Source organism: Achromobacter pestifer, from assembly GCF_013267355.1.
Classification (GTDB): Bacteria; Pseudomonadota; Gammaproteobacteria; order Burkholderiales; family Burkholderiaceae_B; genus Achromobacter; species Achromobacter pestifer_A.
This window is the reverse complement of the sequence record NZ_CP053985.1, coordinates 1,918,672-2,141,586: the sequence shown is the minus strand read 5'-3', so window position 1 is coordinate 2,141,586 and position 222,915 is coordinate 1,918,672. Positions and strand designations below refer to the sequence as shown.

The following is a 222,915-nucleotide window of genomic DNA, read 5'->3' as shown; positions in this document are numbered from 1 at the left end:
TGCTGGCCGCGGTCACCGTCGACCATCTCATGAACGTCAAAAAGGTTTCCCGATGAAGACAACAACACTGGGCGTGTCCGGCATCGCCTGCGAATCCGTCGGCCTGGGCACCTGGGCCATGGGCGGCTGGATGTGGGGCGGCGGGGACGATGCGGCTGCCATTGCCGCCATCCAGGCGTCCCTCGATGCGGGCGTGCGGCTCATCGACACCGCGCCGGCCTATGGCTTGGGGCACGCCGAAAGCCTGGTCGGCCAGGCGCTCAAGGGGCGCCGCCAGCAAGCCGTCATCGCCACCAAATGTGGACTGGTCTGGCACACCCGCCAAGGCGAGCATTTCTTTGACGAAGAAGGCCAGGCCGTGCATCGCCACCTGGGCCGCGCGTCCATCTTCCATGAAGTGGAGCAAAGCCTGGCGCGCCTGCAGACGGACTACATCGACCTCTACATCACCCACTGGCAGGACGCCGGCACGCCCGTCGCCGAGACCATGGACGCCTTGCTGGACCTGAAGCGGCAAGGCAAGATCCGCGCCATCGGCGTCAGCAACGCGGATCCCGGTACCCTGGCCGAATACCTGCGCCACGGCCCGGTCGATGCCATCCAGGAACGCTACAGCCTTATCGACCGCGAGATCGAAGCCACGCTGATGCCGCTGTGCCGCCGCCACAACGTCGGCATCCTCGGATATTCCTCGCTGGCGCTCGGCCTGCTGGCCGGCCCCATCGATCCGGCGCGCCGCTTTACCGGCGACGACCAGCGCGCCGGCAACCCCCGCTTCAGCGTCGCCAACCGCAGCCGGCTGCAAGGCTTCTTCGCGGAACTGGAGTCCCTGTGCCAGCGGCTGGACTGCTCGGCTTCGCAGCTGATGATCGCCTGGACCACGCGGCCAGGCGGCGTCACCGTGGCGTTATGCGGCGCCCGCACACCGCAGCAGGCCATGCAGAATGCCGGCGCCGCCGCGCTGGAACTCTCGCCTGAAGACATTGCCGCCATCGACCAGGCGGCCGAGCGCCACCTGCAAACACTGGATTGAACAAGGAATCCCCATGCTGCACAGAAAAGAAGCGCGCCTGAACCGGCTGCTGAACGGCGGCCGTTGCCTGGATATCGCAGTCGACCACGGCGTCTGCAATGAACCCAGCTTCCTGCCCGGACTGGAGGACATGCCGGCCGTGATGGAACAACTGTCCGCCGCGCGCCCCGACGCCATCCAGCTGAACTACGGCCAGGCCGACCTGCTGCAACAACGTCCTGGCCGGGACAAGCCCGCGCTGGTCATGCGCCTGGACATGGGCAATCCCTACAACGCCACGACCCACCGCGTCATGTGGGCCGTGCTGCAGAACGAACAGGACCCGGTGCTGCCTGCCGTCCAGATGGACGCGGCCTGCGTGGTGGTCAACTTGTTCATGCTGCCGGACGAGCCCGACTTGTTCCGCCAGTGCGTCGCCAATATCGCGCGAGTGCGCGCGGACTGCGACCGCTACGGCATGCCGCTGATGATCGAGCCCCTGGTCATGGCGCCGCACTCCGCGCGCGGCGGCTACATGGTCGATGGCGACGCCGAGAAAATCGTCACGCTGGTCAGGCTGGCGCGCGAAATGGGCGCCGATATCGTCAAGGCCGACCCCACGACCGCCACGCGCGATTTTCACCGCGTGGTGCAGGCGGCGCGCTGCCCGGTGCTGGTGCGCGGCGGCGGCCGGGAGGATCTGCGCCAGGTCTTCGAGCGGTCGCGCGAATTGCTCGATGAAGGCGCCGTGGGGCTGGTGTACGGCCGCAATGTCTACCAGCATGCCGATCCGTCGTCCGTGGTGCGGGCGCTGATGGCCATGATCCATGACAGCGCAAGCGCCAGGCAGGCGTGGGACCTGTATGAGGCAGGAGGCCGATAGGGGTGAGGCTTCCTGGCCGAAATCCCTGATATCCAAGCCAGCTCCTAATGCTCTTCCTTGGCATGATTGACCGTGTACTTGGGAATGGCGACGGTCAGGTCCTCCTCTGCCACGACCGCCTGACAGCTTAGGCGGGACTGCGCTTCCAGCCCCCAGGCCCGGTCGAGCAGGTCGTCCTCGGACTCATTCGCTTCGTTCAAGGAATCGAAACCCTTGCGCACGATGCAGTGGCAGGTGGTGCAGGCGGCACTCATGTCGCATGCATGTTCTATTTCAATGCCGTTGGCCAGCAAGGCCGCGCAGATCGTGGTGCCGGCCCGCACCTCCAGTTCGGCGCCTTCGGGCGCCAGCTCGGCGTGCGGGAGTACGGTGATTTTTGGCATATCTGATTCCTGGCGATCAGCAAGCTGATGCGGGTTCATCCGGTGTGCCGGCGCGACGGCGTCGCAGGACGGCGCCGGTGCGGGCGGCGGGTTCCTGCTCTTTGTCGTCCGGTTGCTCAAGCGTGTGCAGGATGGGGCAGTTGGGCCGGTCATCGCCCGCGCAACAGCGGATCAGCGCCTTGAGCGTATCTGCCATCTGCCGCATGCTTTCGATGCGCCGGTCCAGTTCGGCCAGGTGTTCCTGGGCCACGTGCTTGACGTCCGAGCTTTGGCGCGACTGGTCATGCCACAGGCCCAGCAGATCCTTGGTCTCGGCGACCGAGAAGCCCAGATTGCGGGCGCGGCGGATGAAGTGCAGCCGGTGAACATCGATCCGGCTGTAGGCGCGGTAGCCGGAAGAGTTCCGCTGCGCCGCGGGTATCAGGCCGATCTGCTCGTAGTAGCGGATCATTTTTGCCGACACCTTGGATGTCTTGGATGCTTCGCCGATGTTCATGGATGTCTCCTTGCTCAAAGGAAAGGGTGGTGACGTGAGGGAAGCCTAAAGCTTTCCAACATGGGAAGGTCAAGCGTGTCAGCGGCCGCGGGGTGTCTGGGCGGGCGAGTTATGGTGGCGTGAAGAAAACGTCGGCGTGCATGTCCTGAATGCTCAACCCGCGCTCGGATGCCAGAGCCATCGCAGCTTCCACCATCGCCGGAGGACCGGCGACATAGACTTTCCAGCTCTTCAGGTCCGCCAGGTCTGCGCTGACGGCTTGCGTGACGTGGCCGCTCCGGTATGGCGTAGCTTGAGCCTCGGACAGTACCGGCACAAAACTCAGGTTGGCGTGGCGGCGCGCCAACGCCTCGAAATGTCGAACGAAGTAAAGATCCCGCTCCATGCGTGCGCCGAAGTAGACATGAATCGGCTGCCTCATGCCGTGCGCGAGCGCGGTTTCGACGATCGAATGGATGGGAGCCAATCCCGATCCTCCCGCGATGCAAAGCATCGGTCCGGGATGCTGTTCGCGCAGATGCGAGGAGCCGAGCGGCACACGCAGAGCGACGCGGTCGCCAGGCTGTAGCGTGGTGTGGACATAGCCCGACGTGACCCCGTTTGGAACGCGGCGGATGTGGAACTCCAGTTCGGGATCGCCCGGCCTGTTGGCCATCGAGTAGCTGCGCGCCGGCGACGGCCCGAACCGGATGTCGGCATATTGCCCGGCGGCGAACGCCAACGAGCCCGTTGCGTCAGGCCGGATCCTGATGCGCCTGATGTCGTGGGTCAGCTCGTCCATGGAAACGACGGTCCCTTCGATATTCTGGATGGGCGCCGCGGCTGCCTCGTCGTCGTCCCCAAGCCAGGCCACGGCCACATCGGCCTTCGGAACCGCGCGGCACGCCAGGATGAAGCCGCAGCGTTTTTCTTCTTCCGTCAACGCGTAGCGCGAGTGCGGCAGCATTTCCACTTCACCTTCGATCAGGCGCGATTTGCAGCTGCCGCAGCGGCCGGAACGGCAGCCGTGCGGATAGGCAACGCCATTTTGCAGCGCTGCTTCGAGTATGGTCTGGCCGTCCGGAACCGGCAGCCGGGTTCGCGCTTGCCGGATATCCAGTGTCTTGCTGCTCATTTCGAGGCTCCCTCAATGAGCGCAGCCGTTATCGCAGGCCTCGCCGTGTGGGATTGATGCTCATCGCGAGAGCGGTTCTGCATGGTTGCTCCAATGACTTCAGATTGGTGTGGGCGGCATCGAGATGCCCTTCGCCTTTCAGGTGGCGGGCCAAATCTATTGCTTCCAACGATTGCAAGGTCAATGGCCCGCGGAATCCGCCAGCGCATGCTTGACCTTCCTGTCGTTGGAATGCCTAGCCTTGCCGAAATCCTGCAGAGCGCTTCGGAAGGGCCGAAGCCCTGCTGTACAGAAGGGGCATGTCGATGCGTCGAAAATTCAGAATTGCTGTCGCGGCGGGAGCCATCGCGGCGGCCGGAACCATTGCGTGGGCGGCCGGCGAGTCGTCCGGAGATGAGAGCAAACCGCCGCCTTCCGCGGCCGCGCCGATGGCGCCGCAGGTGCCGGTTGCCGAGGTGATCCAGCGCGTCATCGCGCCAGCGACCGACTTCACGGGATACCTGGCGGCTCCGGAGACGGTTGAGCTGCGGTCGCGCGTCAGCGGCGCGGTCGATGCCGTCAGCGTTCCCGAGGGCAGCCTGGTGCGCAAAGGGCAACAGCTGTTCCAGATCGATCCGCGGCCATTCCAGGTTGCGCTCGACACGGCCACGGCGCAGCTGCGCCAGGCCGAGGCGCTGGCCAGCCAGGCCCAGGCCGACTTCGACCGCGCTCAGCGGCTGGTGGCCAGCGGCGCTGTGTCGCGCAAGACCTACGACGACGCCGTGTCTGCGCGCAACGCCCGTCAGGCGGAGATCCTGGTGGCCAAGGCCGCCGTGGCCGCTGCGCGGCTCGACCTGTCCTACGCACGCATCACGGCACCGATATCCGGGCGCGTGGACCGGATCATGGTGACCGAAGGCAACCTGGTCAACGGCGGGGCGGCGGGCGTGGCCAACCTGCTGACCACGATCGTGTCGATCGACCCCGTGCACGTGTACTTCGACATAGATGAAGCGACCTACCTCAATGCCGTGAGACTGGCCCGGCCCGACTCCCGCGGCGGCCAGGCGTCCCTGCCGGTCGCCGTGGCGTTGACGACGGACCGGGGCTTTCCCCACCAGGGCACGCTCGACTTCGTGGCCAACCAGGTCGACCGCGGCACAGGCACGATCCGCGCCCGCGCCGTCGTGGCGAATCCCGATGGCTTGCTGGCTCCGGGGTTGTTTGCGCGCGCCAGGCTGACTACCGGCGCCGAGCGCGCGGCCATTCTGGTCGATGACCTGGCGGTAGGCACGGACCAGGGGAAGAACTACGTCCTGGTCGTGGGTCCTGACAATCAGGCGCAGTACCGCGCGGTGGAACTGGGCCAGATGGCGGAAGGCCTGCGCATCATCAACACCGGCTTGCAGGCCGGAGAGAAGATCATCATCAAAGGGTTGGTGCGTCCCGGCATGAGCGTCACGCCGCGCATGGTGCCCATGCAGCAGGTAGCCGCCGCGGAGGTCCGCCCATGAAGTTTCCTCACTTCTTCATTGCCAGGCCGATCTTCGCCATTGTCCTGTCGCTGCTGATGCTGTTGGCGGGCGGCATCGCGTTCTGGCAGCTGCCGCTGAGCGAATACCCTGCCGTCACGCCGCCCACGGTACAGGTGACGGCGAGCTATCCCGGCGCCAATCCGGAAGTGATCGCGGATACCGTGGCGGCCCCGCTGGAACAGGTGATCAACGGCGTGGAAGGCATGTTGTACATGAGTTCCCAGATGGCGGTCGACGGCCAGATGGTGCTCACCATCGCGTTCAAGCAGGGAACGGACCCGGACATGGCGCAGATCCAGGTGCAGAACCGGGTCTCGCGCGCCTTGCCGCGCTTGCCGCAGGAAGTGCAGCGTATCGGGGTGGTCACGCAGAAGACCTCGCCCGACGTGTTGATGGTGGTGCACCTCGTTTCGCCGGAAAAGCGCTACGACTCGCTCTACTTGTCGAACTTCGCCATCCGGCAGGTGCGCGACGAACTCGCGCGCCTGCCCGGCGTCGGCGACGTCCTGGTCTGGGGCGCCGGGGAGTACTCCATGCGCGTCTGGCTGGACCCCACCAGCGTCGCCGCGCGCGGCCTGACCGCCAGCGACGTGGTCGCGGCCCTGCGGGAGCAGAACGTGCAGGTCGCCGCGGGGGCAGTGGGCCAGCAGCCGGATACCTCGGCGGCCTATCAGGTGACTGTCAACACGCTGGGGCGCCTGACAAGCGCGGAACAGTTCGGCGACATCGTCGTGAAGACGGGCGCCGATGGCCAGGTCACCCGGCTGCGCGACGTTGCCCGCGTTTCGTTGGGCGCGGATGCCTACACCTTGCGTAGCCTGATCAATGGCGAATCGGCGCCCGCCCTGCAGATCATCCAGAGTCCCGGCGCCAACGCCATCGACGTCTCCAATGCGGTCCGAGCCAGGATGCAGGAGCTGCAGCAAGGCTTCCCGCAGGATGTGGAGTACCGCATCGCCTATGACCCCACCGTCTTCGTGCGCGCCTCGCTGCAATCGGTGGCGGTCACGCTGCTGGAGGCCATCCTCCTGGTCGTGATCGTGGTGGTGCTGTTCCTGCAGACCTGGCGCGCCTCCATCATTCCCCTGGTGGCCGTGCCTGTGTCGCTGGTGGGTACCTTCGCGCTGATGCACATGTTCGGCTTTTCGCTCAACACGCTGTCGCTGTTCGGCCTGGTGCTGTCGATCGGCATCGTGGTGGACGACGCCATCGTGGTGGTCGAAAACGTCGAGCGGCATATGGCCCTGGGCGAATCCCCCCGGCAGGCCGCGATCAAGGCCATGGATGAGGTGACCGGGCCCATCATCGCGATCACCTCGGTGCTGGCGGCAGTCTTCATCCCCTCGGCTTTCCTGTCCGGGTTGCAAGGCGAGTTCTATCGCCAGTTTGCGCTGACCATCGCCATCTCGACCATACTCTCCGCCATCAATTCCCTCACCCTGTCGCCCGCGCTTGCGGCCATCCTGCTCAAACCGCATCAGGACTCGGCCAAGGCCGACTGGCTCACGCGCCTCATGGGTAAGACCTTGGGCGGGTTTTTCCGGCGTTTCAATGTCTTCTTCGACAGCGCCTCGAATGGGTACGTGGGGACGGTGCGCCGGGCGGTGCGTGGCAGCGCCGTCGTGCTGCTGCTGTACGTCGGCTTCGTCGGCCTGACCTGGCTGGGCTTTCACCAGGTGCCGAACGGTTTCGTGCCGGCCCAGGACAAATACTTCCTGGTGGGTATCGCCCAGTTGCCTAGCGGCGCCTCGCTTGACCGCACAGAAGCGGTCGTGAAGCAGATGTCCGAGATCGCGCTGGCCGAACCCGGCGTGGAGAGCGTGGTTGCCTTCCCCGGGCTTTCGGTCAACGGTCCGGTGAACGTGCCGAACTCGGCGCTGATGTTCGCCATGCTCAAACCCTTCGATGAACGCCAGGATCCTTCGCTTTCCGCCAACGCCATCGCAGGAAAGCTGATGGGCAAGTTCAGCCAGATTCCGGACGGGTTCGTTGGCATCTTCCCGCCGCCTCCCGTGCCAGGCCTGGGAGCCATGGGCGGTTTCAAGCTGCAGATCGAGGACCGCGCCGGATTGGGGTTCGAGGCGCTGGCGCAGGCGCAGGGCCAGATCATGGCCCGGGCCATGCAGGCTCCCGAACTGGCGAACATGCTGGCCAGTTTCCAGACCAACGCGCCGCAGTTGCGGGTGGACATCGATCGCGTGAAGGCCAAGTCCCTGGGGGTGTCGCTGACGGACGTGTTCGAGACCCTGCAAATCAATCTGGGATCGCTCTACGTTAACGACTTCAATCGCTTCGGACGCACCTATCGGGTCATGGCGCAGGCCGACGCGCCGTTCCGCATGCAGGCCGGCGACATCGGGATGCTCAAGGTGCGCAACGGCAGCGGCGAAATGATTCCCCTGAGCGCGTTTGTGACGCTGACGCGCGGGTCCGGCCCGGACAGGGTCATCCGCTACAACGGCTTTCCGTCGGCGGACATCAGCGGCGGTCCCGCGCCGGGATATTCCTCGGGGCAGGCGACCGATGCGATAGAGCGCATCGTGCGTGAGACGCTGCCCGAGGGCATGACCTATGCGTGGACGGACCTCGTCTACCAGGAGAAGCAGGCCGGCAATTCTGCGCTGTACATCTTCCCCCTGGCGGTGCTGCTGGCTTTCCTCATTCTTGCCGCCCAGTACAACAGCTGGTCGCTGCCGTTCGCCGTGCTGCTCATCGCGCCCATGGCCTTGCTCTCGGCGATAGGCGGCGTCTGGCTGTCCGGCGGGGATAACAACATCTTCACGCAGATCGGCTTCGTGGTGCTGGTGGGTCTGGCGGCCAAGAATGCCATCCTGATCGTGGAGTTCGCCCGCAGCAAGGAAGACCAAGGGGCCGATCCGCTGGCGGCGGTCCTGGAGGCGGCCCGTCTGCGCCTGCGCCCGATTCTGATGACTTCGTTCGCCTTCATCGCCGGCGTGGTGCCGCTGGTGCTTGCCACGGGGGCCGGTGCGGAGATGCGCCATGCCATGGGTATCGCCGTGTTCGCGGGGATGGTGGGCGTGACCCTGTTCGGCTTGCTGCTCACGCCGGTGTTCTACGTCGTGGTGCGCAAGCTGGCGCTGCGCCGGGAAGCCCGCCGGGCTGCAACCCGTTCGGACAGGCAGCACGCATGATGGCCAGGAGGAATATCGACATGAAGTACCGCTACACCCGCTCCCGGCTCGGCTTTACGCTCGCGCCGCTCACGCTTGCGGCCGCCTTGAGCGGTTGCTCCCTGGCGCCGAAGTACGAACGCCCCGCGGCCCCCATAGCCGCGACCTATTCTTCGGATGCCCCGGATACGCAGCAAAAGCCCGATGAGACCGTCGCAGCCGACATCGGATGGCGCGATTTCTTCCGTGATCCGCTCTTGCAGCAATTGATGGAAATCTCGCTGAACAACAACCGGGATATGCGCCGCGCCGCGCTCAACGTCGAAGCGGCCCAGGCGCTGTACCGGATCCAGCGCGCCGCGATGCTGCCGAACCTGAGCGTCGCGGCCGGCGGCGCATCCGAGCGCATTCCGGGCGACCTCGGCGCCGCGCGGGACGGCCAGGTCGCGAAGCGCTATGACGTGGCCGGCGTGACGACCGCCTGGGAACTGGATCTGTGGGGCCGCATCCGCAGCCTCAGCGACCAGGCCTTGGCCTCGTATCTGGCGCTCGAGGAGAACCGGATCGCCACCCAGCTGAGCCTGGTGGCCGAAGTGGCCAATGCCTACCTGACGCTGCGCGCGGACCAGGAGCTGTTGCGGCTGACGGAAGACACCCTGGCCACGCAGAAGCGCTCGTACGATCTGACGGCCAACCTGGCCGCGGCCGGCCACTCGACGCAGCTCGACCTGCGCCTGGCGGAGATCGCGTTGCGCAACGCAGAAGCCAGCCGCTCCGCCTACACGCGGCAAGTGTCCAGGGACCGCAACGCCCTGGTGCTGCTGCTCGGGCAGCCGCTGACGTCCGCGCTGTCCAGCCAGCTGGACGCAGCGACGACGCTGCCGGACGGCATCGTTCCGTCGGATCTGCCGGCGGGACTGCCCTCCGATCTGCTGGTCCGCCGGCCCGACATACGCGCGGCGGAGCAGATGCTGCGCGGCGCGAATGCCAATATCGGCGCGGCGCGCGCCGCCTTTCTGCCGGCGATCAGCCTGACGGGCTCGACGGGAACCGCCAGCGCCTCCCTGGACGGCTTGTTCGATTCCGGGTCGCGGGCCTGGGCATTCCTGCCGCAGATCACGTTGCCCATCTTCCGGGGAGGCGCCTTGCTGGCCAATCTGGACGTGGCGCACGTAAAGAAGCGCCTGGAGATCGTCAACTACGAGCAGGCCATTCAGGTGGCATTCCGCGAGGTGGCCGATGGATTGGCCGGCAAGCGCACGCTCGACGACCAGATCCGTTCGGAGCAGTTGGCCGTGGCGGCCAGCCGCAGCGCGTACGAACTGGCGGAGCTGCGATTCCAGGAAGGCATGGACGACTATCTCACCTTGCTCGAGGCCTATCGCTCGCTATACGGCGCGGAGCAGATCCTGATCCGTACCCGCCTGACGCGCTTGAACAACCTGATCGACCTGTACAAGGCGTTGGGAGGCGGGTGGTCCGAGCATACGGTGCTGGCCCCTGCCGGGGCATAGGGACCCGCCAATTGCGTGCAGCCCGGGGGGGAATGTTGCCAACCCCCCGGGCCTTGCCGGCCGCTTTGGCGCGGCGGCGCGCAAGGTTGCTGCGCGATGGCCTGGCCGTGGTGCCGGCTATACAGCCTGTTTCCAGGCGCGCAACTTCGACAAGGCGTTGGCGTAGGCCACGCCCGTGAAGATCTGGAGCTGGCCGCCGAGGGTTTCGGCTCTCTCACCGGAGGGCGCGAAGAGCGCGGCGTCCGAATGACGGGCTACGCAACCGACCACGCGCTCCTGCCCGAGCCTGGTCAGCTCGTGCAGGTTGTGAAGCGTGCTGCCGGTGAAATTGCGCCTGAACGGGTGAGTCAGGCGGCCGACCCTGTCCAGTATTGCCTCGCGGCTGTAGTACGGGGCGCCAGCGCCTCTCGTCCCCGCCGCGGCGAGCTGCAGGATCATCGTGTTCCAAAGCATCACGTCGATCAGCACCGTTGCGGCATCGATGCGCAGGCGATGAGCGTGCCCCACCTCCGCCGTCTTGCGGTAAAGGCTTGCGCGTATGGTGGCCGCTTCTATGCGGAACTGTCTGTGCCGGTTGCAGATATTGTGCAGGAGCTCTTGCCTGGATGCGGGCAGTTTCATCGGAATCCTTCCACCAAGTCGTTGCAAATGGGGCCGTCGGCTTGAGCCCGACGCGTCAGCACGCCGCGGGCACGGTGCTGGCCGCAAGCGCGTGAGCATGGAGCCGGTCCGCCTGAGCCACGGCGGAAATCCTGAGGTTTTCCACCGTTGGAAGGTCAAGGCCGTCGGAAAGTTGCGCAGCGTCTGTCGAATCCACCCAATAAGACTTAAAATCCGCACACGTTTCGATCCGCGCCTGCGCAAGCGGCAGGTCCCTCGCACGTAACATCCCAAGCCATTGCAGCCCGTCATCGGCCAGACTTCCGCCTCCACGCCGCCAAGTTCGTCCTATGCCGCCCGCATCCATCAGGTGCAGGTCGACGCATTGCGCCGAAGCTTTCCGTTCGCCCTGGCCGGGTCGCTGATCAGCGCCTGTTTTTCCGCGTTTGCCTTGGTCGGCGTGCTACCCCTGCACGAGATCCTGTTGTGGCTGGGCGCCACGCTGATAGTGGGCGTGCTGCGCTGGGCCGCGGTGGTGGCGTACGACCGCCATCGCGCCGATCCGCCGGCGGCGCAGCGTTGGGTGCGCCGCATGCTGGCCGGCAATCTGTGTTCCGGCATCCTGTGGGGATTGCCCCTGGCCTATTGGACGTTTTTTGTCCCGCTGGAGTACCAGCTGTTCTTCATCGTCATCCTGTTCGGACTGGGCACGGGCGCCATCTATTCGAACTACATGATGCTGCCGGTGATGTACGCGTTCGAGGTGCCGGCTTTCGCGCCGATGTTCATCGCGCTGGCGGCGCAGCCTTCCGCCATCCATCTGGCGCTGGTGACGGGCGGCCTCGCCTACCTGATCGCGACCCTGGCCTTCATCCATCGCATGAACCGCACCCACCTGGATGCGTTGCGGCTGGGCTATGAGAACCTGGCGCTGCTGGAACAGGTGCGCCAGGAGAAGATAGCCGCCGAACGCAGCGATCTGGAGAAGTCCCGCTTTCTGGCGGCGGCCAGCCACGACCTGCGCCAGCCCGTGCACGCGGTGAACCTGTTCCTGGGGCTGCTGGCTAACGAACCCTTGTCGCGGCACGGACGCTATCTGGTCGACAACATCACCAGCGCGTTGTCCGCGATGGGCCATCTGTTCGACGCCTTGCTGAATCTGTCGCGTCTGGACGCCGGCGTCATCGAGCCTCGGTTCGAGACGTTCAGGATGCAGCCGTTGCTGGACCAGCTGAAGGCCGAGTATGCGCCGCAGGCCGGAGAGAAAGGCATACGGTTGCGCGTGCGTCCGTGCGCGGCCAGCGTGCGCTCGGATCCCGTGCTGCTGGAACGCATGCTGCGCAATCTGATCAGCAACGCTATCGTGCACTCCGACAGCGGGCGCGTTCTGGTGGGGTGCCGCCGAGCCGGGGATCGCTTGCGCATCGAGGTCTGGGACAACGGCCCGGGGATTCCGCAGGCCGAACAGGAACGGGTCTTCTGGGAGTTCCATCAACTGGCCAATCCCGAGCGCGACCGCAGCAAGGGCCTGGGGCTGGGCCTGGCCATCGTGCGCCGCACCGCCCGGCTGCTGAGCCACGAACTGGCGCTGCGTTCGGAAGAAGGCCGCAGCACGGTGTTCACGGTCACGGTGCCGGCCTCGGGTCCCGCCGCGGCAGGCCTGTCCGTCGGCGATGCTTGCGTGAGGCTGCGTCAAGGGCTCGCATCCGAAGACAGCCTGCGCGGCAAGCTGGCGCTGCTGGTGGACGACGACGCGCAGAACCTGGCCGGCCTGTCCATGCTGTTCGAAAGCTGGGGCTGCCGCGTCATCGCCGCGACCAGCGGCAATGCGCTGTTCGAGCGCGTGCTGCCGCTGGCCGAGCGTCCTGCCTTGATCATCACGGATTACCGGCTGCGCGAGCACGAGACTGGCATCCACGTGATCGAAAGGCTGCGCGAGGAATACAACGATCCCGATCTGCCCGCCTTGCTGGTCAGCGGCGACACCGACCCGGCGCGGCTGACCGAGGCCGCCGCCCGCGGCGTTCCGCTCTTGCACAAGCCCGTGCAGGTCCAGGCCCTGCGCGAACACGTCACTAGCCTGCTGCACGCCAAAGAGGCAGCGTCCCTTACCGGAGATGCCGAATGACGGCAGTGTTATTGGTTGACGACCACGCCATGTTTCGCGAAGCGCTGGTCATGGCGCTGGGCCAGGCCGTGCCCGGCCTGACGATCCACCCCGCGGCCGGCGGCCAGGAGGCGCTGGGGGTGTTGGAGCGGCATGCGGCGATCCAGCACGTCATCATGGATTTCTATTTGCCGGACATGGCCGGGGCCGACCTGCTCAAGCGCTTGCGTCAGCGCCGCGCGCAGTTGCGCATCCTGGTGCTATCGGCCTCGCAGGATCCCGAGGACATGCGCCGTGCGCTCGAGGCAGGCGCGCAGGGCTTCCTGAACAAGTCCGCCAGCTGCCAGGAGCTGGCCGCCGCGCTGGAAGCCGTCAGCGAGGCGGCGCCACCGCGGCGCAGCGCGTCGTCGACGTTGTCCACGGGCGGTCAGGATGAGGCGGCCTTGCTGCGTGCCTTGACGCCACGACAGAGCGAAGTGTTGAGCCTGATGTGCGATGGGCTGCGCAACAAGGAAATCTCGGAGCGGCTGAACATGACCGAGAAGACCGTCAAGACGCATGTGTCGGCCATCCTGGGCACCCTGGGCGTGCTCAATCGTACGCAGGCGACGCTAGTGGCGCGGCGCGGCGGCGTGTTCGGGAAGCCGGTTTAGGCGGCTTCCCGCTGTCGCTGGCCACTTTGCCGGCCACGAGCGAGATCTCGCGTCCGGCGGCCGCAATCGTGTCGGGCCGGTGCGCCACGATCACCCGCGTCATGTCGAGCCTGGCGATCGCCGTATTGACGATCCGTTCGCGTTCAAGGTCCAGATGGCTGGTGGCCTCGTCCAGAAACAGGATGGCGGGCTGCTTGTACAACGCCCGCGCCAGCAGCACGCGCTGCTTCTGGCCGCCGGACAACACCGTGCCCATGTCTCCCACCAGCGTGTTGTAGCCCATGGGCATGGCGCAGATGTCGTCGTGGATCGCGGCGATCGCGGCGCAACGGCTGGCGCGGTCGGGATCGTGCTGCGGATCGAAGAAGCTGATGTTCTCGCCGATGGACCCGGCGAACAGGACGTCGTCCTGCAGTACCGTGCCGGCGATCCGGCGCAAGGACGCCGCTCCCGCTCCCCGCGCCGGCACGCCGTCGATCAGCACTTCGCCATCGGTCGGGGGCAGGACACCAAGCAGGATATTGATCAACGTGGTTTTGCCGCCGCCGGAAGGGCCTGTGATCGCGACCGATTCGCCCGGCTCGATCCTGAAGCTGACATCGTCCAACACATACGGCTCCTGCGGCCCGTAGCGGAAGCGCAGATTGCGGACCTCGATCGCGGGCGAACGCGTTGGCGCATCCTGCGCGCGCGGCATGGCGTCGGCGGGCTCAGCAGCTTCGCGCACGATATCGGCCAGGCGCTCGCCTTGCAGCCGCAGCATCTTCACCTCCACCAGCTTGTCGAGCAGGGCCGCCACGCGCTGGTCGAACAAGGTCTTGTAGACGATGAACGCCAGCAGCGCGCCCACCGTGAACTGGCCGTCCAGCACCAGCCTCGCGCCCAGCCAGAGTATCGCGATGGAGGACAGGCCGAACAGCAGGCCATTGAAGGTGCGGAAGAACAGCGTCCACTTCTGCACGCGCAGGTCCGCGTTGATCTCGTTCACCAGCAGCGACAGCCAGCGGGAACGCCGGTCGTCCTGGTGCTGGAACAGCTTGATCGCCTTGACGCCCCGCACGGTTTCCAGGAAATGCGATTGCTCCTTGGCGGCGTGCACGATGTGTTCTTCGGTGGCGTAGTGCAGCGGCGCATAGCCGGACCAGCGGGCCAATCCATACAGCGCCATGGCGCCCACCGCGATCCATGCCAGGGGCGGGCTGTACAGGAACATCAGCACCAGCGTGATCAGCATGACCAGGCCGTCCAGCACCGCCTCCAGGAACGAGGTCGTCACGGTGCGCTGTATGGCGTCGATGGCGCCGAAGCGCGACACCACATCGCCCAGATGCCGCTTCTCGAAATAGGCCACCGGCAAGCGCAGCAGATGCGTGAAGACGTTGGTGCGCCATTGCAGGTTCAGCGTGGTGCCCATGACCATCAGCATCCAGCTGCGCGCCACCGAGGTCAGCTGCTTCATGACCATCATCAGCCCGAACGCCAGCGCCAGCGTGGTCAGCAGATCGCGGTCGCCGGTATTCAGCACATGGTCCACCACCCACTGCAGGAAGAACGGCTGGACCACGGTGAGGATTTCCAGCGCCAGCGCCAGCAGCAGCACCTGCGAGAACGCGCCGCCCAGGCCGGAAACCCTACCGGTCAGCTCGCGCAGCCGCACGCGCCTGTTATCACGGGCCTCCTGGAAATCGGGCGTGGGCCATAGTTCCAGCGCGACGCCCGTGAACGACGCGGACAGCTCGCCGATGGAGCATTTGCGCGTGCCGGAGGCGGGATCGATCAGCGTGGCCGAGCGCCCGTTGATGGCCGTCAGCACCACGAAGTGATTGAATTCCCAATGCAGGATGCAGGGCAGTTTCAGCTTGCCCAAGGCGCCCAGGCTGACCTTGACCGGCCGCGACGCCAGGCCCAGTTGGCTGGCGACGTGGATCAAGGTGGCCAGCGTCGCGCCCTTGAGCGACACGGGAAAACGGCCGCGCAGGGTGGCGAGGCTTTGCTGGTGGCCGTGATAGCCCGCGATCATGCCCACGCAGGCGAGGCCGCATTCTGCGGCTTCGGTCTGCAGCAGCCTGGGCACGCGCCGTTTGACCCCCAGCGTCAGGCGTTCGAGCATGTTCATAGTTTCCCCGACAGCCGGTAGGCGGGATCGAACGCCCATTGGTACAGGCGGCGCGTCTGCTGCAGGATGTCCGCCTCCAGCCGCATGCCGGGCCGCAGCGTCAGCGTCTGGCCCTGCGGCCCGCGCGCGGGAGTGTCCAGCGACACCGTGATCCGGTACAGGTCCTCCTGGGCATCGCCGTTCGCGGCGGCTTCATTCAATTGCCATTCGGGCAAGGCGCTGCGCGTCACGGTCTGGACGACGCCGGCCTGCTGCCCGAAGGTTTGGTACGGGTAGGCCGCGTAGCGCATGAGCACCCGGTCGCCGGGCGCGACGAAGCCCACCGCGCGGCTGGGCGCCAGCAGTTCGGCCTGCAGGCGGGCGCCGTCGGGCACGATGGTGGCCAGCGGCCGCTTGTTGTCCACGGCCTGGCCCGCGGCGGCGCTCACGGCGGTGGCGACGCCCGCCTGCGGTGCGGAGATGACGACGCGGCGCCTGGCTTCGCTGCGGCTGAGGTCCACGGCAATGTCGGCCATGTCCCGGTCCAGCTGTGCCAGCTGGTTTTGTTGCCGCAACGCCAGGTCCGCCTGCGCGGCCTGGCGGTTGGACAGGTCCATGGCCAGGCCGATGCGGTCGCGCAGCAGGGCTTGCAGCTGATTACGCTGTTCCAGCAGTTCGGCGCGCTTCTGGTCGGCCTCCTCGGCGGAAAGATAGCCTTTTTCCATCAGGCCGTGATAGCGGCGCGCGCTGTCTTCGGCTAATTTTATGCGGGCGCGCTGCCCCTCGATCTGGCTGTCCATGGCGGCCAGCTGCGCCTTCAGGCTGGCGATCGCCGTGGCCTGGGTGTCGTGCTCGCCCTGCTGCAGCAATAGCGTCTTCTGGCGCGCCAGCCGCAGGCTTTCTTCGCGCTGCCGGATCTGGCCGCTGATCGCCTCCTGGGTTTCACCCAGGGCGCTTTGCTGATCGCCTGACACCACGTAGAGCACCTCGCCCGCGGCGACATGCTGGCCTTCCTGGACCCGGCGTTCGAGCACGACGCCGGCCTGCGGCACGTAAAGCTTGATCAGTCCGGTGTCGGGGGCCAGCTGGCCGCTCACGGTCGCGCGCTTGGTGTACGAGCCGAACGCAAGAAACAGGCAGACGGCCAGCACGAAACCCGCCAGCACGGCGGTGACCAGTGCGAACGACACTGGCCGGATCAGGACGATATCGCCCAGCCCGACGGAGCGTTGCGCGGCAAGCGCCTGTTTGCGATAGAGCGACACGGCTTCGGAGGCAGCCCAGGAAAGCGTGGTGGGTATAAGCTGGCCGGCATGGCGGAAAAAAACCGCGGCGGACGCGCCGCCGTGCCACGAAATCGGATGCCAGTCGCGGCATCCGTCCGATGCGGCCAGGATCCTTACTGACTATCGCGGCGTGTAAAGCGTCTTGCCGGCACCCAAGCTGTTTTTCTGGGGCGCAAAGGTGATGTTGAGACGGTTCGGTCCCCAGCCGCCGCTGACCGCCTGGATTTCCTCGGCGCTCAAGGGTCTGATCTGTTGTTCCGCGTTGTGCTGCTGATCGGGCTGTTCAGTTTTTTCCATCTCTATCTCCTGCTGCATGCTGACGAAGGAAGCCGCGCCAGCGTCGGCCGAGCATCGCCCGAAACGAGGCGCCCGCCGCGATGCGCTGCAAGACGGGAAACCAGGCTCCCAAACACTGGCGTGCTCGGGGCGGACAGTAGCAGCACACCAGTGCAGGCGCATCGGTCTTTAGTCGTAGGGACGGAAATTCGGCATCCTGGCCGGCGCGGAGATCGTTCGCGAGCCTACGACCAAAGACCGATTCGGCGCTGCGAGTCCACTGCTACTGTCCGCGTCGAGCCGTTCAACGGCCGGCGCGTCGGTGTTCCTGTCCGCGGGACCATGGGGCCGGCGCCGTCCGTCCGCTGACGCTCGGCCGACGCTGGCGCGGCTTGCTTCGCCAGCACACAGCAGGAGAAGGACATGAAGAAAACGGAGCAACCGAACCGGCAGCAGGCTGCCGGGGATCAGATCCGCCCCTTGAGCGCCGAGGAAATCCAGGCGGTCAGCGGCGGCGCAAACGGCAAGAAACCGGGGATTCCTGGGCCGCAAGGCGGGCGCGCAAGTTCCACGTCCGCGACCAAGGCAAGCTTCTATCGTTGAACGCGGGATCAGGCGGCATGGTTCCCAGCCATGCCGCTCTGAAGCCATAATCCAGAGACAACTGGACCGGCGGCGGCCATGTGCGCCATTCGACCCTGGCGGTGTCCGTGCCGGTCCGCTGGGACGAACTGGATGGGCTGAAAGGGTCGGCGCAATGGACCATCGCCAATATCCACACCCGCCTGGATGCGGGAAACGAGCCCTGGGACGGCTACGCGCCCCAGGCGATCGGCCGGGCCATGAAGCAGTTCGGGGTCGAGACGCGATCCTGAACCCAAGCCGGGCCGTCCGCGCACGCTGACAATTGTTGTCGCCGAGGCAACATCATGGTCCCCTCTGCGGGCCTACTGCCGGTTTGCGGGCAGACCTACGATTTGGGCGTCGTTCAACCCATCGAAGGAGTCACCATGAGTCAACGTCTGAATGCCTACGCGCAATCGCCCGAACTGTTCAAGAAATTCGTCGAGTTCGGCATGCTCTTGAAGTCCGGGGCGATCGAGCAGCCGATCTTGCGCCTGGTCGAAATCCGCGCCTCGCAGATCAACGGCTGCGGCTTCTGCCTGGATATGCACGTGAAGGATGCCAAGATCCACGACGAGCGCGAACTGCGCCTGCACCACGTGGCGATCTGGCGCGAATCCGCCGAGTTTTCGCCGCGTGAGCGCGCCTGCCTGGCCTGGACCGAGGCGCTGACCACGCTGGGCGCGCAGGGCGTGCCGGACGAGATCTATGAACGCGTCCGCACGCAATTGTCCGAAAAGGAAATCTCGGACCTCAGCTTCGCCGTCATGGCGATCAATGGCTGGAACCGGCTGAACGTGGGCTTTCGCACCGTGCCGGGTTCGGCCGACAAGGCATACGGTCTGGACCGCGCCAAGTTCAACTAAGGAACGATCATGAAAATCCTGGTTATCGGCGGCACGGGCCTGATCGGCTCCAAGCTCGTCAACCTGCTGGTTGAGCGCGGCCATGAGGCAATTGCCGCGTCCCCCGCCACGGGCGTCAACACCATGACCGGCGAGGGCCTGGATGCCGCGCTCGTCGGCGTCGATACGGTAGTTGACGTCGCCAACTCGCCGTCGTTCGAAGACCGCGCCGTGCTGGAGTTCTTCCAGACCTCGGGGCGCAATCTACTGGCGGCAGAGGCGCGCGCCGGCGTGCGCCACCACGTTGCGCTGTCGGTGGTAGGCACGCAACGCCTGGCCGAAAGCGGCTACTTCCGCGGCAAGATCGCGCAGGAAGCACTGATCGTGGCGGCCGGCATTCCCTACACCATCGTGCACAGCACCCAGTTCTTCGAGTTCCTGGGCGGCATCGTGCAGTCGGGCGCCGAGGGCGCGCAGGTGCGGCTGTCGCCGGCCTACGTCCAGCCCATCGCGTCCGACGACGTGGCGCGGGCCATGGCCGATGCCACGCTGGCGCCGCCGGTGAACGGCATCGTGGAAATCGCCGGCCCCGAGCGGGTGCGCCTGGCCGAGCTGGTGCAGCGCTATATGGCCAAGATCGGCGACACGCGCAGCGTGCAGGCAGACCCCGGCGCGCGCTATTTCGGCGCGCTGCTCGACGACGATACGCTGGTTCCGGGAGCCGGCCCGCGCCTGGGCGAGATCGACTTCGAAACCTGGTTCAGCCGTTCGGGCGCAAGCAAGTAGCGGCGGGAACAAGGACTTTCATGAGCAAACTGCGGCCTCCTCCCCAGAGCCTCCTGGAAAAGTACCGAGGCGGGGACTTCCATCCCCTGTACACCACCAGCGTGACGGTGCGTGGCGGGGAGGCCGCGCATGGGCGGGCTTCCGGCATGGCCATTTCGGACGACGGCGAGCTGATCGTGGAACTGCGCCTGCCAGTGGAGCTGGGCGGCACGGGCGGGGGCACCAACCCCGAACAGCTATTCGCCGCCGGCTATGCGGCGTGCTTCCACGGTGCGCTCAGCATGCTGGCCGAACGCGCCGGCCTGGCCATTGCGGACGCTTCCGTGACGGCCACCATCTCGTTCGGCCGCGACCCCGTCGATGGCCTTTTTGCCCTGACCGCGGACGTCAACATCCACCTGCCCGGCGTGCCCAAGCCTATCGCCGAAGAGCTGGTGCGCAACACCGAACGCCTGTGTCCGTACGCCAAGATGGCCCAGGGCGGGATCCAGAGCGTGGTGGCCCTGACCCAATAGCGTTCAGGCCTGCTTCAACAGCACACTGTCGATGCTGTGAAGGTCCAGCGCGCGGATGCGTTCCGTCATGAAATCGATGAAGACCCGCATGCGCGCCGGCAGGTGCTGGCGGCTGAGAAAGCACAGATAGTGCCCCCGGTCGTCGGGGGCATGCTGCGGCAGGCAGGCGACCAGCGTGCCCGCGCGCAGGTGATCGCAGACCTGGTAGGCCGCCATCTGCGCGATGCCATGGCCGTCCAGCACCGCCTGCAGCACCAGGTCGGCATCGTTGAAGGTGAGCATGGCGGGTGGCGCGAACTTGCGCAGATGGCCGCCAACCTTGAACTCCCATTCGTACACGCGGCCCGACGCCAACAGGAAATTCACGCAGCTGTGGCCAGCGAGCTCCTCCACGTCCCGTGGCAGGCCGTGCCGGGCGGCGTAGTCGGGCGAGGCGCACAGCATCATCTGCATGGGGATGACTTTCTTGGCGATCACCTGGCTGTCTTCCATGCGGCCGTTGCGAAACGACACGTCGACGCGGTCCGTGGTGAAGTCGGTCGGGCCGTCATCCAACAGCAGCTCCACCGAGATGTTCGGATGGGCCTGGCGGAACTCCTTCAGCAGGGGCGCCACGACCTTGCGGCCGAAACCCACCGTGGAACAGACGCGCACCAGGCCGGAAGGCGGGCCCTCGCGCACGTCGCGCATATCGTCCAGGGCCTGGATGATCCGTTCCACGCCAGGATGGCATTGTTCATAGAAGCGCTGCCCCTCCGCGGTAAGCGAGGTGCTGCGCGTGGTGCGGACGAAGAGCCGCACGCCCAGCTGGTCTTCGAGCTTCTGCACGCTGCGGCTGACCGCCGAACGTCCTATGCCCAGCCGGTCGCCGGCCTTGGCGAAGTTGCCCTCGGCGGCGACGGCCAGGAAGGCCATGACGCCGGCATAGCTGGTGGCGAAGCTGTCGGCCAGGGAGTCCGGGCCGTTCGCGGAAGGGGTAACCGGGGAGGCAGGGATAGGGGTAGGCATGGTGGCAGCGCCGCAAGTTGGTTGATCCTACCCCCTAAGACGTTGCGCTGGACGGTTTTGTGACGTGCCCTTGAAAAAAAATGGCCACCCCGGGACGCAGGGCGCCCGGGACTGGCCTGGATAGGACAAGTATTCGTCCCTTATTGAACGGGAATCAGGGCGGGGGCTCCCTTTTTCTTGATCAGCACGACCACGAACTTGGCCGGCTTGGTCTGGCTGGCGTTGCGGCCCACCGTGTGGATATCGTCTGGCCCTTCGTAGAAGGTCTGGCCCGGGGTCAACGTCACTTCCTTGCCTCCCTTGACCTGCATGACGATGCTGCCCTCCAGCACGTAGACGAAGGCCGAGGCGTCGTGCCGATGCAGGGGATCGGCCGCCCCGGGCGGATAGTCGACGACGAGCATCACCGCATCCCGGCCGGGAATGTCGGGCAGGTCCTTGCTCATCACTTCAGTGACGATGGGATCAGCCGGCTTGCCGGCGGACGCCCCGTGGTGCGATGCGGCATGGGCGGGCTGGCCCAGCAGCGCGCCGGCAGCGATGAAAGACAACGCGAGTTTCGTGAGTGGGGGCATGACCTGTCCTGGTTGGAGTGGTGACAGGTCCATCGTAGAAGCGAGGGCGGCGCGGCGGTAGGTCCGCCCAAGGGACCACCATGTTGCCCGTCATGCACCAACGGCTGGCGCAGCCGGCCTCAGCGTTGCGCCAGGGCGGTGGCGATGCGCGCCAGCTTGTCCGGATTGCGCTGCACCAGGACCCGGGTCAGGCGCTTGCCGTCCGTTTCGTAGGACTGCACGGATTCGAGATGGCCGTCGATGAAACGCAGCAGCGTCCATTGCCCGTTTACCTGGACCACCTCGGTGCGCAGCGCGTCGCGGTAGCGGCGCTTGCCGGCGTAGAACAGCTGGGCCAGCCGCTTGCCGCCCACCAGGCTGGCAAAGGCGCTGACCTTGTCGCCGCCGTCGCCGATGAGCTCGGCGTCGTCGCTCAGCAGCGCATGCAGGCCGTGGAAGTCGCTGCGGTTCATCGCGTCGGCGAAGGCCTGCAGCAGCCGCTGCAGCGTGGCGCGCGGCACGGCCTCGCGCGGGGCGCCTTGGCGCAATTGCTGCCTGGCCCGCCGCACCAGCTGTCGCACCGCGGCCTGGGTCTTGTCCAGGGTCTGCGCGATGTCGTCGTAGTCGGCGTCGAACACGTCGCGCATCAGGAAGGCCGCGCGGGCATCCGGCGACAGGCGCTCCAGCATGAACAGAAACGCCACCGACACATCATCGGCCAATTCGTGGATCTGTTCGGGCGTGGACGGTGTTGCCATCAGCATCGGTTCCGGTAGCCAGACGCCCACGTAATTTTCCCGTTCGGCACGGGCGGCGCGCAGGCGGTCGATGGACAGGCGGGTGGTGACGGTGACGAGCCAGGCCTCGGGGTTCTCTACGGCGGCGTGGTCGGCGCCATGCCAGCGCAGCCATGCGTCCTGCACCACGTCTTCCGCTTCGGCTACCGAGCCCAACATGCGGTAGGCGATCGCGTAGAGGCGGGGACGATGGCGGTCGAACAGGGTCACGGAGCCGGTCATGGAGTGGGCCAACGCCAGGGGAAAGGGAAGCGGAAGGGCAGGGTATTTTGCCGCAGCAGCCCGGTCGGGACAAGTGTCGAAAGACATCTGGCAGGCAGCCTCGGGCGGGCGGCGTGCCGTGGGCGCCGCTGCTTACAGCACGATCAGCGAGGCCGGCAGGGCGGGCAGGTTGGCGCTGCCCGCCATCTGCTTCAGGTCCCTTTCTATCATCGCGCTCAGGCGGCTGATGGGCACATCGTTCGCGCTGCCTTCGAAGGGGTTCTCCGTGCTTTCGCCCACTTGCTCCAGCGAGGTGTAGATCCACGAGATGATCACGCTGAACGGCACCGCGAGCCACGCCATCTGGCCTTGCATGTAGCCGCCGATATCCTGGCCAAGCTGGGCGAACTGACCGGTCAGACCGAACGGCAGCGCCACGCAGAAGGAACGCACGAACAGGGTATTGATGATGGCGTACTGGCGCGGATACGGAAAATTCTTGATGCGCTCCGCCTGCCCCTGCAGATCGAGGAGTTCCCGGATGCGGTTGTTGAGTTCGGCGCATTCCGCTGCGGTGATGGCGCCTACTTCCAACAGGCCGCGGGCCGCCTGGCCCTGCATGGCGAGCAGCTGCGCGGCTTTGTCGTCGGTCTGCATCAACGCCACGATGTCCTGCGCCGGCAGGTAGCGGGACAGCGCGGATTCCAGGGACTCGGCGCGCTCCGGAATGACATACTGCTTGCGGTATTCGGCATTGGGGCGGCTGCCGACGGTTTCCCATACGCGCGCCTCGCGCAATTGGTAACGCAGCGCAGTCAACCAGGCCAGATGCCGCTGCACCAATGCCGCGCCGCGCTCGGCATCGCCGGCGTAGTTGCGGCTGATGATGCCCCAGTAGCGGCTGGCGCTGACGATGCTCATCCAGATCTTCTGCGCTTCGACCGTGCGCGTATAGGTCTGCACGTTTTTGAAGCCGACGACAAAGGTGGTGGCGGTGCCCAACAGCGACACCACCGACAAGGGCAGCGTCAGCCATGTCAGCCCGGCAAGCTGATGGAGCAGCACAGGGGCCAGGCCCAGCGCCAGCAGGACGTAGATCTTCCTTCGGGTCCAGATGATGAATTCGCCCAGGCGATAGGATTTTCCCAGATGCATGATGGTGGTCCCCGGTCGGCGCGCGGCTGTGCGCCAGAAGTGGCGGCGCCGGCAATGTGGGTGAGGACATCCTAAGAGTCCCGCGCGTGACGCGGTAGGGCCATGCAAGGACGCATGGCGTTGCCGGCGCGACAACAATCGTCCTTTCCGCTTCCGAATGAGCGCGGCCTGCATGACGCAAGCCAGCGTGGTCTACGTCACTGCCACGCTGCCGACGCATCGATGCGCATTGGTGCGCGTCGCACAACAGCGTGCTTCCCGCCGCATGCCTACCGCGCACGAGGCCCCATACCTACCATGCCCTCACTCACTTTCCCGACACAGGAGTTCCCATGAACGACTCGCATGACCCGGCCCGCCGCAGTCTTCTTGCCGGCAGCGCGGTCCTGGCGACGGGGGCATTCGCCATCCGCGCCGAAGCAACCGGGCAGAGCAACGCGCAATCCAAGCGGAGCACGACCATGACCCGCAATACCTTCACCACCAACTGGAGATATCGCCATGTTTGCCATTGAAAACACCGAATCCATCGACCTGGTTCCCTCGCGCTACGCGCTGCAGATCGGCGACATCGACGCGCTGGTCGTCAGCGACGGGGTGCTGCCGCTGCCGACCGCGACGATGGCCACCAATGCCGATCCCGCCGACCTCGCGGCCTGGCTGGAGCACATGTTCATGCCTCCCGATGCGTTCGACTGGCCGCTGAACGTGATGGTGGCCCGCAGCGGTGATCAGACCATCCTTATCGACGCGGGACTGGGCGGGCAGTTCGCGGGCTTTCCGCGCGCCGGACTATTCCCCCAGCGGCTCGAGTCCGCTGGCATCGCGCTGGAGTCCGTGACCGATGTGATCATCACGCACATGCACATGGACCACGTGGGCGGGCTGCTCGTCCCCGGTGTCAAGGAACGCTTGCGGCCCGACGTGCGCATCCACGTGTCCGCGACCGAAGTGGCGTTCTGGACTTCGCCGGATTTTTCGCACACGGTCATGCCCAAGCCGGTGCCCGCGGTGCTCAAGTCCACCGCCACCAGCTTCTACAACGAATACCGCGACCGGCTGCGGCTCTTCGACGACCGCCATGAGGTGGCGCCGGGCGTCATCGTGCGCATGACCGGCGGCCATACCCCGGGGCACAGCGTGGTCGACCTGGTCTCGGACGGCGAGCGGCTGACCTTTGCCGGCGACGCCATGTTCCCGGTCGCATTCGATCATCCCGAATGGCAAAACGGTTTCGAGCATGATCCCGAGGAAGCGGCGCGCGTGCGCATCGGCCTGTTCCAGGAGCTGGCGCAGAACCGCGGATTGCTGGTCGCCGCCCACCTGCCGTTTCCGTCCCTGGGCCGTGTCGCGGCCGACGGTGACGCGTTTCGCTGGGTGCCCGTCATCTGGGATTTCTGAGCGCGTCGATACCCAGGCCCATGCCGGACGACGAGCAAAGCCGCGTCGTCCGGTGTTTCATCGCCGGGAAGGCAGAATGTGGAAGGCCTTTGGGAGGGATTTTTGGGCATCCGGACCGCGAGCGCGGCGAGCGCAATGCTCAGACCCGCCAGCGGCGTGCCATAGAACAACGGTGGATACCGGCGGTTTGGATACTTTTGCTTGCCTCTGCGCGAGACGGATTTCCCATTTCGGCAATGATTGTTTATTGCCGATTATTAGCAACTTGGACAACGGTTTCGGGCTCTTGCCCGACATGAAAATCCTACGGCGTGAGCATGGAAACGCATGATTCAACCCGGCATGAACCTGGCGGGGCGAAGGCAATCATTGCTAATTTTGTTGCAGCGAACCATGCGGAATATTGCGAACATCGAATCCCATGGCTTTACTTGAATTGGCGCAGTTTTACAAAGCCGAGGTGAGTGGAAAAACACGAAGTTCTGATAGGGTCAATTTCTGCGGAAAACCCGGATATTTCGTTAAAATCAATTGCTTGGGATTATGAGCGGGAGCCTCGTCTCCCGCTTTGCATTCAGGCTTGCAGACCCGTACCAATGTCTGCGAGCCGTGAGGGGAAACGGGTTAACGGCCCTTTTTTTCTTCCGGACTCAGCCTTCGCTCGCCAATCCGACGAACGCGATGACGCATTGCAGCAGGGAAACCCAGCCCGCCATTCCGATTCTGACAACCCATCCCGGTGCAAACCGGGATTGTCCTGGCGTCGCTGGGGACTTGGTTGTGTCTCAGGCTTAGGATATCCACCGCATGAATCTCCGGTTTCTGGAAACGTTTGTTCGCGCCGCCAGGCTCAAGAAAATGACATTGGCCGCGGAAGAGCTGCATGCTTCCCAGGCAGCCATCTCGGCTCGCATAGCGGCCTTCGAAGAAGAGCTGGGGGTAAGAGTATTTGTGCGGGAAAAGGGTAAGCAGCTGAGTTTGACGCCCGTCGGCGCGGATATGCTCGGACCCGCGGAAGAGTTGCTGGCTCATGCGAGAGCATTTACCAGCAGGTTTGGGACCACGGATGTCAGGCCCACGCAGGTCAGCATCGGCATGAGTGGAACCGTCGCGCAAGCCATACTTGAACCCATGGCGGCCACGCTTTACAGGCAGTGGCCGGACGTTACGGTGCACCTGCAGTCGTTGACCAGCACCGACATACGTCAGCAACTGCTGGACGGCGCGCTGGACATAGGGCTGCTGCTGGGTAGCGTCGACGAGCCGAATGTGGTCAACCGGAAGTTGCTGGAACTGGATTATGTCTGGGTCTGCAGTCCGAAACTGATCAGTTGTGGCACGGAACCCACGCGGGATCAGATGAAGCAGCTTCCCCTGCTGTGCTATCCGGTGGATTCGCTGCTGTACTCGGTGATAGCCGCCTACTTTGCGGCTCCACAGATGCAGGGCTTCAAGCTGATCGTGGTGAGGTCGCTGTCGGTCATGCTGCGCCTGGTCCTCGCGGGCGCCGGATACGCGGTCTTGCCGGCCGATCTCATCCGCGACGAGCTCGATTCAGGCAAGCTTGCGCGGCTTCCGTTTTCCAGGCCGTTTCCGCCGCAGACGTACTTCGCCTCTTATGTTGACCAGCCCGCGGTTCCGCTGCGCGCCGCCATGGTGGATTGCATCTGCGAGGTCGCGCGGCAGGTCTTGAACAGTGTGCCGGAAGATCCGTCGATTACCGGATGAAGGACCGATCCTGAGAACAACGGGCGCACGGCGTCAATCGCGTTCCGATGCGCGAGACGTCGCGATGATCTGTCGCCACGCCAGGGCATCGCGCTCTATCGTCCGCGCAAACGCTTCGGGGCCTTCGCCTATCGGTTCCACAATTTCCTTGGCGAACGTTTCCCGCAACGCCGGGTCGGCCAAGGCTTGCTGCACGCCGCGGGCGACTCTGGCGGTGATTGCGGGCGGCGTGTCGCGTGGCGCGCATATGCCGACCCAGCCCACGAAGCCCAGGTCGCCCAGGCCTTGTTCGGCCAAGGTCGGCACGGACGGAATCCGCGGCATGCGCTGATCCATGCTGACGGCCAGCCCCTTGACGCGGCCAGACTCGACAAAGGGCAACGCCGAAACGATGCTGTCCATCATCAGGTTCACGCGCCCCGTGGCGAGGTCCGCATAGGCGGGTGTGGAGCCGCGGTAAGGCACGTGCAGCATGTCCAGCCCGTTGCGTGCCTTGACCTCCTGGCCGGCGAGGTGGGGCATGGTGTTCTTGCCTCCGGAGGCGTAGCTGTATTTGCCGGGAGCCTGCCGAGCCGCGGCGATGAATTCCTTGAGCGTGGAGACGGGCGCGCCGGGATCGGCGACCCATATCGTTGGCGTATTGGCGATGTGGACGACGGGCGCCAGATCGTCGACACGGTACGGTAAGCTGGGATAGAGCGCATTGGCCACGACCAGGCTGCTGGTGGAGCAGAGCAGCAGGGTATGGCCATCGGGGCGGGCCCGGGCTACGGTTGCGGACCCTATGGTGCCGCCGGCGCCCGGCCGGTTTTCCACGACCAGCGGCTGGCCCAGCGCCAGGCCTGCCGGGCCCGCGATCTGGCGCGCGACAGTGTCATTGCCTCCGCCAGGGGGAAAAGGCACGACCAGCGTCACGGGCCTGGTTGGCCAGTCGGAGGACTCGGCCGACCGAGCCGCAGGCATCAGGGCGCAAGCAACGGACAGGAGCCCGGCCACGGCGGAGCAACGCAAGGGAAGTCGGCGAATCATGCAGCTTCTAGGTGGTAAGGATGGGCAGGAGGACCGCGCGAAACACAGCATCCTGCCGGACATCCTTGCTCCGGTGAAGCTAATAAATATTCATACCGACCAAGGAAAAGTTATAGCCCGACTTCCTCGACCGGGAACAGGCGATGACGAGCCGGGATCCGTGTCGCCCGCTTGCGGGCGACACGGGGACTTCGCATTCAATCGTCCAGCGCCGGCACGGTTCCGATCTGCATGAGGATGCGCGGCGATTCCATGTCGCCGGTTTCCTTGTCGATCAGCACTTCATAGGCGGCGACGCCGGCGAACTTGGAGGCCATGGAGTTGGCGATGCGTATGGCGCCGAACTCGCTGCTGGCGGGGCGGATTTCACCGGGGGCGACGCCATTGGCGGCGGCGCGGTAGGGAACGACGATGTACTGAACGAGATGGGCAGCTTCTGACACAGGGTTCTCCTGGACGACAGTTTTTGGGCGAGCGAAATGTATCACGTTGTACTGTGTTTTTGTACAGTATTGTTTGCCGCCGCGCCAACAATTTTCAGCGTGCCTGGGAAAACCCCTAGCGCGCGCTCGTTGCCCGAATACCGGCTCGCCTCTATTATTTTCGAAAATATCTAAATTTTTATAAAAAGAGGCAAGGGATGGAAGCGAACCGCTACGACGCGTACCGCGAGGACACCATAGGCCGCGCCAATGTGGCCGACTCGCCCGAGCTCATCGCCTACTACAAGGAGCTGGCCCGCCTGGAGACCGGCGCCCTGTGGACGGTGGCGAACAAGATCGAGCCCTGGGCGCCGCGCTCGGTCTCGGTGCCGGTGGTGTGGCGCTACCAGGACTTGCGCGGCCATGTGTTGCGTTCCGCCGAACTGGTTTCCCCCGAAGAGGCGGGGCGGCGCGTGATCTACCTGAACAACCCCGGCCGGCGCGACGTGGCCGCCGCCGTGGGCTGGCTGTATTCGGGCCTGCAGGTCATGAAGCCGGGTGAACTGGCTTCCGCCCACAAGCATTCGCATTCGGCGTTGCGCTTCATCATGGAAGGGCGGGGCGCGTTTACCGTGGTGGACGGCCACAAGATGACGCTGGGCGCGAACGATTTCGTGCTGACGCCCAACGGCACCTGGCACGAGCATGGCGTGGCCGAGGACGGCACCACCTGCATCTGGCAGGACGGCCTGGACATCCCGCTGGTCAACGCGATGGAAGCCGGCTTCTACGCCGTGCACCCGGATCTGAACCAGACCGTGACCTATCCGGTGGACGACACCACCGCCGCCTGGGCCAACGCGGCGCTCAGGCCGCAAGTGTCCGGTTGGACCAAGCCGTATTCGCCGCTCTTCAAGTACGAATGGGAGCCCACCTACGAGGCGCTGCGCCGCTATGCGCGCACCACCGCGGGCAGTCCCTACGACGGCATCCTGCTCGAATACGTCAACCCGGCCACGGGCGGCCCGGTCATGCCCACCATCGGCGCCAGCATGCAGCTGCTGCGCCCGGGCGAGCACACCAAGGCCCATCGCCATACCGGCAGCTTCATCTACCAGGTGGCCAAGGGCAGCGGCTATTCCATCATCGACGGCAAGCGCTATGACTGGACCGAGCGCGACATCTTCTGCGTGCCGTCCTGGGCCATTCACGAACACGTCAATCTGTCGTCCAACGACGACGCTTGCCTGTTCAGCTTCAACGACCTGCCCGTGATGCGCGCGCTGGCGCTTTACCGCGAAGAAGCGGTCAAGGAAAACGACGGCCACCAAGTGCTGATCTAGCGCCGCCCGTTCCCTATTGGATTTTTTTCCGCCGCGCGGGCCTGGCCCGCGCGCCTGACTCAACTCGTCCTGAATTTATGGAGTTCTTATGCGCTTGGTAACTTTTCGCGCTCATCCCACCGCCGCTGCCCGACTGGGCGCGCTGGCCGAAGGCTATGTGATCGACCTGGCCCTGCTGGGCCGCGCCGGCGGCGTGGACCTGCCCGATGACATGCTGGCCTTCATCGACCTGGGCCCCGTGGCCGTGGCGCAGGCCAGCAAGCTGATGGAAGCCTATCGCGGCAACTGGCCCGTGGGCAGCGCGCTGCCGCAGGAAAACGTCAAGCTGCTGGCGCCGATTCCGCGTCCGCGCAAGAACATCTTCGGCATCGGCTTGAACTACGTGGAGCACGTGGCGGAATCCAGCCGCACGCTGGATACCTCGGCCGACCTGCCCAAGCAGCCGGTGATCTTCTCCAAGCCGCCCACCACCGTCATCGGCCCGGGCGATGCCATCGAGCACAACGCCAAGATCACGCAGCAGCTGGACTGGGAAGTCGAGCTGGCCGTGATCATGGGCCGCCGCGCCTCGCGCGTGGCCGAGGCCGATGCGCTGTCCTACGTGTTCGGCTACAGCGTGATGCTGGACATGAGCGCGCGCGATTGCCGCCGCGCCGGCCAGTGGATCTATTCCAAGGGCCAGGACACCTATGCGCCCTTCGGCCCCTGCATCGTGACCGCCGATGAGATCCCGGATCCGCAGGTGCTGGACCTGTGGCTGACGGTCAACGGCGAGAAGAAGCAGGGTTCCAACACGAGGCACATGCTGTTCAAGGTGCCGTTCCTGATCTCGGACATCAGCGCAGGCATCACGCTGGAGCCGGGCGACATCATCGCCACCGGCACGCCGGAGGGCGTGGGCGCGGGCCGCAAGCCGCAGGAATGGCTGTGGCCGGGCGACGTGGTGGTGGCGTGCGTGGAAGGCATCGGCACGCTGCGCCATCCGGTGGTGGCCGTTTAAAAACGCCCGGCCGCCGGGGGGCGGCGGGCAACGCAGTCTCCAAGGGGAAAAACATGATCAAGAAACAGATTCTGGGCGGCGCGTTGTCCGTCGCGTTGGGCGCTGCGGCGTCCATGGGGGCGGCCCACGCCGCCGAACCGGTCAAGATCGGCTTCATCGCCACCTTGTCCACGCCGGCCGGCTATATCGGCGAGGACGAGCGCGATGCGTTCAACCTGGCCATCAAGCAGGGCGGCGGCAAGCTGGGCGGCGTGCCCGTGCAGCTGGTGATCGAGGACGACGGCCTCAAGCCCGCCAACGCCAAGCAGGCGGCCGACCGCCTGCTGCAATCGGGCGTCAAGCTCTATACCGGCGTGAACTTCTCCAATGTGCTGGCGGCTGTCGTGCCTAGCGTGGTGAAGTCCGGCGCGTTCTACGTCAGCCTGAATCCTGGCCCGTCGAACTTCGCGGGCGAAAAGTGCGATCCGAACTACTTCGTGGCGTCCTACCAGAACGACGCCTTCCATACGGCTGGCGGCGTGGCGGCCAACGAACTGGGCTACAAGAAGGTCGTGCTGCTGGCGCCCAATTACCAGGCGGGCCGCGACGCCATCGAAGGCTTCAAGCGCACCTACAAGGGCGAAGTGGTCGCCGAGATCTACACCAAGCTCGACCAGTCGGACTTCTCGGTGGAGCTGGCGCGCCTGCGCTCGCTGGCGCCCGACGCCATCTACCAGTTCCATCCGGGCGGCACGGGCATCAACTTCGTCAAGCAGTATGCGGCGGCCGGGCTGAACAAGAGCATCCCGATGCTGATGCCCAGCTTCTCGATGGACGCGCGCATGATCCAGGCCACGGGCGACGCCTCGGCCGGCGCCTACATCACCGGTATCTGGTCGCAGGACTTCGATAACGCGCAATCCAAGGCTTTCGTGCAGGCCTTCAAGCAAGCCTACGGCCGCGTGCCGACGGACTACGCCATGCAGGCCTACGACACCGCGCAGTTGATCGGCGCGGGCCTGAAGGCCACCGGCGGCGACCTGTCCAAGGCGGCGGAGTTTCGCGCCGCGTTGCGCAAGCCCGAGTTCACGTCGTTGCGCGGCAAGTTCAGCATGAACACCAACCAACATCCGATCCAGGATCTGTATTTGATGCGCATCGAGAAGGACAGCGACGGCGGCCTGTCGCCGAAGCTGGTCCGCAAGCTGGTGTCCGATGACAAGGACGCCTACGCGCAATTCTGCAAGATGCCGTCATGACGCTCCTGTTTGAACAGCTGCTCAACGGGCTGCAGTTCGGCGCCATGCTGTTCATGCTGGCCGCCGGACTGACGCTGATCTTCGGCATCATGGGCGTGGTCAACCTGACGCACGGCTCGTTCTACATGGTGGGGGCGTATTGCGCGGCCTACGCCATCGGCACCACCGGCTCGTTCCTGGCGGGCGTGCTGGCGGCGCTGCTGGGGGCGGGCCTGTACGGCATCTCGGTCGAGGTGCTGGTGATACGCAAGCTGTACAAGCGGGACCACTTGTACCAGGTCCTGGCCACCTTCGGCCTGCTGTTGTTCTCCAACGAAGCGGTCAGCCTGATCTTCGGCCGGCGTCCGCCGCTGGTGGGCATTCCCTCCTTCCTGGAAGGCGCGGTGACGCTGACGCCCGGGTTCCAGTACCCGCTGATCCGCCTGTCCTTCATCGCCATCGGCGCGCTGGTGGCGGTGGGGCTGTGGTGGCTGGTCAACCGCACGCGCATCGGCATGCTGATCCGCGCGGGCGCCGATGACCGCGAGATGGTCGACGCGCTGGGCATAGACATCCGCAAGCTCTACACGCTGGTGTTCGGCCTGGGCGCCTTGCTGTGTGGACTGGCCGGCGTGATGGCCGCGCCGCTACTGGCAGTGGAAATCGGCATGGGCGAACGCATCCTGATCACGACCTTCGTGGTGATCGTGATCGGCGGGGTCGGTTCGGTGCGCGGGGCCTTGGCCGGCGCCTTGTTGGTGGGCATGGTGGACAGCCTGGGGCGGGCCTTCCTGCCGCAGCTGCTGTCGACGGTGTTCTCGCCGGCCACGGCGGACCCGCTGGCCGCAGGCCTGGCTTCGGCCAGCATCTATGTGTTGATGGCGATCGTGCTGATCGCCAAGCCGGGCGGGCTGTTCCCGGCGCGAGGATGAAGATGGCATACACACTTACGAACCGCGCCCGCTGGGGGCTGGGCGGCCTGGCGGTGCTGATCCTGCTGCCGGCCGCGGCGCTGGCCTCGGGCTCGCCGTTCCTGATTGGCGTGGTGACGCGCTTCTTGATCTACGGCCTGGCCGCGGTCAGCCTGGACCTGGTGATCGGCTATGGCGCCATGGTCAGTTTCGGCCACGCCATGTTCTTTGGGTTGGGCGGCTACGCGGTGGGCATCATCGCTTTCCACACGGCGGAGGCCGGGCCGATTTTCGGCTGGGCCGGCAGCAATGCCGCGCTGGTGGTGTGGCCGATAGCGCTCATCGTGTGCGCGCTGGCCGGCTGGCTGTTCGGTTATCTGGCGCTGCGCACGCGCGGCGTGCAGTTCATCATGATCACCCTGGCGTTCGGCCAGATGGTGTACTTCGTGCTGGTGTCGCTGCAGTTCTACGGCGGCGATGACGGCCTGATGATTCCACAACGCAATGAGCTGCCCGGCATCAATCTGGAAAGCCCCATGGCTTTCTACTATGTGTGCCTGGCGTTGTTGACCTTGTGGACGCTGCTTTGCATCCGCGTGACCAACTCGCGCTTCGGCATGGTGCTGCAGGCGCTGCGCCAGAGCGAGCGGCGCGCCATCAACCTGGGCGTGGCGCCCACGCCGTACCGGCTCAGCGCCTTCGTGTTGTCGGCGGTGGGCACGGGCCTGGCCGGTGTGCTGTGGGCCAACTATGCCGGGCTGGTGACGCCCGACATGGCGGCCTGGACCAAGTCCGGCGAGCTCATGGCCATCGTGATTCTGGGCGGCGTTGGCACCTTGCTGGGGCCGATCGCGGGCGCGGCGGTGTTCCTGGGGCTGGAGCAGATGCTGTCGTCCCTGACCGAGCATTGGCTGCTGTACATGGGACCCTTCCTGGTACTAGTGGTGCTGTGGGGCCAGAAGGGCCTGTTCGGAAAATTGCTGGAGACGCGTCATGCCGACTGATGCAAGCGCCAGCCTGTTGCGCCTGACGCAGCTGCGCAAAGCCTTCGACGCGGTGGTGGCCACCAACGGCGTGGACCTGGATGTGCGTGCGGGCGAGATCCACGCCATCATCGGCCCCAACGGCGCGGGCAAGTCCACCCTGATCGCGCAGATCTGCGGCGAGATCCGCCCGGATTCCGGCACCATCCATCTGGACGGGCAGGACGTGACCGCGCTGCGCGCCTTCGAGCGCGCCCGCCTGGGGCTGGGCCGCTCGTTCCAGATCACCGAGCTGTGCCAGGAGTACACCGCGCTGGAGAACGTGATCCTGTCGCGCATGCTCAAGGGCGGCCGGGCCTTCCAGGCCTGGTCCAACCCGCGCCATGACGCGGCACTGAAGACCGAGGCCATGCAATGGCTGACGCACGTGGGGCTGGAGGACCGCCGCCACGTGCGTTCTTCGGACCTGGCGCACGGCGAGAAGCGGCAACTGGAGCTGGCGGTGGCGCTGGCGCGTGCGCCGCGGCTGTTGCTGCTGGACGAGCCCATGGCCGGCATGGGGCCCGAGGAATCGGCGCGCATGACGCGGCTGCTGCAAGGCATGAAAGGCGACTACGGCATCCTGCTGGTGGAACACGACATGGACGCGGTGTTCGCGTTGGCCGACCGCATCAGCGTGCTGGTCTACGGCCGCGTGGTGTTCAGCGGCTCGCCCGAGGAAGTGCGCCGCCATCCGGAAGTGCGCGCCGCCTATCTGGGAGAAGAACATGTTGAAGGTTGACGGGCTGACGGGGGGCTACGGCTCCAGCAAGGTCCTGTTCGGCATGTCGTTCGAGGCTAGTGAAGGCGAGGTGATCTCGCTGATCGGGCGCAACGGCATGGGCAAGACCACCACGATCAAGACCCTGATGGGCATGCTGCCCGCCACCGGCGGCGCGGTACAGTTCCGCGGCCAGACGCTGGGCCGTTCCGCGCCCAGCAGCGTGGCGCGCCTGGGCGTGGGGTTGGTGCCGGAAGGCCGGCGCGTGTTCGGATCCCTGACGGTGCAGGAAAACCTGGTGGCGACTTCACGCGCCGCGGCGGGCGGATGGGATCTGGAACGCGTCTACACGCTGTTCCCGCGCCTGAAGGAGCGCCGCGGGCAGTCGTCGCGGACCCTGTCGGGCGGCGAACAGCAGATGCTGGTGGTGGGCCGCGCGCTCATGACCAATCCCAAGCTCCTGATCCTGGACGAAGCCACCGAGGGGCTGGCGCCGCTCATCCGGCAGGAGATCTGGCGCTGCCTGCGGGCGCTGAAGGCCGAGGGCCAGACCATCCTTGTCATCGACAAGAACCTGCCCGAAATGGCGACGCTGGTGGACCGCCACTACATCGTGGACAAGGGCCGGGTGGCCTGGTCGGGGCAGCCCGCGGAACTGTCCACCCAGCCCGAGCTGGCGCAGCGCTACCTGGGCATATGAGCAGGCTGCGCGGTGCTTATCGCGGCCCCGGAGCATGGGGGCGGGCAGGCGCCGCCAGCGGCCCGGGGGCGCGGGTAGAATGGGCCGCCTGCGCGCGGATCCGCGCCTCGGCCGCTGACATCTGGAGACCATCTTGAAGCCTAGAATCAAAGCTTCCCGCCAGGACGATCCCGGATCGGACGGGAGCGCCGGCATTGAGGAAATCACGCTGTCCGAGCAGGTCTACCGCCTGCTGCGGCGCGACATCATGCGCGGCGCCTTCGCGCCGGGCCAGTCCTTGCGGCTGGAGTTGCTGAAGCAGCGCTACGGCAGCAGCTTTTCGCCCATCCGCGAAGCGCTCAACCGCCTGCGCAGCGAGCGCATGGTCATCAGCACTACCTCGCGCGGCTTCAGCATCGCACCCTTGTCGGTCGAGGAAATGTGGGATGCCTGTGAAACCCGCATCCTGATCGATTGCGACGCGCTGCGCCGTTCGCTCGCCAATGCCGACGACGCCTGGGAAACGCGCCTGGTCGGCGCGTACCATGCGCTGACGCTGGCCGCGCAGCGCGCGGAGGCTGCCGCCGAGCCTTCGGAAGAGCTGGACGAACTGCTGGAGGCGCGCCACCTGGAATTCCACCACGCGCTGATCGGCGCCTGCCGCTCCCATTGGCTGCTGGACCTGTCGACCCAGCTCTATGCGCAGACCGAGCGCTACCGCCGTCCGGCGCGCGCTGGCGCGACCGCCTACGGGCCGGAGCGCAACGTCGACGACGAGCACCGCCAGTTGCTGGACGCCGCCATCTCGCGCGACGTGGAAGGTTCGGTCGCCATGCTGGCCGCGCATTACCGCAAGACCGCGCAGTTCATCGAACGCATCATTTCCCAGCCCCAATCGCAGCCCAAATCGCAGGCCAGGCATGCATAACACCGACATCGATCTCTTCTTCCCCACCATCGCCGAGCGCGAGGTGCAATACAACGCACGCGAATCGGTGCCGGATTTCGACGCCTGCGTGCGCCGCTATGCCGAGTCCTCGGCCCGGGTGCGCACGCGCCGCCCCGGCGTGCTGGACCTGCACTACGGCATGGGCCAGGATGAACGGCTGGACCTGTTCCTGCCCGCCGCCTCGCAGGCGCCGGCGCCGCTGTTCGTGTTCATCCACGGCGGCTATTGGCGCGCGCAGCGCAAGGAAGACGCGCCCGTGATGGCCGAGGCCTTCAACGCCGCGGGTGCGGCCGTGGCCACGCTGGAGTACACGCTGGTGCCCGAGGCCACGCTGGGCGAGGTGGTGCGGGAAGTGCGTTCCGCGGTGGCCTGGCTGTACCGGAACGTGGCGGCCTATGGCGTGGATCCCGAGAGGATCTATGTCAGCGGCAGCTCGGCGGGCGGGCATCTGGCCGGCATGCTGGTCGCGCCCGGCTGGCCCGCGCGCTATGGCGTGCCGGAGGACGTGATCAAGGGCACGTTGGCGCTCAGCGGGCTGTTCGATCTGCGGCCGCTGTGCGACGTCCTGCCCAACACCTGGCTGCAGCTCACGCCCGAGCAGGCGGCGCACCAAAGCCCGATCTTCCATCTGCCGGAACGGGCCGGCCCGATGCTGCTGGCGGTGGGCGGGCTGGAGACCCAGGGCTTCAAGAACCAGACGGCGGCATATGAAGCCGCCTGGAATGCCGCGGGGCTGGTTTCCACCCGCATCCCGACGCCCCACTGCAACCATTTCGACCTGGTCAACGAGCTGGAAGATCCGGACAGCGACCTGACCCGCGCCACCCTGGCGATGATGGGCTTGGGCGCCAAGTGAACGGCGGGCCGATGGCGTAAGCTTGACGCCCATGGCCGACCTGAAACTCCTTGAAGACCTGATTGCCCTGGCGCAGACCGGCAGCTTCGTGCGCGCGGCCGAGCTGCGGCACGTCACGCATCCTGCGTTCGGCCGGCGCATCCGTGCACTGGAGGCCTGGGCGGGCGCGCCGCTGATCGAGCGCCAGCGCCTGCCGGTGGTCCTGACGGCCGAAGGCGAGGCCCTGCTCAAGACCGCGACGCAGGTGGTGGAGCAGATGGGGCAGGTGCGCCATCGTATCCGCAGTTTCGGCGCGGGCGGCGAGGCCGTGCTGCGCATCGCCACCGGCCGCAGCCTGGCCCGCACGCTGGTGGCGGACTGGATCGCGCGACTGCGCCACCGCACGCCCAAGGTGCTGACCGAGGGCACGCAGGTCGAGCTGTCCACCGGCATGATGCAGGACATGGCGGCCCGGCTGGAGCAGGGCCGGGTGGACCTGCTGTGCTGCTACGAGCATCCGGCCCTGTCGGTGCAGTTGAGCCCTGGACGCTACCGCTACATGACGCTGGGCACCGACAAGCTTGTCCCCGTCAGCCAGGCGGATTCGCGTGGCCGGGCCCGCTACGTGCTGCAGGAAGGCGGGCCGTCCGTGCCTTTGATCACCTATGCGGGCGGCCTGGCGATGGAGCGCATCGTGGGCGACCGCCTGGAGACCACGCCCTATGCCCTGGCGCCGTTCCTGCGCAGCGATTCGCTGGATGCGGCGCATGGCGCGGTCGCCAAGGGCCTGGGGGTGGCGTGGCTGCCCTGGTCCATGGTGGCGGCGGATTGCCGTCGCGGCGCGCTGGCTGCCCTGGGCGGGCGCAGCGAGGAAATCTCGTTCGAGGTGCGGTTGTACCGCTCGCGGGCGCGCCTGGCCGACCTGGCCGAAGCAGCCTGGGAAGCCACGGCCAGCCGCAAGGCCTGAAATCCAATTGCCGCCTGGCGTGCGCGTGCCAAATCCGCACGACAATGTGTCGATTCAGCACGGAATATCCCTGGTGTACGTCCGAGAATAGCTCCCGAAACCTCAAATGAGACGGCGCCGCCGTCCACCACAGCACCCCAGGGAGAAAACATGAAATCCGTCCTGCATCCGTTGCGCGGCGCGCTAGCCGCTATCTGTGCCGTCTCTGCGCTGGCCGCGGCACCTTCCGCCCACGCCGAGTATCCCGAACGCGCCATCTCGCTGGTGGTCGGCTACCCGGCGGGCGGCAGCGTGGACCTGACCGCGCGCCTGTTCGGCGAAGAGCTGGCCAAGCGCCTGGGTCAGAGCGTGGTGGTCGAGAACGTGGGCGGCGCCGGCGGCACCATCGGCGCACAGCGCGTGGCGCGCGCCGCGCCCGACGGCTACACGCTGCTGCTGGGCTCGACCAATGAAATGGTCATCGCCAGCATGATCAACAACGCGGTCAAGTACGACAGCGTGAAGGACTTCTCGCCGCTGGGCGTGATCGCCTCGCAGCCCATGCTGCTGGCCGCCAGCAAGAACTCGGGCGTGAAGACCGCCGCCGAGTATCTGCAGAAGCTGCGCGCCTCCGCGCCCGGCAGCTTCAACTACGGTTCCTCCGGCGTGGGCACGACCCTGCACCTGGCCGGCGAGATGATCAACCAGTCGACCGCCACGCGCGCCGAGCACGTGCCGTACCGCGGCGTGGCGCCGCTGGTGACGGACCTGATGAGCGGCCAGCTGGACTACGGCATGCTGGTGCTGTCCTCGGGCCTGCCGCAAGTGCGCGCCGACAAGATCGTGGCCTTGGGCGTGACGGAAAAGAAGCGTTCGCCTGTGGCGCCGGATCTGCCGGCCCTGGCGGAGACGCCGGGCTTCGAATCCGTGGATATCAGCGTCTGGTTCGCGCTCTACGGCCCGGCTGGCCTGCCCGAACCGGTGGCGACCAAGCTGCGGACTGCGCTGGCTGAGACGCTGAAGTCGGAGCAGTTCCGCGCCAAGATGCAGGAAGCCGGCGGCGTGCTGTCGCAGCCGGGCCTGGAGCCGGCGGCCTATCAGGCCGAGGAAACCAAGAAGTATGGCGCGCTGGTCAAGGCCGCCAAGATCGAAGCCCAGTGATCCGACACCAGATCATCGCAACACCCTAGCACCGCAGCGGACGACATCCATGGAATTCAAGCTTCCCGTACCCGACCTGAGCGCAGAGCGCGCCGGCAATACCGGCACTCCTGGCGTGTGGCATTTCGATTCAGGCCTGCCCGGGCGTGCGTTGATGGTGTCCGCGCTGGTGCATGGCAACGAGCTTTGCGGCGCCTGGGCCTTGAAGGACCTGCTGGCGGCGGGCCTGCGGCCGCGCCGCGGCAGCCTGACGCTGGCGTTCTGCAATCTCGTAGCGTTCGACCGCTTCGACCATGCCAACCACGACGCGTCGCGCTTCGTCGCCGAGGACATGAACCGAGTCTGGAGCGCCGAGCGCCTGGACAACCCCACGACGCCGGACCGCCGGCGCGGCGCCGAGCTGCGTCCCTGGGTGGAGCGCGCGGACTGGCTGCTGGACCTGCATTCCATGCATGAGCCGGGCGCGCCTCTGCTGCTGACGGGCGTCCTGCCGCGCAACATCGCGCTGGCGCGCCGGCTGAAGGCGCCGCAGCATGTGATCGTGGACGCGGGGCACAAGGACGGCGTGCGCATGCGCGACTTCGGCCAGTTCGGCGATCCCGCCCGTGCAGATGCCTGCGCCTTGCTGATCGAATGCGGTTTCCATGGCGAGCTGGCGGCGCGCGACGTGGCGCGGGACATGGTGGCGCGCATGCTGCTGGAGTCGGGCGTGGCGGATGCGGCAGACGTGCCAGCGGGCTGGCTGTTGCCGGATGCTGATAACCAGCGCGTGCTGGAAGTGACGGACGCGGTGGTCGCGCCCTCCATGGACCTGCGCTTTTCCGAGCCCTGGACGGGCCTGGAGACATTCGAGCGGGCCGGTTCGACGATAGGCTGGGCCGACGGCCAGCCCATCGTGACGCCGTACGATCAATGCACGCTGGTCATGCCGTCGCTGCGGCAGCTGAAGCCGGGCGTGACGGTGGTTCGGCTGGCGCGCGACTACGCGGGATAGGGCGCCGCGGCACGTCTTACTTCTGCGGCGTGAACCGCAGTTCGTCCAGCTGATAGCCTTGGGCCTTGGCGGCGTCCAGGGCCTTGTCCAATTCTTCCTTGGGTAGTTGCGGCGAGCGCGACAGGATCCACAGGTATTTCCTGTCCGGGGTGCCGACCACCGACCAGCGGTATTCGGGATCCAGGCCGATCACCCAGTAATCGCCCTTGAAGGGCTTGAAGAACGAGACTTCGAGCTTGGTGTTGTTGCTGCCTTCCACCACGGTGGCGGTACCCGAGGCGGAGTCGACATCGCCGTCCTTGGTGCGGCAGCGGTTGTTCACGCCTACCGTGCCGTCGGCATGCGCCGTGTATTCAGCGGTAGTGTCTCCCACGCAGTCGCGCTGGAAGAACATGGGGAAATTCGCGATCTCGTACCACATGCCTGCGTAACGCTTCAGGTCCACCGATTCCACGGTCTGCATGGGCGGCGGCGCGGCATGGACTATCCCCGCCACGCTGGTGGCCAAGGCCAACAGGAATGTTGCGGTGCGGCGCATGGGGAAAACCTCCTGATGTGACAGAGCGGTCCGCGCCGGCCGGGGGGGGCCGGCGGCGCGGATCAAAACCCTAACGATACGCCTTATTTGCGCGGCGCCTTCAGTGCGGCGTGGTAGCGGGCCACATAGGTATCGAAATCCTCGGTGTCCGATTGCTCCAGACGCAGTTGCTCCGCGGCGGATTGCGCGGCGGCCTGCTCATAGGCCGTCGCCACATCGGCGGGCAGGGCCTGCGCGCGCAGCGCCTCGGCGTGCTTGCGGCTGAGGTCCAGCGAATAGTCATGGAACGACAGGCCGCTGTCGGAAAGCGAGGCCAGCAGGCGCGCCGACGGCGTGGAGTCGGGCTGGTCGAGCTTGGCGCGCTGGGCCGCCAGGGCCTCGGCATAGGCGCTGCCGCCCAGGGCGGAGTCGAACAGCGCGGCGTAGGGCGCGATCTGGTCCAGCAGTTCATGGCCCCATTGCGCCAGGCCGATGGACTGGCCCTCGCGGTCCAGCATCAAACCGGGCTTGCGGCCTTCCTTGACGACGGTCGAGAAGTTGTCGGCGCTGCGTTGACAGTAGCCGTTGGCGGGGAAGAAGGGACTGTCGGACGCGGTGCAGAACAGCAGGAAGGCGTCGACGAAGCGGCTGGTGCTGGCGTCGATGCCGACCGGCGAGTTCGGGTCGATGTCCAGGCAGCGCACTTCAACGTACTGCACGCCGCGTTCGGCCAGCGCCGTGATCGGGCGTTCGCAGCGGCCGGTGGCGCGCTTGGGGCGAATGCTGGAGTAGTACTCGTTTTCGATCTGCAGCACGTTGGTGTTGAGCTGGATCCATTCGCCGTCGCGGTGCGTGCCGATCTTCTGATAATCCGGCCAGGGCTGGCTCACCGCGTCGTAGAGGCGGCCCAGGAAGGTGTCCAGGTCGTTGTAGCAGAGCTTGAGCTGCGATTGCGCCTTGTTCTGGTAGCCGAGGTCGCTCATGCGCAAGCTGGTGGCGTAGGGCAGGTACAGCGTGCTGTCGCCCAGCTTTTGCAGCGGATGTTCGCGCCCGCGCAGGAAATCGCTGGACAGCGCCGGGGCCGCGCCGAACAGGTACATCAATAGCCAGGAATAGCGCGTGAAGTTGCGGATCAGGCCGATGTAGCCGCGCGAGCGGCGATCCTGGACGGTGCCGGCCTGCGTGTCCAGAACGGACCACAGGTCTTCGGCCAACGAGAAGTTGTAGTGCACGCCGGCGATGCACTGCATCGTCTTGCCATAGCGCACCGCCAGGCCGCGGCGATACACATGCTTGAGCATGCCGGTGTTGGACTTGCCGTACCAGGCGATGGGGATGTCGGCTTCGGACGGCAGCGTGGCGGGCATGGACTGATTCCAGATCAGTTCATGGTCCAGCACGCTGTAGACGTGACGGTGGGTGTTGGTCAGTTCGGCCAGCAGCGCGTCCACGTCCTTGTGGGTGCCCGTGATGAGTTCGAGCAGGGATTCGGAATAATCGGTGGTGACGTGTTCGTTGGTCAGCGCCGATCCCAGGCCGGCGGGGTGCGGCTTGCGGGACAGGACACCCTGTTCGTCCACGCGCAGGCCTTCCTTTTCGATGCCCCGCAGGGTCTGGGTCAACAGCGATCGGTTGGCCTCCAGGCGGGAGAGGCGGTTGGCGGCAGTATCAGTCACGGGTTCTTCTCGTTTGGGTCTGTCGCCGGATTTTACGGGGTGCCGGCCTCCTGTGCCGAGGGAGCCAATACTGGGGACAGGGACAATGCCTGCGCGGTGCGTGCCAGCCACTCGTCCAGGTCGGCATAGACCGGGTCGGCGATGGGGGCGGTTTCGTTGAAGATTTCGTGCCAGGCGGTGTCGTACCAGCGTAGCGTCAGCAGTTCGGCGGGCGCGCGCTGGGCGAACTGGCGGCTGCCTTCGGCGGCGACGATGGAGTCGTCGCCGGCCACCATCAGCAGGGTGCGGCAGGCGAGTTGCGGGGCCTCGCGCAGGGACTCGCGGCCGCCTTCGTCCACGAAACGGGCCAGGCGCCCCGTCATGTGGCGGCGCACCAGGGGGTCGCTGCGGTAGGCCTTCACCACGGCCGGGTCATGGGAGATGCGGGCGGGCGCCAGTCCATGGGGCACGCGCAGGTCGGGCGCATGCAGCGACATCCAGGTCAGCGTGCGCCGCACCCAGGGCGGCACGTGCACCACGAAGGGCGGCGAACTGAGCACCAGGCCGTCGATCTCGGCCAGGCGGCGCAAGGCGATCCGGACCGCGACCAGGGCGCCCAGGCTGTGGCCCAGCAGGATGGGCGGGCGTCCGTGCGCGGCGGTCCAGGCCCGCAGCCGGTCGACCGCGTCGACGACCAGATCGTCTTGGTGGTTCAGGGTTGCGGGCCGGCCGCCGGAGCGGCCATGGCCGCGGTGGTCGTGGGCGCCCACCGTCCAGCCGCGAGCGGTCAGCCAGCGCGCCAGGCGGTCATAGCGCCCGGCATGCTCGCTAAGTCCATGCAGCAGGTAGATACTGGGAGTGCCTGGGCCGGTGATCGGCGTGGGTACGTTGGGCGCGGCCGGCCACACATAGTTGGCCAGTGGCGTGCCGTCAGGCGCGGGGGTCATCGAAATCGGCGACAATTTCTGGCTTCCTCGAAATGAATAGACAGTCCAGGTCCACGGGTAATGACGATTTCATCGCTGTTTCGTTTCATGTTCAAGAAAGCCGGCGCGATTGCCGCGCTGGCCCTGCTGATCACGGCCTGCTCGCCCAGTTACAACTGGCGCGAAGTGGACGTGGCCGACGGCCACGCGCGCGCGGCCTTTCCGGACCGGGTCACGACGGACACCCGCGACCTGAAGCTGGACACCCATACCTTGCGTTTTACCCTGGCCAGCGCCACCGTGGGCGAGGCGGTCTTCGCTGTGGGTTCGGCCCCTTTGCCCCCGGACATTGCGAAGGATCCCGCCGCCAAGCAGGCGCTGGGCATGGCGCTGATGCACTCGCTCTACGCCAACATGCAGTCGCCGCCGCCCAATGAATGGCCTGCCTACGGACAGGACATCGAGGTCCAGGGCAAGGCCATGGGCAAGCCGGGCTGGCTGCGGGCCAGGGTCTGGGTGACCGACACCATGTTGATCGAGGCCGTGGCGGCCGGCACCGTGGAAAGCCTGCCGGCCGAGCGGGCGCATGAGTTCCTGCGTTCCGTCGTCATCAAGCCGTGACAGGCTGGATCAGGCCCAGCTGCAGCGCCGTGACCACCGCGGCGCGCCGGCCGCGCACGCCGAGTTTCTCGCAGGCGTTGCACAGATGGAAATTCACAGTGCTTTCGCTGACGCCGAGGATGCGGGCGGTTTCCCAGCTGGTCTTGCCCATGGCGGCCCAGTGCAGGCAACTGGCCTGGCGTTCCGACAGGGGTTTGATGGGCAGGGCCGGACTCGGTGCTGAATTCAAGGACGAATTCAAGGCTGACTTCTGGGCCGGGTTCGCGGCCGAATGCGGGGGCGTGGCGGAAAATGCGGTGGCTGGCATGGCGGTTGGGGGCATAAGCCCGGCGATTGACGAGTTGCCCCATGCTGCCGCCGGGACAGGCTGCCCGGCAAGCGATGATGCCTTCACGCATCAATCCTCTTATCTCTAACGGAATAAGCGCATGTCCGCCGTCGTGCAGTTCTATTTTTCATCGATCGTGCTGATGCTGCCGTTGCTTTTCTGCGCGGGCATAGGGGTGTATTGGGGCAAGCGGGACCTGCCGTTCGGCGGCTCCTTCATCACCATGCTGGTGACCTCGGTGACCACGCCGGCCCTGGTGTTCCACACCTTCGTCACGACCCACCTGGACGACCGCGCGCTGGCCGACGTGGCGGTGGCGACCCTGCTGGCGCTGTTGCTGTGCGCGCTGATATGCGCGTTGCTGCTCAAGGCATGGAAGCTGCCCGTGCGCACGCTGCTGCCTACGGCTTTCCTGCCCAACGCCGGCAACCTGGGGCTGCCGATTTCGCAGATGGCCTTTGGCGACGCGGGCCTGTCGGTGGCGGTCGCGTTCTTCGCGGTCAGCTCTTTTGTCATGCACACCATCGCGGTGCGCCTGTTGCCGGGGGTGAACACCAAGGGCAGCTGGAAGAGTCCGATTTTGCTGGCCTCCCTGGTCGCCGTGGCCCTGCGCCTCATGCATGTGCCGGTGCCCGCGTGGCTGATCGAGACTTCCCGCATGCTGGGCGCGGTGACCGTGCCGCTGATGCTGCTGAGCCTGGGGCATGCGCTGGCCCTGATTCCATCCAACGGCCTGCGCGACGGCGCCAAGGTCGCCGCCATCCGCTTGGTGGTCGGCCTCGCCGCGGGGCTTGCGGTGGTGTGGGCGCTGGACCTGGAGCCGGTGCTGGCCGGCGCGCTCAGCCTGCAGATGGCCATGCCTTGCGCCGTGGTCAGCTACATGTACGTCAAGCGCTACACGACGCAGGGCGATACGGCGGCGGGCGCGGTGCTGGTGTCGACCGTGGCGTTCCTGCTGCTGGCGCCGGTGATCCTGTGGTTCAGCCGCGGGGCTTGAGGGGGGGAATTGTCGCGACGCTGTCGCGACAATCGGGATGGCCGCAAGTCCAGGCGCCTGCGTGTTCCGTACCCAGCGGTCGCTGAGCTTGAATTACGCCGCGCCCGACATCGCGCGCAATTGCGCCATCAATGCGTCGGGGATCTCCACGCCGTGCTTGAGCGCTTCGTCGCGCAGCTTGCGGCGGCGGTCGCCCGGCAGGCGCACGCCTTCATCTTCCAGCATGGCGTCGACCAGGACTTCGACGCGATCCAGATAGGTGTTGTTGCCTGCCAGGGCGCCGGGGTCGATCGCCATGAAGGCCTGGCCCAGACGCGCCGGGCCGCCTTCGTCGACGAAGAAGGACTCGGTCTCGAAACCGAAGTGCGAGCCGGTCAGCGCGCAAGCCAGCAGTTCGACGATCAGCGCCAGCATCGCGCCCTTGACGCCGCCGGCGGGAAGCATGCTGCCCGCCAGGCCGGCCTTGGGATCGGTGGTGGGCTGGCCGTCGGCGTCCAGCGCCCAGCCCAACGGGATGGGCTGGTTGTCGCGGGCCGCGATCATCAGTTTGCCGCGCGCGACCTGCGACAGCGACAGGTCGATCACCAGCCGGGCGCCGCCGCGCCGCGGAAAGACGGCGGCGATGGGGTTGGTGCCGAAGAGCGGCCGCTTGCCGCCCCAGGCGGGCATGGCGGCGGGCGAGTTGCTCAGCGCGAGCCCGACCAGCCCAAGGTCGGCCAAGGCTTCGAGGTGGTAGCCGGCTTCGCCGAAGTGATGGCTGTTGGCGACGCCGATGAAGGCCACGCCGTGCTCGCGGGCGCGCAGGCCGGCCTGTTCGATCGCCATGGCGCAGGCGGGAAAGGCCAGGCCGGAACCGGCGTCGATCAGCGCCGCGCCGCCGCGCTCATGCACGATGCGCGGCACCGCCGTACCGATGGCGCGGCCGGCGCGCAGGTGTCCGGCATAGAACGGCACGCGCGACAGACCATGGGAGCTGAGCCCCTGGCTTTCGGCGAAGACCAGCGCGCGCGCGGTGCTGTCGGCCATGGCCGGGTTGGCGCCAGCGGCGGCCAGGCCTGCCGCCGCCAGGTGTTGCAGTTCGTCCAGATAGATGTGAGCCATATCCTTCTCTTCAAGGGCTGGCGCCGGGCCGTGTGGCTTCATCGGTCGCCGCCGGTAAGCGCCATTGTCACCCCGGCGGCCACCATGTCGGAAACGCGGGTGTTGGCTTCTTGCGTCAATCCGGCGATATGCGGCGTCAGGATCAGGTTGGGCGCACCCGCCAGCGGGCTGCCGGCGGGCAGGGGTTCCTGTTCGAACACATCAAGCGCGGCGCCGCGCAGATGGCCTGTACGCAGGGCGTCGGCCAGCGCAGCTTCGTCCACGATGCCGCCGCGCGAGGTGTTGATGAGCACGGCGCCGGGCCGCATGCGGGCGATGCGGCTGGCGTCCAGCAGCCGCCGCGTGCCGGGCGTGAGCGGCAGATGCAGGGTAACGGCATCTGCCTGGGCCAGCAGCTCGTCCAGCGCCATGGGGACGACACCGGTTTCGCGCCACGCGGGATGGTCTGGCGGCAGCGCCGCGTCGCAGGCAGCCACGCGCATGCCCAGTCCTTGCGCCAGGCTCGCCGTCAGCCGGCCTATGCCGCCGAAGCCCACGATGCCCAGCGTGCGGCCGTGCGCTTCCAGCCCCTGCGAGAGCGCGTTGCGGGGCCATGCGCCCGCCGCGACCCCGGCCGTGGACGCATAGGCGCCGCGCAATAGCATCAGCACCGTGCCGACGACATACTCGGCGACGGCCCGCGCATTGGCGCCGGTGGCGGGTATGACCGCAATGCCGCGGGTCGCGCAGGCGTCCAGGTCGATGTTGTCCAGCCCCACGCCCAGGCGGCCCACGGCCCGCAGCCGCGGGGCCGCCTGCAGCAGGGCGGCGTCGACGTTGCTGCGGTTGCGCACGATGAGGCCGTCGGCCTCGCTCGCCGCGGCCAGCAGGGCGTCGCGCTGCTCCACCAGCTCGGGTTCGTACCGCACCTTGAACCGCTGGCGCAGCGCGTCGACCGCGGGCGCGTCCATGAACTCGGAGATAAGGATATGCATCGGCTGGAACTCCTCGGTGGTCAGGCGATCTGGATGTTGGCGTCGCGGATGATCTTGGCCCAGCGGTCCACCTCGGATTTGAGGTAGGCGCCGAACTCCGCGGGGCCGCGCGGCTGGGGCACGAAGCCCAGCTGCAGCAGCGCCTGCTTCATGGCGGGCTGTGAGACCTGGCGCACGATGGCGTCGCCGATGCGCTGCACCAGCTCGGGCGGCGTACCCGCGGGCGCCAGCACGCCGGTGAAATTCTCGACGATCAGGTCTGGCAGGCCGGCCTCCTTCACTGTGGGTACGTCGGGCAGGTCGGCGCTGCGCTCGCGGGTGGTGATGGCCAAGGCGCGCAACGAGCCGTTCTTCACGTGCGCCAGCGATTCCGGATAGTTGGAAAACACCACATCCAGATGGCCGCCTATCAGGTCGGTGAGGGACGGCGCGCCGCCCTTGTAGGGGATGTGCATCATCGGCACGCCGGTGAGCTTCTGGTAGAGCGCCAGCGTCAGGTGCGGCGGCGTGCCGTTGCCGCTGGATCCGGCCGACAACGATTTCGAGCGAGCGGCCTTCGCCAGGTCGGCCATGCTCTTGATGTCGCTCTTGGCGTTGACCACCACCATGATGGGCGAGGATGCCAGCCCCGCCAGCGGCGTCAGGTCGCGGGTCAGGTCGTAGCCCGCCTTGCCGGCGAAAAGCGTGGCGTTGGCCGCGTGCGACAGCGTGATCGCCAGCCAAGTGTAGCCGTCGGGAGCGGCGTGGGAAACGTGCGCGGCGCCGATGTTGGCGCTGCCGCCGGGCTTGTTTTCCACCACCACGTTCCAGCGCTCGGCGTCGCTTAGGGCCCGGCCGACCTGGCGCGCGGCCACGTCGGTCAGGCCGCCGGGCGGAAAGGGCACCACGTAGTTGATTGGCCGTTCGGGCCAGGCTTTTTGCGCCAAGGCGCGCTGCCACGGCGCCAGGGCACAGAGGCCGGCGGCGCCCAGGGCGCCGAGCAGGCGCCGGCGTTGCGCGGCGTCGGGATGGTGATCGTGTTCGCTGTTCATCTGTCTTCCTCCTTGGGGGGCGCCCGGGTAGGAATGCAACCGCCTGTGCCGCCGTGGCGGGTGTCGCCCGGGTCTGCTGGTGTGGTTCTGAGACGATGCTGCGGGGGGATGCTGGCGGCAGGACGGCGCGTCCGCAATCCTGCTTGCGGACGCGCCGTTGCCAGGGACGACAGGCGCGTTTAAGCGCTTTCGAAGATGCGAGTCAAGACGAATTCCCGGTGGCCCAGTGCCTCGGCCGCCGTCCAGCGGCCGTTGGCGGTGGCCAGCATGCATTCCAGCAGCTTGTCGCCGGCCTGGTTCAGGTCGATGTCGCGTTGCAACAGGCCGCTGGTGTCCACGTCGATGTGCTCGGACATGGTGCGCACGGTACGCGGATTGGCGCAGATCTTGATGACCGGCAGGATGGGGTTGCCGATGACGTTGCCCTGGCCGGTGGGGAAGAAATGCACCGCGTAGCCCGAGGCCGCGCACAGGGTCACCATTTCGGCCGCGGCCGAGGACGAGTCCATGAACCACAGGCCGGGGCCGTCGGGGATCTCGGCCTTGTCGATCACGCCGTCCACGCGGCATTGCTTGCCGATCTTCTGGATGTTGCCCAGCGCCTTTTCCTCGATGGTGGTCAGCCCGCCCGCGATGTTGCCCTTGGTGGGCTGGGATTCCGACAGGTCGCTGGTTTTCCAGCGGTCGATCATGGCCTGGTAGCGGTCGAACATGAACATGAAGCGTTCGCGCACCGCATCGTTGGCGCAGCGTTCGGCCACGATGTGTTCGCCGCCGGTCAGCTCCGAGGTTTCGCCGAAGACCAGCGTGGAGCCCAGCGCGTACAGCTTGTCGAACGCGTTGCCCACGGTGGGGTTGGCGCCACAGCCGGAGGTGGTGTCGGATTCGCCGCATTTGGTCGACACCCACAGGTCGGCGATGGGGCACTCGCTGCGCGTGAGCGCCGTGGCGTAGTGCACGAATTCCTTGGCGCAGCGCGAGGCGCGCATGATGGTGTCGTGGTCGCCGTGCAGTTCGATGCTGAAGCCCATGACGGGCTTGCCGGTGGCCGCGATGCCATCCACCACGCGCTTGGTCCAGCCTTCCTCGATGCCGATCACCACCACGGCGGCGACGTTGGGATTGCAGCCGGTGCCGATCAGGGTGCGGAAGTGCAGCTCCAGGTCCTCGCCGAATTGCAGTCGGCCATAGGGATGGGGCAGGGCCATCGTGCCCTTGATGTTGTTGGCCACGGCTTCGGCCGCGGCATTGGAAATATCGTCCACGGGCAGGACGATGACGTGGTTGCGGACGCCGACGCGGCCGTTGTCGCGGCGGTAGCCCTGGAAGGTGGTCGAGGCGTTGATGATGGACATGGCGGATTCCTGTGCGGGTTGGAGGGCTTACCAGCGCTTGGTCTTGATGTTGTGCACATGGGCGTGCTGGCCGGCCTTGATGGGTTCCACCACGCGGCCGATGTCGACGCCGTACTTGAAGACGGTGTCGCCCACGGCCATGTCCTTCATCGCCACCTTGTGGCCGATGGGGATGTCCTGCGATGCGCGCACGTGGATGATCTTGTCTTCATCCATGATCCAGGCGTTCAGTTCCGTTCCGGCGGTGACTCCTTCCACCACGGCGACCGCCACCGTGTCCTTGGCATCGTGCAATACGGCGTGAATCATTTGTCTTCCTCTCTTGGGCTTTGGGGGCGCCCGGCAGATGCGGCGGCGGGGCGCGGATCACTACGGCCAGGAAATCTTAGGACCGGGTTTCGCGTATGTCAACTAAATCATATATATGAATTGTATGACTTGAACGGGTTCCGTCCCCGCCGCTACACTGTGGACTCCTGATCTTCGCGATGCACCCATGAATACCAGCCTGTCCACGACCGTGCCTTTGGGCAGCCCCCTGTATGCGCAGGTCAAGCAGGCCGTGCTGGCCGCGCTGGCGCAGGGCGAATGGAAGCAGGGCGAGGCGATCCCGCCCGAGAAACTGCTGGCGGAACGCTTCGGCGTATCCATCGGCACCCTGCGCAAAGCCATCGACGAGCTGGCCGCGGAGAACATTCTGGTGCGCCATCAGGGCCGGGGGACCTATGTGGCCGTGCATACGCGCAACCACCATTTCTTCAAGTTCTTCCGCATCGTGCGCCAGGACGGCGACAAGTCCTATCCCATGACCGAGCTGCTGCGTTTTCGCCGCGTGCGGGCCTCGGCCATCGCGCGCGAGAAGCTGAATCTGGAGGCCGGCGCCATGGTGTTCGAGTTCCTCAATGTGCTGTCGCTCAATGGCGACGTGGTGATGATGGACGAGATCTGCCTGCCGGAATCGTGCTTTCCGGGCATGACCGAGGCGCACCTGCGCGACCGCGCCAGCACGCTGTACGCGCTGTACCAGGATGTCTTCGGCGTGAACGTGATCGCCACCGACGAGCGGCTGCGCACCTGCGTGGCCGAGCGCATGCAGGCGCGGGCGCTGGGCGTGGCCGAAGGCAGCCCCTTGCTGGAGATCCGCCGCGTGGCGTTTTCCTACAAGCGGCAGGCGGTGGAATGGCGCATATCGCGCGTCAACACGGAGCGCTACGAGTACCTGGGGCAGGAACCCTGGGAGGCCAGCGCCTGACAGCCCGCCGCATGCCGCCGGCGGGGCGGGCAGCCCGCCCGCCGTTGCGGCGCGCTTCAGCAGTGCTAGAATTCCTGCCGCAGTACAAAATTTTTCGGCGCCGATTTGCCTGATCCGCTTGCGGGCGCCTTCCAATAAATCCAGCTAAAGAGGTCCGTATGACCACTCCTGCCCAGAATTTGGCCGGTGATTCGGCCAGCGGGTTCGTACCCGCAACCGTCACGACTTCCGATGCCGTTGATCCCGGTTCGGTCGGCCTCGTCGCTCCCACCTTCATCCGTTTCGATGAGCCGCTGCCTTTGCAGAGCGGCCAGTCGCTGGCCGCCTATGAACTGGCCGTCGAGACCTACGGCACGCTCAACGCCCAGCGCAGCAACGCAGTCCTGATCTGCCATGCGCTGAACGCCTCGCACCACGTGGCGGGGCAGGCGGCGGACAATCCCAGCGACGTGGGCTGGTGGGACAACATGGTGGGTCCCGGCAAAGCGGTGGACACCGATATCTTTTTCGTCATCGGGGTCAACAACCTGGGCTCTTGCTTCGGCTCGACCGGCCCGGCCAGCATCAATCCGGAAACCGGCAAGCCCTGGGGCGCCGCTTTCCCGGTGTTGACCGTGGAGGACTGGGTCCGGGCGCAGGCGCGGGTGGCGGACCACTTCGGCATCGAACGCTTCGCCGCGGTGATGGGCGGATCGTTGGGCGGCATGCAGGCCCTCAGCTGGGCCATCACGCTGCCGGACCGCGTGGCCAATTGCGTGGTCATCGCCAGCACGCCGCGCCTGTCGGCGCAGAACATCGGCTTTAACGAGGTGGCGCGCCGCGCCATCATCACCGATCCGGATTTCCACGGCGGCGACTATTACGCGCAGGACACCGTGCCGCGCCGCGGCCTGTCGGTGGCGCGCATGCTCGGCCACATCACCTACCTGTCCGATGACGACATGGCCGAGAAGTTCGGCCGCGCCCAGCGCGCGCCGGCCGAGAACGGCGCCTACCACTACGGCTACGACGTCGAGTTCGAGGTGGAGTCGTACCTGCGCTACCAGGGCGAGAAATTCACCCGCTATTTCGACGCCAACACTTATCTGCTGATCACGCGCGCGCTGGACTATTTCGATCCCGCGCGCACCACCGGCGGCGACCTGGCCCGCGCGCTGGCGCCGGCCAAGGCCGATTTCCTGCTGGTGTCGTTTTCGACCGACTGGCGCTTCCCGCCGGAACGCTCGCGCGAAATCGTGCGCGCGCTGCTGAAGAACGCGAGCCCGGTGACCTACGCCGAGATCGACGCGCCGCATGGCCATGACGCCTTCCTGCTGGAAGACGCGCGCTACCATGCCGTGGTTCGCGGCTATTACGAACGCATCGCGCGCGAGCTCGGGCTCGGCGCAGCCGCCCAGACCGAAGGACGTTCCGCATGACTCCCGTGACTCCCCGCCCCGCGCATAGCGTCTTGCGGCCCGACCTGGCGCGCATCGCCAGTTGGATCGAGCCCGGCAGCCGCGTCCTGGACCTGGGCTGCGGCGATGGCGCGCTGCTGGCGCATCTGCGCGACCACCGGCAGGTGCGCGGCGCGGGCGTGGAATTCGATGACACCTGCGTCATCGCCTGCGTGCGGCGCGGCGTCGAAGTGATCCAGCAGAACCTGGAAGACGGGCTGGCGCTGTTCGACGACAAGCAGTTCGATACCGTGGTGCTGTCGCAGACCCTGCAATCCATGCACCGCACCGAGCACATCCTGCGCGAAATGGCGCGAGTGGCGCGCTTTGGCGTGGTGTCGTTTCCCAACTTTGGCTATTGGCCGCATGGCTGGGCCATTCTGCGCGGCCGCATGCCGGTGACGGGCCAGATGCCCTACCAGTGGTACAACACGCCGAACATCCACCTGTGCACGCTGCGCGACTTCGAGCAACTGGCGGGCGAGGTGCGCCTCAGCATCCTCGAACGCGCTACCTTCAACGAAGGGCGCGAGGTGAAGCTGTTTCCCAGCTGGCGCAGCACCCTGGCGGTGTACCGCTTCGCGTCGCCCTGACATTCCGACACGCATCCTGGCGGCGGCGCGGGCCAACAGGCCCTAAAATGCCGCAAGCCCGCGGCCGCAGCCTGTAGCGCCGCGCCGGCGCGTTACAGGAGACCGTCATTACCGCTGCATCCAACGTCTACACCAGCCCCCGCGTGGCCCCCTTGCTGGTCCTGGGCTTTACCAGCGGGTTGCCGTTGGCCCTGACCAGCGGCACCTTGCAGGCCTGGGCCACGGTGGAAAACGTGCCGCTGCAGCAGATCGGTTTCCTGACATTGGTGGGCAGCGCCTATACCCTCAAGTTCCTGTGGGCCCCGCTGGTGGACCGCTATGCACCGCCCTTGCTGGGGCGGCGGCGCGGCTGGATGCTGCTGACCCAATTGCTGCTGGCCGTGGCGATCATGGCGATGGGCGCCTTGTCGCCGTCGTCGTCGCTGCAGACCCTGGCCCTGCTGGCCGTGCTGGTCGCGTTTCTGTCGGCCACGCAGGACATCGCTTTCGACGCCTATTGCACGGACGTGCTGCGCAAGGATGAGCGCGGCGCGGGAGCTGCCATCAAGGTCATGGGCTACCGGCTGGCCATGATCGTGTCGGGCGGGCTGGCGCTGATCCTGGCGGACCAGTGGATAGGCTGGGGCAACACCTATGTGCTGATGGGCGGCCTGATGCTGCTGTGCATGCTGGCCACGTTCTGGGCGCCGGAGCCCGAGCACGTCGCGCGCCCGCCGCGCAACCTGCGCGAGGCTGTCGGCGAACCATTGCGCGAATTCTTCACGCGGCGCGGGGCGCTGGCCGTGCTGCTGCTGATCGTGCTCTACAAGCTGGGCGACGCGTTCGCGGGCGCCTTGTCCACCACCTTCCTGATCCGCGGCGCGGGCTTCACGCCGACGGAAGTCGGCACCGTGAACAAGGTGCTGGGATTGGCCGCCACCATCATCGGCGCGCTGGCCGGCGGGTCGCTCATGTCGCGCTGGGGCCTGTACCGTTCGCTGATGGCGTTCGGGCTGCTGCAGGCCGTGTCGAACCTGGCGTACTGGCTGATCGCCATCAGCCCCAAGAACCTCTGGCTGATGGCCGTGGGCGTGGGCATCGAGAACCTGTGCGGCGGGCTGGGCACGGCGTCCTTCGTCGGCCTGCTGATGGCGCTGTGCCGCCAGCGCTTTTCCGCGACCCAGTTCGCGCTGCTGTCGGCGCTGTCGGCCGTGGGCCGCACCTATCTGGCCGGCCCGCTCACGCCGCCGCTGGTGCAAGCCATGGGCTGGCCTGGCTTCTTCCTGCTGACCGTGGTGATCGCGCTGCCCGGCCTGGTGCTGCTGCACCTGCTGCGCGGCACGATAGAAACCATGGAGAAGCAGGGCGAGCAAGCCTAGGATCGAATCCGGCGCCAGCCAGGCGCTCGGAGAACTCCGCAAAAAAACGGCGCCGAGGCGCCGTTTTTCATGGCCGGACTGGCTTACTTGTCGTCGAGCAACCTGACGATCAGCACGTCGCTGGGCAGGGACTCCAGCAGCCGTTCGGCCACGCTGCCGATGGCGGTGCGCAGGATGCCGGTGCGGCCATGGGTGCCGGTCACGACCAGGTCGGAGCGGTGGTTGAACGAGTATTCCGACAGCACGGTTTCCGGCTGGCCGCTTTCCAGCACCACCGTGGGGGCGGCGACCTGGGCCAGTTCGGGAGTTTCGGCGATGAACTCGCGGGCGCTCTGCTCGGCGGCCTTGTAGAAGCTGCGGGTAATGGCGTCGTCCGGCACGTTCTTGCCCTGGAAGGGGACGTCATAGGAGTGGAACAGCGTCAGGGCCGCGTTCGGCACCAGCTGCAGCGCTGCGCGCAGCGCCTGGCGCGAGCCCGCGGAGAAGTCGGTGGCGACCAGCACGTCGCGGTACGGCCGGCGCGGACGGGTCTTGACCACCAGCACCGGCTGGCGCGCCTGGCGTGCCAGCTTTTCGACCGTCGTGCCGAGCAGCAGGCGGCCCAGCGTTTCATCGCGCGCGGTGCCGGTGACGATCAGCGAGCATCCATAGCTGTCGGCGGTTTCCATGATGCGGACCAGCGGATCGCCGCTGACCACCACCACTTCGGTCGGCACGTCGGCGGCGGCCAGGTCGTCGGCCAGCTCGCGCTCGGCCAGCGCCTTGTGGTCCGTCGACAGGCGCCGCCACACGGGCGTGGTCAGGCGGGCCGGCGTCGCATGGGATTCCATGACATGCAGGACGATGAGCTTGGTGCCGAGTTCCTTGGCCAGTTGCAGCGAGCGGTCCAGGGCGCGGTCGCCGCGCGCGCTCAAGTCGGTTGCGAGCAGGATGGGGCCAGTTTGCTGTGTCATACGTTCTCTCCCGGTTGTGGCTGGACCGCCGACTCCCGCATGCGTGCGCTCCAGCCGTTCCGCCCTCGCGGGCCTTATTCCCATTGTCCCGCGGCTACGCGGAGGGGGACTTGATAGATATCAACGCAAAGTCGAGGGTAAGGGATGGCGGGCGCGCAGGCAATGGCCGCCTGCGGCGTCACAGGCTTAATACAATGGTGCCAGTCCAACTTTCCGCCCTCCCATGTTCCCGGATCTGTCTCCCGCCTTGCTGCACACGCTGTATCTCGTCGCCATCGTGGCGGAAGCGATGACCGCGGCGCTTTCGGCCGGCAGGCGCGACATGGACTGGATGGGCGTCTGCATCATTGCCTGCGTGACGGCGCTGGGCGGCGGCTCGCTGCGCGACGTGCTGTTGGGGCATTACCCCCTGACCTGGGTGGTCCATCCCGAATATCTCTGGATGACCGCGGGCGCGGCGATCTTCACCGCCTTGATCGCGCCGGTCATGCGGCGCCTGCGCAGCGTGTTCCTGCTGGCCGATGCGCTGGGCCTGGTGGCGTTCACGGTCATCGGCTGCCAGGTGGCGCAGCTGATGCAGCTGCCGATCACGGTGGTGCTGATCAGCGGCATGATCACCGGCTGCGCCGGCGGGGTGTTGCGCGACGTGCTGTGCAACGAGGTGCCGCTGCTGTTTCGCAAGGAACTCTATGCCAGCGTGTCCTTCGTGACTGGCGGACTCTACCTGGGCTCGCAGGCCCTGGGCCTGTCGGCCAACGCCGCGGTGCCGATCGCGCTGGCCGCGGGCCTGGCGGTGCGCCTGCTGGCTTTGCGATTCAATTGGCAGATGCCGAAGTTCGTGTATCGGGACGACTGGGACTGAACGCAAGCCGGGAATGGCGCTCTGCAACAATTTTCTTATTTATGTTTCAAGAGATTTCTAGTATCTTCACTAGGTCTCATACCATGCATTGCGCAGTACAAGGGGAGCCGATTGGACGTCAAAGCGCCCGCCACGATTCCGTATTTCCTGCAGGAACAGATTCGTGAATTGATCGTGGACGGCTCCATCCGGCCGGGCCAGCCCCTGCGCGAACAGGAGCTGGAACAGCGTTTCGGCACCAGCCGCAGCCCGATCCGCGAAGCGCTGCGCCTGCTGGAGCTGAGCGGCCTGGTCGCCCATATCCAGCGCAAGGGCTTCAGGGTCACCCTCTACACCGAGGCGCAGATCCGGCATCTTTACCAGCTGCGCGCTGAACTCGAGGCCTATTGCATCCGCCAGGCGGCAGAGGCGGCTGACCTGGCGCCTCTGCTGGCCGAATTGCGCGTCCATGACGCCGCCATCGGGGCTGCGTTGGCTTCGGGCGATGGACGCGCCGCCATTGCTTCGGCCTGCGCGTTCTATCTGGCCGCGGCCCGCAGCACGGGCAATACTCCGCTTGCCGGCATGCTCAGCAAGCTTTACGAACAGATCGAACCGCTGCGCTACCTGTTGGCCAGGCAGGCGCTGCCGTTCAGCGGCATCCAGGCCTGCACCGGCGGCGTCATCGAGGCCTTGGCCGGCCGCGATGTCGAGCGCGCGGCCAATCTGACGCGCAGTTATCTGGCGGACGTGCTGCCCAGCGTGGTGGAGGCGTATCGCCATGCCTCGCTGCAGGACGCGGAAGAACTGGCGCCGCGCTACGGCCGCGCCTAAGCCGGCCGCGCCTAAAGCCAGCCGCGCCTAAGCCCTCGGGGGCGTGCGGACTTCGATCCCCGCCTGTTCCAAAGCCTTGCGGATGCCGTCGGCGAAGATCAGCGCGTTGGGCTGATCGCCATGGATGCAGAGCGTGTCCGCCTGCACCGGCACGTCCTTGCCGTCCACTGAGCGCACCTTGCCTTCGCGCACCATGCGCACCACCTGCGCCACGGCCTGATCCAGGTCTTCGATCATCGCACCCGCGCGGCTGCGCGGCGTGAGCGAGCCGTCGTCCTGGTAGGAGCGGTCGGCAAAGACTTCGTTGGCGGCGGCCAGGCCGATGGCGCGGGCCGCGTCGATCAGCTTGCTGCCCGCCAGCCCGTACAGGATCAGCGAGGCGTCCACGTCCTTGACGGCCTGGCAGATCGCGCGCGCCAGGCCTTCGTCCTTGGCGGCCATGTTGTAGAGCGCGCCGTGCGCCTTCACGTGGTGCAGCCGCGCGCCTTGCGAGGCGGCCACGCCGGCCAGCGCGCCGATCTGATAGACCACGATGTCGTAGGCCTCGTCGGGACTGATCTGGATGACGCGGCGTCCGAACCCGGCCAAGTCCTGCAGGCTGGGGTGCGCGCCCAGCGCCACGCCGCGCGCCAGCGCGGCCGCCACGGTCTTGCGCATGGTGGCCGGATCGCCGCCATGGAAGCCACAGGCGATGTTGGCGGAGCTGACGAACTGCAGCACCGCCGCGTCGTTGCCCATGGTCCAGGCGCCATAGCTTTCGCCCATGTCGCAGTTCATGTCGATGCGGGTGGTCATGGCAAATTCCTTTCTAGGCCAGGAGCGCGCGCAACGGCGCCAGCGCGTCCTGCAATTGCGTGAAGGCGCGTTCGCGTTCGCCGTCCAGGCGCTGCGCCTCTTCCAGTTCGATCAACTGGAAGCGCAGCGTCTGGCCCGGCGCACACTGCGCCAGGACGGGCAGGTCCACCGTGGCGATCTGCGCGATCTTGGGGTAGCCGCCGGTGGTCTGCCGGTCGGCCATGAGGATGATGGCCTCGCCGCCCGAGGGCACCTGCACGGTGCCGAAACTGGCGGCTTCCGACAGCATCTGGCGCGGCTGGCTCATGGACAGCGTCGGGCCCAGCAGGCGGTAGCCCATGCGGTCGGACTGTGGACTGATGCGGAATTCGGCGCCGCCGCCGAAGGCCTGGCGGGTGGTGTCGGAGAATTCTTCCCAGTGCATGCCGGGCAGGAAACGGATGAACTCGCGGCGTTTGGCGCCCAGCGTCGCCGGCAGGTAGACGCGTTGGTTCCACAACGCTTCCTGCAAGGCGTCCAGGTCGCGGCCGGTAGCCAGCGGCGCATGCAACGGCACCTGGTCGCCCTTGGCCAGCGCGCGCCCCTGGAAGCCGCCGAAGCCGCTGCGCAGGTAGGTGCTTTCGCTGCCCATGACGCGCGGCAGCGCGAAGCCGCCGTGGACCGCGAGATAGCCGCGCACGCCCACGGCCGGCCTGGCGCCGAAGGCCAGCGTGTCGCCAGCCCGCGCCACCAGCGGGCGGTGGGCGGGGATGTCCTGGCCGTTGAGCGTGGCGCCGAGGTCGGCTCCGGCCAGCGCGAAGCAGGCTGCGGCGTCAAAGCGCAGGGTCGGACCCGTCAGGGTCATTTCCAGCGTGGCGTGTTCGTCCTGGTTGCCGGCCAGCGCGTTGGCCAGCCGGTGCGCGCGCTCGTCCATGGCGCCGGCGGCCGGGATGCCCTGGTGCTGGTAGCCCTCACGGCCGCGGTCCTGGAAGCTGGACAGCATGCCGGGCTTGATCACGGTCACGCTCATGCCTGGGTTCCCCTGATGCGGTCGAATTCCTCGGGGCCGATCGGCACGAAGCGGACCGAGTCGCCGGGTTGCAACAGGGCGGCGGGGTCGCGGGCCGGGTCGAACATGGTGAGCGGGGTGGCGCCGATGATGTTCCAGCCGCCGGGCAGGCGGTTCGGGTAGATCACGGTCTGCCGGTTGGCCACCGCCACGGCGCCGGACGGCACTGCGGTGCGCGGCGAGGCGCGGCGCGGAATATTCAGTTTTTCGTCGTGCACGCCCAGATAGGCGTGGCCGGGCGCGAAGCCCAGCATGAAGACCATGCTGCGGGGCTGGCTGTGCAGTGCGATGACGCCTTCGGGCGTGAGGCCGGCGGCCTCGGCCACTTCGGCCAGGTCGGGGCCGTGTTCGCCGCCGTAGCAGACCGGGATGTCGATCTCGCGTCCGCCCAGGGCGTCCGCGGCGATGCCTTCGGACAGCAATTGTCCGATGCGTTCGGCCAGCTGCGTGTAAGTGGGGCCGCCGCTGGCGCCGGGACGGTAGTGCACCGCCACCGCGACGAACGACGGCACCACGTCGGTCACGCCGGGAAGCCGCGCATCGCGTAGCTTGCCGGCCGCGGCCAGACAGGTTCTGCCCACGCCAGCGTCGATCTGGTCGCCAAAGGAAACGATCAGGCAGCGGTCACCCTGGGGCAGGATGCGCCACGAGGTTTCGGCCGGAGAAGGAGGTTCTGAATTTGCGTTCAACGACACGAAACCTGTAGAGACGGATTACTTGGCGAACAGGGAATCCATATTCTTGAACGCCTTGAATTCCAGCGCATTGCCCGACGGATCCAGGAAGAACATGGTGGCTTGTTCGCCCACTTCACCCTTGAAGCGGATGTAGGGCTCGATGACGAATTCGGTGCCGGCGTCGGTCAGACGCTTCGCCATTGCTTCCCATTGTTCCATGGAAAGCACGGCGCCGAAATGGCGCACCGGCACATTGTGCGAGTCCACGGCGCTGGTGGCCTTGTGGCCGCATTCGCTGGGCGCCAGGTGGGCGACGATCTGGTGGCCGTAGAAGTTGAAGTCGATCCATTCGGGCGAGCTGCGGCCCTCCGGACAGCCCAGTTTTTCGCCATAGAAGGCGCGGGCTTCGGCCAGGTCGCGGACCGGGAAGGCAAGGTGGAACGGCGGCAGGTTGGTTTGAGCGGTCATGGAAGGCTCCGGGTGAGGCAAAGGAAAATGATCAATCAGATTGCGGGCCGCCGCAAGCTTGGACGGCCTAGCATCGATGGGTAGTTTAGGTATTGTTTTTTTGATTGAAAAACGATATTTTTTGCTAGTTAGCATCGAAATAATTGATCGTGATCAAAGAGTTCAAGACCTTTATCGCCGTGGCGCGGGACGGCACCTTTACCGGCGCAGGCGCCCGGTTGGGCCTGACCCAGTCCGCGGTCAGCGCGCAGATCAAACGCCTGGAGGACTATCTGGGCGGGCCGCTGTTCGACCGCAGCGCGCGCGCCGCGGTGCTGAACGCCCACGGCCGCGAAGTCTTGCCGCAGGCGGAAGAGCTGGTCGCCATGGCCGAGCGCATGATCACGGCCGGTGGGGCGGGCCATGTCAGCGGCCTGCTGCGCATCGGCGCCATCGCGTCCGTGCAGCAGGACCTGCTGGCACGCGCGCTGGGCGGGTTCCGCGCGGTCTATCCGGACGTGCGGGTGCGCATCGTGCCCGGCGTGTCGCTGTCGCTCTTGGGGCAGGTGGATGCGGGCGAGGTGGACATGGCCATGCTGATCAAGCCGCCCTTCGCCCTGCCGCCCGAACTCGGCTGGCAGCCGCTGCTGCGCGAACCGGTGATGCTGGCCATGCCCGCGTCCATGCCGGTCGCGCCATGGCGCGAACTGTTGGCCAGCCAGCCCTTCATCCGCTACGACCGCGCCTCGTTCGGCGGACGCGTGGTGGACCTGTTCCTGAAAAAACAGCGCATCGCCGTGCGCGAGGCTGTCGAGCTGGACGAGATCGACGCCATCGCCAACATGGTGCGGCTGGGGGTGGGCGTGGCGCTGTTGCCGCAGTTGCGGCGGCTGGATCTGACGGGCTTGCGGCTATTGCCGCTGGGCGAGGCGGCGTTCCACCGTGAGATCGGCCTGATAGGCCGCCTGCCCTTCGATGCCGGCAGCGTGCACGAGAAGATGGCCGAATGCCTGGCGGCGGCCGCTGCAGAGTCTTGAGTCGTGTGGCGGGCGGCGCATGATGCGCCGCCCGTCATGGCGGCCTCGGCTTACAGGCGGTCGCAGCGGACCGTGATGGGGTGGCTGCGCAGCGTGGACATCACGACGTCGTTCACTTCGCCTTCCACGTCGGTGATCACGTAGCCGATCTGGCCGCGGGTCTGCAGGGTCTGGCTGACGATGTTCAGGCCGTGCTGCGCCATCAGGTTGTCCAGCGTGCCCAGCGCGCCCGGGGCGTTGCGGTGCACGTGCAGGATGCGCGTGCCGCCGGCCGGTTCCAGATAGGGCAGTTCGGGGAAGTTGACCGCGCCCTTGGTGGTACCGGCCTGCAGGAAGCGCACCAGTTTCTCGGCCACTTCGCGGCCGATGTTCTCTTGCGATTCCTGCGTGCTGCCGCCGATGTGCGGGGTCAGGATCACGTTGGGCAGGCCGATCAGCGGGCTGGCCAGCGGTTCGTCCGCGCCCTTGGGCTCGGTCGGGAAAACGTCCAGCGCGGCGCCGGCCAGATGGCCGGATTTCAGCGCCGCGTGCAACGCGTCGATATCCACCACCGTGCCGCGCGAGGCATTGATCAGGATGGCCCCACGGCGCATGCGTCCGATGGTTTCCGCGTTCATGATCTTTTCGGTGGTTTTGCCGCCCGGCACGTGCAGGGTCACCACGTCGGCCTGCTCCAGCAGGTCGTTGAGCGTCGCGGCGGGCCGGGCGTTGCCCAACGGCAGCTTGGCTTCGACGTCGTGATAGACGACGCGCATGCCCAGGCTTTCGGCCAGCGTGCTGATCTGCGAGCCGATGTTGCCGTAGCCCACGATGCCCAGCGTCTTGCCGCGGGTCTCGAATGCGCCCGCGGCGCTCTTGTCCCAGTGGCCCAGGTGCACGCGGGCGTTCTTTTCGGGAATGCGGCGCAGCAGCAGGATGGCTTCGCCCAACACCAGTTCGGCCACCGAGCGGGTGTTCGAGAATGGCGCGTTGAACACCGGGATGCCGCGCTGCATGGCCGCATCCAGGTCGACCTGGTTGGTGCCGATGCAGAAGCAGCCCACGACGCGCAGGTCGGGGTTGCCGGACAGCAGGGCGGCGTCCAGATGGGTGCGAGAACGGATCCCCGCCACCTGAGCGCCGCGCAGGGCGTCGCTCAGCTGCGACGCCGGCAGGGCGGCGGCGTGCGTGACGATGTCGGAGTAGCCGGCGGCTTCAAAAACAGCGCGGGCGCTCGGGTGGATGTTCTCGAACAGGACGATTTGTGCCATGACAGCCTGAGGGGTGGGTGAGGAATCCGTTTTATTGATTGTGGCCCATTTTTGCTGCAGTGCAAGGAGTAGCCATTGGAGCGGTGTGGATGAATTGTTTCAGACGCGCAAACGACTCGGGCATCGCTCCAAAGGGAGCGATGCCCGCATGGGACTTCAAGGATTGAGCTTTACCGGTAGGCCTGGAAGACCTTGGAGCCGCCTTGTTTGTCCACCAGCACCACGTCGTGCGGCGTCTTGCGGCCGCCGTACTCGGGGCCGTCCATGCCGGGCGAACCCAGCGGCATGCCGGGCGCGGCCAGGCCGGCGGCGTCCGGCTTTTCGAGCAGCAGGCGGCGCACGTCGCTGGCCGGCACGTGGCCTTCGATCGCATAGCCTTCGACTGCGGCGGTGTGGCAGGAGCCGTAGTTGGCCATGCCGGCGTTGCGGCGGATGGGGCCGGTGTCCTGGACGTCGTGGGTGGTGACGGCGAAGCCGCTGTCGCGCATGTGCTTGACCCAATCTTCACAGCAGCCGCAGGTCGGGGTCTTCCAGACCTCGACCTTGACGGGTGTCTGGGCGGTGGCGAAAGCGGGCGCGCACAGGGCTGCGGCAAGGGCCAGGCGGCGCGTAAGACGGGAAAGGTTCATGATGCTCCGTTGCGGGACGATGTGGTTGCAAGCGTACTGTAGAGGAACGGGAGTGACCCCATTCTGTCCTGAACATTACGGTTTTGTAATGTTGGCCGCGGCGGCATGGCCGTCCGGCGCGCGCAGCGTGATACCGACCACGGTGCCGTGAGCGCCCGAGGCCGCATCGACCTCGCCGCCATGCATGCGCGCGATGGCGCGCACGATGGCCAGGCCCAGGCCATGGCCTTCGCTGCGCGGCGCGCGCGCCTGGCTGGAACGGAAGAAGCGGTCGAAGATGCGGGGCAGGTCGGCCGGCGGGATGGGCGCGCCGGGGTTGCGCACTTCGACCCGCGCGCCCGCGGGCGAAGCCGAGCAGGTCAGCACGATTTCACCGCCGCGGGGCGTAGCCTTGATGGCGTTGGAGATCAGGTTGGCCAGCGCGCGCCGCACCAGCCCGGCGTTGGCGGCCACGGTGGCGTCGCCCACGCAGCGCAGGTGCACGCCGCTTTCTTCCAGCGTGGCTTCGTAGTACTCGGCCACGCGCCGCGCTTCGGCGGCCAGCGATACCGGCGCCAGATCGGCAGCCCGTTCGCCGCGGTCGGCGCGCGCCAGGAACAGCATGTCGTTGACCAGGGTTTTCAGGTCTTCCAGCTCTTCGAGGTTGGATTCCAGCGCATCGCGCAGTTCGGCCGCATCGCGCGGCGAGGACAGCATGACCTGCGTGCCGTTGATCAGCGTGGCCAGCGGCGTGCGCAGCTCGTGTGCGACGTCGGCGTTGAAGCCTTCCATCTGCTGGTAGGCGGCCTGCAGGCGTTCGAGCGTGCGGTTGAAGGAACGGACCAGCTCATGCAGTTCGCGGTCGGTGTGTTCCAGCGGCAGGCGCCGCGCCAGGTTGTCGGGCTGGATGCTGGCTGCCTGTTCGGACAGCCTGCGGGCAGGCGCCATGCTGCGGCGCACGGCCCAGGCCGCCAGCACCACCGTCGCGCCCACCCACAGCGCGCAGATCAGCACCAGCGCGGTGCCGTAGGCGTAAAGGAACTGTGAACTGGTGCGCGTGCTGACCGCCACGGTCAGTTGCGCACCGGGCAGGATGCGGTCATTCATGGCGACCCGCAGGCCGCGCATGCGGCCGCCGTCGGCGGTTTGCAGGACAACCTGCCCACCGTCCTCGGTGGCCAGCGTTTCGGGGGCGGGTCCGCCGTACACGGAATGGCCGTGCGCATCCACGATCCAGATGCCGAGCTGGCCTTCGCCTGCCCGCATGTCGTCGAAGGTGGCGGCCAGGTCCTGCAGGCCGCGGGCGCTGTTTTGCATGTCGATCAGGTGATCGATCAATTCCAGCTTGCCGCTGACCTCGGTGATTTCCTGGCGTTCCACTTCGCGCTTGAGCGCCCAGAACAGCGTGGCCCCCGCCAGGCTGGACACCAGCAGGGCGATGGCGCCCAGCAGCAAGGTCAGCCGCGCCTGCATGGAACGCATGCGCGGCGGCCTCATGCGGGACGCGATTCCAGCACGTAGCCCATGCCGCGCACGGTATGCAGCAATTTGGTGTCGTACGGGTCGTCCAGTTTGCTGCGCAGCCGCCGGACCGCCACGTCGATGACGTTGGTATCGCTGTCGAAGTTCATGTCCCATACCTGCTCGGCCAGGGTGGTGCGCGACAGCACCTGGCCCTGGCGGCGCAGCAGCAGGGCCAGCAGATTGAATTCCTTGGCGGTCAGGTCCAGGCGGCGGCCGCCGCGCTGGGCGCGCCGGCGAGCCAGATCCAGTTCCAGGTCGGCCAGGCGCAGCAGGGTGGGTTCCTGCGAACGGCCGCGGCGCAGCAGCGCCTGCACCCGCGCCAGCAACTCCGAAAAGGCGAAGGGCTTGACCAGATAGTCGTCGGCGCCGCCCTCCAGGCCGCGCACGCGGTCCTCGACCGCGTCGCGCGCCGTCAGCATCAGGATGGGCGTGTCCTTCTGTTCGCGCACGGCGGCCAGCACGCCGAAGCCGTCCACGCCCGGCAGCATCACGTCCAGCACGATCAGGTCGTAGACGCCTTCCAACGCCAGATGCAGGCCGTCCACGCCGTCGCGCGCCAGGTCCACGACGTGGCTTTGTTCCGACAGGCCCTTCTTGAGGTAGTCGGCCAGTTTGGGTTCGTCTTCGATGACCAGTATGCGCATGGCCGAAAATTTACCATCAGCGCCGCGTCAGGGGCCCGTCCACGGTAAAACGCCGGCGGTTCAGGCCGGGCTGTCGATGGCGATTCGGTCGGGCGGAAAGCGCAGCGCGAACACGCTGCCCTTGCCGGGTTCGCTGGTGATCACCAATTCGGCGTCGTGGCGCATGGCGATGTGCTTGGTGATCGCCAGCCCCAGGCCGGTGCCGCCCACCGCGCGCGAGCGGCCGCGGTCCACGCGGTAGAAGCGCTCGGTCAGGCGGGGCAGGTGGCGCGCGGGGATGCCGATGCCGGTGTCCTGCACGCTGTAGCGCGCGCCGCCGTCTTCCTCGCGCGCCCAGCGCACGGTGATGGTGCCGCCGTCCGGCGTGTAGCGCACCGCGTTGGTCAGCAGGTTGGACAGCGCCGAGGTCAGCTCGGTTTCGGCGCCCAGCACGTCCAGGGATTCGTCGATGTGCCATTCCAGCACATGGCGGCCGCCGGACAAGGCCTCGATCTGCTGGCGCGCCTTCTGCAGCAGCGCGCCCATGTTCACCGCGCGCGGGTCGCTGCCCGGCGAGGATTCCAGTGTGGACAGGGTCAGCAGGTCTTCGACGATGGCCTGCATGCGCTGGGCCTGTTCGTGCATCATGTCGATGTACTGCTCGCGCTGTTCCGCGGGCAGGGCGTCGGCCGGCATGTCGCGCAGGGTTTCCAGAAAGCCCGCCAGCACCGTCAGCGGCGTGCGCAGCTCGTGCGAGACGTTGGCGACGAAGTCGCGGCGCGTGGTTTCCAGGCGTTCGATCTGGGTGACGTCGCGCGTGATCAGCAGGCGCTGATTGCTGGCGTAGGCCGTCAGCTGCATCATCATCAGCCGCTCCTGGCCCTGCTGGCCCAGGCGCACCAGGATGGGTTCGGGCCAGGACGAGCGATGCGCGTATTCCACGAATTCGGGCGCGCGCAGCAGGTTCAGCAGGTTATGGCCGCGGTCGGCCGGCAGGCGCAGGCCCAGATGCTGGCGCGCCATGCGGTTGCACCAGTCGATCTGGAAATCTTCGTTCAGGGTCACCGCGCCGTCCGGCAGCGCTTGGGCCGCGGCCAGCATGCCCTGCATGGTGTTCTGGGTTTCGTTCAGTTCGCGGGCCCGGGCGCGGGTGTAGCGGTACAGCGGGGCGAGGATATCGTCCCAGGGCCCGACCGAAGCGGGGGGCGAGGTGTCCGGATGGTTGGCCCAGTGGGACACCAGGTGCAGGCGCCAGCTGCGCCAGAGCAGCATGGCGGCCAGCGCGGCGGAGAACAGTATCCAGCCCGCCGGGTCTCCTATGAGCCATTGGACCAATAATGCGGCAACCGCCCACAGGGCGACCAGGAAAAGAGTGCGCAGCCAGATCATCGTGCGGGAGTTTTACCGCGTGGGGAGCTGGGCCGTAAACCGGTAGCCGCTGCCGCGGACCGTTTCCACGTGCGCATCGTGGCCGCTGGGTTCCAGCGCCTTGCGCAGGCGGCGGATGTGCACGTCGACCGTGCGCTCTTCCACGAAGACGTGGTCGCCCCAGACCTGGTCCAGCAGCTGCGAGCGCGAGAACACGCGTTCGGGGTGCGTCATGAAGAAATGCAGCAGGCGGAATTCCGTGGGGCCGATCTGCAGCGACTGGCTGTTGCCCGACAGGCGGTGCGTCACCGGATCCAGCTTCAGGCCGCCCACGTCGATCACGTCGTCGGTCAGCTGGGGCGCGCGGCGGCGCAGCACCGCCTTGATGCGCGCCATCAGCTCCTTGGGTGAGAAGGGCTTGGTGATGTAGTCGTCGGCGCCGGCTTCCAGGCCGTCCACCTTGTCCTGCTCGGAGCCTTTGGCGGTCAGCATGATGACCGGGACGGCGCGGGTGCGCTCGTCGTTGCGCAGCTTGCGCGCCATGGCCAGGCCGGAGGTGCCGGGCAGCATCCAATCCAGCAGGATCAGGTCGGGAAGCTCGGCGCGGATCAGCGTCTGGGCCTGGTCGGCGTCGAAGGCGCGCAGCACCTTGTGTCCGGCGAAGGACAGGTTGACGGCGATCAGTTCCTGGATGGCGGGTTCGTCTTCGACGACGAGGATGGTGCTGGACATGGCGAATTTGGCACACTTCTGAGCGCCGGCGCGGCGCGAACATTGCGATAGTATGGCCGCAATATTTCAGGTATGTGACCGCCGGGCGCCATAGTTGGCTTTCGCCGGCCTCGCGAGGGAGCCCGATAGGCTACCATTGAACGATATATCGGGAATTCACCATGCAAAACCCCTCCGAATCGCAACATTCTGCGGATTCCGCCTCGCAACCCACCCATTTTGGCTTCCAGACGGTGCCGGAAGGCGAAAAGGCCCGCAAAGTCGCCGAAGTCTTCCATTCGGTCGCCCAGCGCTACGACGTCATGAACGATTTCATGTCGGCCGGGCTGCACCGCGTCTGGAAGGCCTTCACCATCGGCCGCGCCGCCATCCGTCCCGGCATGAAGGTGCTGGACATCGCCGGCGGTACGGGCGATCTGGCCAAAGCCTTCGCCAAGCGCGCCGGCCCCACCGGCGAGGTCTGGCTTACGGACATCAACGACTCCATGCTACGCGTGGGCCGCGACCGCCTGACCGACGCCGGCCTGCTGGTTCCCACTGCCGTGTGCGACGCCGAGCGCCTGCCGTTCCCCACGGGCCATTTCGACCGCGTCAGCGTGGCTTTCGGCCTGCGCAACATGACCCACAAGGATCGCGCCCTGGCCGAAATGACCCGGGTGTTGAAGCCGGGCGGCAAGCTGCTGGTGCTGGAATTCTCGCGCGTGGCCAAGCCGCTGGCCCCTGCCTACGACTGGTATTCCTTCAATGTGCTGCCCTGGCTGGGCAAGAAAGTCGCCAAGGATGAGGCCAGTTACCGCTATCTGGCGGAATCCATCCGCATGCACCCCGACCAGGAAACCCTGGCCGACATGCTGCGCACGGCCGGACTGGACCGGGTGCAGTACTTCAATCTGACCGCAGGCATCGCCGCCTTGCACGAAGGCGTGAAGCTGGGCTGATCCGCGCCGGCCATCCGGATATTTCACCGCCCCTGCGGGAACTTGTGGGGCGGCGTCTTGTCCGTTATTCTTACGGTATTCAGATTAATGTAAGAAAAGTCGCGACGAAGGTCCCGCGGTCCGTGGGACTTCCTGCTGCTCGGGGCGGCAGGGGCGCGAGTACGAGGGAGCAAACCTATGTCCAAATTCTGTCTTTCGCGGTTTGTCGCCGCGGCGCTGATCGCCGTTTCCGGCGCGGCACTGGTGACGGCGTCGTTTGACGCCGAAGCCCGCCGTGCCGGCGGCGGCAGCAGCGTCGGCCGACAATCCTCCAACGTGACCCAGCAGCGCCAGGCGACCACGCCGCCGGCCGCCGCCAACAACACGGCGGGCGCCACCGCCGCCCCGGCAGCCGCCGGCGCGGCCACGGCCGGCGCCGCGACCGCGGGCGCAGCCGCCAAGAGCGGCGCTTCGCGCTGGCTCGGCCCCATCGCCGGCATCGCCGCTGGCCTGGGTATCGCCGCACTGCTCTCCAGCATGGGCCTGTCGGGCGCTTTCGCCGAGTTCCTCGGCTCCGCGCTGCTGATCGCCGCGGTCGTGTTCGCCGTCATGTTCATCATCCGCCGCCTGCGCGGCGCCGGTCCGCGCACTGCCACGCAGGGCGCGTTCAACGGGGCCAACAACACCCCGGGCCAGCAACAGCAGCCGATGTGGCGTGAATCGCTGCAACCGGCTCCGGCTGCTCCGGCCGCGGCTCCGGTTGCCGCTGCCGCTGCCGCGGCTCCGGCCGCGATGCCCAAGGCGGGCGACGACAACAACTGGTTCGTGCCGGGTGATTTCGACACGCCCAACTTCCTGAAACAGGCCAAGGAGCAGTTTGTGCGCATCCAGGCCGTCTGGGACAGCGGCAGCACCGATGGCCTGCGCGACTTCCTGACCGACGACCTGATCACCGAGCTCAAGCCGCAGCTGGCCGAGCGCGGCGCCGCGCCCAACAAGACCGAAGTGGTGCTGTTGAACGCTGAAATGCTGGGCATCGAAACCGTGTCCGACGGCCACCTGGCCAGCGTGCGCTTCTCCGGCATGCTGCGCGAAGCGCCGGGCGCCGAGGCGTTCCGCTTCGAGGAAGTCTGGAACCTGTTCAAGCCCGCCAATGGCGGCTGGCTGCTGGCAGGCATCCAGCAGATCCCGGTGGATCTGGCCAGCTAAACCTGGCCGGCCGGGGCCGATCCCCGCCTCCGTTGCGGATGCCGCAAGGCATCTGTTTGAACCGGCCCTTCCAGGGCCGGTTTTTCCATGTGCTTGCGCAAAACGCCCGTTCATCTAACCCGTTACACTCCCGATTTACCCATTAACTTCGGCAACCCCGGTAATCGGGGCCGTTGCAGACCGTCATGCTGCCTTTTCCGTTCCTGCCCACCCCCTCGCGACTGGCTGTAAGCGCGCTCAACGCCCTGTTGCGGCGCGAGGATTGGGCGCGCGCGCGTCTGGTCCGGCATGCGGGCAAAACGGTGCGTTTCGCGCTGGGCGGCTTCAGCCTGGGCCTCACCATCGACAGCGACGGGCTGGCGGCCCAGGCCGATGCGGCCGTGGTGCCCGACGTGACCCTGACGGTCGCGCCTGAAAAACTGCCGTTGCCGCGGCTGGGCGTGGACCGCGAGCGTCCCGATTTCGCCGAGGCGACCCATATCTCGGGCGATGCGGCGCTGGCGCAGGTGGTTTCTGATCTGTCCAAGCAGCTGCGCTGGGATCCGGAGGACGCGCTGGCGCGGGTGGTGGGCGACATCGCCGCGCTGCGCTTGGTGGGCGGCGCCCGCGCCGCGGCCGGCGGCGCGCGCACGGCCGGTCTGCGCCTGGCCGAGAACGTGTCGGAATACCTGTCCGAGGAAAGCGGCATGCTGGCCAGCCGCCCGGCGCTGGAGCAATGGCGCCTGGATCTGGCTGAACTGAACGCCCGCGCCGACGCGCTGGCCCGTTCGGCCGCGGCGCTGCAAACCCGTCTGGCGTCCGCCAGCGCAAAGCGGGGCGCCTGATACATGTTTCCCCTGCTGCGCCTCTTTCGCATTATTGTGGTTTCGCTGCGTTACGGCCTGGACGAGCTGGTGCTCTCCAGCCTGAACCATCCGCTGGCCACCTGCCTCCTGCGCGTCATCCGCCTGGGCACGCGTCCGCGCAAGCCGCGGGGCTTGAGGCTGCGCCTGGCGCTGGAATCGCTGGGCCCCATCTTCGTGAAGTTCGGGCAGGTGCTGTCCACCCGCCGCGACCTGATTCCCACCGACATTGCCGACGAGCTGGCGCTTTTGCAGGACCGCGTGCCGCCGTTCCCCTCGGCGCAGGCGGCGGCCTGCATCGAGGCCGCGCTGGGTGCGCCGCCCGAGAAGCTGTTCGCGCAGTTCGAAGTGGACCCGGTGGCCTCGGCCTCGATCGCCCAGGTGCACTTCGCGGTGCTGCATGACGGCCGCGAGGTCGCGGTCAAGGTGCTGCGCCCGGGCATGCTCAGCATCATCGAGAAAGACCTGTCGCTCCTGAAGGTAGTGGCGCGCATCATCGAGCGCCTGGGCGCCGACGGCCGCCGCCTGAAGCCGCGCGAAGTCGTGGCCGAATTCGACAAGTACCTGCACGACGAGCTGGACCTGGTGCGCGAAGCGTCCAACTGCAGCCAGCTGCGCCGCAACTTCGGCCCCGAGTCCGGCCGCGGCGACATGCTGATCGTGCCCGAAGTGATCTGGGAGTACACGGCGTCCACGGTGTTCACCATGCAGCGCATGTACGGCATGCCGGTGGGCCAGGTGGAGCGCATGCGCCAGGCGGGCATCGACATCCCGACGCTGGCGCGCACTGGCGTGGAAATCTTTTTCACCCAGGTCTTCACCGACGGTTTCTTCCATGCCGACATGCACCCGGGTAATATATACGTGTCGGACCGCCCGGAAACGCTGGGCAGCTACATCGCCCTGGATTTCGGCATCGTGGGTTCGCTGTCCGAGTTCGACAAGAATTACCTGGCGCAGAACTTCCTGGCTTTCTTCCACCGCGATTACCGCCGCGTGGCGCAGTTGCACATCGAGTCGGGCTGGGTGCCGCCCGATACGCGCGAAGAAGAGCTGGAGGGCGCCGTGCGCGCCGTATGCGAACCGTATTTTGACCGGCCGTTGTCGGAGATCTCGTTGGGGCAGGTGCTGCTGAGGCTGTTCCAGACCTCGCGCCGGTTCAATGTGGAGATCCAGCCGCAGCTGGTGCTGTTACAGAAGACCTTGCTGAACGTCGAGGGATTGGGCCGCCAGCTCGATCCCAACCTGGATCTCTGGAAGACCGCCAAGCCCTACCTGGAACGCTGGATGCGTCAGCGCGTCGGGTTCAAGGGCCTGCGGCAGAGCCTGGAAAAGGAGGCCGCGCAGTGGTCGCAGATGTTGCCCGCCTTGCCCAGGCTGGTTCATGACAACCTGAGCCGTCCCAACGTCGCGCCCGCCTTGCTGGCGGAGATGATCCAGTTGCGGCGGGCTCAGGAACAGAACAACCGGCTGGTTGCAGCGCTGGTTGGGGTGGCGGCCGTCGCCATCGGGGTCGCGATATGGGCCTTGACCCGATAGGCGGCGCGATGATCTAGACGGCATCTGTCATGTTTCATTCATGAAACGGTCATCATAGCTTCGCGGTACACGGCGAAAAATAGCGCTGCGGTGGATGAATGCAGCGCCCTTGCCGGCAGCGGGCGCTTCATTCATTAATTTCTATATCTATAGCCCCACTAGCGGGACGAAAACAAGGGCAGACCATGCTTTATCCTGAACTCTTCAAGACCATGGAAGCCGTGCGTTGGAACATGGCGCATGACATTCCCTGGGGTGATTTCGATCGCAGCAAGCTCTCGGACGAGCAGGCTCACACGATCAAGATGAACGCCATCACGGAATGGGCCGCTTTGCCGGCCACCGAAATGTTCCTGCGCGACAACCGCGGCGACAGCGATTTCTGCGCATTCATGTCGGTGTGGTTCTTTGAAGAGCAGAAGCATTCGCTGGTGCTGATCGAGTACCTGCGCCGCTTCCGCCCGGATCTGGTGCCCACCGAGGAAGAGCTGCACAACGTGCGCTTCGAGTTCGATGCCGCACCCGAACTCGAAACCCTGATGCTGCATTTCTGCGGTGAGATCCGCTTGAACCACTGGTACCGGCGCGCCGCCGAATGGCACACGGAACCGGTCATCAAGGCCATCTACAAGACCGTGGCCCAGGACGAGGCCCGCCACGCCGGCGCCTACCTGCAGTACATGCGCCGCGCGCTGCACGACCGCGGGCAGGACACCAGCGAACAGGCTCGCCTGGCGTTCTCCAAGATCGGCGTGCTGATGGCCTCGGCCGGCCGCACGCAGCAGGCCCTGCACCCGACCAACCTGCACGTGAACAAGGACCTGTTCCCCAACGACACGGTGCAGTCGCGTCTGCCGGAACCGGGCTGGCTGGAGCACTGGCTGGACACGCAGATCCGCTTTGACGGCGTATGGGAGCAGAAGGTCGCCACCCGCATCCTGCACATCCTGTCCAAGCTGATGGACCGCAGCTTCGAAACGGTGAAGGACCTGAACCGTTACCGCAAGGAAATGACGGCTCTGATCGTGCCGAAGGAAAAGCAGATCATCCTGGGCGGCGCCTGAGCCGGGGCGATACAATCGCCGCATGCCTGCCGCCCGTTTCGAATCCAAGGTCCTGTCCCGCGACGAATGCGTCGCTGCCGTCGCCGCCGGCCGCTTGCCGCGGCCGCTGGTGTTCACCAACGGCGTCTTCGACATCCTGCACCGGGGCCACGCGACCTACCTCGACCAGGCCGCCCAATTGGGCGCGACCCTGGTAGTGGCGGTGAACACCGACGAGTCGGTGCGCCGTCTGGGCAAGGGCGCCGAGCGCCCGCTGAACCGCATGGAAGACCGCGCCGCCTTGCTGGCGGCGCTGGGCTTCGTGACCGTGGTCACGTCCTTCCATGAAGACACGCCCGAAGCCCTGATCGGCCAGCTCAAACCTGACCTGATCGTCAAGGGCGGCGACTACGACATGGAAAAACTGCCCGAGACCGCCCTGGTCAAGACCTGGGGCGGCCGCGCGGTGGCGATTCCGTTCGAGTTCGAGCGCTCTACTACCGCGCTCGTGAAGAAGATCCAGAACAAGTAAGCAGGACTCAGCCGCTGGCTCAGCGCGGTTCCCGCAGCAGGCGGTTGATCGCTTCCAGGTCCGCTTCGGCCAGGATGCCGCTGGTGGCCTTCAGGCGCAGGCTGGTGAGCACGGTGCTGTAGCGCGCCAGGGCCAGATCGCGCTGGGTGGCGTAGAGCTGCTGTTGGGCGTTGAGCACGTCCAGGTTGATGCGCACGCCGACTTCGTAGCCGGTGCGGTTGGCTTCGACCGCGGCGCGGCTGGACTTTTCGCCGGCTTCCAGCGCCTGGATGCGGGCCAGGCCGCTGGTGACGCCGGTGTAGTACTGGCGCGCGGCCTGGACGGCCTGGCGGCGCGCCGCCTCGTAGTCATGGCGCGCCTTCTGTTCCAGCTGGACCTTTTCGGTCACTTGCGACGAAACCCCGCCGCCCGAGTAGAGCGGAATCGACAGCACCACGCCGATGGTGCTGTCGATGGGCTTGCCGGGCGCGGCATTGCGCATGACGGCGTCGCTGGCGCTGCCGCTGCTGGCGCGCAGGTTCAGGGTCGGGTAGTGGCCGCTCTTGGCGATCTGGATCTCGCGTCCGGCGATGCGCGTCAGGAGCTGCGCGCGCAGCACGTCCAGGCTGGAGGACTCGGCCTGGTTGCTCCAGTCGGCCACGCGGGCGGGCTGCGGCGCGGGCAGTTGCACGCCGTAGGGCAGTTCGGACAACGCGCCGGGCGCCGTGCCTATGATCTTGGCCAGCTCATCGCGGCGGACTTCCAGATCGTTCTGCAGGCGCAGTTCCTGCGCCACCACCAGGTCGTAGCGCGCCTGCGCCTCGTAGGTATCGGTGATGGTGGCGTTGCCCAGCTCGAAGTTGCGCTTGGCGGACTCCAGCTGCCCGGCCACGGCGGCCTTCTCGGCCTCGGTGGCGGTCAGGGTGTCCTGGGCGTAGAGCACGTTGAAATAGGCGTCGGCCACGCGCAGCAGCAAGTCCTGGTAGGCCTGTTGCAGCTGCACTTCGACGTCGGCGACGATCAGCTTGGATTGCTCGAAGTTCTGCCAGCGGCCCCAATCGAACAGCGGTTGGGTCAGGGACAGGTCCCACACGCCGCGTCCGCCGCTGTAGGCGATGCCCATGCCGCGGGTGCTGCGGGTTTCCTGGTAGGCCCCGCCCGCTTCGGCGGAGATCAGGGGCAGGAGCAGGGAGCGCGCCTGGGGTTCTTTTTCGAGGCCTGCGCGGTAGTTGGCCCGCGCGGCGGCGTAGATCGGGTCATTGCCCAGCGCCGATTGCCAGATCTGGATCAGGTTCTGCGCGCGGACGGGCGACGGGCCGACGCTGGCGGCGCAGGTAAAAACCAGTAAAGCCGTTAGCAATCGGACACGCATGATGGTCAACGATACGCCGGGCCGCCCGGGACGCGGCGGCCCCGGTGGAGGGGCAGGCGCCCGGCGGCGGGGTTGGGGGTCAGAACTTGAACTGGGAAACCGTGACGCCGCGCAGCGGCTTGATGACGGTTTCGAACAGGTTCACGGTTTCGAAGCTGGCCGCGGTGGTGCGGGTGATGCGACAGGCCGTCATGACGGGGGCCTGGCCCACGATCACGACCAGGCGGCCGCCCACGCGCAGCTGGTACTTCAGCGCGTCGGGGACGGTCGGCACGGAACCCGTGACGAGAATGGCGTCGTATTCGGTGGAGCCCCAGCCGTTGCGGGCGTCGCCGGTTTCGACCTTGACGTTGGTAACGTTGTTCATCTGCAGGTTCTGCTGCGCGAACGTCACCAGGCGGCTGTCGATCTCGACCGAGGTGACCTGCTGCGCCAGGTAGCCCAGCAGCGCGGCCTGATAGCCGGAGCCAGTGCCGATTTCCAGCACACAGTCGGACTTGGTCAGCTGCAGGTCTTGCGCCAGGCGGGCTTCCATCTTGGGCGAAAGCATGTTCTGGCGGGTGTTGACCGCGTTGATCTCAAGCGGCAGTTCCAGGTCGGAAAACGCCAGCGCGCGCAGGGCCGGCGGAACGAATTGTTCGCGGCGCACATCGAACAGCGCTTGCAGCACTGTGGTGTCCAGAACATCCCAGGGGCGGATCTGCTGCTCCACCATGTTGAAGCGGGCTTGTTCTACGTCGGGCAGGGTCGAAGCGTTCATGACGGTCAGAAAAAACAGAGGAATCAACAGACCATTGTACCGATTCGTAGCGTACTGTGACGCCGCGCCCCGCCGACAGATGTTTCAGGCGCCGCCTGGGCCTACCACCAGGCGTGGAAGTGGTGCACCGGGCCGTGGCCGGAGCCCACCGACAGGCGCTCGGCGTGGCGGATGGCCTCGGTCAGGTAGGCCTTGGCGCGGCGCGCAGCTTCCGGCACGTCCCCGGTTTGCGGCAGCAGCGCGGCCAGCGCCGCCGACAGGGTGCAGCCGGTGCCGTGGGTATTGACGGTCTCGATGCGGTGGCCGGGCAGCTCGATCATGCGGTCGCCGTCGTGCAGCAGGTCGATAGTCTCGTTGCCGGGCAGGTGGCCGCCCTTGACCAGCACCCAGCGCTCGCCCGAATGCGCCAGCTTGTTGCGCAGGCGTTCGGCCACGCGGCGCATTTCCTTGACGGTCTCGACCGGGCGCTCTTCCAGCAGCACGCCGGCCTCGGGCAGGTTGGGCGTCAGCAGGGTGGCCTGGGGCAGCAGAGCCTCGCGCATGGCGCCCACGGCGTCGCGCTCCAGCAGCAGGTCGCCGCTCTTGGCCACCATGACCGGATCCAGCACCACGTGGGCCGGGCTCCATTTGGCGAGCTTCTCGGCCACCACCTGGATCACCGGCTGCTGGCCCAGCATGCCGATCTTGACCGCGTCGATGCGTACGTCCGCGAACAGCGTGTCGATCTGCTGCCCGACGAAAGCGGGCGGGACCGCGGAGATGCCGGTGACGCCCTGGGTGTTCTGCGCCGTCAGCGCGGCGATCACCGCGCAGCCGTAGGCGCCCAGCGCGCTCATGGCCTTCACGTCGGCCAGGATGCCGGCGCCGCCGGACGGGTCGACGCCGGCGATGGTCAGCGCGTTGGGGATGGGACGGCCGCTGGCGGCCTGCTGCTTGCTGCTCATTTGGGAGCGCCTGCCGTGATCAGGCCTTCGGAGGGCGAGCTGGGGGCGCCGCTGTACAGTTTCTTGGGCATGCGGCCGGCCAGGAAGGCCTCGCGGCCGGCTTCCACGCCCTTCTTCATGGCGCTGGCCATCAGGATGGGATCGCGCGCGCCGGCGATGGCGGTGTTCATCAACACGGCGTCGCAGCCCAGTTCCATGGCGATGGCCGCGTCCGACGCGGTGCCCACGCCGGCGTCCACCACGATGGGCACGCGCGCCTGCTCGATGATCAGGCGCAGGTTCCAGGGGTTGAGGATGCCCATGCCCGAGCCGATCAGCGAGGCCAGCGGCATCACGGCGACCGCGCCCAGGTCTTCCAGCATGCGGCACTGGATGGGATCGTCGGTGCAATACACCATGACCTTGAAGCCTTCGTCCACCAGCGTCTTGGTGGCCTTCAGGGTTTCGGGCATGTTGGGGAACAGGGTCTGCGGGTCGCCCAGCACTTCCAGCTTGACCAGCTCATGGCCGTCCAGCAATTCGCGCGCCAGGCGCAGCGTGCGCACGGCCTCGTCGGCGCTATAGCAGCCGGCGGTATTGGGCAGCAGCGTGAATTTCGACGGCGGGACGTAGTCCAGCAGGTTCGGTTCGCCGGGGTTCTGGCCGATATTGGTACGGCGGATGGCGACCGTGACGATCTCGGTGCCGCTGGCGTCCAGCGCCGCGCGGGTCTGTTCAAAGTCCTTGTACTTGCCGGTGCCGACGAGCAGGCGCGACGAGTAGGCGCGGCCGGCGATGGTGAGAGTGTCTTGAGTGGTCATGGCGGAGGTTCAAAGGGCGGGTGCGCACGATGCGAAGCCCGCGGGGGCTGGCGATTCGTTGCTCGAATGATAAAGCACGACGCCACGCGGCAGACGTACTCGGTGAAATGCAGCGTTCCACTATTTGCAGATCATGGCGCGGACACGGTTCAGCGCAGGTGGTCCAGATCGGCGCAGATCGCCTCGGCGGCATCGATCAACCGCGGGCCTGGGCGGTACAGGGCGTCGGCGTCCACGCCGTACACGTGCCCCAGCCGCGCGGCGGGCAGCCCCAGCGCCTGCCAGGCGGCCAGGTTGCGGGCGGCGTCCTCGGGGCGGGAAATGCCGGCCAGCACCGCCTCGGGCCGCGCCGCCAGCACGCTTTCCAGCGTGACCTGGGGCGCCACCACGGGCGCCTGGCCGAAGACATTGACGCCGCCGCAGACGCGCAGGGCGTCGCTGACGATGCTGCTGTCGTTCAGGGTGTAGATGGGATCCAGCCCCGCCTGCACGAAAACGCGCACGGGGCGGCGGCCGGCATAGCGCGCGGCCAGGGCGTCCAGGCGGGCGCGCAGGGCCTGGGCCGCGGGCCGCGCCTGCGCCTCGGTGCCGAACAGCGCGCCCATGCGTTCGACCGCGTCCGGGATGGCGGCCAGGGTCTGCGGGTCGCTGTAGAACACCGGCACGCCCAGCTTGTCCATCACCCGCGCCAGCGGCGCGGCGGCGGCGGGCTGCCAGGCGATCAGCAGGTCGGGGCGCACGGCTGCTACGCGTTCGGGATCGGGCTGAGTGCCGTCGCCGATGATGGGCAACTGGCGGGCAGCGGGCGGATAGTCGCTGCCGCGGATGGTGGCGACGAGACGGTCGCCCGCGCCCGCCGCAAAGACCAGTTCGGTGGCGTGCGGGGCCAGCGTGACGGCGCGCCGGGCGGGGGCGGCCAGCGGCACCGTGCGGCCTTGGTCGTCGCGGACCTGGAGGGCGGCGGCCGGACCGGGCGTGGCTTGGCCGGCTGCGGCTGGAGCCGCCAGGCCCGCGAGCAGGCCCGCGACAAGACCCGTGGCCAGCCACTGGCCCGAGGCCAGGAACAGCCCCGGAACGATGCGAGGATAGGCGCGTGCGAGGGTCATGCAGGAAGCCGATGTAGCCAGCGGTGAACGCCGACTATATCGGAATGCCGCGATCAATAGCGCAGCGTGAGCGACGCGTAGAAGTTGCGGCCGGGTGCGGGATACAGGCTGTAGTTGGCGACGGGGCCCAACATCTCGAACGAAGCATTGCCGCCGCGGATGCCGTAGGTGGCGTACTGGCGGTCGAAGATGTTGTTCACGCCGATGGCGCCTTCGATGTTGCGCGTGAACTTGTAGGCCACCTTGGTGTTGAACAGCACGTAGGCGTCCAGCTCCTTGGCGAACTGGTTGGCCTGGTCGTTGTCCATGCGCGACTTGCCCACGTATTGCGCCGTCACGTTCCACAGGAACGCATCGGTGGGGCGCCAGGTCACGCCGGCGTTCGCCAGCCACTTGGGCGCCAGCGGCACGGTCTTGCCCGCCAGGTCCACGCCGGCGTAGGTGCCGGAGCGGAATTGCGCTTCCATCCAGGTCAGGTTGGCGTCCAGCGACACGCTGCTGGAGATCGCGGTGTGGCCTTCCAGTTCGATGCCTTGGCGGCGGGTCGGGTCCAGGTTGGTGTTGGCGCCGGTGCCCGGACCCCACATGCCGTCGGCCAGCGGGTTGTACTGGATCTCGTTGGTCAGGTCATAGCGGAAGTACGACAGGCGGGCGCTGCTGCTGGCCGATTGCCAGGTCACGCCGATTTCCTTGTCGGTGGAGGTCTGCGGCGCCAACGGGGTCTGCACCGACAGCAGTTCGTCGGCGTTGGGCAGGCGGAAGCTGCGGCCGACCTTGCCGTACACGCCGAAGCCGGCTGGCAGGTCCTGGCGCACGCCCAGCTGCCAGGCGGTCAGGTGGTTGCTGCGGTCCGACGCCGTGCCCGAGCCGGAGATCACGTCCAGGTCGTCGGAGGCGTATTGGCGGCGCACGCCGGCCGTCACGTAGGTGCTCTCGGTGGCGCGGACCTGGCCTTCGGCGAACAGGCCGTACTGGTGCTGGCGCGATTGCCACTTCGAGGGCTGAAAGTCGTAGTAGGCGTTCTGGTTGGCCGTGGTCTTGGCTTCCTGGCCGTCGGCGCCGAAGACGATGCTGTGGCCGCCGTTGATCGGCAGGCGATAGCGCACGCTGGCGATGTTCTCTTCCAGCTTCTGGTCGCGCAGGATGTCGCCGAAGCCGTCGTAGGTCAGGCCGTCGAGCTTCTTTTCGCGGGTCGACAGGTCGGCGTACAGCGTGCCGGCGCCGATCGCCTGCTCGAGCTGCAGGCCGAAGGTGGTGGTGGTGGTCTTGACGTAGTCGAGGTCGTTCTTCGAGCCGCGCGGATCGTCCTGGTATTCGTTCAGGCCGGTCTTCGGGTTGATCGTGCGCGGGCCGGGCAGTTCCAGCTTCTGCGTGGTGGTGCGGCCGTACAGGCGGATCGAGCCGTCGTCATGGCGGAAGGTGATGCCGCCGCCGCCGCCTTCGCGGCGTTCGCCGCTGTGGTCGCGGTAGCCGTCGCTGTGCAGCGACTGCATATAGGCGTCGACGCCGACCTTTTCATTGTTCATGGCCACGGCGGCGTCGTACTGGCGCAGGCCGTAGCTGCCGAAGGTGGCGGTGGCGCGGGCGGTGACCGGCTCCTTGGCGAAATCCGAACGCGTGATGATGTTGATGACGCCGCCGGTGGTGCCGCCGCCGTACTGCACCGAGCCGCTGCCGCGCACGATTTCAATGCGTTCGACCTGGTCCAGCGGCACCACGCCCAGGCTGGGCGCCGACAGGTCGTTGGTGTTCTGCTTCACGCCGTCGATCAGGATCAGCGTGTTGCTGGCGCCGGTGATGCCGAAGCCGCGCAGATCGACGATGGAGTTGTCGCTGGAGCTGCTGGTGTTGATCAGGTGGATGCCGGCCTGGGTCGACAGCACGTCCTGCAGGGTGCGGGCGCTAGCCGCGGCGATGTCTTCGGCGGTGATGACCGAGATCGACACCGGCAGCGTGCGGCCGTCGGTCGGCACGCGTTGGGCGGTGACCGTGACGGCGTCGAGCTGGGGCGTGGTGGAGGCGGCTTGCTGGGCGGCGGCGATGGCCGGGGCGGAGCAGAGCAGGGCGCCGGCATAGCGCCGGATGGAGCGGGTTTTCATCTACGTAACCTCGATGCGACCCGCGACCCCGCAGGCCATTCACGATGGGGAGGTCGCCCACGCCGCGGCGGACCGGTGAGGGCCTGGCGGCAATGCATGGACTTCCTGGCGATCGAACTGGCCGGTATCGGGCTGCCATGGGCGCATCGCGCGCATGGGGACCGTTGCGGGGGCAGCACAGGCTGGAGCCGGGGACTGGCCTGCGCCTTGTGGGGGCGGCAGTCCTGGCGGATCTCTTCCTGTTTCCCGTTTACCTTTCGCGCGCGGCCGGCAAGTGTTGCGTTCTTGCCAGCCCCTTGCGCCGAAAGCACCGGTTCGGGGCCAAAACTGTATCACCGGGAGGCGCGGATAGGCCCATTTTGTTACGATCAAGGCTTGTTTTTGCGGTGTTTTTCGCTTTTTCACCACATTGCGCCGCCGTCGCCAACTCCATCCGGACCTGCCCGTGTCGTATCCCCGCCTGCCTTACCCGCCCGAAGCCTATACCCATGGCGGCGAATTCGCCCGTCTGCTGGGCAAGCGCATCCTGATCCTGGATGGCGCCATGGGCACCATGATCCAGCGCTACAAGCTGGGCGAGGCGGATTTCCGCGGCGAGCGCTTCGCCGGCCACGGCAAGGACGTCAAGGGCAACAACGAGCTGCTGTCGCTGGTGCGTCCGGACGTGATTTCGGAGATCCACCGCCAGTACCTGGAAGCCGGCGCCGACGTCATCGAGACCAACACCTTCGGCGCCACCAGCATCGCGCAGGGCGACTACGAGCTGCCGGAACTGGCCTACGAACTGAACCTGGTGTCCGCCCGCCTGGCGCGCGAGGCCTGTGACGCCTACAGCACGCCCGAGCGGCCGCGTTTCGTGGCCGGCGCGCTGGGCCCGCAGCCCAAGACGGCGTCGATCTCGCCGGACGTGAACGATCCGGGCGCGCGCAACGTCACCTTCGAGGAACTGCGCGTCGCCTATGTCGAGCAGCTCAACGGCCTGCTGGACGGCGGCATCGATATCGTCCTGATCGAAACCATCTTCGACACCCTGAACGCCAAGGCGGCGATCTTCGCCACCGAGGAAGTGTTCGAGGCGCGCGGCGTGCGCCTGCCTGTGATGATCTCGGGCACGGTGACCGACGCGTCGGGCCGCATCCTGTCCGGCCAGACCGTGGAAGCCTTCTGGAACTCGGTGCGCCATGCGCGCCCCATCACCATCGGCCTGAACTGCGCGCTGGGCGCGGCGCTGATGCGCCCCTATGTGGCCGAGCTGGCCCGCATCTGCGACACCTACGTCTGCGTGTATCCGAACGCCGGCCTGCCCAACCCGATGGCCGAAACCGGCTTTGACGAAACCCCGGCCGACACCTCCGCGCTGCTGGAGGAATTCGCCCGCGCCGGGCTGGTCAACATGTCGGGCGGCTGTTGCGGCACCACGCCGGACCACATCCGCGAGATCGCCGCCAAGGTCATGTCGCTGACCCCGCGCGCCGTGCCGGATATTCCGGTCAAGACCCGCCTGTCGGGCCTGGAGCCCCTGAACATCGACGAAGACACGCTGTACGTCAACGTGGGCGAACGCACCAACGTGACGGGCAGCAAGATGTTCGCCCGCCTGATCCGCGAAGAGAAATACGACGAGGCGCTGGCCGTGGCCCGCCAACAGGTCGAGAACGGCGCGCAAATCATCGACATCAACATGGACGAGGCCATGCTGGATTCGGTGGCCTGCATGCGGCGCTTCCTCAACATGATTGCCTCCGAGCCCGACATCGCACGCGTGCCGATCATGATCGACAGCTCCAAGTGGGAGGTCATCGAAGAAGGCTTGAAGTGCGTGCAGGGCAAGCCCGTTGTGAACTCGATCTCCATGAAGGAGGGGCTGGAGCCCTTCCGCCACCATGCGCGCCTGTGCCGCCGCTACGGCGCGGCCGTGGTGGTGATGGCGTTCGACGAACTGGGCCAGGCCGACACGCTGGAGCGCCGCAAGGAAATATGCGGCCGCGCCTACAAGATCCTGGTCGAGGAAGAGGGCTTCCCGCCGGAAGACATCATCTTCGATCCCAACGTCTTCGCGGTCGCCACCGGCATCGACGAACACAACCACTACGCCGTGGACTTCATCGAAGGCACGCGCTGGATCCGCGAGAACCTGCCCCACGCCCGCATTTCCGGCGGCGTGTCCAACGTCAGCTTCTCGTTCCGCGGCAATGAGCCCATGCGCGAGGCCATCCACACGGTGTTCCTCTATTACGCCGTCAAGGAAGGCATGACGATGGGCATCGTCAACGCCGGCCAGCTGGGCGTGTACGCCGACCTGGATCCCAAGCTGCGCGATCTGGTCGAGGACGTGGTGCTGGACCGCGCCGAACCCGTGGGCAAAACGGAGGCCGACGACGAGCGCACGCCGACCGAACGCCTGGTGCAGTTCGCCGACAGCGTGAAGGGCTCGGGCGCCAAGAAGGAAGAAGACCTGGCCTGGCGCAACGCTGAAGTGGAAAAGCGTCTGTCGCACGCGCTGGTGCACGGCATCACCGCCTTCATCGTGGAAGACACGGAAGAAGTGCGCCAGAAAATCTTCGATCGCGGCGGCCGCCCCATCGAAGTGATCGAAGGCCCGCTGATGGACGGCATGAACGTGGTGGGCGACCTGTTCGGCGAGGGCAAGATGTTCCTGCCGCAGGTGGTGAAGTCCGCCCGCGTCATGAAGCAGGCCGTGGCCCACCTGATCCCCTTCATCGAAGAAGAAAAGCGCCAGATCGCGGCCGCCGGCGGCGACGTGCGCGCCAAGGGCAAGATCGTCATCGCCACCGTCAAGGGCGACGTGCACGACATCGGCAAGAACATCGTGTCGGTGGTCCTGCAGTGCAATAACTTCGAAGTCGTGAACATGGGCGTGATGGTGCCCTGCGCCCAGATCCTGGAAAAGGCCAAGGAAGAGAACGCCGACATCGTCGGCCTGTCCGGCCTGATCACGCCCAGCCTCGAGGAAATGGCCTATGTGGCCAGCGAGATGCAGCGCGACGAGTACTTCCGCAGCCGCAAGCTGCCGCTGATGATAGGCGGCGCCACCACCAGCCGCGTGCACACCGCCGTCAAGATCGCGCCCAACTACGAAGGCCCGGTCATCTACGTGCCGGACGCCAGCCGTTCCGTGGGCGTGGCGACGAACCTGATGTCGGACCAGTCGGCAACGTATCTGGCGGAGCTGGCCCAGGAATACGAAGAGGTGCGCCGCCGCCACGCCAACCGCAAGGCCACGCCCATCCTGCCGCTGGCGGAAGCGCGCGCCTCGCGTCCCGCGATCGATTGGGACAACTACACGCCGCCGCGCCCCAAGTTCATCGGCCGCCGCACTTTCAAGAGCTACGACCTGGCCGAGATCGCCAAGTACGTGGACTGGGGCCCGTTCTTCCAGACCTGGAGCCTGTTCGGCCCGTATCCGGCCATCCTGGACGACAAGGTCGTGGGCGAGCAGGCGCGCAAGGTCCACGCCGACGGCCTGGCCATGATGAAGCGCATCATCGAAGGCCGCTGGCTCACCGCCAACGGCGTGGTGGGCTTCTACCCGGCCAACAGCATTAACGACGAGGACATCGAGGTCTACAAGGACGAGACCCGCAGCGAGGTGCTGTTCACCTACCGCAACCTGCGCCAGCAGGGCGCCAAGCGCGAAGGCGTCAGCAACAAGTCCCTGTCCGACTTCATCGCGCCCAAGTCCAGCGGCAAGCTGGACTACATCGGCATGTTCGCGGTCACGGCCGGCCTGGGCATCGAAAAGAAGGAAGCGGAATTCGAAAAGGCGCTGGACGACTACTCCAGCATCATGCTGAAGTCGCTCGCCGACCGCCTGGCCGAAGGCTTCGCCGAATGCCTGCATGCCCGCGTGCGCCAGGACCTGTGGGGCTACGCGCCCGACGAGGCTTTGTCCAACGAGGATATGATCGCCGAGAAATACGTGGGCATCCGCCCCGCGCCCGGCTACCCGGCCTGCCCGGAGCACGTCATCAAGACCGACATGTTCCGCGTGCTGGACGGCGCCGACATCGGCATGATGCTGACTGACAGCTATGCCATGTACCCGGCCTCCAGCGTGTCCGGCTTCTACTTCAGCCACCCGCAGTCGCAGTACTTCAACGTGGGCGTGATCGGCGAAGACCAGCTGCAGGACTACGCCGCCCGCAGCGGCCGCGGCATCGAAGACCTGAAGCGGACGCTGGCGCCCAACCTGGGTTGAGCGCTGCCGGGGGAGGGATCAGGCGTACTCGCCGGTCGTTCCCCCGTCCATGCGGATGCGGCCGGCTGCGCCGTTACGCTTGCTCTGCGCCCTGATGCGTCTTGCCTCGGCCCACGTAGGGAATGGCGTGGTCTATGGTTTCCCAGATGTAGCGTCCGGACGGGCTTTGCTGTTCCTCGGCCACGTGCGATACCAGGCCGGCCGCGCGCGAGATGACGGCGAAGCCGCGCATCAGTTCGGTCGGCACGCCGATCTCGCTGAGCAGCGCGGCGACCGCGCCGGTGGCATTGATGGTGATGTGCTTGCCGTAGGTCTCGTCGATGGCTGCCGAGAACAGGCGCAGCGCCTTGAGCGAGTCGCCCTTGAGATCTGGCTCGGCCTCGGCCAACGCCAGCAGCTTGATCGAGCGCGGATCGTCGGGCTTGTGCAGATGGTGGCCGAAGCCGGGCAGCGCGCTGCGCGATTCGCGGAATTCGCGGGCGATCGCCAGGGCTTCCGCGCGGCCGTCCTCGGCCTGGCGGATGCGGTCCAGCAGGCGCGAGCAGTTTTCCATGGTGCCGACGAACCGGCTGCCCACCGCCATCAGCCCCGACGCCACCGCGCCCTGCAGGTTTTCCGGCGCGCTCATATAGATCAGCCGCGTGGTGATGGCGCTGGGCGTCAGCCCGTGCTCCATCAGCGTGACGAGCACCGCGTCGACGATGCGCAGGTCCACCGGGCGCGCCTCGCGGCCAAGGATCTGCATGATCATGACTTCGGTGAAGGTTTTCTTGCCGATCAGGTCCTCGACCAGGTCCACGTCGCGGTAGGACATGCCGGTGAGGTGATGCGCGCAAAGGCGGGTTTCGGGCGTTTTCATGAGGACTCCTTCTGGGCCGCGTCGCGCACGGCATTTTTCAGTACCTTGCCCACGCTGGAGCGCGGCAGGCTGTCATGGATGTGGAACTGTTTGGGCGTGGCCACGGGGCCGAGCAGGGCGCGCACGTGCGCCTTGAGCTCGTCCTCGCTGGCTTCCACGCCGGGATGGAACTGGACCGCGGCGTGGACCGCTTCGCCCCACTTGTCGTCCGGCAGTCCGAACACCGAGCATTCGTACACGGCGGGATGCGCGGACAGCGCGTTCTCCACGTCCACGGGATAGATGTTGAAGCCGCCCGTGATGATCACGTCGCGCAGCCGGTCCTTCAGGAACAGATAGCCGCGCGCGTCGATCAGGCCGGTGTCGCCGGTATGCAGCCACCCGTTCACCACGGTTTCGGCGGTCTTTTCGGGCAGGCGCCAGTAGCTGGCCATGACCAGGTCGCCCTGCACCACGACCTCGCCGATCTCGCCGCGCGGCAGCAGCGCGCCGTCGGGCGCCATGATGGCCACGTCGCTGAGCCAGGTGACGCGCCCGACCGAGGCGCGGTTCTGCGGCGCTTCCAGATCAGAGGGGCGCAGCACGGTCACGATCTGCGGCGCTTCGGTCTGGCCGTAGGTGGTGCCCAGCACCGGGCCGAAGAAGGCGCGGGCTTTGTCGATCTTCTCCACCGGCATGGGCGCGCCGCCGTAGATCAGGTTGCGCAGGCGCGGGAAGTCGGCGCGCGAGACGCCGGGCTGCGCCATGATCATGTAGATCAGCGTGGGCGGCATGAAGCTCAGCGTGCCGCCGCGTTCGCGGAAGGCGGCGGTAATGCTGGCCGGCGTGACGCCGTCCAGCAGCAGATGGGCGCCGCCGCGCGCCAGCACCGGCAGCAGGTAGGTGCCGGTGCCGTGCGTGATGGGGGCGGCCACCACATAGCGGTCTTCGTGGGTCAGCCCCCAGCTCATGATCTGGTTGATGATGCCCGCATTCCACGCGTGGTACGGCTGCATCACGCCTTTGGGCAGGCCGGTGGTGCCGCCGGTGAACTTGACGGCCTGGGTGGCGTCGCGCGGCAGCGCGTGGCGTTGCGGCTCGCGTCCGGCGCAGCGGGCCAGCAGCTCATCCAGCGCCAGCGGCGCCGCCGCGTCGTCCAGATGGATGTGGCGGCGGCCTTGCGGCGCCTGGACCTCGGGCGCCAGCGGCGCGCCCACGCCGTCGACGATCACGATGGACGGCTCGGTGGCGTCCAGGATGCGCCCGATCTCGCGCTCGGTGCTGCGGTAATTGAGCGGCACCCACACCTTGCCGCTGGCCAGCACGGCCAGCAGCGCCAGGATGTGCCGCGCGGAGTTGCCGGCGCAGATCGCCACCCGCGTCTGCGGCGCCGGATCCAGGTCCTGCAAGGCCGCGGCCAGCGCCCGCGTGTCGGCGGCCAGCCGCGAGTACGTGACCAGGCCCTCTGGGCCGTCCAGCGCGATGCGGTCCGGATACTGCTCGGCGGCGCGAAAGAAGAAATCTATCGGGTACATCCTGGTGTTCCTAGTTGGCTTTGAGGTTGGCGCTCTTGACGACCTTGCCCCACTTGTCGATCTCGCTGGCGATCTTCTTGGCGTAGGTCTCGGGCGTGTTGGGCTGCTGTGGCGCGTAGAAGCCGGACTGCTGATAGGACGTCTGCAGCGCCGGGCTGGCCAGCGCCTTGTTGATGGCCTGGTTCAAGCGCTCGACCACGGGCTTGGGGGTGCCGGCAGGCGCCATCACGCCGAACCAGGATTCCACGTCGAAGCCGGCCAAGCCGGATTCGGCCAGCGTGGGCGTATCGGGCGCGGAAGGCAGGCGCTGGGGCGAGGTGACGCCGATGGCGCGCAGCTTGCCGGCCTGCACATGTGGCAGCGACGAGGGCAGGTTGTCGAACATGGAATCCACCTGGCCGCCCAGCAGGTCGGCCACGGCCGGGCCGCTGCCGCGGTACGGCACGTGCAGGATGTCGGTGCCGGTCTGCATCTTGAACAGTTCGCACGACAGGTGGATGGACGAGCCGCTGCCCGACGAGGCGCAGGTCAGCTTGCCCGGGTTCTTCTTGGCGTAGGCCACGTATTCCTGCACGGTCTTGATCGGCAGCTTGGGATTGACCACCAGGATGTTCGGAATGGTCGCCAGCAGGCCGACCGGCTCGAAGTCCTTCACGAAGTCATAGCTGAGCTGGCTGTACAGCGTGCGGTTGATGGTGTTGGCGATGGAACCTACATACAGCGTGTAGCCGTCGGGCGCGGCGCGCGAGACGATTTCCGCGCCGATGTTGCTGTTGGCGCCGGTCTTGTTCTCGACCACGATGGTCTGGCCCAGTTCTTCCGAGAGGGACTTCGCCATCAGGCGCGCCACGATGTCGGTGGCGCCGCCGGCCGCGTAGCCGACCACCAGCGTCACGGGACGCTCGGGATAGGGTTTGGCCGCCAGGGCCGGGGCCGCGAGCAGCGCGCCCAGGGCGGCCGCCGCGGCGGCCCACCGCTTGCTTTGCATCTTCATTGTTGTCTCCGTCCTGTTTGTCTAATATTTGGACAGCTCTGCGTCTGCCCGGATTCATATTGGGCTTTGATAGGGGCCTCATCAACGCAAGCTGTCCAAAAAATGAACAAACCAGAATCCGAAGGCTCCGGGCCGCGCGTGTTGCGCCGCGGGCTGCGCGTGCTGGGCGTGCTGCGGCAGGCAGGGGCGGCGGGCATGCACGTGGTCGACATCGCGCGCGCGGCGGGCATGCAGCGGACCACGGCCTATCGCTATCTCGACGTGCTGGTGCAGGAGGGCTACGCCTTGCGCGAGTCCGAGGCGCCGCGTTGGCGCGTGGCCGAGCTGGGCGTGATGATGGCCGGCGATCCACACGCGCAAGCGGTGCGCAGCCTGCGGCCGGTGCTGCGCCAGATCAGCGACGTGAGCGGCGATTCCGCTTTTCTCATCTGCCGCGCCGGCAACGATTCGCTCTGCCTGCACCGCGAAGTGGGCAACTACCCTGTGCAGGTGCTGGCGGTCACGGTGGGGCACCGCCAGCCGCTGGGCGTGGGGGCGGCCGGGCTGGCGTTATTGGCGGCGCTGCCGTCAGCCGAGTCGGAAGAGGTGATTGCGCAGAACGAGCAGGCCCTGCGCGCCTATGGCGGCATGACGGTGGCGCAGATGCGGCGCTTGGTGGAGAACACGCGCGGGCGCGGCTGGTCCGTGGTGGGCAACGCGGCGGTCCCTGGCGTGCTGGGCGTGGGCGTGGCCCTGTGCGACGCTGGCGGATATCCGCGCCTGGCCGTCAGCGTGTCCAGCCTGATCAGCCGCATGCAGGCGGCGCGCCAGCGCAATATCGCCGACCTGATCCGCGCCCAGCTGGCGCAGGATGAGGTCAGGACGCAGCGCTGGGCGCTGCCGGGATTTTCGGGCGGCTAGGCGGCTGCCGGCGTCGGCACCCGATAGGTCTTCTGGTAATGCACCGTGAACGTCTTGAAGGCTTCCAGGGCCTTGTGCGGATCGTGGCCGGGCTTGACCAGGAAGCTGTCGAAGCCGACGCGCGCCTGGTAGTGGATGGTGTCGATCATCACGTCGCCGACCGCGCGCAGTTCGCCTTGCCACCGGTAGCGCGTGCGCAGCAACTGCGCCAGTGAATAGCCGCGGCCATCGGTATAGACCGGAAAATCCACGGCGATGAAGGCGATGCCGGCGGGATCCAGCGTGCCGTCGGTGTCGGCCAGATCGCGCAGGTCGGCGTCGGGGTCGAGCAGGACCGCGACCGGATGCTGGTGGCGGCGCAAGGTGGCGCGCGAGGTCTTCCAGGTGGACAGCGGCACGATCCAGCCCGGCGCGTCGCCAGGCACCTGGCCCTCGGCGGGGACTTCGGGCTCGGGCGTGAAGAGGCGTGCGGTGTCGGCCTCCAGGCGGCCGTTGCGGATCAGGTGCGGGCCGGGGGTGTCGTGCGGATAGATTTCAGACATGGGCGGCCTCGGCGTGCTGCGTGGGTTTGGCGAAGGCGGGATCGGAGTAGACGTCCTGCTTGAAGGGGTCGATGCCGACGCGGTCCACCACGTCGATGAAGCGTTCCTCTTCGCTGTCGCGCAGGCCCAGGTAGGTGCGGACAAGGCGGTCCACCACGCCCGCGACCTGGTCGCGCGCGAACGACGGACCGATGATGCGGCCGATCGCGGCGCCGCCGCCGCGCGTGGATTCGATGTCGGGCAGCGGCTTGGCGGCGCCGTTCTGGCGGCCGCCGATGGTGACCTGATACCACTCCTCGCCGGCCTTATCGACCCCGAGGATGCCGATATGGCCCACGTGATGGTGGCCGCAGGAGTTGATGCAGCCCGAGATGTTCAGATCCAGCTCGCCGATCTCGAACAGGTAGTCGAGGTTGTCGAACTGGCGCTGGATGGCTTCGGCCACGGGGATCGAGACGGCATTGGCCAGCGCGCAGAAATCCCCGCCCGGACAGGCGATGATGTTGGTCAGCAGCCCGATGTTGGGCGTGGCCAGGTTCAGCGCCTGCAGCGTGGTCCAGAGTTCATGCAGGCGCGCGCGGCGCACGTCGGCCAGGATCAGGTTCTGCTCGTGCGAGACGCGCAGCTCGCCGAAGCCGTATTCGTCGGCCAGGTTGGCCACCGCGTCCATCTGGTCGGCGGTGATGTCGCCCGGCGGCACGCCGGTGGGCTTGAGCGACACGGTGACGGCGGCATAGCCGGCCACTTTGTGCGGGTGCACGTTGGTGCGCAGCCAACGCGCGAAGCGCGGATCGGCGGCGGCGAGCGCGGCGGTGTTGTCGATGTCCTGCGTCGCGGCGGAGTCGTATTGCGGCCAGACGAAACGGGCCTTGATGCTATCGACGAATTCCTGGGTGATGGTGTCCGGGCCGCCCTTGATGAGCTGCCACTGCTCGTCCACCTGCTGCGCGTAGACTTCCGGCGTCAGGTCCTTGACGAGAATCTTGATGCGCGCCTTGTACTTGTTGTCGCGGCGACCGTGCAGGTTGTAGACCCGCAGCGCGGCCTGCAGATAGGTCAGCAGGTCCTGCCATTCGACGAAGGGATTGATCAGCTTGCCGACGATGGGCGTGCGGCCCAGCCCGCCGCCGACCCAGACGCGAAAGCCCAGCTTGCCGTCGCGTTCGACGGCCTGCAGGCCGATGTCGTGCACGCCCACGGCCGCGCGGTCCTGCACCGCGCCGCTGACCGCGATCTTGAATTTGCGCGGCAAAAAGGCGAATTCGGGGTGCAGCGTGGACCATTGGCGGATGATCTCGCACCACACCAGCGGATCCACCAGCTCGTCCGGCGCGACGCCGGCGAAATGGTCGGTGGTGGTGTTGCGGATGCAGTTGCCGCTGGTCTGGATGGCATGCATCTGCACGGTGGCGAGTTCAGCCAGGATGTCCGGCACGTCTTCGAGCTTGGGCCAATTGAACTGGATGTTCTGGCGGGTGCTGAAATGGCCGTAGCCGCGGTCCCATTTGCGCGCGATGTGCGCCAGCGTGCGCAATTGGCGCGACGCCAGGATGCCGTAGGGGATCGCGACGCGCAGCATGGGCGCGTGGCGCTGGATGTACAGGCCGTTCTGCAGGCGCAAAACGCGGAATTCATCTTCCGTTAGTTGGCCATCGAGGAAGCGGCGTGTCTGGTCGGAGAACTGCGCCACGCGTTGCTCGACTAATTGCTGGTCGACGGGGTCATACACGTACATGTCTACTGCCCTTGAAGTCTTCTCGGTCTGGACCCCGGCGGTCGCCCGGCGCAATGCGGCAGGAGAAAGGGGTTCATAACCGTAACAGGCAGCTGCGGCGACCGTCTAAGTCATTCTGGTAATAAGGTAATGGGGGCCCCCACGCTGCACGCGCTGGCGCGCGTTTGCTGCCCCCCGAGGGGGCTGTCCCGCCTTGGGACGGCCCGGCGGCGGGACGGCGATGTGCACCCCCACGCTGCACGCGCTGTCGCGCGTTTGCTGCCCCCCGAGGGGGCTGTTCCGCCTTGGGACGGCCCGGCGGCGGGACGGCCGATTTACAACGCGGCGTTCACAGCCCAGCGCGCGACCAGCACCAGAATGACCACCAGACAAGCCGCCATCAGCAGCCCGGTCAATATCAATGGCGCCGGCTTGTTGTTGGCGATGTCGGCATCGTACCCGCGCCCGCGGCGCACGCCGAAGAATCCCCACAGCACGGATTTGACCGTGCGCAAGAAACTGAGCATGTAGTCCCTCCTGGCGTCGTGGCGATGCTGCAAATGTAGGCCGGCGCCGTCCGGGGGAACAGATGCAGATCCGCGTTACCCGACCGTATCAGACGTCGAACCGGCCGGGGCGCCGATGCCGCGCACGATGTGGTCCAGCAATTCGCGCGCGGCGGGCGAGATATGCCGGCCGGCGCGGCTCAGCACGTGCAGGCTGCCTTGGTTGAGGATGGGGTTGGCCAGCGGCAGGCTGGCCAGGCGCTGGGCGCGCAGGTCGGCGGTGACTGCGATGGGCGGCGTCAGCGCATAACCGATGCCCGCGGCGGCGAATTGCCACAGCGCCTTGAAGGACGAGGTGGTCAGCACATTGCGCAGCCGGACCTGTTCGCTGATCTCGGCGGCCTGGATATGCTGGCGCACGCCGAACCCCTCTTGCATGGACGCGCCGGGATGGTCGGCCAGGTCGGTCAGCAGCAGCGGGCGGCGCAGCCGGGTCAGCGGGTGGTCGTCGCGGACGATGGCGCGGATGGGCTCGGGCCGCGAATAATGGGTGCGCAGGCGGGCGTCGTTGGGCGGCTGGAACACCAGTCCTATATAGGCGCGGTCGTCGATGATGCGCTGCACGATCTCGGAGGTGCGCGCCACGTCGATGTCCAGCGTGACCTCCGGATGGCTGCGCCAGTAGCCGGGCAGCACGCGCTCGAACATCAGCTCCACGAAGCCCTCGCCCAGCACCAGGTCTATGTGTCCCCGTTCGGCCTTGCGCAGGCTGTCGATCTCGGAGAAGAAGCTCTCCTGGATGTCCTGCTGGCGCTTGATATAGCGTGCCAGGATATGTCCTGCGTCCGTGGGCACCACGCCGCGTCCGCGGCGCTCGAACAGCGCGATGCCGCAATCGCGCTCCAGCGCGGCGATGGCGCGGCTGACGGCGGACGGGTCCATGTCCAGCACTTCGGCGGCGCCGCGCACCGAGCCGCGGCTCATGACCTGCATGAAGTAATGGGTGCGGCGGGCGTCGAGTTTTTCGTCCATGGCGGGGCTCCTTGGCGGGAGTGCGGCGGCAGATCCACAGCTACAATCTAGGGTTTACCCTTGCATGATCCGAGTTCATGCAAAATTTTCCCGGGAAAAGCTTGTCCGTTGCATTTTACGCAACGTTTATGCGCCAGCCCTGTCATGGTTGCGCGCCGGGCCCCCGGCGAAAATCGGCCCTGCTGCGCGCGCCGTCGCCGCCGCCGCGTTGCGACGCCCACTCCGGGCGCCAGCCGGCCGGGATTGCGGCGGGCAGCCACGACGATTATTTACGTTCATCAGGGGAATTCGATGTCACATGCCAGCGCAAGCCTGGCCGCGCCTTCCATGCCGCTATCCGGGCGCATCCGCATGCTCGCCGCCATCCTGCTGGTGGTTGTCGTTTCCGAGGCGATCGGCAGCGCCACCTTCAACGTCGGCCCGGGCAAGATCGTCCTGCAGCCCATGCTGTGGGCCATCTTCATCGGCGCCATCGTGGCCGCCTTCGGCCAGCGCATGCCCGCCGGCCTGAACATCGACACCGCCATGCAGACCCGCATCAGCGGCTATCTGCAGTACGCGCTGCTGCCCTTCCTGGCCAAGCTGGGCCTGATGGTGGGCGGCGCCTTGCCCCAGGTGCGCGAAGCCGGTTGGGCCCTGGTGTTCCAGGAGTTCGGCCACTTTTTCGGCACCATGGCCATCGGCCTGCCGCTGGCGCTGCTGCTGGGCATCAAGCGCGAGGCCATCGGCGCCACCTTCTCGGTGGGCCGCGAGCCCAGCCTGGCGATCATCGGCGAGCGCTACGGCATGAACTCGCCTGAAGGCCGCGGCGTGATGGCCGAGTACATCACCGGCACCGTGATCGGCGCGCTGTTCGTGGCGCTGATGGCCGGCTTCATCACCAGCCTGAATATCTTCGATCCGCGCTCGCTCGCCATGGGCGCCGGCGTGGGCTCGGGCAGCATGATGGCGGCCGGCGTGGGCGCGATCGCGTCCCAGCAGACGCCCGAAGTCGCGCACCAGGTGGCCGCCCTGGCCGCCGCCGCCAACCTGCTGACCACGGTGGTGGGCGTGTACTTCACGCTGTTCATCTCGCTGCCGACCACCATCTTCCTGTACGACAAGCTGGAACCCGTGCTGGGCCGCTTCTCGCGCGGCAAGGCCGAAACCGCCGCTGCCGCCGATGACAGCGTCGCGCAAGAGACGCCGGCGCACGGCGCCAAGATGGGCTTCGGCGACCGCCTGACCGCTTACGTCATCTGCGGCCTGTTCGCGCTGGTGGGCAACCGCCTGGGCTACAACGTGCCGTTCGCCGATGCCTTGCCGGGCATGGGCATCATCATCCTGCTGGTCGTCATCACCGACCTGGTGCTGCGCGTGGTGCCCAAGCTGCCGGCCGTGTTCGTGCTGTCGCTGATCGCCATGACCGCCGGCTGCCCGGGCGTGCTGCCGTACTCGGACCAGATCATCGCGATGGTCGGCAAGGTCAACTTCCTGCCGTTCACGACCGTGATCCTGGCCATGGCCGGCCTGTCGATCCTCAAGGACCTGCCGGCGTTCCGCAAGCTGGGCTGGAAGATCGTGGTGGTTTCCCTGGCCGCCAATGCGGGCACCTTCCTGGGCGCGACGATGATCGCGGAATTCTTCCACTGATCGCCGCCGGGTTCCGAACGAAGAGCCGCCTGATGCGTCAGGCGGCTTTTTTTTGGTCAGGGCGTGTGGCCCGGCCGGTAGCGCGCGTTGTCCGTGACGTTCTCGGTCGCGCCGATGTTGGCGACCTTGGGGATGCCCAGGCCGGCGGCCTTCATGGCCACGGCGGTCTGCAGTTCCTGGACCTGCGGATTGCCCATGGCGACGCGGTAGGCCTGCAGCGGCATCAGGCCTTCGATGGTGCCCAGGTCGTTGGCGGAGCCGGCGCGCTGGGCCGCGGGGTCGGGCTGCGCGGTGAAATCCTCGACGGCGCGGCGCATGCGCGATTCCGCGTGCAGATCGCGCAGCGCGTCCGCATTGGAGGCGCCGAAGGAGCTTAGCGGCAATGACAGGCTCGCGCGTTCGCGGATGGCTTGCGCCGCGTGGCCGGCGGCCGCGGCCCGGGCCGCCTGGACGTGGGCGACGCGTTGGGTTTCGGGGAATGCGCGGGCGGCGTCCAGCGCGGCGGAGCGCGCGGGGTAGGGCGCGTCGGCCCGGTGGATGGCGGAGATCGCAGCGACGTTCATGCTGGGCCTCTTCTGGCGATGGCGGGCGGATCGGCCCGCCTGCCGACTTCACTGTAACAGCTGAGGGCGATCCGGGCGAAAAAAAGGCCCCTGAACATGCCAGGGGCCCTAGCGACGCTGCCCGGGGCCGCGCCGTACCAAGGCAGGTGATGGCCAGGGAGCCCGGCGGGTTCTCCCGGCCCTGCGCCTGCCCAAACCGGATCAGGGTTTGGTGGCCTGCATGGACGGGCGCTGGCTGAAGGTCTCGTACCAGGCGGCGGTGGCCGGGTGGCCGGCGCGCCAGTCCAGGTCGGGGAATCGGAAGTCCAGATAGCCCAGCGCGCAACCGATGGTGATGGTGCCGATGTCCAGGCGGCCCGCCAGCGCGGCGGCGTTCTGTTCCACCAGCGCGAGGCCGTCGCGGACCTTGTCCAGCTGGCCCTCAACCCAGCCGTCCCAGCGCAGCGCTTCCGGACGCAGCACGGTTTCGTAGCGGGCCAGCAGCGCCGCGCCCAGCATGCCGTCGGCCATGGATTGTTCCGTCAGCACCTGCCAGCGCGTCTTGCCGGCCGGGAACAGCGAACCGCCGCCCAGGTCGTTCAGGTATTCGCAGACCACGCGGCTGTCGTACAGCGCCTGGCCGTCATCGGTGATGAAGGTGGGCACCTGGCCCAGCGGATTGCTGGGAATGATGGTCTGGTCGCGTGCGACGGGACCGGCCGCGCTCGGCAGCTTCTCGATGCGGTCGGCCAGACCGAGTTCATGGGCGATGACCATGCACTTGCGCACGAAGGGCGAGGCGGGCGAGTAGAAGATTTTCATGGGGATCCTTGTCGGTGGAGAGGCGTCAGTGTTGTGCATGGGCCAGATGTTGTCCAGCGATCCAGCCGAAGGTCAGGGCGGGACCAAGCGTGATGCCGGGGCCGGGATAGGCGCCGCCCATCACGGACTGCATGTCGTTGCCGGCCACGTAGAGGCCGGGGATGGGCGCGCTTGCGGCGTCCAGGGCCTGGGCGTGCGGATTGGCGGCGATGCCGCAAGCCGTGCCAATGTCGCCGGGATAGACCTTGACGGCGTAATAGGGGCCCGCGCCCAGCGGCGTGAGGCAGGGGTTGGGTTCGTGTTCCGGATCGCCCAGGTAGCGGTTGTAGGCGGTCGATCCCTTGCCGAAGTCGGGATCCTGGCCCTGGGCCGCGTGGGCGTTGTAGCGTTGCACCGTGGCCTGCAGCGCATCGGCGGGCACGCCCAGCCGGGCGGCCAGCGCCGCCAGCGTGGCGCCTTGCAGCAGATAGCCTGCATCGATCAGATGCTGGCGCGGCCGGCCTCCCGGCAGCGCCAGGCCCAGGCCCCAGGCGTCGACGAAGCGCTGGTCGCAGATCAGGAAGGCGGGAATGCTGGGCGTCGTGTCATGGCTGCGGTACATGGCCTGCACGAACTCGTGGTACGAGGCCGATTCATTGACAAAGCGCTGGCCTGCGCCGTTCACGGCGATGAGACCCGGCTTGGCCCGGTCCCAAACCAGATGCGGGTAATGCAGGCGCTCGCCGTCCGCGGACACCAGCACGGAGATGGGCGCCCAGAACGCAGGGCTGGCGTGGCCAGTGCCCAGGGCCGCGCCGGCGGTTTCCGACAGGCGGATGCCGTCGCCCGTATTGTCCCTGGGCGACATGGACCAGAGACCGGTGGGCTGCGGATAGCTCTGCGAGCGGCGCTCCGGATCCCAGGGAAAGCCGCCCGTGGCCATCACCACGCCGCGCCGCGCGCGGATGTTCAGCGTCTTGCCGCCGCGTTGCACCGCCGCGCCCAGCACGCGGCCCGCCGTATCGCGATGCAGCGCCAGCGCCGGCGTGTCCAGCCAATACTCGATCCTGCGCGCCAGCAGGCCGTGGAATAGCTGCGCGGCCAACGCATTGCCCAGCAGCAGCCGCGTGCCGCGGTGATAGCCGCGCACGCGGTCGGCGGCATAGCGCAGCGCGAGCTTCATGCTGTGGCGCCAGGCCGCGTACGAGCGCGTGGCGCGCAGCAGATGGCGCACGTCGGTGATGTTGACCATCATGCCGCCCAGCACGGTGAACTCCTTCAGCGGATCGCGCAGCAAACGGAAGTCCCGGCCGAGCTTGCGGCCGTCGAATTCCAGCGGATCCAGCGACCGCCCGCCCATCGCGGCGCCGGGCAGGTCGGGGTAGTAATCGGGCGAGGCGGTGCGCGCGGCCAGATCCAGGATGCCGCGCGACACCAGGTAGTCCATCATGCGCGGGCCGGCTTCCAGATAGGCGCGCTTCATGTCGTCCGGCGCCGCCGCACCCACGGTCTGTTCCAGATAGGTCCAGACCTGATCGTAGCTGTCAGGATGGCCGGCGGCTTCCGTCTGCGCGTTCAGCGGTATCCACAGCGCGCCGCCGGAGATCGCGGTGGAGCCGCCGATGCGGCCGGTCTTTTCCACCAGCAGCACCTCCAGTCCTTCTTCCCGCGCCGTCAGCGCCGCGGCCATGCCGCCCGCGCCCGAGCCGACGACCAGCGCGTCGACTTCCTTGTCCCAAGTAATGCCTTCCATGCTGCCTATGCTCCCGATCCGCCCAGCGATTTGCCGCCGTCCACGAAGATGACCTGGCCAGTGATGAAGTCCATGTGCGGCGCGGCCAGGAAGGACACGGCATTGGCGATGTCTTGCGGCTGGCCCGCGCGGCCGGTGGGCTGCAGGGCCAGTTGGGCCGCGAGGCGTTCGGGCGTGAGGTTGCGCAAGAGCGGCGTGTCGATGAGGCCAGGGGCGATGGCATTCACCAGGATGCCGCGCGGCGCAAGCTCCATGGCCGAGGCTCGCGTGTAGCCGACCAGAGCCGCTTTCGAGGCCACGTAATGCGGGTGGTTCTTTGCGCCCAGGTAGGCGCGCGAGGCGATGTTGACGATCTTGGAGCCTGGCGCCATGTCGCGCGCGGCCTCTTGCGTCAAGCTTGCCACCGCCAGCAGGTTGACGTCGAAGGCGCGGCGGTAGTCGGCGCTGTCCACCTCGAAGAACTTGCGCTCATCGAACAGCCCCGCGTTGTTGACCAACGCCGTCAGCGGCGCGAGCGCGCGCGCCAGCGCGCGGGTGGCAGCTTCGTCCGTCAGATCCACCACCCTGTATTCCACGTCCAGCCCTTGCGCCCGCAGCGCCTCGGCTTCCTTCGCGGCGAGTTCTGCGTTGCGGTCGGCCATTACGACGCGAAAGCCGTCGCGCGCCAGCCGTTCCACGATCGCAAGGCCCATGCCGCTTGCGCCGCCCGTGACCAATGCCGTGCCCAGATTCATGATGATTCCCTATACGGCCAGATAGCCGCCGTCCACGGGCAGCACCACGCCGTTCACGTAGCTGGCCAGGTCCGAGGCCAGGAAAAGAACCGGGCCCACGATCTCGTCGGCCCGCCCCGCGCGCGCCATGGGGGCGCGCTGCATGTACCAATCCGTGCCCTGAGCCTGCGCGCGCTGGCCCGCCGTCATCTCGGTTTCCATTAGGCCGGGGGCGACGGCGTTCACGCGCACGCCATGCGGCGCCAGATCGCGCGCCAGCACCTCGGTGAAGGAGCGCACGCCGCCCTTGGACACCACGTAGCCCGCGGTCGAAATGCTGCAGCCGTAGGCCACGATGGAGCACAGGTTGACGATGGCGCCGCGCGTGGCCTTCAGCTGTTCGACGAAGGCGTGCGTGACGTTGAACGTGCCCTGCAGGTTCACGCTCATCAGGCGATCCCAGATCTCGGGCGTCCTGGGATCGTCGAAGGGCGCGCGCGCCGAAATTCCGGCGTTGTTGATCAGGATGTCCAGATTGCCGTGTTCGGTGGCGGACCGTTGCGCAAAGGCGCGCACGGCGGTGGCATCCGTCACGTCCAACACCGCGTCCGCGGCCTTGCCGCCTGCGGCTCGGATGGCTTGCACGGCGGCGGCGGCCAGTGCGGCGTCCACGTCGGCGACGATCACGGCCGCGCCCTGTCTGGCGAAGCCTTGCGCGATGGCCGCGCCCAGGCCGCGGCCCGCACCCGTCACGAGCACCCGCTTGTCTTGCATCGATATCATGGTCGGTCCTTTCGGCGCGCTAGGCGCCCAGATAGGCGCGCTGCACGCCTTCGTCGCTGGCGAGCGCGGCGGACTCGCCTTCCAGGGCGATTTCGCCGTTTTCCAGGATGTACGCGTAGCTGGACACCGACAGCGCCAGTTTCACGTTCTGCTCCACCAGCAGGATGGTGATGCCTTGCTCGCGGTTCAGCCGCAGCACGATGTCGAAGATCTGTTCGACCACCAGCGGCGACAGTCCCATGGACGGTTCGTCCAGCAGGATCATGCGCGGGCGCGCCATCATGGCGCGGCCCGTGGCCAGCATCTGCTGTTCACCGCCGGACAGCGTTGCGGCCTTTTGTTCGTAGCGTTCGCGCAGGCGCGGGAAGGTGTCGCACACCATGTCCAGGTCCCGCCGGACCTCGGCCCGGTCGGTGCGCAGGTAGGCGCCCATCTCCAGGTTTTCGCGCACGCTCATGTCGCGGAAGATTTCGCGGCCTTCCGGCACCTGCACGATGCCGCGCCCGACGATGGCGTCCGCCGCCAGCCGGTGTATGGGCTCGCCCGCAAAGCGCACGCTGCCCGCAGTGGGCGCCACCAGCCGCGAGATCACGTTGAGCGTGGTGGACTTGCCCGCGCCGTTGGCGCCCAGCAGCGCCACGATGGCGCCCTGCGGCACTTTCAGCGACACGTCCTGCAGGGCGCGGATATTGCCGTAGGCGGCCGATACCGCATCGACTTCAAGCAGATATTCAGCCACCGGCCGCTCCCTTGCCCAGATAGGCTTCGATCACCCGCGGGTTGCTGCGCACCTCCGCCGGCGAGCCTTCGGCGATCTTCTCGCCGAAGGACATGACGGTGATGCGATGCGAGATCGACATCACCAGCTGCATGACGTGCTCCACCAGCAGCACCGTGATGCCGTCGCGTTCGCAGAGTTCGGTCAGCAGGCGGTCCAGCGTTTCGATTTCGCGGTTGCGCAGGCCGGCCGCGGGCTCGTCCAGCAACAGCAGCTTGGGCGATATGGCCAGGGCGCGCGCCAGCTCCAGCATCTTCTGGCGGCCGAAGTCCAGGCTGCACGCCGGCGTGTCCAGGAAGTCGGCCAGCCCCACGCGTTCCAGCAGGTGCTCGACTCGTTCGCGCGTCTGCGCGGCGGCCGGGCGCAGCAGCTTGCCGGCGCTGTCGGCGCCGTGCGCATAGGTGCCCAGCAAGGCGTTCTCGCGCACGCTGAGCGCGCCGAAAAGTTCCAGGTTCTGGAAGGTTCGGGCCACGCCCAGTGCCGCCATTTCGTGCGGCTTCTTGCGCGTGATGTCCGCGCCGTCGAACTGGATGCTACCGCTGCTGGGGCGGTAGTAGCGCGAGATGCAGTTGAAGGTGGTGGACTTGCCCGCGCCGTTGGGGCCGATCAGCGCATGGATGCGGCCGCGCTCGACCTGCATGGACAGGCCGTTGATGGCGGTGAGGCCGCCGAACTTCACGGTCAGGCCCTGCACGTCCAGATAGGGATGGCTGCTCATGCCGCGCTCCTTTGGGTCGGTTTGGCCGCGGCCTTGCGTGTTGCGGACGGCAGCGGCGCGGCGGGTGCCGGCGCTCGTCCGCGCGCGCCGCGGCCAGCGAACAGGCCCTTGGGCGCGAACATCATGAAGCCCATCAGGATGACGCCGTAGATGATTTCCTGGAACGACAGCGCCTGGCGCAGCAGCTCGGAGATCAGGCCGAAGGCCAGAGCGCCCGCGATGGCGCCGCGCACCGAGCCTATGCCGCCGACCACCACCATCGTCAGGATCAGGATGGTGGTCTGGAAGCCCAGGCTTTCCGGGTGGATGAAGGAGGCAAAGGTCGTGTACATGCCGCCCGCGATGCCGGCATAGGCGGCCGAGAGCGTGAAAGCCGTGCGTTTGATGGCGTTGACGTTTACGCCCATGGCCTGGGCCGCCACGTCGCTTTCCCGCACCGCGCGGAAGGCCGAGCCCAGCTGCGAGCGGGACAGGGCGATGGTGGCCCACAGCAGCAGCGCGGCGATCAGCACTACGAAGGGATAGGCCTTTGCGTCCGACACCAGTTCGTAGCCGAACAGCGTGGCCGGCGAGATCCGGAAGCCGTTCGAACCGTTGGTGACCGATTGCCAGTTCAGGAATACCCACTGCATCGCCTCGCCGAAGGCGAAGGTGGACAGCGCCAGGTAGATGTCGCGCATGCGCAGCGCCAGCGCGCCGATCACGTAGCCCAGCGCGGCTGCCAGCAGCCCGCCCGCGATGATGGAAATGAAGAAGGGCGGATGCCACAGGTTGTTGATGAGGCCGGCGGTATAGATGCCCACGCCGTAGAACGCGGCGTGCGACAGCGCGAACTGCCCGGTTTCGCCGATGACCAGGTGCAGGCCCAGCGCCAGCACCACGAACACCATCAGCAGGTTCACCACATAGATGACATAGCCGCTGGCCGCGAAAGGCAGGATCGCCAGTACGACGGCCATCAGCGCCAGCAGCGCATGGTCGATTTTCTTGCTCATACTTTCTTCACCTGCAGTTTGCCGCCCAAGAGCCCTTGCGGACGCAGCAGCAGCACGACCATGATGGCCACAAAGGGTGCGACCACGATGGCATTGGTAGAAATGAACAGCCCCACCAGGTTCTCGGCCACGCCGATCACGAAGCCGCCCACCACCGCGCCGGGCAGGCTGGTGATGCCGCCGACGATGGCCGCGGCGTAGGCCAGGATGGCGATGTGGCCGATGTCAGGGGTGATCAGGATCTTGGGCGTGATGAGCAGCGCCGCGATCGCCGAGATCAGTCCGGCCAGCGCCCACACCAGCATGCGGATGCGGGTCAGGTTCACGCCCACCAGCCGGGCGGCCTTGGGATTCATGCCCACCGCACGCATGGCGCGCCCGACCCGGGTGTAGCTGAACATGCAAAAGAGCAGCAGCATCACCGCTATGGCGACCGCGAAGATCACCAGGTCCAGCTGGGTCAGCACCGCGTCGCCGATGAGGATGGCATCGGTCGAGGCCAGCGGCGGCAGCGAGCGCGGCGTGTCGCCCAGGCCGGTCTGGCGCACCAGGCCTTTCAGCGCATAGGCCAGGCCCAGCGTGGCGATCACCATCTGCACGCCTACGCCTTTGGAGGCGATGACGCGCTCCATGACGACGCGCTGGAACAGGCCCGACAGGGCGGCCACGGCGACGAGCGTGATGGGAATGACGACGAGGTAGGGCCAGCCCATCACCAGGGTGAGGAACAGGGCGATGTAGCCGCCGACCATGAAGATCTCGCCCTGGGCAAAATTGGGCACGTCGGTGGTTTTGAAAATGATCACTACGGCGACCGCCAGCAGCGCGTAAACGCTGCCCGTCACCAGTCCCGACAGCACCCCCTGCTGCAGGAACAGCCAGATATCGGCAAAGCTCATGATGTTCTCCGGCAGCCCGCACGCTGCTGCGCCAGCGTGCGGGCCAGACCCGTGGCGGGTCGCTGGTTTACTTCTGGTATTGCCAGACGCTCTTGAAGGCGCCGGGCACGAGCGACATGTTGGTGCCGTCGAACTTGATGTAGATGGCGGACTCCTGGGCTGCGCGGTCGTTCGGGCCGAACTCGATCGGGCCGGCCATGACGCCGGAGTCGAACTTCATGGTTTCCAGCGCCTGCAACACCTTCTCGCGGGTGGGCTGGGGGCCGGCGGCCTTCAGCGCATTGACCACCGCCATGGCCGGCGGCAGGCCATAGGGCATATAGGTCTGCGGGTGGCCCGGCTTGGCGGCCAGGTCGGGGTAGGCCTGCTTGTACATGTCGTAGATCCAGGTCAGCTTGGAGCCGCCAGGTACGTCGGACAGCACTTCCTGGATGTAGACGTTCTTGAAGGCGTCCTTGTTGCCCACGTTCTCGACCAATTGCTTCAAGTCCGCCGTGCCGTTCACCGCCAGCACGATGGGCTTGTTCCAGCCCAGCTCCTGCGCCTTCTTGATGATGAGCGCGGCGGGGCGGGCATAGGTGGTCAGCAGCAACACGTCGGCGTTGGCAGCACGGATTTTCAGCATGGGCGCGGTGACGTCGGTGATATTCGGGTTCACCGACTGGACTTGCAGCGTCGCGTCGCCCAGTTGCTTGATCTGGGCCTGCGCGGCCTCCAGGTTCCAGCCGCCGTAGGCGTCGTCATGGTTGATGTAGCCGATCTTCTTGGCCTTGAGCTGTTCCGCGGCGAACTGCACCATCGAGCCGCCCACGGCATGCTGGGAAATGGAGAAGGCGCCATAGATGTACTTGGACGGCGGATAGAGCGCGCCGTCGCCCGAGGCGTTGAGCATGACCAGCGGCACCTTTTCGCGCTCGATGTACTCGCGCGAGGCCACCACCGCAGCGGAGCAGGAGCCCCCGTTCAGCAGGAACACCTTGTCCTGTTCGTTCAGCTTCTTCACCGCGGCGACCAGGTCATTGGCGTTGCAGCGGTCGTCCTCGATCACCAGCTCGATTTGCCGGCCGTGCACGCCGCCCTCCTTGTTGACCTTGGCGTACCACATCTTGGCGGCGTTCAGCACGTCAAAACCATAGGCCATGCCGCTGCCTGACAGCGGCGCGAAGAGGCCGATCTTGATGGTCTTGTCGGTGATGCCCGGCTCCTGCTGCGCCTGCGCGCCCGTGCTCAGCGCCCATGCGCATAGCGCGGCGGCGGCTGCGTAGCGACTGCTTTTCTTCATCTTTGTCTCCCGTTCTTTTTGATGCGCGCCTTTGTTGGTGGATGGCGCTTTGCTGCGTTGCCGGCCTGGCCGCCGGAATGCCTTACTGCATGCGGTAGCCGCCATTGACGTCGATGACGCTGCCGGTGATGTAGCCGGCTTCCTCGGATGTCAGGAAGCGCACGGCGGCGGCCACCTCGTCCGCGGTGCCGATGCGGCCCAGCGGAATGGCTTGCGCCGCGGCGGCCAGCGCGCCGCTGCTGGTGACGGTGCTGCGCAGCATGTCGGTATCGATGAGGCCCGGCGCGATGCCGTTGACCGTGACGCCCAGGTGAGCGGATTCGCGCGCCATGGCCTTGGTCAGGCCCAGCACCGCGGACTTGGCCGCGATGTACGAGGCGCTGGAGCGGTAGCCGCCCAGCTGCGCCGCGACAGAGGTGAACGTGACGATGCGGCCGTGCGCCAGCGGCGCGGCCTCGCGCCGGCGCAGGTAGGCGCGGCCGCACAGGAACACGCCGCGGGCGTTGACGGCGAAGCTGCGTTCCCAGATGTCCAGGGAGGTGTCCTTGATGAGCGGGCGTTCGCCGTCTTCCTGGAACAGCAGCAGCCCGGCGGCGCTGACGAGCACGGCGATGGGGCCGTGCCGCGCTTCGATCTGTTCGAACGCGTTTTCGACCGAGTTCTCGTCGCTGACGTCGAAGGCATGCGAGGCGTGCGGCGCGCCCAGCTCCTCGGCCACGCGGCGGGCGCGCCCGGCGTCCACGTCCGAGACCACGACGCGGAATCCGGCGCTGGCCAGTTCATGGCAGACGCGGGCGCCTATGCCGCCGCCGCCGCCCGTGACGAGCGCAAGACGGGGAGCCGGACCCGTGCCGGCCGGCGTGGATACATTGGACATGCTGTCTCCTGGTAGCGTGCCGTCCGCCTAGGGGAGGCGCGGCCGCTGGTTTGAATTTTTTGCGATTATGTATACATGAAGAAATGGCAGGTATAGGGGCTTACCCTGATTTCTGTTTGATTTACATCGTGTTTTACGGAGATGCTAGGAAATCCAATGCGGCGAATGACGTCGCATGTATTCTTCATGTATACAATGCGGCTATGGACACGCTATCTCAACACGTTACCGACACGCTGCGGGACTGGGTGCTGCACGGCAAGTTCAGCCCCGGCGCCCGCCTGGAAGAAATCCCGTTGGCGGAAAAACTGGGGGTGTCGCGCACGCCGGTGCGCGCGGCGCTGGCCACGCTGGGCAATGAGGGTTTGCTGGAACATCTGCCCAAGCGCGGCTACACGGTGCGCGCTTATGACATCGGTGAAATCGTGGCGGCCTATGAGGTGCGCGCGGCGCTGGAAGGGCTGGCCTGTCGCCAGGCGGCCCTGCGGGGGCTATCGAACGATGCCGTCGCGGTGCTGAAGAACTGCCTGGACGAAGGGGACCGGATCCTGGGCAAGGGCGTCTTGCTGGCCGAGGACCATCTGCCGTACCAGCAGGTGAACATCACCTTGCACAACGGCATCCTGGAAGCGGCGGGCAATCCCTGGGTGCGGCGGTTCGCGACGCAGGCGCAGGCCATCCCCTACGCCTCGGACCGGATCATCCTGTGGGAAGACCACGGGATCATTCTGAGATCGCATGACGACCATCATCGCATCGTCAATGCGATCATCGCCCGCGACGGTGCGCGGGCCGAGGATCTGATGCGCGAGCACGTGTATTACGCGGGCATCATCCTGAAGAACAACTACGAAAGGCTGGCGCAGGCGTACCGGGTGTAGGCGGGCGCTCACACGGCCAGATAGCCGCCGTCCACGGGCAGCACCACGCCGTTCACGTAGCTGGCCAGGTCCGAGGCCAGGAACAGAACCGGGCCGACGATTTCGTCGGCCTGCCCGGCGCGCGCCAGCGGGGCGCGCTGCGTGAACCAGTCGGTAGCGTGGGGGCGCGAGCGCTGGCCCGCTGTCATCTCGGTTTCCATCAGGCCCGGCGCGACGGCGTTCACGCGCACGCCATGCGGGGCCAGGTCGCGCGCCAGCACCTCGGTGAACGAGCGCACCCCGCCCTTGGAGACCACGTAGCTCGCAGGCGCGGTGCCGCAGCCATAGGCCACGACGGAGCACAGGTTGACGATGACGCCGCGCGCGGACTTCAGCTGCTCGACGAAGGCGTGCGTGACATTGAAGATGCCTTGCAGGTTCACGCTCATCACGCGCTCCCAGGTCTGGGGCGTTTTCGGGTCGTCGAAGACCTCGGCGGCGCCGATGCCTGCGTTGTTGACCAGGATGTCCAGATTGCCGTGTTCGGCGGCGGACCGCCCCGCGAAGGCGCGGACGGCGGCGGCATCGGCCACGTCCAGCACGGCGTCGGTAGCCTTGCCGCCTGTGTCGCGGATGGCCTGCGCGGTGGCCGCGGCCAGCTCCGCACTGACATCGGTCACGATCACGGTCGCGCCTTGGCGCGCAAAACCCTGCGCGATGGCCGCGCCCAGGCCGCGGCCGGCGCCCGTAACAAGGACCCGCTTGTCTTGCATCGATATCATGATCAGTCCCTTCGACGCCTCAGGCGCCCGGATTAGTGTGGAAATTCAAAAGGTTGCATGCATGCTTCATTCCGAACCGGATTTGAGAGACCAGAGGCCACCTAACCCTGATTCTATTTTTACAGACGAATGTCGTCCGTAATTATGCCCGATTGATCTTTTCCCGTCGACGCAAATGGTTCAGCAACTTGCTCGCGCCTATGGCATCGGTGAAGTCTTGGGGGGGAGTGCGGGCGGCGCGGGAAGGGCTGGCTGCCGGCAGGCGGCTTTGCGCGGGCGATCGAACGACGCTCTGTCGCGGGTGTGGAAGAACAACTGCAAAAGGCTGGCGCAGGCGTGCCGGGTGTGAGGCAAGCCTGCGGCCCAAGCCTATCCGGCCATGCTTAGCCGGCCGTGGGATCCTCGAGGCAGGGCTTGAATTCGCCGCTGGCGGGGTCGCGCAGGTACAGCAGGCCGGTGGCCACGCCGAAGTAGGTGCCGTGCAATTCCAGTTCGCCCTTTTCCACGCGGCGGCGGATGGACGGGAAGGTCATCAGGTTGTTCAGGCTGTGCTCGACCACGGCCAGTTCCAGACGCTTCAGGTTGGCCTGGCGGTCGCCGGTTCCCGGGCCCAGGCGTTCGGCCACGGGTTCGATCTGCGACATCCACTTGCCGATGAAATCGCCCTTGCTCAGGGGCTTGGCGTCGTCGAAGAAGGAGCGGATGCCACCGCAGGAAGCGTGGCCCAGCACCACGATGTGCTTGACGTTCAGGCCGTTGACCGCGAATTCGATCGCGGCGCTGGTGCCGTGGTACGAGGATTCCGAGTCGGGCTCACAGGGCGGGACCAGATTCGCGACGTTGCGCACGACGAACATCTCGCCGGGGCCGGCGTCGAAGATGACTTCAGGCGAGACGCGCGAATCGCAGCACCCGATGATCAGGATTTCCGGGTTTTGTCCCGATTCGGCCAGCTTTTGGTATCGGCTGCTTTCCGAAGGGAAACGGCCCCCCAGGAAAGATTGATAGCCTTCGGTGAGTCTTTTTGGAAACATGATCTTTTCTTCCTCGTAGCTGAAGCCAGGCTTGCTGGCGCGTCGGCGCACGCAACAAGGGGCTTCGTGTGGAAGCCCCTTTTATTGAGTCGACAAACCGAATTTTCCCATACTTGACCTTGCGCCATGCTGTCTAGACCCTGTGGTAATCAGGGTTTTTTCCGGCAGGCAGGCCGTAACGGGCGCCTAGCGGGCGTCGACGCCCAGCGCGGTGACGCGGGTGAACTGCAGCGGCGTGACGGCCCGGATCTGCTTGATCTGGCCGGGGGCCAGCGGGCCGACGACGTCGTCACGCACTCGGCCGATTTCGCGGTCTTGCGCGTCGTACAGCACGAAGGTCAGCATGGCGCTGTTGATGTGGCGCGCGGACTGGTTGGATAGCAGGCCAGTGATGGCCGACACGTTCTGGTTGACGTCGCGCACGGCCTGGACGTTGCCCAGCGTGACGCCGTAGACCAGGCTCTGCGCGCCGGCGGCGCCGGACAGGCCGGCAAGCAGCGCAAACGAAGCAAGGGCAAGTCTCATCTTGGTCTCCTGTGCAGCCGCGGAGTCGGACGCCGTTTGGGCCCGCAGGGCGGTCATTGCCTCCTCTACGTCTGGGGGCATGCTTATCTCACACCTTTCCCGTCCTGTACACAACGGGGCAAAGGGATGAATGGGTAACAGGGTGCTTGGATTGGTCGCAAATTCGCCTGCGTGGATGGCGCGTCCAAGGGCGAAGATGCGCGTGGTTTCAGGGGCATGTAAGGCCTTGGCGATTCTTGACTTTCCACACTCTTGCGCAGGGTTCGGGTTTGTTCGATCATGACCGGGCCGGCGATTGGGCCGGCGGATCGTGCGGCCCGCCTTTGCGACTGAATCCAGGCGCGCGGGCGCCAAGGGAGGAACCCATGCTTTCCCGTACCAGCCAGTTGGCCTCGGCCTTTCTGTTGACCGCTTGTTTCGCCGGCGCAGCCCTTGCCCAGACGCCCGCAGCTCCCGCCACCGCCAAGACGCCCACGCCGCAGCAGCAGCGCATGGCCGACTGCAACAAGTCCGCGGAAGGCAAGAAGGGCGACGACCGCAAGACCTACATGAGCAGCTGCCTGAAAGGCGAAACCGCCGCGCCCGCCAAGGAACTCACGCCGCAGCAGCAGAAGATGAAGGACTGCAACGCCAAGGCCACCTCGCAGCAGCTGACCGGCGACAAGCGCAAGACGTTCATGAGCACCTGCCTGAAAGGCTAGTGCCGACGTAGCCGGTCATCCCGCCAAGAAAAATCGCCAGCCCTTGAAACCGGCTGGCGATTTTCTTGGCATGCAGCGCTTCTCAGCCGCCAGAACGTCCCGGTCCCTGCAAACGCCCCAGCACGCCTTCCAGCGCCAGCCCGACCGCCAGCACCTTGCGGTCTTCGTTCGGCAAGCCGTCGACTTCCACTCCCACCGGCAGTCCGTCCGAGGACAAGCCGGCGGGCAGGCTCAGCCCTGGCAAGCCGGCATTGCTGCCGGGATCGACGTTGCGCGCAAGGCGGCCGAAGCTCTCGAAGCTGCTGGCCTCGGGCGTGGCGGCCATCGGCGGGATCGGCACGGTGGGAAACAGCAGGCCGTCCAGCGCATGGTCCTGGAACGCGCGGCGGTACACGCCGATGAGTTCGTCGCGGTGCGTCGCCATGGCGCGTTCATAGAGCGGCTGCAGCGGCAGCACTTCGCCCGTGGGTAGAGGCAGCACGCCCGGCACGATCAGGCCGTCGAAGATCCCTTTGACGTCCGGGCTGGATATCTGCGCCACCACCTGTTCAAAGCTGAGGCCGGTGCCGTAGCGGCTGAGATAGTCCGTCAGGTCGCCCTTCTGTTCGTACAGGCAGACCGGCATGCCTACCGCGGCGTTGCTGGCTTCCAGACCCGGCATGTCCAGGTTGATCAGTTGCACGCCGGCCGCGCGCAGCTTGGCCAGCGCGGCATCCATGACGGCTTGCACCTGCGGGTCCAGGTCTTTCCAGAAATAGCCGCACAGGCCCAGGCGCATGCCTGCAAGCGGCAGGGCCGACAAGGGCTGCCGGTCGCCCGTCAGCACGGCGTCCAGCAGCACGATGTCGTCCATGCTGTTGGCGATGGGCCCTGGCGTGTCGCGGGTATGCGAGATCGGCGTGATGCCCGCGCCGTCGTAACGGCCCACCGAAGGGCGAAAGCCCACCGCGCCGTTCAGTGCCGCCGGCAGGCGTACCGAGGCGCCCGTGTCCGTGCCCAACGCGGCCGGCGCCAGGCGCGCGCCGACCGCCGCGCCGCTGCCCGAGGACGAGCCGCCGGCGATCAGGCGGGCGTCGTAGGCGTTGCGCGTGCCTTCGCCGTGGGCGCCCGGGAAGGCGGTGTTGTAGCCCGACACGCCGAACGCCAGTTCGTGCATATTGGTCTTGCCCACGATGACGGCGCCCGCCTCGCGCAGGCGGCGCACCACCGGTGCGTCCTTGGCCGGACGGAAATCCTTTAAAGCGGGCGTGCCCGCCGTGTTGGGCAGGCCGGCAACGTGGATGTTGTCCTTGATGGCGATGGGCACGCCGGCCAGCGGCAGCGCGGCCAGGTCTTCCTGGCCATGGGCCGCGTCGCGGGCGCGGGCCTGGGCCAGCGCGCCCTCGCGGTCCACGGTGATGAAGGCGTTGAGATCCTGGCGGGCCGCGATGCGGTCCAAGCAGGCCTGGGTCAGCGCAACACTGGTAAGGCGGCCTTGCCGGATCAGGGCTGCGGCCTCGGTGACGGTCAGGTCCGCCGCGGATGCGGCGGACAACGGCTGTTTGGACGTATCGGACATGGCGCTTCCTTGCCTGTGCGGGATTCTGTCGAACCCGTACCTATACAGGTCGAAGCGGACGCTGTCGAGCGTCAGCCCGGCTTCCTCACCACGAGGGTCGCCGTGTCGCTGGTGAAGGATGCATCGTCCTGCACCTCGAAGTGCGCGCGCACCACGTCCGGCGCGATGCCGAACATGTGGCGCAGCGCCGCCACCAGCGTGTCCGGGGTGCGCATGCGCGTGACCCAGGACTGGAACTCCAGCGGCAGGCGGCGCGGCGTCAGGCCCTGCAGGGTGAAGCCGGCCTCGGTCAGCATCCGGGTCCACTCGGCGACCGAGTAGTCGCGCACGTGCGAGGTGTCGCGCAGCACTTCGATGGTCTGCAGCCAGGTGTCCAGCAGCGGCTCGCCCGGCGACACCACGTCGGCGAATACGGCGATGCCGCCCGGCTTCAGGACGCGGAAGGCTTCGCGCAGGCCGCGCCCGGCGTCCTGCCAGTGATGGGTGGAATAGCGCGACATCACCAGGTCGAACTCGCCGTCGCCGAAGGGCAGATACTCCGCTTTGCCTTGCCGGGTGGCCAGATTGGCCAGTCCGCGCTTGGCGGCCTCGCCGGCGACCACGTCCAGCATCTGTTGCGACAAGTCGTAGGCGGTGACGTGTTTGACCCGCGGCGCCACGTGAAAGCTCACGTGGCCGCCGCCACAGCCCAGATCCAGCAGCCGGGCTTCGGGATGCTGCGCAGCGATGCCGGCCATCTGCAGCAGGTCTTCGCCCTGGGCGTGTACGGCGCTGGTCAGATAGGCGGTCGCGCGCGGGCTGAATTGGCGGTCGACGGCGGCGTCATGGGTACTGGCGGTCATGGGAATCCTTGGGTGGCTGGGGCCGATGCGGAAAGCGTTTGGAAGTGGCGGCCCAGGCGCTAAGATAGGCGGCCGCCCATACACGTACAAGTCCATTGCTCATCCTGGTATGACTACTTCCCCCCAGACCGGCGTTGCCGGCCACGAAGGCTCCCCCCTGCGCCGTCAGGCGCTGGGCGAATTCGTGCGCAGCGCCCGCTCCCGGATCACGCCCCAGATGGCCGGCCTGCCCGAAGGCATGCGCCGCCGCACTCCCGGCCTGCGGCGCGAGGAAGTCGCCCAGCTTTGCGGCATCAGCGTCACCTGGTACACCTGGATCGAACAGGGACGGGAAGTGTCGGTATCGCCTTCGGTCTGGTCGCGCATCGCGGGCGTGCTGCAACTGGCCCGCGCCGAACGCGCCTATCTGTTCGACCTGGCCGATTGCGCCGACCCGCAGCACGGGCGCGACGATGCCGGCGCGCCTGGACCCTTGCAGGAATGCGTGAACGCGATCGATGCGCCAGCCTATGTGCTGGACCGCGCCTGGAATGTGTTGGCCTATAACGAGCCGCTGCGCGATCTATTCGACAACTGGCCGGCGCGCGACCCCGAGCCCAATCTGCTGCGCTACATCTTCCTGGACCCCGCCGCGCGCGAGCTGGTGGTGGACTGGGACCAGCGCGCCCGCCGCGTGGTGGCGGAATTCCGCGCCGACGCCGGCGCGCACCTGGACGAATCGGCCGTGCTGGCGCTGCTGGACAGCCTGAACCGGCAAAGCCCAGTGTTTGCCCACTGGTGGACGCGCCACGCCGTGGTGGAGCGCGAAGGCGGCCTGCGCGAATTCCAGCATCCGGTCCGCGGCAAGCTGGCCTATCAGCAGATCACGTTCCGGCTGGCGACGCATCCGGATTTGAAGCTGGTGATGCTGTTGGGCGGGGGCGCGTAGCCTGACAGCCAGTCAGACCGCGCTTATTTCACCAGGCCGTTTGCCGTCAGATAGCGGATCAGGAATTCTCCGTGGCCTTCGATGTCGCGGCGAATTTCGCGCACCACGGCTTCCGTATCGCCAGTTTCCAGGCCCGCAATGATGCCCTCATGCGGATGCCCGTCAGGCAGGACCGGGAAGGGCGGGGTGTACAGGTACGACAGATACGACGCCGTCTGTACCCACAGGTTTTCGATCATGAACAGTAGGTGAGGCATCTGCGCCGCGGAGTACAGCGCGAAGTGGAAATCGAAGTTGCGCGCCAGCACGGGAGCCATGAGCTGCTGTTGGCGGCTTGCCATCAGGCTGGCGTGTATGTCCCGCAACTCGGCGATCAGCGCCGGCGTGGCATGAGGCACAGCGCGGCGCGCCGCAAAGCATTCAAGTTCCAGGCGGATGCTGCGCAGCTCCTGCAGTTGCGCCACGGTCAGTTCGGGTACCTTGACGGATTTGCCGGGGCTGAGCGCCAGCGCCCGCTCCGAGACGAGCTGCAGCAGCGCTTCGCGCACGGGAGTCTGGCTGACACCCAGGGTGTCGGTGATGGAGCGCAGGGTGATGGTGTCGCCGGGGCGCAACTCGCCCATCATGATCTTCTGCTTGATTTCACGATAAATGCGCGCGGTCATGTTTTCCCGCTGCATCGGCGCCAAATTGATCGTCATCCTGTGTTCCTGGTCGGCCGGGCCGCGAAGTTCCGTGCGAGGTCACCCGCACGCCTGGATTTTACCGGGCCCAGTCTCGCGTTTTACATTTTATAAAAAATAAAATTATTGACCGCCGCATTTTGGGTGGTCTATATTTTATAAAATATAAAAAGGAGATGAAATGTCTGTGCTGCACCCCCTGGCCGCACCCGGCCTGACCCAACAAGGCACCGTGGCCCACCTGATTGCAGGGGCACTGATCCGCCATGGCGTGACGCATGTATTCGGCCAAAGCCTGCCCAGCATGCTGCATTTGGCCTGCGAGGAATTGGGCCTGACCCAGGTCGCCTATCGCAGCGAGAATGCGGGCGGCTACATGGCCGACGCATACGCCCGCATCACCGGCAAGCCCGCTATCGTCACGGCCCAGAACGGCCCGGCAGCCACCTTGCTGGTGCCGCCGCTAGCCGAAGCGCTCAAAGTGTCCATTCCGGTGATTGCACTGGTGCAGGACGTCAACCGCGATCAGACCGACAAGAACGCCTTCCAGGAGTTCGACCATATCGGTTTGTTCTCGTCCTGCACCAAATGGGTACGGCGCGTGACCGAGGCGTCGCGGGTCGAGGACTACGTGGACCAGGCTTTCGCCATAGCCTGCTCGGGCCGGCCGGGTCCGGTCGCGCTGATGCTGCCGGCCGACCTGCTCAACGAAGCCGCGGCCGCCACGCAGCGCCAGGCGAACCTGGGCCGCTTTCCCTTGGACCGCAACGTCGCCGCCGATGAGGCGATCCAGGCCGCCGCCGACCTGCTGGCCGGGGCGCAGCGGCCGGTGGTCATCGCCGGTGGCGGCGTGCATGTTTCCGGCGCCTGCCAGGCCCTGGCCGCGTTGCAGGAATCCGCGCACTTGCCGGTGGGTACGACCGTGATGGGCAAGGGCGGCGTCGACGAGCGGCATCCGCTTTCCCTGGGCGTGGTTGGATACTTCATGGGCCCCAACGGCGCCAGCCGCGACTTGCGTCCGTTGATCGCGGACGCCGACGTGGTGCTGCTGGTGGGTTCGCGCACCAACCAGAACGCCACCGACTCCTGGAAGCTCTATCCCAGGAACGCCCGCTACATCCATATCGATGTGGACGGCGCCGAGATCGGCCGCAACTACGAAGCCTTGCGCCTAGCGGGTGACGCGCGGGAAACCCTCCTTGCCTTGCAACGCGCGCTTGCCAGTCGCGATTTGTCGGCAGCGCAATCGCGCCGCGCAGGACTCGAGGCCGCCATCCAGGCGGGCCGCGCCTCTTCGTGGGAGGCGTCGCGCGCGGTCCGCCTGTCGGACCAGCAGCCGATCCGCCCCGAACGCCTGCTGGAGGAAATCCGGCAGGATGTGGACCAGGACACGATCGTGGTCGCGGATGCCAGCTATTCGTCGATCTGGATCGCCAACTACCTGACCTCGCTGGCGCCGGGCATGCGCTTCCTGACGCCGCGAGGCCTGGCCGGCCTGGGCTGGGGCTTTCCGATGGCGATGGGCGCCAAGGTCGCGCGGCCGGACGCGCATGTGGTCTGCGTGGTGGGCGACGGCGGCTTCGGCCACGTCTGGTCGGAGCTGGAAACCGCAAGGCGCATGGGCATCAAGGTCACGCTGGTGGTGATCAACAACGGCATCCTGGGCTTCCAGAAGCACGCCGAGAACGTGAAATTCGGCGCCCATACTTCCGCAGTGCATTTCCATCCCGTGGATCACGCCGCCGTCGCGCGGGCAGCAGGCTGCCTGGGCGTGCGCGTCGAGGCGCCGTCCGATCTGGCGGGTGCGCTGCGAGAGGCTCGCCGTGCAGAACTGACCACCTTGATCGAGGTCATGTGCGACGAAAACGCTTTTCCTCCCATCACCTTCTTCACGGCGGGGCAGGCATGAAAAAAGATCCGAGCAAAGTGGCGCTGGTGACAGGCGCGGGACGCGGCATCGGCCTGGAGGTCGTGCGTCAACTGCTAGCCAAGGGCTACCGCGTCATGGCGGTCAGCCGCGAAGGCGTCGACGACCAAAAATTGGGAGGCCCCTCTGCCCGGCTGCGCACCGAGCGCGCCGATGTCACGGACTACGCCGCCATGCAGGCGCTGCTTGATAGCGTGCGCGCGACCTGGGGGCCGGTGTCGGTGCTGATGAACAACGCCGGCATTTCGCCCAAGCAGGCCAATGGCAATTCCTCGGGCATCCTGGACATCAGTCCCGAGGAATGGGAATCCGTGTTGCAGGTCAATCTCACGTCCATCCTGCGGCTGTGCCAGATGGTGCTGCCCGCCATGCGAGATCAGGAGTGGGGGCGCATCGTCAACGTATCTTCGCTGGCTGGCCGGGCCAAATCGCTGGTGGCGGGCGGCAGCTACATGGCGTCCAAGGCGGGCGTGCTGGGTTTGACCCGCGCGATCGCCGCGGAGATGGGGCCTCACGGTATCACCGCCAATGCGATCACGCCGGGCCGCATTCTGACCGAGATGGCGCAGCAGGCCGCGCCCTCGGTGAACGAAAACTACGCGGCGCAGATCCCAGCGCGCCGCCTGGGCACTCCCGAGGAGGTGGCCGCGGCCATGGTTTTCCTGGCCGCGGAAGAGGCCGGATTCATCAACGGCGCCATCCTCGACATCAATGGCGGCTTCTACATGCCGTGAACAGGCAGCCGCACGCACAAAAAACCAACAGGAGACAAGCATGAAAGGAGCAACATTGCTGGCGGCGGTTGCCGCCGCCGCCGCGCTGTGCGCGGCGGCACCGGCCCAGGCATGGCCGGACAAGGAAGTCACGCTGACCGTCAACTACGGGGCTGGCGGCAACACCGACGTCGCCAGCCGCGAGCTGGCGCGCGCGATGGAAGCGGACCTGGGCCGCTCTGTGGTGGTCTTCAACCGTCCTGGGGCGCTGGGCACCATCGGTCCGGCCTACGTGGCCAAGCAGCCGGCCGACGGCTATAACGTGGGCGTGGTGACGCTGTCGTCCATCGCCATCATGCCGCACCTGATGACGATTCCCTACGCTGCCCGCGATTTCGACTTCATCGCGGCTTACGGCCGCTACCGTTACGGCGTGGTGGTGCGGGCGGATTCTCCGTACAAGAGTGTTGCGGATCTGGTCGCGGCGGCCAAGCAAAGCCCGGGCATATTCTTCGGTGCGCCGTCCGCGCCCAATAATCTGGCCATGTTCGACCTGGGGCGGGTCACAGGCGCCAAGTTCGAGCAGGTGTCGTACAAGTCCGGCAGCGAGACGGTCTCGGCCCTATTGGGCAAACAGGTCGACGTCATCGTCCAGAACCCGTCGGACGTGACCAGCTACATCCAGTCAGGCCGCCTGCGCCTGCTGGCGTCCGCGAGCCCGATCCGCTGGCCCGAATTTCCCGACGTGCCCACCTTGAAAGAGGCCGGTTATGACGTCGAGATCGATTCCTGGCTGGGCCTCGCGGTGCCCAAGGGCACGCCAGAGTCTGTGCGGACGCGGCTGGAGCAGTCGGCGAAAACGGCGGTCGCCTCCGACCGCCTGCAGCAGACCTACAAGCAGCTGGGCGTGGATCCAGTTTGGCTGTCCGGGCAGGACTACGCCAAGATGGTCGGCACTACCTACGAGCAGATGGGGCGAGCCATCAAGGCGGCGAACCTGCCGCGCATGACCAACTGAGCGGCCTGCGCTGCCGCCGCTCAAATCCTGAACAAGCTGTCCTGCATCCCCGCGTCGACCAACCCCTGCAGCAGTTTCTTCACCGGCGCCGGCAGCGCCACCGACGCCAGTTCAGCCGCCGGCACCCAGCGCTCGGGTCTTGCGGACTGGCGCAGGCCAGCCATGCGCACCGGCACCAGCCAGGGCCGGATGTGCAGGCGGTAGTGCGTGAAGGTGTGGGCGAAGGCGGCCAGCTCGAAGCGCTGCTCGGGCTCCAGGCCCAGCGCGCGCGAGGCGCTGTCCGGATCTTGCGACACGTCGAACTCGGGCAGGCTCCACAGGCCGCCCCAGATGCCGGGTTCGGGCCGCTGCTGCAGCAGGAAGGCGCCTTCGTGCCGCAGGACCAACATACAGGTCTCGCGTTCGGGGATTGCCTTGCGCGCCTTGGGCGTGGGCAGTTCGGCCTGGCGGCCTTCGCGCTTGGCCACGCAGCTGTCCGCCACGGGGCAGGATTCGCAGGCGGGCTTGCCGCGCGTGCATAGCGTGGCGCCCAGGTCCATCAGTCCCTGCGTGTAGGCGGCCATGTCCAGGCCGGGCGCGGCTTCGACCTGCGCATCCGCCAACGCCCACAGTTTTTGTTCGACTTCGCGCTTGGTGGGATCCCCGGCGATGCCGAACTGCCGCGTGAATACGCGCTTGACGTTGCCGTCCAGGATGGGCGAGCGCTCGCCGTAGGCGAACGCGGCGATGGCGGCCGCGGTGGACCGGCCGATGCCGGGCAGCGTGGCGATGGCTTCGGCCGTGGGCGGGAAGCGTCCGCCCCAGTCGCGCGCGATCTCCTGCGCGCAGCGATGCAGATTGCGCGCGCGGGCGTAATAGCCCAGTCCGGCCCAGTAGGGCATCACGTCCTCCTGCGCGGCCGCGGCCAGCGCGGCCACGTCCGGGAAGCGCTGCAGGAAGCGTTCGTAATAGGGGATGACCGTCGCCACCTGCGTCTGCTGCAGCATGATCTCGGAGAGCCAGATGCGGTAAGGATCCCGGGTGTTTTGCCAGGGGAGATCGTGGCGGCCGTGGCGGCGCTGCCAGTCGACGATACGAGGGGCGAAGTCCATGGCGGCAATTATCGCATCGCCCTATTGCCGGGGGTGGGGCGACCGGTTACAACCAGTGGAAACAGAAGCGCGCCAGCGCCCGCAATTCACGTCCCTTGCTCGCCCGCGTGCGCTTCAAGAGGGTGTCGCGCGTAGCCGGCCGGGGTTCCTGGATCCCTTGGAGTCGACATGAACGCTCCTGTTTCGCCTGCCTTGCGTGCCGCGCTTGAATCCGTCCAACTGGACGACAAGTACACCCTGGAATCCGGGCGCGCCTGGATGAGCGGCATCCACGCCCTGGTCCGCCTGCCCATGATGCAGCGCGTGCGCGATGCGCGCGCCGGCCTGAACACGGCGGGCTTCGTGTCCGGTTATCGCGGCTCTCCGTTGGGCGGCGTGGACCAGAACATGTGGAAGGCGGCCAAGTACCTGAAGGCCCATCACGTCGAGTTCCAGCCCGGCATCAACGAAGACCTGGCCGCGACCGCGGTGTGGGGCTCGCAGCAGGTCAACCTGTTTCCGGGCGCCAGGTATGACGGCGTGTTCGGCATGTGGTACGGCAAGGGGCCGGGCGTGGACCGCTGCGGCGACGTCTTCAAGCACGCCAACGCCGCCGGCACCTCGCGCCACGGCGGCGTACTGGTGGTGGCGGGAGACGACCACCCCGCCAAGTCCTCGACCTTGCCGCACCAGAGCGATCACATCCTCAAGGCCTGCATGATTCCCGCGCTGTTTCCGTCCAGCGTGCAGGAAGTGCTGGACTACGGGCTGCACGGCTGGGCGATGAGCCGCTACGCGGGCGTTTGGGTGGGCATGAAGTGCATCACCGACATCGTCGAAGTCTCGGCGTCGGTGGACGTGGACCCGCACCGCGTGCAGATCCTGCTGCCGCAGGATTTCCAGCTGCCGGGCGACGGTCTGAACATCCGGCTGCCCGACTCGCCGCTGCAACAGGAAGCGCGCCTGCTGGACTACAAGCTCTATGCCGCGCTGGCCTATGCCCGCGCCAACCAGCTCAACCGGGAACTCTGGCTGGTGCCGCAGCGCGACGCGCGCTTCGGCATCATGACGTCCGGCAAGGCCTACCTGGACACGCGCCAGGCATTGTCCGACCTGGGCCTGTCCGAAGCCGTGTGCCAGCGCATCGGCCTGCGCCTGTTCAAGGTGGGCATGGTCTGGCCGCTGGAGTCCACCGGCATGCAGCGCTTCGCCGAAGGCCTGGACGAGATCCTGGTGGTCGAGGAAAAGCGCCAGGTGCTGGAGTACCAGCTGAAGGAGGAGCTGTTCAGCTGGATCGGCAGCGGCAAGAAGATTCCGCGGGTGGTCGGCAAGTTCGACGACAAGGACGGCGGCGAATGGTCTGTGCCGCAAGGCAACTGGTTGCTGCCGGCGCACTACGAGTTCTCGCCCGCCATGGTCGCGCGCGCGATCGCCGCGCGCCTGCTGCGCTTCGACTTGCCCGAGGATGTGCGCGCCGGCATCGAGGCGCGCCTGGCCTTCATCAGCGGCCGCGAACAGGTGTTGGCGCGTCCGCGCGTGGTCGAAGAGCGCAAGCCCTGGTTCTGTTCGGGCTGTCCGCACAACACCTCGACCCGCCTGCCGGAAGGCTCGCGCGGGATGGCCGGCATAGGCTGCCACTACATGGTCCGGTGGATGGACCGCAGCACCGACGTCTACACGCAGATGGGCGGCGAGGGCGTGCCCTGGGTGGGGCAGGCGCCGTTCACCGAGGAAAAGCACGTGTTTGCCAACCTGGGCGACGGCACCTACTTCCATTCGGGCCTCTTGGCGATACGCGCGGCGGTGGCGGCCAAAGTGCCGATCACCTACAAGATCCTGTTCAATGACGCCGTGGCGATGACCGGCGGACAGCCGGTGGACGGCCCCTTGAGCGTGCCGATGATCAGCCGCCAGATGGAGGCCGAGGGCATCAAGAAGATCATCGTGGTCACGGACGATCCCGACAAGTACAAGCGTATCGAAGGGCTGGCGCCGGGCGTGCCGGTCAGGCACCGCGACGAGCTGGACGCGGTGATGCGCGAATTGCGCGAGCATCCCGCGGTATCGGTGCTGATCTATGACCAGACCTGCGCCACCGAGAAGCGGCGCCGCCGCAAGCGCAATGCCTACCCGGACCCGGCCCGCCGCGTGCTCATCAACGAACGCGTGTGCGAGGGCTGCGGCGACTGTTCCCAGAAGTCGCATTGCCTGTCGGTGGAGCCCCTGGACACCGAGTTCGGCCGCAAGCGCACGATCAACCAGTCCAGCTGCAACAAGGATTTCTCCTGTCTGAAGGGCTTTTGCCCCAGCTTCGTGACGGTGGAAGGCGGCAAGCTCAAGAAGCCGGGCGCCCTGGCGCAGGACGGCGCCATCGACGACGGTGTGCCGCATCCGGCCGCGCGCGAACTGCATCAGCCCTACGGCGTTTTCATCGCAGGCGTAGGCGGCACGGGCGTGGTCACCATCGGCCAGCTGCTGGGCATGGCCGCGCACCTGGAAGGCAAGGGCTGTTCGGTGCTGGACATGGCGGGCCTGGCGCAGAAGGGCGGCGCGGTGTATTCGCACGTGGTGCTGGCGCAGACGCCGGACCGCCTGCTGAACACGCGGGTCGCCATGGGCGAGGCCGACCTGCTGCTGGCCGGCGACCTGGTCGTGGCTACCAGCGCGGAGTCCATGGCGCGGATGAATCCGGATCGCACGCGCGTCCTGCTCAACAGCGACACCGCGCCGACCGCCGCCTTCGTCAGCAATCCGGACTGGACGCTGCCGGGCGCCAATCTGACTGCCGATTTGGCGACCGCCTGCGGCAAGGAACATCTGGCCACTGTCGACGCTGCGGCGCTGGCCGTGGGCCTGTTGGGCGACGCGATCTATTCCAATCCGCTGATGATGGGCTACGCCTACCAGAAGGGATGGATCCCGCTGTCGCAGGACGCGCTCCTGCGCGCCATCGAGCTGAACGGCCAGCAGGTTCCCAACAACCTTGCCGCTTTCGCCTGGGGCCGCCGCGCCGCGCACGACCTGGCGGACGTGAAACGCTTGATCGCCAACGGCGGTGCGTCATTGCAGCCGGAGGGCATCATCGAACTCAAGCGCCCGCGCGCGGCCAGCCCTGTCGTGGAATTGAAGAAGCCTGCCGGCGAACTGGAGCGGCTGGTGTCGGTGCGCAAGGCCTTCCTGACCGACTATCAGGACGAGGCCTACGCCCGGCAATACACGGAGCTGGTGGACAAGGTGGCGCGCGCCGAGCGCGAGGCCACGGGCACCAACCGGCTGGCGCTGGCGGTGGCGCGCTACTACTTCAAGCTGATGGCTTACAAGGACGAGTACGAGGTGGCGCGGTTGTATTCAGACGGCGAGTTCCTCAAGCGCGTGCAGGCGCAGTTTGAAGGCGACTGGAAGCTGAATTTCCACCTGGCGCCGCCGTTGTTTGCGCGGAAGGATAAGGAAGGCCATCTGATCAAGCGCAGCTATGGGCCGGGGATGTTGCGTGCTTTCGGTTTGTTGGCGCGGATGCGTAGATTGCGCGGGACGAAGCTGGACCTGTTCGGCTATACCGCCGAGCGCCGCGCCGAACGCGAGCTGATCCGCGAGTACCGGGAAACGCTGAGCGCGATCCTGTCGAAATTGAATCGGGGGAATCTGGAGCGGGCGGTGGCATTGGCGAGTTTGCCCGAGGAGATACGTGGGTATGGGCATGTGAAGGAGGCGGCGATGGAGAGGGCTGCTTTGCGGAGAGAGGATCTGTTGAAGGAATTCAGTGCGACTGTGGTTTCTATTGGTGGTGTTCGGGTGGCTTGATCTTGTTGTTCTTGTTATGGATGCTGCGGGTTTTTCTTAAGACGCCTGTCGCATCGGTGGCCTGCGAGGCGCGGGGCAACGATTGCGGTCCGGAGCCTTCGCTCCGGACTTCCCCGTCCTCATCCTCGTTGCCGCCTGCGGCGGCTGCCTTCGGATTCCGTCGGGCTTATCGACGCCCCGCGCCTCGCAGGCCACCGACGCGACAGGCTCCAGCGTTTGAAATTTGACGTCAGCAGGGGTGGTTGGTGTGCTTGGTGTTCTCACCAACGGCGGGGGGTGGCGAAAGATCTTGCGGGGCCCGCTCCCGGCCGGCCGCGCGGGCGGCCTTTGGGAGCATACGCAGTGTCTTGCGTCACACATCGCGATCGAAATGATGATGGGCTGGCACCCACTGCGCGCAGCGTCATCACCAACCGCAGGATATCGCGTAAGCCCCAAGAGGCCGCCCGGGCGGCCGGCATGGGGCGGACCCCGCAAGATCTTTCGCCACCCCCCACCGCTGGCAAGTACCCCGCGCAAGCCGTTCGTCCCAGCGTACGTGAAGATGAAATCGACGGAGCCCGGCGCGGTCTGGGCCTGGGGGAGGCGGGGCGTCGATAAGCCCGAGGGAATCCGAAGGCAGCCGCCGCAGGCGGCAACGAGGATGACGACGGGGGAGTCCGGAGCGAAGGCTCCGGACCGCAATCGTTGCCCCGCCTCCCCCAGGCCCAGACCGCGCCGGGCGTCTTAAGAACTCCACCACGTAACAGCCAACAACTTCTCCACGACAACACCCCCTCGCTCTATACAATCGACCCACAAACCAAGGAGCAAGCCCCATGTCCCTCAACTCTGACGCGCTGCGGCTCTTCCTAGGCGTGGTCGACGCCGGATCCCTCAGCGCCGCCGCCGAGCTGCTGGGCCATACCGCGTCGGGCGTCAGTCGGGGCTTGTCGCGCCTGGAGGAAGAGCTTGGCGTCACCCTGCTCAACCGCACCACCCGGCGCATGGAATTGACCGAAGAAGGCAAGCACTTCCTCCCCAAGGCCAGGCACATCGTCGCTTCGCTGGATGAAGCCGAGGACTGCATGCGCATGGTGCACCAGCGTCCGGCGGGCCGCCTGCGGGTGGATGCGTCGGTGCCGGTGATGCTGCATTGCGTGGTGCCGCTGGTGGCGGAGTTCCGGCGGGAGTATCCGGCGATCACGCTGGAGCTCACCAGCAACGACCGCATCGTCGACCTCATGGAACACCGCACCGACGTGGCGTTGCGCATGGGTCCGCTGATGGATTCCACCTTGCATGCGCGCACGCTGCGGCCCTCACCGCGCTGGGTGATGGCCAGTCCGGAATACGTGTCCCGGCGCGGCGCGCCGCAGACGGTGGAGGATCTGACGGCGCATGAAGTGCTGGGTTTCACCCAGCCCGAAAGCCTGAACGTCTGGCCCTTGCGCCACGCGGGCGGGTCCAGCTATCTGGCGGTGCCGACCTTGGCGACGTCCAGCGGCGAAACCCAGCGGCAACTGGCGGTGCGCGGCGTGGGCATCGCCTGCCTGTCCGACTTCGTGGTGCGCGAGGACGTCAAGGCCGGCCGGCTGGTGAAGGTGATGGAAGCCGCGCACACGGACTACCTGCAGCCCATGCACGCGGTGTATCACCGCAACACGCAGCTGTCGCGGCGCATTGCCTGTTTCCTGGATTTCTTCGCGGCGCGGATTTGACGCCGCGCCGCGCCTGGCCTTGCGCCTAGGCGTGCAACGCCCGCCCAAACGCCGACAGCACCGATTCGTGCAGCGTTTCCGACAGGGTCGGGTGCGCGAACACGGTGTGCATCAGGTCTTCCTCGGTGGCCTCAAGCGCAGCCGCCACGCCGTAGCCCGTGATCAACTCGGACGCTTCGGGATGGATGATGTGCGCGCCCAGCAGCTCGCCGCTCTTGGCGTCGAACACCGTCTTCACCAATCCCTGATCCTCGCCCATGGCGATCGCCTTGCCGTTGCCGGCGAAGGTGAACTTGCCTACGCGGATGTCGCCGCCGTTCTTGGCGGCGTGCTCGCGGGCGCGGGCTTCGCTCATGCCGATGCTGGCCACCTGCGGATACGAATAGGTGCAGGCCGGAATGCGCAACGGATCGATGGGATGGGCGGGCTTGCCGGCGATGGCTTCGACGCACAGTACCGCTTCATGGCTGGCCTTGTGGGCCAGCCATGGCGCGCCGGCCACGTCGCCGATGGCGTAGACGCCAGGCTCGCCCGTGCGGCACAGGCCGTCGGTGACGATATGGGTTTTCTCCACTTTGACGCGGCTCTGTTCCAGGCCCAGGTTCTCGACGTTGCCGACGATGCCTGCGGCGACGATGACGCGCTCCACGTCCAGCTCGCTGCGCTTGCCTTGCTGGTCCAGCGCCACCTTCACGCCGGCCGCGGTCAACGAGGACGAGGTCACCGCGCATTGCGTCAGCACGCGTATGCCTTGTTTTTCGAAGGCCTTGCGGGCCAGCGCCGAGATCTCGGCGTCTTCCTGCGGCAGGATCTCCGCGGTCATGTCGATCAGAGTGACTTCCGCGCCCACGGCGCGGTAGAAGCTGGCGAATTCCGCGCCGATGGCGCCCGCGCCCACCACCAGCAGCGACTTCGGGATCTCGGCCGGGACCAGCGCCTGGCGGTAGGCCCAGATGCGTTCGCCCAGGGGCAGCGCCGGCAGTTCGCGGGCGCGCGCGCCGGTGGCCAGGATGATGTGCTTGGCCGACAGCGTATTGCCGTCGTCCAGCGCCAGGCGGCCGGCGCCGGCCAGCTTGGCGCTGGCGGCGAATACGGTCACGCCGTTCTTCTTCATCAGGTGCGCCACGCCCTGGCCCAGGCGGCCGGCCACCTTGCGCGAACGCGCCACCATGGCGGCCAGGTCCGGGCGCGCTTCGCCCGCGCCTGTCACGCCGTAGTGCGCAGCCTCGCGGCAGGCGCGCAGCACAGTCGCGCTGTGCAGCAGCGCCTTGGTGGGGATGCAGCCCCAGTTCAGGCAGATGCCGCCCAGCTCGGCGCGTTCCACCAGCGCCACGGACATGCCCAGCTGCGCCGCGCGGATGGCGGCGACGTAGCCGCCGGGTCCGCCGCCCACCACGACGAGATCAAACGTAGTCTTGGTCATGGCGGGGCTCACAGCAGGATGCGCACGGGGTTTTCGATCAGCGTGCGGAAGGCGGCCAGCCAGCGCGCGCCGACCGCGCCGTCCACCACGCGGTGATCGGCCGACAGGGTCACCGTCATGACGGTGGCGACGGCGAGCTGGCCGTCGCTGTCCACGACCGGGCGCTTCTCGGCCGCGCCCACCGCCAGGATGGCGGCCTGCGGCGGGTTGATGATGGCCGCGAACTGGCTGATGCCGTACATGCCCAGGTTGCTGACGGTCAGCGAGCCGCCGGTGAATTCCTCGGGCTTCAGGCGGTTGATCTTGGCGCGTCCGGCCAGCTCGACGATTTCGCTGGCGACGGCGGACAGCGGCTTGACGTCCGCGTCGCGCACGATGGGGGTGACCAGGCCGCCGTCGGTCGCCACCGCCACCGAGATGTCGGCGCCGGCGTGGTATTCGACGGCGTCCTCCTGCCAGCTGGCGTTCACTTCCGGCACCTCGCGCAGGGCCCGCGCGGCCGCGCGCACGATGAAGTCATTGACCGACAGCTTCACCGCGCCGCCCTGGTTGGCCTGGGCGCGCAGCGCCAGCAGCGCGTCCATCCGGCAATCCACCGTCAGGTAGAAGTGCGGCACGTTCTGCTTGCTTTCGGTGAGGCGGCGGGCGATGGCGCGGCGCATGCCGGTGTGCGGCACGCGGCGCGCGGACGGGCGGCTGGCCAGGGACGTTACCGGGGTGACGGCCGGGACACGGTCCCGCGCCGCCTCGACGTCACGGCGAACGATGCGGCCATGCGGGCCGGTGCCGGTCACGTTCAGCAGGTCCACATGCCATTGCGCGGCCAGGCGGCGCGCCAGCGGACTGGCGAACAGGCGTCCGCCGGGAATCGTGGCGCTGCCTGCGGCGGCCGGCGCCTGAGGCGTGGCTGCGGCGCTGGCAGGCGCAGAGGTAGCGGCGCTGTTGGCCGGGGCAGAGACAGCGGCGCTGCCGCCTGGGGCCGATGCAGCGGCCGCGGCGGGCACGGGCTGCGCCACAGCGCCGGCCTCGGCCAGCGCGCGGTCAATGGCCGAGGCGTCTTCGCCCTGCGTCAGCAACACGCCGATCACCGTGTTCACCGGCACGGAGGCCGCGCCGGCCTGCACCACGATGCGGCCCAGCACGCCGGCCTGCTCGGCATTGATCTCGACGATGGCCTTCTCGGTTTCGATTTCCGCCAGCGCGTCGCCCACGGCGACCGTGTCGCCTTCTTGCTTGAGCCACTGGTGCAGCGTGCCGCCCGAGGTGTCGGCCGCAACGGAGGGGAGCTTGATAAGGTGTGCCACGATGTTCGTCCTATTCTGCTGCGGCGCCGGCCAGGTCGGGCCGGTAGGTGGCGGGATCGTCGTATTCGACCAGTTCCAGCACATTACCTTCGGGGTCGCGGAAGAACGCCAGCCAGGTGCCGGGCCGCACTTCCATCGGCGCAGGCGCGCTGTCGAAGACCACGCCCTTCGCTTGCAGATCCCGCACCACGCCCGACAGGTCGCGCACGATGAAGGTCAGGTAGGTCGTGCCCTGGCGGTCCAGAATGGTCGCGCCGCGCACGGCGGCCTCGGGCGCCACGCTGGGTTGCAGCAGCTTGATGCGTTCGCCGTAGCTGGTCTGCAGGCGCGCCACGTCGTAGCCGTGGCGCGTCAGGCCGGTGGCCTGGGCCTTGTCGGCCGGCACGCTCACGCGGTTGACGAGCGTCAGGCCCACCACCTCGGTATAGAAGGCCAGCAGCGCGTCCAGGTTGGCGCAGCAGATGCCGACTTCCATCGGCACGGTCATTTTCATAGATGCGCTCATGCCTGTTCTCCCAGGTCAGCCAGCACGTCGGCCAGGCCGGCCATCACTTCCTCGGTATCCGCGAACGCGGCGCGCTCCAGCACCTTGGAGATGCTGGGCGAGGCTTCGCCGCCGGTCACGCGCTTGATCGGCTGGTCCAGCCAGTCGAAGTAGCGGCGCTGGATTTCATCGGCCAGCATGGCGCCGTAGGACGTGCCGCGCGCGCCTTGCTCCACGATCAGGACGTTGTTGGTCTTCATGACGCTGGCGCCGATGGTGTCCCAGTCCAGGCTGGCGCGGTCCAGCGTGCGCAGGTCGATGACCTCGGCGTCCACGCCAGCCTCTTCGGCGGCCTTGAGCGCGCGGCTGACCATGGACAGGTAGGTCAGGATGGTGACCTTGGTGCCTGCGCGGCGCACGCGCGCGCGGCCGAAGGGGATGGCGTAGTCCAGGTCGTCCGCGGGCACTTCGCCCGACGAGGCGTACAGGTCCACGTGTTCAATCACCAGTACCGGGTCCTTGGAGGCCAGCGCGGTGTTCATCAGGCCGACGTATTCGTAGGGCGTGGATGGCGCGACCACGCGCCATCCGGGCGCGGTGGCGAAGATGCCGGCCGGATCCATCGAGTGCTGTGAGCCATAGCCCGTGCCCATCGCGACCTTGGTGCGCAGCACGAAGGGCACATCGATGTCGCCGCCGAACATATGGCGGGCCTTGCCGATCTGGTTGAAGATCTGGTCGGCCGCGACCCACATGAAGTCGGGGTACATGAATTCCACGATAGGCCGGTAGCGGCCATCCATGGCCAGGCCGCCGCCCAGGCCAGCGAAGGCGTTCTCGGAGATAGGGGTGCCCAGCACGCGGTCGGGATACTTGTCCTTCAGGCCGCGCGTGGCGCCGTTGGTGCCGCCCTTCAGGCGGTGCACGTCCTCGCCCAGCACCACCACGCCCGCGTCGGTTTCCATGCGGCGGTCCAGCACGTCGGCCACCGCGTCCACGAACTTGCGCTCGGCGGACTGGCCGGCGTGGTCGGCGGCTTCCTGGTAGCGCAGGCCGGCCAGTTCCGAGCCGTCGCTGCGCAGGCCCACGTCGCGGAAGTCGGGGCTGGGCCAGAGCTCGGCGCGCACGCGGCGCTTGCCGCCGTCGGCGGCTTCGGTCAGGCGGCCGGCCACGTCCTTCATCACGTCCTTGCAGCGCTGGCGCAGGGCGTCCACTTCCGTTTGCGTGATCAGCTTGCGGCCGATCATCTCCGTGGCGATCTTGTCCAGCGGGTCGCGGCGGCGCCATTGCGCTTCCTCGTCCTTGCTGCGGTAGCCGAAGGCGCTGCCGGGGAAGGGGCCGTTCTGGTGGAAGAAGCGGTACACGTCCACTTCGACGATGGTGGGGCCGTTGCCGGCGCGCATGTGCGCCACGGCTTCGGACATGGCCAGGTGGACCGCCAGCGGATCCATGCCGTCGACCTTCCACGAGGGGATGTTGAAGGCCAGGCCGCGCGCCGACAGGCGCGGTTCGGCGGTGGACTCTTCCACCGTGGTGGACACGGCGTAGCGGTTGTTCTCGATGAAGAAGCACAGCGGCGTCTTCCATGCCGCGGTCAGGTTCATGGTTTCCAGCACCGAGCCGATGTTCACCGCGCCGTCGCCGAAATAGGTCACGGCGACGCGGTCGGTGCCGGCGTGCTTGTGCGCCCAGCCCGCGCCCGCGGCCAGCGGTACGCCGCCGCCCACGATGGCGTTGGTGCCCAGCGCGCCGGCTTCGAGCCAGCGCAGGTGCATGCTGCCGCCGCGGCCGCGGCAATAGCCCTGGGCCAGGCCCATGATCTCGGCCATGGTCTTCTGCAGGACTTCGTCGATGGCGGGCGTGAGCGGGTTGCGCGGGTCCAGGCCCAGCGGCGCCACGTGCTGCAAAGCCTTGGCCAGGAACTGGTGGTGGCCGCGGTGCGAGCCGTTGATCTGGTCGCCGGCGCCCAGCGCCAGCACGGAGCCGACCGCGCCGCCTTCCTGGCCCACGGACGAATGCGCGGGGCCGTGCACCAGCCCTTCGGCGGCCAGGTCCAGCACGGCCTCTTCAAAGGCGCGGATCCAGTGCAGCTGGGTCAGCATGGTGCCGAGCAAGGCGGGATCCGCCTGTTGCCAGTCCTTGGCGTCTACCGTCAGTTGCCGCCAGGGCGCTTGGGGCTCAAGCGGTTGGTGGGTGGCCATGAGTGAATCTCCAGAGATGTGTATGTGTCTTGCGATTAGAGGTAGCTGTAGCGGCTCCAGCCGCCATCGGCCACCAGGGTGTGTCCGTTGATGTAGCCGGCCTGGCGCGAGGCCAGGAACACCGCCAGGTCGGCCATTTCCGCCGGTTGGGCCAGGCGGCGCAGCGGCGTGCGCTGCTTGAGGCGTTCGGGGTCGAGGCGGCCGCGCGCGGCCAGGTCGCGCACCAGGTCCGTTTCCACGTAGCCCGGCGCCAGCGCGTTCACGCGCACGCCCATGGGGCCCCATTCCACGGCCAGGGTCTCGGTCAGCAGCACCACGGCGCCCTTGGTGGCGCAATAGGCGGCGCGGTCGGGCGCCGCCACCACGCCGTACATCGAGGCCAGGTTGATGATGGTCCCGGCGCCGGCGGGCACCATGCGGCGGCCGGCGGCCTGGGCGCACAGGAACACGCCGGTCAGGTTGATGTCCACGGCGCGGCGCCATTCGTCCACGGTGACTTCCAGCGTGGGCTTGTTGGCCGAGACGCCGGCGTTGTTGACCAGCACGTCGATGCGGCCCCAGGTCTGCTCGACCTGGGCGAAAGCCTGCTCGACCGCGTTGGCATCGGTGACCGAGGCTTGCACGGCCAGGGCCTCGCCGCCCAGCGCGGCCAGACCGGCGACGGCCTCTTCCAGCGCCGTGGCGTCCATGTCCAGCAGCGCCACGCGCGCGCCTTGGCGCACAAAGGCCTGCGCCGTGGCCAGGCCTATGCCCTTGGCGCCGCCGGTGATGACGACGGCCTGGCCGCGCAGGTCGGGATGGATGACTTCCGGGGATTGGTCCAAGATGTTTGCCTCTTAGCTATGTATACGTGCAGGCGGTCAGACCGCCAGCCATTCCTGGACCACGTCCTGGCGCTCATGCAGCTGCGCGGGCGGTCCTTCGAAAACGATGCGGCCGTGGCCCATCACGCTGACGCGGGTGGAGACCTTCAGCGCGATGGTCAGCTTTTGCTCCACCAGCACCACGGACACGCCGCGCTTGTGGATGTCGCGGATCACGTCGGCGATCACTTCCACGATCTTCGGCGCCAGGCCTTCGGTGGGCTCGTCGATCAGCATGACCTTGGGGTTGCCCAGCAGCGAGCGGCACATGGTCAGCATCTGTTGCTCGCCGCCGGACAGGTTGCCGGCCTTGGTGCCGCGGCGCTCCTTCAGGCGCGGGAAGTAGTCGAACATCTGCTCGGCGGACCAGAAGGGCGCGTCGTCGCGCTTGGGCTGTTCGCCCATGCGCAGGTTTTCGTCGACGGTCAGGTTGGCGAAGACTTCGCGCTCTTCCGGCACGAAGCCCAGCCCGGCGCGCGCGATCTCGAAGGGGCGCTTGTTGGTGATGTCGCGGCCTTCGATGGCGATGCTGCCGCCGGTCACGTCCACCAGGCCCATGATGCTCTTCATGGTGGTGGAGCGGCCGGCGCCGTTGCGGCCCAGCAGGCTCACGACCTCGCCGCGGCCCACGGTCAGGTCGATGCCGTGCAGGATGTGGCTCTTGCCGTAGTGGGCGTGCACGCCTTGCAGGCTCAGCAAGGGGGATTGCGTCGTCATACCGTTTCCTCTCCCAGGTAGGCTTCGCGCACGCGGGCGTCGCCGCGGATGTCGGCCGGCGTGCCGGTGGCGAGGATCTCGCCGTAGACCAGCACGCTGATGCGGTCGGCCAGCGAGAACACCACCTGCATGTCGTGCTCCACGATCAGCAGCGTGCAATCGCGGGTCACGTCCTTGATGAGTTCCACCGTGTAGTCCACCTCGTGCTGGGACATGCCCGCCATGGGCTCGTCCAGCAGGATGACCTTTGGGCGCGAGGCCAGCGTCATGCCGATTTCCAGCGAACGCTGTTCCGAGTAGTTCAGGTCGCCGGCGGCGGTGTCCTGCTTGGCTGCCAGGCGCACCTTCTCCAGCAGGCGGTCCACGTCTTCGTTGACGCTGCGGTTGCGGGCGATCGGGCGCCAGAAGTTGTAGACCAGCCCGTGCATGCGCAGCACCGCCAGCCGCAGGTTTTCGCGCACCGACAGGCGCGGGAACACGTTGGTGATCTGGAACGAGCGCGCCAGCCCCAGGCGGTTGATGCGTTCCGGCGGCAGGCCGCCGATGGGGCGCGAACGCAGGCTGATGTCGCCCGAGGTCGGCGCGAACGAGCCCGACATCAGGTGGAACAGGGTCGACTTGCCCGCGCCGTTGGGACCGATGACGGCATGGCGTTCGCCGGCCTCGATCTTCAGGTTCACGCCGCGGATGATCTGCGCGTCGCCAAAGGACTTGCGCACGTCGGTCAGGGTCAGGATGTCGTGGCTCATTGTGCGGCCTCCAGCGCGGGAGCGGCTTGGGCGTCGTCGCGCCACAGGGCCAGCGCCCAGCGGCAGGCGGCGAGGCCCACGGCGAACAGCGCCAGCGGAATCAGCCAGGTCGACAGCGCCAGCGGCGCCCAGTCGTGGCCGAACAGCGGGATGTCGGGCCAGCCGGCCTCGGGGTTCATCGCCAGCAGCGAGCGGTAGTCGCGGGCGAACATGCGTTGCAGCAGCTCCACCGTGAAGACCGTGGCGCAGGTCAGCAGCAGGCCGCCTGCCACCGATACCGCCGCGCGCGGCAGCCAGTTGGCCAGGCCGCGCTCGCGCAGCGAACGGGCGGCGCCCTGCACCAGGCCGACCAGCCCATCCGGCACGAACAGCATCACCAGAACGAAAAGAATGCCCTGGTACAGCAGCCAGGAGCGGGTGATGTCCGCCAGCGTCTGCGACAGGAAGGTCAGGATGGACGCGCCCAATACCGGACCGAGGAAGGCGTTGACGCCGCCGATGTAGGCGAACAGCACCGCGTCGGTGGACAGCTTGACGTCGAACAGCACGTAGTTGCCGGCTTCGATGTTCAACGCCTGCAAGCCCCCGGCGATGCCGGCGAACATGGCCGACAGCGCGAACACCAGGGTCTTCAGCGTATGCGGGCGATAGCCCAGGTAGCGCAGGCGGTTGGCGTTTTCGCGCAGGCCCAGCGTCAGCCGGCCCAGCGGCGTGCGGGTCAGGCCGTACAGCGCCGCCAGCGACACCAGCACCCAGGCCAGCACCAGGAAATAGACCTCGATGTCGGAACCGAAACTGAAGCCCCAGGCCGGCATGCGCATGGCGGACACGCCCGCCTCGCCGCCGAACACGCCCTTCAGGTGTGGCGCCAGCGCGTGCAGCAGTTCGGCCAGCGCCAGCGTGATCATGGCGAAGTACACGCCGGAACGCATGGTGGCGAACCAGCCCGCGACCAGGCCGAACAGCAGGCCGGCCACGCCGCCCGCCAGCGGCATCAGGGGCGTGGGCAAGAGGCCCGCGCCGCCCAGCGCGTTCATGGCGTGGATGGTGGCGAAGGTGCCCACGCCGAAGTACGCGGCATGGCCGAAGGACAGCATGCCGCCCTGGCCGGCCAGCAGGTTGAAGGCGCAGGCGAACAGCGCGGCGATCAGCATCTGCACCGCCGCCACCAGCTGGCCCGGGGGCAGCAGCCAGGGCAGCGCGCAGAGCGCGGCCACGCACAGGAGGAGCAACAGGATGGCGGAAGTACGGCGGGTCTGGCTCATGCCTGTTCTCCCTTCAGGCCCGAGGGCTTGACCAGCAGCACCACCAGCATCAGCAGGAAGGGCAGGGTGGCCGCCAGGCTGGAAATCTTCACGGTCATCAGTCCGCCCACGCTCTCGGCCCATGCGCCGGCGCCGAACAGGCCGAACAGGGACGCCAGGCTGGCGTCGATGCCGACCGAGAACGAGCTGATCAGGCCGATCAGCAGCGAGGCGATCATCGCGCCTCCCAGCGAACCCAGGCCGCCCACCACCACCACCACGAACACCAGCACGCCCAGTTCCAGCGCCATGTTCGGATTGGTGGTGTAGAAGGCGCCCGCCACCGCGCCGGCCAGGCCTGCCATGGCCGCGCCCACGCCGAACACGCTCATGAACACCAGCGGCACGTTATGGCCCAGCGCTTCCGCCATGCGCGGGCGGTAGATGGCCGAGCGCACCACGATGCCCACGCGGGTGCGTGACAGCAGCAGATAAATCACGGCGAACATCGCCAGCGACACGCCGCCCATCAGCAGGCGGTAGAAGGGATAGTCCGCGCCGAACACGCGGAAGGCGGGGAAATTGAGGAACTGCGGCACGCGGTAGTCGACCGGAAAGTCGCCGTAGAACAGCTTGATCAGCTCGGCCACGATGAAGGCCAGGCCGAAGGTCACCAACAGTTCCTGCGCGTGGCCGAACTTGTGGACGCGGCGCAGGAAGAAGCGCTCGACGCCCATGCCGAGCAGGCCGGCGATGACGGTGGCCAGTACCAGCGCGGTCCAGAAGCCGGTGACCGGCGTCAGGGTGTAGGCGGCATACGCGCCTATCATGTAGAACGAGGCGTGCGCGAAATTGAGCACGCCCATCATCCCGAAAATCAGTGTCAAGCCTGCCGACACCATGAATAGCAGCAGGCCGTAAATCACGCCGTTCAACAGCGAGACGGTAAAGTATTCCATGTCCGCTCCATAATTCTTCCGCGTAGACGCCAGGCGTCTTGCGATCCATCGCGCACTGCGTTTTTCCGGCCCGCGCCGGTGTGCGCTTTTCTAAGCGGGCGAGAGAACGCGCGCGCCGGCTCGCGGCGCGCGATTCCTCAGGCCGCCTGTCAGTTCGGCCGTTGCATCTTGCAAGTTGCCTGGGGCGGCGCCGACACGTCGGCCGCGGCCAACACCTTCACTGGCTCGAAGCCCATGTCGGTGCCGTCGGCCTTGTACTTGGCGTTCTTGCCGACCTTGGACACCACCATGGGCAGCTGTACCTGGTGGTCTTCCGCACGCATCGTGTAGGTGCCCAGCGACGAGGTGTAGGTGACCTTCTCCAGCGCGCGCGCCAGCTCCGGCACGGACAGCTTGCCGTCCTGCGGCTTGACCTGCTTGAGCGCCTCGCCCAGGAAGGCGATGCCGATGACGGTTTGCGGTTCGGTGTAGCTGGGGTAGTGGCCGGTCTTGGCCTTGTAGTCCTCGGCGAACTTGGCGCCTTCCTCGCCCGCGGCCTCGATGTTGTAGGGGTGGGCGATGTAGTGGCCCAGCGCGACTTCGCCGGCGTTGGCCAGGTTGCCCACCTGGTCCAGGAACACCGTGCCGAAACGCACCTTGAGGCCCGCAGCCTGGGTGGCCTTCATCAGCAGCAGCAGGTCGTTGGACCAGTTGCCGGTGATGACCGTGTCGGGCGTGGCCGAGCGGATGCGCGCCACGTAGGGTGCGAAGTCCTGGATCTTGTTGACTTCGTGCAGGGTCTTGCCGACCACTTCATAGCCATACTGCTGGGCGAAGCGCTCGGTCGCGCCTTCCATGTCCTGGCCCCAGGAGTAGTTCTGGTTGATGGCGTACACGCGCTTGCCCAGCGTGCCGTCGGCCGACATGACCGAGGCCAGCGCCTTCACGCGCAGGTCGGCGTTGGTGGCGAAACGGAAGTGGTAGAAGTGGCACTTCTGGCCGGTCAGCTCCAGCGCCTCGCCGCCCACGTTCAGGAACACGACCTCGCGGCCGGGGTTGCGCAGGTTGTGCTTGCGCACGTCTTCGGTCAACTGGCCAGAAATGGCCGACGAGGACCCCTGCACCAGGATCTGCACGCCTTCGGCGGCCGCCGCACGGAAACGGTCGGACGCGCCTACTGGGCCTCCCTGGTTGTCGAACTCGATCAACTCCAGGGGCTGGCCGTTCCAGCCGCCGGCGGCGTTGATGCGGTCCAGCTCATACTTGACCGCGGCGCGGAAAATCAGGCCGGTCGAGGCCTGCGGGCCGGACAGCGTTTCGATCAGGCCGATCTTGACGGGCGCGGCCTGGGCCGATGCGGCAATGCCGGCCAGGCACAGCAGGCCGGTGGTGAAAGCCAATTTCATGCGTGTCTCCTCCGTGGAACGGGAGTGTGGTGATTTGTGAATCAAGCAAGCGCGCTGGCGGGCAGGCCCTGGCGCGGCTCTTCTATGCCCAGGAAGCGGGCAATTTCGGCGATCTGTCCTTCCAGCATGTACAGGCCCGGGTGCGTGCGGCAGCCGCGCGCGGCTGCGGCGCGCAGCAAGGGCGTGTCGACGCGGCTCATGACGGCGTCGGCGACGACGGTGCCGGCGGCAAGCGCGTCCAGCTGGAAGGGCAGGGGATCGGTGTCTTTCAGGCCCAGCGAGGTCGCGTTGATGGTGATGTCGCAGGGCTCGGGCGCGGCGCTGGCCACGCTGATGGCGAGGCCGGGATATTGGCGGCTCAGATGGGCGGCGAAGGAGAGCGCCTTGTCGGCGCTGCGGTTGTACAGGCGCAGGCTGGCGGGGCCGGCGTCGGCAACGGCACAGGCGATGGCCTTGCCCGCGCCGCCCAGGCCGGCCAGGTAGACATGGCGGCCGGCCGGATCGTGGCCCTGGCTGCGCAGGCCGGCCACGAAGCCCAGACCGTCGAAGTTGCCGCCGGTGAGCACGCCGTCGCGCAGGCGCACCGCATTGACCGCGCCGCTCAGCTGGGCGGACGGCGTCAGGGCGTCGCACAGGGCGGCGGCGTTTTCCTTGTGGGGCACCGTCACCACAATGCCGCCCAGATTGGCCAGCCCGCGGATGCCGGCGAACAGGCCGGGCAGGGCGGCGGGGGCCACATGGAACGGGACCATGACCGCGTCCACGCCGCGCTCGCGCAGCAAGGCGTTGAGCCGTTGGGGCGTCTTGACGTGCGCGATCGGGTCCGCCGCGATCGCGAAAACGGTAGTGCTGCCGGTGATTTCCACCTGTTTGTCCCCTGCCTGGGTAGCGGCTTGCCGCTGTGTCGTTCCTGACTCTCTTGCCTGAAAGCGCCAGTTGCTTTACGCTTTCAGAATAAGTTGTCAGGCAACTTTATTAAGTTGTCAGATAAATCATAGGGCAAGCGTTTTTCCCGTGTCAAGCGGCCGTTTCGGGAGTCCAATCGGAATTCCCGCGGCCGCCGGAAAGGCGTTCAACCCGCGTACGAGAGCGCTTCAGGAGACAGAATGATTTCGTTCGAAGGAAAGGTTGCCGCCATCACCGGCGCGGGCAATGGCATCGGTCTGGCGACGGCGCGGCTGATGGCGGCGCATGGCGCCCGGCTGGTGCTGACCGACATCGACAACGCGCGCCTGGAAGAGGTGGCGGCCGAACTGGATCCCAGCGGGCAGCGCGTCTACACGCGCGCGCTGGACGTGTCGGCGTCGGCCGACTGCGAACGCGTGTTCGAGGCGGCGGCCAAGCATTTCGGCGGGCTGGATCATCTGGTGCATTGCGCCGGCATCTACCCGGAGCAACTGGTCAAGGACACCAGCGACGAGGCCTGGCGCACGCTGATGCGCGTCAACCTGGACGGCACTTTCTATGTGTGCCGCGCCGCTCAGCGCCACCTGCGTCACGACGGCTCCATCGTGCTGCTGACCTCGCTGGCGGCCCAGCGCGGCAGCTACGCGCACGCGGCCTACTCCGCGTCCAAGGGCGCGGTGCAGAGCTTCACGCGCAGTCTGGCGCTGGAATTGGCGCCGCAGATCCGCGTGAACGCGGTGGCGCCGGGCATCATCGCCACCTCCATGACCCAGGACCTGATCGGGCAGAAGGGCGCGCAGCTGCTGGAAAGCACGCCGCTGCGCCGCTACGGCACGGCCGAGGAGATCGCGGGTTCCATCGCTTTCCTGTGCTCGCCGCTGGCCGGTTTCGTCACGGGCGAGGTCATGCAGGTCAACGGCGGCATCTATATCGCGTAAAGTCCCAGGATGGCGCGGCTGTCCATGCCGCGGCCAGCCCGCCGGGAATTTCCATAAACAAGAGGCGGCGCGCCTGCGCGCCGCCCGCAAGTTTCCACCCACCGACCATGCAGCCCAACCAAGCACAGGATCCGCCGCGCGCCGCGCCCAAGAGTTCGCTTTCGGCGGCGCTGGGCGACGCGCTGGCGGAGCAGATCCGCCAGGGCGTGCTCGCGCCTGGTGATCGCCTGCCCACGGAAAAGCAGCTGACGGAAACCTATTCGGTCAGCCGCGCCGTCGTGCGCGAAGCGCTGGCGCGCCTGAAGTCCGAAGGCCTGATCACGTCGCAGCAAGGCAGCGGGGTGTTCGTCGATCCGAACTTCCAGAAGAACGCCTTCCGCATCGCCGCGCCCACGCCGGGCGACAACCAGGAACTGGAACACATCCTGGAGCTGATGCTGTCCATCGAAGTCACCGCCGCGCGCTACGCCGCGCAGCGCCGCACCGACGCCGACCTGAAGAAGATGCGCCAGGCGCTGGTGGGCATGGAGTACGCGCTGCTTAATGACAAGCTGGGCGACGAAGAGGACTACCAGTTCCACCATGCCATCGTGCAGGCCACCCATAACCCGCATCTGGTGGCCCTGAACGACTACCTGGAAGCCAATGTGCGGCGGGTCATCCGCAGCGCGCGCAACAACACGGCGCGCAGGTATGCCGAACGCATGGCCGCGGTGCAGAGCGAGCATCAGGCGATTTTCGCCGCCATCGATGCGGGCGATCCGGACGCCGCCGGACGCGCCGCCGACCGGCACCTGCGCAACGCCGCGGATCGCCTGCGCCTGTTCCAGGCGGAGCGGCCGGCGCCGGTCTAGGGCGCCGGGGCTTGCCTGCGCCCCGGACGAGCCCTAGGCGAAGGTCTGCTCCATTTCGCGGCGGAACTGCACCGCCGTGGCGCGGTCGTCGTATTCCACGTCGGCCCAGCGGATCGCCTGGGATTGGCGCACCGGGTTCTTCAGCTTGACCTGGTGCGACAGGCCCAGCGGCAGATAGCCTTCATCCACCGAATCGCGCGCCGGCATCAGCCGGCCGTACACCGTGTAGCCGCCTTCGCCGTCCAGGATCTGCCCTGCCGGCAGGTCGCGCTTGGCGGTGGCGACGACGTCGCCATGCCAGCCGGCGGGCGCGCCGGTGGGTTCGCGCCGCAAGCCGACGCTGGCCACGCTGATGCCCAGCTCCAGCCCGATCAGGTGATAGGGCTTGTACATGGCGGTAAAGTTGCCGCTGGGGTCCGTGACCAGCCCGTACTCCTTGAAGCAGCGGCGCACGTAGTCGCTATCGGCGGCCAGGGTGACGTACACGCCCCAGCGCAGGTCGCGGAATACCGGCCTGCCGTCGCGCTCCAGCGAGGAAATCACCTCGACCTGTCCGCGGTGGTGCAGGATGCCGCCGCTGTCGCGCGGACGCAGCACGCGCGCCAGATCGTCCACGCCGCAAGGCGGAAAATGCAGGCCGGAGGGCGAGGGCAGCAGCCCGGTGGCGTTGGAAACCGCGGCCATCTCGATGGCGCTCTTGGTGCCGTCCAGGAAACTGTTGAACATCTGGGCGTTGAAGTCGCCCGCCGCGACCATTTCGGCGGTGAAGCCGTAATAGGGCCAGACGGTGTCCGGCGTGGACGTATGGAATTCGGGCAGGTACTTGGTGCCCTTGCCCGCGGCCATGACCTCGAAGCCACTGGCGCGCGCCCAGTCCACCATTTCGCAGATCAGGGCCGGCTGGTCGCCGTAGGCCAGCGAATAGACGATGCCGGCTTCGCGCGCGCGCCGCGCCAGCAGGGGGCCGGCCAGCGCGTCGGCCTCGACGTTGACCATGATGATGTGCTTGCCGTATTCGCAGCAGGCCAGCACGTGGCTGATGCCGGCCGCTGCCTGGCCGGTGGCGTCGATGACGATATCGACGTCGGGGCTGGCGATCACGGCGTGGGGGTCGTCGCAGAAGTAGACCTTGCCGTTCTTCAGCGCGTCATTGGTGCTGGCGGCATTGAGCGCGCTGGCGGGCCAGCCGACGCGGGTGAGAGCCGCGCGGGCCCGGTCGGGCACCAGATCGGCGACCGCGACCAGCCTCATCCCCGGCGTGCGCGGGGCCTGGCTCATGAACATCGCGCCGAACTTTCCGGCGCCCAGCAGTGCAACACGCAAAGGCTTGTGGTCGGCTTCCCGCTGCTTCAGAAGACGGTACAGATTCATGGCGCAGGCTCCTCCGGGGTGGGGGGTACAGCAACACAGAATAGTCCCAAATCGCGGCAGCTGAACAGGACTCACGCATCTGCCGTATACAGCTCTCCGGCCAGTACGTTGCGCCAGTTCTTCCAGCTGATGCGGGGGCGGTCCGAGACCTCGCGGTTGTAGGGGGCGTCGAACAGGATGTGCTTCCAGCGCGGCTTGACCGCGCCTTCGATCAGGGGCTTGTCGTCGATAAGCAGATGGCCCTGCACCAGCGTCTTGTCCTTGGTCAGGATCAGCCGGTTGGTGGCTTCGCGCCCCAGGTGCTTTTCCACCCACAGATACTTTTCCGCCACGCAATTCTCGAACTGCGACAGGGGCGAGGAGCAGATGCGCACGTCCATGCCCAGCGCCAGCAGTTCCTTCACGGCTTCCAGCGCGCCGGGCACCGGCGGCAGGTCGCGGATGAAGCCGGGCGCCGTGTAGATGGCTTCGGCCATGCCGCGCAGCTCGGGGGCGTAGTCCTGGCGGATGTAGAAAGACTTGCGGTCCTCGAACGCCACGGGCGGTATGTCCGGATGGCGCGCGCGCCAGGCGTCGATGAAGGCGTGTTCGAAGTCGGCGAGCACGCCGTCTTGGTCCAGCAGGATGATCATGGCGATCCCGGAGGGTGGCAACCGGCTGATTGTGCCAGAGCGGGAGGTCAGGAGTTTTGCGGCCGGGACTGCGCCACGATGCGGTAACGGCTGCCGCCAGAAAGCGATTCGGAGGCGACCAGCACCATGCGGTCGTAGCGCCAGGGCAGGGAAGCGGGCGCTTCGGCGGGCGGGCTGGCGTGTTCGATGTTGCGCAGCAGGGTGACGTGCGGGCGGAAGGGTTGTGGCGGCGCGGCCAGGCCGAAGCCGGACAGCCACAGCCAGAGTTCGTCGTGGGCGGCTTGCAGGCCCGCGGGGGTGTCGCCAGGGCCGGCCCACAGGATGCGCTGGCGGCCAAAGACGCCGTAGCGGTCCAGCAGGACGTCTTCGGGGGCGAGGCGGCGTTCGGGAGTCGCCGCGGCCAGCTCGTCGGCGAGCGCCGAGTCCACCGGCCCCAGGAACGCCAGGGTCAGGTGCAGGGTTTCCGTGCGCATGGTCCGTCCGCCGCAAGCGGGACGCGCCAGTTCCGCCCAGGTCGCGAGCTGCGCCGCCAGCGAGGGGGCGGGCCACAAGGCGTAGAACAGGCGGACGGTGGACATGCGCTGATTGTAGGGGCGCATCCGCCGCAATGCGCGTGCGGACCGGTTCAGTCGCCGGCGGTCTCGGTGCGGCGCGGGCGGGTCAGGGCGGTGTCGAAGCGTTCCACGCCGGGACGGGCTGGACGGTCGAGGCGTTCCACGCCGGGACGGGCCGGACGGTCGAAGCGTTCCACGCCAGGGCGGGCCGGACGGTCGAAACGCTCCACGCCGGGCCGGGTGAAGCGCTCGATGCGCTGCGGGCTTTCGGTCTTGGCCTGCACGCTCTGGGCGGCGGCCTGTTCGCGCTTGGCGATGATTTCCTCGGCGCGCTGGTGGTGCGGCGCCATCTTGCGGACCATTACCCGGCCATCGCGCGGGAAGTAGTTGATGCGGCGCGCGTGCACGTCGCCCAGGTCCTGCGCCTTGACGGGAATGCCTTCGGTTCTGAGGTAGTTCAACACGAACTCGCCGTTGCGCTCGCCGATGTTCATCTGCTGCATGGCGGACAGCACGGCGCCGCCGCCGAACACCTTGGCTTCGAGCCGGTCGCGCACCGCGCCGGCCTTCAGCAGCTCGTTGATCAGCACTTCCATGGCGAAGGCGCCATAGCGCATGGTGGCCGATGCGGGCGACTGCATATCGCCTTCCGGCAACATGAAATGGTTCATGCCGCCCACGCCAATGACCGGGTCGTGGATACAGGCGGCGACGCAAGACCCCAGGACGGTGGAGATCATCAGGTCTTCGTTGGTGACGTAGTACTCGTTGGGCAGTACTTTCACCGCCTGACACTGAAACGCGCTGTCGAAATAGTGGCGCGTCGCACGGGCTTCAAGACGGGCGGCCATGGGACTCGATTAAGGGCAAGAACAACGATTGGGACACGAAGTTGGCAGCTCGGGAAAACAGGTATGTATCAAAATATGTAAGAAAATGTCGCTTTATTCTTGCATACTCAAGCTTCCAGCGGGTGAATTGCTATGTAACGGACGCCGTAATTCGTCCTGATTTTTACCGTCCGACGCCCGCAGCCGCCCGCTGGCAGGCCTGCAAGCATCCTACACAGGCGGGCGCAAGCCGTTCCCCGGATCACGGGGAGGAAGGGGCGTTATACGGAGCTTTAGGCGACGCGCGTCAGAAGCGCGTGCTGCGGGTGACCGACCAGCGCGCCGACAGCGCGCCCAGGGCGGCAGACGCCACCACGGCGCCGACCAGCACGGCCGGGCCGGGCAGGTGCAGGGCGAATTCGGCCCCGTAGCTGCGGGCCAGTCCCACCAGGGCATCGTTCAGCGGCGACAGGGCGACCGCCGCCACGCCGATGGCCAGGAGCGACGCCACCGCGCCCGACAGCGCGCCCAGGTAGAGGAAGGGACGGCGCACGAAGGATTCCGTGGCGCCCACCAGCCGCGCCACGCCGATTTCCTCGCGTTGCGAGAGTGCCTGCATGCGCACGGTGTTGAAGACCGTCGCCAGCACCACCACCGCCACGCAGGCGGCCAGGAAGGCCAGGCCGATGCGGGCAAAGCGCAGGATCGCCTCCAGGCGCTGTACCCAGGCGCTGTCCAGCTGCACCAGGTCGACGTGGTTCCATTGTTTCCAGGACCCGGCCAGCTTGTCGGCCCGGCCGGCGAGGTTGTCGCCGTCGGCCAGCGTGACCACCACCGCGTCCGGCAGCGGATTGCCCGGCAGCACGGCCAGCGCCTGTTGCCACGCGGGGTTGGCGCGCAGATCGGCCAGGGCGTCCTCGCGGCCCACCACGCGCACGGCGCGGATGTCGTCCTTGTATTCGTCCTGGATGCGCTTGGCCACGTCCGCGGCGGCGCCCGAGGGGGCGTCCACGCGCATGAAGACGGTGACTTCGGGGGTGACCGACATCTCGCGCGCCACCGGCTGGACCGAGACCAGGATGGCGCTGCCCAGCAACGGCAGGGCCAGGGCCAGGGCCATGACCAGCAGGTTGGCCAGCGACGAGAACGGTTGCTTGATCAGTCGGCGCAGGGTGACCAGCAGGGCGTAGCGGTGTTGCCGCAGCCAGGCGTTCATGCGGATTCTCCCGGGTAGCTCCGGCCGGGCGCGGCGCCCGGCTGTCCGCTGCCGGGTTGCCCCGCGCCAGCCTCGGGCTGCGGCGTCCCGGAGCCCTGGGAGTCGGCGAATTTGCCCGGGTCGATGCGCAAGGTGCGGGTGGCGTAGCGCGCCATGAGGTCCTGGTCGTGCGAGGCGATCAGCGTGGTCACGCCGACGCGGTTGAAGTCGCGGAACACATTCATGATGCGCTGCGCGTTGTCGTGGTCGAGGTTGGCGGTGGGCTCGTCGGCGATCAGGATGGCGGGCCGGTTCACGATGGCCCGCGCGATCGCCAGGCGCTGCTGTTCGCCGCCGGACAGCTCGATCGGATTCAGGTCTTCCTTGCCGGACAGCCCCACCTTGTCCAGGGCGGCGCGGGCGCGCGCCGCGGCCGAGTTCCAGGCATGGCCGGTGACCGCCAGCGGCAGCATGACATTTTCGAACGCGCTGCGATCGAACAGCAGGTGCGTGTCCTGCAGGATGACGCCCACGGCGCGGCGCAGGTATGGCCGGGCACGGCTGGGCAGCTTGTCCAGCCGCTGGCCGTTGACCTGGATCGATCCCCGGCTGGCGGGCTCCAGCCCGCCGATCAGCTTGAGCAAAGTGGACTTGCCGGCGCCGGACGGCCCGGATACGAAAACGAACTCTCCCGCGCTCACGCGGAAGTTGATGTCGGCCAGGATATTGCGGCCGCGACCATATGATTTGAATACGTGCTGGAATTCGATCATGGCGGCTGTCAGATGAAGCCGCAATAGTAACTCGGGGACAGTAAGGTGGCCTACACCGTGGGGAGGATGCGCGGATAAGCCATCCGGCGCAACCCGTCCGGGGGCGCTTGAGCGCGCTCAAAAAGTGTCCCCTTTTTACCGGTGAACAGCGTTTCATTTCATCCAGTGTCCCTATATTTCAAGGGAATTCCCGGATGCGCCGCGAGCGGCGCGGACGCTACCATCCGCCCCATACGTGGGCCCAACCCGGCCCGCGTGAACATTCGCTTTATCCCACACGGAGAACACGATGAAAGTATTGAAACTCGCTGCGATCGGCGCTGCTTTGTTCGCTGCATCGGCAGCAGCCAATGCGGGCGCAACCTTCGAAAACGTCAAGAAAAAAGGGTTTGTCCAGTGCGGGGTTTCGACGGGCATTCCGGGGTTCTCCATCGCTGACAGCAAGGGCGAATACAAGGGCATCGACGTGGACCTGTGCCGCGCCATCGCCTCGACCATGTTCGGCGACGCCACCAAGGTCAAGTTCACCCCGCTGAACACGCAACAGCGCTTCACCGCCCTGCAGTCGGGCGAAGTGGACGTGCTCACCCGCAACACCACCGTCACGCTGACGCGCGACACGACGCTGGGCCTGATCGGCGTGGGCGTGAACTACTACGACAGCCAGGGCGTCATGGTCTCCAAGGACCTGAACGTCAAGAGCGCCAAGGAACTGAACGGCGCCACCATCTGCGTGCAGCCCGGCACCACCACCGAGCTGAACCTGGCTGACTGGTTCCGTGGCCAGAAGATCGAATTCAAGCCCGTCGTGATCGACAAGTACGACGAAATCATCCGCGCCTTCTCGGCCGGCCGCTGCGACGCCTTCACCACCGACAAGTCGCAACTGGCCTCCACCCGCACCACGCTCGAGAACCCGGACAAGTTCGTCATCCTGCCGGAAGACTTCTCCAAGGAGCCGCTGGGCCCCATGGTCCGCCAGGGCGACGAGCAATGGTTCAACATCGTGCGCTGGTCGCTCAACGCCATGCTCGAAGCCGAGGAATACGGCATCACCAAGGCCAACGTCGATGAAATGGCCAAGAGCCCCAATCCCAACATTCAGCGCATCCTGGGCGTGACCCCGGGCATGGGCAAGAACCTGGGCGTGGATGACAAGTGGGCCTACAACATCATCAAGAACGTGGGCAACTACGGCGAAAGCTTCGAAAACACGCTGGGCAAGAACAGCGCGATGAAGCTGGAGCGCGGTCTTAACGCTTCCTACAAGCAAGGTGGCTTGATGTACGGCTGGCCGGTGCGCTAACACACGGCTGCCTGGAAAAACGGAGCCCGGCGCTCCGTTTTTCCTCTCCCGCCTGCGGGCGGGTGGCAGGAGTGGGTGGCGCGGCCCTACCGGCTTCGCCGCCCGGTGTCCGACTTCTGTAGATTCACTCATGAATACTCCCAATAAAAGCGCGCCCGCATCGGCACCCCCCCGGCGTCTGAACTGGAACGATCCCGGCGTACGCTCCGTGGTCTACCAGGTTCTGGCGTTGGCCGCGGTGGCCTGGGCCGTGTGGTTCCTGGTTTCAAACACGCTGCACAACCTGTCCGTGCGCAACATCGCCACGGGCTTCGGCTTCCTGGACCGCGAGGCCGGTTTCGCGATCGGCGAAACGCCCATCGCCTACAGCCCCTCCGACACCTACGGCCGCGCCATCCTGGTCGGCCTGCTCAACACGCTGCGCGTGGCCGTCATCGGCATTGTGCTGGCGACGATCCTCGGCACGCTCATTGGCATCGGCCGCTTGTCCAAGAACTGGCTGGTCGCCAAGATCACCTCGGTCTACGTCGAAGTGATGCGCAACGTGCCGCTGCTGCTGCAGCTGTTCTTCTGGTACGCGCTGATCACGGAAAACATGCCGGGCCCGCGCCAGGCGCACAATCCGCTGCCAGGCGTGTTCATCTCCAACCGCGGGCTTAAAGTTCCAGGCCTGGAAGGCTATTCGCTGGACTGGATGCTGGGCGGACTGGGCCTGGCCATCGTTGCGATCATCTTCCTGGGCCACTGGGGCAAGAAGCGCCAGGAGCAGACCGGCCGCGTGTTCCCGCTGGGCCGTGCGGCCATCGGCCTGCTCATCGCTTTTCCCATCGTCGGCTGGCTGGTCAGCGGCGCCTCGCTGACCCTGGACATGCCGGAGCTCAAGGGCTTCAACTTCTCGGGCGGCCTGACGCTGTCGCCGGAATTCGCCGCCTTGCTGGCGGGCCTGGTGATCTACACCTCGGCGTTCATTGCCGAAGTGGTGCGCTCGGGCATCCAGGCGGTCAATACGGGCCAATGGGAAGCCGCGGGTTCGCTGGGCCTGCGCCGCAAGCAGGTGCTGCGCCTGGTGGTGCTGCCCCAGGCGCTGCGCGTGATCATCCCGCCGATGACCAGCCAGTACCTGAACTTGACCAAGAACAGTTCGCTGGCCGTGGCCATCGGTTACCCCGACATCGTGTCGGTGGTGAACACCACGCTGAACCAGACTGGGCAGGCGATCGAGGGCATTCTGATCATCATGGGCGCCTACCTCACGGTCAGCCTGTCGATTTCGATATTCATGAACTGGTACAACAAGCGCATCGCGCTGGTGGAGCGTTGATATGAGCAGCACTTCGCATATCCCCGCCGAAGGCCTGCCGCCGCCCAGCACCCATGTGGGGCTCTGGGCCTGGATCAAGTCGCGCCTGTTCTCGTCACCGCTGAACATCCTCATCACGGTGCTGGTGGCCTGGTTCCTGCTGATGGCGGTGCCGGCGCTGGTGGAATGGGCCTTCATCAAGGCGAATTTCTCCGCGACCAACGCGCAGGAGTGCCGCGCTTCCGGCGGCGCCTGCTGGGCGTTCATCATCGAGAAGCACCGGCTGATCCTGTTCGGCACCTATCCGTTCGACGAGCAATGGCGTCCGCTGATCGCGACCGTCATCCTGGTCGCGGTGATCGTGTGCAGCGGCATCCGCCGCTTCTGGAACTGGAAGCTCGCCGTCATCTGGACCGTGGGCTTGACGGCCGTGGCGCTCCTGATGTGGGGCGGCGTGTTCGGCCTGACCTACGTGGAAAACGCACGCTGGGGCGGCCTGCCGCTGACGCTGATCCTGTCCACGTTCGGCATTGCCTTCGCGTTTCCCATCGGCGTGCTGCTGGCCCTGGGCCGGCGCTCCAAGATGCCCGCCATCAAGGCGCTGTGCGTTGTGTACATCGAGCTGATCCGCGGCGTGCCGCTGATCAGCCTGCTGTTCATGTCCTCGGTGATGCTGCCGCTGTTCCTGCCGGAAGGCTTCTCCATCGACAAGCTGCTGCGCGCGCAGATCGCGATCATCATGTTCGCGGCGGCGTATATCGCCGAAACGGTGCGGGGCGGCTTGCAGGCGATTCCCAAGGGCCAGTACGAGGGCGCGGATTCGCTGGGCCTGAACTACTGGCAGCAGATGCGCAAGATCATCCTGCCGCAGGCGCTGAAGATCGTGATTCCGCCGCTGGTCAGCATCTTCATCGCGCTGTTCAAGGACACCTCGCTGGTGGTGATCATCGGCATCTTCGACCTGACGCTGGCGGCCAAGGCGGCTTTGTCCGACGCGGCATGGCGCGGATTCGGGGTGGAGGCGTACCTGTTCATATCGCTCATCTACTTTGTCTTCTGCTTCTCCATGTCCAAGTACAGCCAGTCGCTGGAAAAGCGCCTGGCCACGGGACACGCACGCTAGAACTTTGCAGCGCGTCCGCCCTGGGCGGGCGCGCATCGCGATACTTACGGGAGTACAGGCATGTCTGATGCCATCATCAAACTGCAGGACGTGAACAAGTGGTACGGCCAGTTCCACGTGCTGCGCAATATCAACCTGGACGTCGCGCCGGGTGAACGCATCGTGGTGTGCGGGCCGTCGGGCTCGGGCAAGTCCACCATGATCCGTTGCATCAACCGCCTGGAAGAGCACCAGAAGGGCCACATCATCGTGGACGGCACCGAGCTCACCAACGACCTCAAGCACATCGAGACCATCCGCAAGGACGTCGGCATGGTGTTCCAGCACTTCAACCTGTTCCCGCACCTGACGGTGCTGGAGAACCTGACGCTGGGCCCCATGTGGGTGCTGAAGAAGCCGCGCGCCGAAGCCGAGGCCACGGCCATGAAGTACCTGGAGCGCGTGCGCATTCCGGATCAGGCCAAGAAATTCCCCGGCCAGTTGTCGGGCGGCCAGCAGCAGCGCGTGGCGATCGCGCGTTCGTTGTGCATGAGCCCCAAGATCATGCTGTTCGATGAGCCGACTTCCGCGCTGGACCCGGAAATGGTCAAGGAAGTGCTGGATGTGATGGTCACCCTGGCCCAGGAAAGCGGCATGACGATGATTTGCGTGACCCACGAAATGGGCTTCGCGCGCAAGGTCGCCAACCGCGTGATCTTCATGGACCGCGGCGAAATCATTGAACAGAACAGCCCGGACGAGTTCTTCGACAATCCGCAGAACGAGCGGACCAAGCTGTTCCTGAGCCAGATCCTGCACTGACCCCCTCAAACCGCCTACGGGCGGTTTTTTCTTGGGGCGGCGAGTTGTCGCCGCGGACGCAGCGGCGGGAACAGCCGGCGGTTCTGCTGGTATCTCTTTGTTACGCCTTATTCCTCGCTGCGGTATGCTACTGACCGCTATTGATCCGAAGCGAGGAGAACAACATCATGACGCAGACCCCCCGCCGCGCTGTGCGCCGCGCCCTGTTGCAAGGCGCCGTTGCGCTGGCCGCCACCCTGCCTTTCGGCGCGCCTGTGCTGGCCCAGGCTACCGATTTCCCGACCAAGCCGCTGCGCTTTGTCGTGCCTTACCCGCCCGGCGGCCCGCTGGACACCATGGCCCGCATGCTGGCCGAGAAGGTGCGCGGCTCGCTGGGGCAGCCGGTCATCGTGGAAAACCGTTCGGGCGCGGGCGGCAATATCGGCGCCGACCTGGTGGCCAAGGCGCCGGCCGACGGCTACACGCTGGTGATGGGCGCGGTCGCGACCCACGCCATCAATCCGTGGCTGTTCGCCAATCTGCCGTATGACCCGGTGAAGGACTTCGCGCCGGTGACCATCGTGGCCTCGGTGCCCAATGTGCTGGTGATGAACGTCGAGTTCGCCGAGAAGAACAAGATCGAGAAGCTGGCCGATCTGATCGACTACGCGAAGAAGAACCCGGGCAAGCTGAACTACGGTTCGGGCGGGAATGGCAGCGCCGGGCATTTGTCGGGCGAGCTGCTGAAGGTGCGTGCGGGCATCAATGTCGAGCACATTCCTTATCAAGGCGCGGCGCCTGCGCAGTTGGCGCTGCTGTCTGGCCAGTCGGACTTCATGTTCGACAACCTGGCGGCTTCGGCGCCGCTGATCAAGGACGGCAAGGTCAAGGCGTTGGCCGTGACCACCGCCAAGCGTTCTTCGCTGCTGGCGGATGTGCCTACGGTGGAAGAGTCGGGGATCAAGGGCTTTGACCTGGGGACCTGGTTCGGGGTGTTCACGACGGGCGGCACGCCGGCGCCGGTGGTGGCGAAGCTGAACAAGGCATACTCGGATGCGATGCAGCAGGCGGATGTGAAGCAGCGCTTGCTGACGATGGGGTCTGAGGCTGCGCCGATGACGCCTGAGGCGTTTGCTGAGTTTGTGAAGGGTGAGAAGGCGAAGTATCAGGAGATTGTGAAGATCTCGGGTGCTAGTTTGAATTGATCGGTTTTTGTTGATGGGCGTCGTTGGTTCTTAAGACGCCCGTCGCGTCGGTGGCCCGCGGTGCGCGGGGCAACGATTGCGGTCCGGAGCGTTCGCTCCGGACTTCCCCTTCGTCATCTTCGTCACCGCCTGCGGCGGTTCCTTCAGATTCCCTCGGGCTTATCGACGCCCCGCACACCGCGGGCCGCCGACGCGACGGGCTCTGGCTGTTGAAACTTGACGTCAGCTGGGGCGATTGGGGTTCTTCTGGTTCTTGCCGACATCTGTGTGGGGTGGCGTGTCTTGCGGGGCCCGCCCCAGGCCGGCCGCGCGGGCGGCCTTTTGGGGCTTACGCGGTGTCTTGCGTCGTGATGGTGTGCGCTTTGCGCTTTGCGGTGCGTCTCGTGGTCTATGCTGAGCGTCCTTGCTTTTTTTCTCTGGGGCCGTCATGCACCTGCAAGCAGCCATTCCCATCCTGCGCATTTTCTCCGTGGAGAAGGCGCGGGAGTTCTATCTGGATTTCCTGGGGTTCGAGTGGGACTGGGAGCATCGCTTCGAGCCTGGCATGCCGCTGTACGCGCAAGTGCATCGCGGTGACCTGGTGCTGCACCTGAGCGAGCACCACGGCGACGCCACGCCCGGATCCGCGGTGTTCGTGCGGATGCGGGGCGTGGACGAGTTCCAGGCCGAGGTGAACGCCAAGGGCTATGGCTATATGCGGCCGGGCGTGGAAGAGATGCCGTGGGGGAGGGTGATGGCGGTCATCGATCCGTTCGGCAATCGGCTGAGCTTCTGCGAATCATCCGATTAGACGCCCAAGTATCGCTGCGCCAGCTCCGGCTGCGCGGCGAGTTCCGCGGGGCTGCCTTGCCAGACCACGCGGCCTTTTTCCAGGACGTGGTGGCGGTCGACGAGAGTCGCCATTTCCTTCAGGTTCTTGTCTATCACCAGGATGGTCTGGCCTTCTTCCTTCAGGCGGCGCAGGCAGTTCCAGATTTCGTGGCGGATCAGTGGCGCCAGGCCTTCGGTGGCTTCGTCCAGGATGAGCAGGCGCGGGTTGATGAGGAGCGCGCGGCCGACGGCGAGCATTTGCTGTTCGCCGCCGGACAGGGTGCGGGCGGATTGGGCGCGGCGTTCCTTCAAGCGGGGGAACAGGTCGAAGACGCGGCCCACGTGCCAGCCGGCGCGGGTGTTGCGGGCGGTGGCGATCAGGTTTTCTTCGACTGACAGCGAGCCGAAGACGCGGCGGCCTTCGGGTACCAGGCCTATGCCCAGCTGGGCGATGCGGTGCGGCGCCTGGCCTGCTATGGGCTGGCCGTCGAGCAGGATGCTGCCGTCCTGCGCGGGCAGCATGCCCATGATGGTTTTCACGGTGGTGGTCTTGCCCATGCCGTTGCGGCCGATCAGGGACACGACCTGGCTGGCGGCGATGTCCAGGTCCACGCCGAACAGCACTTTGCTGGCGCCGTAGCCGGCCTGTAGTTGCTTGAGTTGCAGCATCAGTCCTCCTCGCCCAGATAGGCGGCGCGCACGTCGGGGTGGCGGCGCACCTCGTCGGGCGTGCCGGTGAAGATGGTCTTGCCGTAGACCAGCACGGTGATGCGGTCGGCCAGGGCGAAGACGGCGTCCATGTCGTGTTCGACCAGCAGGATGGCGTAGCGGCCCTTCAGTTCCTGCAGCAGCGAGGTCATGCGTTGCGATTCCTCGGCGCCCATGCCGGCCATGGGTTCGTCCAGCAAGAGCAGCGATGCGTCCAGCGACAGCGCCATCGCCAGTTCCAGTTGCCGTTTTTCGCCATGGGCCAGTTCCGATACGCGCACGTGGGCGCGCTCGCCCAGGCCTACGCGTTCCAGCGCCTGTCGGGCGGGCTGGCGCAGCTGTGGCAGGCGGCGGGCGCTTTTCCACAGGTTGAAGCCGCCGGGGCTGTGCGCCTGCACCGCCATGGCGACGTTGTCCTCGGCGCTGAAGGCGGGGTAGAGCTGGCTGATCTGGAACGAGCGCGCCAGCCCGGCCGCGGGCCTCTTGTGGGCGGGCATGCGGGTGATGTCGCGGCCGTCCAGCAGGATGCCGCCCGCGTCCGGCAGGATTTCGCCGCTGATCTGCGACAGCAGCGTGGTCTTGCCCGCGCCGTTGGGGCCGATGAGCGCATGCAGTTCGCCGGGACGGACTTGCAGGTTGACGCCTTGGGTCGCGCGCACGGCGCCGAAGGATTTCTGCAGGTCGCGGATTTCCAGCTTGGGATGATCAGTCATGATGCTTGCCTCCCACCAGCCAGCCATAGACGCCGCGCTTGCCGAACAGCACCACCAGCACCAGCACCGGTCCCAGGATCAGCATCCAGTGTTCGGTCCACGCGGTGGCGACCTGTTCCAGGCCCAGGTACACGGCCACGCCCAGCACGGGGCCGAAGATCGAGCCCATGCCGCCCAGGATCACCATGGCCATGAGTTCGCCGGACTTTTGCCAGGCCGACATGTCGGGGCTGACGAAGAGGGCGTAGTTGGCCCACAGCGCGCCCGCCAGGCCGGTGCCCGCGGCTGACAGCACGAAGGCGGTCAGCCGGTAGCGCAGTGGCGCGAGGCCCAGGCCGATGCTGCGGCGTGGATTCTGCTTGATGCTCTGCAGCGCCATGCCGAAGGGCGAGTTGACGATGCGGCGGCATGCCAGCACCCAGGCCGTCATGAGCGCCAGGCAGACGTAATAGAACGTCGTCGGGTTGTTCACGTCCAGGCCGGGCAGGGTGTTGCGCGCATCGATGGACAGGCCGTCGTCGCCGCCATAGACCATCAGGCCGACCAGGATGAAGTACAGCATCTGCCCAAACGCCAGCATGATCATGATGAACTGCACGCCCGAGGTGCGCAGCGAAAGGAAGCCCACCACCAGGCCAGCTAGCGCGGCGGCAGCGATGGCCAGCGGCCACATCACCAGCGCGGCGTTGCTGCCGCTCCAGCCGAACAGCGCGTCGCCCTGCGCCAGGTGGAAGCCCGCGATGCCGATCACGTAACCGCCCAGTCCGAAGAAGGCGGCATGGCCGAAGCTGACCATGGCGCCGTAGCCCAGGATCAGGTCCAGGCTGACGGCGGCGATGGCGTAGATGAGAAAGCGGGTCATCAGATTGATCAGGAAGCTCTCGCCGGTGGCCGATGCGATGGCCGGCACCAGCACGAACAGCAGCAGTCCGATCGTGTTGACGATGGTTTTTCTGGTCATGGATATCGTTCCTATCGCTGCGCGGGCACCAGGCCGCGCGGCTTGAACAGCAGCACGATGGCCATCAGGATGTAGATGCTGGCCGAGACCAGGCTGGAGCTTGCCGAATCCGACAGCTGCGGCGGCAGCAGCTGCGACATCCAGAAGGGGATGTAGGCGCGTCCCAGCGCATCGGTCATGCCTATCATCAGCGAACCCACCAGCGCGCCGCGCACCGAGCCCACGCCGCCCACCACGATGACCACGAAGGTGGTGATCAGGATGCGTTCGCCCATGCCGATTTCCACCGCCAGGAGCGGCGCGGCCATCACGCCGGCAAAGCCGCAGAGCAGGGCGCCCAACGTGAAGATCAGCGTGAACAGGCGCTGGATGTTCACGCCCAGCGCGTCGACCATTTCACCGTCGTCGGCGCCCGCGCGCACCAGCATGCCGACGCGGGTGCGCGAGATCAGCAGCCACAGTCCCACGGCCACCAGCACGCCGGCGCCGATGAAGGCCAGCCGCATGAGGGGATAGTTCAGGCCGGGCAGGATCTCCACGGAACCCGACAGGAAGGGCGGGATGTCCATGAAGGGCGGGCTGCGGCCGAACAGCACCGTCACCATTTCGTTGGTGAACAAGGTCAGACCCAGCGTGGCCAGTACCTGGTCCAGGTGGTCGCGGCGGTACAGATGGCGGATTACCAGCAGTTCCACCACCAGGCCGTAGATCGCCGCGCCCGCCAGCGCCGCCAGCAGCGCCGCGGCGAAGGAACCAGTGGCGGCGGCCGCGCTGGCGGCGCAGAACGCGCCCACCATGTAGAACGAGCCGTGCGTCAGGTTGATGACGTTCATGATGCCGAACACCAGCGTCAAGCCGGCCGACAACAGGAACAGCAATGCGCTGTACTGCAGGCCGTTCAGGACCTGCTCCAGGAACATCAGCATGGGGACTCCTTGTGGAGTGGGTCCGGCGGACTGCGCGCAATCCGCCGGACGCGGTGCAGATTTACATCTTGCAGTCGGCGGCGTGCACGTCGGTATGGTCGCGGGCGATGACCTTCAGGTTCTTGTAGACCAGCTTGCCATCGGGGCCGGCCTCGATGTGCAGCAGATACCAGTCCTGGATCGGATGCTGGTTGGGGCCGAACTTGAACTTGCCGCGCACGCTGGGGAAGTCGGCGCGGCGCAGCGCGTTGCGGAAATCGTCGGCGCGGCCGGTGATGTCGCCGTTCACGGCTTTCAACGCGGAGCCGATCAGGTTGGCGGTGTCGTAGGCCTGTGCCGCGTAGGCGGTGGGTGCGCGGTTGTAGGCCTTGGTGAAGGCGTCGACGAAATGCTTGCTCTGTGCATTGTCCAGGTCGGCGCTCCACAGCGAACTCAGGTAGAAGCCCTTGCCGGCGTTACCGGTCGCGGCCAGCATGCGGTCGTCCATCGAGTAGATGGGCGTGATCATGCGGATCTTGTCGGCCAGGCCGGAGTTGGCGAATTGCTTGGTCAGGTTGATGCCGGCGCCGCCGGGATGGAACTGGAAGATGGCGTCGGGGTTGAGTGAGCGGATGCGCGCCAGTTCCACCGAGAAGTCGGCCTGCTCCAGCTTGGTGTAGATCTCGTCGGCGATCTCGCCCTTGTAGGTACGCTTGAAGCCAGCCACCGCATCGCGTCCAGCCTGGTAGTTGGGCGCCATGATGACCACGCGCTTGGCCCCCAGCTCATTGGCCGCCAGGCCGGCGGTGTCGGCGTAGGAATCGTTCTGGAACGCCACGGCGAAGTAGTTCGGGTTGCAGGCCTTGCCGGCGTAGTTGGAGGGGCCTGCGTTCAGGCTGACGTAGAAGGCGCCTGCGTTCAGCACGGTCGGGCCCACGGCCGCCATGACGTTGGAGAAGTTGATGCCGGTGAACAGCCGCACGCCGCCCTGCACCATCTTGTCGGCGATCTGTTTGGCGTTGGCGGGCTTGAGCGCGTCGTCCTCCACGCGCACGTTGACCGGCACGCCGCCCAGCTTGCCGCCGCCTTCCTTCACCGCCAGCATGAAGGCGTCGCGCTCGTCTTCGCCGATGTAGCCGGCGGGCGTGGACAGCGTGCCGATGAAGCCGATGTCGACCGGCTTCTGCTGCGCGCCGGCCGCGAACGTGGCCAGCGCAAGCATGAAGGCGGCGGTGCCGCGGATTGCGGTTTTTCTCATGATTGTCTCCTTGGGTGCCTGCATTTTTTCTATTGAGAGGAATGCCCCGCGAGGCAGTTTTCCGCCTTCCAGCCGTACAGCCACTGCAACGCGTCGTAGAACTGGGACTGGCTGCGGCCGGTCCACAGCATGTTGCGCACGGTGCGTTCGACGCCCCGCGCGTGATAGAGCCTGCCCATCTCCCGCGTCGACCACACCACCCGCGCGCTGCGCGGGATGCGGACCGATTCGTACAGGCGGAACGCGGCCTCCAGGTCGTGGCCGCACTGCCTGACGGCCTCGCCCAATGTCACCGCGTCCTCCAGCGCCATGCAGGCGCCCTGAGCCATGTATTGCGTCATGGGATGGGCGGCATCGCCCAGGATGGTGACGCGGCCTTGGCCCCAGCGCTCCACGGGTTCGCGGTCGGCGGTGGCCCAGCGCTTCCAGGACGTGGGGCGGTCCAGCATCTGGTGCGGACGCGGGTGTATGCCCTGGAAGTAGGACAGCACCTCTTCCTTGCTGCCTTCCCGCACGCCCCATTCTTCCTGTTCGCGGCTGTGGAAGGTCACCACCAAGTTGTATTGCTGGCCGCCGCGCAAGGGGTAGTGCACCAGATGGCAGTGGGGGCCGGCCCACAGCACCGGTGCGTTGATGCGCAGTTCCTCGGGCATGTTTTCGCGCTCGACCACGGCGCGGTACACCACGTGGCCGGTCACGCGCGCGGGGTCGCCCACCATGCTTTCGCGGATCACGGACTTCACGCCGTCCGCGCCCACCACCGCGTCGGCGCGGTAGCGATTGCCCTGCGTGTCCACGACTTCGACGCCCTTGTCGTCCTGCGACATGGAGGCGATCTGGGTGGAGGTGCGGAAGCTGATCAGCGGATTCTGCTGCACGGCTTCGAGGATGGACAGATGGATGTCGGCGCGATGGATCACGGCGTAGGGGCCGCCGAAGCGCGCGCGAAAGGCCTCGCCGGTATCGATGCGCACCACTTCCTTGGCGTCGACCGCGTCCATCATGATGATGTGGTCGGTGAACACGGCGCGGCCGCGCGCGGTCTGGCCCACGCCCAGGGCGTCAAGCGCCGCGAAAGCGTTGGGGCCTAGCTGGATGCCGGCGCCGATCTCGCCGATGTGCGCGGCCTGCTCCAAAAGCTGCACCGCGATGCCTTGCCGGGTCAGCGCCAGCGCCGCGGCCAGGCCGCCGATGCCGCCGCCCACCACGATCACGGACTTTCCTGTTTGCGTTGCGTTCATGTGTGGCCTCCGCGCCGTTCAGTCCTGGCCGCCCAGGAACACGCCTTGTTTCGTCAACTGCGCCTGCAAGGCGGGAATGGGCACATCGCCCGGCGCGATGCCGGCGCGCAGCGCCATCGCGGCGGCCGTGCCCGCCGCCTCGCCCATCACGAAACAGCTGCCGCTGACGCGCGCGGCCGACTGGCCTTCGTGCGTCATGGAGGCGCAGCGCCCGGCCACCAGCACGTTGCCGGCCACGCCCGGCGCGCGTTTGGGCACCATCATGCGGAACGGCAGCTGGTTATAGCCGCGCGATTCCGGGATCGGCGGCCAGAGCCATTGCACGTCGCCGGCCGTGTGCATTTCCAGGGGCCAGCCGTTGACGCCGATGCTGTCCGCAAAGTCGGCGCAGCCCAGCACGTCTTCCTTGCTCAACATGGCCTCGCCCACGATGCGGCGGGTTTCGCGTATGCCCAGCTGCGGGGCGATGTCCAGCACGTAGGCGTTTTCGAAGCCCGGCACCTTGGCGCGCAGGAAGGCCAGGTACTGCACGATCTGGCGGCGGCCTTCGAGCTCGCCGGCCGAGAGGGAGTCGGCATCGGTGCCGTCGGCCGCGCTGCCGTCGGCGTTGGCCAGCTGGGTCACGTTGACCCGCCATTCGTAATCATGCTTTTGCGGACGCACGATGGCGCCGCGGCGCGGGAAGGTGAATTCGCCGCTGGCCGCGGCCTGGTCCATCAGCTGCGGGATGGTCTTCCAGGCTTCCTGGGCGCGGGCGCCGTCGACATTGCCCACCTTGAACATCAGCGTCGGATAGAGCATGCCGCCGTGCTCGTCGCCCTTCTCGAAGGGCAGGCCGCCCCAGTGGGCGATGTCGGCGTCGCCCGAGCAATCGATGAAGACCCTGGCGCGCACGGCGCAGCGGCCGGACTTGGTCTCCAGGAACAGCGCGTCCACGCCACCATCCGCGCCGCGCGCCAGACCGGTGGCCAGGGCATGGAACAGCACCTGGGCGCCGCTGGCTTGCACCAGTCCGTCCGCCGCGCACTTGAAGGCCGAAATGTCGTAGGCCTGGGCGTGTATCTTGCCCAGGATCAGGTGCGGATCGTTGAGTCCGTCCAGGGCGCGCATGCGGTCCAGCAGTTCGTCGGTCATGCCGTGGACGACCTGCCGGATGTCGCCGCGGACGTTCGCGTGCAGGCCGCAGAAGTTGGATACGCCGGCGGCCGTGCCCATCCCTCCCAGGAAGCCGTAGCGTTCCACCAGCAGCACGCTGGCGCCATTGCGCGCGGCGCTGGCCGTGGCCAGCAGGCCGGCGGGGCCGCCGCCCAGCACGACGACGTCATACTCGCCGTAGAGCGGAACCTGGCGGGCGGGTTCGGTGATGAGCATCCGGTGTACTCCTTGCTTGGGTTGCGCCGCGCGGGCGGGCGCCGGTTTACTGGCCCTTGATGCCCAGCTTCTTGATCAACGGTTCCCAGCGCTTGAGCTCGTCGTCCATGTAGGCGCGGAACTGGACAGGCGTGGTGGCGGCGGGATCCATGAACTGCGCTTGCAGGCGCTTGGTGACTTCGGGGTCGCGGATGGCCTGGATCAGCGCGTCGGACAGTTTCTGCTGGATGTCGGCGGGGACCTTGGACGAGATCACGAAGCCGATCCACGCCGAGCCCTCGATGCCTTGCACGCCGACTTCAGCCAGCGTCGGAATCTCGGGCAGCAGCGCGGAACGCTTGGACGAGGTGACGGCCAGCGCCTTCAGGCGCCCGTCCTTCACCATGGGCATGACGGCGATGGGGGGCAGGGCGGCGAACTGCGTGTCGCCGGACAGCAGCGAGGTCAGCGCGGCGGGCGACGAGGGATAGGGCACGTGGGTGGCGCGCGCGCCGGTCTGCTGCAGCATGAGTTCCACGGCCAGGTGCGACACCGTGCCGGCGCCGGTGGACGGGAAGTTGTATTTGTCCGAATTCTTCTTCAGCGCTTCCAGCAACTGGCCGATGTTGGCGATGCCGGCCGTGGCGGGCACGACCAGCACGTTGGGCTGGTGCACCGCCAGCGTCAGCGGCGACAGGTCGGTCGCTGGCGCATAGGGCAGCTTGTCGAACAGCAGCGTGTTGTTGACCAGCGGGCCGGTGATGGACACGCCGAAGGTGTAGCCGTCGGGCTTGGCGTTGGCGATGGCATAGGTGCCGATATTGCCGCTGGCGCCTGGCTTGTTCTCGATGACGATGGTCTGGCCCAGGATGGCGCCGGCCTTCTCGCCGACGATGCGCGCCACCTGGTCGGGGCTGGAGCCAGGACCGAAGGGTACGACGGCCTTGAGCGGCTGGGCCGGCCAGGCCTGGGCATGCGCGGCGCCCAGGGGTATCACGGCAGCCAGTCCGAGGATCAGCGCCAGGCAGGCGTTGCGGCGCGCCAGCGGCGGCGTGGAGAGCTTATGCATGGGTGTCTCCCAGGTCCTTCATGGTGTTGAAGTAGGTCTGCTCGTTGGCGATGAAGGCGGCGACCATGGCGCGGTAGGTGGCGTCCACCACCTGGTCCAGATTGGCGAAGCCCTGGTTGTGGCGTTCGGCCAGCAGGCGCGCCTTTTCGAAGACTTGCGCCTGGCGGGCGGGCGCGCTGACCTGGAAAGCGTCGCGCTTGAAGCGCGCGGCGTCCTTCACGTACATGGCGCGCTCGGCGATCAGGCGCACGATCTCGTCGTCCAGCCGGTCGATGTTGGCGCGCACGTCCGCCAGCGTGGCGCACAAGGGGCGGTAGGCCGGGTCGGTGTATTCGCGCAGCGGCTTGCCCTGGGTGTCGGGTTCCTGATTGCTCATGGGGTGTAGTCCGGTTGCTGCGTAGGGGCGGCCTGTTGGAAGGCAGGCTGCGCGTTGCAATGTTCGTATACGCGGAGTGCGCGGGGATAGAGGGAAAGATCGCAGCCCATGCGCTGCGCGTTCGCCATCTGCGGCACCAGGCAGCAGTCCGCCAGCGTGGGCGCGTCGCCGTAGCAGTAGGCGCCGTGGCCGTGGCGGACCAGCATCGCTTCCACGGCCGTCATGCCCTCACGGATCCAGTGGTGGTACCAGGCGTTCTTCTGCTCGTCGCTGGCGCCCAGCACGTCCTGCAGATAGCGCAGGATGCGCATGTTGTTGACCGGATGGATGTCGCAGGAAATCGCGTCGGATAGCTCCAGCACGCGCGCCCGCTCCAGCGTGTCGGTCGGGATCAGGCGTGGCTCGGGGTAGGTGGCGTCCAGGTAGTCGACGATGGCCAGCGACTGCGACAACCGGGTGTCGCCGTCGATCAGCAGGGGCACGCCTGCCGACGGGTTCTTGTCCATGTAGTCCGCAGCGCGCTGTTCCTGCTTGCGCAGGTTCACGGGCAGGTACTCGTAGGACTGGCCCTTGAGCGCCAGCGCGATGCGTACGCGGTAGGAGGTGGAGCTGTTGAAGAAGCTGTGCAGTTGCATGCGGGTTCCCGGAAGGTTCAGACCATCTGCACGCTGAGCGTGCCCAGGCCGTCCACGCCGCCTACCATCTTGTCGCCGCGCACCACCGGGCCCACGCCTTCGGGCGTGCCGGTGTAGATCAGGTCGCCGGCTTCCAGGTGGAAGTACTTGGACAGGTAGGCGACGGTCTCGGCGACGGACCAGATCAGCTTGCCGATGTCGCTACGCTGCTTGTCGGCGCCGTTGACCTGCAGCCAGATGGCGGCCTGGTCGATGCTTTTGACGGAGCCGGCCGGATGCAGCGGACCGATGGGAGCGCTCTGGTCGAAGGCCTTGCCCAGTTCCCAGGGGCGGCCAGCTTCGCGCATCTTCATCTGCAGGTCGCGGCGGGTCATGTCCAGGCCCACGGCGTAGCCCCAGACGTGTTGCAGCGCCTGTTCGACGGCGATGTTGGCGCCGCCCTTGCCAATGGCCGCGACCAGTTCGATCTCGTAGTGCAGGTTGGCGGTTTCAGAAGGATAGGGCAGCGACAGCGTGCTGCCCTCGGCCACCGGCACCACGGCGTCAGCCGGCTTGCAGAAGAAGAACGGCGGTTCGCGGTCGGGGTCGAAGCCCATCTCGCGGGCGTGGGCGGCGTAGTTGCGGCCGACGCAGTAGACGCGGCGCACAGGGAAGCGGTCCTGGCTGCCGGCGACGGGCACGGCGACGGGGGCGGCGGGGTCAAAGACGAAAGACATGAGTCACCTTTTTTGCAAGCAGGGCCGGGACTTGGCGCGGCCCTGGTCTGAAATGGAAGAAGAGGAAAGCGGCGGCCGTCAGCCGACGCGCGCTTCGCGCCATACACCCAGTGCGTCCTGCACGGGGCGGTCGGAATAGCTGAACAGGGTGGCGTCGTCCAGCGCGGCCAGTTGGACGGGTTGCCAGGATGGCGCGACGAAGACGTCGCGCGGGCCGAAGTGGAATTCCTGGTCGCCGATGCGGGCCGTGCCACGGCCCTCGACCACGCTGTAAACGGTGGAGTCGGTGCTGCGGTAGGTCTTGCCCTGGAAGCCGGCGGGCAGGAATTGCATGAAGGTCGCCATGGTCGGCATGGGGTAGCCGCCGGTGGCCGGGTTCAGGTAGCGCAGCTTCACGCCGTCCCAGGGATCCAGTTCTCCGTGGCGGTAGAGCTGGTCCAGCGCTTCGCGGCTGCGCTCGTAGGGGTAGTTGAAGATGGGCGAGGTGCCGCTGGACGTCTGGTGGCGCACCGGCGCCATGTTGTGGCCGTAGCGCGCCATGCTGTCGCCTTCGGGGCGAGTCACGGGCTGGGTGGCCGAGGGGTAGTTTTCGGCGAAGCCCGCGTCCAGGAAGCGCAGCAGCGGGATGTCCAGGCCGTCCAGCCAGACCACGGGCTCGCCGCCCTCGGCGGTCTCGGCGTTGCCATGGTCATGCCAGGTCCAGGACGGCGTGATGATGAAGTCGCCGGGGTGCATGGTGGTGCGCTCGCCGTTGACGGCGGTGTAGGCGCCGCGGCCTTCGACGATGAAGCGCAGCGCCGATTGCGTGTGGCGGTGGCTGGGCGCGATCTCGCCGGGCAGGATCAGTTGCAGGCCCGCGTACAGGCTCTGGGTGATGCTGGCCTGACCGGGCAGGCCGGGATTTTCCAGGATGAGCACGCGCCGCACGGCTTCTTCCGCCGTGATGAGCGAGCCGGACGCCATGACGTCGTCGCGCACGTCCTCGTACTTCCAGATGGCGGGGACGCAGCGCGGCGCGGGTTCGCGCGGCACCAGGTTGTGCAGCGACTCCCACAGGGGCGCCATGTGCTTTTTGGCGATGCGTGCGTAATAGGCGGCGCGATCCGCGCCGGGGGGGTGACCGTCGGGCATGCTTGTCTCCGGAATGTCCGGCTGGCGCCGGCTTCGCGTGGCCGCCGCGTGGCTCGCGGCTGGTCCTGATATGGAGACGATTATGCGTAAGGAGCTATGTGTTTTGAAATGAAATTATCTTATTATCCATACCAATAAGAATATACATAGACGAGACGAGGGCCTGCATGGACTGGACCCACCGGTTGCGCCTGCGCAATCTGAAAATGCTGCTCAGCCTGGCCCAGACCCGCAACATCAGCCATTCGGCGGCGATGCTCAACACCACGCAGCCGGGCTTGTCCAAGTGGCTGAAGGATCTGGAAGACGACATCGGGCTGCCATTGTTCGAACGGCACGCGCGCGGCTTGCGGCCGACGCCGCATGGCGACGTGCTGATCGCGCACGCCCAGCGGGTGGAAGCGCAGCTGGACCGCGCCAGCGCGGACATGGCGGCGTTGCGCGAAGGCGGCGGCGGCCGGGTGGTGATAGGCGCGTCGGGCGCGTCGGCGTCGGACACCGTGCCGCTGGCGGTGATGAAGCTGCTGGATCGTATGCCGCAGGCCCGCGTGAAGCTGGTGGAGGGCACGACCGACCGCCTGCTGGCGCAGTTGGCGCAGGGCGATCTGGACATCGTGGTGGGGCGTTCGGCGCCGGAGCATCACGACCCGGCGATCCGCTTCGAGGCGTTGTACCTGGAACCCATCCATCTGGTGGCGCGGCCGCGGCATCCGCTGTTCGCGATCGAGCAACCGTCCTGGCCGGATCTGCTGTCCTACCGCTGGATCCTGTGGCCCAAGGGCACGCCGATCCGCAATGCGGTGGACGCGGCGCTGGCGGCGGCGGGACAGGCGCCTCCGCCGGACCATGTCGAATCCAATTCGGTAACCATCAATCTCACGCTGATCAACAACAGCGACATGATCGGGGTGGCTTCGCATCGGGCCGCGTTGCGGTTTTCGCAGATGCGGGCGATGCGGATCATTCCGGTGCGCCTGTCTGGGTTCGGGTCGGTGGCGATGTACTGGCGCGAGGACGCGTTCCGTCCGATCGCGGTGCAAGAGGCGATGGCGGCGTTGCGGAACACGGTGGCGGAACACGCGCCGGGCGCGGCGAGGGCGTGATGGATGCGCCGCGCGCGGGGCTCAACGCGTTGATCGCGCAGTGCCGCAAGCTGGAGGCGGCGCTGCCCGGGCAGGACGAAACCGCCACCTCGGCGGCGATGCATCGCTTCGTGGCGGAGATGGATGCGCGTCGCGCGCCGCCGGGGATGTGGTCGCCGCTGGTGCTGGCGGTGCTGGTGATGATGGGCGGGCTGGGCGTCGGGATAGGGGTGCTGAGCCTGCTGCTGCATGGCGCGGGGGCTGCGATGGCGGCGTTTGCCTTGGTGCTGGTTTGCGCGGCGACGGCGTTGGCGTTGGCTATCGGGGTGGTGGCGTTCATGGGCGGGCATGCGTTCGGGCTGGTGGTGCTGAAGCGGCTGGCTTTGGGGTTGATTGCTGTCGGGTTTCTGGGCGTGATTGCGTGGACGCAGGGGGATGTGCGGGCGGTGGGGCCGGTGGTGGCGTTGCTGGGCGGGTTGGGGGCTTGGCTGGTGCTCAATAGCAATGGGTTTTATGTGTTTGCTGGGTATCAGATGGCTCGTCGGTATATGGAGCGTGGGCGGTGATGGTTCTGTGGATGTGAGGTTTGGTGCTTGAGGTGGCGGTTGGTTCTTAAGGCGCCTGTCGCGTCGGCGGCCTGCGGGGCGCGGGGCAACGATTGCGGTCCGGAGCGTTCGCTCCGGACTGCCCCGTCCTCATCCTCGTCACCGCCTGCGGCGGTTCCTTCGGATTCCGTCGGGCTTATCGACGCCCCGCGCCCCGCAGGCCGCCGACGCGACAGGCTCTGCCGGCTGAATCTCGACGGGCGCTGGGGCGGGTGGCGTGCTTGGCATTCTGGCCCGCATCGGGGTGTGGTGGCGTGTCTTGCGGGGCCCGCCCCAGGCCGGCCGCGCGGGCGGCCTTTTGGGGCTTACGCGGCGTCTTGCGTCGCGCGATGGCGCTGCGCGCTGGTGGCGGGGCCGGCTCGTGGTGATGCGTATGGCAAGCGAGAAGCGGATCTGGGTTTGGTGGGGTGCGGTGTCGGCATGATGGTCAAGCGTGCGGGCCGTCCATTAGTCATCACTTCAACGCGGGTGCCGGATGGGTGGCGCGCGTCCGGGTCTGCATGCGCAAGCGGCTGTCCATCGCGCGCCACCCATCACCACCCACCCCCCTGAAGGCTGGATACCAGTAGCAAGCCGCTGATCGCATGCGCGCAAGCGAACACAATAGAAATCCAAGAAATCACGTATGTCATTCTCGGCCGCCCGCGCGGCCGAGAATGACGAGCAATCAACGATTCGCCCCTGACCCCAGCTCCAGCAGCGCAACAAGCCCAGACACCGATAGCTCGTCGGCGCAGGTGGGGTGGCGGCTCGCAACCTCGATGCGCCCGAGGGAATCCGAAGGCAGCCGCCGCAGGCGGCCACGAGGATGACGACGGGGCAGTCCGGAGCGAACGCTCCGGACCGCAATCGTGGGCGCGAGCCGCCACCCCGCCTGCGCCGACGAGCGGCCTACGGCAACACGGCCGTGACCAAAAACCCGCCACCCCAGCAGCGAACCCAGCGACAACCCCACCAAGAGAATCCAGAAGCCGTCCCCATTTACCCACCCCAAGTATCTAGATACTTTCCCCATTTGCACCTTGGCACCTTCAGGTATATATTTCAAGCCTAAACTATCCAGGTTTAAATATCTGCGGCCCCAGCTCCAGGAATTCAGAGCGGTAGTCGCTTACCACGGAGCGTTACGGCAATGAAAATAGTCTGCATCGGCGGTGGCCCCGCTGGCCTGTATTTCGGTCTGCTCATGAAGCTGCAAGACCCCGCCAACGAAGTCACCGTGATCGAGCGCAACCGCCCTTACGACACTTTCGGTTGGGGCGTGGTGTTTTCGGACGCGACCATGCAGAACCTGCGTGAAGCCGACCCCGTTTCCGCCCAGACCATCGGCGACGCCTTCAACCACTGGGACGACATCGACATCAACTTCAAGGGCCGCAGCATCCGCAGCAGCGGCCACGGCTTCATCGGCATTGGCCGCAAGAAGCTGCTGAACATCCTGCAGGCGCGCTGCGAGGACGTCGGCGTGAAGCTGGTGTTCGAGAACTTCGTGCAGGACGACCAGGCCATCGCCCGCGAATACGACGCCGACCTGGTCATCGCCTCGGACGGCATCAACAGCCAGATCCGCACCCGCTACACGGACACCTTCCACCCCGACATCGACCAGCGCCGCTGCCGCTTCGTGTGGCTGGGCACCAAGAAGGTATTCGACGCTTTCACCTTCGCCTTCGTCCAGACCGAACACGGCTGGTTCCAGGCGCACGCCTACCGCTATGAAGACGGCATGTCCACCTTCATCGTGGAAACGCCCGAGGAAACCTGGCAGGCCGCCGGCATCGAGCAGATGAGCCAGGAAGAGGGCATCGCCTACTGCGAAAAGCTGTTCGCGCCCTGGCTGGACGGCAATCCGCTGATCAGCAACGCCACGCACCTGCGCGGCTCGGCCATCTGGATCCGCTTCCCGCGCGTCATCTGCAATACCTGGGTGCACTGGAACAATCTGGAAACCGCTCGCGGCCAGCGCCGCGTGCCCGTGGTGCTGATGGGCGACGCCGCCCACACCGCGCACTTCTCGATCGGCTCGGGCACCAAGCTGGCGCTGGAGGATTCCATCGAGCTGGCGCGCTGCCTGAGCGGCGCCGAAGGCAGCGTGGAAGCGGGCCTGAAGCACTACGAGGAAGTGCGCAGCGTCGAAGTGCTGAAGATCCAGAACGCCGCCCGCAACTCCACCGAATGGTTCGAGAACGTCGAGCGTTATGCCGACCTGGAGCCTGAACAGTTCGCTTATTCGCTGCTGACGCGCTCGCAGCGGATTTCGCACGAGAACCTGCGCCTGCGCGATCCGGCCTGGCTGGAAGGTTTCGAGCGCTGGATCGCGGAACGCGCCGGCGCCGCAGCGGCGCCTGGCCAGCGGCCCGCGATGCCCATGCTGACGCCCTACCAGGCGCGCGGCGTGCGGCTGAAGAATCGCGTCATGGTGTCGCCGATGGCCATGTACTCGTGCACCGACGGCGTGCCGGGCGATTTCCACCTGGTGCACCTGGGCGCGCGCGCCATGGGCGGCGCCGGCCTGGTCATGGTCGAGATGACCTGCGTGTCGCCGGACGGCCGCATCACGCCGGGCTGCCCGGGCCTCTGGAATGACGAGCAGCGCGACGCGTTCGCCCGCATCGTCGGCTTCGTGCATGGCAACAGCGACGCCCGCATCGGCCTGCAGTTGGGCCACGCCGGCCGCAAGGGTTCCACGCAACTGGGCTGGCAGAAGATCGACCACCCGCTGGCCGAGGGCAACTGGCCGCTGATGTCGGCGTCGGCCCTGCCGTACATCGAAGGTGTGTCGCAGACGCCGCATGCCATGACGCGCGCCGACATGGACGACGTGCGCGACAACTTCGTCGCCGCGGCCCGCCGCGCCGAGCAGGCCGGCTTCGACTGGCTGGAGCTGCACTGCGCCCACGGCTACCTGCTGTCCAGCTTCATTTCGCCGCTGACCAACCAGCGCGCCGACGAATACGGCGGCAGCCTGGAGAACCGCCTGCGCTTCCCGCTGGAGGTGTTCTACGCCGTGCGCGCCGTCTGGCCCGAGAACAAGCCCATGTCGGTGCGGATTTCCGCCAGCGACTGGGTCGAAGGCGGCATCACCGCCGATGATGCGGTGGAGATCGCGCGCCACTTCAAGAACGCCGGCGCCGACATGATCGACTGCTCGTCCGGCCAGGTCAGCAAGGAAGAAAAACCGGTCTACGGCCGCATGTTCCAGACCCCGTTCGCCGACCGCGTGCGCAACGAGGCGGGCATCCCGACCATCGCGGTGGGCGCCATCTTCGAGGCTGACCACGCCAACGGCATCATCGCCTCGGGCCGCGCCGACCTTTGCGCCCTGGCACGTCCCCATTTGGCTGACGCCTCCTGGACGCTACGCGAAGCGGCGCGAGTGGGCTACCGTGATGTTTCGTGGCCGAACCAGTACTTCGCCGGCAAGCGCCAACTGGAAACCAACTTCGAACGCGCCGCCGCCATGGCGCACCTGGACATCAAATGAACGCAATTCCGCTCCCGTTGGCCGGACGCCACGCCTTGGTGACGGGCGGCGCCCGCGGTATCGGGCTGGCTTGCGCCCGGGCGCTGCTGCAGCGCGGCGCGCGCGTCACGCTGCTGGGCCGCGATGGCGCGGCGCTGGACGCCGCGGCCGACAGCCTGGCCAGCCTGGGCCAGGTGCAGGCCGTCAGCGCCGACATCGCCAACGAAGCTTCGGTGCGGGCGGCCTTCGCCCAGGCCGAGGCCGAGTTCGGGCCGGTGCTGGTGCTGGTGAACAACGCCGGCCAGGCGGTCAGCCAGCGCTTTGACCGCACCGACGCGGCGCTGTGGCAGTCCATGCTGGACGTCAACCTGACCGGCACCTTCCACTGCACCCAGGCCGCCTTGCCGGGCATGCTGCAGGAAAAATGGGGCCGGGTAATCAACGTGGCCAGCACCGCCGGCCTCATCGGCTACGGCTACGTCAGCGCCTATTGCGCCGCCAAGCACGGCGTGATCGGCCTGACCCGCTCGCTGGCGCTGGAAACCGCGCAGAAGGGCGTCACGGTCAACGCCGTGTGCCCCGGCTACACCGAAACCGACATTGTGCGCGGCGCGGTGTCGAACATCGTCGACAAGACCGGCATGACGCCGGACGACGCCCGCGCCAAGCTGGCCGAACGCAACCCCCAGGGCCGCCTGGTGCAGCCCGAGGAAGTGGCCGAGACGGTCGCCTGGCTGGCGCTGCCGGCCTCGGCCTCGGTTAATGGTCAGGCCATCGCCGTAGACGGCGGCGAAGTAATGACCGGCTGAAGCCGGCGCCCCATCCACCCCAATTCACGAACGGAGACACCATGAGCACCCAGCCCGAAGAACACACCATGAAACACCACAAGCGTCCGTTTGCCGGCTATCAGGCCAAGACGTTCCTGTGGCAGGTGTCGGCCGACGGCAAGATCGGCACGGTGACGCTGAACCGCCCCGAGCGCAAGAATCCGCTGACGTTCGATTCCTACGCCGAGCTGCGCGACCTGTTCCGCGCGCTGGTGTACGCCACCGACATCAAGGTCGTGGTGGTGACGGGCGCGGGCGGCAATTTCTGCTCGGGCGGCGACGTGCACGAGATCATCGGGCCGCTGACCAAGATGAGCATGCCGGAGCTGCTGGACTTCACCCGCATGACGGGCGATCTGGTCAAGGCCATGCGCGCCTGCCCGCAACCCATCGTGGCGGCGGTCGACGGCATTTGCGCCGGTGCGGGCGCCATGGTGGCGCTGGCCTCGGACATGCGTCTGGGCACGCCCGCCGCGCGCACTGCTTTCCTGTTCACGCGCGTGGGCCTGGCCGGCGCCGACATGGGCGCCTGCACCCTGCTGCCGCGCATGATCGGCCAGGGCCGCGCTTCCGAATTGCTTTACACGGGCCGCGCCATGACGGCGGAAGAGGGCGCGAGCTGGGGCTTCTTCAACGCCTTGCATGAACCCGGCGCGCTGGCTGATGCGGCCCAGACGCTGGCCGCGCAGCTGGCCGCGGGCCCGACCTTCGCTCACGGCGTGACCAAGAAGCTGCTGCATCAAGAGTGGAACATGGGCGTGGATGAGGCCATCGAGGCCGAAGCCGAGGCCCAGGCCATCTGCATGCAGACGCGCGATTTCCGTCGCGCCTACGACGCTTTCGTAGCCAAGCAAAAACCGGTGTTCCAAGGGGACTGAGCATGCGCGACGCAAGCTGGCTGGATTGGCCGTTTTTTGACGATGCGCACCGCAAGCTGGCGCACGAGGTCGACGCCTGGTGCGAGGCGTCCCTGGGGGACGTGGATCACCATGACGCCGACGGCGCCTGCAAGAAGCTGGTGCGCGCCATGGGCGAGGCTGGCTGGCTGCGCTATGCGGTCGCGGGCGGCCCTGGCGGCGCCTGGGGCGGCGCATTGCCGGAAGTGGACTCCCGCGCCGTCTGCATCCTGCGCGAAACCCTGGCGCGCCATGAAGGGCTGGCCGACTTCGCTTTCGCGATGCAGGGCTTGGGCAGCGGCGCCATTTCGCTGATGGGCTCGGACGAGCTGCGCCAGCGCTACCTGCCGCGCGTGGCTCGTGGCGAAGCTATCGCCGCCTTTGCGTTGTCGGAACCCGACGCTGGATCGGACGTGGCCGCGCTGGCCTGCGAGGCCAGGCTGGACGGCGATCACTACGTGCTGAACGGCGCCAAGACATGGATCTCCAACGGCGGCATCGCGGACTTCTATTGCGTGTTCGCGCGCACCGGCGAAGCCCCCGGAGCGCGTGGCATCAGCGCCTTCGTGGTGGATGCCGATACGCCGGGCTTCGAGGTCAGCGAACGCATCGAGCTGATCGCGCCGCACCCGCTGGCGACCATTACGTTCGACAACTGCCGCATTCCGGTGTCGCACCGGCTGGGCGATGCGGGCCAGGGCTTCAAGCTGGCCATGATGACGCTGGATATCTTCCGCGCCTCGGTGGCGGCGGCGGCACTGGGTTTTGCGCGCCGGGCGCTGGACGAGGGTCTGGCGCGTTCCAAGTCGCGCCGCATGTTCGGCCAGACGCTGGCCGACCTGCAGCTGACGCAGGCCGCGCTGGGCGACATGGCGACTGCCATCGACGCCTCGGCCTTGCTGACCTATCGCGCGGCCTGGATGCGCGATGTGCTGAAGCAGCGCACCACGCGCGAAGCGGCAATGGCCAAGATGACGGCCACCGAATCGGCGCAGACCGTGATCGACCGAGCCTTGCAGATGTTTGGCGGCGCGGGCGTGGTGTCGGGGATGCCGGTGGAGAAGCTTTACAGGGAAATACGAGCGCTGCGGATTTACGAAGGCGCGACAGAAGTGCAGAAGTTGATCATTGCCCGTGAACTGCTGAAGGCGTAAGGCAGCCATCGAGCTCCGTCGTCCCGGCACAGCAAAAACACCGCAATAGCAAGGGGAATTCCATGGAAGCATCCGCCCACATCGACACTTTCGCCCGGGACAATCTGCCCCCGGGCGAACAATGGCCAGAGTTTCTGCTCGACGGCCCCGACGTGGCCTATCCGAAACGTTTCAACTGCGCGGTCGAACTGGTGGACGCCATGGTCGAGCGCGGCCATGGCGAGCGCGTCGCGCTGCGCTGGAGCGAGGACGGCAAGCCGGCCACGATGACCTATCGTGAACTGGCCGCACTGACCAACCGCATCGCCCGCGTGCTGGCCGAGGACATGGGGCTGGTGCCGGGCAACCGCCTGCTGCTGCGCGGGCCGAACAATCCGATGATGGCCGCCTCGTGGCTGGCGGCGATCAAGGCGGGGCTGGTGACGGTGCCGACGATGCCGCTGCTGCGCGCCAAGGAGCTCAAGCAGATCATCGACAAGGCGCAGATCCAGGCCGTGCTGTGCGATGCGCGGTTGAAGGACGAGGCGGAGTTTTGCACGCAGTCCAGCCATGAACATCATTGCCCCGGCCTGAAGAAGGTCATGTATTTCAACGACCAGGCGCCCGACGCGCTGGATACGTTGGCCGCGGCCAAGCCGGATACCTTTGATGTTTGCGATACGGCGGCCGACGACGTCTGCCTGATCGCCTTCACCAGCGGCACCACCGGCGCGCCCAAGGGCTGCATGCACTTCCACCGCGATGTGCTGGCGATGTGCGACCTGTTCCCCAAGCATGTCATCAAGCCGGGTCCGGACGATATTTTCTGCGGCACGCCGCCGCTGGCTTTCACCTTCGGCCTGGGCGGGCTGCTGTGCTTCCCGCTGCGCGTGGGCGCCAGCACGGTGTTGGCCGAGAAGCTGTCGCCGGAAAGCCTGTTGCAGCTGATCCAGGATTTCCGCGCCACCGTGGTGTTCACGGCGCCGACGTTCTACCGCCAGATGGCGGCGCTGGTGGGCAAGTTCGATCTGTCTTCGCTGAAGAAGAGCGTGTCGGCGGGCGAGGCGCTGCCGGATGCCACCCGTCAGCTCTGGAAGAAGGCCAGCGGCATCGAGATGATCGATGGCATCGGCGGCACCGAAATGATCCACGTGTTCGTGTCCAGCCCGCCGGAGTCGGTCAAGGCGGGCGCGATCGGCCGCGTGGTGCCGGGCTATGTGGCGCAGATCGTCGATGACGATATGAAGCCGGTGCCGAACGGCACGGTGGGCCGGCTGGCGATCAAGGGTCCCACGGGCTGCCGCTATCTGGCGGACGAGCGCCAGCGGCGCTTCGTGCAAGAGGGCTGGAACCTGCCGGGCGATACGTTCCTGCAGGACGACGACGGTTATTTCTTCTATCAGGCGCGCAATGACGACATGATCGTCTCGGCGGGCTACAACATCGCGGGTCCCGAGGTCGAGGACGCGCTGCTGCGCCACGAGGCCGTGGCGGAGTGCGGCGTGGTGGGCGCGGCGGACGACGAGCGCGGCCAGGTGGTCAAGGCGTTCGTGGTGCTCAAGCCGGGCTATGAGGCCGGCAGCGAGCTGGTGACGGCGCTGCAGCAGTTCGTGAAGGCCAATATTGCGCCTTACAAGTATCCCCGTGCCATCGAGTTTGTCGAGGCGCTGCCGCGCACCGAAACCGGCAAGCTGCAGCGTTTCGCGCTGCGCAAGATGGCCTGAACCGGCAACAAGGAAATTCCATGGCAGCCCCTTTCATCAGCCAGGTCGAAGTCCGCTTCCGTCATTGCGATCCGGCGGGCATTGTTTTCTATCCTCGCTATTTCGAGATGATCAATGACTTTGTCGAGGAGTGGTTCGACAAGGGCATGGGGTTGCCGTTTCATGCGCTGCATGTGGACCGGCACATCGGTACGCCGATGGCGTCGGTGCAGTGCGATTTCAGCGCGCCCAGCCGCTGGCACGAGCGTTTGCGGCAGGTGCTGGAAGTACAGCGCATCGGCGGCGCGTCGTTCAAGGCGCTGGTGCGTTTCGAGGGGCCGGATGGCCAGTTGCGGTTGTCGGCGACGCTGACGATCGTGACGGTGGATTTGCGGACGATGAAGTCCATGCCGCTGCCTGCGGATCTGCGGGAACGCATGCAGGCTTATCTGGTTCCCGCGGCGTAAGCGGCGGGGATCGTTTGCTTTCTTAAATATAGGATGACGTTATGAAAATTCTGCAACCGCCGGATTGGATGGCGCCCCGGGGCTATTCGAATGGCGTGCTCACCGAGATGCAGGTGGGCAGCAAGCTCGTGTTCGTGGGCGGGCAGGTGGGGTGGAATGGCCAGCAGCAGTTCGAAACCGACGATCTGGCGGAGCAGGTGCGCCAGACGTTGGCGAACATTGTTGCGATTCTGGCCGAAGGGGGCGCCAAGCCTGAGCATATCGTCCGGATGACGTGGTACGTGACGGATAAGGACGAGTACGTGGCGGCTTATCCGGCGATTGGCAAGCACTACCGGGAGTACATCGGCCGGCATTTTCCGGCGATGACGGCGGTGGAAGTGGCGGATCTGGTTGAGGATCGCGCCAAGGTGGAGATTGAGGTTACTGCCGTGGTGCCGGCGCAGTAATTGTGGGTTGCTCCTGGGCGCCGAGGGTTGCTTGATTGCTGACCTTCGGTGCTTTTTTTGTTGTCTTTGTTTTCTTGGGATGGTGCCGCGGGGCGGTTGCTGGTTCTTAAGACGCCCGTCACGACGGTGGCCCGGCGTGCGCGGGGCTGCGATTGCGGTCCGGAGCCTTCGCTCCGGACTTCCCCTTCGTCATCCTCGTTGCCGCCTACGGCGGCTGCCTTCGGATTCCCTCGGGCTTATCGACGCCCCGCGCACACCGGGCCACCGCCGCGCCAGGCTGCGTCAATCGCTCTCGACGTTCGCTGGGCCGACTGGTGTTCGTGGGGTTCTGGTCGCGGATTGCGCGGTGCCGAAGATCTTGCGGTGCCCGCTTCAAGAGGCCGCCCGGGCGGCCTCTTGAAGCATACGCGGGGGCATGCGCTCCATGGCTTCGTTACTGTCGATGTGTCGTCGTCTTTGCGTGTGCGCGCATTTCTACGTCACTCCATCACTCGCCGCGTCTCGCGCGGCAATTCTCCGAAGCGTTCCCGGTAGTACTCCGAGAACCGTCCCAAATGCCCGAACCCCACGCCCAGCGCCACCTCCGTGACGCTGGCGTCTGCCCGCGTCCGTAACCGGCTCCTGGCCTCATCCAGCCGCAGCGCCCGCAGCGCATTCATCGGCGTGGTGTTGCGGTGTTCCTGGAACAGGCGCGTCAGCGCGCTGGCGCTGGCGCCGGCGTGGCGGGCGATGTCGGCCAGGGTGAGGGGGGCGGCGAGGTGGTCGCGCATATAGGTTTCCGCGGCGCTCAGCCGGCGCGGGACGGTGGCTGCGATGCCGGCGTGCGCCTGCCAGCTGTTGGGCTGGTTGTAGAGCAGGTGCAGCACCAGCGTGTCTTCCAGGTGTTCCAGCCAGGCCGCGGGCGGGCGCGGGGCGCCGTCGTCCAGGGTGGGCAGCAGGTGGATCAGGCTTTCGACCATGCTGCGCCAGACGGCGCCGACGGGGTTGTCCAGGCGCAGGGCGGGGCTGAAATCGAGCGGGCGGGTGGCGGCCTCGCCGAAGGCGCGCTGGCCGATGGCTTCGAGCTTGCCGCGGGGGATCTTGAGCAGCAGCTGTTCGCAGCCGGCTTCCCAATGCAGTTTGAGCGGGCGGTTGGGGGCGATGACGGCGGCACAGTCGGGGTCGGCGTCGACGCGGTCGTTGCCGCATTCGATACAGGCGCGGCCGCTCAGGGGGACCTGGACCAGCATGAAGTCTTGCAGGCGGTCGGGTTCGATGTGGACTTCGGCGCCGTAGCGCAACGTACAGACTGTCAGCGAGCCGAAGCGGCCCCGGTTCAGTTCGGCATCGACGCGGCCCCCTTTCCAGGTGAGGCGGTGCTCTTTCAGGGCTTCGGAGACGAGGGTGCGCGTCTCGTCCTGCTGGGTGGAGCTGAAGACGCGCCGCTTGAACAGGGGCGCAAGCGTGAGTCGGGACCAGCCTTGCATGGATGCCTCCGGGACGGGAACGCTCCCGTGTTACTGCCGAGGGTAATTTAAACGTCAAGGACTTGGAATTAAGTGATTCCCGGATAAGGCTGACGGAATCCGGATAGAGCGACCCCCCGGCGCGGCCTAATCTAGCCGGCAGGCCCTTCGCGTGTTGGTTGGAGGGCGCCGCCGCGGCGCGTAAGCTGGCGGCGTTGTTCGGCAGCATGCGTTAACCGACGGCAGACGGGTTCTGTCAGCTTTCCGCCGGCGTGGCCGGGCGGGGATAACGGGGTGGCTCATGAATCGGAATCTATGGAGCCGGCGCGCGCTGGCTGCGCTGGTGTGCATGACGGCGGCGGCGGGTGCCACGGCGGCGGACAAGGTCAAGGTCGGCTTGCTGACCACGCTGTCGGGGCCGGGCGCGGCGCTGGGCAACGAGATCCGCGACGGCTTCAATCTGGCGCTGCAGCATACGGGCGGCAAGCTGGGCGGGCTGCCGGCGGAAGTGGTGGTGGCGGACGATCAGCAGAAGGCAGACACCGGCCGCCAGGCGGTGGAGCGGCTGTTGAAGCGCGACCGTGTGGACGTGATGACGGGCATCGTGTTCTCGAACGTGCTGCTGCCGGTGATGCCGGCCATCCTGCAGTCGGGAACGATCTATCTCAGCACCAACACCGGGCCGGAGAACTATGCGGGCGCGGGCTGTAATCCGAATTTCTTCGCGGTGGCGTGGCAGAACGAGGACATTCCGGCCGCGATGGGCAAGTACGCCACCGACCAGGGCTACAAGAGCGTGGCGCTGATCGCGCCGGACTATCCGGGCGGACGGGAATCGCTCAACGGCTTCAAGCGCCTGTACAAGGGCGGGCTGTCGGAAGAGATCTACACCCAGCTCGGGCAGCTGGATTATGGCGTCGAGATCACGCGGCTGCGCGCCAGCAAGCCGGATGCGGTGTTTTTCTTCCTGCCGGGCGGCATGGGCGTGAACTTCATCAAGCAGTTCAACGGCGCCGGCCTGTCCAAGGAGATCGCGCTGTTGGCGCCTGGCTTCTCGGGCGACGAGGACACGATCGCGGCGGTGGGCGCGCCCATCGAGGGCATGCGCAATACCTCGCAGTGGGCGTCGGACCTGGATAACCCGGCCAACCGCAAGTTCGTCGAGGACTTCAGGAAGACCTACAACCGCAGTCCGACGCTGTATGCCTCGCAGGGCTATGACGCAGCCATGCTGCTGGACAGCGCGGTGCGCCAGACCGGCGGCAAGCTGGAGGCGGACGCGCTGCGTCCGGCCTTGCGGCGCGCGGACTTCAAGTCGGTGCGCGGCGATTTCAAGTTCAACCGCAACCAGTATCCGGTGCAGAACTATTACCTGCGCATCGTCGAGGCCGGGGCGGGGGGCAAGCTGTCCAATAAATTGTCGGGCACGGTGCTGACCCAGTACCAGGACCCGTTCGCCGCTGCCTGCCAGATGAAGTAGAGCGGATGTCTGCATCAAGGAGATACGTATGATCCAGAAAATTACGACGCGCGAAGTGACGGTGGCCTCGCATGATGGCAAGTCCTTCGGCGCCTATCTGGCCGTGCCGGCGTCCGGGCATGGCCCGGGCCTGGTGCTGTGCCAGGAGATCTTCGGCGTGAACGACTTCATGCGCCGCGCGGCGCAGCTGCTGGCCGAGGAAGGCTATGTGGTGCTGGTGCCGGACCTGTTCTGGCGCCAGCAGCCGGGCATCCAGCTGACCGATGGCCCGGCCGACATGCCGCGCGCCTTCGAGCTTTATCAAAAATTCGACGTGGAGCTGGGCCTGCAGGACATCGCGTCCACCATCGCCGCGCTGCGCGGGCTGCCCGAGAGGCAGGGCGGGGTGGGCGTGCTGGGCTATTGCCTGGGCGGCAAGCTGGCCTACCTGGCCGCCTGCCGCACTGACGTGGACGTGGCCATCGGCTATTACGGCGTGGGCATCGAGAACAGCCTGGACGAAGCGTCGCAACTGCGCGGCCGCCTGGTGCTGCATATCGCCGAGCAGGACGGCTTCTGTCCGCCCGAGGCGCGCCAGCGCATCCTGGAGGCCTTGGGCAACAAGCCCGGCGTGCAGATCTACGTCTATCCGGGCATGGACCACGCGTTCGCGCGCACCGGCGGGGACCACTACGACAAGCCGTCGGCGCTGATGGCGCACCAGCGCAGCATGGCCGCCTTGCAGCGCGCCATCGGCCCGGAGTTCGATTATTCGACCCTGTGGGACAAGCACTGCGAGTACGAATTCGGCACGCGCGACGTGGCGGCGACGATGGCGACCATGGTGGCCGAGCCCTATGTGAACCACATTCCCACCATGACCGGTGGGGTGGGCCATAAGGAACTGAGCCGCTTCTACCAGCACCACTTCGTCAACAGCAATCCGCCGGACACGCGCCTGGTGCCGCTGTCGCGCACGGTGGGCGCCACGCAGATCGTGGACGAGCTGCTGTTCTGCTTCACGCACACCACCGAGATCGACTGGCTGCTGCCGGGCGTGAAACCCACGGGCAAGTATGTGGAGATTCCGCTGATCGCCATCGTCAAGTTCCGTGGCGACAAGCTCTATCACGAGCACATCTATTGGGACCAGGCCAGCGTGCTGGTGCAGGTGGGCCTGCTGGACCCCAAGGGCCTGCCCGTGGCGGGCCGCGAAACCGCCGCCAAGCTGCTGGACGAGACCCTGCCGTCAAACACGCTGATGGCGCGCTGGAAAGAAAGCGAGAGCAAGTAGGAGCCGGACATGTCATACACCGAAGAACAATTGGCCGCGATGGTGCGCGGCGATAGCGTGCACCGCGGCGTCTATACCGACCCTGCCATCTTCGACCTGGAGATGCAGCGGATCTACGGCCGCGCCTGGATCTACGTGGGGCATGAAAGTCAGGTGCCCAAGACGGGCGACTACCACACCACGCGCCTGGGCGACCAGGACGTGCTGATGGTGCGGGCGACCGACGGCCGCGTGCACGTGCTGTACAACCGCTGCCCGCACAAGGGCGCCAAGGTGGTGGCCGACGGCGAAGGCTGTGTCGGCAAGTTCTTCCGCTGCCCCTACCATGCCTGGACCTTCAAACTGGACGGCAGCCATCTGGGCGTGCCCTTGAAGCAAGGGTTGGAAGGCACGTCCTACGACCCCGCCGATCCGTCCTTTTCGATGCGCCGCGTGGCGCGGGTGGAAAGCTATCGCGGCTTCGTGTTCGCCAGCCAGGCCAAGGAAGGCCCGGCGCTGGAAGACTTCCTGGGCGGCGTGCTTTCGTCCATCGATAATCTATGCGACCGTTCGCCGGTGGGCGAGGTGGAAGTGGCCGGCGGCATCTTCCGCGTCATGCAGCGTTCGAACTGGAAGGTGTTCTACGAGAACCTGCACGACACCATGCATGCCCGCGTCACGCATGAATCGTCGTATGCCGCGGCCCGCGACGAGGCCAAGGAAATGGGCGAGATGCCGCTGGAGCTGCACATCATGGACGGCAACGGCGAGCCCTACGAATTCTGGGAAAAGCTGGAGCTGCGGGCCTATCCCAACGGCCATGGCTACATGGAAGGCATCTTCAATCCGGGCGCGGCCGAGCGCGACCCGGTGTCGCGCGCGCACTTCGAAACCCTGACCGCCGCCTACGGCGAGACGCGCGCCCGCGAGATCCTGGGCATGAACCGGCACAACACGGTGATCTACGGCAGCGGCTCGCCCCACACGGTGTTCCAGCAGTTCCGCGTGATCCGCCCCATCGCCGTGGACCGCACCATGATCGAGATCCAGACCTTCCGCTGCAAGGGCGCGCCGGATGGCGTGTTCAAGCGCGCCATGCTGTACGCCAACGTCATCAATTCACCCTCGTCCAATGTCATGCCGGACGACATCGAACTCTACAACCGCTGCCAGGAAGGCAATGCCACGCGCGGCGGCGAATGGGTCAGCATGCACCGCTACCACGGCAGCGACCGCAGCGATACCGAAGGCCTGGTGTCGGTCAACGGTACCAGCGAGCTGCCCATGCGCAACCAGTTCAGCGCCTGGAAGACCTATATGGAAGCCGGCGCCGCCGCCACGGAAGCGGCCGCCGCCACCGGAGACCGCTCATGCTGCTAGACCTTGATTTCGACGTGAGCACCGCAGGCCTGTCGCCGGCCGACGTGCCGGCCGACGCCTATCACCGCATCGCGCAGTTCCTGTATCGCGAAGCGCGCCTGCTGGACGAACGCCGCTACGACGACTGGCAGGCGCTGTGGACGACGGACGGGATGTATTGGATGCCGCGCGTGCCGGGCCAGCAAAGTCCGTACGACCATATCTCGCTGTTCTGGGAAGACCGCATGCTGCGCGACGTGCGCATCCGCCGGCTGGAGCATCCGCGCAACTGGTCGCAGCAGCCGCCTACGCGCAGCGCGCGGCTGGTGGGCGCGGTGGAGATCGAGGGCGTGGACGCCGGCGGCAACCTGGTGGTGCATTCCACCTTCCAGATGACCGAATGGCGCAAGCGCCAGCCGCGCCAGTTGGCAGGCCGCTATACCCACAAGCTGGCCGCCGAGGGCGACGGCTGGCGCATCCGCATGAAGCGCGTGGACCTGGTCAATTGCGACGACGTGCACGACGTGTTCGAGGTGTTCGTGTGACCGCGACCGACGCCGCGGTGCTGGCGCTGCACTTCCAGAACGACGTGCTGCACCCCAAGGGCAAGATCCGCGTCGGCCTGGATGCGGACGGCGGCGCGCGCCAGCGCCTGCTGGACAACGCCGCGGCCCTGCTGGCGGGGGCGCGGGCCCATGACCTGCCCATCGTGCATGTGCGCATCGCGTTCCGGCCGGACTACGCCGACCTGATGGCCAACTGTCCCATCTTCCGCAACGTGGCCGCCATCGGCGCCGTGCCTGAGGGGCAGTGGGGCAGCGCCTTCTATGACGGGCTGCAGCCGCTGGCCGGCAGCGCGCGCGAGTTCGTGGTGAAGCACACCCGCATCAGCGCCTTCTACGGCACGCCGCTGGAAGAGACCCTGCGGCTCTTGGGCGCGCGCCGGCTGGTGGTGGCGGGCGTCGCCACGCATTCGGTGGTGGAGGGTACGGTGCGCCATGCGGCCGATATCGGCTTCGAGGTCATGGTGGCGCAGGACGCCTGCGCATCCGCCGACCCGGCGGTGCATGACGCGTCGCTGGCCAGCATGCGCCTGATTGCGCAAACGGGGCCGGTGGCGGAAGCTGTGCGCTGGGCCGCCGCGCCTCATTGATCAAGGATTCATCATGGATTTCACAGGCTTTCCCGGGCTGGCCGGCAAGACCGCCATCGTCACCGGCAGCACCCAGGGATTGGGGGCGGACATCGCGCGCGGGCTGGCTGCGGCCGGCGTCAAGGTGGTGCTGGTCGGGCGCAATGCCGAGGCCGGCCGCGCGTTGGAAAGGGACCTGGACGGCCGCGCGCTGTACTGCGAAACCGACATCGGGCAGGACGACCAGATCCAGCGCTGCATCGACGCCGCCGTGGCGCGCTACGGCAGGCTGGACATCCTGGTCAACAACGCCTGCCAGTACGCGGACCGGGGCCTGGCCTCGTCGCGCGAGGAATGGCACAGCACGCTGGACACCAACCTGGTGTCGGCCGCGATCTTCACGCAACTGGCTGCGCCGCTGCTGCCGCGCGGCGGCGTGGTGGTGAACATGGGCAGCACGGGCGGCAAGTTCGGCGCGGCCGGACGCGCGCTTTATCCGGCGTCCAAGGCGGCGCTGCTGCAGATCACCAAGAACTTCGCGGTGGAGCTGGCGCCGGCCGGCGTGCGGGTGCTGGCGGTGTCGCCCGCCTGGACCTGGTCGCCGTCGGTGGAGCAGTTGTCGGGCGGGTCGCGTCCGGCGGCGGACGCGGTGGGCGCGCATTTCCACCCGCTGGGGCGGGTCGGCTCGGGCGAGGAGATCGCCGCGGCCGTGTGCTTCGCCTGCTCCGACGCGGCTTCGTGGATGACGGGGGTGGACATTCCCGTGGACGGCGGCTTTTCCATCCTGGGCCCGGACCGCGGCATCTCGCCGCGCGCCTGGTTCAAGGAGCTGGCGCCCTGAGGGCGCCAGCGGGCGGAGTCAGCGGATGACGATCTGCCCTTCTTCGACGGCGGCCTTGCCGCCGATCTGGTCTTCCAGGAATTCCTGCATCTTGTTGCCCACCTGAATCGTCACGCCGCTGCAGAAGCGGCGCGCGGCCTGGATGGTGGCGCTGGCCAGGGGCTGCAGGTCCTGCACCAGCTGGGTTTCCTCCGCGTCCAGCGCCAGCAGGTCCTGGCTGAGCTTGACGTGGGTGTTGCGGGCGCGGTCGGCCACGTCGCCCGGGGCGCGCTGCGGATTGGCCTTCAGGAACATCAGTAGCTGTTCCAGCTTGGATTTTTCCTCGTGCATCTTCTGGCGCTTGCGCGCCAGCGCCGTGCGCTTGATGTCGGCGTGCGGATCCAGGCCGGCCTGCACCAGCGTCGGGATGCCTGAAGGCGAGCCTATGGTGCCGGCGCGCACGGCCTGCATGGCGCGGGTCTGGCCGCCGGTGATGGCGCTTTGCTGGGTGTTGGGCGGGCCGACGTTGATGCTGCCGCCGGACGCAATGCTGCTCTGGCGGACTTCGCGCTCCACGTCCACATCCTTGCCCGCGCTGATGACGGCGTTCTCGATGAACTTGGCGCGCAGCGCGCCGCCGCAGACGACGCGGGCGGTGCGCGCGGCGGCCGCGGCGTCCTGCAGGGCTTCGGCCAGGCCGATGATGCCGCCCTTGACCGTCACGTTGCCGCCGGCCTCGACCAGCGCCGCTTCCATGGTGCCGTTGACCACCACGTCGCCGGTCACGTGGACTTCCATGGTGGCGGCGATGTCGCCGCGCACCAGCAGCGAACCCTCGAAATGGATGTTGCCGGTGCTGAGGTTGACGGCGTCCACCTCGACCATGGGGTTGACCTGCACGCCGTGGCTGACCAGGGTGGGCGTGCCGGCGATGATGGCGCGCAGCAGCAGCGGATCTTCAGGATCGACCGCCGCGCCGGACAGGTCGCTGGCGAACGGCGTGTCGGGCAGTTCGTCGGGCAGGATAGGCTCGCCCAGCACGGTGGTACCGTCCACGCCGGGCAGGGGCGGCGTGCGCCGCATCAGGGGCATGCCAGGCGTCACCAGCAGCAGGCTGCCCAGGTCGCGGTAGTCCACCTGGGCCAGTTCGTCGATATCCTGGCCGCGCGGCTTCAGGCGGTCCAGCAGGCTTTCGAAGCGTGTCGGGGTGCCGCGGGTAGGCGGCGTGCCGCGGGCGATCTGCACGGTTTCGCGGCGGCCCTGCGTGACGGCGTCGATCAATTCCTGTTCGAGGATGCCGTGGACGATGCCGCGCTCGGCCAGCACCTGGCGCACGGCTTCCAGTGTTACAGGCTTGCCGCCCTTGGGCGGCAGCAGGGTCAGCAGGGCGGACATGCGCGTGGCGTCCAGCTCCAATTCGAGCGAGCCGTGGATGAGCTGGCCGACCGGAGCCTGCACGGTTGCCGTGGCGTGGCGGCAGAGGTCGATGAAGCTCAGGACGGCCTGGCTGTCCAGCGCCTCGGCGTCCCAGCCCAGGGCCACGGCCGCGGCCGCCAGGGAGTCCCAGCTGGGCAGCTCAGGGTCGATGCGGGGATGCGGTTCGGTGGCTTCTTCGGCGAGGGCCACGTCGGCGCCGTGGTCGGGGTCGGGGTCGGGGTCGGCCGCGCCGTCCGCCTCGGCCCGGGGGGCCGGCGAGCCGGCCTCGGCGGCGGAATCCGCCGGATCGGGACACGCAGGCGGCGTGTAGACCGCCGTCAGGACGTTGGTCGTGGCATCCAGCACCAACTGGAGCGTGTTTTCTGCGTCCATCTCAGCGTCTCCCGCCCTTGGCGCTAGCCGCCAAGTTCACTCATTTGGTAATTATAGGAAATATTAAGTCATATTCTATCCCAAGCTTCCATAACTATTGGAAAGTAGGATCGACAAATTCCGCCGCATGCCCTAGTTCCGCCCCTGTTTTCCCCTGGGATGGCGACCGGCAGGCCAGGACTAGGGCGTCGGTACTAGCGACAAAACGACGCAGTCGCCGCAGCATAGGACCTCCACCATGCGTCCTCGGACGCCGCCGGAGCGCCATCCCATGCACCGCCACCCCCGTCCCGTCCTGCCGGTCCTGCGCGCCCTCCTGGCGCGCGCTGGCGGCATGGCGGCGCTGGCGGCCGTGGTGGCCGGCGTGCTGATGTTGGCGTCCGCCAGTTCCGCCCAGGCGGCCGATATCTACCGTTACAAGGATCCTTACGGCGTCTGGCGGTCCATGAAGGTGCCCACGGGCTACGCCAAGTATTACAAGCGGGCGCAGGCCAGGACCGCCTGGCGCGGCAGCGGCATGAAGGTCTGTCTGGAGTGCGAGCCCAAGTCGGGCGACGGCGCCCGCCTGGTGACGCTGGCTTCGGCTTCGCGCGCGCAGCGCTGGGGCGACCTCAAGGTGCCTGCCGCGCACGACGGGCTGATTGCGCGGGCGGCGCGGGAGTCGGGCGTGGACCAGGCCTTGCTGACGGCGGTGATCGCGATCGAATCGGGCTTTCGCAGTGATGCGCGCTCGCCCAAGGGGGCGCTGGGCCTGATGCAGCTGATGCCGGCCACGGCGGCGCCGCTGCTGTCGGTGACGGACGTGGAGACGGCGCTGGTGGATCCGGCGACCAATGTGAACGCGGGGTCGCGCCATCTGCGCCGGCTGATCGACCAGTATCCAGGCCGGCTGGATCTGGCGCTGGCGGCCTATAACGCGGGGGAAGGGGCGGTGCGCAAGTACGACGCCGTGCCGCCCTATGCGGAAACCCAGGCCTACGTCCGGGATGTGACCGCCTTGTACGAGCACTACAAGGCGCCCTGAGGGGAGCGGCCGCGGGCCGGCTCCCCAGCCGGGTTACAGCGACGCGAAGACCTTTTCGGCGATGTCCAGGGTGGACTTGATCACCGCGTCGTCATGCGTGGCCGAAACGAAGCCGGCTTCGAAGGCGGACGGCGCGAAGTGCACGCCGTGGTCCAGCATGGCATGGAAGAAGCGATTGAACGCCGCCGTGTCGCAGGCCGAGACCTCGGCGAACGAGGCCGGCACCTTGTCGCTGAAGTAGATGCCGAACATGCCGCCCACCGAGTCGGCCGAGAAAGCCAGGCCGGCGGCGCGGGCGCGTTCCTGCAGGCCCTGGGCCAGCTTGGCGGTCTGGGCCGTCAGCTTGTCGTAGAAGCCGGGAGCGGCGATCAGGCGCATCGTGGCCAGGCCCGCGGCGACGGCCACCGGGTTGCCCGACAGCGTGCCGGCCTGGTAGACGCCGCCCAGCGGGGCGATGTTCTTCATGATTTCGGCGCTGCCGCCGAAGGCGCCCACGGGCATGCCGCCGCCGATCACCTTGGCCAGCGTGGTGATGTCGGGCTGGACCCCGGTCAGGCCCTGCACGCCTTGCGGGCCGACGCGGAAGCCGGTCATCACTTCGTCGAAGATCAGCAGCGCGCCGTGCTGCGTGCAGACTTCGCGCAGGCCTTCCAGGAAGCCCGGGGCCGGCTTGATCAGGTTCATGTTGCCGGCGACCGGCTCGACGATGATGCAGGCGATGTCGGCGCCATGCTGGGCGAAGGCCTCGCGCACGGCGTCCAGGTTGTTGTATTCCAGGGTCAGCGTGTGCGACACGAATTCCGGCGGCACGCCGGCCGAGCTGGGGTTGCCGAAGGTCAGCAGGCCCGAGCCGGCCTTGACCAGCAGGCTGTCCGAATGGCCGTGATAGCAGCCTTCGAACTTCACGATCTTGGCGCGGCCGGTGGCGCCGCGGGCCAGGCGAATGGCCGTCATGGTCGCTTCCGTGCCCGAGCTGACCAGGCGCACCTGCTCCAGCGAGGGCAGGCGCGAGATCAGCACTTCGGCCAGCTCGATTTCCGCCTCGGTGGGCGCGCCGAAGGACAGGCCGTTGACGGCCGCTTCCTGCACCGCGCGCACCACTTCGGGATGCGAGTGGCCGAGGATGGCGGGGCCCCAGGAGCCCACGTAATCGATGTACTGCTTGTCTTCCGCGTCCCACACGTACGGGCCCTGCGCGCGCTTGATGAAGCGCGGCGTGCCGCCCACGGAGCGGAAGGCGCGCACGGGCGAATTGACGCCGCCGGGGATGCTGCGGCAGGCGCGTTCGAAAAGCTGAGCGTTACTGGACATGGCGTTCAAGGCTTGCGGTTGGGGTTGGCGGAGTAGGGCGCGGAGCATGCGGCCGCGGCGGCGCGGATGCTGGGCGCCTCGAAAAGCGCGGTGATGACGGCGATGGCGTCGGCGCCAGCCTGCGCCACCAGTGGCGCGTTGTCGGGCGTGATGCCGCCGATGGCGACTACCGCGGGGCGCGGAGCGTCCCAGCTGTCGGTCAGGCGGCGGGCTTCGGTTAGGACCGATAGCGGCGCGCGCACGGTGTCGGGTTTGACCGTGGATGCGTACATGGCGCCAAAGGCGATGTAGTCGGCACCCGCGGCCAGCAGTTCCTGGGCGCGGCCCAGGTCGTCGTAGCTGGAGCCGCCCAGGATCAGGTCGGGGCCGGCCTCGGCGCGGATGCGCGCCAGGCTTTCGTCCTCGCGGCCGACGTGCGCGCCGTCGGCGCCCACGTCCAGCGCCAGGCGCCAGTCGTCATTGATCAGGAAGACCACGCCCAGCTCGCGGCACAGCGGCGCCAGCGCGCGGGCCTGGGCGGCGCGCACGGCATCGGGCACGTTCTTGCGGCGCAGCTGCAGCGAGCGCATGCCGCCCTCGGCGGCCTGGCGCACCGCCAGCAGCAGGCGATCGGTGTCGTCCCATTCGGGGGTGACGCCATACAGGCCGGTGGGGAAACGCAGCGCTTTCATTGGGGAGGCATCCGGTTGGGAATGCGCCGGCCCATGCCCGGCAGGAAGCTGGCGGCAACCGCCGCGTCGGCGTGCGCCAGGCCCTGGCGCACGGCTTCGGGCATTTCCAGGCCGCGGGCCAGCATGGCGGCGATGGCGCTGGCGGCCACGCCGCCGGCGTCGCCGTTGCGGTCCGGGGGCGCTTGCCAGGGCAGGGTGGCGGTCTGGCCGTTGGGGCCCAGCAGCATGTTGGCGTAGTGGCCGGGCCGCTGCGGGCTGCCCAGGACCAGGACCCACTCGGCGCCCGCCGCCAGCAAGGCGTGCATGGGCGTCGGTGCGTCCCCGATATCGATGTCACCGTCGGCGTGCCACTGCGCCAGGCGCAGGTGCTCGATGACCAGCAGATCCGTCTGCGGCAGCACCAGCTCCAGGGTGGCGGCCAACAGGTCGTCGGCGTCGTCCTCGTCGGCGGCGTCGGCCGGCGGCTGGGCGCGCTGGCCCAGATGCAGCACCAGCGGCACCTGGCTGTAGTCGGCGGCGACCTGGGCCGCCACGCTGGCGGTTTCCGCGGTGTATAGTCCGCCCACCTTGATGGCCTGCACGGACATGTCTTCGAGCAGGCAGCGCGCCTGGTCGTCCAGCAGATCGGGTGTGACGGGATGGATTTCTTCAATGCCGGCGGTGTCCCGCACGGTCAGCGCGGTCACGGCCGCGAGGCCATGGCAGCCCAGGCTGGCGCAGGTGACGGCGTCTGCCGGCAGGCCGTCGGAGCCCGAGGGATCGAGCGGGCCGAAGACCAAAACGAGAGGGGGAGTAACGGGGGCCACTTGGACAGCGCTAGAGTGGGGGTGCGCCCGGACTCATTTGCGGTGAATCAGGGGAACCCCTATTGGGTTTCGGTAAGATTGTCCCCATTCTAATGGAAGCCCCTCACCTTTGCCCTGACACCGGGGCAAGGGCCTGGATTTGATGTAAGAGAGAACTATGCGTACTTGGATGTGTTTGATTTGCGGCTGGGTCTACGACGAAGAGGCCGGCCTGCCCGACGAAGGCATTGCCCCCGGCACCCGCTGGGAAGACGTGCCGCCGAACTGGGTCTGTCCTGAATGCGGCGCCCGCAAAGAGGACTTCGAACTGATGGAAATCTGAGGCCGCAGCGCCGACATATTCCGCCAAGGCTCGTAAGATGGGACTACGCCCCATCCTTCGCAACCGTGGGACGGACTGCCGCCAGGCATGATGCTTGCTGGGCACGCGCGGCCTCCCCACGGTTCTTTCAGATTACCCATGTAGGGGTTGCCATGACGGAAAAACATCACCAAGACGCCACGACGCAGGCAGCCAACTTCGCCAACCAGTTCCTCATCGCCATGCCGGGCATGGTGGAAGGCAGCCTGGCAGGCTCGGTCATCTATGTGTGCGAGCACACCGAGCGCGGCGCGCTGGGCCTGGTCATCAACCGGCCCACCGACCTGACGCTGGGCACCCTGTTCGAGCGCATCGACTTGACGCTCGAGATCGGTCCGGTGAAGGACACCTTGGTCTTTTTTGGCGGTCCGGTGCAGACCGACCGCGGTTTCGTGCTGCACGCGCCGGCCGGCGACTACAGCTCCAGCATCAAGCTGGGCGACATGGCACTGACCACCTCGCGCGACGTGCTGCAGGCCGTGGCCGACGGCAAGGGGCCGGCCCGCATGCTGGTCACGCTGGGCTACGCCGGCTGGGGCGCGGGCCAGCTCGAAAGCGAGATGGCCCAGAACGCCTGGCTCAGCGTGGGCGCGGACGACAGCATCATTTTCGACGTGCCCCCCGAGGAACGCTATCCGGCCGCGCTGAAGCTGCTGGGCATCGACCCGGTGATGCTGGCGGGCGATGCCGGCCATGCCTGAAGAGACCCTGCTTGCCTTCGATTTCGGCGAGAAGAAGATCGGCATCGCCATCGGCAATACGCTGACGCGCCACGCGCGTCCGCTGGAAATCATCTTCAGCGAAGTCCGCGAGGCGCGCTTCGGCCGCATCGCGGCGCTCTTGCAGGAATGGCAGCCCCATCGCGTCGTGGTGGGCCTGGCGCTGGACGCCGACGGCGGCGAACAGCCGGCCACCGCGCGCTGCCGCCGCTTCGCCAATCAATTGCACGGCCGCTTCGGCCTGGCGGTCGAACTGGTCGATGAACGCGGCTCCAGCATGGAGGCGCAGCGCCTGCTGGGCACCCATGCCGCCGACGACGCGATGGCCGCGGCCGTCATCCTGCAACGATACCTGGACACCCTGCCTGCGTCCTGAGGCGCGCGGTCCGGCCTGCCTATGCTCAATCCGCAACTCGATCGCCGCGGCGAACTGATACACCTGCTGACCACCGAAGGGCTGCCCAGGAGGCATGTCGAACGGCTGCTGGACGTGGCGCGCGGCCATGCCGCAGGCGAGACGCCCGCCAGTCGCTCGTGCGCGATGCCGGTGTTCCTGTGCCTGCCCGGCGAGGCCTCGCAGGACCGCGGCGCCTTTGCCGCCGCTGCGCAGCATCTGTCGCTGTCGCCGCTGGCGCTGGATCCGCAAGCCGCCGAGGCGCTGGCCGCAACCGCTGCCCGGCTGGCGCCGGGCGTGCTGGTGCTGCGCCATGGCGCCAGCGGCGCGGCCCATTGCGCGGCCGCGCGCGCGGCGCCCGGCCTGCGCATCCTGAATGCGGGCGACGGCTGCCACGCCGACCCCTTGCCGGCATTGGCGCTGGTGCAGGCCATGCTCGAGGCGCGGCAGGACCTGACCAATCTGGCCGTGACGCTGGTGGGCGACATCCGCCACTCGCGCGTGGCGCGCTCCGTCATCCATGCCATGACCACGCTGGGCGTGCCCGAAGTCCGCGCCGCCGCGCCGCGTACCCTGTTGCCCGATGGCCTGCCGCAGTTGGGCGTGCGCGCCTGCGCCTCGCTGCGGGAAGGGCTGCAGGACGCCGACGTCGTCATCGTGCTGCCCTTGCAAGTGGAAGGCATCAGCGGCTCGCAGCTGCCTTCTGCCCGCGAATATGCGCAGGCCTACGGCTTGACGCCGGATGTCATGGCCGCGTGCCGCCCTGATGCCTTGCTGTTGCCGGCAGGCGCGCTGACACCCGGCATCGAGGTCGACGGCGATGTGTCGGCCAGCCTTGAGCCCATCGAGACGCGGCTGGCGGATATCGAACAGCATTTGCGCCTGGCCGCCCTGGACCTGCTGACCGGAGACGCGGCATGAGACTGCATATCGCCAATGGCCGGCTGATCGATCCTGCCAACGCGGTGGACGGGCAGCACGACCTCTACATCGCCGACGGCCATGTCGTCGCCGTGGGCAGCGAGCCCGACGGCTTTCTCGCGGACCGTCGCCTGGACGCAAGTGGACTGGCGGTCTTGCCGGGTCTGATCGATCTGTCCGCGCGGGTGTCGCAGCCCGGCGCGGCGGCATTCGCGCCTTCCGAACTGCGTGCGGCGCTTGCCGGCGGCGTCACCCGGCTGGTGCTGCCGCCGGACCCCGGCGCGCCGCTGGATGAACCCGGCAAGGCCGAGGCCTTGATGCGCCACGCCGAGGCCGGGCAATGCCGGATCCATCCGCTGGGCGCGATGACCGTGGGGCTGGCGGGCGAAACGCTGGCGGAGATGGGCCTGCTGGCCCAGGCGGGCTGCCTGGCCTATGCGCAAGGCGAGCAAGGCATCGCCGACACGCGCGTGCTCTGGGGCGCGATGCGCTACGCCAGCGGCATGGGCCTGGCGCTGTGGCTGCGCCCGCAAGACCCGTGGCTTGCGCGCAGCGCGGCCGCCGCCAGCGGCGCCTACGCCGAACGCCTGGGCCTCGAAGGGCTGCCGCCGCAAGCGGAAACCGTGGCGCTGCACACCATTTTCGAACTGCAGCGCGCCACCGGCGCGCGCGTGCATCTGACGCGGCTGTCCACGGCCGCCGGGCTGGAGCTGCTGCGCGCCGCCCGGCGCGAGGGCCTGCCGGTCACGGCCGACGTGTCCGCCCACAGCCTGCACCTGACCGACGTGGACATCGGCTTCTTCAACACGGACTTCCGCCTGAATCCGCCGCTGCGCGGCCAGCGCGACCGCGACGCGATCCAGGCGGCGCTGGCCGACGGCACGGTCGACGCGCTGTGCTCCGATCACACCCCCGTCGACGACGCCGCCAAAGCCGTGCCATTCCCGTTGGCCGAGCCTGGCGCCACGGGGCTGGAGCTGTTGTTGTCCCTGGCCCTGAAGTGGGCGCGTGACCACCGGCGCCCCTTGGCCGAAGCGCTGGCGCGCATCACTAGCGGACCCGCCGCGGTACTGGACAAGATCGCGCCGCAGGCTGCAACGGCTGGCCATCTGGGCGTGGGAGCGCCAGCAGACCTGTGCCTGGCCGACCTGGACGCCGAATGGCTGGTGATGCCGGCTGCCCTGCAAAGCCGCAGCGGCCACACCCCGTTCGCGGGTATGATGCTGCCCGGCCGTGTACGCGCCACCGTGGTCGGTGGCAGCCTGGCCTGGGAGACTCCGGTTTGAAGCTGCTGCGCTTTGTCCTTAGGCTGTTCCTCGTGGTGCCCTGGATTCTCTTCGGCCTCTTGTGCGTGGGCCTGGTGTATCCGCTGATCGGGCACAAGTCGCGCGCCTGGCTGAACCGCCGCTGGTCGCGCTGCCTGATGGCCTTCTGTGGCCTGCGGGTCATCCTCAAGGGCGAACCGCGCCTGACCGGTCCGGTGCTGATGGTGGCCAACCACGTGTCCTGGATCGATATCTTCGTGCTGAATTCGGCGCGCGCCACGTCCTTCGTCGCCAAAAGCGAAATCCGCAGCTGGCCTATCATCGGCTGGCTGGTGGCCGGCGCCGGCACGCTTTTCATCGAACGCGGCCAGCGCCACGCGGTGCACGCCATGGGCGAATCCATGCAGGCCCGCTTCAAGCAGGGCGATGCGGTGGGATTGTTCCCCGAAGGGACGACGACCGAGGGTTTCGAACTGCTGCCTTTCCATGCCAGCCTGTTTGAACCGGCGCGTTCCGCCGCCGTCGAGATCCAGCCGGTGGCCTTGCGGTTCCTGCAGCATGGCAAGCGCAGCGGCTATGCGGCGTTCGTGGGGGAGGAGTCCTTGGTGGCGAATCTCTGGCGGGTGCTGGGCGTGACGGGGTTGGCCGTCGAAGTGGTGTTCCTGCCGCCGTTGGCGGCGCGGCATCCGGACGGGAGTCTGCCTACTCGGCTGGAGCTTTCGCATCAGGCTCGAGATGCGATTTTGAGTGTGCTGTAGCTCGTAAGTGCTTCGTAGGTCGTCCGTCGTCGCGGGCGGCGTGGCGGCTCGCGCCCACGATTGCGGTCCGGAGCGTTCGCTCCGGACTGCCCCTTCGTCATCTTCGTCACCGCCTTTGGCGGTTCCTTCAGATTCCCTCGGGCGCATCGAGGTTGCGAGCCGCCACGCCGCCCGCGACGACGGACTACGTGCGTCTTGGCTTGTTGCGCGGCTAGAGCAGTGGTTGGTGGCGTGTCTTGCGGGGCCCGCCCCAGGCCGGCCGCGCGGGCGGCCTTTTGGGGCTTACGCGGTGTCTTGCGTCGCGTGTTGGCGCTGCGCGCTGGTGGTGAGTGCAGTTGGTGGTTGGTGAATTTTGGTATGTAGGGCGCTGAAGTGCGTCGGTTGGCCAACAATCGTCATTCAACGTCAGTGTCGGATGGGTGGCGCGCGTGATGGTCAGCATGCGCAAACGGTTCGCCATCGCGCGCCACCCATCACCGCCCACCCCCGCTAGCTGGCGGCCATCAACTAACAGCTGATCGCATTCGCGCAAGCGAACACAATAGAAATTCAAGAAATCACGTATGTCATTCTCGGCCGCCCGCGCGGCCGAGAATGACGGGCAAGCAACGACTCGCCCCTGACCACGGCTCTAGCGGCGCGACAGGCCAAGATTCAGGTAGCCCGTCGGCGCGGACGCCTGGGTGGCGAGCAACCTCGATGCGCCCGAGGGAATCTGAAGGGAAGGCCGAAGGCCTGGACGAAGATGACGACGGGGCAGTCCGGAGCGAAGGCTCCGGACCGCAATCGTGGGCGCTCGCCACTCAGGCGTTCCCGCCGACGGGCGGCCTACGAAGCACTACGCTACGGCCCACGAAGCAATCAAACCGAGCCGGAAAAAAGTCCTCGAAACCGCTACTCAGACAACGGATCCTGAAACTGCGAGCACTTCACCTGCACCAGCCTCCGATCCTGCAACCGCAAAGCCGTCAGCGACCCGCCCCAAACGCACCCCGTATCCAGGCAAATTACATCAGGCCGCTGCAACAACCCCAGCGTCGACCAATGCCCGAACACCGTCGTGACATTGCGCGTGGCGCGGTTGGGCACGTCGAACCAGGGCACCAGGCCGGTCGGCCAGGCGCCCGGCGTCACCTTGGTGGCGAATTCCATGTGGCCGTTGGGCGTGCACAGGCGGATGCGCGTCAGCGCGTTGATGATGACCCGCATGCGCTTGCCGCCCTTGTGGTCTTCCTTCCACGTGGCCGGCTCGTTGCCGTACATCTTTTGCAGCGCCTTCTGCCAGTTCGGCCCGCGCAGGGCGTCCTGGACTTCGCCGGCCAGGGCCAGCGTCTTGGCCACGTCCCATTTGGCCAGCGTGCCGGCGTGGACCAGCAGGTGGTTCTGTTCGAAGTGGGCCAGCGGGCGAAAGCGCAGCCAGTTGATCAGGTCGGCCGCGTCCGGCGCCCGCAGGACGTCCTCGAGCGTGTCCGATTTTGAGGGCTTGCGCACCCCCGCGGCCGTGGCCAGCAGGTGCAGGTCATGGTTGCCCAGCACCGTGGTCGCGCGGTCGCCCAGGTCGATGATGCGGCGCAGGGTTTCCAGCGATTCGGGGCCGCGGTTGACCAGGTCGCCGGCGAACCAGAAGCGCGACTTGGGATCGCCGACCAGTTCGGGGTGGGACAGCAAGCGATCCAGCGGCGAGCAGCAGCCCTGCACGTCGCCGATCATCCAGATACTGCCGTTCATGCGGGACTTTTGCTCCAAGGCCAACGTTGTTGCACGATCCGCGCGATGGTGTGGCGGTACTCCATGTAGCCCATCGCGCCCAGCGCCATGATCATGGCGCCGATGTTCGGACCCAGGGCGGTCAGCCAGGCCGGCCATTTGCCCAGCATGCCTACGTTCAGGGCCAACTGGTTCAGCATGAAGAAGCCCACGCCCAGCAGGATGCCGATGAAGACCTTGGCGCCTACGCCGCCGCGGCGCGTCTGCATCAAGCCGATGGGAGCGGCAATGGTGATCATGACCAGCAGGGTGAACGGATATGCCAGTTTGCGCCACAAGGCGACGACCTGTCGACCATATTGCAGCTGGTTGTTGCGCAAATAATCCACATAGTCCAGCAGCGTGGCGATGGACATGCGTTCGGGGGTCAGGACGCGGGCCAGCAGGCGTTCTGCGCTGAGTGTCGTGTCAATCCGACGCTCTTGCACCTTCACGACAGTAGCCGGCGGGTTCTTGGGTGGGCGAGCATCGGCCAATGCTTCAGCCGCCTGATCGTCAAGTCGCGTTTCAGTGACATTGTTCAGCCACAGGTCGCCATGGAGAAACAGGCCGAGCGGCGAGGTGGACAGGACGGACAGCGTCTGGTCTTTCTTGAACTCATAAATCGTGACGTTGGTTACCTGGCCGTCGCCTCTAAGTTCGCCGATATTGATGATGCGGGTGCCGCCGTTGGCGGTGGGTTCCTTGAACCAGTAGCCGCTCTTGAGACGGTCGCCGCCCGCCTTGCCGCGGAACAGCAGGTTGGCCTCGCCGGACTTGATTTCGGCCCAGGGCGTGACGTACTCGGACAGCAGGCCCGCGCCTATCATCAGCGGGATCGTGACGATCCAGAGCATGCGCAGCAGCTTCATGCCGCTGACGCCGGACACCCGCAGGATGACCAGTTCGTTGCGCTGGGCCAGCCCAGCCAGCGCCAGGATGGCGCCGATCAGCAGGCCGATGGGCAGCAGGTCGTAGAGACGGGTCGGGATCGCCAGCGCCTGCATGTACAGCAGGGCCATCATGGAGAACTTGTCGCCCACGTTGTCCAGATCGTCCACCAACGCGAAGAACGTGAAAAGGCCCAGCAGGGCCATGAGGACCACTGCGCAAGAGCGATAGATCTCGCGGGCCAGGTAGCGACGTGCGGTACGCATGAAAGAAAGGAGGAGCGCCTAAACCCGAAAGCTTAACAAATCCCGCCGCTGAGGGTGGGGACCAGAGGGCCGTATCCGTGTCAGGGGATGTCGACCATTTGCATCCGCCGCGTCAGGACGCCGACCCGGGAGTTCAGGTACCGGGTATTGCGGTGGGCGTCATAGAAGCGCGGGTTGGGCAGCATGGCCGCCAGCCGGGCCGACTGGCTGGCCCCAAGATTGGCGGCGGAGGTATTGAAATAGTGTTTGGCGGCGGCCTGGGCGCCGAACACGCCTTCGCCCCATTCCGCCACGTTCAGATACAGCTCCAGGATCCGCTCCTTGCTCATGACGTGTTCGATCATGTAGGTCAGCACGAGTTCCTGGCCCTTGCGGATATAGCTGCGGGAGCTGGACAGGAACAGGTTCTTGGCCAGCTGCTGGGTGATGGTGGAGCCGCCGCGCACCTTGCCGCGGCCGGCTTCCTGCTGCTTCTGGTTGTATTCCCAGGCCTTGCGGATGGCGTCCCATTCGACGCCGTCATGCTCGGTGAAGTTGGAGTCCTCGGACGCCACGACCGCGCGCTTGAGGTTGCGGTTGATCTTGTCGTAGGGCACCCATTCGTATTTCAGCTCGAAATCGGGGTTGCCGTCGCTCAGGCGGGAGCGTTCCTCGCGCATGATCGCGCTGCTGCCCGGGGGGCGGTAGTTGTACCAGACCACCTGGGCGAACAGCCAGAACTGGTAGAGCAGCACCAGGCACACCAGCGCCATCAGCGCGCCGCTGATGATCCGGAACCAGGAGCGGCCCTTGCGCGTCGCCATGCCGTCTATTGCCCGGCCTTGAGCGCCTCGCGCAGCGCGGCCAGCACGGGGGCGGGGTCGGGACGCACGCCATGCCAGATGTAGAAACTCTCGGCCGCCTGGCCCACCAGCATGCCCAGGCCATCGGCCGCGAGGGCGGCGCCGTCGGCTTGAGCCTGTTGCATGAAGGCGGTGGGCTGGGCGCCGTACATCATGTCGTAGGCGGCGGCGCCGGGCGCGTAGAGGCCCGGGGGCAGGTCAGGGGCGGCGTTCTGCAGGCCGCTGGCGGTGGCGTTGATGACCAGGTTCCAGCCGCCGGCCAGGGCGGCGTCCGCCAGGCTGCCGCCGGTGACGGGCGTCTGCGGCGACACGCCGCTGTCGCGCCAGGAGGCAGCCAGTTCTTCCGCCTTGGACGCGGTGCGGTTGACGATGTGGATGCGGGCGCAGCCAGCCTCGGCCAGCGGCTGCAGCACGCCGCGGGCGGCGCCGCCCGCGCCGACCAGCAGCACGGACGCCCCGGCGAGGCGCAGGCCCAGGCGCAGCAGGTCCGATACCAGTCCCACGCCGTCGGTATTGCAGCCATGCCAGGCGCCGTCGCGCCAGGACAGGGTGTTGACCGCGCCGGCCAGGCGGGCGCGGCTGGAGAGGCGGCCGGCCGCCAGGGCGTAGGCGTCCAGCTTGAAGGGCACCGTCACGTTCAGGCCCAGCCCGCCCTCGGCCACGAAGGCGGCGACGGCGTCGGCAAAGCCGTCCACCGGGGCCAGCAGGCGGTCGTAGCGCAGCGGCTTGCCGGTCTGTTCGGCAAACATGGCGTGGATCTGGGGCGAGCGGCTGTGCGCGATGGGGTTGCCGATGACGGCGTATCTGGCGAGAGGGGGCGCCTCGGTCATGGGGCTTGTGTTTCCAGGGTGTCGTTGACGAAATGCCAGGTACGGGTGATGACCAGCACGTCCGTGTCGCGCGCGATATCGGGCGGGAACGGCGGGAAGGGCGCGGCCAGCTGGACGATGCGGCGGGCCGCCTGGTTCAGCACGGCATGCGGCGAGGGCTGGTCGATATCGACATTGGCGATGCTGCCGTCGGCGCGCACCGACACCGTGATGCGCAGGGAGCCGTAGATGCGGCCGCGGGCCTCGTCCGGGTAGTGCTGGGTGCCGACCGTTTCGATGCGGGTGCGCCAGGCGTCCAGGTAGGCGGCGTAGCGCGAGGCCTCGGCGGAGGGCGCCACGAACTGTTTGCGCGGCTCGGCGCTGTACTGCTGCACCCGCGCCGCCAGCGCGGCCACCTGGGCGCTCTGGATGAGACTAGCCTGGTCTTCGGCATCGCGGCCGAGGTCGGCGCCGTCGGGCCACGGGTTGACGGCCTGACGCTCGGCGCCCGCGCGGTCGGCGGCGCGCAGCTGGGTCATCAGGCGGGTCTGTTCGGCTTCCAGCTGCACCTGGCGGCGGCGCATGGCCTCCAGCACGATGGTCTCGGCCGATTCGCCAGTGCGGGGCAGCGGGGTGGTGGACATGCCGCGCTCGGCGTTGCCGCCGCCGCTCATCTGGTTCTGGGCCTGCGCGCGCGGGGTTTCCGGCGGCGTTTCGCTGCGGGCATTGAGCAGCACGACTTCCAGGCTGGTCACCGGCGGACGCGACAGCGCGGGCGCGCCGAAGCGCCACGCCAGGGCGCCGGCGTGCACCAACAGCGATATCGCGATGCCGATTCGCAGGTAATGCTGGGCGGGGGCGCCCAGCCACCGCAGGTAACGGCTCAGCGGGGAGGGGGAATCAGCGAGGTGTTGCACCTGCGCATTGTAGAGCCAGTCCAGGCCCGCCGGGCGCCAAGGGCGGTTCACACTGACAGCCTAGGCCTGGCGTGCGCCGCGGGGTCCCGGGGCGCACGCCGGATGGCGCTTCAGGCGCCGGCGCGGGGAAACACCCAGACTTTGCTGGCGGGCAGGGCCAACCGGCAGGGACCGGGCTCGCGGCCTTCGGGGCCGTAGGCGCGCAGCGCCAGGGTATGGGCCGGGTCGGCGTCGGGGGTGCGGAACAGGTACTCCCAGCGGTCGCCCAGGTACATGCTGGTCAGCAGCGGCATGTCCACGTGGTTGCCGTCGGGGTCGTCCGCCAGCCGCACCTGCTCCACCCGGATGACCGCGGTGGCGTCCTGGCCCTGGGCCACGCCCGGGCTGGCCTTGCCCCACAGCGACCAGCCGCGCCCTTCGATGCGGGCCTGACCGTCGCGTACTTCGGTGACCTTGCCGTCCAGTCGGTTATTGCTGCCCATGAATTCGGCGGTGAACAGGGTGGAGGGGGAGCCGTACATCTCCTGCGGCGTGCCCTGCTGTTCGATCTTGCCGTTGTTCAGCAGCAGGATGCGGTCCGAGATCGCCATGGCTTCGCTCTGGTCATGCGTCACCATCAAGGCCGACAGGCCCAGGCGCATGATCAGCTCGCGCAGGAAGGCGCGGGCCTCTTCGCGCAGCTTGGCGTCCAGGTTGGACAGCGGTTCGTCCAGCAGGATGACGGGCGGGCTGTACACCAGCGCCCGGCCGATGGCCACGCGCTGCTGCTGGCCGCCGGACAGGGCATGCGGATGGCGCTGGCCCAGCTTGCCCAGGCCCAGTTGGTCCAGCACGGCCTGGACGCGTTCGCGCACCTCGGCGCCGGGCACCTTGCGCAGCTTGAGCGGGTAGGCCACGTTTTCGAACACGGTCTTGTGGGGCCACAGGGCATAGGACTGGAACACCAGGCCCAGGTTGCGCTCCTCGGCCGGGATCTCCTTCTTCGCCGCGCCGTCGTAGACGATGCGCTCGCCGATGGTGATGCGGCCGCGCTTGGGGCCTTCCAGGCCGGCCACGGCGCGCAGCAGCGTGGTCTTGCCGCTGCCCGAGGGGCCCAGCAGCGACACCACTTCGCCCTGGCGCAGCTGCATCGACACGCCCTTGAGCACCGGGTTGTCGCCGTAATCCAGGTGCAGGTCTTCTACAGAAAGCTCAATCATGAAGTTTGACTCCGAATCGCAGGGCGACGCCCAGGCCGATCACGACCAGAACGATATTGATGAAGGAAAGCGCGGCCACGATGTCGATGGCGCCCGAGGCCCACAGCGACACCAGCATGGAGCCGATGGTCTCCGTGCCGGGCGACAGCAGGTAGACGCCGGTGGAGTACTCGCGCTCGAAGATCAGGAACATCAGCAGCCAGGAACCGATCAGGCCGTACTTGGCCAGCGGCACCGTGACGTGGCGGGTGACCTGGCCGCGGCGCGCGCCGGCGCTGCGGGCGGCTTCTTCCAGCTCCGGCCCCACTTGCAGCAGGGTCGAGGAGATCAGCCGCAGGCCGTAGGCCATCCACACCACCGTGTAGGCCAGCCACACGCTGAAGATGGTGCTGCGCATGGCGCGCAGCCATTCGATGAAGTTCTCGCGCAGCCATTCCGCGAAGGGCAGGGCCGACAGCCAGCCGCCTTCGTCCAGGGCGTTGTCCAGCCACATCGGCACGAACAGGAACACCCACAGGAACGCCAGGCCGGCCAGGAGGCCCGGCACCGCGCGCGGCACCAGCACGCTGTAGTCCATGAAGCGGGTGATGTTGTCCGGCTTGCGGTGCATGGCCAGGCCCACGAACATGTAGCAGAGCACGGCCAGCGCGCCGCCGAACACGCCGATGGCCACCGAATTGACGATGGCGCGCATCAGGTTGGGCTGCGCGAACACCGTGCGGAACGCATCCAGCGACAGCACGTCGAACAGCGACACGCCCATGCCCCAGTTCGACACGAAGGCGCGCAGCAGCACGCCCATCAGCGGCACCACGATGGTCACCAGCAGCCAGAACGCCACCACCGCGCCGGCCACCCAGCGCCATTTGCCCAGCGGCAGGGCGCGGGCCCGCGAGGCCTTGCCCTTGACGGTGACGAAGCGGTTGGCGGTGCGCATCAGGCGGCGTTGCAGCATCACCAGCGGGATCGTCATGCAGATCAGCACCACGGCCACGGCGGCCATCAGGTGATAGGACGGGATGCCCAGCTTGTTGGTGAGCTTGTACAGGTACGTGGCCAGCACCAGGTTGCCTTCGGGATCGCCCAGCACCAGCACCAGGCCGAACACTTCCAGGCCCAGGAAGAACAGCAGCACGGTGGCGTACAGCATGGCCGGGCGCACCATGGGCAGGCTGACCGACACCATCACGCGCAGCGGCGAGGCGCCGGCCACGCGGGCAGCCTCCTCGACGTCCGAGCCCATGCTGCGCAGCGCCGACGAGATGTATAGATAGGCGTGCGGCACGTGGGTCAGGCCGGCGATGATGACGATGCTGGTCAGCGAATAGACGTTCCAGGGCACGAAGCCCAGCAGGTTCTGCGCCCAGATCGAGAAAAAGCCCACCGGACCCGCGGCCACCACATAGCCGAAGCCCAGCACCATGGGCGACACGAACACCGGCACCAGGATCAGCGGCTCGATCCAGCGGCGGCCGGGCAGGTCCGTGCGTATCATCAGGAACGCCAGCATGCCGCCCAGCGGGATGGCGATGATGGCCAGGCCGAAGGCCAGGATGAAGCCGCTTTTCAGCGCCTTGTAGAAATCGGGATCCGCGAAGATGAAGCGGAACGCGTCCAGGCTGAAGCTCTTGGACGGGGCAAAGAAGGGCGCGGACAGAAAGCTCTGGATGATGATGAACGACAGCGGCACATAAATTGCCAAAGCCGTGATCAGCACCACCACGCCGCGGGGCAGGGACTGCCATTTCGAGCGCAATGACTGCATGGGGAATCCTGTGTTCTTGAATGGCGCGAAGGTCGCGCGGCCGGGTCGGGGGCGACCGCCCCGGCGGCGGTCAGGCGGACGGCGGCACGCCGCCGTCCCCTACGCGCAAGGCGGCCCGGAGCCGTGGCTCCGGTCCGGGCCGCGCGGCATTACTTGCCTGCCGCGGCGCGCCAGTCCTTGATGAACTGCAGGCGCTTGTTCTGCTCCAGGTAGTCCAGCAGCGTTTCGTTGACCGGAATCGGCTTGAGCGAGGCGCCCAGCTTCTTGGTCATGCCGTCGACGTCGTTGTCGCCTTCGATGTCGTCGCGCACCGAGGCCAGGTCGGCCTGGTTCGCCAGGATGGTCTGGCCCTTCTGCGACAGCAGGTAGTCCATCCACAGTTTGGCGGCGTTGCGGTTCTTGGCCTTCTTGCTGATGAACGCGACGCGCGACAGGACCAGCGCGTAGTCGGTCGGGTAGGCCACGCCCAGCGACGGGTCGTTCTTGGCGCGCGTTTCGGCGTAGGAGCCCAGGATGTTGTAGCCGATCAGGTTTTCGCCGGAGGACACGCGTTCCATCATGGTGCCGGTCGACGACTGCACGATCAGGCCGCCCGCGGCGATGCCCTTGAGCGTCTCGAAGTACTTGGGGTCGTTGACCTTGTCCTGCACCGCCAGCATGAAGCCGACCGCCGATTTCTCGATGTCGTAGGTGGTGACCTTGTTCTTGAACTTGTCCGGCTGGCTGGCGATCAGCTTGGCCAGCGCGCCGTGCGTGGTGGGCACTTCAGCGGCGGGGATCAGGCGCTTGTTGTAGATGAACACGGCCGGCTCGTAGGTGGTGCCGTAGGCAGAATCCTTCCACACTGCCCAGGCCGGCAGCTTGCCGACTTCCGGCGACTTGTACTGCAGGGCGTAGTCGGTGGCCAGCTTCAGCGCCGAGTCCATCGAGGAACTCCAGACGATGTCGCCGCTGGTGCCGCCCGCTGCCTGCTCGCTGATGTAGCGGTTGTAGAGCTCGGTGCTGTTCATGTCGTTGTATTCGACCTTGATGCCCGGATACAGCGCCTCGAAGCCCTTGATGACGGGGCCGGCGGCCTTGGTGTCGGTGGTCGAATAGATGACGACCTTGCCTTCCTTCTTGGCGCCGTCCAGGATCTTCTGGTAGTCGGCGGGATAGCCGGCCGGCACTTGCTGTGCAAAGGCGCTGCCGGCGGCGAGGGCGAAAGCAGCGGCGCAGGCGGCCGCCAGTTGGGACTTGGCAAGCATGGGTGTGTCTCCGATGGGTCTTGTGGTTGGAGCGGGATCCGTGTCCAGCTTGCGGGCATCTTAGGAGCCGGCGTCTGTCGTCGTCCTGTCATGGCGGCAGGATGCGTCTAGGGGAAATCCCTGGGCGGCATGGACGCCGTGCGCCCGAAACCCTTACGGCCGCGCGGGCGTGTCCGTCACCAGCCGGATCCAGTTCTGCACAAAGCGCGAATGGCGGCGCTGGTCCAGTCCGACCAGCAGGGCGGGGCTCAGCACTACCGGCTGCACGATGCCCTGGGAGCGCGCCAGCACCGCTTCGGAGGTCCAGCGGCCGGGCGTGTCTTCCATGATGGAGCCCAGCGCCGCATGGCTGGACGCCACCTGCTGCCCGGCGGGCGAGAGCAACCAGTCCACCAGCGCGCGGCCCAGTTCCGGGCTGGGCGCGGTGCGCGCGATCAGCACCGAACGCGCCAGCACCAGCACATAGTCCTGCGGAAAGACCACGCCGATGGGCGCGCCCGCCGCCTGCCGCGACAGGGCGTAAGAGCCCAGGATGTTGTAGCCGATGTCGATCTGGTCGTTCTCGATCGCGTCCAGGATCTCTGCCGTGGTGGCCGACAGGCGCACGCCGGCCTGGCCCATGGCGTTCGCCAGCCCCCAGAAGTTCGACGACACCAGCTCGTCCTGTTCCGCCAGCAGATAGCCCACGCTGCTGGCAGAGATATCGTAGGTGCCGATGCGGCCGCGCAGCTTCGCGGCATCGCGTTCCAGCAGGCGCAGCAGGTCTTGGCGCGAGCGCGGCACGGTGGCTTCGGTGTAGCGCTTGGGGTTGTAGACGATGACGGCCGGCTCGAAGGTGAAGCCATAGACCTCGTGGCGCCAGATGGCCCAGGACGGCAGCTTGGCGGCGTAGGGCGAGGAATAGCTCAGCGCATAGCCGTCGTTGGCCAGGCGGATCTGCAGGTCGGAAGCCGAACTCATCAGCACGTCCACGTCCTTCAACTGTCCGGCGACGGCGGCTTCGTAGAGTTCGCGGCTACCCATCTCGCGGTACACCACCGTCACGTCCGGCCGTTGCGACTGGAAGCCCTGGATCAGCGGCGCGACCACCGGCGTGTCCGTGGGTCCGGCGATGGTCAGCACGCGGGACGTGGGCTGCGGCGCGGGGTAGCGGGTGACGGTTTCCGCGATGCCGGAGGCGCGCACCTCGGCGGGGGATGAGGCCAGCAGCAAGCCCGCCATGCACAGCGCGCCCAGGCAGGCGACGGCTGCGCGGCCGGGCGCGGAGCGCGCCAGCGGCAGGATCACGCGCGCCGTCAGGCCGCCGCCGGGACGGTCCTGCAACCAGAGCGAGCCGCCGTGGGCGGCGGCCACCGAGCGTACGATGGACAGTCCCAGCCCAGACCCCGGCTGCGATTCGCCGGCGCGGCCGCGGGTGAAGCGCTGCTGCACGGCATCCTTTTCGTCGTCGGCCACGCCAGGGCCGCGGTCCGACACGGTCAGCGCCACGCGGAATCCCGCCACGGGCGTGGCCTGGATGTCCACGGAGCCGTCCGGCGCGTAGCGCAGCGCGTTGTCCACCAGGTTGCGCAGCATCTCGCGCAAGGCGACGCGGTCCCCGGCAATGCGGGCGCGGCGGACTTCGGGCGCGATCTCGATGCGCAGGCGCTGCGCGTCCAGCGGGCCGATGCGGCGGCGCGTTTCGTTGACGGTCTCGGCCACGCCCACCAGCGTGCGCGAACCCTTGCCCAGGCGATGGGTGATGGTGGCGTCCATCAGCAGCTGGTTGATCAGCTGGCTGGCATGGGTGGCGTTCAGGTGGATGCGTTCCAGGCGCGCATGCAGCCGCTGCGGATCGGTTTCGTCCAGCGCCACTTCGGCTTGGGCGCGCAGCGAGGCCAGCGGCGTGCGGACCTGGTGGGCGGCGTCCGCCACCAGGGTGTTGAGCGTGCCCATGACGCCGGACAGGCGTTGCATGAAGGCGTTCAGCGCCTCGACCAGCCGCCGCACTTCGCGCGGCACGGGCGTCACCAGCGGTGCCAGATCGTCCGGCGCGCGGCCGCGCAACTCGCGCTCCACCACGGCAAGCGGCGCGAAGGCGCGCTGCACGCCGAACCACAGCAGGCCCAGCGCCACCAGGGACACCACCACCAGCGGCAGCGCGGTGCGCCCCAGGATCTCGTCGGCCAGCGCCTCGCGCGAACCCAGCGTCTCGGCCACGCGCACCGTGACCCAGCCCGCATGCTGGCTGGCCGACACCAGCCGGCCCACGGTGGCGACGCGCACGGGTTCGTCGTGATAGCGCAGGTAGGCGAAGACCGGCGTGGCCGACTGCGCCAGCGGCAGGCCGGGCGCCAGGTCGTCGTAGCCGGTGATGAGGCGGCCATTCGAGGTGCGGGCCTCATAGAACACGCGCTCGCCGCCCGACAGCATGGCCAGCGAGGACACCGGCGGTTCGACGGTGACGTTGTTGTCTTCGATCTGCACCGAGCCGGCGATAGTCAGCGCCGAGGCCGCCAGCAGCCGGTCGAAAGCCTGTTCCGCCGCGCGCTGCGCATAGCCGCGCAGGAAGAACACCAGCCCGATCAGCGCGCAGGCCAGCAGCAGCACGCCCAGCGCGAAGACGCGGCGGCGGATGGAAAAATTTTCAGGGTTCTTCATGGCTGCGGGCCTGATAGCCGACGCCGCGCACCGTGACGATATCGATCGAGGCGCCCGTCAGCTTCTTGCGCAGCCGCGATATCAGCAGCTCAAGCGCATTGAGCGTGCCGTCGTCCAGGTCGAAGAGCTGGTTCATCAGCCGTTCCTTGGCGACGGTCTGGCCCAGCTTGCCGACCAGGATCTCCAGCAGGCGGAACTCCCGCCGCCCCAGCTCCAGCGGCGCGCCGGCCACGCTGACATTGCGGTTGGCGAGGTCCAGGCTGAGGTTGCCGTAGACGGTGACGCTGCTGGTCTGGCCGGCGGGGCGGCGCATCAGCGCGCGCAGCCGGGCTTCCAATTCGCGCAGGTCGAAGGGCTTGACCAGATAGTCGTCGGCGCCCAGGTCCAGCATGTCGATCTTGTCTTCGATTTCCGAGCGCGCGGTCATGACCAGCACGGGGGCTTCCAGGCCGGCGGCGCGCAGTTCCCGGATGACGGTGAAGCCGTCCTTGCCGGGCAGGTTGATGTCCAGCACCAGGGCATCCCAGGTCTCGTCCAGGCCCCAACGCAACGCCGCCACGCCGTCGCGCACCCATTGCACGCTATGGCCGGCGAAACGCAGCTTGCTTTCCACGGCATCGCCGAGATCGAGATTGTCCTCGACCAGCAAAATGCGCATGTGTTGTCTCCGTGTCTTTTGTGGCTTTCGGGGGAGTTTATAGGGGTGTGAGGGTTCTGTGGGTCTTGATGCGGGCGGGCTGGGTTCTTAATGCGCCTGTCGTGTCGGCGGCCTGCGGGGCGCGGGGCAACGATTGCGGTCCGGAGCGTTCGCTCCGGACTTCCCCTTCGTCATCTTCGTCCAGGCCTTCGGCCTTCCCTTCAGATTCCCTCGGGCTTATCGACGCCCCGCGCCCCGCAGGCCGCCGACGCGACAGGCTCCGATGTATGAATCTTCACGGGCGCTGGGGCGGTCGGTGTGCTTGGCGTTCTGGCCACGGATAGTGGTTGGTGGCGTGTCTTGCGGGGCCCGCCCCAAGCCGGCCGCGCGGGCGGCCTTTTGGGGCTTACGCGGCGTCTTGCGTCGTGCGATGGCGCTGCGTGCTGGTGGCGGGGCCGGCTCGTGGTGATGCGTATGGCAAGCGAGAAGCGGATCTGGGTTTGGTGGGGTGCAGTGTCGGCATGATGGTCAAGCGTGCGGGCCGTCCATTAATCATCACTTCAACGCGGGTGCCGGATGGGTGGCGCGCGTACAGGTCTGCATGCGCGAGCAGTTGCCTGTCGCGCGCCACCCATCACCGCCCATCCCCCAAGAGCTGGGGATCAATAGCAAATCATTCGCCGCATTCGCGCAAGCGAACACAATTGAAATTCAGAAAATCACGTATGTCATTCTCGGCCGCCCGCGCGGCCGAGAATGACGGGCAGTACAAGCATCGTCCCTGACCACGACTCTAGCAGCGCACCAAGCCAAGATTTACGTAGCTCGTCGGCGCGGATGGCGTGGCGGCTCGCAACCTCGATGCGCCCGACGGAATCCGAAGGAACCGCCGCAGGCGGTGACGAGGATGAGGATGGGGCAGTCCGGAGCGAAGGCTCCGGACCGCAATCGTGGGCGCGAGCCGCCACGCCATCCGCGCCGACGAGCGGACTACGAAGAACTCGCTGGCCGACCTCAACAGCCCCCGAAGCAGAAGACCTTACTCCTGCCCACCCACTGCAGGACTAATCTCCCCGATATACCGGCAATCCAGCTCCAGAGACAACTCATCCATCCCCAGAATATCGATCTCGACAGCAGTCCCCCGCTCCAGCTCCGGCATCCCCCCGACTCGAGTCACCAGCGGCGCGTTCGCGAAGCGCACCAGGTCGTCTCGCAGCACGTGCGCCACGGTACGCGTCACGTTGTGCTGCTTCAGCCAGCGCAGGCACCAGTAGCGCTCCATCGCGCTCTGGAACTCGGCCCAGGCCGCATACTGCGCATCGAAGGCGCCGATGATGGCGAACAGGTCCGCGTCGCGCGGCTTGAAGGGGGCGACCAGGCGGGCGGAGACGCCGTGTTCGACCGCGGCGATCAGTTGCCACTGGTTCACCAGATCGACGTAGCGCCGCAGCGGCGAGGTGCTCCAGGCGTATTGCGGCACGCCGATGGCTTCGTGCGGCAGGGCCTGGGTGCTCATGCGCACGCGGCCCGCCTGTTGCGAGCGGTAGATGCCCGGCACGCCGTGCTGGTGCAGCAGGCCGCCCCAGAGGTTGTTCGCCAGGATCATGTATTCCGCCACCATGCGGTCCAGCGGCGCGTTGCGCTGGCGCGGCACCAGGCGCACCGGCGTGTCGGGATCGTCGGGGTTGCCGTCCAGGTAGAAGCTGTATTCCACCCGCGAATTGTTCTCGGGCTTGCCGCGCACGTTCTCGCGCTGCGCCGACAGGGCTTGCGCCAGCTTCCAGAGCGGGCGCAACCAATGGCCGTAGGGCAGGTCGGCCGACGGATCGGACAGGCTGGCTTCGGTGACCTGGGCGTCCAGCATGTTGTGGCGCAGGTTCTCGCGCACCACCACGCGTTCCAGGCGGGTTTCCGATTCGATGACCTCGCCGGTCTCCGGGTCGGCCACCACATACAGGGACAGCACCGGCACTTCGCGGCCGGCATCCAGCGAGAACGCCTTGATGACGTTGTCCGGCTGCATGGGGATCTTGTCGCCCGGCATGTAGACGGTGGACAGGCGCGCGCGCGCCAGCTTGTCGAACTCGCTGTCGCGGGTCACGGTCAGGCCTGGCGCCGCCACGTGCACGCCGACGCGCAGGCGGCCGTCGGGCAGGGTGGAGACGGACAGGGCGTCGTCGATTTCGGTGGTGGTGACGTCGTCCACCGAATAGATTTCGGCGTCGGACAGCGGCAGCTCGCGGTCGATGGCGGGCAGTTCCAGGTCCGGGAACGCCAGCCCGCGCGGGAAATTCACCGCCAGGAAGCGGCGCTTGTGCAGCGCCAGCGCATGCGGCCAGGCGCCCAGTTCCAGCAGCAACCGGTCGGGGCTCTTGCCCAGCTTGGCGCAGGCGGCGTCCAGCGCCTTCCATTGCTGCGAATTCTTGTCGGGGCGGATCAGCAGCGACTCCGCGGCCTGGGCGATGGGCTCGGGCAGGCGTCCCGCGGCCATCTCGTCCACCCATTCTTGCTGCTGTTCGGCCTGGCGCTGTTTCTTTTCCAGCGCGGCCAGGGCGGCGGCCAGGATGTCGGGTGGAGCGGGGCGGTAGCGGCCCTTGCCGCGCCGGTGGAAATAGGCCGGCGCGCCGTGTAGGCACATCAACAGGGCAGCCTGTTCCACGGGTGTAGGGGCGTGGCCGAAGTAGTCGGCGGCCAGGGCGGGGGAATCGAATTCATCCTGCGGCGCGCATTCCCACAGGAATTGCAGGTCCAGCGTTTCGGCAGTCGCGGCCGCCTGGTTCATCAGCGCGGCCGGTTCGGGCGCGGCGAAGGTGAACAAGGTATTGGCGCGCTTGATCTTGCTGCGCTTGCCGGATTCCGATTCCACCTGCAGGCTGGCATCGGTCTCGGACAGGATATTGCCGGCCTTGAAGCTGCCGTCGTCTTCGTAAAACACATACATGGTGGGGATCGTCCTGGGCGGCGCGCACGCGCCGCCTTGCGCAGCTATATAGAGTGTGGAAGTCTGATACTGATTATTGGGGGCGAACCTGCTTGTCGCCAAGGGCGAATTCAAGCACTTCGGGCATCCATTCCGCGAAATCGGACAAACCGTGGTCGCTGCCTTGCACGATGCGCTGGCGGCAGCCCGCGTAGCGCTCGTGCATTTCGCGCCAATCCAGCACCTCGTCGCCGGTGGCCGCTACCAGGAAGTAGCGGTCGGGCTGGGTGATGCGTGGAACATGGATGGCAGCCAGCTCGTCCACGTATTCGGGCAGGAAGACGAACGGCGCGTCGGAATGATACATGCGGTGCTCGCCGATCTGGGTGGCGAGGTCGCGGGCGGCCTCGACCGCCGGATTCAGCAGCACCGCCTTGCAACCCAGCTGCTCGGCCAGCCAGGTGGCGTAAAAGCCGCCCAGCGAAGAGCCGATCACGGTCAGCGCGCGGGGCGAATCCGCGCCTGCCAGCTGGCGCCGGGCGATGTCCATCGCCTGCGTGACGGCCTCGCGCGGGCTGGCGGGCAGTTGCGGGCAGGCCCAGGCCGCCGACAGGCCGCGCTCGGCCATGGCGTCGGCCATCATCCGGGCTTTGAACGAGGTCGGCGAGGAACGGAAACCGTGCAGATAGAGAATCATGGCTCGCCTTTGCGGTGTCTTTGCCGGGATCAGCCGCGCGCCTGCAGGGCGTCCAGCAGCTTGCCGTGCACGCCGCCGAAGCCGCCGTTGCTCATGACCAGCACCTGGTCGCCCGGGCGGGCGGCGCCTGCCACGGCAGTCACCAGCGCGCCGATGTCATCGTAGCTGGAAGCGCGGCCGCCCAGGGGCGCCAGCACTTCGGCCGGATTCCAGCCCAGGGCGTGCTTGCCCGAATGGGCGCCAAAGCAGAACACCAGGTCGGCGTCGGCCAGGGCCTCGGGCAGGCGGGCGGCCATGGTGCCCAGCTTCATGGTGTTGGAGCGCGGCTCCAGCACGGCCAGGATCCGGGCCGGGCCTACCTGGCGGCGCAAGCCTTCCAGCGTGGTGGCGATGGCGGTGGGGTGGTGCGCGAAATCGTCGTAGACCTTGATGCCGTTGACCGTGCCGCGCAACTCCATGCGGCGCTTTACCCCCGCGAAGCGGCTCAGGGCCTCGATACCCTGGGCTGCCGGCACGCCCACGTGTTCGGCGGCGGCCAGCGCCGCCAGCGCGTTCATGCGGTTGTGCTCGCCCGTCAGGTTCCAGCGCACGGTGCCGGCGGTCACGCCGCCGCGCAGCACGCTGAACGCGCCCTCGGCATCCGGCGCGGTCGCCTGCCAGGCGCCATCGGCGCCGAACTTGACGGTTTCAGACCAGCATCCGCGGGCAATCACGCGGTCCAGCGCGGCGCAGTGCGCCGGGCGCACGATGCGGCCCGAACCGGGGATGGTGCGCACCAGGTGGTGGAACTGGGTCTCGATCGCCGCCAGATCGGGGAAGATGTCGGCGTGATCGTATTCAAGATTGTTCAGGATGGCCGTGCGCGGACGGTAATGCACGAACTTCGAGCGCTTGTCGAAGAAGGCCGTGTCGTATTCGTCCGCCTCGATGACGAAGGGGCGGCGCGACGGATCGAAGCGCGCCGACACGTGCAGGTCCTGCGCCACGCCGCCGATCAGGAAGTTGGGCGCGAGCCCCGCGGCTTCCAGCACCCAGGCCAACATCGAGCTGGTGGTGGTCTTGCCGTGGGTGCCTGCCACCGCCAGCACGTGCTGGCCCGGCAGGATGGTGTCGCCCAGCCATTGCGGGCCCGACACGTAGCGCGCGCCGGAGTCCAGGATGGCCTCCATCAGCGGATTGCCGCGGCTGACCACGTTGCCGATCACATAGAGATCGGGCTTGAGCGCCAGTTGTTCGGCGCCGAAGCCTTCGATCAGCTCGATTCCTTGTTCGGACAGCTGCGTGCTCATGGGCGGGTACACGCCCGCGTCGCAACCAGTGACCTTGTGGCCGGCAGCGCGCGCGATCAGCGCCAAACCGCCCATGAACGTACCGCAGATGCCAAGAATATGCAGGTGCATTGAAAACTCTCCTGTCCTGCATTGTATATATATAGAGGACGAGCAAGCCTGGCCCTGCGCGGCGCAAAACGGCGGCAGCGGTTATGATCGCGCCATGAATCGACGCCTACTTCTTTCCGCCGGCGTGGCCATAGCCGCCACGGTTGCGGGCGGCTACACCCTGATGGGCCGCAAGACTTCGACGCCATCGGCCGCGGCCGATGCCGGCGATCCGGTCGCCGCCCTGATGCAGATGCCGCTCCCCGACCTGAACGGGGCGTCCCATACGCTGGCAGGCTGGAAAGGCCAGCCCATTGTGGTCAATTTCTGGGCAACCTGGTGCGCGCCGTGCGTCCGAGAAATGCCCGAACTCGACTCGCTGCAGAAAAAATATCCGCATGTACGATTTGTCGGCATTGGTGTCGATTCGGCTGCGAATATGCAAAAATTTGTCGAGAAAGTACAGGTTTCCTACCCCCTGTGGGTGATAGGCGCAGGCGCCATCGATACCCTGCGCAAACTCGGAAATCCCAGCGGCGGTCTGCCTTTTACTATTGTTTTCAATGCAGATGGCGGAATTAACCGGAAGATATTGGGTGAAATCCAGCCCGATGATCTGGATCGTACCTTGTCTGGTTTAAAGGCGTAAGTCTGTTGGACAAATAGTAGGAATTGGCGTAAAAAGCTGGTTTATCGGCTGTTTTGCCAACAATTGGCAAACCACTCATTGGCAAGCGCATGGCGCAAAACATACTGGTATTGCATGGCCCGAATCTGAACCTGCTCGGCACCCGAGAACCTCATATCTACGGCAGCCTTACGCTGCAACAGATCAACGAGGGTCTTGAGCTGCTCGCAGGCGAACTGGGCGCCACGCTGACAGCGTGGCAAGGCAATCACGAAGGCGCGCTGGTTGACCGCATTCAGGCGGCCCGGCAAGACGGCACCGATTTCATCATCATCAACGCGGCGGCATATACGCACACCAGCGTCGCAATTCGCGATGCGCTGGCTGGGGTCGCGATCCCATTTATTGAAGTACATTTGTCCAATCTGTATAAGCGAGAGCCCTTCAGGCATCACTCTTATCTGTCCGACTTGGCGGTAGGCCTCATCAGCGGCCTGGGCGCGGACGGCTACGAGGCGGCTCTGCGTTACGCAGTGCGGCACTGATCTCGCACCAAACCACAGCATTTACATCTTATACGGCGCGGACCCGACGCTGGGACGTCGCCGACACTATCTCGGGAAGCAGCTTCTATGGACCTCCGAAAACTCAAAACCCTGATCGACCTGGTGGCTGAATCGGGCATCGCCGAGCTGGAAATCACCGAAGGCGAAGGCAAGGTGAGGATCGTCAAGTTCTCGCAGACCTTGCAGCCGGTCGCATACCATCACCCGGAAGCCGGCGTGCCGGTCGCGCCGGCGGCCCAGGCCGTTGCCCCGGCCGCGCCCGCCGCGGAAGCCGCGCCGGTGATCCAGGGCCACGTCGTCAAGGCCCCCATGGTCGGCACGTTCTATCGCGCTCCGAATCCGGGCGCCGCTCCGTTCATCGACGTCGGCGCCACCGTCAAGGAAGGCGATCCGCTGTGCATCATTGAAGCCATGAAGCTGCTCAATGAAATCGAAGCCGACAAGTCCGGCGTCATCAAAGAAATCCTGGTCGAAAACGGTGAGCCCGTCGAGTACGGTCAACCCCTGTTCGTCATTGGCTGATAGCTGAAAATGTTCGAAAAAATCCTGATCGCCAATCGGGGCGAAATCGCCCTGCGCATTCAGCGCGCTTGCCGCGAGCTGGGCATCAAGACCGTGGTCGTGCACTCCGAGGCCGATCGCGAAGCCAAGTACGTGCGCCTGGCCGATGAATCGGTGTGCATCGGGCCGGCGCCGTCGCGTGAAAGCTACCTGAACATGCCGGCCATCATTTCGGCGGCCGAAGTCACGGATTCAGAGGCAATCCACCCGGGTTACGGGTTCTTGGCCGAAAATGCCGACTTCGCTGATCGCGTCGAAAAGAGCGGCTTCGTCTTCATCGGTCCGCGTCCGGACACCATCCGCCTGATGGGCGACAAGGTCAGCGCCAAGCGCGCCATGATCGAAGCCGGCGTGCCGGTGGTGCCAGGCTCGGAAGGCGCGTTGCCCGACGATCCGCAGGAAATCATCCGCGTTGCGCGCGAGGTCGGTTATCCGGTCATCATCAAGGCGTCGGGTGGCGGCGGTGGCCGCGGCATGCGCGTGGTGTACACCGAGGCCGCGCTGTTGAACGCCGTCACGATGACGCGCTCGGAAGCGGGCGCCGCGTTCAACAACCCGGAAGTCTATATGGAGAAGTTCCTCGAGAACCCGCGCCATATCGAAATCCAGGTGCTGGCCGATGGCGGCCGCAACGCCGTGTGGCTGGGCGAGCGCGACTGCTCCATGCAGCGCCGCCACCAGAAAGTCATCGAAGAAGCGCCCGCGCCGGGCATCGCGCGCCGTCTGATCGAGCGCATAGGCGACCGTTGCGCCGACGCCTGCCGCAAGATGGGCTACCGCGGCGCCGGCACGTTCGAATTCCTGTATGAAAACGGCGAGTTCTATTTCATCGAAATGAACACCCGCATCCAGGTCGAACACCCGGTCACCGAACTCATCACCGGCATCGACCTGGTCCAGCAGCAGATCCTGATCGCCGCCGGCGAGAAGTTCGCCCTGCGCCAGCGCGACATTGCCTTCAAGGGCCACGCGATCGAATGCCGCATCAACGCGGAAGATCCGTTCCGCTTTGTGCCCAGTCCCGGCCGCATCACCAACTGGCACACGCCGGGCGGTCCGGGCGTGCGTATCGATTCGCATGCGTTCAACGGTTATTTCGTGCCGCCGAACTACGACTCGATGATCGCCAAGGTCATTACCTACGGCGACACGCGCGACCAGGCGCTGGCCCGCATGCGCACCGCACTGTCGGAAATGGTGGTGGAAGGCATTTCCACCAACATCCCCCTGCACCGCGAAATGCTGCAGGACGCCCGCTTCATCGAAGGCGGCACCAGCATCCACTACCTGGAAAACAAGTTGGCGCAGCGTCCCTGACCTGCGATCCGGGGGCTTTCCGCTCCCGGGCCGCTCCTGTTTTGTTTTACGGTCAACGGGCCGCGGCGCAAGCCGCGGCCCGTTGACCAGATGGAAGAATCATCATGCGTGAACTCGTGCTCCATTGCCTGGAGGCGCAGGCCGAAGCCCTCTCGGATGCCTTGCTGGAAGCAGGCGTGCTGTCGGTGTCCGTCGAAGACGCCGATCTGGGCACCGATGACGAACGTCCCTTGTTCGGCGAACCGGGCACCGAGCCCGACGTGCAGGCCTGGGACCGCAACTGCGTCGTCGCTCTGCTGCCCGATGGCGCCGACCCCGCGCAGATCATGGAAGAAGCGGCCGCCGCGGGCGAGCTGGACCCCGCCGTGTTCGAGGGCTGGAGCCTGCGCGACGTGCCCGACGCCGACTGGGTGCGCCTGACGCAGTCGCAGTTCGGCCCCATCCATATCGCCGAACGCCTGTGGATCGTGCCCAGCTGGCACCGCGACAATCCCGATGTGCCGGCTTTCGAGCCGGACGCCTCCACCCAGGAAGGCGCGATCCACATCGAGCTGGATCCGGGCCTGGCGTTCGGCACCGGCAGCCATCCGACTACCCATCTGTGCCTGGCCTGGCTGGAAGCCGAATTGCCGGCTGGCGCCACGCTGCTGGACTACGGCTGCGGTTCGGGCATCCTGGCGATTGCCGCGCGCAAGCTGGGCGCGGGTCCGACCCAGGCGGTGGATATCGACGCCCAGGCGGTGCAGAGCACCCTCTTCAATGCCGAGGTCAACCACGTCGAGCTGCAAGCCATGCTGCCCGATGGATTGGCCGAAGGCACGTTCGAAGTGGTGGTGGCCAACATCCTGTCCAACCCCCTGAAGGTGCTGGCGCCCATGCTGGCCGGACGCGTTGCCGCGGGCGGCCATCTGGTCCTGTCCGGCGTGCTGGAGCGCCAAGCCGAGGAAGTGGCCACCGCTTACGCGCCCTGGATCGCCATGTCGGTCTGGCGCGCGCGCGACGGCTGGGTCTGCCTGCACGGCCAGAAGGCCTGAGCGCCGCCGCAGGATCGCGCCATGGCCTTGACCACCCGTTGCCCGCAGTGCGGCACCACCTTCAAGGTGGTGCCTGATCAGTTGCGGGTCCGCAATGGCCTGGTGCGCTGCGGCGTCTGCTCCACCGTATTCGACGGGAGCGCCTGCCTGCTGCCGGCCGCGGGCGCTGCGCCGCAATCCGCGCCGCCCGCTGCGCCCGCGATGCCGCTGACGCCGGCCGCCAGCCAGGCGGCGCCGGTCCTGGCGACGCCGGCCGCGACCATCGCGCCGCACGCGCCCGCTGCACCGCGGGCGCCGGTTGCGCCGGCAGCCCCATTCCCGCCGCAGCCCTCCGCCATGCCGCCGGCTGCGCGTCTTGCGCCTGCGCCGGATTTTTCACGGATTGCGCCCTGGGACGACGAGCCGGAACCGCCGCGCGCGCCCGTGGCGCCGCCCTACAGTGCGCCCGCGGTGCCGCCGGCCGTGCTGCGCGGCCGCGACGATATCCGCCGGCGCGCCGAACCTGCCGATGGCGTGCAGGAGCCTGAACAGGACGACGACGATCTGGCCGATGACTGGGCCGACGGTCCGGCCGATCACCAGGCTCGCCATCACGCGGCTGATGACGCCATTGCCCGGGATGATGAGTCGCCGCGCTGGACCGTCCCGGTATCGGCACAGCCCGGCTATCGCGCTGATGCCGCTCCGCGCGGCGCGCCTGCGGAGCCGTCCTTCACCATCGGCCGCGCTCGCGCCGATGTGCGCGACGCAGAGCGCGACGACGAATACGACGATGAGTACGCCGGCGAGCGCCGCGACGACGGCCACGGCGACGACCGCGACGAATACCAAGAAGACGATCACGACCCGGACCGCGAAGACGCCGGCGAGCCCGTGCTGGGCGACACGCGCACGCGCTATTCCAGCGCCACCGATGTGGGCCGCGCGCCGCCCGAGTTCCTCGACCAGGACCGCGAGGAGCGGCATGGCCTGCTGCGCAAGCTATGGGGCTATGCCTGCCTGATCGGCCTGATCGCGCTGGGCCTGCAACTGGTGTACGTGTACCGCACCGATATCGCCAATTCCGTGCCCATGCTGCGGCCGGTGCTGGAAACGGCGTGCCAGCCGCTGGGCTGCACCGTGGGGTACGCGCGCCGCCTGGAGCTTATTCACATCACCTCCTCGTCGCTGCAGCCGCCGACCGGCGCGGCGGCGATCGACGACGGCCGCAGCCGCCTGGTGTTGACGGTGGTGATGCGCAACCGTCACGACAAGCCGCAGCACTGGCCCGCGCTGGTGCTGGACCTGAATGATCTGTCGGACACGGTGGTGGTGCGCCGCGCGCTCAAGCCCGAAGACTATCTGACGCCCGAGCAACTGCGCGGTCCTTTCGCGCCGCAGGGCGAACTGAAGATTTCCGTGCCCATTGAAGTGACTGGCGTCCAGGTCAATGGCTACCAACTCAATAAATTCTTTCCTTAAGGGATGACTCGCATGGCTACCCCAGTTCTGGTTTGCGGTTCTATGGCGTTCGACACCATCGCGGTGTTTGAAGGACGTTTCAAGGAGCACATTCTTGCCGACCGCATCCAGTCGCTGAGCGTGTCGTTCCTGGTGCCCAGCATGCGCAAGGAATACGGCGGCTGCTCGGGCAACATCGCGTACAGCATGAACCTGCTGGGCGGCAAACCCGTGCCGGTGGCGACCGTGGGCGAAGACGCGGGCGAATACATGGAGCGCCTGGCCGGCCTGGGCATCGACGTCAGCCGCGTCAAGGTGATTCCCGACACATTCACCGCGCAATGCTTCATCACGACCGACCTGGACGGCAACCAGATCACGGCGTTTCACCCGGGCGCCATGTCGCACGCGGCGGAAAACGACCTGAGCGACGCCGACGCAGCCTGGGCCATCGTTGCGCCCGACGCCAAGGAAGGCATGTTCGCCCACGCCGAGCGCCTGCATAAGCGCGGCATCCCGTTCATCTTCGACCTGGGCCAGGCCATGCCGCTGTTCGATGGCGCCGACCTGGAGCGCATGCTCAAGCTGGCGCAAGCGCTGACCGTGAACGACTACGAAGCCGGGGTGGTGGAACAGCGCACGGGCCGCAGCATGGACGACATCGCGCGCGGCCTGCAGGCCGTGGTGGTGACGCGCGGCGCGGAAGGCGCCACCTTGTTGACCGAAGGCAAGACCTTCCAGATCCCGCCAGTGCGTGCGGCCCAGGTGGTCGACCCGACCGGCTGCGGCGACGCGCAGCGCGGCGGCCTGCTTTACGGTCTGACCAGCGGCTGGAGCTGGGAAGACAGCTGCCGCCTGGGCAACGTCATGGGCGCCCTCAAGATCGCTTCGCGCGGCCCGCAGAATTATGCGCCGTCGCGCGCCGAAATCGACGCCGTGCTGCACGCCACCTACGGCATCCATCTGCCTCTTTGATCCCCTCGGGAACCCGGCAGTTGCGCCGTGGTCGAACCGTAGGAGAGGGGGTGAGGCGCTGTGTTCCAGCGCCTTTCCCGGCCGGCTTTTTGGCCGGTTTTTCAGCTTCTGGCGGTGCGTTTCAGTGTGTTGCAGCAGCGCTGGCCCCAGTTCCGGGCCGGGGTATGATGAGTACATCGTCGGCAACGGCCGATCGAGGAGTCCAAATTGAATCAAAGCAAAACTTTTTCCCTGGTGACGCCGCGCGCGGGGCGCTGGCTGGCGATCGCCGCCGTCGTGACCTCGATGGCGGTCCTGGGCGGCTGCGCCAACCGCAGCGCGTCCAGCGGCGTCTACAGCTATGACCAGGCGCAGCGCGAGCAGATCGTCCGTACCGGCACGGTCACCGGCGTGCGTCCCATCGTGATCCAGAACGACAAGTCCAGCGGCGTCGGCATGGTGGCCGGCGGTGCGCTGGGCGGCGTTGCAGGCAACGCCATCGGCGGCGGCACCGGCCGCACCATCGCCACCGTGGGTGGCGTCATCCTGGGTGCGCTGGCGGGCAACGCCATCGAGAACCAGACCGGCAAGAATTCCGGCTACGAAATCACCGTGCGCTTGGACAACGGTGAAACCCGCGTCGTCGCGCAGGAAGCCGATGTGCCCATCAGCGTGGGCCAGCGCGTGCAGGTGATCAGCGGCTCCGGCCCGACCCGCATCACGCCGATGTAAGCACCCATCCAGCGCCGCGCTCGCGGCGCGGCTTGGCAAAGCCCCCGTCAGGGGGCTTTTTTATTGCCGGCGCCCTTGGCCCATAACGGGGTCAGGGCGGGAAGGTTGTGCAGTCGTAAGAATCTGTCGCTCAACCGCAACGGGATACCCGGGGACTTACCCGCGAACGTTACGTTTGCCAGCGTTTTCTCGCGATTTCCTCCATAAGCCTCATGGCGATTTGACGAACGTAGTGCCATGATTGCGCCTGCGATCGACCTCGCATTGCGGAAATCATGTAACGGAGTGCATCGGGGCGTCGTTCGTGGTGGGCTGGACGTTCAGCCTGATTTCAGCAGTTTCTTTGTAATCTCGTCGTCCTGAATCCCGGGGCGGGGGATTGTTGGCCGATCGGGCCTGTAACGCCGCACTATCTATGCATACCGAGCAAGAACTCCACACCAAGATCGGCGAGATCGTCGAGTCGATCGTCATGAAGAAAGTCACCCCAGATACGCAGTTGATTGCCACCGGTCTGGTCGATTCGCTCGCTGCCGTGGACATCACGCTGGCGGTCGAGTCGGAGTACGGCTGCAGCATCCCGGCTCCCGAGATCGCGGAACACCTACAGTCGGTCCGCACGCTTGCCGGCTATGTCGCTGCCCATACTTCGTAATACCCGGCTGTTGTCTCACGTCGCGGCTGCCGCGACGGCGGTGGCGCTGGCGGTGGGTACGTATTGCGGCGCGGACGATCTGCTCAGCCGCGTCGTCAATCCCATGTCGGCGCCCTCGGCCTCGGCGGCCGCCAAGAGCAACTACCTGCCCAACCTGGGGCCGGACTGGGGCACCCAGCACGTCAACCTGAATCGCCTGGGCAACGCCCTGAGCGACGGGACGCTGGTCGTGCTCGGCTCGTCCGAACTGTCCAGCCACGATCTGCGTTTCGTGCCTTACCGCTTCTTCCCCGAAGAGCTGAAGGTGCCGACGCTGGCCTATGGCCACGCCATGTTCCAGTCCTACGGCATCGTCAGCGTGCTGGAGTCGGTGGCGGATTCGCTCACGCCCAACACGCGGCTGGTGATCATGCTGTCGCCGGCCTGGTTTGCCTCGGGCGGGCAGTTGCCGCGCAGCGCGTTTGCCGAGCACGTCACGGGACCGGTCTGGGACCGGCTCTGGGATCAGCCCAGCACGCGCGAGCAGATGCAGACCTGGATCAGCGACAACGCCAACTGGGGGCTGCTGTGGCTCATCGCCAACGGCCAGGTCGCGGAGCTGAAGGACAAGCTGGCGCTGTGGTGGCACGCGCGCAAGGAGCCGGCGCCCGACCGTCCGCGCAGCAAGTTGTCGGTGCCCGCGCATCGCTACGTGTCCTGGCCGTCGGCCGCGCGCCTGGATCAGGGCCAGTGGGGCCGCCTGACGCATCAGGCGCGCGTGGTCGAGCAGGACCTGGGCGGGCACAACCCCTACGACGTGCGCGACGATTACTACAAGCAGTACCTGGCGGCGCTGTATTCGCCGGCCCGCAACGAGTTCGCCGACATCGATCCGATCACTCGCACGGAACTTGGCGACCTGTCGCGCGTGATGGCCTTGCTGCAGAAGCGCAAGGTTCACGCCTACTTCGTCATCCAGCCCTTCAATCCCAAGCTCATCCTGGACGTGGAGCGCTTCGACCCGGTGGTGGCCGCCGTCACGGGCATGTGCGAGCGCTACCAGATGGGCTGCCTGGATCTCTACAGCATCCCGTTTGAACCGGGCATGCTGCGCGACGACATGCACCTGGCCGAACTCGGTTGGGCCATGGCCGATCAAGGCATTGCGGAGTACTTTTCCCGATGAGCAAGATTCTTCCCGCGGCCGCGCCCGAGGCCGCCCACGCTGTCGAAGGGCAGGAAACCCGCAAGGCGGCTGCCGCCTGGGGGCGCCGCTTCTTCTGGCACCTGTGCCTGTACATCGGCGTGATCTTGGTGTTCGTTCTGCAGGCGCAGCCCACCACGGGCAGCGGCGGGCCGATCAAGGTCGAATTCCAATACCAACAGTTCTGAGCCCGCCATGGAATTGTTCGCAAGCTTGAGCTTTTTCGGCGGCGCCCTGTGCGGCGGCCTGGGCCTGTTGGCCTACCGTTCCTTCGGCATGCCGTTCCGTATCGGCTATCGCCACATCATCGGCGTGATCTGCCTGGGCGTGTGGATGGCGGTGTTCTGGGCGCGTCCCTATCAACCCATCGCCTTGCTGGCCATTTCCGGCAGCGCGTTGTGGGCCATGCGCCGCAACTACATCCCCACCTGGCTGGCCGTGATCATCACCATGACGCCGCTGCTGCTGGTGAAGACGGGCGTGTCGCACCTGGGCGCCATGCTGGGGCTGTCCTTCGCCACGTTCCGCGCCATCGACGTGCTGCTGTTCGCGCAGCGCAACGAGCGCGTGTCGCCGCTGGACTACTTCATCTATCTATTCTTCCCGTTGACGCTGCTGGCCGGCCCCATGTACCGCTGGCGCAATTTCCAGGCGGACCTGAAACGCGGCTACGAAGGCGTGAACCTGAATACCTGGCTCAGCGGCCTGGAACTCATCATGCTGGGCGTGATCCAGAAGTTCGGCGTGGCCGAGCTGATCTGGCGTTATGGCCTGGCGACGCTGGATGCGCACGATTACTCGTTCACCGGCGTGGCGCTCAACGCCTCGCTCTACAGCGGCTACCTGTTCTTCGACTTCGCCGGCTACTCCACCATGGCGATCGGTATCGGCATGCTGTTCGGCTTCACCTTGCCGATCAACTTCCGCAATCCGCTGGCCACGCTCAACCCGCAGGACTTCTGGCGCCGCTGGCACATCAGCCTGTCGGAGTGGCTGCGCGACGTGGTGTTCATGCCCATCTACAAGGCGCTGAGCAAGACCAAGTTCTTCGGACGCCACCGCATGGCGGCGCAGAACATCGGCATCTTCGCGACCCTGCTGGCCATGGGCGTCTGGAACGGCCTGTCGCTGCACTACATCGTCAGCGGTCTGATGTTCGGGGCGTATTCGGTGGGGCATAACCTGCTGATCAACGCCGCACGCACCCGTCCGGCCCTGCAGGCCGCGCTGGCGCAACCCGTGATGCGTTTTCTCGGGCGCGTGCTCACCTTGATTCTTGCTGCGCTGGCGCTATACGTGTTCAGCGGCCGCAGCCCCATCTGACGCCGGGAGTTTCGGCATGCGCTTCGATCTCAAGTCTTTCCAGTTCACGGATACCGAGTACGCGCCCAACGCGCCTGCGGTCGTCGCCGCCGACCGCAGCCTGAGCTGGGCGCAATTGCGCGCGGAGGCCGGCGCCTGGGCCGAAGAGGCGCGCAGGCACGGCGCGGCGCCTGACGTGCCGGTGGTCATTTATGGCCACAAGGAAGCCGCGTTCTTCGTCGCCATGGCGGGAGCCCTGCTGATCGGGGCGCCGTTCGTGCCGGTGGACACCATCTATCCGCAGGAGCGCCTGCGTCGCATCGTCGAGATCGTGCGCGCTGCCGCCGTGTTCGATGCCGCCAGCGGCAGCTTCACGCCGGGCGAGGGCGCCATGCTGGCCGAACGAGGCCTGGCCTACGTCATGTTCACGTCCGGCAGCACGGGCGATCCGAAGGGCGTGCAGATTGGCCGCGAAAGCGTGGGCCTGCTGGGCGACTGGATGTTGGGCAGCTTCGGCCTGGGCGAGGCGCCGGTGTTCATGAACCAGGCGCCGTTCAGCTTCGACCTGTCCATGTACGAAGTGTTCGCCACCTTGGCCGCGGGCGGCTGTTGCGTGCTGAACGCGCGCGAGCAGATCGCCGCACCCAGCGTCTGGATGGCCCGCCTGGCCGAACATGGCGTGACGGTCTGGGTGTCCACGCCGTCATTCGCGCACCAGCAGTTGGCCAACCGCGACTTTTCGCCGGCCGCCTTGCCCACGCTGCGCACCTTCCTGTTCTGCGGCGAGCCGCTGCCGTCGGCGCTGGCCAAGAAGCTGCGCCAGCGCTTCCCGGACGCTGTCATCCTCAATACCTACGGCCCCACGGAAGCGACCGTGGCGACCACCTGGATCGAGGTCACCGATGCCGTCCTGGCCGCGCACGATCCGCTGCCGGTGGGGCATGCCAAGCCCGACAGCGTGCTGATCGTGGACGAAGGCGAGATCTGCATCGTGGGCGACCACGTCATGCGCGGCTATCTGAATCGCCCCGACCTGAACGAAGCCAAGCTCTACACCTATGCCGACGGCCGCCGCGCCTTCCGCACGGGGGACCTGGGCCAGATGGAGGGCGATGGCCTGCTGTTCTGCCGCGGCCGCATGGACGATCAGATCAAGCTGAACGGTTATCGCATCGAACTGGCAGAGATCGACGAAGCGCTGCACGGCCTGCCGGGCGTGGAGGGCGGCGCCTGCGCAGTGCTGCGCCGGCCTGACGGCACGGCGGTGCGCTTGATCGGATTCGTGGCGGGCGTGGACGTTGGACAGGCGCCGAGCGTTCTGGCGCCCGACGCGCTGGCGGGCTGGAAAGAGCGGCTGGCGCAGCGCCTGCCTCCCTACATGGTGCCGTCCGAGCTGGTGGCCTGCCCGGCGCTGCCCATGTCGAACAACCACAAGATCGACCGCAAGAAGCTGGTCGAGATCTACGCCGGCCTTCCGGCGTAGGCAGGCGGGGCGCAGCCCCGCCGTTTACAGGCCCATCATGCGCTGGCTGATGTTGGACAGCACCATCAGCAGCACCTGCGCGACGATCAGCAGCACCAGCGGCGAAAAGTCGATCGCGGTGCGCGGCAGCAGGCGGCGGATGGGGTCCAGCATGGGCGCGGTCAACGACTGCAGCAGCGGCATCATGGGCGCCATCGGGTTGACCCACGACAGCACGGCCTGGATCAGCGTCAGCCATACCACCAGGTTCAGCGCCCATTTGACGGCCATGATCAAGGCCGAGCCCATGGCCTTGGGCAGATACTCCAGCGGTATCAAGGCGCCGATCGCGACCAGCCAGACCAGCACCAGATAGATCAGCGCGGACAGCCACACAGCGACCAGGCTGGTCCAGTCGATCTTGTTGCTGGCCGGAATGATCTTGCGCAGGGGCAGCACCAGCCAGTTTGTGGCCTGGTAGATGAAGCGCGACAAAGGGTTGAACGGGTGCAGCCGTATCGCGTGCATCCAGGCGCGGGCAATCAGCGCAGCGCCGAACAGCGTGAACACGATTTCGAGAAGGAAGCGCAAGATTTCATCGAGCATGGACACGTTCACCCTGAAAAAGAGGAGTCAATTGTCGCACGCCCAGGCAAAAAATCGCCTGCAGCCAGCGCGTGCTTGCAGCCCGTTGGGGGAGGCCGGTCGATTCCGGATCGGGCAGACACGAAAAAGCCGCCCGGCCTAGGCCAGGCGGCTCTGCGAAGCTAAAGCTTCGAACCGTCCTAATTAAGGACGGCCACCCGTCGGGAACGGCCACGACGCGGCGGGATTCAGCGCGGTCTTCGCGCCCGGGGCGGCAGCCGTGGACGGCGGCGTTACGGGCTTCTTCGGAGCGGCTTTCTTCGCAGCGGGCTTCTTGGCGGCGGCAGGCTTCTTGGCAGCAGCAGGCTTGGCGGCAGCAGGAGCCTTCTTGGCAGCGGGGGCCTTCTTGGCAGCAGCCTTCTTGGCGGCAGGCGCCTTCTTGGCTACGGCCTTCTTGGCAACCGCCTTCTTGGCAGCAGGAGCCTTCTTGGCGACGGCCTTCTTGGCTACCGCTTTCTTGGCGACGGCCTTCTTGGCGACAACCTTCTTGGCTACGGCTTTCTTGGCAACCGCCTTCTTGGCGACAGCCTTCTTGGCCACGGCCTTCTTGGCGACAACCTTCTTGGCTACCGCTTTCTTGGCGACAGCCTTCTTGGCGACGGCCTTCTTGGCTACCGCTTTCTTGGCGGCGACCTTCTTGACTGCCGGCTTCTTGGCGGCAACCTTCTTCACTGCCGGCTTCTTGGCAGCGACTTTCTTGACGGCTACCTTCTTGACGGCAGCTTTCTTGGCCGGTGCGGCCTTCTTCGCTACTGCCTTCTTGGCGGCGGGCTTCTTCACCGCTTTCTTTACGGCTTTCTTGGCTGTTGCCATGGTCATGCTCCTTAGGTTCAGGGGTCCCAGAACTTAAACCCGTGCCCCGATCCGCCAACAAGGCGCATCGTGCCCGGGCTATTCATCGGCGCAAGCCGCTGTTCTGTGCGAGCAACAGCTACTACGGTTTGCGCTAATGAATTCGGCACAGCCATTTGATATGGCCCCCGCTCCTTTGGCGCGAGCCATTTCAAATGGCGCCGGTAGGCGACCTGATCACAGGCCGCCAACCGCTTGTTCTACGTGTGTTCGATATGCCCCCACGCCGCGCCTTCGGCTCGCTGCCCCCCGAGGGGGTGCGTTTTGCCTTGGGGCGGCCCGGTGACAAAACACCCTGACCAGGGAGACATCATCAAGCCTGTCGCGAACGCGACGCTCCTTGCATCTGGAGCGTGCCCGCGCCGGGCCTGATGACGTACTGCTTTTACTCCCAGCTCAGCGTGCCACCGGTTTGGTATTCGATCACGCGAGTTTCAAAAAAGTTGCGTTCCTTTTTAAGATCGATCATTTCCGCCATCCACGGGAAGGGATTTTCTTCCTGCGGGTACAGCGGTTCGATACCGATTTGCTGGCAACGACGGTTGGCGATGAAGCGCAGGTAGGATTTGAACATGGGTGCGTTCAAGCCCAACACGCCGCGCGGCATCGTGTCTTCGGCGTAAGCGTATTCGAGTTCGACCGCTTTGCGGAAGAGTTCTCGAATTTCTTCGCGGAATTCCGGCGTCCACAGATGCGGATTTTCCAGTTTGACGGTGTTGATCAGGTCGATGCCGAAATTGCAGTGCATGGATTCATCGCGCAGGATGTACATGTACTGCTCGGCGGCGCCGGTCATCTTGTTCTGGCGGCCCAGCGCCAGGATCTGCGTGAAGCCAACATAGAAGAACAGGCCTTCCATCAGGCAAGCGAAGACGATCAGGGACTTCAGCAGCGTCTGGTCGGCTTCGGGCGTGCCTGTCTTGAAGTTGGGGTCCGCGATCGCGTCGATGAACGGGATCAGGAACTCGTCCTTGGCGCGGATGGACGGCACTTCGTTGTAAGCGTTGAAGATCTCCGCTTCGTCCAGGTCCAGGCTTTCGACGATGTATTGATAGGCGTGCGTGTGGATCGCTTCTTCGAACGCCTGGCGCAGCAGGAACTGGCGGCACTCGGGCGCCGTGATGTGGCGGTAGGTGCCCAGCACGATGTTGTTCGCGGCCAGCGAGTCGGCGGTGACGAAGAAGCCCAGGTTGCGCTTGACGATGCGGCGCTCGTCCTCGGTGAGCCCGTTCGGGTTCTTCCAGAGGGCGATGTCGCGCGACATGTTGATCTCTTGCGGCATCCAGTGGTTGGCGCAAGTAGCCAGGTACTTCTCCCATGCCCACTTGTACTTGAAGGGCACGAGCTGATTGACGTCGGTCTCGCCGTTGATGATGCGCTTGTCGGCAACCTTCACGCGTTGCGAGGTGGCGGCGCCGCTGGCGGCCAGGCCGGCCGCGTGTTCAGGCGCGGCTGGCGTGGGCATGGCGGTGTCGCCAAAAACACCGGTCGCCGCCCGGACTTCGGGCGCAGCCTGCCCGCCCGCCGCGGGGGCGGGCGATTGTGCAGGTTGCGTGGCGATGGTGTCGTCTTCCCAATTAATCATGATTCATTCTCCGGAGGCGGTTATTGGCAGGCTTCGCACTCTTCGAAGCCGGGATCGCCCGGCCGCATGGTGCAAACCGCCCCGAGAACTTCGGGTTCCGGCAAAACAGGTGCAGCAGCGACCGGTGCGGACGTGGATTGACCGCTCGCCGAGACGGCGTTCAATTCACCGCCGCGTCCCGTGGACTTCTCGGCGCTGGTGGCGCCAAGGGTACGCAGGTAGTAGGTCGTCTTCAGGCCGCGCTTCCAGGCCAGCTTGTAGGTGTCGTCCAGCTTCTTGCCCGACGCACCGGCCATGTAGATGTTCAGCGACTGTGCTTGATCGATCCACTTCTGGCGGCGCGACGCGCATTCAACCAGCCAGCTCGGTTCGACTTCGAACGCGGTGGCGTAGAGGTCGCGGAGTTCGGAAGGTACGCGATCGATGCGGGACAGGCTGCCGTCGAAGTACTTGAGGTCGGCGACCATGACTTCGTCCCAGAGACCGAGTTTCTTCAGGTCACGCACGAGGTAATCGTTAACGACCGTGAACTCGCCGGAGAGATTCGATTTGACGTACAAGTTCTGGAAAGTGGGTTCGATGCACGCAGATACACCAATGATATTGGAAATAGTTGCGGTTGGGGCGATTGCGATGCAATTGGAGTTGCGCATGCCATGTTGTTTGATGCGCGCGCGCAACGTATCCCAATCGAGCGTGCTCGACTCATCGACTTCAACGTGACCGCCGCGTTCATCGCGCAGCATCTTCAACGTGTCTTGCGGCAAGATGCCGCGCGACCACAGCGAGCCTTCGTACGATTGATAGCGGCCGCGTTCTTCGGCGAGCAGGCTCGAGGCCCAGTACGCGTGATAGCACACGGCTTCCATCGAACGGTCGGCGAATTCGACGGCGGACTGCGATGCGTAAGGCACGCGCATCATCTGCAGGCAATCCTGGAAGCCCATGATGCCCATGCCCACCGGACGATGGCGCGCGTTGGAATTGCGGGCCTTCTCGACGGCGTAGTAGTTGATGTCGATCACGTTGTCGAGCATGCGCATGGCGATGCTGACCGTGCGCTTGATCTTGTCGTGGTCGAGTTCGAAACCACCGCCGGCAGCCGGCTTCATGTGGGCGACCAGGTTCACGGAACCCAGGTTGCACACCGCGATTTCGGATTCGTTGGTGTTCAGCGTGATCTCGGTGCACAGGTTCGAGCTGTGGACCACGCCCACGTGCTGCTGCGGCGAACGGATGTTGCAAGGATCCTTGAACGTGATCCAGGGGTGGCCGGTTTCGAACAGCATGGACAGCATCTTGCGCCACAGGTTCAGCGCCGGCATCTTCTTGAAGAGCTTGAGCTCGCCGCTGGCGACGCGCGCTTCGTAGCCCACGTAGGCTTCTTCAAAGGCGCGGCCATACTTGTCATGCAGGTCGGGGCAGTCGGACGGCGAGAACAGCGTCCACTCGCCGCCTTCCATGACGCGCTTCATGAACAGGTCGGGAATCCAGTTCGCCGTGTTCATGTCGTGCGTGCGGCGGCGCTCGTCGCCGGTGTTCTTGCGCAGTTCCAGGAATTCTTCGATGTCCAGGTGCCACGATTCCAGGTACGTGCAGACAGCGCCCTTGCGCTTGCCGCCCTGGTTGACCGCGACGGCGGTGTCGTTGACGACCTTCAGGAACGGCACGACGCCCTGGCTTTCGCCGTTGGTGCCCTTGATGTGGCTGCGCAGCGCGCGCACCGGGGTCCAGTCGTTGCCCAGGCCGCCGGCGTACTTGGCCAGCAGGGCGTTTTCCTTGATGGCGTCGTAGATGCCTTCCAGGTCGTCGGAGACGGTGGTGAGGTAGCACGACGACAGCTGCGAGTGCAGGGTGCCCGAGTTGAACAGCGTCGGCGTCGAGCTCATGAAGTCGAACGAGGACAGGATCTCGTAGAACTCGATGGCGCGGGTTTCGCGGTCGGCTTCGCGCAGCGCCAGGCCCATGGCCACGCGCATGAAGAACACCTGCGGCAGTTCGATGCGGGTGCCGCGGATGTGCAGGAAGTAGCGGTCGTACAGGGTCTGCAGGCCGAGGTAGCCGAACTGCAGGTCGCGCTTGGCGTTCAGCGCGTGGCCCAGCTTGGTCAGGTCATAGCTGGCCAGGTCGGGCGACAGCAGGCCGCCTTCGATGCCGCGGGCGATGAAGGTGGGGAAGTACTCGGCGTAGCGGGCAACCATGCCGTCTTGCGAGACTTCCTCGCCCAGCACTTCCTTGCGGATCGTGTGCAGCAGCAGGCGGGAGGTGACCTGGCTGTAGGCCGGGTCCTTTTCGACCAGCGCGCGCGCGGACAGGATGGCGGACTTGAACACTTCGTCGACGGGGATGCCGTCGTACAGGTTCTTGACCGTTTCCTTCAGGATCGCTTCCGTGTCGATGAATTCGGCCAGGCCTTCGCCGGCGGCTTCGATGGTGGCGCGCAGTTCAGCCAGGTCCAGCGGGCGGCGCACGCCAGCGTCGGTCACGTTCAGCACGTGCTCCTGCGGGGCGGCGGCCTTCTCCTGGCCTCCGGCGGCGGCAGCGGCGGCCGCGCGTTCCTGCGTGCGCTTTTCGCGGTATAGCACGTAGGCGCGGGCGACGTCGTGTTCGCCCGAGCGCATCAGGGCCAGTTCGACCTGGTCCTGGATGTCTTCAATATGGAAGGTGCCGCCGTTGGGGCGGTTGCGCACCAGCGCGTTGACGGCCTGGCTGGTCAGGTTCCCAACCAGTTCACGCACGCGCGCGGAGGCCGCGCCTTGGCCGCCGTTGACGGCCAGGAAGGCCTTGGTCAT

At 66.9% G+C, this 222,915-nt stretch carries 211 protein-coding genes, 1 pseudogene and 1 riboswitch (2 of these 213 cut by a window edge); of the genes and pseudogenes, 97 read left to right on the top strand and 115 right to left on the bottom strand.

Annotation, left to right across the window (positions count from 1 at the left end):
• The 3 genes in view from FOC84_RS10385 to FOC84_RS10375 are tightly spaced (at most 13 nt apart) and all read left to right on the top strand, a layout consistent with a single transcriptional unit that may run on beyond the window.
• Positions 1-56, top strand: the final stretch of a protein-coding gene (locus tag FOC84_RS10385; protein WP_217278790.1) for an ABC transporter permease. It extends 976 nt beyond the left edge of the window; 56 of the gene's 1,032 nt are visible here — the last part of the coding sequence; its start codon lies off the left edge, out of view; its stop codon occupies positions 54-56.
• Positions 53-1,033, top strand: coding sequence for an aldo/keto reductase (locus FOC84_RS10380; protein ID WP_173144347.1), 981 nt, complete (start codon positions 53-55; stop codon positions 1,031-1,033). Before FOC84_RS10385 ends, FOC84_RS10380 begins: the two co-directional genes overlap by 4 nt.
• Before the next feature lie 13 nt (positions 1,034-1,046).
• A complete protein-coding gene (locus FOC84_RS10375) occupies positions 1,047-1,895 on the top strand; it encodes a class I fructose-bisphosphate aldolase (RefSeq protein ID WP_173144346.1) in 849 nt (282 codons plus the stop codon).
• Positions 1,896-1,939: 44 nt separating this feature from the next.
• On the opposite strand, the gene fdx is transcribed toward FOC84_RS10375, so the two are convergent.
• The 3 genes from fdx to FOC84_RS10360 form a co-directional block, all read right to left on the bottom strand.
• Positions 1,940-2,278 (bottom strand): ISC system 2Fe-2S type ferredoxin, encoded by a 339-nt coding sequence (gene fdx, locus FOC84_RS10370; protein ID WP_173144345.1) that lies wholly within the window; start codon positions 2,276-2,278, stop codon positions 1,940-1,942.
• Between the two features lie 16 nt (positions 2,279-2,294).
• Complete coding sequence (cueR, locus tag FOC84_RS10365; protein WP_173144344.1) at positions 2,295-2,774, bottom strand: Cu(I)-responsive transcriptional regulator; 480 nt, start codon at positions 2,772-2,774, stop codon at positions 2,295-2,297.
• A 109-nt stretch (positions 2,775-2,883) separates the two neighbouring features.
• Complete coding sequence (locus tag FOC84_RS10360; RefSeq protein WP_173144343.1) at positions 2,884-3,888, bottom strand: 2Fe-2S iron-sulfur cluster-binding protein; 1,005 nt, start codon at positions 3,886-3,888, stop codon at positions 2,884-2,886.
• Positions 3,889-4,193: 305 nt separating this feature from the next.
• Here FOC84_RS10360 and FOC84_RS10355 point away from each other — a divergent pair, with 305 nt between their 5' ends.
• The 3 genes from FOC84_RS10355 to FOC84_RS10345 are packed head-to-tail and all read left to right on the top strand — an operon-like array spanning position 4,194 to position 10,047.
• Positions 4,194-5,381: an efflux RND transporter periplasmic adaptor subunit gene (locus FOC84_RS10355; protein ID WP_173144342.1), complete on the top strand. Its 1,188-nt coding sequence runs from the start codon at positions 4,194-4,196 to the stop codon at positions 5,379-5,381.
• On the top strand, positions 5,378-8,554 hold the full coding sequence (locus FOC84_RS10350) for an efflux RND transporter permease subunit (protein ID WP_173144341.1): 3,177 nt from the start codon (positions 5,378-5,380) through the stop codon (positions 8,552-8,554). The genes FOC84_RS10355 and FOC84_RS10350 overlap by 4 nt, the downstream gene beginning before the upstream one ends.
• Before the next feature lie 20 nt (positions 8,555-8,574).
• Complete coding sequence (locus FOC84_RS10345; protein WP_173144340.1) at positions 8,575-10,047, top strand: efflux transporter outer membrane subunit; 1,473 nt, start codon at positions 8,575-8,577, stop codon at positions 10,045-10,047.
• A gap of 117 nt (positions 10,048-10,164) precedes the next feature.
• On the opposite strand, the gene FOC84_RS10340 is transcribed toward FOC84_RS10345, so the two are convergent.
• On the bottom strand, positions 10,165-10,668 hold the full coding sequence (locus tag FOC84_RS10340; RefSeq protein ID WP_173144339.1) for a ClbS/DfsB family four-helix bundle protein: 504 nt from the start codon (positions 10,666-10,668) through the stop codon (positions 10,165-10,167).
• Between the two features lie 277 nt (positions 10,669-10,945).
• Between FOC84_RS10340 and FOC84_RS10335 the strand changes: the two genes are divergently transcribed.
• Positions 10,946-12,775, top strand: a complete 1,830-nt coding sequence (locus tag FOC84_RS10335) for an ATP-binding response regulator (protein WP_173144338.1) — start codon at positions 10,946-10,948, stop codon at positions 12,773-12,775.
• Positions 12,772-13,407, top strand: a complete 636-nt coding sequence (locus tag FOC84_RS10330) for a response regulator transcription factor (RefSeq protein WP_173144337.1) — start codon at positions 12,772-12,774, stop codon at positions 13,405-13,407. The genes FOC84_RS10335 and FOC84_RS10330 overlap by 4 nt, the downstream gene beginning before the upstream one ends.
• Here the strand turns inward: FOC84_RS10330 and FOC84_RS10325 are convergent.
• The 3 genes from FOC84_RS10325 to FOC84_RS10315 form a co-directional block, all read right to left on the bottom strand.
• The gene (locus FOC84_RS10325; protein ID WP_254241944.1) at positions 13,346-15,523 is read right to left on the bottom strand and encodes a peptidase domain-containing ABC transporter; all 2,178 of its coding nucleotides are present in this window, start codon (positions 15,521-15,523) and stop codon (positions 13,346-13,348) included. The genes FOC84_RS10330 and FOC84_RS10325 overlap by 62 nt on opposite strands.
• Positions 15,520-16,767 (bottom strand): HlyD family secretion protein, encoded by a 1,248-nt coding sequence (locus tag FOC84_RS10320; RefSeq protein WP_254241943.1) that lies wholly within the window; start codon positions 16,765-16,767, stop codon positions 15,520-15,522. Before FOC84_RS10320 ends, FOC84_RS10325 begins: the two co-directional genes overlap by 4 nt.
• Positions 16,768-16,908: 141 nt before the next feature.
• Complete coding sequence (locus tag FOC84_RS10315) at positions 16,909-17,085, bottom strand: hypothetical protein (protein ID WP_173144336.1); 177 nt, start codon at positions 17,083-17,085, stop codon at positions 16,909-16,911.
• Between the two features lie 402 nt (positions 17,086-17,487).
• Between FOC84_RS10315 and FOC84_RS10310 the strand changes: the two genes are divergently transcribed.
• The 5 genes and pseudogenes from FOC84_RS10310 (at position 17,488) to FOC84_RS10290 (ending at position 19,834) form a co-directional block, all read left to right on the top strand.
• Entirely contained in the window at positions 17,488-17,667 is a 180-nt protein-coding gene (locus tag FOC84_RS10310) for a hypothetical protein (RefSeq protein ID WP_173144335.1), read from the top strand.
• Positions 17,668-17,762: 95 nt separating this feature from the next.
• A pseudogene (locus FOC84_RS10305) lies at positions 17,763-17,939 on the top strand (hypothetical protein); the annotation flags it as partial.
• A 135-nt stretch (positions 17,940-18,074) separates the two neighbouring features.
• Positions 18,075-18,554: a carboxymuconolactone decarboxylase family protein gene (locus FOC84_RS10300; protein ID WP_173144334.1), complete on the top strand. Its 480-nt coding sequence runs from the start codon at positions 18,075-18,077 to the stop codon at positions 18,552-18,554.
• A gap of 9 nt (positions 18,555-18,563) precedes the next feature.
• Positions 18,564-19,319, top strand: a complete 756-nt coding sequence (locus tag FOC84_RS10295; RefSeq protein WP_173144333.1) for an SDR family oxidoreductase — start codon at positions 18,564-18,566, stop codon at positions 19,317-19,319.
• A 20-nt stretch (positions 19,320-19,339) separates the two neighbouring features.
• A complete protein-coding gene (locus tag FOC84_RS10290) occupies positions 19,340-19,834 on the top strand; it encodes an Ohr family peroxiredoxin (protein ID WP_173144332.1) in 495 nt (164 codons plus the stop codon).
• Between the two features lie 3 nt (positions 19,835-19,837).
• Here the strand turns inward: FOC84_RS10290 and FOC84_RS10285 are convergent, their stop codons facing one another.
• The 4 genes from FOC84_RS10285 to FOC84_RS10270 form a co-directional block, all read right to left on the bottom strand.
• Positions 19,838-20,842 carry a LysR family transcriptional regulator gene (locus FOC84_RS10285; protein ID WP_173144331.1) on the bottom strand — a complete coding sequence of 335 codons (1,005 nt, stop codon included), beginning with the start codon at positions 20,840-20,842 and terminating at the stop codon, positions 19,838-19,840.
• A gap of 140 nt (positions 20,843-20,982) precedes the next feature.
• A complete protein-coding gene (locus FOC84_RS10280) occupies positions 20,983-21,417 on the bottom strand; it encodes a cupin domain-containing protein (RefSeq protein ID WP_173144330.1) in 435 nt (144 codons plus the stop codon).
• Between the two features lie 119 nt (positions 21,418-21,536).
• The gene (locus tag FOC84_RS10275; protein ID WP_173144329.1) at positions 21,537-22,415 is read right to left on the bottom strand and encodes an RNA polymerase sigma-70 factor; all 879 of its coding nucleotides are present in this window, start codon (positions 22,413-22,415) and stop codon (positions 21,537-21,539) included.
• A 132-nt stretch (positions 22,416-22,547) separates the two neighbouring features.
• Positions 22,548-23,549: a bestrophin family protein gene (locus tag FOC84_RS10270; RefSeq protein ID WP_173144328.1), complete on the bottom strand. Its 1,002-nt coding sequence runs from the start codon at positions 23,547-23,549 to the stop codon at positions 22,548-22,550.
• A gap of 332 nt (positions 23,550-23,881) precedes the next feature.
• Between FOC84_RS10270 and FOC84_RS10265 the strand changes: the two genes are divergently transcribed.
• The 3 genes from FOC84_RS10265 to FOC84_RS10255 all read left to right on the top strand — a co-directional run bounded on the left by FOC84_RS10265 (position 23,882) and on the right by FOC84_RS10255 (position 26,678).
• A complete protein-coding gene (locus FOC84_RS10265; protein WP_173144327.1) occupies positions 23,882-24,064 on the top strand; it encodes a hypothetical protein in 183 nt (60 codons plus the stop codon).
• Entirely contained in the window at positions 24,051-24,950 is a 900-nt protein-coding gene (locus FOC84_RS10260; protein ID WP_173144326.1) for an MBL fold metallo-hydrolase, read from the top strand. The genes FOC84_RS10265 and FOC84_RS10260 overlap by 14 nt, the downstream gene beginning before the upstream one ends.
• Positions 24,951-25,757: 807 nt before the next feature.
• Entirely contained in the window at positions 25,758-26,678 is a 921-nt protein-coding gene (locus FOC84_RS10255; protein WP_173144325.1) for a LysR family transcriptional regulator, read from the top strand.
• A 33-nt stretch (positions 26,679-26,711) separates the two neighbouring features.
• Here FOC84_RS10255 and FOC84_RS10250 read toward each other — a convergent pair whose 3' ends face one another.
• Entirely contained in the window at positions 26,712-27,707 is a 996-nt protein-coding gene (locus FOC84_RS10250; RefSeq protein ID WP_254241942.1) for a Bug family tripartite tricarboxylate transporter substrate binding protein, read from the bottom strand.
• A gap of 197 nt (positions 27,708-27,904) precedes the next feature.
• Entirely contained in the window at positions 27,905-28,150 is a 246-nt protein-coding gene (locus FOC84_RS10245; RefSeq protein ID WP_013391206.1) for a hypothetical protein, read from the bottom strand.
• Between the two features lie 197 nt (positions 28,151-28,347).
• On the opposite strand from FOC84_RS10245, the gene FOC84_RS10240 reads away from it, so the two are divergent.
• The 12 genes from FOC84_RS10240 (at position 28,348) to FOC84_RS10185 (ending at position 39,907) form a co-directional block, all read left to right on the top strand.
• Positions 28,348-29,472, top strand: a complete 1,125-nt coding sequence (locus FOC84_RS10240) for a cupin domain-containing protein (protein WP_173144324.1) — start codon at positions 28,348-28,350, stop codon at positions 29,470-29,472.
• Between the two features lie 88 nt (positions 29,473-29,560).
• Positions 29,561-30,472: a fumarylacetoacetate hydrolase family protein gene (locus FOC84_RS10235; RefSeq protein ID WP_013391208.1), complete on the top strand. Its 912-nt coding sequence runs from the start codon at positions 29,561-29,563 to the stop codon at positions 30,470-30,472.
• A 53-nt stretch (positions 30,473-30,525) separates the two neighbouring features.
• Complete coding sequence (locus tag FOC84_RS10230) at positions 30,526-31,710, top strand: ABC transporter substrate-binding protein (RefSeq protein ID WP_173144323.1); 1,185 nt, start codon at positions 30,526-30,528, stop codon at positions 31,708-31,710.
• Positions 31,707-32,621 carry a branched-chain amino acid ABC transporter permease gene (locus FOC84_RS10225; protein ID WP_173144322.1) on the top strand — a complete coding sequence of 305 codons (915 nt, stop codon included), beginning with the start codon at positions 31,707-31,709 and terminating at the stop codon, positions 32,619-32,621. Before FOC84_RS10230 ends, FOC84_RS10225 begins: the two co-directional genes overlap by 4 nt.
• Complete coding sequence (locus tag FOC84_RS10220; protein WP_173144321.1) at positions 32,618-33,604, top strand: branched-chain amino acid ABC transporter permease; 987 nt, start codon at positions 32,618-32,620, stop codon at positions 33,602-33,604. The genes FOC84_RS10225 and FOC84_RS10220 overlap by 4 nt, the downstream gene beginning before the upstream one ends.
• A complete protein-coding gene (locus FOC84_RS10215) occupies positions 33,594-34,364 on the top strand; it encodes an ABC transporter ATP-binding protein (protein WP_173144320.1) in 771 nt (256 codons plus the stop codon). The genes FOC84_RS10220 and FOC84_RS10215 overlap by 11 nt, the downstream gene beginning before the upstream one ends.
• Positions 34,351-35,043 carry an ABC transporter ATP-binding protein gene (locus tag FOC84_RS10210; RefSeq protein ID WP_173144319.1) on the top strand — a complete coding sequence of 231 codons (693 nt, stop codon included), beginning with the start codon at positions 34,351-34,353 and terminating at the stop codon, positions 35,041-35,043. Before FOC84_RS10215 ends, FOC84_RS10210 begins: the two co-directional genes overlap by 14 nt.
• A gap of 133 nt (positions 35,044-35,176) precedes the next feature.
• Positions 35,177-35,950, top strand: a complete 774-nt coding sequence (locus FOC84_RS10205; protein WP_173144318.1) for a GntR family transcriptional regulator — start codon at positions 35,177-35,179, stop codon at positions 35,948-35,950.
• Positions 35,943-36,827: an alpha/beta hydrolase gene (locus FOC84_RS10200; RefSeq protein WP_173144317.1), complete on the top strand. Its 885-nt coding sequence runs from the start codon at positions 35,943-35,945 to the stop codon at positions 36,825-36,827. The genes FOC84_RS10205 and FOC84_RS10200 overlap by 8 nt, the downstream gene beginning before the upstream one ends.
• A gap of 31 nt (positions 36,828-36,858) precedes the next feature.
• Positions 36,859-37,773 carry a LysR family transcriptional regulator gene (locus FOC84_RS10195; protein WP_173150046.1) on the top strand — a complete coding sequence of 305 codons (915 nt, stop codon included), beginning with the start codon at positions 36,859-36,861 and terminating at the stop codon, positions 37,771-37,773.
• 150 nt (positions 37,774-37,923) lie between these two features.
• Positions 37,924-38,913 (top strand): Bug family tripartite tricarboxylate transporter substrate binding protein, encoded by a 990-nt coding sequence (locus tag FOC84_RS10190; protein WP_173144316.1) that lies wholly within the window; start codon positions 37,924-37,926, stop codon positions 38,911-38,913.
• Positions 38,914-38,962: 49 nt separating this feature from the next.
• Positions 38,963-39,907 carry a succinylglutamate desuccinylase/aspartoacylase domain-containing protein gene (locus FOC84_RS10185; RefSeq protein WP_173144315.1) on the top strand — a complete coding sequence of 315 codons (945 nt, stop codon included), beginning with the start codon at positions 38,963-38,965 and terminating at the stop codon, positions 39,905-39,907.
• A gap of 16 nt (positions 39,908-39,923) precedes the next feature.
• Here FOC84_RS10185 and FOC84_RS10180 read toward each other — a convergent pair whose 3' ends face one another.
• The 3 genes from FOC84_RS10180 to FOC84_RS10170 form a co-directional block, all read right to left on the bottom strand.
• Positions 39,924-40,445 (bottom strand): lipocalin family protein, encoded by a 522-nt coding sequence (locus FOC84_RS10180; RefSeq protein WP_173144314.1) that lies wholly within the window; start codon positions 40,443-40,445, stop codon positions 39,924-39,926.
• Between the two features lie 83 nt (positions 40,446-40,528).
• The gene (gene gshA / locus FOC84_RS10175) at positions 40,529-42,100 is read right to left on the bottom strand and encodes a glutamate--cysteine ligase (protein ID WP_173144313.1); all 1,572 of its coding nucleotides are present in this window, start codon (positions 42,098-42,100) and stop codon (positions 40,529-40,531) included.
• Between the two features lie 32 nt (positions 42,101-42,132).
• A complete protein-coding gene (locus FOC84_RS10170) occupies positions 42,133-43,026 on the bottom strand; it encodes an alpha/beta hydrolase (RefSeq protein ID WP_173144312.1) in 894 nt (297 codons plus the stop codon).
• Between the two features lie 60 nt (positions 43,027-43,086).
• Between FOC84_RS10170 and FOC84_RS10165 the strand changes: the two genes are divergently transcribed.
• Entirely contained in the window at positions 43,087-43,626 is a 540-nt protein-coding gene (locus FOC84_RS10165; protein WP_088138109.1) for a hypothetical protein, read from the top strand.
• On the opposite strand, the gene FOC84_RS10160 is transcribed toward FOC84_RS10165, so the two are convergent.
• Positions 43,616-43,855, bottom strand: a complete 240-nt coding sequence (locus FOC84_RS10160) for a helix-turn-helix domain-containing protein (protein WP_438800867.1) — start codon at positions 43,853-43,855, stop codon at positions 43,616-43,618. The genes FOC84_RS10165 and FOC84_RS10160 overlap by 11 nt on opposite strands.
• A gap of 199 nt (positions 43,856-44,054) precedes the next feature.
• Between FOC84_RS10160 and FOC84_RS10155 the strand changes: the two genes are divergently transcribed.
• Positions 44,055-44,951, top strand: a complete 897-nt coding sequence (locus tag FOC84_RS10155; protein WP_173144311.1) for an AEC family transporter — start codon at positions 44,055-44,057, stop codon at positions 44,949-44,951.
• 93 nt (positions 44,952-45,044) lie between these two features.
• Here the strand turns inward: FOC84_RS10155 and FOC84_RS10150 are convergent, their stop codons facing one another.
• The 5 genes from FOC84_RS10150 to FOC84_RS10130 all read right to left on the bottom strand — a co-directional run bounded on the left by FOC84_RS10150 (position 45,045) and on the right by FOC84_RS10130 (position 49,721).
• Positions 45,045-46,052: an Ldh family oxidoreductase gene (locus tag FOC84_RS10150; protein WP_173144310.1), complete on the bottom strand. Its 1,008-nt coding sequence runs from the start codon at positions 46,050-46,052 to the stop codon at positions 45,045-45,047.
• 38 nt (positions 46,053-46,090) lie between these two features.
• Positions 46,091-47,026 carry a hydroxyacid dehydrogenase gene (locus FOC84_RS10145; protein ID WP_173144309.1) on the bottom strand — a complete coding sequence of 312 codons (936 nt, stop codon included), beginning with the start codon at positions 47,024-47,026 and terminating at the stop codon, positions 46,091-46,093.
• 20 nt (positions 47,027-47,046) lie between these two features.
• Positions 47,047-48,057, bottom strand: coding sequence for a Bug family tripartite tricarboxylate transporter substrate binding protein (locus FOC84_RS10140; protein ID WP_173144308.1), 1,011 nt, complete (start codon positions 48,055-48,057; stop codon positions 47,047-47,049).
• Between the two features lie 179 nt (positions 48,058-48,236).
• Positions 48,237-49,412, bottom strand: coding sequence for a UxaA family hydrolase (locus FOC84_RS10135; RefSeq protein WP_088138104.1), 1,176 nt, complete (start codon positions 49,410-49,412; stop codon positions 48,237-48,239).
• Positions 49,413-49,439: 27 nt separating this feature from the next.
• Positions 49,440-49,721 (bottom strand): UxaA family hydrolase, encoded by a 282-nt coding sequence (locus FOC84_RS10130; protein ID WP_042795507.1) that lies wholly within the window; start codon positions 49,719-49,721, stop codon positions 49,440-49,442.
• A gap of 187 nt (positions 49,722-49,908) precedes the next feature.
• Here FOC84_RS10130 and FOC84_RS10125 point away from each other — a divergent pair, with 187 nt between their 5' ends.
• The 4 genes from FOC84_RS10125 (at position 49,909) to FOC84_RS10110 (ending at position 54,051) form a co-directional block, all read left to right on the top strand.
• Entirely contained in the window at positions 49,909-50,664 is a 756-nt protein-coding gene (locus tag FOC84_RS10125; protein WP_173144307.1) for a GntR family transcriptional regulator, read from the top strand.
• Between the two features lie 87 nt (positions 50,665-50,751).
• Positions 50,752-50,833: riboswitch (SAM riboswitch) on the top strand.
• A complete protein-coding gene (metX, locus tag FOC84_RS10120) occupies positions 50,823-52,082 on the top strand; it encodes a homoserine O-succinyltransferase MetX (RefSeq protein ID WP_173144306.1) in 1,260 nt (419 codons plus the stop codon). It overlaps the preceding riboswitch by 11 nt.
• Complete coding sequence (gene metW, locus FOC84_RS10115; protein ID WP_173144305.1) at positions 52,079-52,693, top strand: methionine biosynthesis protein MetW; 615 nt, start codon at positions 52,079-52,081, stop codon at positions 52,691-52,693. The genes metX and metW overlap by 4 nt, the downstream gene beginning before the upstream one ends.
• Positions 52,694-52,800: 107 nt before the next feature.
• Positions 52,801-54,051 (top strand): muropeptide transporter, encoded by a 1,251-nt coding sequence (locus tag FOC84_RS10110; protein WP_173150042.1) that lies wholly within the window; start codon positions 52,801-52,803, stop codon positions 54,049-54,051.
• 83 nt (positions 54,052-54,134) lie between these two features.
• On the opposite strand, the gene FOC84_RS10105 is transcribed toward FOC84_RS10110, so the two are convergent.
• Entirely contained in the window at positions 54,135-55,004 is an 870-nt protein-coding gene (locus FOC84_RS10105) for a universal stress protein (RefSeq protein ID WP_173144304.1), read from the bottom strand.
• Positions 55,005-55,227: 223 nt separating this feature from the next.
• On the opposite strand from FOC84_RS10105, the gene FOC84_RS10100 reads away from it, so the two are divergent.
• Together FOC84_RS10100 and FOC84_RS10095 are read left to right on the top strand one after the other, a co-directional pair.
• Positions 55,228-55,866 carry a trimeric intracellular cation channel family protein gene (locus FOC84_RS10100; protein WP_173144303.1) on the top strand — a complete coding sequence of 213 codons (639 nt, stop codon included), beginning with the start codon at positions 55,228-55,230 and terminating at the stop codon, positions 55,864-55,866.
• A 111-nt stretch (positions 55,867-55,977) separates the two neighbouring features.
• Entirely contained in the window at positions 55,978-56,679 is a 702-nt protein-coding gene (locus FOC84_RS10095) for a GntR family transcriptional regulator (protein ID WP_173144302.1), read from the top strand.
• A 27-nt stretch (positions 56,680-56,706) separates the two neighbouring features.
• On the opposite strand, the gene FOC84_RS10090 is transcribed toward FOC84_RS10095, so the two are convergent.
• Genes FOC84_RS10090 through FOC84_RS10075 form a run of 4 tightly spaced genes read right to left on the bottom strand, consistent with a single transcriptional unit; the run spans position 56,707 to position 59,667 of the window.
• Entirely contained in the window at positions 56,707-57,474 is a 768-nt protein-coding gene (locus FOC84_RS10090) for a LamB/YcsF family protein (RefSeq protein WP_173144301.1), read from the bottom strand.
• Positions 57,475-57,487: 13 nt separating this feature from the next.
• The gene (locus tag FOC84_RS10085) at positions 57,488-58,483 is read right to left on the bottom strand and encodes a biotin-dependent carboxyltransferase family protein (RefSeq protein ID WP_173144300.1); all 996 of its coding nucleotides are present in this window, start codon (positions 58,481-58,483) and stop codon (positions 57,488-57,490) included.
• Positions 58,480-59,211, bottom strand: coding sequence for a 5-oxoprolinase subunit PxpB (pxpB, locus tag FOC84_RS10080; protein ID WP_173144299.1), 732 nt, complete (start codon positions 59,209-59,211; stop codon positions 58,480-58,482). Before pxpB ends, FOC84_RS10085 begins: the two co-directional genes overlap by 4 nt.
• Before the next feature lie 24 nt (positions 59,212-59,235).
• Positions 59,236-59,667 (bottom strand): VOC family protein, encoded by a 432-nt coding sequence (locus tag FOC84_RS10075; protein WP_013391240.1) that lies wholly within the window; start codon positions 59,665-59,667, stop codon positions 59,236-59,238.
• 149 nt (positions 59,668-59,816) lie between these two features.
• Here FOC84_RS10075 and FOC84_RS10070 point away from each other — a divergent pair, with 149 nt between their 5' ends.
• A complete protein-coding gene (locus FOC84_RS10070) occupies positions 59,817-60,683 on the top strand; it encodes a LysR family transcriptional regulator (RefSeq protein ID WP_173150040.1) in 867 nt (288 codons plus the stop codon).
• A 50-nt stretch (positions 60,684-60,733) separates the two neighbouring features.
• Here the strand turns inward: FOC84_RS10070 and serA are convergent, their stop codons facing one another.
• From serA to phoB, 6 genes are all read right to left on the bottom strand, one after another.
• Positions 60,734-61,933, bottom strand: coding sequence for a phosphoglycerate dehydrogenase (gene serA / locus FOC84_RS10065; RefSeq protein WP_173144298.1), 1,200 nt, complete (start codon positions 61,931-61,933; stop codon positions 60,734-60,736).
• Positions 61,934-62,103: 170 nt separating this feature from the next.
• The gene (locus FOC84_RS10060) at positions 62,104-62,562 is read right to left on the bottom strand and encodes a DUF411 domain-containing protein (protein ID WP_173144297.1); all 459 of its coding nucleotides are present in this window, start codon (positions 62,560-62,562) and stop codon (positions 62,104-62,106) included.
• 75 nt (positions 62,563-62,637) lie between these two features.
• Positions 62,638-64,038, bottom strand: a complete 1,401-nt coding sequence (locus FOC84_RS10055) for a heavy metal sensor histidine kinase (protein ID WP_173144296.1) — start codon at positions 64,036-64,038, stop codon at positions 62,638-62,640.
• The gene (locus FOC84_RS10050) at positions 64,035-64,709 is read right to left on the bottom strand and encodes a heavy metal response regulator transcription factor (RefSeq protein ID WP_042795496.1); all 675 of its coding nucleotides are present in this window, start codon (positions 64,707-64,709) and stop codon (positions 64,035-64,037) included. The genes FOC84_RS10055 and FOC84_RS10050 overlap by 4 nt, the downstream gene beginning before the upstream one ends.
• Positions 64,710-64,769: 60 nt before the next feature.
• Positions 64,770-66,077 (bottom strand): phosphate regulon sensor histidine kinase PhoR, encoded by a 1,308-nt coding sequence (gene phoR, locus FOC84_RS10045; protein ID WP_173144295.1) that lies wholly within the window; start codon positions 66,075-66,077, stop codon positions 64,770-64,772.
• Positions 66,078-66,089: 12 nt separating this feature from the next.
• The gene (gene phoB, locus FOC84_RS10040) at positions 66,090-66,788 is read right to left on the bottom strand and encodes a phosphate regulon transcriptional regulator PhoB (protein WP_006227196.1); all 699 of its coding nucleotides are present in this window, start codon (positions 66,786-66,788) and stop codon (positions 66,090-66,092) included.
• 161 nt (positions 66,789-66,949) lie between these two features.
• Between phoB and ubiE the strand changes: the two genes are divergently transcribed.
• The 6 genes from ubiE to rfaE2 all read left to right on the top strand — a co-directional run bounded on the left by ubiE (position 66,950) and on the right by rfaE2 (position 72,870).
• A complete protein-coding gene (ubiE, locus tag FOC84_RS10035) occupies positions 66,950-67,726 on the top strand; it encodes a bifunctional demethylmenaquinone methyltransferase/2-methoxy-6-polyprenyl-1,4-benzoquinol methylase UbiE (RefSeq protein WP_173144294.1) in 777 nt (258 codons plus the stop codon).
• A gap of 177 nt (positions 67,727-67,903) precedes the next feature.
• Positions 67,904-68,914, top strand: coding sequence for a Tim44 domain-containing protein (locus FOC84_RS10030; RefSeq protein ID WP_173144293.1), 1,011 nt, complete (start codon positions 67,904-67,906; stop codon positions 68,912-68,914).
• Positions 68,915-69,099: 185 nt separating this feature from the next.
• Positions 69,100-69,738 (top strand): ubiquinone biosynthesis accessory factor UbiJ, encoded by a 639-nt coding sequence (locus tag FOC84_RS10025; protein ID WP_173144292.1) that lies wholly within the window; start codon positions 69,100-69,102, stop codon positions 69,736-69,738.
• Between the two features lie 3 nt (positions 69,739-69,741).
• Complete coding sequence (gene ubiB, locus FOC84_RS10020; protein ID WP_173144291.1) at positions 69,742-71,295, top strand: ubiquinone biosynthesis regulatory protein kinase UbiB; 1,554 nt, start codon at positions 69,742-69,744, stop codon at positions 71,293-71,295.
• A 185-nt stretch (positions 71,296-71,480) separates the two neighbouring features.
• Entirely contained in the window at positions 71,481-72,359 is an 879-nt protein-coding gene (locus tag FOC84_RS10015; RefSeq protein WP_173144290.1) for a ferritin-like domain-containing protein, read from the top strand.
• A 22-nt stretch (positions 72,360-72,381) separates the two neighbouring features.
• On the top strand, positions 72,382-72,870 hold the full coding sequence (gene rfaE2 / locus FOC84_RS10010; protein ID WP_173144289.1) for a D-glycero-beta-D-manno-heptose 1-phosphate adenylyltransferase: 489 nt from the start codon (positions 72,382-72,384) through the stop codon (positions 72,868-72,870).
• A 19-nt stretch (positions 72,871-72,889) separates the two neighbouring features.
• Here rfaE2 and FOC84_RS10005 read toward each other — a convergent pair whose 3' ends face one another.
• The 6 genes from FOC84_RS10005 to FOC84_RS09980 all read right to left on the bottom strand — a co-directional run bounded on the left by FOC84_RS10005 (position 72,890) and on the right by FOC84_RS09980 (position 79,930).
• Complete coding sequence (locus FOC84_RS10005; RefSeq protein ID WP_173144288.1) at positions 72,890-74,221, bottom strand: TolC family outer membrane protein; 1,332 nt, start codon at positions 74,219-74,221, stop codon at positions 72,890-72,892.
• 79 nt (positions 74,222-74,300) lie between these two features.
• Positions 74,301-74,981, bottom strand: a complete 681-nt coding sequence (locus FOC84_RS10000) for a protein-L-isoaspartate O-methyltransferase family protein (RefSeq protein WP_173144287.1) — start codon at positions 74,979-74,981, stop codon at positions 74,301-74,303.
• Between the two features lie 101 nt (positions 74,982-75,082).
• Entirely contained in the window at positions 75,083-75,925 is an 843-nt protein-coding gene (thiD, locus tag FOC84_RS09995) for a bifunctional hydroxymethylpyrimidine kinase/phosphomethylpyrimidine kinase (protein ID WP_173144286.1), read from the bottom strand.
• Positions 75,922-76,725, bottom strand: coding sequence for a thiazole synthase (locus FOC84_RS09990; protein ID WP_173144285.1), 804 nt, complete (start codon positions 76,723-76,725; stop codon positions 75,922-75,924). The genes thiD and FOC84_RS09990 overlap by 4 nt, the downstream gene beginning before the upstream one ends.
• A 149-nt stretch (positions 76,726-76,874) precedes the next feature.
• Complete coding sequence (locus FOC84_RS09985) at positions 76,875-77,831, bottom strand: cobalamin-binding protein (protein ID WP_173144284.1); 957 nt, start codon at positions 77,829-77,831, stop codon at positions 76,875-76,877.
• Between the two features lie 53 nt (positions 77,832-77,884).
• Positions 77,885-79,930, bottom strand: coding sequence for a TonB-dependent receptor (locus FOC84_RS09980; RefSeq protein WP_173144283.1), 2,046 nt, complete (start codon positions 79,928-79,930; stop codon positions 77,885-77,887).
• 445 nt (positions 79,931-80,375) lie between these two features.
• Between FOC84_RS09980 and metH the strand changes: the two genes are divergently transcribed.
• A complete protein-coding gene (metH, locus tag FOC84_RS09975; RefSeq protein ID WP_173144282.1) occupies positions 80,376-84,149 on the top strand; it encodes a methionine synthase in 3,774 nt (1,257 codons plus the stop codon).
• Between the two features lie 73 nt (positions 84,150-84,222).
• On the opposite strand, the gene FOC84_RS09970 is transcribed toward metH, so the two are convergent.
• The 3 genes from FOC84_RS09970 to FOC84_RS09960 are packed head-to-tail and all read right to left on the bottom strand — an operon-like array spanning position 84,223 to position 87,516.
• Positions 84,223-85,008, bottom strand: a complete 786-nt coding sequence (locus FOC84_RS09970; RefSeq protein ID WP_173144281.1) for a citryl-CoA lyase — start codon at positions 85,006-85,008, stop codon at positions 84,223-84,225.
• The gene (locus FOC84_RS09965) at positions 85,005-86,522 is read right to left on the bottom strand and encodes a class I adenylate-forming enzyme family protein (RefSeq protein ID WP_173144280.1); all 1,518 of its coding nucleotides are present in this window, start codon (positions 86,520-86,522) and stop codon (positions 85,005-85,007) included. Before FOC84_RS09965 ends, FOC84_RS09970 begins: the two co-directional genes overlap by 4 nt.
• A gap of 10 nt (positions 86,523-86,532) precedes the next feature.
• Positions 86,533-87,516: a Bug family tripartite tricarboxylate transporter substrate binding protein gene (locus FOC84_RS09960; RefSeq protein ID WP_173144279.1), complete on the bottom strand. Its 984-nt coding sequence runs from the start codon at positions 87,514-87,516 to the stop codon at positions 86,533-86,535.
• 102 nt (positions 87,517-87,618) lie between these two features.
• On the opposite strand from FOC84_RS09960, the gene FOC84_RS09955 reads away from it, so the two are divergent.
• Positions 87,619-88,416, top strand: coding sequence for an IclR family transcriptional regulator (locus tag FOC84_RS09955; protein WP_173144278.1), 798 nt, complete (start codon positions 87,619-87,621; stop codon positions 88,414-88,416).
• Here FOC84_RS09955 and FOC84_RS09950 read toward each other — a convergent pair.
• The 4 genes from FOC84_RS09950 to FOC84_RS09935 form a co-directional block, all read right to left on the bottom strand.
• The gene (locus tag FOC84_RS09950) at positions 88,413-88,958 is read right to left on the bottom strand and encodes a DUF934 domain-containing protein (RefSeq protein ID WP_173144277.1); all 546 of its coding nucleotides are present in this window, start codon (positions 88,956-88,958) and stop codon (positions 88,413-88,415) included. The two genes, FOC84_RS09955 and FOC84_RS09950, sit on opposite strands and share 4 nt — an antisense overlap.
• Positions 88,951-90,693 carry a nitrite/sulfite reductase gene (locus FOC84_RS09945; RefSeq protein ID WP_173144276.1) on the bottom strand — a complete coding sequence of 581 codons (1,743 nt, stop codon included), beginning with the start codon at positions 90,691-90,693 and terminating at the stop codon, positions 88,951-88,953. Before FOC84_RS09945 ends, FOC84_RS09950 begins: the two co-directional genes overlap by 8 nt.
• Positions 90,694-91,007: 314 nt before the next feature.
• Entirely contained in the window at positions 91,008-91,199 is a 192-nt protein-coding gene (locus FOC84_RS09940; RefSeq protein WP_013391270.1) for a DUF2970 domain-containing protein, read from the bottom strand.
• A 75-nt stretch (positions 91,200-91,274) separates the two neighbouring features.
• Positions 91,275-92,210: a LysR family transcriptional regulator gene (locus FOC84_RS09935; protein ID WP_173144275.1), complete on the bottom strand. Its 936-nt coding sequence runs from the start codon at positions 92,208-92,210 to the stop codon at positions 91,275-91,277.
• 291 nt (positions 92,211-92,501) lie between these two features.
• On the opposite strand from FOC84_RS09935, the gene FOC84_RS09930 reads away from it, so the two are divergent.
• Entirely contained in the window at positions 92,502-93,842 is a 1,341-nt protein-coding gene (locus FOC84_RS09930; RefSeq protein ID WP_173144274.1) for a DUF3100 domain-containing protein, read from the top strand.
• A 56-nt stretch (positions 93,843-93,898) separates the two neighbouring features.
• Here the strand turns inward: FOC84_RS09930 and FOC84_RS09925 are convergent, their stop codons facing one another.
• The 11 genes from FOC84_RS09925 to FOC84_RS09875 form a co-directional block, all read right to left on the bottom strand.
• Positions 93,899-94,405, bottom strand: a complete 507-nt coding sequence (locus FOC84_RS09925; RefSeq protein WP_173144273.1) for a hypothetical protein — start codon at positions 94,403-94,405, stop codon at positions 93,899-93,901.
• Between the two features lie 201 nt (positions 94,406-94,606).
• On the bottom strand, positions 94,607-95,206 hold the full coding sequence (locus tag FOC84_RS09920; RefSeq protein ID WP_173144272.1) for a glutathione S-transferase: 600 nt from the start codon (positions 95,204-95,206) through the stop codon (positions 94,607-94,609).
• 25 nt (positions 95,207-95,231) lie between these two features.
• Positions 95,232-96,938, bottom strand: coding sequence for an FAD-binding protein (locus FOC84_RS09915; protein WP_173144271.1), 1,707 nt, complete (start codon positions 96,936-96,938; stop codon positions 95,232-95,234).
• A 5-nt stretch (positions 96,939-96,943) separates the two neighbouring features.
• Positions 96,944-97,672 (bottom strand): SDR family NAD(P)-dependent oxidoreductase, encoded by a 729-nt coding sequence (locus FOC84_RS09910; RefSeq protein ID WP_173144270.1) that lies wholly within the window; start codon positions 97,670-97,672, stop codon positions 96,944-96,946.
• A gap of 9 nt (positions 97,673-97,681) precedes the next feature.
• Complete coding sequence (locus tag FOC84_RS09905) at positions 97,682-98,434, bottom strand: SDR family NAD(P)-dependent oxidoreductase (protein ID WP_173144269.1); 753 nt, start codon at positions 98,432-98,434, stop codon at positions 97,682-97,684.
• Positions 98,435-98,453: 19 nt separating this feature from the next.
• Positions 98,454-99,173 carry an ABC transporter ATP-binding protein gene (locus FOC84_RS09900; RefSeq protein ID WP_173144268.1) on the bottom strand — a complete coding sequence of 240 codons (720 nt, stop codon included), beginning with the start codon at positions 99,171-99,173 and terminating at the stop codon, positions 98,454-98,456.
• Entirely contained in the window at positions 99,166-99,930 is a 765-nt protein-coding gene (locus tag FOC84_RS09895) for an ABC transporter ATP-binding protein (protein WP_173144267.1), read from the bottom strand. Before FOC84_RS09895 ends, FOC84_RS09900 begins: the two co-directional genes overlap by 8 nt.
• Positions 99,927-100,925 carry a branched-chain amino acid ABC transporter permease gene (locus FOC84_RS09890; protein ID WP_173144266.1) on the bottom strand — a complete coding sequence of 333 codons (999 nt, stop codon included), beginning with the start codon at positions 100,923-100,925 and terminating at the stop codon, positions 99,927-99,929. The genes FOC84_RS09895 and FOC84_RS09890 overlap by 4 nt, the downstream gene beginning before the upstream one ends.
• Positions 100,922-101,824, bottom strand: a complete 903-nt coding sequence (locus tag FOC84_RS09885) for a branched-chain amino acid ABC transporter permease (RefSeq protein ID WP_173144265.1) — start codon at positions 101,822-101,824, stop codon at positions 100,922-100,924. Before FOC84_RS09885 ends, FOC84_RS09890 begins: the two co-directional genes overlap by 4 nt.
• Positions 101,825-101,891: 67 nt before the next feature.
• Complete coding sequence (locus FOC84_RS09880) at positions 101,892-103,106, bottom strand: ABC transporter substrate-binding protein (protein WP_173144264.1); 1,215 nt, start codon at positions 103,104-103,106, stop codon at positions 101,892-101,894.
• A gap of 82 nt (positions 103,107-103,188) precedes the next feature.
• The gene (locus tag FOC84_RS09875; RefSeq protein WP_173144263.1) at positions 103,189-103,983 is read right to left on the bottom strand and encodes an SDR family NAD(P)-dependent oxidoreductase; all 795 of its coding nucleotides are present in this window, start codon (positions 103,981-103,983) and stop codon (positions 103,189-103,191) included.
• 203 nt (positions 103,984-104,186) lie between these two features.
• Here FOC84_RS09875 and FOC84_RS09870 point away from each other — a divergent pair, with 203 nt between their 5' ends.
• The gene (locus FOC84_RS09870; protein ID WP_013391284.1) at positions 104,187-104,864 is read left to right on the top strand and encodes a GntR family transcriptional regulator; all 678 of its coding nucleotides are present in this window, start codon (positions 104,187-104,189) and stop codon (positions 104,862-104,864) included.
• 8 nt (positions 104,865-104,872) lie between these two features.
• On the opposite strand, the gene FOC84_RS09865 is transcribed toward FOC84_RS09870, so the two are convergent.
• From FOC84_RS09865 to FOC84_RS09855, 3 genes are all read right to left on the bottom strand, one after another.
• Complete coding sequence (locus tag FOC84_RS09865; protein WP_173144262.1) at positions 104,873-105,625, bottom strand: SDR family NAD(P)-dependent oxidoreductase; 753 nt, start codon at positions 105,623-105,625, stop codon at positions 104,873-104,875.
• A gap of 383 nt (positions 105,626-106,008) precedes the next feature.
• Entirely contained in the window at positions 106,009-106,659 is a 651-nt protein-coding gene (locus tag FOC84_RS09860; RefSeq protein ID WP_173144261.1) for a carbonic anhydrase, read from the bottom strand.
• A 186-nt stretch (positions 106,660-106,845) separates the two neighbouring features.
• On the bottom strand, positions 106,846-107,184 hold the full coding sequence (locus tag FOC84_RS09855; protein ID WP_173144260.1) for an FxLYD domain-containing protein: 339 nt from the start codon (positions 107,182-107,184) through the stop codon (positions 106,846-106,848).
• 365 nt (positions 107,185-107,549) lie between these two features.
• On the opposite strand from FOC84_RS09855, the gene FOC84_RS09850 reads away from it, so the two are divergent.
• Entirely contained in the window at positions 107,550-107,885 is a 336-nt protein-coding gene (locus tag FOC84_RS09850) for a PsiF family protein (RefSeq protein ID WP_088138054.1), read from the top strand.
• An 82-nt stretch (positions 107,886-107,967) separates the two neighbouring features.
• Here the strand turns inward: FOC84_RS09850 and iaaH are convergent, their stop codons facing one another.
• Both iaaH and FOC84_RS09840 read right to left on the bottom strand, forming a co-directional pair.
• Positions 107,968-109,443, bottom strand: coding sequence for an indoleacetamide hydrolase (iaaH, locus tag FOC84_RS09845; RefSeq protein ID WP_173144259.1), 1,476 nt, complete (start codon positions 109,441-109,443; stop codon positions 107,968-107,970).
• Between the two features lie 71 nt (positions 109,444-109,514).
• Positions 109,515-110,285 carry a class I SAM-dependent methyltransferase gene (locus tag FOC84_RS09840; protein WP_173144258.1) on the bottom strand — a complete coding sequence of 257 codons (771 nt, stop codon included), beginning with the start codon at positions 110,283-110,285 and terminating at the stop codon, positions 109,515-109,517.
• Positions 110,286-110,394: 109 nt separating this feature from the next.
• Here FOC84_RS09840 and FOC84_RS09835 point away from each other — a divergent pair, with 109 nt between their 5' ends.
• Positions 110,395-111,213, top strand: a complete 819-nt coding sequence (locus FOC84_RS09835; protein WP_173144257.1) for a helix-turn-helix transcriptional regulator — start codon at positions 110,395-110,397, stop codon at positions 111,211-111,213.
• A 23-nt stretch (positions 111,214-111,236) separates the two neighbouring features.
• Here FOC84_RS09835 and FOC84_RS09830 read toward each other — a convergent pair whose 3' ends face one another.
• The gene (locus tag FOC84_RS09830; RefSeq protein WP_173144256.1) at positions 111,237-111,914 is read right to left on the bottom strand and encodes a GntR family transcriptional regulator; all 678 of its coding nucleotides are present in this window, start codon (positions 111,912-111,914) and stop codon (positions 111,237-111,239) included.
• A gap of 163 nt (positions 111,915-112,077) precedes the next feature.
• Here FOC84_RS09830 and FOC84_RS09825 point away from each other — a divergent pair, with 163 nt between their 5' ends.
• From FOC84_RS09825 to FOC84_RS09815, 3 genes are read left to right on the top strand one after another with little or no spacing between them, the layout of a single operon-like run.
• Entirely contained in the window at positions 112,078-113,805 is a 1,728-nt protein-coding gene (locus FOC84_RS09825) for an acetolactate synthase catalytic subunit (RefSeq protein ID WP_173144255.1), read from the top strand.
• Entirely contained in the window at positions 113,802-114,557 is a 756-nt protein-coding gene (locus tag FOC84_RS09820) for a 3-oxoacyl-ACP reductase (RefSeq protein ID WP_173144254.1), read from the top strand. Before FOC84_RS09825 ends, FOC84_RS09820 begins: the two co-directional genes overlap by 4 nt.
• A 40-nt stretch (positions 114,558-114,597) precedes the next feature.
• Entirely contained in the window at positions 114,598-115,554 is a 957-nt protein-coding gene (locus FOC84_RS09815) for a tripartite tricarboxylate transporter substrate binding protein (RefSeq protein WP_173144253.1), read from the top strand.
• A 20-nt stretch (positions 115,555-115,574) separates the two neighbouring features.
• Here FOC84_RS09815 and mutY read toward each other — a convergent pair whose 3' ends face one another.
• Positions 115,575-116,645, bottom strand: coding sequence for an A/G-specific adenine glycosylase (mutY, locus tag FOC84_RS09810; protein ID WP_173144252.1), 1,071 nt, complete (start codon positions 116,643-116,645; stop codon positions 115,575-115,577).
• 168 nt (positions 116,646-116,813) lie between these two features.
• Here mutY and FOC84_RS09805 point away from each other — a divergent pair, with 168 nt between their 5' ends.
• Entirely contained in the window at positions 116,814-120,425 is a 3,612-nt protein-coding gene (locus FOC84_RS09805) for an indolepyruvate ferredoxin oxidoreductase family protein (RefSeq protein ID WP_173144251.1), read from the top strand.
• Between the two features lie 818 nt (positions 120,426-121,243).
• Positions 121,244-122,125, top strand: a complete 882-nt coding sequence (locus tag FOC84_RS09800) for a LysR family transcriptional regulator (RefSeq protein WP_173144250.1) — start codon at positions 121,244-121,246, stop codon at positions 122,123-122,125.
• 25 nt (positions 122,126-122,150) lie between these two features.
• Here FOC84_RS09800 and lpdA read toward each other — a convergent pair whose 3' ends face one another.
• The 11 genes from lpdA to FOC84_RS09745 all read right to left on the bottom strand — a co-directional run bounded on the left by lpdA (position 122,151) and on the right by FOC84_RS09745 (position 134,320).
• Complete coding sequence (lpdA, locus tag FOC84_RS09795; RefSeq protein WP_173144249.1) at positions 122,151-123,548, bottom strand: dihydrolipoyl dehydrogenase; 1,398 nt, start codon at positions 123,546-123,548, stop codon at positions 122,151-122,153.
• Positions 123,549-123,556: 8 nt separating this feature from the next.
• Complete coding sequence (locus FOC84_RS09790) at positions 123,557-124,852, bottom strand: pyruvate dehydrogenase complex dihydrolipoamide acetyltransferase (protein ID WP_173144248.1); 1,296 nt, start codon at positions 124,850-124,852, stop codon at positions 123,557-123,559.
• A gap of 10 nt (positions 124,853-124,862) precedes the next feature.
• Positions 124,863-125,357, bottom strand: a complete 495-nt coding sequence (locus FOC84_RS09785) for a VOC family protein (protein WP_173144247.1) — start codon at positions 125,355-125,357, stop codon at positions 124,863-124,865.
• The gene (locus FOC84_RS09780) at positions 125,354-127,537 is read right to left on the bottom strand and encodes an alpha-ketoacid dehydrogenase subunit alpha/beta (protein WP_173144246.1); all 2,184 of its coding nucleotides are present in this window, start codon (positions 127,535-127,537) and stop codon (positions 125,354-125,356) included. Before FOC84_RS09780 ends, FOC84_RS09785 begins: the two co-directional genes overlap by 4 nt.
• A gap of 35 nt (positions 127,538-127,572) precedes the next feature.
• Positions 127,573-128,361, bottom strand: coding sequence for an SDR family NAD(P)-dependent oxidoreductase (locus tag FOC84_RS09775; RefSeq protein ID WP_173144245.1), 789 nt, complete (start codon positions 128,359-128,361; stop codon positions 127,573-127,575).
• A 36-nt stretch (positions 128,362-128,397) separates the two neighbouring features.
• On the bottom strand, positions 128,398-129,117 hold the full coding sequence (locus tag FOC84_RS09770) for an ABC transporter ATP-binding protein (protein WP_173144244.1): 720 nt from the start codon (positions 129,115-129,117) through the stop codon (positions 128,398-128,400).
• The gene (locus FOC84_RS09765) at positions 129,114-129,866 is read right to left on the bottom strand and encodes an ABC transporter ATP-binding protein (RefSeq protein WP_173144243.1); all 753 of its coding nucleotides are present in this window, start codon (positions 129,864-129,866) and stop codon (positions 129,114-129,116) included. The genes FOC84_RS09770 and FOC84_RS09765 overlap by 4 nt, the downstream gene beginning before the upstream one ends.
• Positions 129,863-131,131 (bottom strand): branched-chain amino acid ABC transporter permease, encoded by a 1,269-nt coding sequence (locus tag FOC84_RS09760; RefSeq protein ID WP_173144242.1) that lies wholly within the window; start codon positions 131,129-131,131, stop codon positions 129,863-129,865. Before FOC84_RS09760 ends, FOC84_RS09765 begins: the two co-directional genes overlap by 4 nt.
• Entirely contained in the window at positions 131,128-132,069 is a 942-nt protein-coding gene (locus tag FOC84_RS09755) for a branched-chain amino acid ABC transporter permease (RefSeq protein ID WP_173144241.1), read from the bottom strand. Before FOC84_RS09755 ends, FOC84_RS09760 begins: the two co-directional genes overlap by 4 nt.
• Positions 132,070-132,218: 149 nt before the next feature.
• Positions 132,219-133,454, bottom strand: coding sequence for a branched-chain amino acid ABC transporter substrate-binding protein (locus FOC84_RS09750; RefSeq protein WP_173144240.1), 1,236 nt, complete (start codon positions 133,452-133,454; stop codon positions 132,219-132,221).
• 41 nt (positions 133,455-133,495) lie between these two features.
• Positions 133,496-134,320 carry a shikimate dehydrogenase family protein gene (locus tag FOC84_RS09745; RefSeq protein WP_173144239.1) on the bottom strand — a complete coding sequence of 275 codons (825 nt, stop codon included), beginning with the start codon at positions 134,318-134,320 and terminating at the stop codon, positions 133,496-133,498.
• A 240-nt stretch (positions 134,321-134,560) separates the two neighbouring features.
• On the opposite strand from FOC84_RS09745, the gene FOC84_RS09740 reads away from it, so the two are divergent.
• On the top strand, positions 134,561-135,298 hold the full coding sequence (locus tag FOC84_RS09740) for an SDR family NAD(P)-dependent oxidoreductase (RefSeq protein WP_013396517.1): 738 nt from the start codon (positions 134,561-134,563) through the stop codon (positions 135,296-135,298).
• A gap of 107 nt (positions 135,299-135,405) precedes the next feature.
• Positions 135,406-136,152 carry a FadR/GntR family transcriptional regulator gene (locus tag FOC84_RS09735; RefSeq protein ID WP_173144238.1) on the top strand — a complete coding sequence of 249 codons (747 nt, stop codon included), beginning with the start codon at positions 135,406-135,408 and terminating at the stop codon, positions 136,150-136,152.
• Between the two features lie 33 nt (positions 136,153-136,185).
• Here FOC84_RS09735 and FOC84_RS09730 read toward each other — a convergent pair whose 3' ends face one another.
• From FOC84_RS09730 to FOC84_RS09705, 6 genes are all read right to left on the bottom strand, one after another.
• On the bottom strand, positions 136,186-137,523 hold the full coding sequence (locus FOC84_RS09730) for an NAD(P)H-dependent oxidoreductase (protein ID WP_173144237.1): 1,338 nt from the start codon (positions 137,521-137,523) through the stop codon (positions 136,186-136,188).
• Between the two features lie 71 nt (positions 137,524-137,594).
• The gene (locus FOC84_RS09725; protein ID WP_173144236.1) at positions 137,595-138,155 is read right to left on the bottom strand and encodes a 5'-3'-deoxyribonucleotidase; all 561 of its coding nucleotides are present in this window, start codon (positions 138,153-138,155) and stop codon (positions 137,595-137,597) included.
• A 47-nt stretch (positions 138,156-138,202) separates the two neighbouring features.
• Entirely contained in the window at positions 138,203-138,733 is a 531-nt protein-coding gene (gene thpR, locus FOC84_RS09720; protein WP_173144235.1) for an RNA 2',3'-cyclic phosphodiesterase, read from the bottom strand.
• Positions 138,734-138,780: 47 nt separating this feature from the next.
• Complete coding sequence (gene cheD, locus FOC84_RS09715; protein WP_173144234.1) at positions 138,781-139,560, bottom strand: chemoreceptor glutamine deamidase CheD; 780 nt, start codon at positions 139,558-139,560, stop codon at positions 138,781-138,783.
• 286 nt (positions 139,561-139,846) lie between these two features.
• Entirely contained in the window at positions 139,847-140,755 is a 909-nt protein-coding gene (locus tag FOC84_RS09710) for a cell division protein FtsX (protein ID WP_173144233.1), read from the bottom strand.
• A complete protein-coding gene (locus FOC84_RS09705; RefSeq protein WP_173144232.1) occupies positions 140,752-141,507 on the bottom strand; it encodes a cell division ATP-binding protein FtsE in 756 nt (251 codons plus the stop codon). Before FOC84_RS09705 ends, FOC84_RS09710 begins: the two co-directional genes overlap by 4 nt.
• 289 nt (positions 141,508-141,796) lie before the next feature.
• Here FOC84_RS09705 and FOC84_RS09700 point away from each other — a divergent pair, with 289 nt between their 5' ends.
• The 6 genes from FOC84_RS09700 (at position 141,797) to FOC84_RS09675 (ending at position 148,011) form a co-directional block, all read left to right on the top strand.
• Positions 141,797-142,813, top strand: coding sequence for an amino acid ABC transporter substrate-binding protein (locus FOC84_RS09700; RefSeq protein ID WP_173144231.1), 1,017 nt, complete (start codon positions 141,797-141,799; stop codon positions 142,811-142,813).
• A 130-nt stretch (positions 142,814-142,943) separates the two neighbouring features.
• Positions 142,944-144,134 carry an amino acid ABC transporter permease gene (locus tag FOC84_RS09695; protein WP_173144230.1) on the top strand — a complete coding sequence of 397 codons (1,191 nt, stop codon included), beginning with the start codon at positions 142,944-142,946 and terminating at the stop codon, positions 144,132-144,134.
• Between the two features lies 1 nt (position 144,135).
• Positions 144,136-145,236 (top strand): amino acid ABC transporter permease, encoded by a 1,101-nt coding sequence (locus FOC84_RS09690; RefSeq protein WP_173144229.1) that lies wholly within the window; start codon positions 144,136-144,138, stop codon positions 145,234-145,236.
• 60 nt (positions 145,237-145,296) lie between these two features.
• A complete protein-coding gene (locus FOC84_RS09685) occupies positions 145,297-146,037 on the top strand; it encodes an amino acid ABC transporter ATP-binding protein (protein ID WP_173144228.1) in 741 nt (246 codons plus the stop codon).
• Positions 146,038-146,204: 167 nt separating this feature from the next.
• Positions 146,205-147,221, top strand: coding sequence for a Bug family tripartite tricarboxylate transporter substrate binding protein (locus tag FOC84_RS09680; protein ID WP_173144227.1), 1,017 nt, complete (start codon positions 146,205-146,207; stop codon positions 147,219-147,221).
• Positions 147,222-147,648: 427 nt separating this feature from the next.
• Positions 147,649-148,011, top strand: a complete 363-nt coding sequence (locus tag FOC84_RS09675; RefSeq protein ID WP_118933914.1) for a glyoxalase superfamily protein — start codon at positions 147,649-147,651, stop codon at positions 148,009-148,011.
• Here the strand turns inward: FOC84_RS09675 and FOC84_RS09670 are convergent.
• The 12 genes from FOC84_RS09670 to gtdA form a co-directional block, all read right to left on the bottom strand.
• Positions 148,008-148,700: an ABC transporter ATP-binding protein gene (locus FOC84_RS09670; RefSeq protein WP_173144226.1), complete on the bottom strand. Its 693-nt coding sequence runs from the start codon at positions 148,698-148,700 to the stop codon at positions 148,008-148,010. The two genes, FOC84_RS09675 and FOC84_RS09670, sit on opposite strands and share 4 nt — an antisense overlap.
• Entirely contained in the window at positions 148,700-149,452 is a 753-nt protein-coding gene (locus FOC84_RS09665; protein ID WP_173144225.1) for an ABC transporter ATP-binding protein, read from the bottom strand. Before FOC84_RS09665 ends, FOC84_RS09670 begins: the two co-directional genes overlap by 1 nt.
• Positions 149,445-150,413: a branched-chain amino acid ABC transporter permease gene (locus FOC84_RS09660; protein ID WP_173144224.1), complete on the bottom strand. Its 969-nt coding sequence runs from the start codon at positions 150,411-150,413 to the stop codon at positions 149,445-149,447. Before FOC84_RS09660 ends, FOC84_RS09665 begins: the two co-directional genes overlap by 8 nt.
• Before the next feature lie 11 nt (positions 150,414-150,424).
• Complete coding sequence (locus FOC84_RS09655; protein ID WP_173144223.1) at positions 150,425-151,339, bottom strand: branched-chain amino acid ABC transporter permease; 915 nt, start codon at positions 151,337-151,339, stop codon at positions 150,425-150,427.
• A 61-nt stretch (positions 151,340-151,400) separates the two neighbouring features.
• Positions 151,401-152,576: an ABC transporter substrate-binding protein gene (locus FOC84_RS09650; RefSeq protein ID WP_173144222.1), complete on the bottom strand. Its 1,176-nt coding sequence runs from the start codon at positions 152,574-152,576 to the stop codon at positions 151,401-151,403.
• A 29-nt stretch (positions 152,577-152,605) separates the two neighbouring features.
• A complete protein-coding gene (locus tag FOC84_RS09645) occupies positions 152,606-153,817 on the bottom strand; it encodes a 3-hydroxybenzoate 6-monooxygenase (protein ID WP_173144221.1) in 1,212 nt (403 codons plus the stop codon).
• Between the two features lie 18 nt (positions 153,818-153,835).
• On the bottom strand, positions 153,836-155,188 hold the full coding sequence (locus tag FOC84_RS09640; RefSeq protein ID WP_173144220.1) for an FAD-dependent oxidoreductase: 1,353 nt from the start codon (positions 155,186-155,188) through the stop codon (positions 153,836-153,838).
• Between the two features lie 46 nt (positions 155,189-155,234).
• Positions 155,235-156,236 (bottom strand): Bug family tripartite tricarboxylate transporter substrate binding protein, encoded by a 1,002-nt coding sequence (locus tag FOC84_RS09635; RefSeq protein WP_173144219.1) that lies wholly within the window; start codon positions 156,234-156,236, stop codon positions 155,235-155,237.
• Positions 156,229-156,612 (bottom strand): chorismate mutase, encoded by a 384-nt coding sequence (locus FOC84_RS09630; RefSeq protein ID WP_173144218.1) that lies wholly within the window; start codon positions 156,610-156,612, stop codon positions 156,229-156,231. The genes FOC84_RS09635 and FOC84_RS09630 overlap by 8 nt, the downstream gene beginning before the upstream one ends.
• Positions 156,609-157,247 carry a maleylacetoacetate isomerase gene (gene maiA, locus FOC84_RS09625; RefSeq protein WP_173144217.1) on the bottom strand — a complete coding sequence of 213 codons (639 nt, stop codon included), beginning with the start codon at positions 157,245-157,247 and terminating at the stop codon, positions 156,609-156,611. Before maiA ends, FOC84_RS09630 begins: the two co-directional genes overlap by 4 nt.
• 17 nt (positions 157,248-157,264) lie before the next feature.
• A complete protein-coding gene (locus FOC84_RS09620; RefSeq protein ID WP_173144216.1) occupies positions 157,265-157,963 on the bottom strand; it encodes a fumarylacetoacetate hydrolase family protein in 699 nt (232 codons plus the stop codon).
• A 78-nt stretch (positions 157,964-158,041) separates the two neighbouring features.
• On the bottom strand, positions 158,042-159,094 hold the full coding sequence (gtdA, locus tag FOC84_RS09615; RefSeq protein ID WP_173144215.1) for a gentisate 1,2-dioxygenase: 1,053 nt from the start codon (positions 159,092-159,094) through the stop codon (positions 158,042-158,044).
• Between the two features lie 167 nt (positions 159,095-159,261).
• Here gtdA and FOC84_RS09610 point away from each other — a divergent pair, with 167 nt between their 5' ends.
• The 9 genes from FOC84_RS09610 to FOC84_RS09570 all read left to right on the top strand — a co-directional run bounded on the left by FOC84_RS09610 (position 159,262) and on the right by FOC84_RS09570 (position 169,722).
• Positions 159,262-160,197 (top strand): LysR family transcriptional regulator, encoded by a 936-nt coding sequence (locus FOC84_RS09610; protein WP_173144214.1) that lies wholly within the window; start codon positions 159,262-159,264, stop codon positions 160,195-160,197.
• A complete protein-coding gene (locus tag FOC84_RS09605; RefSeq protein WP_173144213.1) occupies positions 160,197-160,742 on the top strand; it encodes a hypothetical protein in 546 nt (181 codons plus the stop codon). Before FOC84_RS09610 ends, FOC84_RS09605 begins: the two co-directional genes overlap by 1 nt.
• Before the next feature lie 1,171 nt (positions 160,743-161,913).
• Positions 161,914-164,265, top strand: a complete 2,352-nt coding sequence (locus FOC84_RS09600; protein ID WP_173144212.1) for a bifunctional salicylyl-CoA 5-hydroxylase/oxidoreductase — start codon at positions 161,914-161,916, stop codon at positions 164,263-164,265.
• Positions 164,262-165,053: an SDR family NAD(P)-dependent oxidoreductase gene (locus FOC84_RS09595; RefSeq protein WP_173144211.1), complete on the top strand. Its 792-nt coding sequence runs from the start codon at positions 164,262-164,264 to the stop codon at positions 165,051-165,053. Before FOC84_RS09600 ends, FOC84_RS09595 begins: the two co-directional genes overlap by 4 nt.
• A gap of 41 nt (positions 165,054-165,094) precedes the next feature.
• On the top strand, positions 165,095-165,952 hold the full coding sequence (locus FOC84_RS09590) for an enoyl-CoA hydratase family protein (RefSeq protein ID WP_088157824.1): 858 nt from the start codon (positions 165,095-165,097) through the stop codon (positions 165,950-165,952).
• Between the two features lie 2 nt (positions 165,953-165,954).
• Positions 165,955-167,124 (top strand): acyl-CoA dehydrogenase family protein, encoded by a 1,170-nt coding sequence (locus FOC84_RS09585; RefSeq protein WP_173144210.1) that lies wholly within the window; start codon positions 165,955-165,957, stop codon positions 167,122-167,124.
• Between the two features lie 62 nt (positions 167,125-167,186).
• The gene (locus tag FOC84_RS09580) at positions 167,187-168,827 is read left to right on the top strand and encodes an AMP-binding protein (RefSeq protein ID WP_173144209.1); all 1,641 of its coding nucleotides are present in this window, start codon (positions 167,187-167,189) and stop codon (positions 168,825-168,827) included.
• Positions 168,828-168,847: 20 nt separating this feature from the next.
• Positions 168,848-169,273: an acyl-CoA thioesterase gene (locus FOC84_RS09575; RefSeq protein ID WP_173144208.1), complete on the top strand. Its 426-nt coding sequence runs from the start codon at positions 168,848-168,850 to the stop codon at positions 169,271-169,273.
• Positions 169,274-169,314: 41 nt separating this feature from the next.
• Entirely contained in the window at positions 169,315-169,722 is a 408-nt protein-coding gene (locus FOC84_RS09570) for a RidA family protein (RefSeq protein ID WP_088138227.1), read from the top strand.
• Positions 169,723-170,201: 479 nt separating this feature from the next.
• On the opposite strand, the gene FOC84_RS09565 is transcribed toward FOC84_RS09570, so the two are convergent.
• Positions 170,202-171,188, bottom strand: a complete 987-nt coding sequence (locus FOC84_RS09565; RefSeq protein ID WP_173144207.1) for an AraC family transcriptional regulator — start codon at positions 171,186-171,188, stop codon at positions 170,202-170,204.
• A 280-nt stretch (positions 171,189-171,468) separates the two neighbouring features.
• Between FOC84_RS09565 and FOC84_RS09560 the strand changes: the two genes are divergently transcribed.
• From FOC84_RS09560 to FOC84_RS09535, 6 genes are read left to right on the top strand one after another with little or no spacing between them, the layout of a single operon-like run.
• Positions 171,469-172,647, top strand: coding sequence for an ABC transporter substrate-binding protein (locus tag FOC84_RS09560; protein WP_088138225.1), 1,179 nt, complete (start codon positions 171,469-171,471; stop codon positions 172,645-172,647).
• A 28-nt stretch (positions 172,648-172,675) separates the two neighbouring features.
• Entirely contained in the window at positions 172,676-173,920 is a 1,245-nt protein-coding gene (locus FOC84_RS09555) for a dienelactone hydrolase family protein (protein WP_173144206.1), read from the top strand.
• 9 nt (positions 173,921-173,929) lie between these two features.
• Entirely contained in the window at positions 173,930-175,279 is a 1,350-nt protein-coding gene (locus FOC84_RS09550) for an aromatic ring-hydroxylating dioxygenase subunit alpha (protein WP_173144205.1), read from the top strand.
• Positions 175,270-175,803: an aromatic-ring-hydroxylating dioxygenase subunit beta gene (locus FOC84_RS09545; protein ID WP_173144204.1), complete on the top strand. Its 534-nt coding sequence runs from the start codon at positions 175,270-175,272 to the stop codon at positions 175,801-175,803. Before FOC84_RS09550 ends, FOC84_RS09545 begins: the two co-directional genes overlap by 10 nt.
• Entirely contained in the window at positions 175,800-176,411 is a 612-nt protein-coding gene (locus tag FOC84_RS09540; RefSeq protein WP_173144203.1) for a cysteine hydrolase family protein, read from the top strand. Before FOC84_RS09545 ends, FOC84_RS09540 begins: the two co-directional genes overlap by 4 nt.
• 13 nt (positions 176,412-176,424) lie before the next feature.
• Positions 176,425-177,231 (top strand): SDR family oxidoreductase, encoded by an 807-nt coding sequence (locus FOC84_RS09535; RefSeq protein ID WP_173144202.1) that lies wholly within the window; start codon positions 176,425-176,427, stop codon positions 177,229-177,231.
• A gap of 18 nt (positions 177,232-177,249) precedes the next feature.
• Here FOC84_RS09535 and FOC84_RS09530 read toward each other — a convergent pair whose 3' ends face one another.
• Positions 177,250-179,019 (bottom strand): DUF342 domain-containing protein, encoded by a 1,770-nt coding sequence (locus tag FOC84_RS09530; protein ID WP_173144201.1) that lies wholly within the window; start codon positions 179,017-179,019, stop codon positions 177,250-177,252.
• Positions 179,020-179,290: 271 nt separating this feature from the next.
• On the opposite strand from FOC84_RS09530, the gene FOC84_RS09525 reads away from it, so the two are divergent.
• Positions 179,291-180,043, top strand: a complete 753-nt coding sequence (locus tag FOC84_RS09525) for a lytic transglycosylase domain-containing protein (protein ID WP_173144200.1) — start codon at positions 179,291-179,293, stop codon at positions 180,041-180,043.
• 33 nt (positions 180,044-180,076) lie between these two features.
• Here FOC84_RS09525 and hemL read toward each other — a convergent pair whose 3' ends face one another.
• Genes hemL through FOC84_RS09510 form a run of 3 tightly spaced genes read right to left on the bottom strand, consistent with a single transcriptional unit; the run spans position 180,077 to position 182,831 of the window.
• Entirely contained in the window at positions 180,077-181,354 is a 1,278-nt protein-coding gene (gene hemL / locus FOC84_RS09520) for a glutamate-1-semialdehyde 2,1-aminomutase (RefSeq protein ID WP_173144199.1), read from the bottom strand.
• A 5-nt stretch (positions 181,355-181,359) separates the two neighbouring features.
• Positions 181,360-182,025, bottom strand: coding sequence for a thiamine phosphate synthase (gene thiE / locus FOC84_RS09515; protein ID WP_173144198.1), 666 nt, complete (start codon positions 182,023-182,025; stop codon positions 181,360-181,362).
• On the bottom strand, positions 182,022-182,831 hold the full coding sequence (locus FOC84_RS09510) for a bifunctional hydroxymethylpyrimidine kinase/phosphomethylpyrimidine kinase (RefSeq protein ID WP_173144197.1): 810 nt from the start codon (positions 182,829-182,831) through the stop codon (positions 182,022-182,024). The genes thiE and FOC84_RS09510 overlap by 4 nt, the downstream gene beginning before the upstream one ends.
• A 157-nt stretch (positions 182,832-182,988) precedes the next feature.
• On the opposite strand from FOC84_RS09510, the gene FOC84_RS09505 reads away from it, so the two are divergent.
• The 6 genes from FOC84_RS09505 (at position 182,989) to FOC84_RS09480 (ending at position 187,249) form a co-directional block, all read left to right on the top strand.
• Positions 182,989-183,153, top strand: a complete 165-nt coding sequence (locus tag FOC84_RS09505) for a rubredoxin (protein ID WP_003814980.1) — start codon at positions 182,989-182,991, stop codon at positions 183,151-183,153.
• A gap of 152 nt (positions 183,154-183,305) precedes the next feature.
• Positions 183,306-183,893 (top strand): YqgE/AlgH family protein, encoded by a 588-nt coding sequence (locus FOC84_RS09500; protein ID WP_173144196.1) that lies wholly within the window; start codon positions 183,306-183,308, stop codon positions 183,891-183,893.
• A complete protein-coding gene (gene ruvX, locus FOC84_RS09495; protein ID WP_173144195.1) occupies positions 183,886-184,287 on the top strand; it encodes a Holliday junction resolvase RuvX in 402 nt (133 codons plus the stop codon). The genes FOC84_RS09500 and ruvX overlap by 8 nt, the downstream gene beginning before the upstream one ends.
• Before the next feature lie 21 nt (positions 184,288-184,308).
• Positions 184,309-185,226, top strand: a complete 918-nt coding sequence (locus FOC84_RS09490) for an aspartate carbamoyltransferase (protein WP_173144194.1) — start codon at positions 184,309-184,311, stop codon at positions 185,224-185,226.
• On the top strand, positions 185,223-186,512 hold the full coding sequence (locus tag FOC84_RS09485) for a dihydroorotase (protein ID WP_173144193.1): 1,290 nt from the start codon (positions 185,223-185,225) through the stop codon (positions 186,510-186,512). Before FOC84_RS09490 ends, FOC84_RS09485 begins: the two co-directional genes overlap by 4 nt.
• Complete coding sequence (locus tag FOC84_RS09480) at positions 186,509-187,249, top strand: lysophospholipid acyltransferase family protein (protein WP_173144192.1); 741 nt, start codon at positions 186,509-186,511, stop codon at positions 187,247-187,249. Before FOC84_RS09485 ends, FOC84_RS09480 begins: the two co-directional genes overlap by 4 nt.
• A gap of 894 nt (positions 187,250-188,143) precedes the next feature.
• On the opposite strand, the gene FOC84_RS09475 is transcribed toward FOC84_RS09480, so the two are convergent.
• The 13 genes from FOC84_RS09475 to mpl form a co-directional block, all read right to left on the bottom strand.
• Entirely contained in the window at positions 188,144-188,977 is an 834-nt protein-coding gene (locus FOC84_RS09475) for a symmetrical bis(5'-nucleosyl)-tetraphosphatase (protein WP_173144191.1), read from the bottom strand.
• Positions 188,974-190,152: an LPS export ABC transporter permease LptG gene (gene lptG / locus FOC84_RS09470; RefSeq protein ID WP_173144190.1), complete on the bottom strand. Its 1,179-nt coding sequence runs from the start codon at positions 190,150-190,152 to the stop codon at positions 188,974-188,976. Before lptG ends, FOC84_RS09475 begins: the two co-directional genes overlap by 4 nt.
• An 80-nt stretch (positions 190,153-190,232) precedes the next feature.
• Positions 190,233-190,955 (bottom strand): monofunctional biosynthetic peptidoglycan transglycosylase, encoded by a 723-nt coding sequence (mtgA, locus tag FOC84_RS09465; RefSeq protein WP_173144189.1) that lies wholly within the window; start codon positions 190,953-190,955, stop codon positions 190,233-190,235.
• A 5-nt stretch (positions 190,956-190,960) separates the two neighbouring features.
• Positions 190,961-191,824, bottom strand: a complete 864-nt coding sequence (aroE, locus tag FOC84_RS09460) for a shikimate dehydrogenase (RefSeq protein WP_173144188.1) — start codon at positions 191,822-191,824, stop codon at positions 190,961-190,963.
• Positions 191,821-192,720, bottom strand: coding sequence for a TonB family protein (locus tag FOC84_RS09455; protein ID WP_173150038.1), 900 nt, complete (start codon positions 192,718-192,720; stop codon positions 191,821-191,823). The genes aroE and FOC84_RS09455 overlap by 4 nt, the downstream gene beginning before the upstream one ends.
• Positions 192,721-192,830: 110 nt before the next feature.
• Positions 192,831-193,919: an ABC transporter ATP-binding protein gene (locus FOC84_RS09450; RefSeq protein WP_173144187.1), complete on the bottom strand. Its 1,089-nt coding sequence runs from the start codon at positions 193,917-193,919 to the stop codon at positions 192,831-192,833.
• Complete coding sequence (locus tag FOC84_RS09445; protein WP_173144186.1) at positions 193,912-195,684, bottom strand: ABC transporter permease; 1,773 nt, start codon at positions 195,682-195,684, stop codon at positions 193,912-193,914. The genes FOC84_RS09450 and FOC84_RS09445 overlap by 8 nt, the downstream gene beginning before the upstream one ends.
• A gap of 149 nt (positions 195,685-195,833) precedes the next feature.
• Entirely contained in the window at positions 195,834-196,931 is a 1,098-nt protein-coding gene (locus tag FOC84_RS09440; RefSeq protein ID WP_173144185.1) for an ABC transporter substrate-binding protein, read from the bottom strand.
• Between the two features lie 153 nt (positions 196,932-197,084).
• Complete coding sequence (locus tag FOC84_RS09435; RefSeq protein ID WP_173144184.1) at positions 197,085-199,571, bottom strand: sensor histidine kinase; 2,487 nt, start codon at positions 199,569-199,571, stop codon at positions 197,085-197,087.
• Positions 199,558-200,229, bottom strand: coding sequence for a response regulator transcription factor (locus FOC84_RS09430; RefSeq protein ID WP_173144183.1), 672 nt, complete (start codon positions 200,227-200,229; stop codon positions 199,558-199,560). Before FOC84_RS09430 ends, FOC84_RS09435 begins: the two co-directional genes overlap by 14 nt.
• Before the next feature lie 1,018 nt (positions 200,230-201,247).
• Complete coding sequence (locus FOC84_RS09425) at positions 201,248-203,152, bottom strand: ribonuclease catalytic domain-containing protein (protein ID WP_173144182.1); 1,905 nt, start codon at positions 203,150-203,152, stop codon at positions 201,248-201,250.
• A gap of 73 nt (positions 203,153-203,225) precedes the next feature.
• Positions 203,226-203,828: a YqiA/YcfP family alpha/beta fold hydrolase gene (locus FOC84_RS09420; RefSeq protein ID WP_173144181.1), complete on the bottom strand. Its 603-nt coding sequence runs from the start codon at positions 203,826-203,828 to the stop codon at positions 203,226-203,228.
• A 29-nt stretch (positions 203,829-203,857) separates the two neighbouring features.
• Positions 203,858-205,228 (bottom strand): UDP-N-acetylmuramate:L-alanyl-gamma-D-glutamyl-meso-diaminopimelate ligase, encoded by a 1,371-nt coding sequence (mpl, locus tag FOC84_RS09415; RefSeq protein WP_173144180.1) that lies wholly within the window; start codon positions 205,226-205,228, stop codon positions 203,858-203,860.
• A gap of 94 nt (positions 205,229-205,322) precedes the next feature.
• On the opposite strand from mpl, the gene FOC84_RS09410 reads away from it, so the two are divergent.
• The 13 genes from FOC84_RS09410 to FOC84_RS09350 all read left to right on the top strand — a co-directional run bounded on the left by FOC84_RS09410 (position 205,323) and on the right by FOC84_RS09350 (position 217,062).
• Complete coding sequence (locus FOC84_RS09410) at positions 205,323-205,856, top strand: TlpA family protein disulfide reductase (RefSeq protein WP_088138247.1); 534 nt, start codon at positions 205,323-205,325, stop codon at positions 205,854-205,856.
• Between the two features lie 89 nt (positions 205,857-205,945).
• Positions 205,946-206,380 carry a type II 3-dehydroquinate dehydratase gene (gene aroQ, locus FOC84_RS09405; protein WP_013391376.1) on the top strand — a complete coding sequence of 145 codons (435 nt, stop codon included), beginning with the start codon at positions 205,946-205,948 and terminating at the stop codon, positions 206,378-206,380.
• 87 nt (positions 206,381-206,467) lie between these two features.
• Positions 206,468-206,923, top strand: a complete 456-nt coding sequence (gene accB / locus FOC84_RS09400; RefSeq protein WP_059379069.1) for an acetyl-CoA carboxylase biotin carboxyl carrier protein — start codon at positions 206,468-206,470, stop codon at positions 206,921-206,923.
• 9 nt (positions 206,924-206,932) lie between these two features.
• Entirely contained in the window at positions 206,933-208,279 is a 1,347-nt protein-coding gene (gene accC, locus FOC84_RS09395; RefSeq protein ID WP_173144179.1) for an acetyl-CoA carboxylase biotin carboxylase subunit, read from the top strand.
• Positions 208,280-208,383: 104 nt separating this feature from the next.
• The gene (gene prmA, locus FOC84_RS09390) at positions 208,384-209,313 is read left to right on the top strand and encodes a 50S ribosomal protein L11 methyltransferase (protein WP_173144178.1); all 930 of its coding nucleotides are present in this window, start codon (positions 208,384-208,386) and stop codon (positions 209,311-209,313) included.
• A gap of 21 nt (positions 209,314-209,334) precedes the next feature.
• A complete protein-coding gene (locus FOC84_RS09385; RefSeq protein ID WP_173144177.1) occupies positions 209,335-210,774 on the top strand; it encodes a zinc-ribbon and DUF3426 domain-containing protein in 1,440 nt (479 codons plus the stop codon).
• 12 nt (positions 210,775-210,786) lie between these two features.
• Positions 210,787-211,728: a carbohydrate kinase family protein gene (locus tag FOC84_RS09380; protein WP_173144176.1), complete on the top strand. Its 942-nt coding sequence runs from the start codon at positions 210,787-210,789 to the stop codon at positions 211,726-211,728.
• A 207-nt stretch (positions 211,729-211,935) separates the two neighbouring features.
• Positions 211,936-212,439: a glycine zipper 2TM domain-containing protein gene (locus FOC84_RS09375; protein ID WP_088138253.1), complete on the top strand. Its 504-nt coding sequence runs from the start codon at positions 211,936-211,938 to the stop codon at positions 212,437-212,439.
• A gap of 415 nt (positions 212,440-212,854) precedes the next feature.
• A complete protein-coding gene (locus tag FOC84_RS09370) occupies positions 212,855-213,094 on the top strand; it encodes an acyl carrier protein (RefSeq protein WP_006226661.1) in 240 nt (79 codons plus the stop codon).
• Positions 213,072-214,259, top strand: a complete 1,188-nt coding sequence (locus FOC84_RS09365; protein ID WP_173144175.1) for a D-alanyl-lipoteichoic acid biosynthesis protein DltD — start codon at positions 213,072-213,074, stop codon at positions 214,257-214,259. Before FOC84_RS09370 ends, FOC84_RS09365 begins: the two co-directional genes overlap by 23 nt.
• Positions 214,256-214,465, top strand: coding sequence for a hypothetical protein (locus tag FOC84_RS09360; RefSeq protein ID WP_173142692.1), 210 nt, complete (start codon positions 214,256-214,258; stop codon positions 214,463-214,465). The genes FOC84_RS09365 and FOC84_RS09360 overlap by 4 nt, the downstream gene beginning before the upstream one ends.
• A 7-nt stretch (positions 214,466-214,472) precedes the next feature.
• Positions 214,473-215,600, top strand: coding sequence for an MBOAT family O-acyltransferase (locus FOC84_RS09355; RefSeq protein WP_173144174.1), 1,128 nt, complete (start codon positions 214,473-214,475; stop codon positions 215,598-215,600).
• Between the two features lie 16 nt (positions 215,601-215,616).
• Positions 215,617-217,062, top strand: coding sequence for a D-alanine--poly(phosphoribitol) ligase (locus tag FOC84_RS09350; RefSeq protein ID WP_173144173.1), 1,446 nt, complete (start codon positions 215,617-215,619; stop codon positions 217,060-217,062).
• A gap of 24 nt (positions 217,063-217,086) precedes the next feature.
• Here the strand turns inward: FOC84_RS09350 and FOC84_RS09345 are convergent, their stop codons facing one another.
• The 4 genes from FOC84_RS09345 to FOC84_RS09330 form a co-directional block, all read right to left on the bottom strand.
• On the bottom strand, positions 217,087-217,647 hold the full coding sequence (locus FOC84_RS09345; RefSeq protein ID WP_173144172.1) for a YggT family protein: 561 nt from the start codon (positions 217,645-217,647) through the stop codon (positions 217,087-217,089).
• A gap of 183 nt (positions 217,648-217,830) precedes the next feature.
• Positions 217,831-218,499: a histone H1-like repetitive region-containing protein gene (locus FOC84_RS09340; RefSeq protein WP_173144171.1), complete on the bottom strand. Its 669-nt coding sequence runs from the start codon at positions 218,497-218,499 to the stop codon at positions 217,831-217,833.
• Between the two features lie 424 nt (positions 218,500-218,923).
• Positions 218,924-220,123 carry a ribonucleotide-diphosphate reductase subunit beta gene (locus FOC84_RS09335; RefSeq protein WP_173144170.1) on the bottom strand — a complete coding sequence of 400 codons (1,200 nt, stop codon included), beginning with the start codon at positions 220,121-220,123 and terminating at the stop codon, positions 218,924-218,926.
• 20 nt (positions 220,124-220,143) lie between these two features.
• A protein-coding gene (locus FOC84_RS09330) for a ribonucleoside-diphosphate reductase subunit alpha (protein ID WP_173144169.1) crosses the window boundary here: on the bottom strand, positions 220,144-222,915 show its 3' portion. It continues 159 nt past the right edge of the window; 2,772 of the gene's 2,931 nt are visible here — the last part of the coding sequence; the start codon falls outside the window, past its right edge; its stop codon occupies positions 220,144-220,146.

What these genes read in the sequence shown, in the direction of transcription:
- FOC84_RS09525 (WP_173144200.1), top strand. Translation starts at nt 179,291, where the DNA reads ATGCACCGCCACCCCCGTCCCGTCCTGCCGGTCCTGCGCGCCCTCCTG.
- FOC84_RS09820 (WP_173144254.1), top strand. Translation starts at nt 113,802, where the DNA reads ATGAAAAAAGATCCGAGCAAAGTGGCGCTGGTGACAGGCGCGGGACGC.
- FOC84_RS09990 (WP_173144285.1), bottom strand. Translation starts at nt 76,725, where the DNA reads ATGACCACTCAAGACACTCTCACCATCGCCGGCCGCGCCTACTCGTCG.
- FOC84_RS10295 (WP_173144333.1), top strand. Translation starts at nt 18,564, where the DNA reads ATGAAAATCCTGGTTATCGGCGGCACGGGCCTGATCGGCTCCAAGCTC.
- FOC84_RS10150 (WP_173144310.1), bottom strand. Translation starts at nt 46,052, where the DNA reads ATGGCTCACATCTATCTGGACGAACTGCAACACCTGGCGGCGGCAGGC.
- FOC84_RS09755 (WP_173144241.1), bottom strand. Translation starts at nt 132,069, where the DNA reads ATGGAATACTTTACCGTCTCGCTGTTGAACGGCGTGATTTACGGCCTG.
- FOC84_RS09580 (WP_173144209.1), top strand. Translation starts at nt 167,187, where the DNA reads ATGGAAGCATCCGCCCACATCGACACTTTCGCCCGGGACAATCTGCCC.
- FOC84_RS09575 (WP_173144208.1), top strand. Translation starts at nt 168,848, where the DNA reads ATGGCAGCCCCTTTCATCAGCCAGGTCGAAGTCCGCTTCCGTCATTGC.
- thpR (WP_173144235.1), bottom strand. Translation starts at nt 138,733, where the DNA reads ATGTCCACCGTCCGCCTGTTCTACGCCTTGTGGCCCGCCCCCTCGCTG.
- FOC84_RS09370 (WP_006226661.1), top strand. Translation starts at nt 212,855, where the DNA reads ATGCATACCGAGCAAGAACTCCACACCAAGATCGGCGAGATCGTCGAG.
- FOC84_RS10105 (WP_173144304.1), bottom strand. Translation starts at nt 55,004, where the DNA reads ATGACACAGCAAACTGGCCCCATCCTGCTCGCAACCGACTTGAGCGCG.
- FOC84_RS09550 (WP_173144205.1), top strand. Translation starts at nt 173,930, where the DNA reads ATGTCATACACCGAAGAACAATTGGCCGCGATGGTGCGCGGCGATAGC.
- FOC84_RS09735 (WP_173144238.1), top strand. Translation starts at nt 135,406, where the DNA reads ATGCAGCCCAACCAAGCACAGGATCCGCCGCGCGCCGCGCCCAAGAGT.
- FOC84_RS09805 (WP_173144251.1), top strand. Translation starts at nt 116,814, where the DNA reads ATGAACGCTCCTGTTTCGCCTGCCTTGCGTGCCGCGCTTGAATCCGTC.
- FOC84_RS09590 (WP_088157824.1), top strand. Translation starts at nt 165,095, where the DNA reads ATGAGCACCCAGCCCGAAGAACACACCATGAAACACCACAAGCGTCCG.
- FOC84_RS10255 (WP_173144325.1), top strand. Translation starts at nt 25,758, where the DNA reads ATGAATCTCCGGTTTCTGGAAACGTTTGTTCGCGCCGCCAGGCTCAAG.
- FOC84_RS10060 (WP_173144297.1), bottom strand. Translation starts at nt 62,562, where the DNA reads ATGAACCTTTCCCGTCTTACGCGCCGCCTGGCCCTTGCCGCAGCCCTG.
- FOC84_RS10225 (WP_173144322.1), top strand. Translation starts at nt 31,707, where the DNA reads ATGACGCTCCTGTTTGAACAGCTGCTCAACGGGCTGCAGTTCGGCGCC.
- FOC84_RS09945 (WP_173144276.1), bottom strand. Translation starts at nt 90,693, where the DNA reads ATGTACGTGTATGACCCCGTCGACCAGCAATTAGTCGAGCAACGCGTG.
- FOC84_RS10125 (WP_173144307.1), top strand. Translation starts at nt 49,909, where the DNA reads ATGAATACCAGCCTGTCCACGACCGTGCCTTTGGGCAGCCCCCTGTAT.
- FOC84_RS09695 (WP_173144230.1), top strand. Translation starts at nt 142,944, where the DNA reads ATGAATACTCCCAATAAAAGCGCGCCCGCATCGGCACCCCCCCGGCGT.
- FOC84_RS10000 (WP_173144287.1), bottom strand. Translation starts at nt 74,981, where the DNA reads ATGAACGCTTCGACCCTGCCCGACGTAGAACAAGCCCGCTTCAACATG.
- FOC84_RS10170 (WP_173144312.1), bottom strand. Translation starts at nt 43,026, where the DNA reads ATGACCCCCGCGCCTGACGGCACGCCACTGGCCAACTATGTGTGGCCG.
- FOC84_RS10340 (WP_173144339.1), bottom strand. Translation starts at nt 10,668, where the DNA reads ATGAAACTGCCCGCATCCAGGCAAGAGCTCCTGCACAATATCTGCAAC.
- FOC84_RS09360 (WP_173142692.1), top strand. Translation starts at nt 214,256, where the DNA reads ATGAGCAAGATTCTTCCCGCGGCCGCGCCCGAGGCCGCCCACGCTGTC.
- FOC84_RS09985 (WP_173144284.1), bottom strand. Translation starts at nt 77,831, where the DNA reads ATGACCCTCGCACGCGCCTATCCTCGCATCGTTCCGGGGCTGTTCCTG.
- serA (WP_173144298.1), bottom strand. Translation starts at nt 61,933, where the DNA reads ATGGCACAAATCGTCCTGTTCGAGAACATCCACCCGAGCGCCCGCGCT.
- FOC84_RS10350 (WP_173144341.1), top strand. Translation starts at nt 5,378, where the DNA reads ATGAAGTTTCCTCACTTCTTCATTGCCAGGCCGATCTTCGCCATTGTC.
- FOC84_RS09565 (WP_173144207.1), bottom strand. Translation starts at nt 171,188, where the DNA reads ATGCAAGGCTGGTCCCGACTCACGCTTGCGCCCCTGTTCAAGCGGCGC.
- FOC84_RS09955 (WP_173144278.1), top strand. Translation starts at nt 87,619, where the DNA reads ATGAACAAACCAGAATCCGAAGGCTCCGGGCCGCGCGTGTTGCGCCGC.
- FOC84_RS09895 (WP_173144267.1), bottom strand. Translation starts at nt 99,930, where the DNA reads ATGAGCAGCCATCCCTATCTGGACGTGCAGGGCCTGACCGTGAAGTTC.
- FOC84_RS10235 (WP_013391208.1), top strand. Translation starts at nt 29,561, where the DNA reads ATGCGCTTGGTAACTTTTCGCGCTCATCCCACCGCCGCTGCCCGACTG.
- FOC84_RS09765 (WP_173144243.1), bottom strand. Translation starts at nt 129,866, where the DNA reads ATGAGCCACGACATCCTGACCCTGACCGACGTGCGCAAGTCCTTTGGC.
- FOC84_RS10230 (WP_173144323.1), top strand. Translation starts at nt 30,526, where the DNA reads ATGATCAAGAAACAGATTCTGGGCGGCGCGTTGTCCGTCGCGTTGGGC.
- ubiB (WP_173144291.1), top strand. Translation starts at nt 69,742, where the DNA reads ATGTTTCCCCTGCTGCGCCTCTTTCGCATTATTGTGGTTTCGCTGCGT.
- FOC84_RS10315 (WP_173144336.1), bottom strand. Translation starts at nt 17,085, where the DNA reads ATGGAAAAAACTGAACAGCCCGATCAGCAGCACAACGCGGAACAACAG.
- FOC84_RS09825 (WP_173144255.1), top strand. Translation starts at nt 112,078, where the DNA reads ATGTCTGTGCTGCACCCCCTGGCCGCACCCGGCCTGACCCAACAAGGC.
- FOC84_RS09925 (WP_173144273.1), bottom strand. Translation starts at nt 94,405, where the DNA reads ATGAACGTCGCTGCGATCTCCGCCATCCACCGGGCCGACGCGCCCTAC.
- FOC84_RS09450 (WP_173144187.1), bottom strand. Translation starts at nt 193,919, where the DNA reads ATGATTGAGCTTTCTGTAGAAGACCTGCACCTGGATTACGGCGACAAC.
- FOC84_RS10085 (WP_173144300.1), bottom strand. Translation starts at nt 58,483, where the DNA reads ATGAGCGTGACCGTGATCAAGCCCGGCATGCTGTCCAGCTTCCAGGAC.
- FOC84_RS10250 (WP_254241942.1), bottom strand. Translation starts at nt 27,707, where the DNA reads ATGATTCGCCGACTTCCCTTGCGTTGCTCCGCCGTGGCCGGGCTCCTG.
- FOC84_RS09345 (WP_173144172.1), bottom strand. Translation starts at nt 217,647, where the DNA reads ATGCTCGATGAAATCTTGCGCTTCCTTCTCGAAATCGTGTTCACGCTG.
- aroE (WP_173144188.1), bottom strand. Translation starts at nt 191,824, where the DNA reads ATGACCGAGGCGCCCCCTCTCGCCAGATACGCCGTCATCGGCAACCCC.
- FOC84_RS09960 (WP_173144279.1), bottom strand. Translation starts at nt 87,516, where the DNA reads ATGAAGATGCAAAGCAAGCGGTGGGCCGCCGCGGCGGCCGCCCTGGGC.
- FOC84_RS09640 (WP_173144220.1), bottom strand. Translation starts at nt 155,188, where the DNA reads ATGCTCATCACCGAACCCGCCCGCCAGGTTCCGCTCTACGGCGAGTAT.
- FOC84_RS10330 (WP_173144337.1), top strand. Translation starts at nt 12,772, where the DNA reads ATGACGGCAGTGTTATTGGTTGACGACCACGCCATGTTTCGCGAAGCG.
- FOC84_RS10005 (WP_173144288.1), bottom strand. Translation starts at nt 74,221, where the DNA reads ATGCGTGTCCGATTGCTAACGGCTTTACTGGTTTTTACCTGCGCCGCC.
- FOC84_RS09850 (WP_088138054.1), top strand. Translation starts at nt 107,550, where the DNA reads ATGCTTTCCCGTACCAGCCAGTTGGCCTCGGCCTTTCTGTTGACCGCT.
- ruvX (WP_173144195.1), top strand. Translation starts at nt 183,886, where the DNA reads ATGCCTGAAGAGACCCTGCTTGCCTTCGATTTCGGCGAGAAGAAGATC.
- FOC84_RS09710 (WP_173144233.1), bottom strand. Translation starts at nt 140,755, where the DNA reads ATGAACGCCTGGCTGCGGCAACACCGCTACGCCCTGCTGGTCACCCTG.
- FOC84_RS09650 (WP_173144222.1), bottom strand. Translation starts at nt 152,576, where the DNA reads ATGAGAAAAACCGCAATCCGCGGCACCGCCGCCTTCATGCTTGCGCTG.
- phoB (WP_006227196.1), bottom strand. Translation starts at nt 66,788, where the DNA reads ATGTCCAGCACCATCCTCGTCGTCGAAGACGAACCCGCCATCCAGGAA.
- FOC84_RS09475 (WP_173144191.1), bottom strand. Translation starts at nt 188,977, where the DNA reads ATGAACGGCAGTATCTGGATGATCGGCGACGTGCAGGGCTGCTGCTCG.
- FOC84_RS09385 (WP_173144177.1), top strand. Translation starts at nt 209,335, where the DNA reads ATGGCCTTGACCACCCGTTGCCCGCAGTGCGGCACCACCTTCAAGGTG.
- FOC84_RS09675 (WP_118933914.1), top strand. Translation starts at nt 147,649, where the DNA reads ATGCACCTGCAAGCAGCCATTCCCATCCTGCGCATTTTCTCCGTGGAG.
- FOC84_RS10300 (WP_173144334.1), top strand. Translation starts at nt 18,075, where the DNA reads ATGAGTCAACGTCTGAATGCCTACGCGCAATCGCCCGAACTGTTCAAG.
- maiA (WP_173144217.1), bottom strand. Translation starts at nt 157,247, where the DNA reads ATGCAACTGCACAGCTTCTTCAACAGCTCCACCTCCTACCGCGTACGC.
- FOC84_RS09835 (WP_173144257.1), top strand. Translation starts at nt 110,395, where the DNA reads ATGACTACTTCCCCCCAGACCGGCGTTGCCGGCCACGAAGGCTCCCCC.
- FOC84_RS09780 (WP_173144246.1), bottom strand. Translation starts at nt 127,537, where the DNA reads ATGGCCACCCACCAACCGCTTGAGCCCCAAGCGCCCTGGCGGCAACTG.
- FOC84_RS09535 (WP_173144202.1), top strand. Translation starts at nt 176,425, where the DNA reads ATGGATTTCACAGGCTTTCCCGGGCTGGCCGGCAAGACCGCCATCGTC.
- FOC84_RS09605 (WP_173144213.1), top strand. Translation starts at nt 160,197, where the DNA reads ATGGATGCGCCGCGCGCGGGGCTCAACGCGTTGATCGCGCAGTGCCGC.
- FOC84_RS10185 (WP_173144315.1), top strand. Translation starts at nt 38,963, where the DNA reads ATGGAATTCAAGCTTCCCGTACCCGACCTGAGCGCAGAGCGCGCCGGC.
- FOC84_RS10200 (WP_173144317.1), top strand. Translation starts at nt 35,943, where the DNA reads ATGCATAACACCGACATCGATCTCTTCTTCCCCACCATCGCCGAGCGC.
- lpdA (WP_173144249.1), bottom strand. Translation starts at nt 123,548, where the DNA reads ATGACCAAGACTACGTTTGATCTCGTCGTGGTGGGCGGCGGACCCGGC.
- FOC84_RS10015 (WP_173144290.1), top strand. Translation starts at nt 71,481, where the DNA reads ATGCTTTATCCTGAACTCTTCAAGACCATGGAAGCCGTGCGTTGGAAC.
- FOC84_RS09335 (WP_173144170.1), bottom strand. Translation starts at nt 220,123, where the DNA reads ATGATTAATTGGGAAGACGACACCATCGCCACGCAACCTGCACAATCG.
- FOC84_RS09630 (WP_173144218.1), bottom strand. Translation starts at nt 156,612, where the DNA reads ATGAGCAATCAGGAACCCGACACCCAGGGCAAGCCGCTGCGCGAATAC.
- FOC84_RS09505 (WP_003814980.1), top strand. Translation starts at nt 182,989, where the DNA reads ATGCGTACTTGGATGTGTTTGATTTGCGGCTGGGTCTACGACGAAGAG.
- FOC84_RS09410 (WP_088138247.1), top strand. Translation starts at nt 205,323, where the DNA reads ATGAATCGACGCCTACTTCTTTCCGCCGGCGTGGCCATAGCCGCCACG.
- FOC84_RS09890 (WP_173144266.1), bottom strand. Translation starts at nt 100,925, where the DNA reads ATGAGCAAGAAAATCGACCATGCGCTGCTGGCGCTGATGGCCGTCGTA.
- FOC84_RS09930 (WP_173144274.1), top strand. Translation starts at nt 92,502, where the DNA reads ATGTCACATGCCAGCGCAAGCCTGGCCGCGCCTTCCATGCCGCTATCC.
- FOC84_RS09435 (WP_173144184.1), bottom strand. Translation starts at nt 199,571, where the DNA reads ATGAAGAACCCTGAAAATTTTTCCATCCGCCGCCGCGTCTTCGCGCTG.
- FOC84_RS09585 (WP_173144210.1), top strand. Translation starts at nt 165,955, where the DNA reads ATGCGCGACGCAAGCTGGCTGGATTGGCCGTTTTTTGACGATGCGCAC.
- FOC84_RS10355 (WP_173144342.1), top strand. Translation starts at nt 4,194, where the DNA reads ATGCGTCGAAAATTCAGAATTGCTGTCGCGGCGGGAGCCATCGCGGCG.
- FOC84_RS09425 (WP_173144182.1), bottom strand. Translation starts at nt 203,152, where the DNA reads ATGTATGTGTTTTACGAAGACGACGGCAGCTTCAAGGCCGGCAATATC.
- FOC84_RS09670 (WP_173144226.1), bottom strand. Translation starts at nt 148,700, where the DNA reads ATGCTGCAACTCAAGCAACTACAGGCCGGCTACGGCGCCAGCAAAGTG.
- ubiE (WP_173144294.1), top strand. Translation starts at nt 66,950, where the DNA reads ATGCAAAACCCCTCCGAATCGCAACATTCTGCGGATTCCGCCTCGCAA.
- FOC84_RS09750 (WP_173144240.1), bottom strand. Translation starts at nt 133,454, where the DNA reads ATGAAATTGGCTTTCACCACCGGCCTGCTGTGCCTGGCCGGCATTGCC.
- FOC84_RS09445 (WP_173144186.1), bottom strand. Translation starts at nt 195,684, where the DNA reads ATGCAGTCATTGCGCTCGAAATGGCAGTCCCTGCCCCGCGGCGTGGTG.
- FOC84_RS10260 (WP_173144326.1), top strand. Translation starts at nt 24,051, where the DNA reads ATGTTTGCCATTGAAAACACCGAATCCATCGACCTGGTTCCCTCGCGC.
- FOC84_RS10155 (WP_173144311.1), top strand. Translation starts at nt 44,055, where the DNA reads ATGTCCGCCGTCGTGCAGTTCTATTTTTCATCGATCGTGCTGATGCTG.
- FOC84_RS10285 (WP_173144331.1), bottom strand. Translation starts at nt 20,842, where the DNA reads ATGCCTACCCCTATCCCTGCCTCCCCGGTTACCCCTTCCGCGAACGGC.
- FOC84_RS09840 (WP_173144258.1), bottom strand. Translation starts at nt 110,285, where the DNA reads ATGACCGCCAGTACCCATGACGCCGCCGTCGACCGCCAATTCAGCCCG.
- FOC84_RS10345 (WP_173144340.1), top strand. Translation starts at nt 8,575, where the DNA reads ATGAAGTACCGCTACACCCGCTCCCGGCTCGGCTTTACGCTCGCGCCG.
- FOC84_RS09380 (WP_173144176.1), top strand. Translation starts at nt 210,787, where the DNA reads ATGGCTACCCCAGTTCTGGTTTGCGGTTCTATGGCGTTCGACACCATC.
- hemL (WP_173144199.1), bottom strand. Translation starts at nt 181,354, where the DNA reads ATGTCCAGTAACGCTCAGCTTTTCGAACGCGCCTGCCGCAGCATCCCC.
- FOC84_RS09910 (WP_173144270.1), bottom strand. Translation starts at nt 97,672, where the DNA reads ATGAATCTGGGCACGGCATTGGTCACGGGCGGCGCAAGCGGCATGGGC.
- FOC84_RS10220 (WP_173144321.1), top strand. Translation starts at nt 32,618, where the DNA reads ATGAAGATGGCATACACACTTACGAACCGCGCCCGCTGGGGGCTGGGC.
- FOC84_RS09870 (WP_013391284.1), top strand. Translation starts at nt 104,187, where the DNA reads ATGGACACGCTATCTCAACACGTTACCGACACGCTGCGGGACTGGGTG.
- fdx (WP_173144345.1), bottom strand. Translation starts at nt 2,278, where the DNA reads ATGCCAAAAATCACCGTACTCCCGCACGCCGAGCTGGCGCCCGAAGGC.
- FOC84_RS09865 (WP_173144262.1), bottom strand. Translation starts at nt 105,625, where the DNA reads ATGATATCGATGCAAGACAAGCGGGTCCTTGTTACGGGCGCCGGCCGC.
- FOC84_RS09705 (WP_173144232.1), bottom strand. Translation starts at nt 141,507, where the DNA reads ATGATCGAATTCCAGCACGTATTCAAATCATATGGTCGCGGCCGCAAT.
- FOC84_RS09680 (WP_173144227.1), top strand. Translation starts at nt 146,205, where the DNA reads ATGACGCAGACCCCCCGCCGCGCTGTGCGCCGCGCCCTGTTGCAAGGC.
- FOC84_RS10025 (WP_173144292.1), top strand. Translation starts at nt 69,100, where the DNA reads ATGCTGCCTTTTCCGTTCCTGCCCACCCCCTCGCGACTGGCTGTAAGC.
- FOC84_RS10240 (WP_173144324.1), top strand. Translation starts at nt 28,348, where the DNA reads ATGGAAGCGAACCGCTACGACGCGTACCGCGAGGACACCATAGGCCGC.
- cheD (WP_173144234.1), bottom strand. Translation starts at nt 139,560, where the DNA reads ATGGCCGCCCGTCTTGAAGCCCGTGCGACGCGCCACTATTTCGACAGC.
- FOC84_RS09950 (WP_173144277.1), bottom strand. Translation starts at nt 88,958, where the DNA reads ATGTCTGAAATCTATCCGCACGACACCCCCGGCCCGCACCTGATCCGC.
- FOC84_RS09620 (WP_173144216.1), bottom strand. Translation starts at nt 157,963, where the DNA reads ATGTCTTTCGTCTTTGACCCCGCCGCCCCCGTCGCCGTGCCCGTCGCC.
- FOC84_RS09485 (WP_173144193.1), top strand. Translation starts at nt 185,223, where the DNA reads ATGAGACTGCATATCGCCAATGGCCGGCTGATCGATCCTGCCAACGCG.
- FOC84_RS09740 (WP_013396517.1), top strand. Translation starts at nt 134,561, where the DNA reads ATGATTTCGTTCGAAGGAAAGGTTGCCGCCATCACCGGCGCGGGCAAT.
- FOC84_RS09600 (WP_173144212.1), top strand. Translation starts at nt 161,914, where the DNA reads ATGAAAATAGTCTGCATCGGCGGTGGCCCCGCTGGCCTGTATTTCGGT.
- FOC84_RS10190 (WP_173144316.1), top strand. Translation starts at nt 37,924, where the DNA reads ATGAAATCCGTCCTGCATCCGTTGCGCGGCGCGCTAGCCGCTATCTGT.
- FOC84_RS09440 (WP_173144185.1), bottom strand. Translation starts at nt 196,931, where the DNA reads ATGCTTGCCAAGTCCCAACTGGCGGCCGCCTGCGCCGCTGCTTTCGCC.
- FOC84_RS09355 (WP_173144174.1), top strand. Translation starts at nt 214,473, where the DNA reads ATGGAATTGTTCGCAAGCTTGAGCTTTTTCGGCGGCGCCCTGTGCGGC.
- FOC84_RS10290 (WP_173144332.1), top strand. Translation starts at nt 19,340, where the DNA reads ATGAGCAAACTGCGGCCTCCTCCCCAGAGCCTCCTGGAAAAGTACCGA.
- FOC84_RS09770 (WP_173144244.1), bottom strand. Translation starts at nt 129,117, where the DNA reads ATGACGACGCAATCCCCCTTGCTGAGCCTGCAAGGCGTGCACGCCCAC.
- FOC84_RS10375 (WP_173144346.1), top strand. Translation starts at nt 1,047, where the DNA reads ATGCTGCACAGAAAAGAAGCGCGCCTGAACCGGCTGCTGAACGGCGGC.
- FOC84_RS09530 (WP_173144201.1), bottom strand. Translation starts at nt 179,019, where the DNA reads ATGGACGCAGAAAACACGCTCCAGTTGGTGCTGGATGCCACGACCAAC.
- FOC84_RS10130 (WP_042795507.1), bottom strand. Translation starts at nt 49,721, where the DNA reads ATGATTCACGCCGTATTGCACGATGCCAAGGACACGGTGGCGGTCGCC.
- FOC84_RS09965 (WP_173144280.1), bottom strand. Translation starts at nt 86,522, where the DNA reads ATGTACCCGATAGATTTCTTCTTTCGCGCCGCCGAGCAGTATCCGGAC.
- FOC84_RS09700 (WP_173144231.1), top strand. Translation starts at nt 141,797, where the DNA reads ATGAAAGTATTGAAACTCGCTGCGATCGGCGCTGCTTTGTTCGCTGCA.
- FOC84_RS10265 (WP_173144327.1), top strand. Translation starts at nt 23,882, where the DNA reads ATGAACGACTCGCATGACCCGGCCCGCCGCAGTCTTCTTGCCGGCAGC.
- FOC84_RS09555 (WP_173144206.1), top strand. Translation starts at nt 172,676, where the DNA reads ATGATCCAGAAAATTACGACGCGCGAAGTGACGGTGGCCTCGCATGAT.
- FOC84_RS09645 (WP_173144221.1), bottom strand. Translation starts at nt 153,817, where the DNA reads ATGAACGCAACGCAAACAGGAAAGTCCGTGATCGTGGTGGGCGGCGGC.
- FOC84_RS09655 (WP_173144223.1), bottom strand. Translation starts at nt 151,339, where the DNA reads ATGCTGATGTTCCTGGAGCAGGTCCTGAACGGCCTGCAGTACAGCGCA.
- FOC84_RS09785 (WP_173144247.1), bottom strand. Translation starts at nt 125,357, where the DNA reads ATGAGCGCATCTATGAAAATGACCGTGCCGATGGAAGTCGGCATCTGC.
- FOC84_RS10135 (WP_088138104.1), bottom strand. Translation starts at nt 49,412, where the DNA reads ATGTCCATCATCAACGCCTCGACCACCTTCCAGGGCTACCGCCGCGAC.
- FOC84_RS10360 (WP_173144343.1), bottom strand. Translation starts at nt 3,888, where the DNA reads ATGAGCAGCAAGACACTGGATATCCGGCAAGCGCGAACCCGGCTGCCG.
- FOC84_RS09885 (WP_173144265.1), bottom strand. Translation starts at nt 101,824, where the DNA reads ATGAGCTTTGCCGATATCTGGCTGTTCCTGCAGCAGGGGGTGCTGTCG.
- metW (WP_173144305.1), top strand. Translation starts at nt 52,079, where the DNA reads ATGACTCCCGTGACTCCCCGCCCCGCGCATAGCGTCTTGCGGCCCGAC.
- prmA (WP_173144178.1), top strand. Translation starts at nt 208,384, where the DNA reads ATGCGTGAACTCGTGCTCCATTGCCTGGAGGCGCAGGCCGAAGCCCTC.
- FOC84_RS09730 (WP_173144237.1), bottom strand. Translation starts at nt 137,523, where the DNA reads ATGAATCTGTACCGTCTTCTGAAGCAGCGGGAAGCCGACCACAAGCCT.
- rfaE2 (WP_173144289.1), top strand. Translation starts at nt 72,382, where the DNA reads ATGCCTGCCGCCCGTTTCGAATCCAAGGTCCTGTCCCGCGACGAATGC.
- FOC84_RS09815 (WP_173144253.1), top strand. Translation starts at nt 114,598, where the DNA reads ATGAAAGGAGCAACATTGCTGGCGGCGGTTGCCGCCGCCGCCGCGCTG.
- FOC84_RS09690 (WP_173144229.1), top strand. Translation starts at nt 144,136, where the DNA reads ATGAGCAGCACTTCGCATATCCCCGCCGAAGGCCTGCCGCCGCCCAGC.
- accB (WP_059379069.1), top strand. Translation starts at nt 206,468, where the DNA reads ATGGACCTCCGAAAACTCAAAACCCTGATCGACCTGGTGGCTGAATCG.
- FOC84_RS09595 (WP_173144211.1), top strand. Translation starts at nt 164,262, where the DNA reads ATGAACGCAATTCCGCTCCCGTTGGCCGGACGCCACGCCTTGGTGACG.
- FOC84_RS10215 (WP_173144320.1), top strand. Translation starts at nt 33,594, where the DNA reads ATGCCGACTGATGCAAGCGCCAGCCTGTTGCGCCTGACGCAGCTGCGC.
- FOC84_RS09365 (WP_173144175.1), top strand. Translation starts at nt 213,072, where the DNA reads ATGTCGCTGCCCATACTTCGTAATACCCGGCTGTTGTCTCACGTCGCG.
- FOC84_RS09570 (WP_088138227.1), top strand. Translation starts at nt 169,315, where the DNA reads ATGAAAATTCTGCAACCGCCGGATTGGATGGCGCCCCGGGGCTATTCG.
- FOC84_RS10310 (WP_173144335.1), top strand. Translation starts at nt 17,488, where the DNA reads ATGAAGAAAACGGAGCAACCGAACCGGCAGCAGGCTGCCGGGGATCAG.
- FOC84_RS10195 (WP_173150046.1), top strand. Translation starts at nt 36,859, where the DNA reads ATGGCCGACCTGAAACTCCTTGAAGACCTGATTGCCCTGGCGCAGACC.
- FOC84_RS09490 (WP_173144194.1), top strand. Translation starts at nt 184,309, where the DNA reads ATGCTCAATCCGCAACTCGATCGCCGCGGCGAACTGATACACCTGCTG.
- FOC84_RS09660 (WP_173144224.1), bottom strand. Translation starts at nt 150,413, where the DNA reads ATGACCAGAAAAACCATCGTCAACACGATCGGACTGCTGCTGTTCGTG.
- FOC84_RS09800 (WP_173144250.1), top strand. Translation starts at nt 121,244, where the DNA reads ATGTCCCTCAACTCTGACGCGCTGCGGCTCTTCCTAGGCGTGGTCGAC.
- iaaH (WP_173144259.1), bottom strand. Translation starts at nt 109,443, where the DNA reads ATGTCCGATACGTCCAAACAGCCGTTGTCCGCCGCATCCGCGGCGGAC.
- FOC84_RS09830 (WP_173144256.1), bottom strand. Translation starts at nt 111,914, where the DNA reads ATGACGATCAATTTGGCGCCGATGCAGCGGGAAAACATGACCGCGCGC.
- FOC84_RS10165 (WP_088138109.1), top strand. Translation starts at nt 43,087, where the DNA reads ATGACGATTTCATCGCTGTTTCGTTTCATGTTCAAGAAAGCCGGCGCG.
- FOC84_RS10270 (WP_173144328.1), bottom strand. Translation starts at nt 23,549, where the DNA reads ATGCATCTGGGAAAATCCTATCGCCTGGGCGAATTCATCATCTGGACC.
- FOC84_RS10210 (WP_173144319.1), top strand. Translation starts at nt 34,351, where the DNA reads ATGTTGAAGGTTGACGGGCTGACGGGGGGCTACGGCTCCAGCAAGGTC.
- FOC84_RS09725 (WP_173144236.1), bottom strand. Translation starts at nt 138,155, where the DNA reads ATGATCATCCTGCTGGACCAAGACGGCGTGCTCGCCGACTTCGAACAC.
- FOC84_RS09875 (WP_173144263.1), bottom strand. Translation starts at nt 103,983, where the DNA reads ATGTCCAATGTATCCACGCCGGCCGGCACGGGTCCGGCTCCCCGTCTT.
- FOC84_RS09430 (WP_173144183.1), bottom strand. Translation starts at nt 200,229, where the DNA reads ATGCGCATTTTGCTGGTCGAGGACAATCTCGATCTCGGCGATGCCGTG.
- FOC84_RS10050 (WP_042795496.1), bottom strand. Translation starts at nt 64,709, where the DNA reads ATGCGCATACTGGTCATCGAAGACGAACCCAAACTGGCCGACTACCTC.
- FOC84_RS10055 (WP_173144296.1), bottom strand. Translation starts at nt 64,038, where the DNA reads ATGAGGCCGCCGCGCATGCGTTCCATGCAGGCGCGGCTGACCTTGCTG.
- FOC84_RS09560 (WP_088138225.1), top strand. Translation starts at nt 171,469, where the DNA reads ATGAATCGGAATCTATGGAGCCGGCGCGCGCTGGCTGCGCTGGTGTGC.
- accC (WP_173144179.1), top strand. Translation starts at nt 206,933, where the DNA reads ATGTTCGAAAAAATCCTGATCGCCAATCGGGGCGAAATCGCCCTGCGC.
- FOC84_RS09905 (WP_173144269.1), bottom strand. Translation starts at nt 98,434, where the DNA reads ATGATATCGATGCAAGACAAGCGGGTGCTCGTGACGGGTGCGGGCCGC.
- FOC84_RS09880 (WP_173144264.1), bottom strand. Translation starts at nt 103,106, where the DNA reads ATGAAGAAAAGCAGTCGCTACGCAGCCGCCGCCGCGCTATGCGCATGG.
- FOC84_RS09635 (WP_173144219.1), bottom strand. Translation starts at nt 156,236, where the DNA reads ATGCATAAGCTCTCCACGCCGCCGCTGGCGCGCCGCAACGCCTGCCTG.
- FOC84_RS09350 (WP_173144173.1), top strand. Translation starts at nt 215,617, where the DNA reads ATGCGCTTCGATCTCAAGTCTTTCCAGTTCACGGATACCGAGTACGCG.
- mtgA (WP_173144189.1), bottom strand. Translation starts at nt 190,955, where the DNA reads ATGGCGACGCGCAAGGGCCGCTCCTGGTTCCGGATCATCAGCGGCGCG.
- FOC84_RS09935 (WP_173144275.1), bottom strand. Translation starts at nt 92,210, where the DNA reads ATGGACGAAAAACTCGACGCCCGCCGCACCCATTACTTCATGCAGGTC.
- FOC84_RS10275 (WP_173144329.1), bottom strand. Translation starts at nt 22,415, where the DNA reads ATGACCGGCTCCGTGACCCTGTTCGACCGCCATCGTCCCCGCCTCTAC.
- mpl (WP_173144180.1), bottom strand. Translation starts at nt 205,228, where the DNA reads ATGCACCTGCATATTCTTGGCATCTGCGGTACGTTCATGGGCGGTTTG.
- FOC84_RS09420 (WP_173144181.1), bottom strand. Translation starts at nt 203,828, where the DNA reads ATGATTCTCTATCTGCACGGTTTCCGTTCCTCGCCGACCTCGTTCAAA.
- FOC84_RS09545 (WP_173144204.1), top strand. Translation starts at nt 175,270, where the DNA reads ATGCTGCTAGACCTTGATTTCGACGTGAGCACCGCAGGCCTGTCGCCG.
- FOC84_RS10075 (WP_013391240.1), bottom strand. Translation starts at nt 59,667, where the DNA reads ATGACCGCTCAAACCAACCTGCCGCCGTTCCACCTTGCCTTCCCGGTC.
- FOC84_RS09760 (WP_173144242.1), bottom strand. Translation starts at nt 131,131, where the DNA reads ATGAGCCAGACCCGCCGTACTTCCGCCATCCTGTTGCTCCTCCTGTGC.
- FOC84_RS10090 (WP_173144301.1), bottom strand. Translation starts at nt 57,474, where the DNA reads ATGACCACCCGCATCGACATGAACTGCGACATGGGCGAAAGCTATGGC.
- FOC84_RS09500 (WP_173144196.1), top strand. Translation starts at nt 183,306, where the DNA reads ATGACGGAAAAACATCACCAAGACGCCACGACGCAGGCAGCCAACTTC.
- FOC84_RS09860 (WP_173144261.1), bottom strand. Translation starts at nt 106,659, where the DNA reads ATGTTTCCAAAAAGACTCACCGAAGGCTATCAATCTTTCCTGGGGGGC.
- FOC84_RS10280 (WP_173144330.1), bottom strand. Translation starts at nt 21,417, where the DNA reads ATGCCCCCACTCACGAAACTCGCGTTGTCTTTCATCGCTGCCGGCGCG.
- FOC84_RS10140 (WP_173144308.1), bottom strand. Translation starts at nt 48,057, where the DNA reads ATGAACAGCGAACACGATCACCATCCCGACGCCGCGCAACGCCGGCGC.
- cueR (WP_173144344.1), bottom strand. Translation starts at nt 2,774, where the DNA reads ATGAACATCGGCGAAGCATCCAAGACATCCAAGGTGTCGGCAAAAATG.
- metX (WP_173144306.1), top strand. Translation starts at nt 50,823, where the DNA reads ATGACCACTCCTGCCCAGAATTTGGCCGGTGATTCGGCCAGCGGGTTC.
- gtdA (WP_173144215.1), bottom strand. Translation starts at nt 159,094, where the DNA reads ATGCCCGACGGTCACCCCCCCGGCGCGGATCGCGCCGCCTATTACGCA.
- phoR (WP_173144295.1), bottom strand. Translation starts at nt 66,077, where the DNA reads ATGATCTGGCTGCGCACTCTTTTCCTGGTCGCCCTGTGGGCGGTTGCC.
- FOC84_RS09940 (WP_013391270.1), bottom strand. Translation starts at nt 91,199, where the DNA reads ATGCTCAGTTTCTTGCGCACGGTCAAATCCGTGCTGTGGGGATTCTTC.
- FOC84_RS09920 (WP_173144272.1), bottom strand. Translation starts at nt 95,206, where the DNA reads ATGAAAATCTTCTACTCGCCCGCCTCGCCCTTCGTGCGCAAGTGCATG.
- FOC84_RS10145 (WP_173144309.1), bottom strand. Translation starts at nt 47,026, where the DNA reads ATGCATATCCTTATCTCCGAGTTCATGGACGCGCCCGCGGTCGACGCG.
- aroQ (WP_013391376.1), top strand. Translation starts at nt 205,946, where the DNA reads ATGGCGCAAAACATACTGGTATTGCATGGCCCGAATCTGAACCTGCTC.
- FOC84_RS09970 (WP_173144281.1), bottom strand. Translation starts at nt 85,008, where the DNA reads ATGAAAACGCCCGAAACCCGCCTTTGCGCGCATCACCTCACCGGCATG.
- thiE (WP_173144198.1), bottom strand. Translation starts at nt 182,025, where the DNA reads ATGAAAGCGCTGCGTTTCCCCACCGGCCTGTATGGCGTCACCCCCGAA.
- FOC84_RS10100 (WP_173144303.1), top strand. Translation starts at nt 55,228, where the DNA reads ATGTTCCCGGATCTGTCTCCCGCCTTGCTGCACACGCTGTATCTCGTC.
- mutY (WP_173144252.1), bottom strand. Translation starts at nt 116,645, where the DNA reads ATGGACTTCGCCCCTCGTATCGTCGACTGGCAGCGCCGCCACGGCCGC.
- FOC84_RS10380 (WP_173144347.1), top strand. Translation starts at nt 53, where the DNA reads ATGAAGACAACAACACTGGGCGTGTCCGGCATCGCCTGCGAATCCGTC.
- FOC84_RS09980 (WP_173144283.1), bottom strand. Translation starts at nt 79,930, where the DNA reads ATGAAAACCCGCTCCATCCGGCGCTATGCCGGCGCCCTGCTCTGCTCC.
- FOC84_RS09340 (WP_173144171.1), bottom strand. Translation starts at nt 218,499, where the DNA reads ATGGCAACAGCCAAGAAAGCCGTAAAGAAAGCGGTGAAGAAGCCCGCC.
- FOC84_RS09665 (WP_173144225.1), bottom strand. Translation starts at nt 149,452, where the DNA reads ATGACTGATCATCCCAAGCTGGAAATCCGCGACCTGCAGAAATCCTTC.
- thiD (WP_173144286.1), bottom strand. Translation starts at nt 75,925, where the DNA reads ATGAGCAGCAAGCAGCAGGCCGCCAGCGGCCGTCCCATCCCCAACGCG.
- FOC84_RS10180 (WP_173144314.1), bottom strand. Translation starts at nt 40,445, where the DNA reads ATGCGCCGCACCGCAACATTCCTGTTGGCCTTGGCCACCAGCGTGGCG.
- FOC84_RS09855 (WP_173144260.1), bottom strand. Translation starts at nt 107,184, where the DNA reads ATGAGACTTGCCCTTGCTTCGTTTGCGCTGCTTGCCGGCCTGTCCGGC.
- FOC84_RS10030 (WP_173144293.1), top strand. Translation starts at nt 67,904, where the DNA reads ATGTCCAAATTCTGTCTTTCGCGGTTTGTCGCCGCGGCGCTGATCGCC.
- FOC84_RS09685 (WP_173144228.1), top strand. Translation starts at nt 145,297, where the DNA reads ATGTCTGATGCCATCATCAAACTGCAGGACGTGAACAAGTGGTACGGC.
- lptG (WP_173144190.1), bottom strand. Translation starts at nt 190,152, where the DNA reads ATGCGTACCGCACGTCGCTACCTGGCCCGCGAGATCTATCGCTCTTGC.
- FOC84_RS10325 (WP_254241944.1), bottom strand. Translation starts at nt 15,523, where the DNA reads ATGAACATGCTCGAACGCCTGACGCTGGGGGTCAAACGGCGCGTGCCC.
- FOC84_RS09915 (WP_173144271.1), bottom strand. Translation starts at nt 96,938, where the DNA reads ATGGAAGGCATTACTTGGGACAAGGAAGTCGACGCGCTGGTCGTCGGC.
- FOC84_RS09610 (WP_173144214.1), top strand. Translation starts at nt 159,262, where the DNA reads ATGGACTGGACCCACCGGTTGCGCCTGCGCAATCTGAAAATGCTGCTC.